This window comes from Streptomyces sp. NPDC030222, assembly GCF_055573115.1.
The window spans coordinates 1-224,883 of sequence record NZ_JBVICA010000010.1; the positions used below are offsets into that span (position 1 = coordinate 1).

The following is a 224,883-nucleotide window of genomic DNA, read 5'->3' on the forward strand; positions in this document are numbered from 1 at the left end:
AAACGCCCGGTTACATTCCGAACCCGGAAGCTAAGCCTTTCAGCGCCGATGGTACTGCAGGGGGGACCCTGTGGGAGAGTAGGACGCCGCCGAACAATCTTTCAGGACCCTTGGTCCCAGCGTTCAGCTGGGACCAAGGGTCCTTTTTTGTTTTGCTGACCATTTGCCGAAGCGCGTCGGTCCATCGACTGCGCGAGAATGACTGCGGTACTCAACGACAGGAGCCATCCCATGTCCACCAACTCTTCCGACGACCGTCCGGAGCGCGAGCCGCGTCGCCGGGACGGTGGCGACCGGGGCGGCTACCGAAGCGGACCCCGTCGTGATGACCGTGGTGGTTACGGCCGCCGTGACGACCGTGGCCCGCGCCGTGACGACGAGCGTGGTGGCTACGGGCGTCGTGACGACCGTGGTCCCCGCCGGGATGACGACCGTGGCGGTTTCCGTCGTGACGACCGTCGTGACGAGCGCCGCGATGACCGTCGTGAGGACCGGGGTCCGCGGTCCTTCGAGCGTCGTGACGACCGTGGTGGTTACGGCCGACGTGACGACCGCGGCCCGCGCCGTGACGACGACCGCGGTGGCTACCCTCGTCGTGATGACCGCGGCCCGCGCCGTGACGACGACCGTGGCCCGCGTCGCGACGATGACCGTGGCGGTTTCCGCCGTGACGAGCGTGGCGGCTACGGCCGGCGTGACGACCGTGGCCCGCGTCGCGACGACGACCGTGGCGGTTTCCGTCGCGATGACCGTGGCGGCTACGGCCGGCGTGACGACCGTGGCCCCCGCCGGGATGACGACCGTGGCGGTTTCCGTCGTGACGACCGTCGTGACGAGCGCCGCGATGACCGTCGTGAGGACCGGGGTCCGCGGTCCTTCGAGCGTCGTGACGACCGTGGTGGTTACGGCCGCCGTGACGACCGTGGCCCGCGCCGTGACGACGACCGCGGTGGCTACCCTCGCCGTGACGACCGTGGCCCGCGCCGTGACGACGACCGCGGTGGCTACCCTCGCCGTGACGACCGTGGCCCGCGCCGTGACGACGACCGCGGCGGGTTCCGCCGTGACGACCGCGGCCCGCGCCGTGACGACGACCGTGGCCCGCGCCGGGATGACGACCGCGGTGGTTTCCGCCGTGACGAGCGTGGCGGCTACGGCCGTCGTGACGACCGCGGCCCGCGTCGCGACGACGACCGCGGTGGGTTCCGTCGCGATGACCGAGGTGGCCGTCCCGGCGGGTTCCGGGGCCGTGACGACCGTGGCGGCTACGGTCGCCGTGACGACCGCGACCGTGACCGCGACCGCGGTCGGGACCGGGAGCCCATCAAGCGTCTGCCGATCCCCGAGGACGTCACCGGCGAGGAGATCGACAAGGACGTACGGCAGGAGCTCCAGAGCCTGCCCAGGACGCTCGCCGAGGACGTCGCCAGGAACCTCGTCATGGTCGCGCGGCTGATCGACGAGGACCCGGAGCAGGCCTACGGCTACTCCAAGGTCGCCCTGCGCCTGGCCTCCCGTGTGGCGGCGGTCCGCGAGGCGGCCGGCTTCGCCGCGTACGCGACGCAGAAGTACAGCGAGGCCCTCGCCGAGTTCCGTGCGGCCCGCAGGATGACGGGTTCCGTCGAACTGTGGCCGCTGATGGCCGACTGCGAGCGCGGCATGGGCCGCCCCGAGCGGGCGCTGGCCATGGCGGGCGAGCCCGAGGTGCAGAAGCTGGACAAGGCCGGCCAGGTCGAGATGCGTCTCGTGGCGGCTGGTGCACGGCGGGACATGGGGCAGCTCGACGCCGCCATCGTGACGCTCCAGAGCCCCGAGCTGGCGTCGAACTCGATCCAGCCGTGGACCGCGCGACTCCGCTACTCCTACGCGGAGGCGCTGCTCGCGGCCGACCGTGAGACCGAGGCCCGCGAGTGGTTCGCGAAGGCGCTGGAGGCCGACAAGGACGGTACGACGGACGCCTCCGACCGGCTCGCCGAGATGGACGGCGTCGATTTCGTGGACGCCCTCGACGAGGACGCGGACGACAACGGGCTCGAGGAGACCGACGAAGGGAACGGCGAAGAGGCCGGCGCGGAGTCGGCCGCAGAACAGGGAGAGTCGGCCGAGGTGGTCGAGGCGGCGGAGGAGCCGCGTGAGGAGACCGGTGACGAAGAGGCCGGTGACGAGGCCGCCCGGGTGACGGAGGCCGCGCCGCAGTCCTGCGGCGACTCCGACGACCGGCCCGAGGCCGAGTCCGGCGACGACGACTGACCGGTCGCCGAACGCATGAAACGGAGGGGCGGTATCCCGTGGACCGGGATACCGCCCCTCCTCCTGTCTGCTCTGCCTTCGAGGGCGCCTGATCTGGCCGGTCAGCCGAGGGCGAGGCTCCGCAGCACCAGGCCCGTTGCCGGCTTCGGGCCGAAGGACGTGGATTTCCGGGGCATCGTGACGCCCTGACGGGCCAGGTCGCGTACGACGTCCTCGCGTACCGGATGCATCAGGACGGCCGTGCCGCCGTGGCGCTCGGCCTGTTCCACGACCGCCTCGGTGTCGTGGATGTAGCCGATGTGCTCCGGGGCGTCGGGGATGCGCCAGATGGTGTCCAGGAGCGTGGAGTGGAGCACGGTGGCGTCCAGCGTGCGCCACGCCTCGGGGCGGTCGGCACGGATGGTGCGGGCCAGGAGGTCCTCGTCCGGCTGGTCCAGCAGATGGAAGCGGCCGTCACCAGCCAGAAGGAAGGCATTGCCGGCCGCAGCGGCCCCGGCGAGCACGTCGAGTGCGTCGGGGAGCGGACCGTCGACCGTGCGGACGCGGAAGGAGCCGGCCGCGGCGGAGAGCGCCTCGGCGACGGGCATCCGGTGCAGCAGCCGGTGGATGGCGCGGACCTGGAGGGGGTAACGGACGGTGTCGATCAGCAGCACGAGGCCGAAGTCCCACGGGCCGGGGCCGGACTGTTCGGCGCGCAGCCGCAGGTAGGTCGCCCATCGGTGGTGGCCGTCCGCAATCAGCGCCTGGTGGTGCGAGAGGTCGGTTTCGACCTCGGCCAGCTCCGCCGGCTCGGTGACGGACCACAGCCGGTGGCTGTAACCGTCCTCGGTGGTCGTGGACAGCAGGGGCGGGCGCAGGACCGTGCGCTCGATGACGCTCGTCGCACCGGTGGGCCCGCCGTTGCCGCGATAGGTGAGCAGGAGCGGCTCCAGGTGGGCGGCCGTCTCGCGCATGAGCGCGGCCCGGTCCTCGACCACGTCGGGCATGACGTCCTCGTGGGGCAGCACGATGCCTTCCGAGGGCGCCGAGAGCGCCAGCGCACCGATGATGCCTCGCTGCAGCATCCCGCCGTGGGACTGCTCGTAGACGTAGAGGGCGGGGTGGGGGTCGGCGGTGAGAATGCCCTCGGCCAGCCAGCGGCGCAGGGTCTCCGCGGCCTGGTGGTGGCGGGCGCCGGGAGCCGAGGCCTGGGGCAGAATCAGCCGGACGATGTTGTGCGGGTCCGAGGATTCGAGTTCGTTGAGGCCGTCGGGCCGCACCACCACGTCGTACGGGGGCGAGGTCACGGCGGCGAGGCTGCCGACCCGTTCGGGGTCGTAGCGCAGTCCGCGGAACGGGATCAGTCGCAGCCCGAGGTCCGCACGCCCAATTGTGCTCATTGGTGCATGGTATGTGGCCTGGGGCCATGCGGGATGATCGGGGGCGTAAGTCCGCCACAGAGGAGCGAGAGTCATGAGCCGGCAGAGCAGGACCCGACCCGACGCGAGCGCGGTGGCGCTGAGCAAGGCCTACGACACGGCCCTGCTGGATCTGGACGGTGTGGTGTACGCGGGCGGGGACGCGGTCCCGTATGCAGTGGAGTCGCTGGAGACGGCGCGCCGGGGCGGCATGCGTCTGGCGTACGTGACGAACAATGCGCTGCGCACGCCCGAGGCGGTGGCGGAGCATCTGACGGAGCTGGGTGTGCCCGCGGAGCCGGCCGAGGTGGTCACGTCGGCGCAGGCGGTGGCCCGGCTGATCGCCGACCAGGTGCCGGCGGGCTCCCGGGTGCTGGTCGTCGGAGGGGAGGGGCTGCGGGCGGCGTTGCGGGAGCGGGGTCTGGAGCCGGTGGAGTCGGCCGACGACGACCCGGCGGCGGTGGTGCAGGGGTACGGCGGTCCGGAGCTCGCCTGGGGGCGTCTGGCCGAGGCGTCGTACGCCGTGGCGCGGGGCGTGCCGTGGTTCGCGTCGAACACCGACCTGACGATTCCGAGCGGCCGGGGCATCGCGCCGGGGAATGGGGCCGCGGTGGAGGCCGTCCGGATCGCGACGGGGGCGGAGCCCCAGGTCGCGGGCAAGCCGCTGCCTCCGATGCACCGGGAGACGGTCCTGCGGACCGGGGCCGAGCGGCCGTTGGTGGTGGGGGACCGGCTGGACACGGACATCGAGGGGGCGTTCAACGGCGGTGTGGACTCGCTCCTGGTGCTGACCGGGGTGACGGGGCCGGCGCAGTTGCTGGCGGCGGAGCCCCGGCACCGGCCGACGTACGTCGACGCGGATCTGCGGGGCCTGCTGACGGGGCAGTCCGAAGTGGTGGGGGACGAGCGGGGGTTCGGCTGCGGCGGCTGGACGGCGGCCGTACGGGACGGCGAGCTGTCGATCGAGGGCGGCGGAGAGCCGCTGGACGGGCTGCGGGCGCTGTGTGCGGCGGCCTGGACGTTCGCCGGTGAGGGGTCGTGCACGCTGGACGCGGGTAAGGCGCTCGTCCGGCTCGGTTGGTGAGCGTCCTCGTCCGGCGCGGAGTGCGGGCGCCTCGGAACGGGCTTCCGTGACCGGGATTCTGGTGAATCACCAGATCGGCCCACTGACAGGGTAGGCTAACCTAACCTCGTGTTGGTTGACAGTCCTCCTCAGCAGACCGCGGTGTCCGCCCCCGCACCCGCGCTCCGCCGGCGCCATGCGGTGCGCGCCGTCGGGCTCCTGGCCTCGACCGGTGTGTTGTTCCTGGTCGTTGCGGCGAGTTTCGTGATCGGCGCGAAGCAGATCCCGCTCTCCGAGGTGTGGCACGGGCTCTTCCACTTCTCCCGCACGCCCAACGACGTGATCGTCCACGACGTCCGGGTGCCGCGCACGGTACTCGGACTTCTCGTGGGCCTGGCGCTGGGTCTGGCCGGTGCCGTGATGCAGGCCCTCACCCGCAACCCGCTCGCCGAGCCCGGCCTTCTCGGTGTGAACGCCGGCGCCGCGGCCGCCGTCGTGTCGGCGATCAGCTTCCTCGGCGTCTCGACGATGAGCGGATACATCTGGTTCGCGTTCGTGGGTGCCGCGGGCGTCTCCGTGCTCGTCTACGTCCTCGGCGGCCACCGCAGCGCCACCCCCGCGCGCCTCGCGCTCGCCGGAACCGCGGTCACGGCCGCGCTCACCGGTTACATCAACGCCGTGCAGCTGCTGGACTTGGATGCGCTGGACAAGCTGCGCTTCTGGACCGTCGGTTCGCTCGCGGACGCCAACATGGGGACCGTCACCAAGGTCGCGCCGTTCCTCGCCGTGGGTGCGGTGCTCTCCCTGCTGCTCGCCCGGCCGCTCAACGCGATGGCGCTCGGCGACGACACGGCGCAGGCCCTCGGCGCACGACTCACCCGCACCCGCGTCCTCGCCATGGTCGCCATCACGCTGCTCTGCGGCGGCGCGACGGCGGCGTGCGGACCGATCGTGTTCGTCGGCCTGATGGTCCCGCACATGGTGCGGGCGATCACCGGACCCGACATGCGCTGGATCCTGCCGTACGCGGCGGTCCTCTCCCCGGTGCTGGTGCTCGGCGCCGATGTCGTGGGCCGTGTCGTCGCCCGGCCGTCCGAGCTCCAGGTCGGCATCGTCACCGCTCTGATCGGTGCGCCCGTCTTCATCCATCTCGTCCGCCGCAAGAGGATGGCCCAGCTGTGAAGCCCGCGACCACCGAGCCCGAGAGCACCGAGCCGCGGAACACCGCGTCGACGAGCGGCGAGCCCGCAACCACCGGGTCCGCGACCGTGCAGGCCGATGTGACGGCGCCCGCGAAGACCACGGCGAACGCCACCGCGAAGACCCCCGAGCGCAATGCCGCGGCGCCCAGGACCACCGTGAAGGCGATACGCACCCCCGGCGGTCTCTCCGTACGGTTCGACCGTCGGACGGCCCTCTGCGTCGTCCTTCTGGCCGCGGCCGTCCTGGCTGCCGGCGTCCTCCTCATCGGCAGCGGCGACTTCGACATCGCGCCCGCCGACGTCGTGAACACCCTGCTGGGGGACGGCATCCCCGCCCACGACTTCATCGTGAACGAGCTGCGCCTTCCCCGTGCGCTGGTCGGACTCCTCGTCGGTGTCTCGCTCGGCATCGCCGGCGCGGTCTTCCAGTCCCTCACCCGCAACCCCCTCGGCAGCCCGGACGTGATCGGGTTCGGCCAGGGCGCGTCCGTGGGGGCCCTGGTCGTGATCGTGCTGTTCCAGGGTTCGGCCGCCGCCGTGGCGGGCGGGGCGGTGTGCGGCGGACTGGTCACCGGACTGCTGATCTACCTGCTCGCCTGGAAGCGCGGCGTCCACGGCTACCGCCTCGTCCTCGTCGGCATCGGCGCGGCGGCCATGCTGACCGCCGTCATCCACTACCTGCTCACCAAGGCGCGCGACGTCGACGCGGCGCGGGCCGTGCTGTGGCTGACCGGGTCCCTCGACGGGCGGGACTGGGCGGACCTCTGGCCGCTGCTCGCCGGCTGCCTCGCCCTCCTGCCGTTCGTCCTCGCCCACGCCCGGCCGCTGCGGATGCTGGAGATGGGCGACGACGCCGCGTACTCGCTCGGGGTCCCCGTCGAGCGCACCCGGCTCGTGATGATGCTGTCGGCCGTGCTGCTGAGCTCGTTCGCCGCCGCTGCGGCCGGGCCGATCTCCTTCGTCGCACTCACCGCACCGCAGCTGGCCCGGCGGCTGACCCGCTCGCCGGGGCCGAACATCGTGCCCGCCGGCCTGATGGGCGCCGCGCTGCTGCTGGCCGCGGACTGGACCGCCCAGTCGGCGTTCGGGGAGCGGACCCTTCCGGTCGGTGTGGTGACCGGTGTGGTCGGCGGCTGCTACCTCGTGTGGCTGCTGGTGATGGAGCGCCGGGCGGGCCGCATATGAGCGGGCCGGCGACCGCGCGCAACGGCACACCGCGCGAGGACGCGCGTACGGACAAGAAGACCAGGAGCGAATCAGTGCAGCGTCTCACGGCGGAGTCGGTCACCCTCGGCTACGAACAGCGGATCATCGCGGAGGACCTCTCCGTCGAGATCCCGGACAACTCGTTCACCGTGATCGTCGGCCCCAACGCGTGCGGCAAGTCGACCCTGCTGCGCGCCCTGTCGCGGATGCTCAAGCCGACGAGGGGCCGGGTCCTGCTCGACGGGCAGACGATCCACTCGATGCCCGTCAAGAAGGTCGCCAGGACCCTCGGCCTGCTTCCGCAGTCGTCGATCGCGCCCGACGGCATCACCGTCGCCGACCTCGTCTCCCGCGGCCGCTACCCCCACCAGGGGCTGCTCCGCCAGTGGTCGGACGAGGACGAGCGGATCGTCCTGGAATCCATGGCCGCCACCGGGGTCGCCGAGCTCGGTGACCGGTACGTCGACGAACTCTCCGGCGGGCAGCGCCAGCGCGTCTGGATCGCGATGGCCCTCGCCCAGCAGACCCCGCTGCTGCTCCTCGACGAGCCGACCACGTTCCTGGACATCCAGCACCAGATCGAGGTGCTGGACCTGTGTGCCGATCTGCACGAGAAGGAGGGACGCACCCTGGTCGCCGTGCTGCACGACCTCAACCAGGCCGCCCGTTACGCGAGCCACCTGATCGCCATGCGCGGCGGCAAGGTCATCGCCGAGGGCCCCCCGGGGGAGATCGTCACCGCGGATCTCGTCGAGCGGGTCTTCGGCGTGAGCTGCCGGATCATCGACGACCCGGAGACGGGGACGCCGCTGGTGGTTCCCGCCGCCCGGCAGGCAACCCGGACCGCGGACCCGGCTGCAGCCGGTCCGGCGCCGGCCGGGACCGGGGCCGAGGACAACGCGTCCGCCCACACCGTGCCCGCCGACACCGTACCGTCCGACAACGCGCCCGGCGGCGTCGAGGCGGACACCGACGGTGAGCCGGACCCCGGTGCCGGCTCAGCGGCCGCAGTGGTCACAGCAAGGCCCTGAGCCGCAGGAGATCACGGAAACCGGCCTCCAGGCGGACCCGTCCGGAGGCCCAGGCGCGGGCGAAATTCAGCTCGCCCGCCACCATCGCCACCAGGTCGTCGCCGGTCATCGCCAGCCGGATCTGCGCCTTGTCACGCGGCGGCCCCGGTACGGAACCCAGCACCTCGATCCGGCCGTCGTCGAGACGGCCGGTGAAGGTCACGTCGAGGTCCGTGATGTGGCAGCTCAGCGAGCGGTCCACGGCCGCGGCGTCGCGCACGTCGCCGTTCGCCCGCGCGAGATTGTCCGAAAGTCTGTCGAGTGCGCTGCGGCACTCCTCCGTCGTCGCCATCGCGCACGACCGTACCCCAGGGCTTCGCGATAGCGTCGGGGCATGAACCACTCGACGCCCGGCCCCGAGGCGGAGCCCGAGGAGCCCCGGGCCATCGCCGCCGACACCGGGGGCACGCCCGGTCCCGCCGGCTCCCCGCCCACGGAGGCCGCACCCGTCGCGGCCGGGCCCGCCGGTCCCGCACCCCTGGGCGTGGCGCGCACCCCGACCGGACGTCCCGAGATCGATGTCCGCATCGAGCGCCTGGGCGACGCCGACCACCTCACCACAGACGGCCACACCGAGGTGTACGAGGATGTACACCGGGGGCTGAGGGACGCGCTCACCGCGCTCGACGCGCCGGCCGCGGCCGTACCCGCACCTCCGCAGCACGCACCCTCGTACGACAACAGGAGCTGAACCGCCCGTGGCACGTCGACGGCTCGACGCCGAGCTGGTCCGCCGGAACCTCGCCCGCTCACGCGAGCACGCCAGCCAGTTGATCGCCGGGGGGAGGGTCACCGTCGGTGGCAACACCGCGACCAAACCCGCCACCCAGGTCGAGACCAGTGCCGCGATCGTCGTCACCAAGGACGACGGTGACCCCGAGTACGTCTCGCGCGGCGGCCACAAGCTCGCCGGTGCGCTCGCCGCGTTCGTCCCCCAGGGGCTGCGGGTCGAGGGCCGGCGCGCGCTGGACGCCGGAGCGTCCACCGGAGGCTTCACGGACGTCCTGCTGCGTGCGGGCGCCGCACAAGTGGTCGCCGTCGACGTCGGGTACGGACAGCTCGCCTGGTCGCTCCGGAGCGATGAACGCGTGACCGTCAAGGACCGTACCAACGTACGGGAATTGACGCTGGAACTGATCGACGGGGAGGCAGTGGATCTGATCGTCGGAGACCTGTCCTTCATCCCGCTCGGTCTGGTGCTGCCCGCGCTGGTGCGCTGCGCGGCCCCCGACGCCGACCTGGTGCTGATGGTGAAGCCCCAGTTCGAGGTCGGCAAGGAGCGGCTGGGCAGCGGCGGTGTGGTGAGGAACCCCGAACTGCGCGCGGAAGCGGTACGGACCGTGGCGCGGCAGGCCGGGGAGTTGGGTCTCGGGGTACTGGGCGTGACCGCCAGTCCGCTTCCGGGGCCCTCCGGAAACGTCGAATACTTCCTGTGGCTCCGGCGCGGGGCGCCGGAGCTGGATCCTGCGGATGTTGACCGTGCAGTGGCGGAGGGGCCGCGTTGACAACGACGACAACGACAGCGACGACAGACGATCCACGGACCGTTTTCCTGCTCGCGCACACCGGACGCCCCGCGGCGATCCGCAGCGCGGAACTGGTCGTGCAGGGGCTGCTGCGCAGCGGCCTCTGCGTACGTGTCCTGGCAGCGGAGGCGGTCGACCTGCCGTTGCCACCGACCGTCGAGCTGGTCGCCGAGGCGACGCCGCAGGCCCTCGACGACTGCGAACTGCTGATCGTGCTGGGGGGCGACGGCACGCTGCTGCGCGGCGCGGAGCTCGCCCGCGCCTCCGGGGTGCCGATGCTCGGCGTCAACCTCGGAAGGGTCGGGTTCCTCGCCGAGGCCGAACGCGACGACCTCGACAAGGTCGTCGACCGGGTCGTGACACGGGCCTACGAGGTCGAGGAGCGCATGACCATCGACGTGGTGGTGCGCAGGAACGGCGACATCGTCCACCGGGACTGGGCGCTCAACGAGGCCGCCGTGCAGAAGGTCTCGCCCGAGCGGATGCTCGAGGTCATCCTGGAGATCGACGGTCGGCCGGTGACGGGTTTCGGCTGCGACGGCATCGTGTGCGCCACCCCGACCGGGTCCACCGCCTATGCGTTCTCCTCGGGCGGTCCCGTGGTGTGGCCGGAGGTCGAGGCGCTGCTGATGGTGCCGATCAGCGCCCACGCGCTGTTCGCCAAGCCGCTGGTGACCTCCCCGACCTCGGTGCTCGCGGTCGAGGTGCAGCCGCACACGCCCCACGGCGTCCTGTGGTGCGACGGCCGCCGGACCATCGAGCTCCCCGAAGGGGCCAGGGTCGAGGTCCGGCGCGGCGCCGTGCCGGTACGCCTGGCCCGGCTGCACCACGCGTCCTTCACGGACCGGCTGGTGGCCAAGTTCGCGCTGCCCGTGTCGGGTTGGCGCGGGGCGCCGCACTGAGGACCGTGTCCCCTCACGGGTGAACCGTGTCCGGTTGAACCCTGGAGGGGGAACGCGGGGCGGGGTCCGTCGCACAACCGGGCGCGGACCTCGTATGGTCTTCTCCGTGTTGGAGGAGATGCGGATACGGTCCCTCGGGGTCATCGACGACGCCGTGGTCGAGCTGTCGCCCGGTTTCACCGCGGTGACCGGCGAGACCGGCGCCGGCAAGACCATGGTCGTCACCAGCCTCGGGCTGCTGCTCGGCGGGCGCGCCGATCCCGCCCTCGTACGCATCGGCGCGTCGTCCGCCGTCGTCGAGGGCCGGATCACGGTGCCCGCGGACGCGCCCGCGGCAGTACGCGCCGAGGAGGCGGGCGCGCAGCTCGACGACGGCGCCCTGCTCGTCAGCCGCACCATCTCGGCGGAGGGGCGGTCCCGTGCGCACCTCGGCGGCAGGTCGGTGCCGGTGGGCCTGCTGTCGGAGCTCGCCGAGGACCTCGTGGCCGTCCACGGCCAGACCGACCAGCAGGGTCTGTTGCGCCCCGCCCGGCAGCGGCAGGCCCTCGACCGGTACGCGGGCGACGCCGTCGCCGGCCCGTACGCCGCGTACGCCGGCGCGTACAAGCGGCTCAAGGACGTGTCCGCGGAACTCGACGAGCTGACCACCCGGGCCCGGGAACGCGCCCAGGAGGCCGATCTGCTGCGCTTCGGCCTCGACGAGGTCGCCGCCGTGGAGCCGCGGGCCGGCGAGGACGCCGAACTGGCCGCCGAGGCCGAACGGCTCGGCCACGCGGAGGCCCTGGCGTCCGCCGCGTCGGCCGCGCACGCGGCACTGGCCGGCAATCCCGAGGACCCCGAGGGCGTCGACGCCGGCATGCTCGTCGCGGGCGCGCACCGGGCGCTGGAGGCCGTCCGGTCCCATGACCCCGCCCTCGCCGCGCTCTCCGACCGCATCGGTGAGATCGGCATCCTCCTCGGCGACGTGGCCGGCGAACTCGCCGGGTACGCCGACCGGCTGGACGCCGACCCGCTGCGCCTCGCGGCCGTGGAGGAGCGGAGGGCCGCGCTCACCGTGCTCACCCGGAAGTACGGCGAGGACATCACCGCCGTCCTCGCCTGGGCCGAGCAGGGCGCCGCACGGCTCACCGAACTCGAGGGCGACGACGACCGCATCGGTGAGCTGACCGCCGAGCGGGACGCGCTGCGCGCCGAGCTCTCCGGTCTGGCCCAGGCGCTCACGGAGGCCAGGACCGAGGCCGCGGCCCGGTTCGCCGACGCGGTGACCGCCGAGCTCGCCTCGCTGGCGATGCCGCACGCCCGCGTCTCGATCGCGGTCCGGCAGACCGAGTCCGCCGACGAGGCGTCGGGCATCGAGGTCGGCGGCCGGTCCGTCGTCTACGGCCCGGCGGGCGCCGACGAGGTCGAACTCCTCCTTGCGCCGCATCCGGGCGCACCGCCGCGGCCGATCGCCAAGGGCGCGTCGGGCGGTGAGCTGTCCCGCGTGATGCTCGCCGTCGAGGTCGTCTTCGCCGGGTCCGACCCGGTGCCGACCTATCTGTTCGACGAGGTCGACGCGGGCGTCGGCGGCAAGGCCGCCGTCGAGGTGGGCCGTCGGCTGGCCCAGCTCGCCAAGTCCGCGCAGGTCGTGGTCGTCACCCACCTTCCCCAGGTCGCGGCGTTCGCCGACCGTCAGCTTCTCGTCGAGAAGACGAACGACGGCTCCGTCACCCGGTCCGGCGTGAAGGTCCTCGAAGGGGAGGCCCGCGTCCGCGAGCTGTCCCGCATGCTCGCGGGCCAGGAGGACTCGGAAACGGCCCGCGCACACGCCGAGGAGCTCCTCGCGGCGGCCCGCGCGGACGCGTAGTCCGCGTCCGCGGGGCGGGCCGGGCCGGGCCTACGGGCGTACGCGCGGGCCCGGCCGTCGTGGCCGGCACTGCCCGCCGGGCCGGCACCCGCGCCGGCCCTCGGACCGACCCCCGGCACCGTGCGCCGGAAGGGCACGCCGTCCCGCACGGCTGCCGTCATCACGCCCCGCCCGATGGCCGCCCTCCACGGTCGACCGGCGCCGGAAGCACATCTCCAGGTACCGCCTGAGGGCTTCGGACGGCGGGCGGGAACCGGCCGTGATCATGGGGCGTTGACCGGTCCGGGGCGACGTCGGTTCGCTCCGGAGGGGCGGGGTGTCATGGGGAGCGGGGCGTGGGGCGGCATCGGCGGGTTCCTCGGGGCGTTCGGGGCGACCCGGGCCGCGTATGAGGCGCTGCGCTGCCGGAAGCCCGGCGGACGGTCGCTCTGGGAGCGGACGAACCACGCGGGGCGGACCGTCGACCTGTGCGCCGGGCCTGCGACGGCGCTGGGCGCGCTGACCGGGGCGCTGACCGGGGCGCGCAGCGGTGCCGGTGCCGGTGCCGCGCCCGGCGCGGTCGCGGTGCTCGCCGGCGCGGTCTGCGGGGCGTACGACGACGCCGTGGGCCGCGGCGACCCGAGGCGTGGGTTCCGTGCGCACATCGGAGCGCTCCGGCACGGCGAGGTGACCAGCGGCGCGGTGAAGCTGATGGGTGTGGGCGCCGCGGGGCTGGTCGCCGGGGCGCTCCTCAAGGAGCGGCCGGTCGACAAGCTCCTCGCCGGGGTCGTCGTCGCGGGCACCGCGCACCTGGTCAACCTGCTGGACGTCCGTCCGGGCGCCGCTGCCGGTGCCGTGGTCGTGCTGGGTGTGCCGGGGCTTCGGACGGCCGGTCCGCTCGCGGGCGCCCCCATGGGGGCCGCGGCGGCGGTCCTCTGCGACGACGTCGCCGAGCGCACCATGCTGGGCGACACCGGTGCCCATGCGCTGGGAGCGGCCCTCGGCACGGCGATCGCCGCCGCGAACCAACGGGCCGGCCTGGTCCTGCATGCCGCGGGGCTCGTGGCGGCGGCGGTGTACGGGGAGCGGGTGAGCGGCGCGGTGCGGGCACTGGGACGTGGCTGAGGCGCCCCTCGGGCGGTCCCACCCGGTCTCCGGCGCCCGTGCCCGGCAGGCCAAGCACTCCCCACACGATCTTCACTCGTGTGGGTGACGCGGAGGGTGGTGCTCCAAGGGCGGACACGACAGGAGACGCCGGGCGGCACCGGAACGGTCGTGCGGACTGGCATCCTTGGCGCAGCAAACCGCCGACTGGGGAGCCTCGGGAGCCTGTTCACGTGTCACAGCTGCGTACGGTCCAAGTGCTGGGCGGCGGCAGCGCGGGAAGCAGCGCGCATGTCAGATCGCTGGCGTCGGGGCTGGTCGCCAGGGGCGTGGGCGTGACGGTGTGCGCCCCCGCCGAGCTGGAACGCGCCCATGACTTCACCGGAACCGGGGCGATGTTCGCGACCGTGCCGAGGAGAGGTGATCCGGCGACGCTCGCGGTGCTGCGGGCTGCGTGCGCCGGGGCGGACCTGGTGCACGCGCACGGTCTGCACGCGGCCATGCGTACCGCGCTCGCGATCGGCGTGGCGTCCGTACCGCTCGTCGTCACCTGGCACACCCGCTCGTACGCCGAGGGCGCCCGAGGGCAGCTCGTACGGCTGATGGAGCGGCGTGTCGCCCGCGCGTCGTCGGTACTGCTCGGCACCTCGTCCGATCTGGTCGACCGGGCGCGTCGCCGGGGCGCCCGGGACGCCCGGCTGGCCCCGGTCGCGTTCCCCTCCCCGCGCTCCGCGGCCAGGGCCCGGGAGAGCAAGATCAGGGCGGAACTGGGTGCCGTCGAGCGTCCCTTGCTCGTCGCGGTTGGACAACTGGCCCCGCACCACGGCCACCACACCCTCCTCGACGCCGCCCATCGCTGGCAGAGCCTCGATCCGGCGCCGTTCGTCGTCGTCGCGGGGGAGGGGCGCGAACGGGCCGTGCTGCAACGCCGTATCGACGCGGAGGGGCTGCCGGTCCGGCTGCTCGGCCGCTGGGACGACATCACCGAACTGCTGGCCGCGGCCGATGTCGCGCTCCTGGCCGGCCGGTGGGAGGGCCGGTCCCGCTTCGCGCAGGAAGCCCTCCGGCTGGGAGTGCCGCTGGTCGCGACGGCCGTCGGCGGAACCCCCGAACTGGTCGGCGACGCCGCCGCGCTCGTCCCCTACGCCGACTCGGTGGCGCTCGCCCGAACCGTGACGGACCTGCTCGCCGCGCCGGACCTGCGGCGCCGCCTCGCCGACGCGGGCCGCGCCCAGGCCGCGACCTGGCCCACCGAGGACGACACGGTCGCCCAGATGCTCTCCGTCTACGACGAGCTGACGGGCGGCTGACGCTACCGCGGAGACTGCCGGGCTCCGAGACCCTTCTGGACGGCCCTTTCGACCGGTGAGGGCGCCGCCCCGGAAAGGTCGAGCGGCCCGGTCGGAGGGAGCGGCGGCTGTGCCATGAAGCGGGGAACCCGCCCACGGTGGCGCTGGGCCGCGTGCACCAGGAACGGATGGCACAGGAACACGTCACCGGCCTCCCCGGTCGCCAACGCCTCGGTGCGGCCCTCGCTCACGGGAACGACGTCCCGGCACAGCGCGAACCACTCCCGCCCGTCCTCCCCGGCGTCCTCCAGGAAGCGCGGCACGTCGAGGTGCGAACCGATCCGGATCCGTGTGGGCGCGTCCTGCGGACCCACGTCCGAGAACAGGAACAGCATCAGGAGTGCCCGCCCCCGCGAGCGCAGGTCCACCCGGAACTCCCCGCCATCGCCGGTATGGCCGGCCTCCACGTGCCATCCGTCGTCGCCGGGATCACGATCGCCGGGGAACCGCACGGGGAACGCCCCCAGCCCCCCGAGGGGCTGCCAGCACCCGTAGAAGGCTTTCCGTGGGCGTGGGCGTGGGCGTGGGCGTGGGCGTGGGCGTGCGGACTGGCCGGACTCCCATGCCGGACTCCGTCAGGGCGTGTGGCGACGCGCCCGCAGCGCCAGGCTGAGCGCCAGCACGGTCTGCGGATCGTCCAGGTCCGTGCCGAGCAGCTCGGAGATCCGGGCAAGGCGGTTGTACAGCGTCTGCCGGTTCAGATGGAGCTCGCGTGCCGTCTCCGCCTTGCGGCCGGTGTGGGCCAGATAGGTCTCCAGCGTGGGCAGCAGCGGCGGCTTGGACGTGCGGTCGTGCTCGCGCAGCGGGCCGATCGCCCGTTCCACGAACGCCGCCAGGTCCGGATGGTCCCGGAGCCGCCACAGCAGCAGGTCGATGTCCAGGCGGCGCGCGTCGTACCACGGCCGGTCCGAGAGTCCCTGCGCCGCAGTTGCCGTCTCCGCCGCGTGGCGCAGGCCCGCCGAGGCCGCCGTCCAGCCACCCGCCACGCCGACGACCACGACCGGCGGGTGCGCCCCCGCCGCGTCCAGGCCGGCCCGGACCACACCGGCCCGCAGCGCCGCCGCCACCCGGTCGGCGACCGCGGTGCGCTCCGACTCCGACCGCAGCCCCAGCAGCAGCGGGACCCGGCCCTCGACGGGACGCACGCCCAGGAGTGCCGGAACGCCGACCGACGCGAGTTCCTCCATCACGGCCCGGGCCAGCACCGCCCAGCTGCCGGAGGGCCCCAGCTCGGGGGCGAGCCGCATGACCACCGGCAGCAGCGGGCCGCCGCCGGGCTTGAAACCGAGCACCTTCGCCTGCGCCGGGGCGTCCTCGGCGGTGATCCGGCCCTCGGCGAGATCCGTCAGGAAGTCGCCGCGGCCGCGTGCGGCCAGTTCCTCCTCCTGGCGGGCCTGCATCAGCACCACCGCGAGGATGCCCGCCGCCCGTTCCGCGGCCATGCCGTGCACCGGCAGCACGGGAGACGACACGGGGAGCAGCACCAGTCGGGCGCGGACCGAACCGGTGCCCTGGCCGCCGCCCGGAACGTCCACCACGACGGTGCCGGCAGGCGGCGCCTCACGAGCCTCGCGCTGCCCCCGGAGTCCCTCCCACACCTGGAGCGGGTCCGCGGCGGCCTCGGTGCCCTCGGTGTCCGCCGCGTACAGCAGCCGGCCGTCGGCGGTCTCCAGGAACACGGGATTGCCGGCGAAGTCGGCGAGGATACGCAGCACCTGCGGTACCCCGCCGCCGGCGAGGAGCGCCTCGGTGCACCGTCGGTACACCTCCTCGACGCGGCGCAGCGTCGCGTAGTGCCCGTTGACGATCTCGGTGTGGATCTCCTCCGTCACCGTCACGAACGGCACCTCGCGGTGGAGCTGCACCAGCGGCAGCCCGGCCGCGCGGGCGGCGTCGACGAGGGGCGCGGGCAGCCTGCCGAACCTCGGCCCCAGCTCGACCACCAGGGCCGCGATGCCGCGTTCCGCGAGGGTGTGCACGAAGGCGCGCTGCTCCCCTGGGCGGGTGCCCAGGCCCATGCCGGTGGTCAGCAGCAGTTCGCCGCCCTTGAGCAGGGAGGCGATGTTGGGCACCTCGCCCGCGTGCACCCACCGGACCGTACGGCTCAGCCGGTCCGCGCCGGCGACGACTTCCGGCAGCCCGCTGCGCAGCCCCGGCAGTTCCAGCGCCCGCCGCACGGTGATCCCGCCCTGAGTGTCCATTCTCCGGACGCTACCCGGGACCGCGCCCTACGTACGAGTCACCGCCGGCCGCCGCCGGTGACGCGGCCTGCCGGGGCCGACCGGACCGCCCCCGCCCCGCCCGCCCGGGCGCCCGTCACCGTGCCGTGTGGCGGGTCACCCGCCGTACGCGCCGCTCGCCGTCAGCCGCAGGGCGGTGTCGATCAGCGGGACGTGGCTGAACGCCTGCGGGAAGTTGCCGACCTGCCGCTGGTGTCCGGCGTCCCACTCCTCCGCCAGCAGCCCGAGGTCGTTGCGCAGGCTGAGCAGCTTCTCGAAGAGCCGTCGGGCCTCGTCGACCCGGCCGATCATCGCCAGGTCGTCGGCGAGCCAGAACGAGCAGGCCAGGAACGCGCCCTCGTCGCCTTCCAGACCGTCGACACCGGCCTCCTCGCCCGTCGTCGGGTAACGCAGCACGAAACCGTCCGCGGTGGACAGTTCGCGCTGGATCGCCTCGATGGTGCCGATGACCCGCTTGTCGTCCGGCGGCAGGAAGCCCACCTGGGGGATCAGCAGCAGCGCGGCGTCCAGCTCCTTCGAGCCATAGGACTGCGTGAAGGTGTTGCGCTCCTCGTCGTAGCCCTTCTCGCAGACGTCGCGGTGGATCTCGTCGCGCAGCTCCCGCCATTGCTCCAGCGGCCCGTCCGCGTCGCCGGACTCGATGAGCTTGATCGTGCGGTCGACCGCGACCCACGCCATGACCTTGGAGTGCACGAAGTGCCTGCGGGGGCCGCGCACCTCCCAGATGCCCTCGTCCGGCTGGTCCCAGTGGTCCTCCAGGTACTGGATCAGCTTGAGCTGGAGCAGGGAGGCGTAGTCGCTGCGGGCCAGGCCGGTCATGTGCGCCAGGTGCAGGGCCTCGGTGACCTCGCCGTAGACGTCGAGCTGGAGCTGGTGGGCGGCGCCGTTGCCGACCCGGACCGGGGCGGAGTTCTCGTATCCCGGCAGCCAGTCCAGTTCCGCCTCGCCCAGTTCCCGTTCGCCGGCGATGCCGTACATGATCTGCAGGTTCTCGGGGTCCCCGGCGACGGCGCGGAGCAGCCACTCGCGCCAGGCGCGGGCTTCCTCGCGGTAGCCGGTGCGCAGCAGCGAGGAGAGGGTGATCGCTGCGTCCCGCAGCCAGGTGTAGCGGTAGTCCCAGTTCCGGACGCCGCCGATCTCCTCCGGCAGGGACGTGGTGGGGGCGGCGACGATGCCGCCGGTCGGGGCGTAGGTGAGGGCCTTCAGGGTGATCAGCGAACGGATCACCGCCTCGCGGTAGGGGCCGTGGTAGGTGCAGTGGGCGACCCAGTCGCGCCAGAACTCCTCCGTGGCCTCCAGGGACGCCTCGGGCTCGGGCAGGCCGGGCGGCTCGCGGTGCGAGGGCTGCCAGCTGAGCGTGAACGTGAACCGGTCGCCGGGCGCCACCGTGAACTCGGAGTACGTCGTCAGATCGTGGCCGTGGGTCGGCACCTCGGTGTCCAGCCACACCGAGTCCGGTCCGGCGACCGCGACGGTGCGCCCGTCGATCTTGTGGACCCAGGGCACCACCCGCCCGTAGCTGAACCGCATGCGCAGCGCGGACCGCATCGGGACGCGGCCGCTGACGCCCTCGACGATGCGGATCAGCTGCGGCGCACCGTCACGCGGCGGCATGAAGTCGGTGATCCTCACCGTGCCACGGGGGGTGTCCCACTCGGACTCGAGGATCAGGGAGTCGCCGCGGTAGCGCCGGCGGTCGGCGGCGGGCGGTTCCGCGTGGCTGGGGTACGTGGGGCCGAGCCGCCAGAATCCGTGCTCCTCGGTGCCGAGCAGCCCTGCGAAGATCGCGTGGGAGTCGAACCGGGGCAGGCACAGCCAGTCCACCGAGCCGTCCCGGCAGACCAGGGCTGCTGTCTGCATGTCTCCGATGAGTGCGTAGTCCTCGATGCGCCCGGCCACGTGCAATCTCCAGTCGAACGGCCACGTACACGCCTCAGGGGGCGCGTGCGCGGTCAGGGGATTTCTTGACGAGCTCTTGTTTCCGGGAGGGGGCGGTGCTGTGCCGTCGCCGGCGGGCTCGCAGCGTGTGTCCGAGCAGGATACGACGCACCCCTTTGTTCTGTGTGGTGCTCCTGGCAACAATGGTGCGTCGAACGGGTGGGCGCCAGGCGGGCGGCCCGGGGGACCGCCGGGTGCGCGGCTGACCGCCCGCCGGTGCGCGGAGCACGGGCTCCTCCGGTCCGGGCCGGGGCGGCAGCCCGGATGGGAGCAGTCCGGTTCGGGCGCTGATACCCTGGTAGCCCGTGGACCGGTGGGCACGACAACCCCCGAACCGCAGCGACGCCGCCCCCAGAAATCCCACTGCCGGGCCGCACGCCGTACGCACGACCGCCTCGCGACCACGGGAGCCCCCTCTTGGCCATGCCGCCCAAATCCACGACGACCAAGCACATCTTCGTCACCGGGGGTGTCGCCTCCTCCCTCGGCAAGGGTCTCACCGCGTCGAGCCTGGGTGCGCTCCTCAAGGCACGGGGCCTGCGGGTCACCATGCAGAAGCTCGACCCGTACCTGAACGTGGACCCGGGCACCATGAACCCGTTCCAGCACGGCGAGGTGTTCGTCACCAACGACGGCGCCGAGACCGACCTGGACATCGGCCACTACGAGCGTTTCCTCGACGTCGACCTGGACGGCTCGGCGAACGTCACCACCGGCCAGGTGTACTCCACGGTGATCGCCAAGGAGCGCCGCGGCGAGTACCTGGGTGACACCGTGCAGGTCATCCCGCACATCACCAACGAGATCAAGAACCGCATCCGCCGGATGGCCACCGACGACGTCGACGTCGTCATCACCGAGGTCGGCGGCACGGTCGGCGACATCGAGTCGCTCCCGTTCCTGGAGACCGTCCGTCAGGTCCGCCACGAGGTCGGCCGGGACAACGTCTTCGTCGTGCACATCTCGCTCCTGCCCTACATCGGCCCGTCCGGCGAGCTGAAGACCAAGCCGACCCAGCACTCCGTCGCCGCCCTGCGCAACATCGGTATCCAGCCCGACGCGATCGTGCTGCGCGCCGACCGGGACGTGCCGACCTCCATCAAGCGCAAGATCTCGCTGATGTGCGACGTCGACGAGGCCGCCGTGGTCGCCGCGATCGACGCCAAGTCGATCTACGACATCCCGAAGGTGCTGCACACCGAGGGCCTCGACGCGTACGTGGTGCGCAAGCTGGACCTGCCGTTCCGCGACGTCGACTGGACCACCTGGGACGACCTGCTGGACCGCGTCCACAACCCGGACCACGAGGTCACCGTCGCGCTCGTCGGCAAGTACATCGACCTGCCGGACGCGTATCTGTCGGTCACCGAGGCCCTGCGCGCCGGAGGCTTCGCCAACAAGGCGCGGGTCAAGGTCAAGTGGGTCACCTCCGACGACTGCAAGACCGCGGCCGGTGCCGAGAAGCAGCTCGGTGACGTCGACGCAATCTGCATCCCCGGCGGCTTCGGCGACCGCGGTGTCAGCGGCAAGGTCGGCGCGATCCAGTACGCCCGCGAGCAGAAGATCCCGCTGCTCGGCCTGTGCCTGGGCCTGCAGTGCATCGTGATCGAGGCGGCCCGGAACCTCGCCGGCATCCCGGAGGCCAACTCCACCGAGTTCGAGCCGGCCACCGCCCACCCGGTGATCTCCACCATGGAGGAGCAGCTGGCGTACGTCGAGGGCGCCGGCGACCTGGGCGGCACCATGCGTCTGGGCCTCTACCCGGCCAAGCTCGCCGAGGGCTCGATCGTGCGCGAGGTCTACGACGACCAGCCGTACGTCGAGGAGCGCCACCGCCACCGCTACGAGGTGAACAACGCCTACCGCGCGGAGCTGGAGAAGAAGGCCGGCATCGTCTTCTCCGGCACCAGCCCGGACAACAAGCTCGTCGAGTACGTCGAGTACCCGCGTGAGGTGCACCCCTACCTGGTCGCCACCCAGGCGCACCCGGAGCTGAAGTCCCGCCCCACCCGCCCGCACCCCCTGTTCGCGGGTCTGGTGAAGGCGGCCGTGCAGCGGCAGAACGCCCAGGGCTGATCCCAGGCGATACGGTGACCGGGGCACGGTTCCTGCGGACCATGCCCCGGTCACGGGGGTTTCGGGGGCGATCCCCGGGAGAGACACGGGAAGGACGCTTCATGACCATCAAGGACACGCCCGAGGAATGGCCGGTCGCGGCGAGCGAGGTGCCGTTCCGCGGGGCCAAGACGAGCGTCCGCACCGACGACGTGGTCATGCCCGACGGCTCGGTGGCCCGGCGCGACTACCAGGTCCACCCCGGTTCCGTCGCCGTCGTCGCCCTCGACGACGAAGGCCGCGTCCTCGTCGTGCGCCAGTACCGCCACCCGGTCCGCCGGCGGCTGTGGGAGATCCCGGCCGGACTGCTGGACGTCCCGGGTGAGAACCCGCTGACCGCCGCCCAGCGCGAGCTGTACGAGGAGGCGCACGTCAAGGCCGCCGACTGGCGGGTGCTGACGGACGTGTACACCACCCCCGGCGGCTGCGACGAGGCCGTTCGGATCTTCCTCGCCCGGGAGCTGTCCGAGGCGGAGGGCGAGCGATTCGAGGTCTCCGACGAGGAGGCCGACATGGAGCTGGCCCGGGTCCCGCTCGGCGAGCTGGTCCGGGGCGCACTAGCCGGCGAGCTGCACAACAACTGCCTCGTGGTGGGTGTGTTGTCGCTGACCGCCGCGCTCGCGGGCGACGGCGTGGACGCGCTGCGCCCGGCCGAGGCACCCTGGCCGGCCCGCCCGTTCACGGCCTGACGGGGTCCGGGGCGCGCTCCGGCGCCAGGAACCGGGCCTGGTCCGCGACCCGTCGGCGCCGCGAAGACGAAATACGTCCAGTCCGGCGCCCCCGGTGCGCGGCCGGCAGCAGTCCGCCGACGGCGTGGCCGACACCGGCGTGGCGCCTCCTGCCCGACGGCGCCCACCGCTCACGTCGTCCCTTGCTCGCGCGTCCGCTCCCGGCGTTTCTCCGTTCCCGGCACCGTCGTTCCGGCGACTGCGCGCCGTACGGGTCATGGGTGCCTCGGGCTCCGGCCGCCCGTACGGTCCTGAAGGCCGCTCGCGCCCTTCGACCGAATGGCTCCGGCGGTCGGACGAACTGCTGATCCGATCGGGCGATCCGGCCGCCGTGCTCAGCGCCGACCGTCTCCCACGGTGAACTACGCTCGGATCGCCCGCACGGAGTCCCGGCGGGCGGCACGTGGCGAGGTGGGACGGAGCGTGGCCCGTGACGGAGCAGGCGGTGGGCCGGAAACCGCAGAGCGATCGTGAATTCATCGGTCGTGAACGCGAGTTGAAGGAACTCCGCGCCGACATCGAGCGCGCCGGTCTCAACACCATCTCTGGCCGCAAGGCGCCCCGGGCCAGGGTGCTCCTCGTCGCGGGACGCCCCGGCTCCGGACGCACCGCTCTCGCCGCCGAGCTCGCCCGCAGGCTCGCCCCCTCCTACCCGGACGGTGTGCTGCGCGCCCGGCTCACCGGACCCGACGGCACCGAGATCCCCGCCGAACGCACGGCCCGGGACCTGCTCGACGCCCTCGGGGTCCCCGCCCCGCCGGGCGCCGCCGAGGACGAGCTGACCCAGCTGGTCCGCGAGACCCTGGCCGGCCGTCGGGTCGTGCTGCTCCTCGACGACGCCGGCGATGCCGAGCAGGTCGACCCGCTGCTGCCGGACAACCCGGACAGCCTGGTCGTCGCCACCGCGCCCGGTCCGCTCACCGGCATCCCCGACGTGCGGCCCTGCGTCCTCGGCGGACTCGACCCCAAGTCGGCCGTGGAACTGCTCCAGCGGCACACCGGATCGGTACGGATCACCGTCGACCCCCGGTCCGCCGAGTCGCTCACCGAGGAGTGCGGTGGCCAGCCCGCCGCACTCGTGCTGGTGGGCGGCTGGCTCGCGGCCCATCCCAAGGCCGCGGTCGCCGACGTCGTCAAGCGGCTGCGTGCCATGGCCGACGACGGACCGTCCGCCGGCGTCCGCCCGGTGGGCCGCGCCTTCCGCCTGGTCTACGACACGCTCTCGCAGCCGACCGCCCGGATACTGCGACTGCTGTCCCTCGCCCCCGGCGGTGTCGCCGACGCGCAGACCGCCTCCGCACTGGCCGGCTGCTCGGTCTCCGCGGCCCGGACCGCCCTCGACGACTTCGTGGCGTTCGGACTGCTGCGGACCACCGGTGACCAGCCGGAGCAGTACGAGGTGCCCGGCTGCCTGATGCCGCTGCTCACCGCGCTGGCCGAGACGCACGACCGGCCCGCCGAGCTGCAGCTGGCCCGTGCCCGGATGCTGGAGCGGACCGTGCGGCTGCTGCAGTCCTGCAGGGCGATCACCGACCCGGACGGCTCCCCGGCCCGCAGGAAGCTGGCCGGTCTGCCGCGTGCCCTGCGTTTCGAGACCCCGGAGGCGGCGGCCGACTGGCTGCGGTCCCGGCAGCCGGCGCTGCTCGCCGCCGCCCGTGCAGCCGTGGACGACGGTGAGCTCGACACGCTGGCCAGGCGGCTGGTGGCCGCGCTGGTAAGGGCCCTCGCCGCGCACCGCGGCCCCGAGGCCGCGGCCCCGGAGATGTATGCGCTGCACCAGCTGGTCCTCGATGTCGCGGAGCGGCGGGGGCTGCACCGCGAGCAGGCGGCGGCCCTGCTGAACCTGGCGGATCTGGACGCGCGGACCGGTCGCACCGAGGATGCTCTGGCCCGCTACCGGGCCGCGCTGGACGCGGGACGGGCCGCTCATGACCCGTACGCTACGGGCCGCGCGATGGAATCCGTCGCCGGGACGTACCAGGAACTGGGGGACCTCCAGCGGGCCGCCGACTGGTACGGCAGGGCCCTCGCCCAGCGGCTGGCGCGCGACGAGCGCGAGGATGCCGCCCGGCTCTACGGACGACTGGGGGCCGTGCTCACCTACGCGGGCCGCTACGGCGAGGCGCTGCGGAACTGGCGTGCGGCGGTCGCCGGCTACCGCAGGCTCGGCGATCCGGCCGCGCAGGCAAGGGCGTTGAGCGAGGTGGCCCGGGTCCAGGAGTACGCGGGGCGGCCCCAGGAATCGCTCGGAACCTGCCAGGACGCGCTGCACTGGGCGAGGCGTGCCAAGGACCGGCGGCTGCAGGCTGCGCTGCAGCTCAGGGTGGCCGACACGCTGGACCGGCTCGGGGATCCCGCGGCTGCGCGACTGCATCGCAGCGCGGCCGAAAGACTACTGGGAAGCACTGCTTCAGCCTGCGAAATCCGTAGTGACCTCAGAGAAGATTAGTGCTTTGCAAGGCTAGACAGCGAGAAATCCTTCATTAGACTGGCTCTGCCGGCGTTACCCCGGCCTTCTCCCGGTGTGTCCCCCCGCATCCGGGTATGTATGGATTGACCCCCAGTTATCCCCCTGAGCCAAGGACCGTGATCGACGATGAAGGTCGGCATCCCCCGCGAGGTCAAGAACAACGAGTTCCGGGTGGCGATCACCCCCGCCGGCGTGCATGAGCTCGTCCGCAACGGCCACCAGGTCTTCATCGAGCAGAACGCCGGTGTCGGCTCCTCGATCACGGACGACGAGTTCGTCGCCGCGGGTGCGCGGATCCTGCCCACCGCCGACGAGGTCTGGGCGACCGCCGACCTGCTGCTGAAGGTCAAGGAACCCATCGCCGAGGAGTACCACCGCCTCCGCAAGGACCAGACGCTCTTCACCTACCTGCACCTCGCGGCCTCCCGCGAGTGCACGGACGCCCTGCTGGAGTCCGGCACCACCGCGATCGCGTACGAGACCGTCGAGACCGCGAACCGCGCGCTGCCGCTGCTCGCCCCGATGTCCGAGGTCGCGGGCCGGCTGGCCCCGCAGGTCGGCGCGTACCACCTGATGCGTTCGGCCGGCGGCCGCGGCGTGCTCCCCGGTGGCGTCCCCGGCACCCACTCCGGCAAGGCCGTCGTCATCGGCGGCGGCGTCTCCGGCTGGAGCGCCACCCAGATCGCCGTCGGCATGGGCTTCCACGTGACCCTGCTCGACCGGGACATCAACAAGCTCCGCGAGGCCGACAAGATCTTCGGCACCAAGGTGCAGACGATCGTCTCCAACGCCTACGAGCTGGAGAAGGCCGTCGTCGAGGCCGACCTCGTCATCGGCGCCGTCCTCATCCCGGGCGCCAAGGCCCCGAAGCTGGTCACCAACGAGCTCGTCGCCAAGATGAAGCCCGGAAGTGTCCTTGTCGACATCGCGATCGACCAGGGCGGCTGCTTCGAGGACTCCCGTCCCACCACCCACGCCGAGCCGACCTTCAAGGTCCACGACTCGATCTTCTACTGCGTCGCCAACATGCCCGGCGCGGTGCCCAACACCTCCACCTATGCCCTGACCAACGCCACGCTGCCCTACATCGTGTCGCTGGCCAACAACGGCTGGGTCGAGGCGCTGCGCCGTGACCCCGCGCTGGCCCGGGGTCTCAACACCCACGACGGCAAGGTGGTTTACCGCGAGGTCGCCGAGGCGCACGACCTCGAGTACGTCGAGCTCAGCACGCTTCTCGGCTGACCTGTCACGCGGACACGTCAACCGACGTAGCCAACGTCACGCATCCGGCCGGACCTTGTTGCGCAAGGTCCGGCCGTTGTGTATCACGACACAGTCACAGAAGTCGCTCAACTCGCAACGAACATGACGCTTCAGCCGTTTCGCACACCGGTGAAAGGCGTGAGCGCTTCTCTGCTGCGCCCCTGTGCACCCTTGACAGGGAGGTGTTCGGATGCCGACACATCGGGCCGGGTCCAGTGGATTGTGTTGCTGCGGAGCGGTGACACGCCATAGAGTCGCCAACCGTCGGCATGCTGCCACGCTGACCTATCGATAAGTTTCCTGGTCACATCCAAGGAGGTAAGACGACTTGTGAATGAGTCGACATTTACTCCCGGGGGTGGTCAACCAGGATTCCCCTCCCTCCGTGCCGAGGGCGCGGGCGAGGTGCCCCCTGCGCGGGGCCAGAGCTCTTCGGGGCTCCAGGCTGTCGGCTCCGTCGCGGTCCACACCTTCGCAGCCCACCAGAACACGACAGCCCAGCAGATGATGGACGGCCAACACGTGAACGCCATGGCCGGCGACCAGAGTGGCCGAGAGACCGCCCACTTCGCCGACTTCGACGAGGTGCCCGAGGGGCACTTCTACGACCCCGACGCCGAGTACGAGCCCGATCCGGAGTACGCGGCGACGCTCGCCCCCGATGCCGCGCGGCAGCGCCGCGAGCGGATCGGCCCGACCGGACGGCCGCTGCCGTACTTCCCGATCCCGGGGCCCCTGACCGACCACGGCCCCGCGAAGATCATCGCGATGTGCAACCAGAAGGGCGGCGTCGGCAAGACCACGTCGACCATCAACCTGGGTGCCGCGCTCGCGGAGTACGGGCGACGTGTCCTGCTCGTCGACTTCGACCCGCAGGGAGCCCTGTCGGTCGGCCTCGGCGTGAACCCGATGGAACTCGACCTCACCGTCTACAACCTGCTCATGGAGCGGGGCATGTCCGCGGACGAGGTGCTGCTCAAGACGGCCGTGCCCAACATGGACCTGCTGCCGAGCAACATCGACCTGTCCGCCGCGGAAGTGCAGTTGGTCAGCGAGGTCGCGCGCGAGTCCACGCTGCAGCGTGCGTTGAAGCCGCTGCTGCCCGACTACGACTACATCGTGATCGACTGTCAGCCCTCGCTCGGCCTGCTCACGGTCAACGCGCTGACCGCCGCGCACAAGGTCATCGTGCCGCTGGAATGCGAGTTCTTCGCGCTGCGCGGTGTGGCCCTGCTCACCGAGACCATCGAGAAGGTCCAGGAGCGGCTCAACCCCGACCTGGAGCTCGACGGCATCCTCGCCACGATGTACGACTCCCGTACGGTGCACAGCCGCGAGGTGCTGGCCCGCGTCGTCGAGGCCTTCGACGACCACGTCTACCACACGGTCATCGGCCGCACGGTCCGCTTCCCGGAGACCACCGTCGCCGGCGAGCCCATCACCACCTACGCGTCCAACTCCGTTGGCGCCGCCGCATATCGCCAGCTCGCCAGGGAGGTGCTCGCCCGGTGTCACGCCGAGTGAGTCTGCCCGGAGCCGACGAACTATTCCGTACGACCGGGGGGATGGCGCTCCAGGCGTCCACGCCCCGCAGGCAGTCCGGCCAGACCAACGGTGAACCCCGCGTGCCCGCCCCGGCGGGCGACAGCGAGCCCGTCACGGACCCCGCGCCCGAGCATGCCGGGGCAGCGGAGCACTCCGCCGCGGAGGCGGACCCGGCGGAACCGCGCACCCGGGCGGCGGACGCCGAGCCGCCCGCGGCGCCCGCCGCGGGCAAGACCCGGCGGACACCGGCCGCCGCGGGCGGCACCGAGGCCGCGCCGCGCCGGCGCACCCGCGCGGCCGGCCGCCGCCCCAGCGGACGCGAACGGCACGACGAGAAGATCACGGTCTATGTCTCCGCGGAGGAGCTCATGGACCTGGAGCACGCCCGTCTGGTGCTGCGCGGCGAGCACGGCCTCGCCGTGGACCGCGGACGCATCGTCCGCGAGGCGGTCGCCGTGGTCCTCGCGGACCTCGAGTCCCGCGGCGACGCGAGCATCCTCGTCCGGCGCCTGAGAGGCCGGTAGGGCCTCCGGCCCCACGACCGGCCGGACGGGCGATCCGGTATCCGCCGCCGGCGGCACGAGCCCCGCGGACCCGAAGCCGACGCCGATCCGATGCCCACCGTCGGCCCCCGCCGGCCTCTGTACGCACAGCCTCGTACGGACGACGCCCCCGGCACCCTGAGCCGCCCTGCCGCTCCCGGCCCCTGCGCGACACCTCTCGTGGAAGCCCGTATCAGCACGCCGCCGACCGGAAGGACGTCCGTCGGACGGGAGCCGGGGCGAGGGCGGCCCTGACAGGGCCGCGAACGGCGTGGCGACCGGGCGGGCCCCGGCCTGCCCGACCGTGCTGTCCGACGCCCGGCGGTTTCGTGGTGGCGGCGTTTACGGGCCTCGCGGCTGGTGCGTCGGGGCGGTGGGTCCGTGGGATCCGACCGCCCGTGGGTCCGTCGGGGCGAGCCACGCTCCGCGGGGGACCCGCTCCGGCTGCCCGTGGTGTGACGCATGCCGCTCGCCGATCCGGCACTGGTGACCGGACACCCCCTAGGCTGCCGTCGGGCCTCCGTGGCCTGCCCTCGGCCGCCCCGCCCGAACCGACGCACCTGGACCGCAATGCCCACACCTCCCGACCCGCACAGGGCCCCGCGCCGCCGCCTCGGCCGCGGGCCCGGCGCCGCACCACCCGCCGTCGCACCGGCCGACGAGCCGTACGCCACGGCCCCGGAGCCCGCGCCGCCGTCGGAACCGACGCCGGAGGACGCAGCGCGGCCCGGACCCGACCAGCCCTCGGGGCGTGCCTCTGAGCCGCAAGTCGGGTCCGGCTCGGAGCCGGCGGTGGCGCCGGGAGGCGGGGCCGCGGACGCCGGGACGACACCGGCGCCGTCCGGAACTCCTCGCGATATCACCCCGACTGCGCCCACTGCTGGTCCCCACCCTCATGCCCCGGCGGAGACCGGCGTCGTACCGGTGCCGGTGCCCGGGGCCGGACGGGGCGCGGAGGCGGCCCCGGAAGACCGGGCCCCGGTGCTCCCCACCGGCCCGGCAGACGCCGCCGGAGACGGCCTCGTGGCCCCGGGGCCGGACCGGGCGGTGCAAGGCGCCTACGGGGCCGCGGTGGCGGCCGCGGCCGTGGATGCCGGCGGCCCGGCGGGCACGCGGGAGAAACGGGTCGCGGCGGCCACGCGAGAGACGCCTGTCGTGCCGCGCGCCGACCCGGCGGGCGCGCCGCTGGAACCGGAGACCGCGGACGACGTCGTCCTGGCGGGGCTGGTTGCCGCAGACGTTGACGCGGTGGCCGCGCGAGGTGAGCCCGTCGCCCCGCGCGACGCCGACCTGGCGGGCGCGCCGGAGGATCCGGTCACCCCAGGCGCCGACCCGGTGGCCACGCCGGATGGAGCGGCTACCTCGGACGCCGAACCCGCAGGCACGACGGACGAATCGGTCGCCGCCGGCGCCGACTCGCGGTTCACCGTGCGGCTGGCGAACTTCGAGGGGCCGTTCGATCTGCTGTTGCAGCTCATCGCGAAGCACAAACTGGACGTCACCGAGGTCGCGCTGTCCAAGGTGACGGACGAGTTCATGGCGCACATCCGGGCCATGGGCACCGACTGGGACCTCGACCAGACGACCGAGTTCCTGGTGGTGGCGGCCACGCTGCTGGACCTCAAGGCCGCGCGGCTGCTGCCCACCGCGGAGGTGGAGGACGAGGCCGACCTCGCCCTGCTCGAAGCGCGGGACCTGCTGTTCGCGCGGCTGCTCCAGTACCGCGCGTACAAGCAGATCGCGGCGATCTTCAGCGACCGGCTGGACGCAGAGGCGACCCGCCACCCCCGTACCGTGGGGCTGGAGCCGCACCACGCGGAGCTGCTGCCCGACGTCGTGATCAGCATCGGCCCCGAGGGCTTCGCCCGGCTCGCCGTGAAGGCCATGCAGCCGAAGCCGAAGCCCGCGGTGTACGTCGACCACATCCACGCACCGCTGGTGTCCGTGCGGGAACAGGCAGAGGTCGTCGTCGCCCGGCTGAGGGCCGTCGGCGAGGCGACGTTCCAGCAGCTCACCGAGGACGCGCCGGACACGCTGACCGTGGTGGCGCGGTTCCTGGCGCTGCTGGAGCTCTACCGGGAGAAGGCCGTCGTCCTGGACCAGGAGCAGGCTCTCGGCGAGCTGCTGGTCCGCTGGACCGGCGGCGAGGGCGGGGCCGTCCCGCAGGTGACCGACGAATTCGATCAAGTGGTGGAGGAGAAGGAATGAGCGAGGACGCCACGCCCCTCAAGCCGGCGCTGGAGGCGGTCCTCATGGTCGTCGACGAGCCGGTCACCGAGGAGCACCTCGCGAAGGTGCTGGAACGCCCGCGCAGGGAGATCGCCGACGCGCTGCGCGAACTCTCCGACGAGTACACCGTCCAGGGCCGCGGCTTCGACCTCCGGCTGATCGCCGGCGGGTGGCGCTTCTACACCCGCCCGGAGTACGCGGCCGCCGTCGAGTCCTTCGTCCTGGACGGCCAGCAGGCGCGGCTGACGCAGGCGGCGCTGGAGACCCTCGCGGTCGTCGCGTACCGGCAGCCGGTGAGCCGTTCCCGGGTCTCGGCGGTGCGCGGAGTGAACTGCGACGGCGTCATGCGGACCCTGCTCCAGCGGGGTCTGGTCGAGGAGGCGGGCACGGAACCCGAAACAGGTGCGATCCTGTACAGGACGACGAACTACTTCCTCGAGCGGATGGGCCTGCGCGGCCTGGACGAGCTCCCCGAGCTCGCGCCCTTCCTCCCCGAAGCGGACGCGATCGAGGCAGAGACGCAGGAAGGTGTGCCGTCGTTTGATCCGGACGGACCGGACACCGAAGACGACGACAAGACGACGGAACTTTGATGCGAAGCAGCGGCAGCGGCAGGAACAGCGGACGCGGGAACCACCGCGGGGCCGGCAACCAGCGTGACGAGAAGCAGGGCAGGCCCCGCAAGCCCCGTCCCGAGGAGCGCCGCTACGACGTCGGCGGCGGCACGTCCGAGACGCCCCGCAAGGGCCGCGGCAGCGCCGCCCGCGGGGGCGCCAAGGGGGGCCCCAAGCAGTCCCCGCAGCGCGGCGGCGGCCGCACGGCCCCGGCCAGCTCCCGGGAGTACCAGGCCCGTGGCGAGGAGCGCAACCGCGAGCGGTACGCGAACAAGCCGCAGATCAAGACCCCGAAGACGTTCCCCGGCGCGGAGCAGGAGGGCGAGCGGCTGCAGAAGGTCCTCGCCCGGGCCGGCATGGGCTCGCGGCGAGCCTGCGAGGAGCTCATCGACCAGGGTCGTGTCGAGGTGAACGGCCGTGTCGTCATCGAGCAGGGCGTCCGCGTGGACCCGGACAAGGACGAGATCAAGGTGGACGGCCTGACCGTCGCCACCCAGTCGTACCTGTTCTTCGCGCTGAACAAGCCCGCCGGTGTCGTCTCCACGATGGAGGACCCGGACGGCCGCCAGTGCCTCGGCGACTACGTCACCAACCGCGAGACGCGGCTCTTCCACGTCGGCCGGCTCGACACCGAGACCGAGGGCATCATCCTGCTCACCAACCACGGCGAGCTGGCCCACCGTCTCACGCACCCCAAGTACGGTGTCCAGAAGACGTATCTGGCGGCCATCACGGGCCCCCTGCCGCGTGAGGTCGGCAAGCGCCTCAAGGACGGCATCCAGCTGGAGGACGGGTACGCCCGCGCAGACCACTTCCGGGTCGTCGAGCAGACCGGCAAGAACTACCTGGTCGAGGTCGTCCTGCACGAGGGCCGCAAGCACATCGTGCGCCGGATGCTCGCCGAGGCGGGTTTCCCCGTCGACAAGCTGGTGCGGACCGCGTTCGGGCCGATCGCGCTCGGCGACCAGAAGTCCGGCTGGCTGCGCAGGCTCACCAACACCGAGGTGGGCATGCTGATGCGCGAGGTCGGCCTGTAGGCCCGTACACACCCCGACCAAGAGCCCGCGGCGCGACGCCGCGGGCTCTTTTCGTCGTGGACCGGCCGGAATCCGCTCCGGACGGCTTGTGGGACAGGCGAGTTCACCTTTATAGTCGCGATGACCATAAAGGAGCGGGAGACGCAATGAGCGGGGCACGGGCGCCGGAGGGCTACGACAAGTACGCCTTCGAGCCGTTCGCCGTCACCGTAGACCTAGCCGTCCTCACCGTCCGCGGCGGCGAACTCCACGCGCTGCTCGTCGAACGCGGCCAGGAGCCGTGCGCGGGCGCCTGGGCGCTGCCGGGCGGGTTCGTCCTGCCCCGCGAATCCGCGGAGACCGCGGCCCGGCGGGAACTCGCCGAGGAAACCGGTCTGTCCGACGCCGTCGTCGCCTCGCTCCACCTGGAGCAGCTCCGTACGTACAGCGAACCGGACCGGGACCCGAGGATGCGGGTCGTGTCCGTCGCCTACACCGCGCTCGTGCCCGGCCTGCCCGAGCCGCGCGGCGGCGGCGACGCGGCCCACGCCCAGTGGCTGCCGTACGGCTCGTGGGACCGGCTCGCCTTCGACCACGAGCGGATCCTCGACGACGCCCGCGACCGGGTCGGCGCCAAGCTGGAGTACACCTGTCTCGCCACCTCCTTCTGCCCGCCGGAATTCACGCTCGGCGAGCTGCAGCAGGTGTACGAGACCGTCTGGGGCGCCGGTCTCGACCGGCCGAACTTCCGGCGCAAGGTCCTCGCCACCCCCGGCTTCGTCGAGCCGGTGGCCGGGGCCGCGCGCCTCACCGGCGGCCGCGGCAAACCGGCCGCCCTCTACCGCGCGGGCACCGCCACCGCGCTGCACCCTCCTCTGCTGCGACCGGAAGGACGACCAACGTGAACAAGCAGGCCGCCACGGGGGCCCTGATCGGGCTGGCCCTCGGTGACGCTCTGGGCTTCCCGACCGAGTTCAACGACGTACCGGCGATCCTCGCCAAGTGCGGTCCCTGGCGCGACATGGACCTGCCCTCGCGCGCGATCGTCAGCGACGACACCCAGATGACGCTCGCCCTGGGCCGGGCCCTGCGGACCGCCATGGGGCGCGGAGTGCTCGGTCCCGACCACCTCCTCGGCCCGCTGCGCGAGGAGTTCACCTCCTGGTACCACTCGCCGGAGAACAACCGCGCCCCGGGCCGCACCTGCCTGGTCGCCTGTGAGCTCCTCGACGACGAACGGCGGGCCTGGCAGGAGGCCAGCCAGATCGGCTCCAAGGGCTGCGGCGCCAACATGCGCGTCGCACCGATAGGACTCGCCTCCGGCCTCAGCGACGAACAGCGGGCCGGTGCCGCCCAGTTGCAGTCCGCGATCACCCACGGGCACCCCACCGCCCTCGCCGCCGCCGACCTCACGGCCCGCGCTGTCCTCCTCCTCGCCCAGGGGACCGAGCCCACCGGCCTCGTCGGCCGTCTCCGCTCTTACGCCCTCGAGAACCGCACCCGTTACCACGAGCGCTGGCTCGGCGACCTCTGGAAGCACTCCCACGCCCCGTCCCCCGAGGCCTTCATCGCCCGCGGCTGGGACGAATGCCTCGCCGTCCTCGAACGCCTCGCGGCGGCCCTGAGCACCCCGTCCCCCGAGACCGACCCGTGCCTCGCCACCGGAGACGGCTGGATCGCCGAGGAAGCCCTCGCCACCGGCCTCCTCTGCTTCCTCCTCTTCCCGGAGGACCCCGTCGCCGCCATCCGCCGCGCCGCCTGCACCAAGGGCGACTCCGACTCGATCGCCTGCCTCGCCGGCGCCTTCGCCGGCGCCCATCTCGGCGCCGCGGCCTGGCCCACGGAATGGGCCGACCGCATCGAGTACCGGGGCGACCTCGTGACGCTCGGGGCGCTCTGGGACGCTTGATCCCGTGACACATTCCCTCGACCTCGACGACCTCGCACAGGTCCTCCCCGCGCAGACCGGCAGACTCCTCTTCGCCACGGTCTCCGGGGCCCACCTCTACGGCTTCCCCTCCGAGGACTCGGACGTGGACCTCCGCGGGGTCCATCTGCTGCCCGCCGCCGACCTCGTCGGGCTGCGCGAGCCGGAGGAGACCACGACCCGGATGTGGGAGCGGAACGGGGTCGAGCTGGATCTCGTCACCCACGACCTGCGGAAGTTCGTACGGCTGATGCTGCGCCGCAACGGCTATGTGCTGGAGCAGCTCCTGTCCCCGCTCGTCGTCACCACGACGGAGGCGCACGCCGAGCTGGTGGCGCTCGCCCCCGGCGTCCTCACGCGCCACCACGCCCACCACTACCGCGGGTTCGCCGCCACGCAATGGCGCCTGTTCGAGAAGACGGGTGAGCTGAAACCCCTCCTCTACACCTTCCGTGCCCTGCTGACCGGCATCCATCTGATGCGCAGCGGGGAGGTGCAGGCCCATCTGCCGACCCTCCTGGACGAGGCCGGCGCACCCGGCTACCTCCCGGAGCTGATCGCGGCCAAGGCGGAGGCGGAGCACGGCTCGGCGACCGGCCTCGACGAGGAGCGGATACGGACGGACATCCAGGCGCTGCACACGGTGCTGGACGAGTCCCGGGCCGGGTCCCGGCTGCCCGAGGAGGCCTCGGCGTTCGACGCCCTCGACCGGTTCGTGGTGGACACACGCCTGCTCACGGGGTGAGGAGCGGGTCCGTTGCGGGGGCGGATGCGCGGCGGACGCGGAGGAGGAAGTCCTCGACCCGGGCGCGGTCCGGCTCGGCCGGCAGCGGGGTGCGGGGGAGGGCGTCGTCGGCCTCCCGGTAGAGACTGGCACGCCGCCGCCCGGCGCTACCTCTTCAACAGCATGATCGGCCGGCTCTACCACTGCCTCCAGCAGAGCCATCGCCATGACGAGGCACTGGCCTTCCCAGCTCCACCCGACGAGGTGGGCACAGCGGCCGCATAACCAGAGGCCGTATCTGACCGGCAGCGATCGGGAGCATGCCTATCTGGGCAGGCGGCCCAACACAGCACGAAACCTCTCCCGCCCTGCGGTGACGCTCGCGTCCCACAGGCCTGAGCCGTCACCGCTCAGCGAGAGGGACTGGAGCCGTTGCTCCTCGGCGAGAAGGCTGGCACCGGCCACGTTCTGGTCCAGCATCCCCATCGCGGTGAGCGTCGCATGGCCGCAGGACACCGCGTCATCAGCGTTTCCCGAGCCGTGGGCCAGCAGGGCATACCGCAGGCAGAGGGCGGCGAAGAAGGCGTACGTGTCGGCGACATCGGTGATCCCCTCCTCGTTCGGCTGGAGCTCGGGGAAGCGCTCCAGCAGGCGTACGCGCTCGGCGGCGTCGGCGAGCGGCTGGTCGGCATGCCAAAGATCGCGTACGGACTCCGCATAGAAGTCCAGGTCGGCTTCCCGGCCCGGCACGCCCGCCCGCAGACCCACGAACAGTGGCGCCATGCGTTCGGCACAGGCGGCGACGTAGAGGCGGATCGCCTCACCGTTCCCCTCACGAAGCGCCTCCGCGACGGCCCCCTCCACCAGCGTCTCCACGTCCCACCCTCATCCCGTGCGAACAGATCGACAGGCTACACAGCGGCTTGGGGCCCGCAGCTCGAGAGCATTTCCAGGACCAGGCCGTGGGCGGTGAGGTGGTCGGCGAGCGCGGTGAGTTCGGCGGCGTCGCAACCGAGCCGCTTCATCTCGTACACGGTGAAGATGGCCCGGCAGTGCGGGGCGTGTGCCTTGACCTCCCGCGCGGTCCGAAGCGCCTCCTCGAAGCGGGGGCGGACTCGCACCCAGGTGCTGATCTTCTCGCTGAAGATCTTGTCCCGCGGGATGCCGTGCTTGCTGAGCGCGTCGAGCTGGGAGTCGAGTTCCTGTCCGAGGGACGAGCAGCGGGCGTACACGATGCGGATGTCCGCGCTCGGCAGGTCAGGGTCGATCGGCGCCGGCGGCGGGGTACCCGGCCGCCACAGTCGGCCCGGGCCGCGGTCGGCCGGGGTCGGCACGCGCAGTGCCTTCTTCAGCCGGGGCGGCATGGTGAAGCGGCGGGTGTGGTAGGCGGAGGCGACCGCGTCGCCGCGCGAGCGGCAGGGTGAGCCGGGCCGGACGTCACACTTCGGACAGACGTGCTACTCGACTTCGTCGGTGTCCGATCCGGCCGGTCAGGAAGGCTGCTGGGGGTCCGTCATGGGCCGGATTTTCGCACAATGCAAGTCTCAGAAGGGGGTCCGTCACGCTTTTGAGTGAGAACGGGTTCTGGGAACGAATCCGGGTTCGGCGGGGGTCCGGCGGCCCGTGATTGATCTTGCTGGCGCAAAGGACCGTTTGTGAGAGGAGGCCGAGTCTCGGTGCGTGTCGGTCTCCTGTCAGGTGTCGCACGCCGTTGTCACTGCCGGTCGAGGGCGGTGGCGACCTGGTCCATGACGTGCTGCCAGTGTGCCCGTTGCCTTTCGCGCTCTTCGGCGCTTGCCAGGTGTTCCTGGTGGAAGCGGAGCATCGTCCGGACTCCGTCGGATGCGGGGGTGAGGGCGACCTGGACCGTGGTGGTGCCGTGGGTGACGCGGATGCGGTCTGCGGGGTGGTAGCCGCGCACCTCGCCCGCCACTCCTTCGGTCGTCCGGTAGGGGGTGCCACGTTCCGGGGTGAGGACCGCGCCGGTGCCGAGCCAGAGGGCGATGCCTTCGGGGCTGCTGATGAAGTCCCAGACGATGGGCGCGGGGTGGGGCAGGGTGCGGGACACGCCGATCTGCCAGCCGGCGTCCTTGGTGAGTCCTGTGGGCATCGCGGTCATCCTTCCTCGGTGTGGCGGGCGCGCAGCGCCCTGACCTTGTGGCGGTTGCCGCAGTGCTCCATGGAGCACCAGCGGCGGCGGCCGGGGCGTGAGGTGTCGACGTAGACGAGGTGGCAGTCCTCGGCGGCGCAGGTGCGGATGCGGTGCGCGAAGGGGCCGGTCAGCAGCTCGACGGCGTCCCGGGCGACGGTGGCCACCAGGTGCGTGCCGCTGGGGCTCCCGGACCACTGCCGCTTCCCGGCCGGCGTGATGGCGGGCGCGAGGGCCGGACGGGCGGCTGCCTCGTTGATGGCCGCCAGGTCGCGGGGCGGGTGCGGCTCGCCGCGCGTGTGGGCGATGATCACCCGGAACAGTGCGTCGCGCAGCCCTCGCGCGTCGGCCACTTCCGCTTCGGAGATGTCCAGTGCGGGCGTCGGGGTCAGCCGCGACCGGTCCGCCCAGGCGGCCAGGTCGGCGGGCTCGTGCAGGACCTCGTACCGGCGGTAGGGGCCGGGGCCGCCGGTGGTCAGCAGTTCCAGGCACAGCGCGCCGGGGTCGAACCGGTAGGCGGCGCCGGTACGGGAGTGCAGCGTCAGCCCCGTGGTTGCGGAGGAGTCCATGTAACCAATATAACTGGTTACATGGCCTTGAGTTGGAAGCTTGTCATCGACAGCACGAACGCACCCGAACTCGCGGACTTCTGGGCTGCGGCCTTGGAGTACGAGGTAGAAGACCCCAGCGCTCTCATCGAGCAGCTGCTGGCCGCCGGCCGGATCGGCGAGGAGGCCGTCACCGAGCATCGCGGCCGCAAGACCTTCCGCGGCTATGCCGCGATCCGCCACCCCGAGGACCCGTTCGACGAGACCAGCGGCGTCGGCCGCGGGCGACGACTGCTCTTCCAGGACGTGCCCGAGGGCAAGATGGGCAAGAACCGCCTGCACCTCGACATCCACAGCGAACCCGGCGGCATCGACAAGCTGTTGACCAAGCTGGAAGACCTGGGGGCAACCCGCGTCCGGGAGGTGGACAAAGGGCCAGCCGGGCACTGGTGGATCATGCAGGACCCGGAGGGCAACGAGTTCTGCGTGGCGTAAGTCCGGCCCCGCTCCGCTGCGGAGCATCGGTTCTCCGGCACCGGGGGACGGGTCTCATACGCTGCTCAGGACGCCGATCCGGCCGTACCGTGCGGCGTCGGCCGTGGGGCCTTCGAGTCCGGCGCCGTGCGGGGGCCGGGCACGGTGCGGACGCCCTCGACCGGTTCGTGTTGGACACACGCCTGCTCACGGGGTGAGGAGCGGGTCCGTTGCGAGGGCGGATGCGCGGCGGACGCGGAGGAGGAAGTCCTCGACCCGGGCGCGGTCCGGCTCGGCCGGCAGCGGGGTGCGGGGGAGGGCGTCGTCGGCCTCCCGGTAGAGGCGGGACATCCAGGACTCGACCTCGGACCAGGGGACTTCGCCGCGCTTGACCGCGAGCAGGCGGGCACGCCCGTCGCCGACGTCGAGGACTAGACGGCCGGTGCGCAGCAGATCGCGGCAGCTTGTGAGCAGGCGCAGCAGGTGCATGGCGTGCTTCCAGCGGGGTGCGCCGTACTGGCGGACATCGGCTTCGAGCTTCTTGCGCTGGCCGAGGGCGTAGCGGGCGAAGGAGGTGTGGACCCGGCGGGACAGGAAGGCGTCCCGGAGGGCGAGGAGTTCACGGCCGGTCGCGTCGGCGTGCTCCACGAGCGGGGAGTGCAGGCACTCCAGGATGTTGGGGTTGGCGCGCAGGGCCAGTTCGCAGAAGCGCTCCAGCTCCCAGCTGAACTGCTCCGCGGCCGGCCCTTCCATATGCGTCGGGGGCTTGTCGAAGCGCCAGAACATCGGCGTCGGCGCGACGTACACGCCACGGCGGTCGGTGTCGCTGTCCTCCGTGGCCAGACCGAACGCCCGCGATCCCATGACGCACGCATAGACGGTGTGGTCACGGACCAGGGTCACGGCGTCGACTATCGGCGTGTGCATGCCGTGATTGTGCCCGGTCGGGCCGGCCGGATCGAGTCGCCCCGGACGGGCGGCTGCTACACCCAGGGAGCGAGCTCGACGGCCCTGCGGTCCTCGTCCCGCCGCACCTCCAGCACCCGCACCACGGCGGCGCGGTCGACCGGCCCGTACACATGGGGGAAGAGCGCGTCCTCGGTGCCCTCCCAGCGGATCTCGGCGTCCAGCGCCTCCTCCTCGACGGCGAGTACGAGGAGCGGGCCCGCCACGCCTCGGTAATGGGCATCGGCGATGGCGAGGGCCGTCTCCTCGTCACCCGAACAGTGCACGAAGCCCTCGGCGGACAGCGAGGGCGGGGCGTACGGGCGCCCGGGATCCGCAGCCCATTCGTCCAGCGGTACGACGTGGAAGATCATGCTCACGTTCTACCCCACCCGCGTGCGCCGCAGGATCCCGCCCGGTGGCGGCCCCCCGGGAGCTGAGCGACATTTGGCCCTGCTCCGGTGCGCTGCCGGACCTCGCACTCCGAAAGGGGCCGATCATGACGGGAAGCGACCTCGGCGGTCTTCCGGGCGGCCTCCTCCGCGGAGCCGGTGGAAGCGGCTCCGCCTCGGGCGGTGGAGACATCCTCGGATCCCTGCTCGGCGCTCTCGTGGGCGGCGGGAGCAGCGGTGGAGGGGGCAACCCCCTCGAAGGGCTCGTCGCCATCCTGGCCAAGTCGGGCCTGGGCGAGCAGGTCGCCTCCTGGGTGGGCACCGGGGAGAACCAGCAGGTCACCGGCGGGCAGATCACGGAGGCCCTTTCCGAGGAGACTCTCCGGCATGTCGCTGAACAGTCCGGCGTCAGCCCGCAGCAGGCTGCCGACGAGATCGCCCGGAAACTCCCCGTGGCCGTGGACCAGCTGACCCCGGACGGCCGGATCCCTCAGGGCGCCTCACCGGAGGAGATCATCCGGCAGCAGCAGATCTGACCCACCCGGGCCGACTGCGCGCCGGGCGACGTATCCCCGCGGGGACTGGGACTCACGCCCGGCGGAGTGGTTCCTACGTCGACCGGAGAGTGCCGGCCGCCCGCCATGTCCACGCAGCGGCGGCCGCCCGTCTCGGAGGGCGGCCGCCGCACTCGTACGCCCGGTGGCTACCCCCTACGCTGATCACAGCACTCGCAGGTAAGGAGCACAACGTGGCGGTACGAGCGGTCCGAGGCGCCGTCCAGCTGGAGCGGGACGATGCCGGCCACATGGAAGAGCAGGTGGGAGCCCTGCTCACCGCGGTCCTGGAACGCAACGGCCTGACGTCCGACGATCTGATCAGCGTCTGGTTCACGGCCACGCCCGACCTGCGCAGCGACTTCCCCGCCGCAGCGGCGCGCAAGCTCGGGATCGTCGACGTCCCCCTGATCTGCGCGCAGGAGCTCGACGTCGCCGGGGCGATGCCGCGCGTCGTCCGTGTCCTCGCGCACATCGAGACCGGACGGGCCAAGTCGGAGATCTCGCACGTCTACCTCGGTGCCGCGGCCGCCCTGCGCAAGGACATCGCCCAGTGAGAACCGCACTCGTCATCGGAACCGGACTGATCGGCACCTCCGCCGCGCTCGCCCTCGCCGGACGCGGCGTCGACGTCCACCTCGCCGACCACGACCCCGCCCGGGCCCGCACCGCAGCCGCGCTCGGCGCCGGCACGGACCAGGCCCCCGAGGGCAGGGTCGACCTCGCCGTGATCGCCGTACCGCCGTCCCACGTGGCCGGCACGCTCGCCGATGCCATGCGCCGTGGGATCGCCCGCGGCTACCTCGACGTCGCCAGTGTGAAGGGCGGGCCGCGCCGGGAGCTGGAGGCCGCGGGCCTGGACCTCACCGCGTACATCGGTACGCACCCGATGGCCGGCAAGGAACGCTCGGGGCCGCTCGCCGCCACCGCCGACCTCTTCGAGGGCCGCCCCTGGGTCCTCACGCCCACCCGGGACACGGACACCGAGGTGCTCAACCTCGCCCTGGAACTCGTCGCGCTGTGCCGTGCCGTGCCCGTGGTCATGGACGCCGACGCCCACGACCGGGCCGTCGCGCTGGTCTCGCACACCCCGCAGCTCGTCTCCTCGATGGTCGCGGCCCGGCTGGAGGAGGCCGAAGAGAGCGCCGTACGGCTCTGCGGGCAGGGCATCAGGGACGTGACCCGGATCGCAGCGTCGGACCCGCGGATGTGGGTGGAGATCCTCTCCGCGAACCCCGGACCCGTCGCCGACGTGCTCGCCGGCGTCGCCGCCGACCTGGACGCGACGGTCCGCGCCCTGCGCGCCCTGGAGTCCTCCGACGAGGGCAGGCGCCGGGACGGAGCCGAGGGCATCGAGGACGTGCTGCGCCGCGGCAACGCCGGCCGGACCCGCGTGCCCGGCAAGCACGGCGCGGCGCCCGCCACGTACGAGGTCGTCGCCGTGCTCATCGGCGACCACCCGGGCGAGCTGGCCCGCATCTTCGCCGACGCCGGACGTGCCGGCGTCAACATCGAGGACGTGCGCATCGAGCACGCCACCGGGCAGCAGGCCGGCCTCGTCCAGATCATGGTCGAACCGGCCGCCGCGCCCGTCCTCAGCGCCGCCCTTCGCGAGCAGGGGTGGTCGATCCGCCAGTAGGTCCGTCCTCGTGGTGGGTCCGTCCTCGCATCGGGTCCGTTGCAGCAGGCCGGTCCTGGCCGACGCCGGGCCGGGGCGGCGGCGGTTTCCTGCTGACGGAGGTCCGCCCCGGCGTCGGGTGGGGGCGATCCGCGGTCGCCTGTGCGCCCGGTCGACTGCTGCCCGGCCGCCCCTTGCCCGGCCGCTCCTTCCTGGTCGTCGGCCCGCCCTCGGCCGACTGCGGGACCGGCTGGGTGGGGTGCTGCTGCCGGAACGACCCGCTACCGCCGGGGACGAGCTGCCCGGCGCGGGCCGCCGTGGCGGCAGCGAGCTTCCGGGAGCGGCGGCCCGGCCGGCCCGGCCGCCGGGCAGCCCGCAGCCGCGGGCCGGAGCGCTACGGAGAGTCGGTAACCTTGTGTGGGGCCGACCGCTTCGCCCCGCACACCCCGAGCACCAGGAAGGTGTCCACCACCGTGGAATCCGTGATCGTCGCCATCGACGGCCCCTCCGGCACGGGCAAGTCCAGCACTTCCAAGGCCGTGGCCGCCAAGCTCGGTCTGAGCTACCTGGACACCGGCGCCCAGTACCGGGCGATCACCTGGTGGATGATCACCAACGGTGTCGACACGGACGACGCCGCCGCCGTGGCCATCGCCTCCGGCAAGCCGGTCATCGTCTCCGGTACCGATCCGTCGGCCCCGACGATCACGGCCGACGGCGTGGACGTCGCAGGCCCGATCCGCACCCAGGAGGTCACCTCCAAGGTGAGCGCGGTCAGCGCGGTGCCCGAGGTCCGCGCGGTGATCACCGACCTCCAGCGGTCCATCGCGGCCGCCGCCGCGAACGGCATAGTCGTCGAGGGCCGCGACATCGGGACGACCGTCCTGCCGGACGCCGACGTCAAGATCTTCCTCACGGCCTCCGCGGAGGCCCGTGCCGCCCGCCGCAACGGCGAGCTGAAGGGCACCCAGGCGACGGGACTCGCCGCCACCAAGGCCGCGCTCATCCAGCGGGACGCCGCCGACTCGGGCCGCAAGACCTCCCCGCTCGCCAAGGCCGACGACGCCATCGAGGTGGACACCACCGAGCTGACCCTCGAGCAGGTCGTCGAGTGCGTCGTCACCCTCGTCGAGGAGCGGCGGACCGCGTGACGGACGTTCCCTCCGAGAAGGGTGCCGCGGTCGGCCGGGGCATAGGGATCGGGCTGATGCACTCCCTGTGGAGGCCGCGCGTCCTCGGCGCCTGGCGGGTCCCGGCCTCCGGTCCGGTGATCTTCGCCGTCAACCACTCGCACAACATCGACGGCCCGATACTGATGGGCACCGCGCCTCGGCCCGTGCACTTCCTGATCAAGAAGGAGGCGTTCGTCGGACCCCTGGGCCGGTTCCTGACCGGAATCGGTCAGCTGAAGGTGGACCGCACGAGCGCCGACCGAACCGCCGTCACCAGCGCCCTCGGCGTGCTGGAGAACGGCGGCGTCCTCGGGATCTTCCCCGAGGGCACCCGGGGCGAGGGCGACTTCGCCTCGCTGCGCGCCGGACTCGCCTACTTCGCCGTACGGTCCGGGGCGCCGATCGTCCCGGTCGCCGTCCTCGGCAGCACCGAGCGCAAGGGCCGGCTCATATCCGCCCTGCCGCCGCTGCGCAGCCGGGTGGACGTCGTCTTCGGCGACGCCTTCGAGGCGGGCGACGGCAGTGGCAGGCGTACACGCAAAGCGCTGGACGAGGCCACGCTGCGCATCCAGGAGCACCTCACCGCCCACCTGGAAAACGCCAGGCGCCTCACCGGGCGCTAGGCGAGACTCAACAGTAGTGAGCCCACGCTCACCGATCACCACGAACGACGAGGAACGGACTTCATGAACGACCAGCACGACCACGGGGCACTTGGCGACGCCGAGTACGCGGAGTTCATGGAGCTCGCCGCGGGGGAGGGCTTCGACCTCGAGGACGTCGAAGGCGCGATCGAGGAGGCCGGTCACGGCCCGCTGCCCGTCCTCGCCGTCGTCGGCCGGCCGAACGTCGGCAAGTCGACCCTGGTCAACCGCATCATCGGCCGTCGTGAGGCGGTCGTCGAGGACAAGCCCGGAGTGACGCGCGACCGCGTCACCTACGAGGCCGAGTGGGCCGGCCGCCGCTTCAAGGTCGTCGACACCGGCGGCTGGGAGCAGGACGTGCTCGGCATCGACGCGTCCGTCGCCGCCCAGGCCGAGTTCGCGATCGACGCCGCCGACGCGGTGGTCTTCGTCGTGGACGCCACCGTCGGCGCGACCGACACCGACGAGGCCGTCGTCAAGCTGCTACGCCGAGCCGGCAAGCCGGTGGTGCTGGCGGCCAACAAGGTCGACGGACCGTCCGGTGAGGCCGACGCCGCGATGCTGTGGTCGCTGGGCCTCGGCGAGCCCTTCCCGGTCTCCGCGCTGCACGGCCGTGGTACCGGCGACCTCCTCGACGAGGTGCTGAAGGCCCTGCCGGAAGCGCCCGAGCAGACGTTCGGCGCCGCGGTGGGCGGTCCCCGCCGCGTCGCCCTCATCGGCCGTCCGAACGTCGGCAAGTCCTCGCTGCTGAACAAGGTCGCAGGCGAGGAGCGCGTCGTCGTCAACGAACTGGCCGGGACCACCCGCGACCCGGTCGACGAGCTCATCGAACTCGGCGGCCAGACCTGGAAGTTCGTCGACACGGCCGGTATCCGGAAGCGGGTCCACCTCCAGGAGGGCGCCGACTACTACGCCTCGCTGCGGACCGCGGCCGCCGTCGAGAAGGCCGAGGTCGCGGTGGTCCTGATCGACACCACCGAGTCCATCAGCGTCCAGGACCAGCGGATCATCACCATGGCCGTCGAGGCGGGGCGTGCGCTGGTGATCGCGTACAACAAGTGGGACACCCTCGACGAGGAGCGCCGCTACTACCTGGAGCGCGAGATCGAGACCGAGATGCAGCAGGTCTCGTGGGCGCCCCGGGTGAACGTGTCGGCCCGGACCGGGCGGCACATGGAGAAGCTCGTTCCGGCCATCGAGACGGCGCTGGCGGGCTGGGAGACCCGGGTGCCGACGGGGCGGCTGAACGCCTTCCTCGGCGAGCTGGTCGCCGCGCACCCGCACCCGATCCGCGGCGGCAAGCAGCCGCGGATCCTGTTCGGGACGCAGGCCGGCACCAAGCCCCCGCGGTTCGTCCTCTTCGCGTCCGGCTTCCTGGAGCACGGCTACCGGCGTTTCGTGGAGCGTCGGCTGCGCGAGGAGTTCGGGTTCGAGGGCACCCCGATCCACATCTCGGTGCGGGTACGGGAGAAGCGCGGCAAGAAGAAGTAGCCGCAGGCCGTCGGCCGGTGGCGGGCCTGTGCCAAGGCGCCGGCCGAGCACCACGGGAGAGCGGCGGGAGAGAGAACAGAAGCCGCCGGGGTCAGCTGCCCCGGCGCGGAGCGGGCGGCAGCGCCGCCGGGAGCGGACGCCCCGGGTGCTGCCGCCCGCTGCTGTTCCACGAGCCGGACTCGCCGTGCTGGCCGCCGTACCCGGAACTTGCGACGTATCCCGCGTTCTGCCAGCCGCGGCCGGCATGGTGGACGGTGCCGAAGCCGTGGAAGCGGAGCTGTTCCTCCCCCGTCCGGTCGCCCGGCAGGGCGCGGAACGCACGGCGGTACTCGGAGTACAGCGCGTCGTAGATCGGGGTGGGGGAGGAGGAGCTGACCGTCGTCTCGTGCGAGGGACGCATGGAGGGGATCGAGCTCTGGTACGGCTGGCGGGCGGGGTCGTATGAGTGCACGTAGGTGCCAACGACCCCGTCGCCCGCGGGATGCGGTCTGTACCGAGATATCACGGTCCGCGGGTACCCCGGGCCCGTGGCGCTGACGAACCGCGTCCACTGCGGCGGGCCTTCGCTCAGGTGCCCGCCAGCGGCATGGCGGCGGCCACCAGCACGCCGCGCGCCGCCGCCTGGTCCAGGGCGTCCCGCAGCAGGTCCTCCCGGGACTGCTGGCCGATCGTGCCGACCGGTGCGCAGTAGACCAGGACCGTCTTCGACTTGTTGGCCGCGGCACGCCAGCCGTCGGTCACGTGGAGCGGCTGGTGGGCCTGCCACCAGGAGACCGGGCCGCCGACGCCGGGCTGCAGGATCGCGTGCAGCTGCCCCATGGCCAGCAGGACCGACCAGCCGCGCAGCACGCCGGGCAGCTTGTCCACGTGGGGGACCGGCGAGAAGCCCTGCTCGACGAGCAGCGGCAGGAACTCGTCGTGCGCGGCGAAGGAACCGGGGCGGGAGATCGGGGCGGTCGGTTCGACCACCAACGCCGGGTGCAGATCGCCCTCCACCAGCACCAGGCCGCTCGTCACACCGAGCACCGCCTGTTCGGCGGGGGCGCTCGGCACCGGGTCGTAGCCCGAGCCCGTGATGCTGCGGACGGCACCCTGGAGCTGCTCCTCGGAGACCTTGACGACCTGCGACGGGATGCAGGTGGCGTGGGCGAACGCGAGGACCGCGGTCTCCTCGCCCACGAACAGCACCGTGCTGGTCCGCTCCTGCTGGGAGTCGCCCTGAGTGCGGCAGGAGGTGCAGTCGTAGGTGCCCGGGGCACTGTCCCCGGCGAGCAGCCGGTCGGCTTCTTCGTCGCCGATCTCGGCGCGTACGTCCTGACTGACGTCGAGCATGCGCGGCACGGGTGACTCCTCGAACTAGGTGCGTGAGCCGGGCTGTTCCCGGCTCGTACCGATGACAACGGGGGATCTGTGGGCGGAGTCACGCGCGCAGGCGAACGGAATCGAACCAATGGGCGCGCAGGGTGAACTCGGCGGCGGAAGATGTCACTCCGTGTCAACAACGGCAAGCTGCACGGTGTTTCGGGGGGTGAGCTCGAACACAGGTCGCACGCACGGCAGGTCGATATATGCCGAAATCCATGGATCAAAGGGGTGGCCGAAAGTTGCTGATACCGGCGGTAATCGTCAACTGGCCTGCGGAAAGGGGCGTTTGGTTGAGTCGCGGGCAATGTGCTGCCTAGATTCCTCGGCCGTGTGCAACGAGCACCGCCCGGAACGCCCGCCACCTCCCGTCGGCCCGGCAGCACCATCGCCGGACCGGGAGCGGAGACCAGCACCACCAGCACGACCCCCGGCGGGGCGGGGCGGTACGGGCCCATGGCGCCGGACGCGCCAAGGGGCGTACCGCCCAAGGGACTTTCCGGGTCCTCCGAAAGGAAAGAGATGCCTTCGAGTTCCCGTACGGCCACCCTTGTCGCCGCCTCCCTGGTGGCGCCTCTGGCCCTCCTCGCCGCCACCGCGGGCGACGCCGCCGCGGCCGACGCAGGAGTGTGGGACCGCATCGCCCGCTGCGAAAGCGGCGGGAACTGGCACATCAACACCGGCAATGGTTACTACGGCGGACTGCAGTTCTCCGCCGCCACCTGGCGCGCGTACGGCGGGGGCGCCTACGCGGCGACCGCCGACCGGGCGACCAAGTCGCAGCAGATCGCCGTCGCCACCAAGGTGCAGCGCGCCCAGGGCTGGGGCGCCTGGCCGACCTGCGCGGCACGGGCGGGGGCATCCGGCCCGGCGCCCGACATCGCCGAGGCACCGGCGAAGCCCGCCAAGCCCTGGACGCCGCCTGCCAAGCCCTGGAAGCCCGTCAGGCCGGCGAAGCCCGCCGGGGCCACCGGGTCCGCCACGGCCGCCGCGGGTTCGTCCGTGAAGAAGTCCGCGGCCGCCGCCTCCGCCGCGCGGACGGCCGCCGAGCAGCGCGCCTCCGCGCGCACCGACCGCGGTACGTCCCGTGGGACGTACACCGTCCGGCACGGTGACACACTGAGCGGCATCGCCGCCGCCCACGGCACCCGATGGCAGGACCTCCACACCGCCAACCGCGAGGTCATCGGTGCCGACGCCGACGTCATCCGGCCCGGTCAGAGGCTGGCCGTCTGAACCGACCGAACCCGCCCCACCCGGTCGGCCGACCGGGTGGGGCGGGGCCGTCGCGTCCGCGCGGCGCCCGTGCCGCCCCGGCCCCCGGTGCCAGTGTCGGCCGATGCCGACAGACCGCCACGGACCGGCCCCGCTGATCGCCGCACTGCTCGTCCTCGTACCCCTGGGGGCGCAGACCGCGGCGGCGCATGCCCCGCCGACGGGCGAGCGTGGGGTCTCCGTCACCCGTGCGGCCGCCACCCCCGCCTGTGCCACCGACCAATGGCCCTGGGGCTGCCTCGCCTTCTGCGAGAGCGCCGGGAACTGGCACATCAACACCGGCAACGGCTTCTACGGCGGCCTCCAGTTCCGGAACGCGACCTGGATCGAGCACGGCGGCCTCGCCTACGCCGGGCGCGCCGATCTCGCCACCCGCCCCCAGCAGATCACCGTCGGCGAACGCGTCGCCGCCCGGCAGGGCTGGCGGGCCTGGCCCACCTGCTCCAGGCGCTACGGGCTCTCGGGCCGTGCCCACTTCGTGAAGCCCGGCGAGACGCTCGCAGCCGTCAGCCGCCGCTACCGGATCCCCGGCGGCTGGCGGGCCCTCCACACGGCCAACCGCATGGCCATCGGCCCCGACCCGGATCTCATCCACCCGGGTGCGATGCTCACCCTCCCACCCGGCTCCGCGTCCCCGATCGCACGGAGCTGAGCCGCCCGCGCCTGCCCGGCCGCGGTCGCTTCGCTTGACCGCTCCGCCCGACCCGTTTGCGTGCCGTCTGCACCAAGCCCGCGCCTGCTCTGCCCGGTACTGCCGCGCGCTGCCCGTGCGCCCCGCACGCGACGCCTGCGCTCCTGCGCCGTGCCCTCCGCCCGGACGGATCGCCGCACGCCTCGTCGCGTCGGCCCGCCCCCCGGGACAGCGGCCGCCCATGTGCCCCCGCATCACCGCAACGGCGTACCGCACGGTGCCCCGTCGTGCCTCCGTGGCCGGACCCCGGTCCCGACGGCGGGTCAGTCCAAGTGGTGACCCGGGCTGATCCATTGCAGGATGCCCGCAGGGATACGCCCTCCGACCGTCGAGCCGCCCGGCTCGCTCCGACACCTGGTGGTGAGCCATGGTTTCTGTGAGACGTCCGCGCACCGCCGTATGGGCCGCCGCCACGGTGCTGGTGCTGATGCCCACGGCGGTGGGGTGTGCGGACGGCGGCGGTGACGGCGGCACCGGGACGGCCAGCCCGACGGCGGTCGTGCCGCCGGCGGAGGCGGCCGAAGGGACGGGGGACAGGCCCTCCGACCCCGCCGCGGCCGAGGAGGAGATCGAGCAGAACTGGGTGGCGTTCTTCGACGGGGACACGCCCACCGACGAGAAGGTCGGCCTGCTGGAGAACGGCGAGCAGCTGCGCCCGGCCCTCCTCCTCTTCGGCGCCGACGAGCGGTCGGCGCAGACGTCCGCCGATGTGAAGGAGGTGACGTTCACGTCGGCCACCGGGGCGGACGTCACCTACGACCTGGTGGTCTCGGGCGTCAAGGCGCTGCCCGACGCGAAGGGGGACGCGGTGCTCCAGGACGGCACCTGGAAGGTCTCCACGAAGACGCTGTGCACGCTGGTGGAGATGAGCGGCAACGGCCGGACGGCGCTGCCGGGTTGCTGACACCACCGGATCCCCGGCACCGGACGGTCCGGGCCCAACCCCCGGGAGGCGGGACCGAATCGGGACGACGTTCCCCAACCGCCGTACCGCCCCTGAAACGGCCGGGTCACACCCACGGGGTACAGTCCAGGGCGACCACGGGGGAGCACAACGTCCAGAGGACGAGCTGGGGGACACGGCGACGCATGCACATCTCTTTCCTGCTGCACAACGCGTACGGCATCGGAGGCACCATACGGAGCACCTTCACGCTCGCCGGCACTCTCGCCGAGCAGCACGACGTGGAGATCGTGTCCGTGTTCCGGCACCGCGACGAACCCCTGCTGGTCGCCCCGGAGGGTGTACGGCTCGGTCACCTCGTCGACATCCGCCGGAACACCCCGGGCTACGAGGGGGACGCTCCCGAACACGCCCGGCCCGCCAGGGTGTTCCCCCGCGGAGACGGCCGCCACCCGCAGTACAGCAGCCTCACCGACGCCCGGATCGGTGCGCATCTCCGGTCGCTGGAGGCCGATGTCGTCGTCGGCACCCGGCCCGGGCTCAACGTCCACATCACCCGGCAGACCCGGCGCGGCCTCGTCCGCGTCGGCCAGGAGCACCTCACCCTGGGCAGCCACGGCTACCGTCTGCGCCGCGAACTGGACCACTGCTATCCGCTGCTGGACGCGATCACGACCGTCACGAAGGCCGACGCGCGCGCCTACCGCCGGCTGGGCCTGCCGGGGGTGCGGATAGAAGCCGTGTCGAACAGCGTGCCGGCCCCGTCGCTCCCGCCCGGCGACGGCACCGGGAAGTGGATCGTCGCGGCCGGTCGGCTCACCCGCATCAAACGCTACGACCTGCTCGTCCGGGCCTTCGCCGACGTGGTGGCGGAACACCCCGACTGGGGCCTGCGGATATTCGGCGCCGGTGACTCCACCGGCAACGAGAAGGAGGCACTGCGGTCCCTCATTCACGAACTCGGTCTGCACAACCGGGTGTTCCTGATGGGCCCCGCGAGCCCGCTGGAGCCGGAGTGGGTCAAGGGCTCGGTCGCCGCCGTCACCTCCGACCACGAGTCGTTCGGCATGACCATCGTCGAGGCCATGCGCTGCGGGGTGCCGGTCGTGTCGACGGACTGCCCGAACGGGCCGCGCGAGATCATCGAGGACGGTGTCGACGGCCGTCTCGTCCCCATGGGGGACGTCGGCGCGATCGCGAGGGCGCTCGGGGAGCTCGTCGGCGACGCGGCGCTGCGGCAGCGGATGGGTCGCGCCGCGCTCCGGAACGCGGCCCGCTTCGATCCCGCCCGCGTCGCCGAGCGCCACGAGGCGCTGTTCACCGAACTGCTGGCGCGTGGCGCGGGCTCCCGCTCGTACGGACCGCTGCGCGAATCCCTGCACCGCACCCGCAGCGGCGTCCTCGACGGGGCTCATGCGCTGCGGCAGAAGGCCGTCTCCGTGCTCCGGAAGGGACAGACCGCATGACCGCCCCCACTCCCGACGCGCCGGCTCCGCGCGCGGACTGCACGGCCGACTCGGCCGGCGGGCTGACCTTCGACATCACGGCCACGGCGGTCGGCGACGCGGCGCTGGTGCTCAGACGGCGCGGCGGGAAGGCGCCGCAGGACGAGATGCGGCTGCCGCTCACGCCCACGGACGCGGGCCGGCTGCGCGCGGTGCTGCCGAGCACCGTGGAGCTGGCCGAAGGCCACTGGGACGCCTGTGCCGACTGGGGTGACGGGGCCGATCACCGCATCGAGCCGGGCGTCGGCGACCTGCGCAGCCTGGTGGACCGCACACCGGAGCCGGACCACCCGCGGATCGTGGTGCGCATCCCGTGTGCCGCCCGCGAGGGCACCCTGGTGGTCCGCAGCTGGGTGCGCGAACCGCACGCCGAGGCCGGCGACATCGCCTTCGGCGACGGCGAGCTGACCGTCACCGGCAGGCTGTACGGGGCCGTGCCGGGCGACCGGGCGTCCGTCGAGGTGCGGCAGTTCCGCAAGCGCGGCGAGAGCCCCTCGTTCCATGTCCCGGTGACGGGCGGGGACGACCGGTTCTCGTTCACGGTGCCGTACGGGGCGCTGGACGAGGACCGCGGAGAGGAGCACCGGTCCTGGTTCCTGTGGCTGCACCCCGACGAGGGCGCACCCGGCATCAAGGTGTCCCGGATCCTCGACGACGTCGCCGACAAACAGGACGTCTTCGTGTACCCCGCCCAGCCCGTCCCCGGCAGCCCCCGGTCCGTGGTCCGCCCGTACTACAACGGTGACAACGATTTCGCGCTGTGGACCGGGAACGCGATATGAGCCCCCGGGGGGCTTGAGGACCGTGCCCGTCCTCGACGGCTGGCAGACTCGGTTCCATGCTGGAGACCTCGGCACGACTGCTGCGCCTGCTGTCCCTGTTGCAGGCCCACCGCGAATGGTCCGGCGCCGAACTGGCCGACCGGCTCGGCGTCACCCCGCGCACCGTACGGCGTGACGTCGACCGGCTCCGCGAACTCGGCTACCCGGTGCACTCCAGTCCGGGCACCGGCGGCGGCTACCAGCTGGGCAAGGGGGCGCAGCTGCCGCCCCTGCTCCTGGACGACGAGGAGGCCGTGGCGGTCGCGGTCGGACTGCGCACCGCCGCGGGGCACGGCATCGAGGGCATCGGGGAGACGTCCGTACGGGCTCTCGCCAAACTGGAGCAGGTGCTGCCGGACCGGCTGCGCCGCCGGGTCGGGGCGCTCAACGGTTTCACCGTGCCGATGCTGCGCGGCGGACCCCGGTCCCGGGTGGACGCCTCCGTGCTGACCGAGCTGGCCAACGCCTGCCGGGACAGCGAGCGGCTGCGCTTCGAGTACCGCGATCATGACGGGGCCGCGACCCGCAGGACCGTCGAACCGCACCGCCTGGTGTGCACGGAGCACCGCTGGTACCTGGTCGCCTGGGACCTGGACCGCTCCGACTGGCGGACCTTCCGGGCCGACCGGATCGTGCCCAGGCCGCCGCACGGTCCGCGTTTCGCGCCGCGTACCCCGCCCGCCGAGGACCTCGCCGCCTATGTGTCGCGGGGCGTCTCCACCGGCGCCTACTCGGCATGCGCGGTGATCAGGCTCCAGGCGTCCGCCGAGGAGGCCGCGCAGCTGATCGGCCCCTCCGACGGGGTGCTGGAGCCCGACGGCCCGGACCGCTGTCTGCTGCGCACGGGGGCCGCGTCGCTCGATGTCCTGGTCATCCACGTGATGCTGATGGGACTCGATTTCGAGGTGGTCGAGCCGCCCGAACTGACCGCGCACATCAGGGTGCTGAGGGACCGTCTGTCCCGGGCGCTGGACGCCCCCGGCTGATCTCGTCGTGCGGAGCCTCCGGAACGGCCGGCCTCAGGGCCGCGAACTCGGGGTGGTGCAGATCGAAGGCGGGCGACTCGGACCGGACCCTCGGCAGGGCGGTGAAGTTGTGCCGGGGCGGCGGGCAGGAGGTCGCCCACTCCAGTGAGCGGCCGAACCCCCAGGGATCGTCGACGGTCACCTTCTCGCCGTACCTGTGGGTCTTCCAGACGTTGTAGAGGAACGGCAGCGTCGACATGCCCAGCAGGAACGACCCGATCGTCGAGACCGTGTTGAGCGTGGTGAACCCGTCTGCCGCCAGGTAGTCCGCGTACCGGCGCGGCATGCCCTCGGCGCCCAGCCAGTGCTGCACCAGGAACGTGATGTGGAACCCCACGAAGAGGGTCCAGAAGTGGATGCGTCCCAGCCGCTCGTCGAGCATCCTGCCGGTGAACTTCGGCCACCAGAAGTAGAAGCCGGCGAAGGTCGCGAAGGCGACCGTGCCGAAGACCGTGTAGTGGAAGTGGGCCACCACGAAGTAGCTGTCGTTGGTGGGGAAGTCCATCGGCGGCGAGGCCAGGATGACCCCGGTCAGCCCGCCGAGCAGGAAGCTCACCAGGAAGCCGATGGACCACAGCATGGGGGTCTCGAACGACAGCGAGCCGTTCAGCATCGTGCCGGTCCAGTTGAAGAACTTCACCCCGGTCGGGACGGCGATCAGGAACGACAGCATGGAGAAGAACGGCAGCAACACCGCGCCCGTGACGAACATATGGTGCGCCCACACCACCACCGACAGTCCGGTGATCGCCATAGTGGCGCCCACGAGGGTCACATAGCCGAAGATCGGCTTGCGGGAGAACACCGGGATGATCTCGGTGACGATGCCGAAGAACGGCAGCGCGATGATGTACACCTCGGGGTGGCCGAAGAACCAGAAGAGGTGCTGCCACAGCAGCGCCCCGCCGAACTCCGCCTCGAACACCACCGCGCCGAACCGCCGGTCCGCCTCCAGGACCAGCAGTGCCGCGGCGAGCACCGGGAACGCCATCAGCACCAGGATCGTGGTGAACAGGATGTTCCACGTGAAGATGGGCAGCCGGAACATCGTCATCCCCGGCGCCCGCATCCCGATGATCGTGACCAGGAAGTTCACCGACGTGAGGATCGTGCCGAAGCCGGAGAGCGCCAGCCCCATGATCCACAGGTCGGCGCCGAGACCGGGGGAGCGTTCGAGACTGTTCAGCGGCGCGTAGGCGGTCCAGCCGAACGAGGCGGGCCCGGTCGGCTGGAGCAGCGAGCCCAGCACCATCAGGCCGCCGAAGAGGAACAGCCAGTACGAGAACATGTTCAGCCGCGGGAAGGCCACGTCGGGTGCCCCGATCTGCAGCGGCACGATCTCGTTGGCGAAGCCCGCGAAGGTCGGCGTCGCGAACAGCAGCAGCATGATCGTGCCGTGCAGGGTGAACGCCTGGTTGAACGAGTTGTTCGACATCAGCTGGAGGCCCGGCCGGGCCAGCTCGGCACGCATCAGCATCGCCATCAGCCCGGCGATCAGGAAGAAGACGAACGAGGTGATCAGGTAGAGGTGCCCGATCTTCTTGTGATCGGTGGTGGTGATCCAGTCCAGTGCCACCCGGCCCGGTGTCCGGGCACGCGGCGGGCGCCCCGCGGCCGGCTCCGCCGCCGTCTCCGTCCCCATCACTGCTCCCTCGGGTTGCGCGGCCCGGGCCCCGCCGACGGGCCGGCGGGGGCCGTCGTGCGCGCGGCCGGGCCGGTGCGACGGAGTGGGTCCGCGCCGGAAACCGGGGCGCTTCGGCGGCCTGCTCGCGCCGTGCGGATCATGTGACGGACCGGTGAATTCCCTATGGGCCGCCAGAGCATGACGGTACATCGGGAGCAAGGAATTCCAAGGCCGCTCCACGGGCGTGCCGTGGGGAATTCGGCGGGGATTTCCGGGCATCCGCGGAAGGGTGCGGAATAGCGCTGGAACGGGCCGGGAACTGCCCGTTCGGGTGACGTTGTTCGAAGGGTACGGGTGTCATGATCCTGTGACACAAGTGTGACCAGTGGCGGACGTGACCATGCGCGGAACCCATCCCTCCGGCCCTTCCGTCACCCTCCGGGGCCGCCTACGGTGACTCCATGCCACCGAATCCGACCCCGTCCCAGCCCGACGACATCCCCGCCTCCTATGTGGGCCTCGACGCCGAGGAGGCCGAACGGCGGGCCCGCGCCCGCGGCTGGACCACGGTGCGCAGCCTGCCGCCCGGCGCGATCATCACCCTCGAGTTCCTGGAGGGCCGGATCAACTTCGAGGTCGACGGCGGGGCCGTGACCCGCTGCTGGCCCGGCTGAGCCCCTGGGAGGCCCCGGCGGGCCTGTGCACCGGCCAGGGGGACGGGCGTCGGCGCACCCCTGGTCCGGCTCCGCCCGTGAGCGGCCCCGTCCCCGGCGCCCGGCCCGGCCCGCGCGCCCCGCACCCGTAACGCCCGCATCCCGTACTCGACTCGCGGGCCCGCACCCGTACCAGCACGACAAAGGCCCCGACGGTTCCATGAGCTCAGGTTCCAGGAGCCGGCGGGGCCTTCGGCGTCGCGTCGGGTCAGCCGCCGGGCACCACCCGGGGCTGCCCCGCACCGCGCGCCGCACGGTCGGAGTGCTGGGCCCGTCTGCCGCCCACCGGGGCGAGCGGTGCACGCTCCGGCCGGCCGGCGTGCGCACGCGGAGCGGAGTGCTTCGTGTGGGCGGCGTGCGGGGCGGTCCGGGCGGCCGCGGGACGCGCCGGGGCCCCGGCGCGCACCGGCTCCGCGGCCGGAACGGCCTCCTCGGCGGGCCGCCGCTGCGCCGTTATCACCGGACGCGGAGCGGCCGGGGCGACGGGGACCGGCAGCGCCGGGACGGCGCCGCGGCTGCGCGCACGCCACAGTTCGCGCATCGCGAAGATCCATGCCTCGGTCCGGCCGATCACCGGCTCGAACCAGGGCAGGGCCAGCAGGATCAGCAGCCCGGCGGCCCAGCCGAGCAGCACGTCGCTCAGCCAGTGCGTACCGAGGTAGACCGTGGTCGCGCCCACGCCGAGCGCGACGACCGCCGACAGCACCGACAGGCGGCGCCGGGCCTTCGGAGTGGTCGCCAGATACGACAGGATGCCCCAGGTGACCACGGCGTTCGCGGTGTGGCCCGAAGGAAATATGTCGCCGCCGGCGAACATCTCGGCCGAGCCGATCTCCGTCGCGTAGTGCGGGCCGAGGCGGCCCAGACCCAGCTTGACCGAACCGACCGTCACGTTCAGCAGCAGCAGCGACGCACCGAGCACCAGCAGCGGGCGCAGCGTGTGCTGCCGCCAGGAGCGCCATCCCAGCCAGGCCGCCACCATCACGGCGGTGGGCCCGCGCTGGCCCAGCACCACGAAGTAGTCGAGCGTGGCGTGGATCGCCGGCCACTGCTCGTACGGCCGGAAGAGCATGACCTTCCAGTCCAGGGTCACCAGCCAGGAGGTGGTCAGCACGGCGACGACGATGGCCGCGTAGAAGGCCAGCGTCGAGCCGAAGAGGACCTGGCGGGTACGGCTCATCCGCGGGATCTCTATCTTCGGCGGCTCCAGCTCCCGGTCCAGCCGGGCGAAGATTCCATCGGTACGCACGTCAATCGACGTTACAGCGAGTGAGTGTGCGGCCCTGCCGATCCCGGCTGTTCGTGATGACCATGTGATGTGGAGTATGTCTCACGCCACCGGTTATTCATGGGTCGATGCGAATTGCAAGTGACCTTGGCCTCTTTTCTTTCCCCGGCGTGTCGGGAAGGGTGTTTCCGTACCACGTAATTGCCTCCAGGCTCCGCCGTTCCGGGAATTCCCGGGCGATAAGGTGCGACGCCGGTGCGCTCCGGAACCGCCGCCCGCGGGTCCGGTACGTGGCGCACGCCACACGCCGTCGCGCGCCGCCATGGGTGGTGGACCACACGTCGGTGCTCTGAACTCGCGTACGCTGGCGATTCACTCGCCAGGCGATGCCGGGCCCGCGGACGACCGACTCCCGCAGGCCTGCCGGGCGCGAGCGAATCGACCGGTGCCGACTCGCGGGGGGCCCGTACCGGGCGCACCCCACGAGGGTGCCGCCCAGGGAGCGGGTGTCACTCCGCGGGGCAGGCCCAGCAGCGGGAGGTACATGCATGACAGGGACGACCACGGCCGGCTCACGACCGTCCTTGGGCGCCCCCCGGCGGCACGAGGGATCCGGCGGTGCCAACCGCTGGGTCGTGCTCGTCGTCCTCTGCGTCAGTCTGCTGCTCGTCGCCCTCGATGCGACGGTGCTCCACGTCGCCATCCCCGCGGTCACCGAGGACCTCCGGCCGAGCGCGATAGCACTGCTGTGGATCGTCGACGCCTATCCGCTGATCTGCGCCTCCCTGCTGATCCTGTTCGGCACGCTCGGCGACCGGGTCGGACGCCGCAGGGTGCTGCTGCTGGGCTACGGGCTCTTCGGGGTGGCCTCCGCCGTCGCCGCGCTCGCCCGGAGCCCCGAGATCCTGATCGCGGCCCGCGCCCTGCTCGGGGTGGGCGGCGCGATGATCATGCCTGCCACCCTGTCGATCCTTCGCCAGGTGTTCCCCGACCGGCGGGAGCGGGCCACGGCCATCGGCATCTGGACCGCCGTGGCGGCGGTGGGCGCCGCGACCGGACCGGTCCTCGGCGGCTTCCTCATCGAGCACTTCTGGTGGGGCTCGGTCTTCCTCGTCAACATTCCGCTGATGGCGGTCATCCTGCCGGTCGGCCGGTGGCTGCTGCCCGAGTCCAGGGGCGACGGCAACGGGCCCTGGGACGTGCTCGGTGCCCTCATGGCCGCGGCCGGTGTGCTCGGGATGGTCCTCGGCGTCAAGCGCCTCGGCGGCGGCCACACGCTCCTCGACGCCTCCACCTCGTGCTCGCTGTCCGTCGGAGCCGTCCTGCTCGTCCTCTTCGTACGGCGCCAGAAGCGCCGCGAGCATCCGCTGATCGACATCGCGATGTTCACCAGGACCGCCTTCGCGACGTCCGTCGGCTGCATCGTGCTGGCCATGCTGGCGCTGGTGGGACTCGAACTGATCGCCGTCCAGTACCTCCAGCTCGTCCTGGACCTCAGCCCGCTGGAGACCGGGCTGCGGCTGCTGCCGCTCACCTTCGCCGCCATGGCGGCCGGGGCGACCGGATCGTTCACGCTGCGGCGGCTCGGCCCCCGCACGATGGTGTCGCTGGGCTTCGTGCTCACCGCGGCCGCCGTGCTCTGCCTGACCCTGATGGGGCAGAACGACCGCCCGGCACTGCTCACCTCCGGCTTCGTGCTGCTCGGCTTCGGCCTCCAGACGACCCTCTTCGCGGCGTACGAGTCGATGCTCAGCGAGGCACCCGCGGACCGCGCAGGCGGGGCCGCGGCGATCGGCGAGACCTCGTACCAGCTGGGCGCGGGCCTCGGCATCGCACTGCTCGGCAGTGTCATGAACGCCGCCTACGCCCCCGGGCTCTCCTCCGCCCCCGGGGTGCCGCAGGCCGCGGCCGCGGCCGCGGCCCGCTCGCTCGGCGAGGCGTACCAGGTCGCGGAGCGGCTCGGCGGACCGGTCGGCGCGGCGCTGCGCACCGCGGCCCGTCACTCCTTCGTCCACGGCCTCCACGTCACCCTGCTGGTGAGCGCAGGACTGCTGCTGCTCGGCGCGGTGGCCGCGCTGAGGCTGCCGAAGGCCATGGAGTCCGACACCGACTCCGGGAGCGAGGGGCCCGGGACGGCTGCCGACGTGGCACTCCCGGAGGCCCGGCGGGCCCCGGGCACCGTGCCCTCCCAGGCCGGACGCGACCGGACCGGCGGCGGGGCGGGCGCGGCCCCGGGCGCCGGGCACCGGGCCGGGACCGCGGGTCTCCCCGGCGCCGCGCCGGCGTCCCCGGTGCACCACGGCGCGACGACGGAGCCGGAGGACCGCGGACATGAGCCCGGGACCGACGGCCCGGCCGGTGCCGTCGGCCGGGACGGTACGGGCCGCCGGGACGGCGGCGGGGAGGGGACCCGTTCCCGGGAAGACGGCCCGGACGAGGGCGGTGCCGCGACGGCCGGCCGGCATATGGCGGACGAGTCGCTTCCGATCACGGTGCGGCTGACCGCGCCGGCCCCCCTGCGGGCTGCCGGTACGACCCGGTCTGGACGGGCGGCACACTGAGCCGTAACGTCGCCCCGAGCCGTTACTACCACTGCTAGTTTTCGTGTGGTCCGCCACGGCCGGGGCACCCTCCGGCCGGGCACAGCCCGCGTGAGAGCCGCCGGAGGTCCCGCCGCATGTCCGCAACGCCGTCGTCGAAGCTGCCGCCGTTCGACCCCGCCGACCCCCTCGGTATCGACGATCTCCTGAGCCCCGAGGACCTCGCGATCCGCGACACCGTCCGGTCGTGGGCGGCCGACCGCGTGCTGCCGCACATCGCCGAGTGGTACGAGAAGGGTGAGCTTCCCGGCATCCGCGAGCTGACCCGCGAGCTCGGCTCCATCGGAGCGCTCGGCATGTCGCTGTCCGGCTACGGCTGCGCGGGCGCCACCGCGGTCCAGTACGGACTGGCCTGCCTGGAGTTGGAGGCCGCCGACTCCGGCATCCGCTCCCTCGTCTCCGTGCAAGGGTCGCTCGCCATGTACGCGATCCACCGCTTCGGCTCGGAGGAGCAGAAGCAGCGCTGGCTGCCGGGCATGGCGGCCGGCGAGATCATCGGCTGCTTCGCCCTCACCGAGCCCGACCACGGTTCCGACCCCGCGGGCATGCGCGCCCACGCCAAGCGGGACGGCGGCGACTGGGTGCTCAGCGGCCGCAAGATGTGGATCACCAACGGTTCCGTCGCCGGGGTCGCGGTGGTCTGGGCGCAGACCGACGAGGGCGTCCGCGGCTTCGCCGTGCCGACCGACACCCCCGGCTTCTCCGCGCCCGAGATCAAGCACAAGTGGTCCCTGCGGGCCTCGGTCACCAGCGAACTGGTCATGGACGAGGTGCGGCTGCCCGGAGACGCGGCACTCCCGGGGGTGACCGGACTCCGCGGACCGCTCAGCTGCCTGAACCACGCGCGGTACGGGATCGTGTGGGGTGCCATGGGCGCAGCACGGTCCAGTTTCGAGTCGGCCCTGGAGTACTCCCGGACACGCGAGCAGTTCGACCGGCCCATCGGGGGCTTCCAGCTCACCCAGGCCAAGCTGGCCGACATGGCGGTCGAACTGCACAAGGGAATCCTGCTGGCCCACCACCTCGGCCGCCGGATGGATGCCGGAACGCTCCGCCCCGAGCAGGTGAGCCTCGGAAAGCTGAACAATGTGCGTGAGGCGATCGAGATCTGCCGCACCTCACGCACGATCCTCGGTGCCAACGGCATCTCGCTGGAGTACCCGGTGATGCGCCACGCGACCAACCTCGAATCGGTGCTCACCTACGAGGGAACCGTCGAGATGCACCAGCTGGTGCTGGGCAAGGCACTCACCGGTATCGACGCCTTCCGGTGACACGCCCTGTTCCGGGGACAGGACCGCGGCGAGCGCCTTCCGCCCACCCGGCGTGCGGCGGTGGCCGTGGTCCGGTGCGCGGCAGCGAGCGGCGGTGAGCGGTCCGCCCTTCAGCTCTGGTTGAAGAATCCGTCGTTCGTGCGACCCGTTGTCTCCCCGTTGACGATCTGCGTGTCGGCGGGGGTCAGCAGGAACACCCGGTTGGCGACCCGCTCGATCGAGCCGCGGAGGCCGAAGGTCAGGCCGGCGGTGAAGTCGACGACACGCTTGGCGTCGGAGGGCTCCATGGACGTCAGGTTCACGATCACCGGGATGCCGTCCCGGAAGAGCTCGCCGATACTGCGGGCGTCCCGGAATCCGTCCGGCGTGACCGTGGCGATCCGGCGGCCGTGGTCCTGGGCCGCCTCGGAGGCCACGCGTACACGGGGGTCGGTCACCCAGGGTTCGCCGTTTCCGGTCTCCTCGGTGTACTCGTCGTCGTAGTAGCGGTCGTCGTCATTGTCCTCGACAAGTCCCAGCCAGGCGCTCGCCTTGCGCACCGATCCCATTGGACGCCTCCTTTCACAGCGGTTCCTCAACGCTCCACACCCCTATGGTCGTCCATGATGCGGATCGCGTGCCAAGTGGATAGACGCCGCACAGGGGATTCGTGACGGTTCTGGTGCAGAACGTGTGGTGGTTCATCAAGGTTCTTCCTAGGAAGGGCCCCTGACGGAACGCAAAATATGAAAGTCAGGCTGTATGGGTGAGTGGTGAGCGTACGGATGCGTGTGAGCGGCGGATACGATGCCTGCCGCACAGCCGTACGAAACCGGGGGGATCCCCTTGTTCGGAATCGTCAGACCATGCTCGCACCGGCTCTCCGAAGGCCTGAAGACCGAGTGGATGGCCCATCTCTGCGGGCTCTGCCTGGCACTTCGGTCCGACCACGGACAGCTCGCCAGAGTTGTGACCAACTACGACGGGCTCATAGTCTCCGTTCTGACGGAGGCTCAGTCGGAGCGGACCACCGGCTGGCGTCGCACCGCCGGGCCCTGCCCGCTGCGGGCCATGCGCACCGCTCCAGTCGCCCGCGGTGAGGGAGCCCGGCTGGCCGCCGCGGTCTCCTTGGTGCTGGCCTCAGCCAAGGTCCGGGACCACGTGGCAGACGGGGACGGGCTGTTGAAGCGGCGCCCGGTCGCGGCGGCCGCCCGCCGGGTCGCCGGGAGCTGGAACCGGGCCGGTGCGCGCACCGGCGCGGCGCTCGGCTTCGACACCGCCGTCCTGCTGGACGCAGTCGACCGGCAGACCGGTGTCGAAGCCCTCGCGGGCCCCGGCACCTCGCTGCTCACCGTCACCGAACCCACCGAGACGGCCACTGCCGCTGCCTTCGCCCACACCGCCGTACTGGCGGGGAGGCCGCAGAACGTGGAGCCGCTCAGCGAGGCCGGTCGCCTCTTCGGACGGCTCGCCCACCTGCTGGACGCCGTCGAGGACCAGCAGGCCGACGCCGCGTCGGGCGCCTGGAACCCGCTCACCGCCACCGGGACCGGACTGGCCGAGGCCCGCAGGCTCGCCGACGACGCACTGCACGGCATCCGCCTGGCGCTGCGCGACGCGGAGTTCACCGACGACAAGCTGGCCCACGTCCTGCTGGTCCATGAGCTCCGCACCGCCGTGGACCGCGCCTTCGGCACGACCGGCTGCGGTCACCAGGGCCACGGCCGTGAGCCGCACCAGGTCATGAACAGCACCGGCAACCCCTTCGGGGGCGGAAACCCGTACGGGGGCGGCGCCTACGGCGGCGGTAACCCCTACGGCGGGAACCCTTACGGCGGCGGCCCTGTCGGCGGTGGTGCCGGTGGCGCGGGCGGCCTGCCGCCCGGTGCCGGCGGACAGCCCCAGCGCCCCCCGCGGCGCGGGTTCTGGGAGGGCTGCGCCGTGGCCGTGGGCCTCTGCTGCACCTGCCGGCTCTGCTGCGCGAAGGAGTACGAGGGCCCGTGGTCGCGGAAGAAGCGCAAGGGTGCCTGTCGCGACTGCGACTGCGACTGCTGCGACTCGTGCGACTGCTGCGGCTGCGACTGCTGAACGCCGACGGACTGCCTCTGACCTCGTACAACTGTGTGAGGTCAGGAGTGGAGGAACCTCTCGGGGCTGCCGTTCGGGGTAATGCGACGGCTGTACGGGGGGAGGGGTGGGGGCGTGCGGCATGGTGTGAGGGCGCGGGAACGGGCGCGCTGAGGCACGGGGGTGCGCAGGCGGGCAACGGGGTCATGGGTCCGGGTCTGCACTGAGGCACGGGGGGGTGCGGGCGGGCAACGGGGTCATGGGTCAGGCCGCGGGCCGGTCGGCCCGCCCGTCGGCGCGATGCACCGCCGCGTTTCGGACCGCCGAAGTGGCGGAACGGCGAATTCCGGCCGTGCCCGGCTGGGGGTACGGGCCCCGGGGCCGTGCGGCCGGCACGTCCGGCGCGGGGAACGGGACCCGGGCGGCGGGTCCTTCGACGGCGGGGCCCGGCCACCTTCGGTGGCGCCCTGGCCGGGCCTGCTTCCAGGGCGTATCCCGCCGCCGGGGGCTCCAGCGGTGGCGCGATACCGGCGGGGCCGCGGGTGGGCCGAGCCGTGCCCGTCCTCGGCCGGATCGCCGGTCCACCACCAGTCCACCACCGGTTCTTCACCGGCTCTTCCGCCGGTCCATCCAGCGTCCTTCCCCGGCGCCCGGCCGAAAGCCACCCTTGTCCTCCCGTCCGGGCCGCCGAATACTCCGTGCCAGCGCTTGTCAGGGACAGGACATTCAGCCATTCCGGATCGCCTGTCCCCGGCTGCCGCTCACGGGTCCACCCCCACCATGACGGACCCTCAATTCCCTTCGGGAGGACAAGAAGTGAGGACCAAGCGCACCACCTTCCGCAGCGGTTCCGCGAGACGTAACCGGCTGATCGCCGTCGCCTCCGGTCTGCTGGCCGCCGCCGGACTCGCCGTTCCCCAGGCGAACGCCGAAACCACCCCCACCCTGTACAGCGCCACAGCGCTCGCCGCCGCGGGCGACGCCGTCCTCGCCGCCGACGTGGCCGGCACCGCGTGGTACGTCGACCAGGCCGCGGGCCGGCTCGTCGTCACCGCGGACAGCACCGTCTCCAGCGCCGGGCTCGCCCGTATCCGGAGCGCTGCCGGAGCCAACGCCGGCGCCCTCGAGATCGAGCGCACCCCCGGCAAACTGAGGAAACTGATCTCGGGCGGTGACGCGGTCTATGCGAGCAGCTGGCGCTGCTCGCTGGGCTTCAACGTCCGCTCCGGCAGTACCTCCTACTTCCTGACCGCCGGACACTGCACCGACGGTGCGGGCACCTGGTACTCCAACCCCGGACGCACCACCGTCCTCGGTCCCACGGCCGGATCCAGCTTCCCGAACAACGACTACGGTCTCGTCCGGTACACCAACACCACGATCACCAAGTCGGGCACGGTCGGCAGCCAGGACATCACGAGGGCCGCGAACCCGACGGTCGGCCAGTCGGCCTGCCGCCGCGGCTCCACCACCGGCACCCGCTGCGGCAGCGTCACCGGCCTGAACGCCACCGTGAACTACGGCGGCGGCGACATCGTCTACGGCATGATCCGCACCAACATCTGCGCCGAACCCGGTGACTCCGGCGGAGCGCTCTACTCGGGCAGCACCGCCCTCGGCCTCACCTCCGGCGGCAGCGGCAACTGCACCTCGGGCGGCACGACGTTCTTCCAGCCCGTGGTGGAGGCACTCAATGCCTACGGGGTCAGCGTGTACTGAGCCCGTACGGTCCGGCCCCGGTGCCCCTCCGGCGGCAGGCGGGCCCCCGCGCGGAACCTCCGCGCGGGGGCCCGCCCGTATTCGTGACGGCGGAGTTACCGTCGAAGTACGCCTCAGTTCGCACCCAGGGGGCCGTGATGATCGAAGAAGTCGTGGCTGCGGTGGTGGCCGCAGCGGTAGCCGGCAGCGTGTACATGCTCGCCGCGGCTCGGGTGGTCAAACAGTACGAGCGGGGTGTGGTCTTCCGGCTCGGGCGGCTGAAGAACACGGTGCGGCCACCGGGGTTCACCATGATCATTCCGTTCGTGGACCGGCTGCGGAAAGTGAACATGCAGATCGTGACGATGCCCGTGCCCGCGCAGGAGGGCATCACCCGGGACAACGTCACCGTCCGGGTGGACGCCGTCGTCTACTTCAAGGTGGTCGACGCCGCCGACGCGATCGTGCAGGTCGAGGACTACCGGTTCGCGGTCTCCCAGATGGCGCAGACCTCGCTGCGTTCGATCATCGGCAAGAGCGACCTCGACGATCTGCTCTCCAACCGGGAGAAGCTCAACGAAGGACTCGAGCTGATGATCGACAGTCCCGCCATGGGGTGGGGCGTGCAGATCGACCGGGTGGAGATCAAGGACGTGTCCCTGCCGGAGGCGATGAAGCGCTCCATGGCCCGGCAGGCCGAGGCGGACCGCGAGCGCCGGGCGCGGGTCATCAACGCCGATGCCGAGCTCCAGGCGTCGAAGAAGCTGGCGGAGGCGGCGCAGCAGATGGCGGACCAGCCGGCGGCGCTGCAGCTGCGCCTGCTGCAGACCGTGGTCGCGGTGGCGGCGGAGAAGAACTCGACGCTGGTGCTGCCGTTCCCGGTGGAGCTGCTGCGGTTCCTGGAGCGGGCGGCGCAGCAGTACGACGGGGCGGGGCAGGCACAGGCCGGGCCTGCGTCCGCCGGCCAGGGCGCGGCCATGGCTCCTTCCACGAGTGGGCCCGAGTCCGCGGCACTGGAGGCGGACGAAGGACAGACCGGTGCCGGTGCCGGGTCCGAGGCCGCCGGGGCGGCGGCCGAAGCCTCGCCGCCCGCTATCGCACCGGCCCGTGCGGCCGGACTGCCGCCCTGGGACTCGGCTCCTTCCTGGGTTCCGGCCGGGCAGATGCCGACGCACGCCATTCCCGGTGAGGACGTGGAGCGGCAGGCGGACCGGCGGGCAGGTCCGGCGGAACCTCCTGCCGAGTAGACGGGGCCTGCGGGGATCTGCGCGGTCCCCGCGCCTTGTGCGCCCTGCACGTTTCCGCGCCTTGTACGCCTGCCTCTGTGCGTTGAACGTCTGCGCGTTCCCGCGCCCCGCGCGGTGGGGTTGACCGGGGGTGTCTGTTTCGGACGCTGTCCACCTCCCCCAGTAAATCGCCAACACGTTCGAATGCGGTTCGCTGACCGGGGCTGATGGAGGCTAGAGTAATCGAACGAGCGTACGATGAACGTATCGGGCGTATGGCTTGAAAAAGGGGTGGAGTGATGGAGGTGCGGCATGGCGGGCTTCGCCCATCTGCGCGTCGCGTCCGGTTACTCCGCTCGCTACGGCGCCGCCCACCCTGAGCATCTCGTCCGGCGGGCGGCCGAGCGGGGTATGACAGCGCTTGCGCTCACCGATCGGGACACGGTCACCGGGGCCGTCCGGTTCGCGCAGGCATGCGCTGGAGCCGGGGTCCGGCCGGTCTTCGGTGTCGACTTGGCGGTGGAGGCCCTCGCTCCCCCGCCGCCTGCCCAGCGCCGCCGCGTACCGGCGCGCGGGGGCGCGCATGTCGTCGAGCCACCGCTGCGGTTCGTGCTGCTCGCACAGAGCCGGGCGGGATGGGCGCGGCTGTGTCGCATCACTTCGGCCGCCCACGCCGGTGCCGTATCCGGCGTGGCGCCGGTGGTGTCGTGGGAGGCGTTGCGCGAGTACGGCGGGCCCGATCTGGCCGTGCTGCTAGGACCGCTCTCGGAGCCGGTGCGGGCCTTGGCGGCCGGTCGCGAAGACGTCGCGATGAAGCTGCTGGCGCCGTGGCAGGAGATCTTCGGCAGAGGAGTCAGGCTGGAAGCCGTTGTGCACAAGCGTTCTGGTATCGGACCCGGATCCCTTCGACTGGCTGCTCGGACGCTGGCGCTGGCCGACCGCACCGGTACGACCGCCGTGCTCTCCAACGCCGTCCGCTATGCCGATCCCGAGCAGCATCGGCTCGCCGATGTCCTGGACGCCGCGCGGCTGCTGCGCCCGATCGACCGGCGCTGCCTGGACAGCGGGCAGCGCTGGCTCAAGGACGAGAAGGCGATGACGGTCATCGCGCAGATGGTCGCCGAATGCGCCGGAGCGGATGCCCGGCGGGCGCGTCGCCTGGTGGCGGACACCGCCGCCACGGCCGCCGCGTGCACCATCGACCCCCGGGCCGACCTCGGGCTGGGCACGCCGCATTTCCCGGAACCAGCGCTCTTCGGTGCCGAGCCCGGAGCGCGAGGAGCCGCGCGGCTGCTGCGCCGGCAGTGCGAGGCCGGCATGGCACGACGTGGTCTGGACCGCGACCGGGCGGCGCTCGACCGGCTGGACGAGGAGCTCGATGTGATCTCCCGGCTGGCCTACGACTCGTATTTCCTCGCGGTGGGCCAGGTCGTTGCCGACATCCGGGCCAAGGGCATCCGGGTCGCGGCCCGTGGCTCGGGTGCCGGGTCGCTGGTCTGCCACGTGCTGGACATCGCCACCGCCAACCCGCTCGACCACCGCCTGCTGTTCGAACGCTTCCTGAGCGTGCGCCGGGGCTCGCTGCCCGACATCGACATCGACGTGGAGTCGGCCCGGCGGCTGGAGTGCTACGACGCGATCTTCGAACGGTTCGGGAAGGAGCGGGTGGCGGTCACCGCCATGCCCGAGACCTACCGGGCGCGCAGGGCCCTGCGCGACACCGGCCTCGCGCTGGGGATCGCCCCGGCCGATGTCGACCGCATCGCCAAGAGCTTCCCGCACCTGCGGGCCTGCGACATCACCGGCGCGCTCGCCGAACTGCCCGAGCTGCGGCCGCTGGCCGGCGAGGCGTACCGGTACGGGCCCCTGTGGGAGCTTGCCGAAGGCCTCGACTCCCTGGTCCACGGCATGGCCATGCACCCCTGCGGAGTGGTCATCAGCGACGCCACCCTGCTGGACCGGCTGCCGGTCCAGCCGACCCCGCAGGGCGACTATCCCATGGCCATGGCGGCGAAGGAGGAGATCGAGGCGCTGGGCAACATCAAACTCGACGTCCTGGGCGTGCGCATGCAGTCCGCCATGGCCCATGCCGTCGCCGAGATCGAACGGACCACCGGCAACCACGTCGACCTGGACGATCCGAAGCAGGTGCCGCTCGACGACGTCTTCGCGTTCAAGCTCATCCAGGAAAGCCAGACCCTGGGTCTGTTCCAGCTGGAGTCGCCCGGCCAGCAGGATCTTCTGTCCCGGCTGCAGCCGCGCAACCCGCAGGACGTCATCGCCGACATCAGTCTCTTCCGGCCCGGTCCGGTCGCCGGTGGCATGCCCGAGCGGTACATCGCCGCCCGGCACGGCGGCAGACCGTCGTATGCCCATCCGGATCTGGAGCCGGTGCTCGCCGACACCTACGGCGTGACCATCTGGCACGAGCAGATCATCGAGACGCTGTCGGTGATGACCGGCTGCGACCGGGCCTTCGCGGAGATCACCCGGCGGGCACTCGGCGACAAGGACCGGCTGCCGAGGATCAAGGACTGGTTCCACGGGCTGGCACGCGCGCGTGGCTACAGCACGGCTGTCCGGGACGAGGTGTGGAAGACCATCGAGGCCTTCGGCGCGTACGGCTTCTGCCGGGCCCACGCGGTCGCCTTCGCCGTGCCCGCCCTGCAGAGTGCCTGGCTCAAGGCCCACTATCCGGCGTTCCTGCTGGCCGGCCTCCTCGAACACGACCCCGGTATGTGGCCCAAGCGGGTCCTGGTCTCCGACGCACGTCGGCGTGGGGTGCCGGTCCTGCCCGTCGACATCAACCACTCCAGGGTGAAGCACACCGTGGAGAAGACCGACGCGGAGCAGTGGGGCGTACGCCTCGCCCTCTCCGGGGTGCACGGCATCAGCGAGGGGGAGTGCGCGCGGATCGAGGAGGGGCAGCCGTACGGATCGCTGTCGGACTTCTGGCAGCGGGCCCGTCCCAGCAGGCCGGTCACCGAACGCCTTGCGGAGATCGGTGCCCTGAACTGTCTTCACGACGGTCGCCTCACCCGCCGTGATCTGTTGCTGCAGATTGCGGAGTTGCACCGGCAGTCGCGGACCCGGTCCGCGGGCAAGGGGCAGTTGCCCATCGACGCGGGTGCGGTTGGCGGGGCGGAGCCGAGTGGTCTGCCGGAGATGACCGGCCGCGAGGCGCTGAGCGCAGAGCTGAGCACTCTGGGCATCGATGTCTCCAAGCATCTGATGGAGCACCACCACCGGCTGCTGCGGGAGATCGGCGCCACCGATGCGGCCCATCTGGCCGGGATGCGTGCCGGTCGGCAGGTTCTTGTCGCCGGTGTGCGGGCCTCGACCCAGACCCCGCCGATCGCCAGTGGAAAGAGGATCATCTTCGTCACCCTGGAGGACGGTTCCGGTCTGGTCGACCTGGCCTTCTTCGAGGACTCCCATCCGGCCTGCGCGCACACCGTGTTCCACAGCGGGCTGCTGCTGGTCCGTGGCACGGTCCAGGTGCGCGGCACCCGCCGTACCGTCGTCGGCACCATGGCCTGGGACCTGGACGAGATCGCCGCGGCCCGTCGCGACCACGGTCCGGAGGCCGCTCTCGCTCTCCTCGGTGAGAGCCGTCCGCATCCGACTCCCGCGCAGCCGCAGCGCACCCTGGTCAATGGCACCACCGGTGCCCGGCTGCACCCGTACGCCGATCTGCTGCCCGCCGGCAGCCGTTCGGCCGACCTGAGGAAGTTCGGTTACAGCAGTCCGGGGAGTGCGGGATGAACACGCGACAGCGGCACATCGCCCACCTCTGTCTGCACGCCTCGCTGACCGAGGACCGGTACGCCGATATAATCGAACTGATGTCCGGTATCACGCCTCATGTGCAGGCCGTTCCGCCCAACGCCGTGCAGTTGGACCTGACTTCGGCGCTCCGGTACTTCGACCTGTCTCCCTACGACATGGTCCAGACGGCGATGGTCAGGCTGAAGCTCTTCTACGGCATCGACAGCAGCGCCGGGCTTGCGGGCAACCGGATGCTGGCGGCCATGGCGGCCGACGCGTCCGCGCCGGGAAAGACCACCTTGGTCCCCGCCGAGCGGGCCGCCGAGTGGCTGTACCCACGGCCGCTCACCGCCCTGCCCGGGATCGGTCGCACCACGGCGGCGACGCTCGGCAGATACGGTCTGCACAGCATCGGCCAGGTCGCCGACCTGCCCGTGGCGACCCTGCAACGGCTCCTCGGCGCCGGCCAGGCGCGGCTGCTGGCCGAACGTGCCCGCGGCCACGACCCCCGCCCGGTCGTCCCCACGGAACCGGCGACCCATCTGACCGCCGATCTCGTGCTGGAGCGGGACTGCCTCGATCCGGCGCAGCACCACCGGGCTGTCCTCTGCCTGGCCGAACAGGTCGGCGTACGCCTGCGCGGCGAGAGGAAGATCGCCGGCCGGCTCACCCTCACGGTGAGGTACGCCGACCGCAGCTCCACCACACGCACGCGCACACTGCCGGAACCCACCGACCATTCACCCGCCCTTGCGGCAACCGCCGTGGGTCTGCTGACCGCCTTGGGTCTGCAGCGAGCGAGAGTCCGCGCCTACGCGCTCCGCGCCGACGACCTGCTGTCGGCCGGCAGGTCCTGCCGTCAGCTCTCCCTGGATCCTCGCGATGCCCGCGCCCGTGCAGCCGAAGCCGCCGCCGACCGTGCCCGCCGGCGATTCGGACCGAAGGCTGTGCGTCCGGCCGCGCTGGCCGACTGACTGCGCTGCGGGGAACGTCCGGAGCGGGGAACTCCCTCGGCTTGTGGCTCACCCGGACGGCAGGGCGATCACCGATGCCGGCTGCATGCCCCGGCCTGTGTGGAGCGGTGCGATCTCGTTCGGGCTCGCCGTCCCCCGTGAAGCTCCTGTCGGCGCAGATGCCGACGGGCTGGTCGGGCACAGGTGCCGGAATGCCGTCGGGGTCGAGCGCGGCGGTCGGCTGAAGCATCGAGCGGACAGGCCCCGCCGGACCCGGGGCAGCGATGCGATCCACGGACAGGGGCCACGCGGCGGCGAGGGGTGGCCACCGGCCGGACGGGCCTCCCGCCCGGCCGGCTTCGACCCGGCCGGCGAGCGGGGGCGCAGGCTCGGCGCGGTCACGGACCGGGCCCGGGCGAAGTGGGGCCCGGCGTGAAGCCGGGCCCGCTCGCCGCCTGACGCCGTTCGGACCGGAGTCGCCGCAGCTCAGGGGCGGTTGGGCCCGGGTTCACAGGAGGCGCCGGTACCCCTTATTGGATCCCGCGTCAATTTTTACCGGCGCGTAACTTCACCTTTTTACTACCGACCCGTAGCTTGGCATGAGCACGGCTTCTTGTGGTCCGGATCACAGAACAGAGGCAGTTCGAACCCTCACTCGAGCCGCAAGGAGTCCGCACGATGCTGCCCTCCACACACTGGAAACGCCTGTTCAGACCGCTGGTCGCCGTCATGCTCGCGATCGGTGTCGGATTCGTCCCCGCCACCACCGCCGGAGCCGCGGACACCACCCCCACCGTGTCCAGCGGATGGAACAACTACAACTGCAAGCCTTCCTCGGCCCACCCCAGGCCGGTCGTCCTCGTCCACGGAACCCTCGGGAACTCCTGGGACAACTGGATCTCCCTCGCCCCCTACCTGACCAAGCGCGGCTACTGCGTCTTCTCCCTGGACTACGGGCAGTTGCCGCACGTGCCGTTCTTCTACGGCCTCGGGCCCATCGACAAGTCGGCCGAACAGCTCTCCGCCTTCGTCGACAGGGTCCTCGCCGTGACCGGCAGCTCCAAGGTCGACATCGTCGGCCACTCCCAGGGCGGCCTGATGCCGCGGCACTACCTCAAGTTCCTGGGCGGAGCCGCCAAGGTGAACGCCCTCGTCGGCCTCGCCCCCGACAACCACGGGACCGACCTCAGCGGGCTGGCCAAGCTCCTGCCCTTCTTCCCCGGCGCCGAGGATCTCATCTCCGAGCACACACCGGGCCTGCGTGACCAGATCGTCGGCTCGGAGTTCCTGGCCCGGCTGAACGCGGGCGGCGACACCGTCCCGGGCGTCAGCTACACCGTCATCGCCACCAAATACGACCAGGTGGCCACCCCCTACCGCACCGCCTTCCTGACCGGCCCGAACGTCAAGAACGTCACGGTCCAGGACCTGTGTGCGCTCGACCTGTCGGAACACGTGGCGATCGGCGTGTTCGACCGGATCGCATACCACGAGGTGGCGAACGCCCTCGACCCGGCGAACGCCACCAGGACCACCTGCGCGTCGGTCTTCGAATGACCTGGACCCCGGTCCGACCCTGGTCGGCCTTCGGCCCGGGTCGGACCGGTCCCGGGTCCGATCAGGCCTTGCGGCGCGCCACGGCGAACACCACGCCCGCGCCCAGCGCCAGGGCGGCGGCACCACCGACCGCGAGGTAGGCGGTGCCGCTGTCGCCACCCGTCTGCGCGAGGCTCGCGTCACCCGCGGGCACCGCGTCGGACGCGGGGGCGCCCTTCGCCTCCGGCTGGTTGCCCGTGTCGTTACCGGGCGCCGGGGAGTCGCCGCCATGACCGTTGTGGTCGACCGTCGACTTCCCGGCGCCCGCTTCGATCGCCTCGTCGGACGGCGCGGACGCAACGGGTGCGGGGGCGGCGGGCGCGGGAGCCACCGGCGCGTCCTTCGTGCCGGTGTCCGACCCGGCGCCCGTGCCCGCGTCCGTTCCCGTGCTCGTGCCCGCGTCCGTTCCCTTGCCCGTACCCGCGCCCGTACCGGTACCCGACCCGGCGCCCGTGTCCTTCCCGAACACGACGTCGGAGCAGGTGTAGAACGCCTCCGGGCTGTCCGACCGCTGCCAGATGCTGTAGATCAGATGCCGGCCCGACTTCGCGGGAACGGTCCCGTCGAAGACGTACGCACCGTTCACCAGCTTCGGGTCCGTAACCTTCGCGAACGGCTTGGACTCCAGGTCCGACCACTTCAGCGGCTTCGTCGGGTCGTACCCGTCCTTGGTGATGTACAGCTCGAAGGAACCCTTGTGCGGGGCCGTCGCCTTGTACTTGAAGGTGCGCCCGCCCGCGTTCATCGGACTCGCCGGCCAGTCCGCGCGCGCCGCGTCGAGTCCCTTGTACTTGTCCCGGTTGGCGCTGCACAGCTTGCCGTCCGGGATCAACTGCCGGTGCCTGCCCGCGGCGTCGCCGATGTTGACCTCGTTCCAGTCGTACAGCGGCTGCGTACCGCCCGCAGTCACCAGCGCCTTGCACGCCTGCGAGTCCGGACTCTCCGGCCCTTCCGCGAAACAGGCCGCTGTCCGGCTCACCGGATCGGTCATCGAACCGTGGGCGACCGCGGGCCCGGCGGACAGCCCGGTCAGTGCGAGCGGAACGAGGCCAAGCGCGGCGACGACGGCCGCGGTACGACGAACGGTCATGGTGACGAACTCCTTCGGGGAAGTGCACGTGGGGGAGGGGTGGGACCGCCCGCCTGGCACCGCCCCCCGCGCGGCACCACCGGCGAGCCCGGCCCCGATGACCAGCACGCTAGCCCTCGAAAACCCCGGAACCCCCGCCCCGAAGGGCGCCGCGACGATCTTTATGCCGTGCTTAAGGAAGGGCTGAGGGGGACTTCAGGGAGGAGGGCTCGACTGCTTGTCGGAGCCACTTCGCGTACGTCGCCCTGTCAGGCTGCGGCCGGTCCGCGGAGTCAGGGATGGTTGATCCCGCGTCATCGCAGGCAAGCCCCGTTACGGCGGGAGTTGCATGTCTTGTCGTCCCCTTCGTCGTTGTGGACGTCAGCATCCCTTGACATAAGAGGAGTTGTGACGGACGTCGCCTGCTCCCGGGGAACCCCGACACCCCGGCCGAGGCGGTGAAGCCTGTCGGCGGCCGACCCGGGCCGGTAGCCGCCGGCCAGTGATCGAAGGCGGCCGCCGCGCGGTGGTCCTGCCGGACGACGACGTGGACGAGCAGCCCTCCGAGCGGGGCAGCGCTCCATGGCGGCCAGACGTACGTCACCCGAACGGAGGCACCATGCGGCCGGCCGTTCCGTTCCGCGGGCAGCGGACGGGGCGTCGGCATTGCCCGTACACCACCCCTGACCTGCGGCGCAGCAACGAGTGAGGAGGTGTGCGCAGGCTTCGGTGCGCTCGGGGGCCGGCTGATCGGGGTGTAACGGAGTCCGCGTGGTCACTACCCGATCGAGTGTTGCGAGGGGGCCAGGACGGCCTGGGGCAGGGGGACTTCGGCGTCACCCGTACGGCCGAACCACTGCGGGTGAGGCCTTGCCCCCATTGGGCCCTGCCCACGGCGGAGTTGCGCCGCCAAAGGGCCCATGAGTCGGTAGGAGTCGTGTCCCGCCGGATCTCAACCATCAGGAGGAGACATGGGCACGATGCAGAACGGCCAGTCGGCCGACAGGCTCTCCGTGGTCTTCGCGGTCCACGTGATCGAGGGCGGCGAAGAAGGATTCCTGGAGATGTACGACCGGATCCGGAAGTCCGTCGCCCGCACCCCCGGGCACATCATCGACCGGCTGGGAGAGCCCGTCGACGACTCCCGGCAGTACGTGATCACCAGCGAGTGGGAGACCCCCGAGCACTTCTTCGCCTGGCTGCAGAGCGAGGAGCACCGCTCGATGATGGCTCCGCTGCGGAAGTGGGTCGACAAGACCCAGTCGCTGCGGTTCCGGGTCGTCAAGGAGACCTCGGAGGTGAAGTCATGACGCGCACCAGTGGACCCGTTGCGGTCCTCGGGCTCGGCACGATGGGCAGCGGCCTCGCCGGCCGTCTGCTCGACCAGGGTGTACAGGTGCGGGTCTGGAACCGCACCCCGGAGCGGGCGGAGCCGCTCGCGGAGGCCGGGGCCTTCGCCGCGGCCCACCCGGCCGAGGCCGTCGAGGGCACGACCGCGGCGATCTGCACCGTGGCCGACGGTGACGCCCTACGCGCGGTGCTGCGGGGCCCGGAGGGAATCCTGGCCCGCGGCTCGTACCCCGGCGCCCTGATCTGCGCCAGCACCGTCTCCCCGGAGGAGGTCGTCCGCCTCGCCGGGGGAGAGCCCTCCGTGCTCGACGTGGGCATGCTCGGCAACCGGGAACACGCCCGCAGCGGTGATCTGCGGCTGTTCGTCGGCGGTGAGGAACGGGTCTTCACCGCGGGCCGGCCGCTGCTCGACATGCTCGGCAAGGAGGTCGTCCACCTCGGCGAGCTCGGTTCCGGCATGCGGATGAAGCTGCTCCTCAACCTGCTGATGGGCATAGAGGTGCAGGCTCTCGCCGAGGCCGCCGAGCTGGCCGCCGCGAGCGGCCTCGACCGGCAGCTCGTCCTCGGCACCATCGCGGGCAGCGGCTTCGCCTCACCGGTCATGGCCTTCAAGTCGAAGCGCCTGGCGGCAGGCCGCTTCGAAAAGCCGGACTTCCGGCTCTCCCTGATGGCCAAGGACCTCCGGCTCGCCACGGAACAGGCCGACGCCGCAGGACTGCGGCTGCCGCTGACCTCCGCGGCCGCGGAGACCCACGTCCACGCCGTCGAGCAGGGACTCGGTGAAAAGGACTGCGCCGCAGTCGTCCAGGCACTCACACGGAACACGGGAACCACCACATGATCATTGACATCCACGGGCACCTGTCCCCGCCGGAAGCCGCACAGCGCTTCCCCATGCCCCCCAGCCTGACCGACGTCGACGGCATGCTCGCCGCGCGGGCCCAGGCCGGGATCGACCTCACCATCATCGGCAGCCCCGTCGGGGCCGGCGCGATGGCCCGGGTCCCGGGCGTCGACAACTACGCGCAACCGCGCGACCGGCTGCGCAGGTTCCACGACTGGATGTCGGGCCTGATCGCCTCGTTCCCGGACCGGTTGCGCGGGTACGTGTACGCCAACCCGTTCGGGGACGACGATCACCTGGAGGGTGTCAGGGAGACGCTGGCGGACCCCGCCTTCGTCGGCCTGATCACCACCTCGAGCGTCCACGGCGAGCTGCTCGGCTCGCCTCGGGCCGACTCCTTCTTCGCGCTGGCCGCGGAGGCGGGAGTCCCGGTCATGGTGCACGCCCCGGCCGAGCCCATCGGCACGGAGCGGGTCGAGGACATCGGCTTCGTCGAGCAGATCGGCCGCTTCGGCGACGTCACCATGAGCATGGCCATGATCGCGTTCGCGGGATGGCTGGACAAGTATCCGGACCTGCGACTGATCGGTGCCACCGGCGGCGGTGCCATGGCACTGCTGCCGGAGCGCCTCCAGACGGCGGCGCGGCCCCGGCACTGGGGCGGGGGAGCGCCGCCGGCGCGGCCGTCCGCCCCGCCGGCGGCCGACCCCGGCGCGGCGCTCCAGCGCATGTACGTCGACACCAGCCCGCTCAGCTCCGCGCACCTGAGCCTGAACGCCGAGGTCCTGGGGCCCGAACGGATGCTGTTCGGCACCGACTCGCCGCCGCTGTCGGTGCCGCTGGAGGACTGCATTCGCATGATCGAGAAGCTGCCGGTCGACAAGGCCGCCCAGCAGCTCATCCTCGGCGGCAACGCCGAGGCCCTCTTCGACCTCAGGAGTCGTCCGTGACCACCACGCAAGACCCCGTCGTCGCAGCCGAGCGCTGCACCCCGGAGTTCCGGCGGAACCCGCACCCGTTCTACGCCGGCCTCCGGGACAACGCGCCCGTCTGCCCGATGAAGCCGCCGCACGGCGTCGTCACGTACCTGATCACGCGGTACGAGGACGCCAGGGCCGCCCTGTCGGACCCGCGGCTGAGCAAGGACATGTCCGGAGCCATGGACGCCTACCGGAGGATCTTCGGTGACTCGTCCGTGGCCCTGGACGACCACATGCTCAACTCCGACCCGCCCAAACACACCCGGCTGCGCAGGCTGGTCAACGCCGAGTTCACCCCCCGCCGGGTGGAGGCGCTGCGGCCGCAGATCCTGGAGGTCGTCGACAGGCTGCTGGACGCCTGCCCGACGCACGAGCCGGTCGACCTGCTGCCCGCGTTCGCCTTCCCGCTGCCGATCACGGTGATCTGTGAGCTGCTGGGCGTACCGGCGGACGACCGGGCGGACGTCCAGACCTGGTCCAGTACGGTCGCCCAGACCGGGTTCGGCGAGGAGTTCAAGCGGGCCCAGCAGCAGGCCGAGGACAGCCTGCACGCCTACTTCACCGATCTCATCGCGCGCAAGCGCCGCCGGCCGGGTGACGACCTGCTGAGCGCGCTCACCGCCGCCCGGGACGCGGAAGGCCGGCTCAGCGAGAACGAGCTCGTCTCCACGGCGTTCCTGCTGATGTTCGCAGGTCACAAGACGACCGCCTACCTCATCGGCAACGCGGTCCAGACCTTCCTCTCCCATCCCGCTCAGCTCCGCGCCGTCCAGGACGACCCCGAGCTGATCGCGAAGGCGGTGGAGGAGCTCGTCCGCTACGAGGGCTCGGTGGAGAGCGCGACGTTCCGCTACGCGGCCGAGGACATGGAGATCGGCGGGACGACCATTCCCAAGGGCGCCCTCGTACAGATCGCCATCACCTCGGCCAACCGCGACCCGCGGAAGTTCGACGCCCCGGACGAGTTCGACGTGATGCGGCCGGGCAACGCGCAGAACGCCCATCTGGGCTTCGGCCAGGGCGCGCACTACTGTCTGGGTGCTCCGCTGGCCAGGCTGGAGACGCAACTCGCCCTCAATGGTCTGTTCGGCCGCTTCCCGCGGATGGTCCCGGCAGATCCCCTGCGGGAGCCCGCCTGGATGGAGGTTCCGTTCCCGGCCTTCCGCGGCCTCACGGAACTGCCCGTCGTGCTCGAGCCCGCCGGGGCGTGATCCCGGCGGCGGGCCTCGGCCCCCAGGCGCACGCCGGCTGCCCGTAGGGGCGAGATGCCACGGGCAGCCGAGGCTCCCGGCAGAAGCGGCGACGCGGGCGGCGGAGCGCAGGTTGCTCCGCCGCCCGCCTCGCCGTCCCGCGTACCGCCTCGCGTGTCACCCGGGCGGAGGGCGGCGGGCGTTGCCTGTCGGCCCGGCCCCGGCATCACGGCGCGCCCCCGGACGTCACCGGCCTTCGCCGAGCAGCGTCCTGAACCGGTCCCGGCGCGCCAGGAGTTCCAGTTCGTCCAGCGCGGCGACCGCGCGTCCCGCCGCCTCCGGGTCGCGGGAGGCGAGCCCGCTCGCGGCGAACTCGTCCTCGTCCAGCCGCAGGACGATGGCCCCGTCGGCCGACAGCCACAGGTCGAGGTCCAGGTCCTCCACCCGCAGTTCGTCGCCCGCGGTCACCGCGGGCCGGGTGACGTCGCAGTACCAGCCCTTGAGCGTCCCGTCCCCGGACCGCACCTCCTTCACGGAGTACCAGCGGTCCCGCCAGTAGTGCTCGACGAACACGTCGCCCGGTTCGAAACGCACGACCCCGAGGTCCCGTACGCCCTCGCCGGCCCAGTCGGCGCGGACCGTGATCCGCGTCCCGTCGTCAGCGACCAGCGTGGCCGGGTAGCGGATCTTCGTCCTGCCCGCCTTGAGCAGGACGACCTCAACCGAGGTCGCGGACATGCCGTACCTCCGACGCGCAGATCTCGTAACCGAACCACTTGTTGATCGCCAGCATGGGGCCGTTCCCCGCGTCGTTGCCGGTGAACGCTTCCGTATACCCGGCGGCCCGGGCACGGTGCAGGGACGCGTTCTTCACCAGCTTGGCGAGCCCGCGGCCGCGGAAGGCCCGCCGGGTGCCGGTCATGCCGGACCCGTAGCGGGTCCGGCCGTCGGTGCGGACGGCGGAGAAGGCGGCGACCTGGCCGTCCACCACCGCCACGGTGGTGAGCGCGTGGTCCAGCAGCGGATTGTTCCAGGTGGTGGCCAGCCAGTCCTCGTAGTCGTGGAGTTCGGCGCCCACGTCGCTCGGTTCGTCGGACGTCGTCTCCGCGTCGGCCTCGAACAGCGGCCGCGGATCGTCGTCGAAGTCGGCGGCCGTACGCAGTTCCACGCCGGCCGGCGGTTCCTGCAGTGGCGGCAGGGTGCCGCCGGCCAGGTCGAGCCGCTGGAAGTGCGCCCGACGACGGGACTGGTAGCCGCGCCGCTCGGCGAAGGTGCGGTTCGACGGCTCGTCCAGTACCCAGGAGTAGACGGCACTCGCCCCGATCCCGGCCAGGTACTCCTCCCCGGCGGTCACCACACGGGACCCCGCGCCCCGGCCCGTGTACCCGGGGTGCACGTACACGTTGAGGAACGCGCGCCCAGGCTCCGGGCTCTCATGGGCGAGCCCCGCCTGGGCACGGGCGACCACCCTCCCGTCCTCCTCGGCGACGAGCAGTCGGTATCGCTGCGCGGGACTGGCGTTCGCGGACTCCCAGACCAGGGCCTCCGGCGTGGTGATCAGGAAGGGTACGGCCGCACGGAGCACCTCGGTCACGGCCTCGGCGTCGTCGGGACGGAAATCGCGGACGATCAGTGTCATGGAGCGGCACGTTACGTCGGCTGCGTGCCCGTGTGCCTGTCATTTTCCCGCGGTGCGCGACAATCGGCCGGTGACCCTGAAGATCGCCGTCGACCCGGCCGCCACCACCGCACCGTACGAGCAGTTGCGCGCCCAGATCGCCGAGCAGGCGCGCTCCGGTGCGCTGCCCGTCGGCTACAAGCTCCCCACGGTCCGGGGCCTCGCCGAGGAACTCGGGCTGGCCGCCAACACCGTCGCCAAGGCCTATCGGGTACTGGAGACGGACGGCGTCATCGAAACCCGTGGCCGGCGAGGCACGTTCGTGGCCGCGGCGGGCGACACGGCGGTCCGCCGGGCCGCTGCCGCGGCGCAGACGTTCGCGGCCGAGGCGCGGCGCCTCGGTCTGGACCGTGAGACGGCGCTGCGGTCGGCGGAGGAGGCCGTGCGCGCGGCCTACGGCGACGACTGAGCGGACCGGTCCCTGACGGGGGATCGGTGCCGGGTCACCCGCCGTTCGGTGAACCGCCGTCGGGTGAGCCCCACGTTCGGTGCTCGCCTGCCGGTGATCACGGCCGGTCCGGTCCCGCGGGCCCGGGCGTGTCACCGGTCCGGTCCCATCGATCTCAGGCGTATCGCCGGTTCGGCGCCGCGGGCCCGGGCGTGTCACCGGTCCGGGTCCCACCGGCCTCAGGCGTGTCATCGGTCCGGGGCCCACCCGTCTCAGGGCGTACCGCCGATCCGGTCCCATTGATCTCAGGCGTATCGTCGGTCCGGCGCCGCGGGCCCGGGCGTATCGCCGGTCCGGGGCCCACGGGCCCCAGGAGCATCAGAGGTAGAGCCCCGCATCGGCTCCCACGTTCTGCGCCGGGACCGACGCCGGGCCGACACCGCGCCGCAGCGCGAACAGTTCGGCGAGCGTCGCCCCTTCGCGGCCCACGCCTTCCTCGGTGCCGAGCCAGGCGACCGCCTCCGGGCGGGTCAGCGGCCCGACCTCGATCCGGGCCAGACAGCGCCCGGGGCGGACGACCGCGGGGTGCAGCCGTTCCAGGTCCTCGTTGGTGGTGACGCCCACCAGGACGTTGCGGCCCTGGCCCAGCAGTCCGTCGGTCAGGTTCAACAGCCGGGACAGTGCCTGGCCCGCGGTGTGCCGGGCCTCTCCGCGGATCAGCTCGTCGCAGTCCTCCAGCAGGAGCAGCCGCCACCGGCCCTTCGCGGTCCCCTCGTCCTCGCCGATGGCGATGTCCATCAGATAGCCGACGTCGTTGAAGAGCCGCTCGGGGTCCAGGACACAGTCCACCTGGCACCAGTCCCGCCAGGAGCGTGCAAGCGTCCGCAGCGCGGAGGTCTTGCCCGTGCCCGGGGGGCCGTGCAACAGCAGCAGCCGCCCGGCGATGTCGTCCGGGGTCACCTTCATCAGACGGTCCATCGCCTCGGCCACCGGACCGGTGTAGTTGGGGCGGACCTCGTCCCAGGTGCCGGCGGCGATCTGACGGGTCGTACGGTGCGGACCGCGCCGCGGCGACACGTACCAGAAGCCCATGGTCACGTTCTCGGGCTGCGGCTCGGGTTCGTCCTCCGCCCCGTCGATCGCCTGCTTCAGCACCTTCGCCGCGAGTTCCTCGCTGACGGCGGTCACCGTCACGTCCGCGCCGCGGTTCCAGCGGGAGACGAGCAGGGTCCAGCCGTCCCCCTCGGCCAGGGTGGCCCTGCGGTCGTCGTCGCGCGCCACCCGCAGCACCCCGGCCCCCGGGGGCAGCAGACCGGCGCCGGGCTTCACCCGGTCGATGGTGGCGCTGTGCGAATAGGGCTGCTCGCCGGTCGCGAAGCGGCCGAGGAACAGCGCGTCGACGACATCGGCAGGTGAATCGCTGTCGTCCACGGTGAGCCGGATCGGCAGCGCGGCTTCAGGGTTGGCGGCCATGGCGCCCATGATCCGGCACGTCGGCCGGTCGTGCACCCGGTTTGTCGGCGAGGAGGCCGTGTGTCGCCGAGACCGCGGAGGCGGAGGTCGGTGCGGATCGATGTCTCTGACGACGCCTCTGACGTCTTGTCATATCCCTGCCATACAGGGATGAATCCAAACCCGTTCAGCGGTGAATATTTCTGTACTGAATTTTCTTGGCATGGACACTTCCAGTGAATCGGGGCCCGCGCTACGACAGTTGTGGCGGAAAACCTGCTAAAGGGAGGTTCCATGAGAGTGTCCCGAATCGCGGCTTATGCCTCCGCGTTACTGCTCACCGCCACCCTCGCCCTCACCGGAGCCGCAACGGCGGCCGCCCAAGAGGCCGCAGCCGTCGACTACGTGGCCCTCGGCGACTCGTACTCCTCGGGAGTCGGCGCCGGAAGCTACGACAGCGCGAGCGGTTCCTGCAAGAGAAGCACCCGCGCCTACCCGCGGCTGTGGGCGAACACCCACGCCCCCGCGTCGTTCGCCTTCACCGCCTGTTCGGGCGCCCGGACGGACGATGTGAGGAACAGTCAGCTCGGTCCGCTTAGCGCCGCGACGGACCTCGTCAGCATCACCATCGGCGGGAACGACGCCGGCTTCGCCGACGTCATGACCACGTGCGTCCTGTACTCCGAGTCCACTTGCATCGCACGTATCGAGCAGGCCAAGCGGTACGTCGACACGACACTGCCCGGCAAACTCGACCAGGTGTACAGCGCCATCCGGGCCAAGGCGGCGTCCGCACGCGTCGTCGTCCTCGGCTACCCCCGCTTCTACAAGCTCAACGGCAGCTGCATCGCCGGACTCAGCGAGCGGGAGCGGTCCGCCATCAACGGTGCCGCCGACCACCTCAACGCCGCCATCGCCAAACGCGCCGCCGACCACGGATACACCTTCGCCAGCGTCGTCGGCACCTTCACCGGCCATGAGATCTGCTCCGGATCCGCATGGCTGCACAGCGTCAACTGGGCCAACATCGGGGAGTCCTACCACCCCACCGCCAACGGCCAGTCGGGCGGCTATCTGCCTCCCTTCACCTCCGCGGCCTGAAAGCCGCCACCGAAGGGGAGACCCCGCCCGTCGGGGTCTCCTGCCTGCACGTCACGGAGAACGCCACCGCGTTGGACGCGGTCGCCACCGGACTCCGGACCTCCACGCGGACCCGGTCACGGACGGTCCCGCCCTCCTGGTACACCGTCAGGGCGTGGTGCACCCGCCTCGTCGGCGGCCCGCCCTCCGGGAATCCCAGATGCCGCCATTCCCCGGCCAGACCGCTCCCCGTCACGAACCGATAGGTGACGGTCGTCGCCGTACGTCCCACCGTGAACTCCGCCGTCACCAGGGGAGCCTCCGTACCGCGTGGCGGACAGGTCCCCGTGTGGCCTTCCCGCACCGCCCACAGCCGCACGCGCACCGACTGCGCCGGGGGCCGTGACCACACCGTCGGATTCCCGCCGCCGTTGCCGGACGCCGACGTGGCCGGGCCGGCCGAGGTGACCGAGCCGACGGACGGGCCGGGCGGCGACGCCGCGCCGGTCGGTGCGACCCGGCCGCCGCCGGCCAGGGCGCCGGTCGCGGCCGGGGTGCGGCCGGGCGTGGTGCCGGTCCGGCCGGTGGTGACACCCGTCGGGATCCCCTTCGCCCCGCCCTCCGCGCCCGCGTTCCTGACGAGCGCCCAGACCAGTCCGCCGACGGCCAGCAGCAGCACCGCCACCGCAATGGCGAGCACCAACACGGTCCGCCGCGGCGCCGCCCCGACGGCTCGGTACGGGGGCGCGCCTTCCTCCCCGTCCGGCGCCGGCCGGACCGCGGCGCCGGGCAGGGACCCGGCAGGGACGCGGAGGCCGCTCCCGGCGTCCGCAGAAGCGGACACGGTGGGACCGTACGGACCCGCGGGCATCGCCGTCGGAACCGCCTGTGGGTCGCGGCCCGCCGCGACGGCCCGCAGCAGGCGCTCGGCCTCCGCGGCACCCGTCCGTTCCGCCGGGTCCTTGCGCAGCAGCCCGGCGATCACAGGGGCGAGCGGACCGGCCCGGCGCGGCGGCGGCAACTCGTCGTCCACCACGGCGCGCAGCGTGCTCAGCGGGGTGTCCTGCCGGAACGGCGAGATTCCCTCCACCGCGGCGTACAGCAGCACCCCGAGCGACCACAGGTCCGACGCCGGGCCGGGGCTCCGGCCCAACGCCCGCTCCGGAGCGAGGAATTCAGGAGAGCCGACCACTTCGCCGGTCATCGTCAGCGTCGACGTGCCCTCGATCATCGCGATGCCGAAGTCGGTCAGTACGACCCTGCCGTCATTGGCCACCAGCACATTGCCCGGCTTCACGTCCCGGTGCAGCACCCCGGCCCGGTGCGCGGCCCGCAGCGCGGCCAGCACCTCCGCGCCGATCCGGGCCGCCCGTTGCGGCGGCATCGGCCCCTCGGCCTCCAGTACGTCGGACAGGGCGAGCCCGCGCACCAGCTCCATGACGATCCAGGGCCTGCCGTCCTCGTTCACCACGTCGTGCACCGTCACCACGCCCTGGTGCGGGATCCGGGCGGCGGCCCATGCCTCCCGCTCCAGACGCGCGTACAGCCGGCGGACGTCCGGTGCGTCGAGTCCGGACGGCGCGCGCACCTCCTTCACCGCGACCTCGCGGCCCAGGGTCTCGTCGCGGGCCCGCCAGACGACACCCATGCCGCCTTCGCCGAGCCTGCTCAGGAGGCGGTAGCGCCCGGCCACCACCCGTTCGATTCCAGGAACTTCCGGCACGGGCGAGCTCCCATCCGCAGCGGACCGGCATCACGGACGAACCACTCCAAGTTAGCTCAACCCGCAACCTGTGCCGCCCCCCTGAACGGCAATCCGTACCCCTCCGGGCGACCCGGGGAACCGTCCGGATTCAGTGAGTAATCGTCAACCTCCGTACCTGGGTGGTGAATCGCGTCACCGGGATACACGAGTGTGACGGTGGGGCGATATGGTTACTCTGCCCGGGGCCGGGCCCTCTGACGGGTGGGGAGTGACATGGAACAGATAGCAATGCGCGGCAGGCCACGTGTGCCTGCGATCACGTGCGGGAGCAGTGCGACCAGTACGAGGCTCGACCGTCATCTCGCGGTGCTGGGCGGCCCTGCCGTCCCGCTGCCCGAGGCGGCCGAGGCGACCCTGCTGATGCGTGAGCTCACCTCGCGCGACGGTGCGCACGCCCGTACGGGCAGAGGCGCACGGGTCTCGCTCTTCGCTCCGCTGCGCCGACTGCGCCGCACGCTGCTCGGCAGCCGCGGCTGACGCCATGCCCGGACCGCGCCGTGGTGACTCCCCACACCACGGAGGCCGGGCCACTGGATCGTCCGTAGCGATGAAGCGTCCCGTCGCACCACTCAACAGAACCGCTCGGCGAGGCGGTTCGCCGCATCCGGCCCGAACCCGGTCGGACGGCCCGGCCAGTTGAACGACGGTGCCTCTCGAGCGCAGAGGCCCCTCGAATGCGGAAGTCCGTCGGACACCGAGGTCCGTTGAACGCCGAGGTCCGTCGACTCCGAGGTCCGTCGAACGGTGCGTCCCGCGCGCGGAACGACCGCAGGGACCACTCGGGCGAACGGGCTCAGGCGACCACACCGTTCCGTCGCAGCACGGCAATCCGCTCGGCTGTCATCCCCAGTTCCCGCAGCAGCGCATCGGTGTGCTCCCCGAGCGCGGGGATCGCTCCCATCCGCGCTGCCGCGCCCCCCGGCAGTGTGATCGGCGGCAGCATGGCGCGCAGCGGTCCCACGGGTGACTCCACCTTCCGCCAGCGGTCACGGGCCGCCAGCTGCGGGTGCGCGGCCACGTCCGCGACCGTGTTGAGCCGGGCGCAGGCGATCCCGGCGGCCTCCAGCCGCGCGATCGCCTCGTCCGAGCCGAGTTTCGCCATCGCGTCGCCCACCACCGCGTCCGTCCTGTCGCAGTGGGTGGTCCTGGCCGTGTTGGTGGCGAAGGCGGGGTCGTAGGCCAGGTCGGGGCGGTCGAGCACCTGCTCGGTGAGCCGCCGCCACTCACGGTCGTTCTGCACCGACAGCAGCACCTGGCCGCCGTCCGCCGTCGCGTAGGCGTCGTACGGTGCGATCACCGCGTGCGCGACCCCGGTACGCGCCGGGCCGCTCTCCCGGTCGGCCGCCCCGTCCGACGGGGCCGCAGCGTTCGCAGCGGGGTCCTCGCCCGCCCCGGAGTCCCCGTGCATCACGAGATGCAGCGGATGCCCCATCCACTCGGCGAGCGCCTCCAGCATGGAGATCTCCACGGGCCCGCCCCTGCCGGTCGTACTCCTCCTCAGCAGGGCCGCCAGCACCCCGGAGAAGGCGTACATGGCGGCCGCGATGTCGGCCGCCGGAATGCCGGCCTTCGCCGGCTGGTCCGGTGAGCCGGTGACCGACACCAGACCCGCCTCGCACTGGACGAGCATGTCGTACGCCCGTTTGTGGGCGTAGGGGCCGTCGGACCCGTACCCCGAGATGTCCACGGCGATCAGCCGAGGGTGGGCTGCGCAGAGCGTGGAGGAGTCCAGCCCCAGCCGGGTGGCGGCGCCCTGCGCCAGGTTCTGCACGAACACGTCGGCGTCCTCGACGAGCCGACGCACGATCGCAAGGCCCCGCGGGTCCTTGAGGTCCACCGCGAGCGACTCCTTGCCGCGGTTCGCCCAGACGAAGTGCGAGGCGAGACCGCGTGCCGCGGTGTCGTAGCCGCGCGCGAAGTCGCCCCCGTCGGTCCGTTCGACCTTGATGACGCGGGCGCCCAGATCGGCGAGCTGGCGGGTGGCGAACGGCGCGGAGACGGCCTGTTCGACGGCGACGACCGTGATGCCGTCCAGCGGCAGTGGCTGATTGCTCATGACAGCCGTCACTATCGCTTGTAGGCGCCACCTTTGTCATCAGTCAGGAAGGCCACGGAACCGGTCAGGAAGGCTCCGGAACCAGTCGGGATGGCACCTCTGGCGAACACTGCGCGCCTCAACCGCCTCGTCGCTCTCCCAGGCTGCTCGTCGGAGCCCCGACCGGAGTGTCGGACGCTCCTCACCGGTTTGCCAGGCGTGATTCGAGGCTGTCGAGGATGAGGTCGAGACCGTACTCGAACTCGTCGGCGTAGGAGTAGCCCCGATGCATGACGTGCTCGGTGATCAGCTCGGCCAGGTGCGGGTAGGCATCGGGGGAGAGCTGGTCCTGGATCTCGCCGACGAATTCTTCGACTCCGGCGTCGGTGTCGAAGGGCAGGTTGAGCTCGGTCAGCACGAAGCCGTAGACGTAGGCGTCGATCGCGGAGAAGGCGTGTGACGCCAGCGTCATCGGGAAACCGTTGTGGCGCAGGCAGCCGAGCACGGTGTCGTGGTGTCGGAGCAGGGCCGGGCCCGGGGAGCGGCGCGACTCGATGAGGCCAAGAGCCCATGGGTGTTGCGACAGGGCGGCGCGGGCCGACGCCGCGCGGTCGGCCATGGCCTGTCGCCACGGTTGCCGGGGTTCGGGCAGCTCGATCCGGGTGAAGATCCAGTTCGCCAGGGCGTCCAGCAATGCGTCCTTGCCGGAGAGGTGATGGTAGAGCGACATCGCCTCGACGCCGAGTTCCTTGCCGACGTTGCGCATGCTCACTCGGTCGAGGCCGCCGCGGTCGGCGACCTGTACCGCGGCGTCGATGATGCGGTCGCGGCTGAGTGCAGTACGCCGGGGCATGACGGAACCTCTCGAATCAGTCTTGCTGCCTTACGCCCGTAAGGTTAACCTGAAGCGCAGACTTACACTTGTAAGGAGGCTGTATGAAGGCAGCAGTCGTCGACCGGTACGGCGCGCCCGACGTCGTACGCATCGGCGAGGTTCCACGGTCCGCGCCACGTGGCGGCGAGGTGCTGGTGCGCGTCAAGGCGGTGGCGGTCACCTCGGCCGACTCGCGTATCCGCGGGGCCCGGTTCCCCGCGGGTTTCGGGTTGTTCGCACGGCTGGTGTTCGGTGTCTTCCGCCCTCGGCGGACGGTCCTGGGCAGTTCGTTCTCCGGGGAGGTCGTGGCCGTCGGCGCGAGCGTCCGTGACATGGCGCCGGGTGACGAGGTGTGCGGCATGACCGGGCTGAAACTGGGCGCACATGCCGAGTACGTCGTGGTGCCGGCGAAGAAGCTCGCGCGGAAGCCGTCCGCGGTGAGCCACGAGGATGCGGCAGGGGTGCTGTTCGGAGGCTCGACAGCGCTGTTCTTCCTGCGGGACAAGGCGTCGGTGGGCCCCGGCATGTCGGTGTGCATCAACGGCGCGTCAGGCGCGATCGGCACGAATGCCGTTCAGTTGGCGAAGCACCTCGGCGCGACCGTCACCGGTGTGACCAGCACGGCGAACGCCGGCCTGGTGGCCGACCTGGGAGCGGCGCGGGTCATCGACTACACCCGGGACGACCTGGCCGGCATCACCGACCGGTTCGACGTGGTGCTGGACGTGGTCGGCAACCTTTCGATCGCGTCAGGCCGGCGCCTGCTGAGCCCCAAAGGGGTGTTGCTGCTGGCAGTCGCGGACCTGGGCGACACTGTCCGTGCCCGTGGCAACGTCGTCGCGGGGCCCGCACCCGAACGCGTCGAGAACTTCGAGTTCCTCTTGCGACTGGTTGCAGATGGCGCGATCACCGTCGTGATCGACCAGATCTACGATCTCCGCGACATCGCTGAAGCACATCATCGGGTCGACAGCGGCCGCAAGATCGGCAACATCGTCGTACGCCCGTAGTCATCGGCGGCACGGTGCCGTCCGGCTGCCCCTGGCCGGAACGTCCCCCGTGCGAGATCATCCGGCCAGCCTGGTGGGGCCGGCTGTCCGGCGGATCACGGCCGGACCCCTGCCGCCCGGCACCGGGGGCTCAGACGCCGGCCTCCACCCGGTCGAGGAACGACTCCACGACCTGCCGGTAGCGCTCCGGTTCCTCCGCCATCGCCAGGTGGGCACTGTCCTCGAACACCACCCACTCCGCGCCCCGGATCCCGGCGGCCAGCGGCTCGACCAAGGCGGGGGTCATCTCGTCGTAGCGCCCCGAGGTGACCAGGACGGGGAGCGCGAGCTCGCCGAGGCGGCCGGTGACGTCCCAGTCCCTGAGGTTGCCCGTCACGTTCCACTCCGTGCCCTGCATGGTGCCGTAGACGTCCTCGCTCATCCCGGTGAAGGACCGCATGACGTGGTCCGGCCATGGCGCGAGCCGGCAGATCCACCGCTCGACGTACGCGAGCGTCGCCTCCACGTACGCCGGGTCCTCCGTCGTCCCCTCGGCCTCGTGCCGGTCGATGGCCGCCACGACGTCGGCGGGCAGCGTCTCCTTGAGCCGCCGGGTCTCGGCGCCCATGGCGGGGAGGCTGCTGCACGTACTGGCCAGGACGAGGGAGACCACGCCCGGGGGCTGTCCCAGGGCGTACTCCAGGGCCAGCCAGCCGCCCCAGGAGTGGCCGAGCAGGTGGATCCGCTCCAGCCCGAGGGCGTCCCGCACGGTGGCGACCTCGTCGACGAACGTCCCCATGCGCCACAGCAGCGGGTCGTCGACCGGGTGGTCGGAGGCCCCGCAGCCCAACTGGTCGTAGAAGACGACCGCCCGCCCGCCGTCCGCGAGCGCGGCGAGGTCCTCCAGATAGTCGTGCGGCATCCCGGGACCGCCGTGAAGGACGAGCAGGGGGAGCTTGCCGTGGGGCGCCACCGGCAGCTCGCCCACGACCCGGTAGGCGGTGCGGTATCCGTGGAACGTGACGGTTCCCGTGGCGGTCGTCGTCACCTCGGCAGCCCTGCCTCTCACCGGTCACGGACGTCCTCTTCGACCTCTTCGATGCTATGCCTGCGGGGACCGCCGGGGGCGCCCCGCCCGCGAGGACCGCCGACGACGCACGCCGCGGGTCGGTACGGGGGCGGTCGATCCGGGCGTGCGCCGCGGCCGGCGGCCGTGCGGACTGCGCGGTCCGGGCTACGCCGTCCGGGCCTGCGCCGGGGCCTGCGAGACTTCCGGGGCGGTCTCCTGTTCGTGCTCGATGCGCTCGTTCCAGTCGCGCTTCACCGCACGCCACGCCTCGTCGGTCTGGCCGAGGCGCCAGTAGCCGGAGATCGAGAGGCGTTCCCGCGGGACGCCGCGGTCGAGGCGCAGATGCCGGCGCAGTTCCTTCACCGCGGCGGCCTCGCCGTGGACGAAGGCGTGGACGTCGCCGGGAGGGAACTCCAGGGAGGTCACGGCCTCGACCAGTGCTTCGCCGACCGGGCGGTCGCCGCGGTGGAGCCAGGTGACCTCGACCCCGTCGGGGGAGACGACCTTCTGCTCCTCCTCCGGGTCGGCGACCTCGACGAACGCGCGGACGTCGGCGCCGGACGGCATGGCCTCCATGGCGGCCGCGATGGCCGGCAGCGCGCTCTCGTCGCCGACGAGCAGATGCCAGTCGGCCGCCGGGTCGGGTGCGTAACCGCCGCCCGGACCCACGAGATGGATGGTGTCGCCGGGCACTGCGCGGGCCGCCCACGGCCCGGCCAGCCCCTCGTCGCCGTGGACGACGAAGTCGATGGTCAGCTCACGGTGGGCCGGGTCCCAGGAACGCACCGTGTAGGTACGCTGGCTCGGCCACTGCTCGCGGGGGAACTCGGCGCGCACCCGGTCGAGGTCGAACGGCTCCGGGTACGAGACGCCCTCGGCCGGGAACAGCAGCTTGACGTAGTGGTCGGTGTGCTCGCCCACGTGGAACGAGGCGAGCCCCTCACCGCCCAGGACGAGACGGATCATGTGCGGCGTGATGCGCTCGGTGCGCATCACCCGCGCTCCGTGGGCTCGAGCCATGGTGCTTCCCCCTGATGGTCGGTCGATACTTAGGCTTGCCTAAGCTAACACTAGGGTCGGAGGACCGCGAGCAGACGCGTCACCGCACCACCGATGCCCCACCGGGCGACCAGTGCCTCCAGCACCTCCGGATCACGGGGCACGGACGGCAGCGCCGGGTCGAACGCGGGCAGCGGCACGTCCGCCGCGACCCGCACCACCTTCGCCGCGACCGCCACGTAGTCGCGCGCCTCGTCCAGGCGCTTGCGCTGCGCGCGCGTGAGCCCGGACCGCGGATCGGCGACGGCCGCCATGATCCCGGCCAGATCGCCGTGCGCGGCGAGCAGCTTCGCCGCGGTCTTCTCGCCGACCCCCGGCACCCCGGGCAGCCCGTCGCTCGGGTCGCCGCGCAGCAGCGCCAGATCGGCGTACCCGGGCCCGTCCACCCCGTACTTCTCGCGCAGCAGGGCCTCGTCCGTGACCTGGAGCGTCCCGACGCCCTTCAGCGGGTACAGCACCCGCACCCCACGGGCGTCGTCGACGAGCTGGTACAGATCACGGTCGCCGGTGACGATGTCCACCGGCCCGTCCGCGCGGCGGGCGAGCGTACCGATCACGTCGTCCGCCTCGTACCCCGCGACACCGACCCGGGCGATGCCCAGTGCGTCCAGCACCGCCTCGATGATCGGGACCTGCGGCGACAGAGTGTCGGGGACCTCCTCCACGTCCGGGCCGGAGGCCGTCTCCACCGCGACCCGGTGCGCCTTGTACGTCGGAATCAGGTCCACCCGCCACTGCGGCCGCCAGTCCGCGTCCATGCAGGCCACCAGATCGTCGGGGTGGTGGTCCTGGACCAGCCGGGCAACGAAGTCCAGCAGCCCGCGCACGGCGTTCACCGACGTCCCGTCGGGGGCCCGCACGGAGTCGGGGACGCCGAAGTATGCGCGGAAGTAGAGGGAAGCAGTATCGAGGAGCATCAGGCGTCGCGTCACACCCCGATCATGCCGCACCCCGGCGGCACGGCCACCCGCCCGAGTGAGGTGGATCACTCCTGCGTTTGCCCGTGGACCCCCAGGGCAGGCGCGCGCCCGGAGCGGACCCGGGAGCACGTTCCGTGAACGGGCTCCGTACGAGGTCGCCGCGGACCGGATCCGCCCCGCTCCACGGCATGCCCTGACAGGGGGTGAGCGCAGGCCGTATTCCGTTCGACCCGAGAGGTGTATGTGTCCAGGCTGCAGGCCGACCATCTGTTCAAGGTGTTCGGCAGACGACCCGACGACGCGGTGCGCAGACTGAGGGCCGGTGCGAACCGCGACGAACTACGGGCCGAGGGAACCACCGCGGCCGTGATCGACGCATCCTTCACCGTCGAGCCCGGCGAGATCTTCGTCGTCATGGGACTCTCCGGCTCCGGGAAGTCGACGCTGCTGCGCATGCTCAACGGCCTGCTGGAGCCGACGTCCGGGCAGGTCCTCTTCGACGGCCGCGACCTGACCGGTCTCGACGCCGGGGAGCTGCGCACCGTCCGCGCCACCCGGATCAGCATGGTCTTCCAGCACTTCGCGCTCTTCCCGCACCGCAGCGTCCTCGACAACGCCGCATACGGCCTGGAGGTGCAGGGAGTGCCGCGTGCCCGGCGCGAGCAGCGCGCCGCCGAGGCCCTGGCCCTGGCCGGCCTCGAAGGGTGGGAGAAGGCATGGCCGGACGAGCTGTCCGGAGGCATGCAGCAGCGGGTGGGCCTCGCCCGCGCCCTGGCCACCGACGCCGACCTGCTGCTGATGGACGAGTCCTTCAGCGCCCTCGACCCGCTGATCCGCCGCGATATGCAGGACCAGCTCCTGGAACTCCAGAAGACTCTGAAGAAGACCATCGTCTTCATCACCCACGACCTCAACGAGGCCATGCGGCTGGGCGACCGGATCGCCGTCATGCGTGACGGGCGGATCGTCCGGTCGGGCACCGCCGAGGACATCCTCATCCGCCCCGAGGGTGCCTACGTCGCGTCCTTCGTCAAGGACGTGGACCGCTCCCGGGTCCTCACCGCCGCCACCGTGATGACCGACCCGCACCGACCGGGCGCGGACGACTGCGGGTGCGAGACCGTCACCCCGGACACCACGATCGCCGACCTGTGCGGCGTCAGCGCCCGGGTACCCCACCCGGTCGCGGTCAAGGACACCGCCGGCGAGGTCGTCGGTGTCGTCTCCCGTGACCGGCTCGTCGCGTTCCTCGGCGACGAGCCGGAACCTGCCACCGAGTGCGCGGAGGTGAACCGTGCCTAGGATCCCGCTCGGAAGCTGGGTCGACACCGGGGTCGACGTCCTCCAGCGCCACCTGTCCTGGCTGTTCGACGCGATGAGCACGCTCGTCACCGGCCTGTACGACGGTGTGGAGGCGGCGCTGACCGCCCCCCATCCGCTGCTGTTCGCCGGCGTCCTCGCCGTCGTCGCCTGGTGGCTGCGCGGACTGCTCGCCGGAGCCCTCGCGTTCGCCGGCTTCGCGCTCGTCGACTCGGTGGAACTGTGGGACGAGGCCATGGCCACGCTCTCGCTGGTCCTGGTCGCGACCCTGGTCACCCTGGCCCTCGCCGTCCCCCTCGGCGTCTGGTCCTCGCGCTCCCGGACGGTCAGCGCGGTGATCCGGCCGGTCCTGGACTTCATGCAGACCATGCCGGCGATGGTCTACCTCATCCCCGGCATCATCTTCTTCGGCGTCGGCGTGGTGCCGGGCATCATCGCCACGATCGTCTTCGCCCTGCCCCCGGGCGTACGGATGACTGAACTGGGCATCCGTCAGGTCGACTCCGAACTCGTCGAAGCGGCCGAGGCGTTCGGGACGAGGCCGCGCGACATCCTGCTGCGCGTCCAGCTGCCGCTCGCCCTGCCCACCCTGATGGCGGGCGTCAACCAGGTGATCATGCTCGGTCTGTCCATGGTGGTCATCGCCGGCATGGTCGGCGGCGGCGGCCTCGGCGGCGCGGTCTACAACGCGATCGGCAACGTCGACATCGGTCTCGGCTTCGAGGCCGGCATCTCCATCGTCATCCTCGCCATGTACCTCGACCGGATGACCGGTGCCCTCGGCCGGCAGGTCTCCCCGCTCGGCCGGCGCGCACTGGCCAAGGCCGAGGCGCTCACCGGGGTGCGCAGGCTCTGGCAGCACCGCCCCCGGCCGGGCTTCGCGGTCGCCGGCGTGGTCGCCCTCGCACTGGTGGCCGGCGTCACCGGAATGTCCGGCAACGCGGCACCCGGTGCCGCCGGAGGCCGGCCGGACACCGGCAAGGGCGAGAAGATCACCATCGGGTACATCCCCTGGGACGAGGGCGTGGCCTCCACCTTCCTCTGGAAGGAACTCCTGGAGCGCCGCGGGTACCGGGTCGACGTGAAGCAGTACGAGGCCGGTGCGCTCTACACCGGCATGGCGGGCGGACAGATCGACTTCCAGACCGACGCCTGGCTCCCCGTCACCCACGCCTCATACTGGGCCAAGTACCGCAACCGGCTGGAGGACATGGGCGCCTGGTACGGCTCCACCTCGCTGGAACTGAGCGTCCCCTCCTACATGAAGGACGTGGACTCCCTCGACGATCTCAAGGGGAAGGGCAGTACGTTCAAGGGCAGGATCGTCGGCATCGAGCCCAGCGCCGGAATGATGGGCCTGCTCAAGGACAAGGTCCTCGGCGCCTACGGCCTGGAGGGCGAGTACCGCGTCGTGGACGGGTCCACCCCCGGCATGCTCGCCGAGCTGAAACGCGCGTACGACAAGAAGGAGCCGGTCGTCGTCACCCTCTGGTCGCCGCACTGGGCGTACAGCACCTACGACCTGAAGAAGCTCGAGGACCCGAAGGGCACCTGGGGGAAGGGCGACGGAGTGCACACCCTCACCCGCAAGGGTTTCGCCGCCGACCATCCCGAGGCCGCGAAGTGGCTCAAGGGCTTCCGGATGACCGAGGAGCAGCTCACCGGACTCGAGGCCAGGATCCAGCAGACCGGCAAGGGCAAGGAGCAGGAAGCCGTCCGTGCCTGGCTCGACGAGAACCCGGGCCTCGCGGAGCGCATGGCTCCGGCATAGATCCGGGATCTTCCGGATCCCCGGATTCCCATGGGTCCCCTCGGATCCCCATAGATCCCCCCACGGGAACGGCCCTTCACGGGCCCCGCCCCGCGGCGTGGACGAGGACGGCCCCGTGGTCGTCCTCGTCCACGTCGTGAGGTGCGGCCGATCTGCGTAAGGTGCAGTGTGAGGGCGGGAGGGAGCCGGTGATGGACGACAAGGAGCTCAAGGAGACCCTGAGGGTCGGCGTCGCCGTGCGGCGACGGCGTCGGGTCCTGGATCTGACGCTGGCCGCGGTGGCCGAACGCAGCGGCCTGTCCGTGCCTTTCCTCAGCCAGGTCGAGAACGACAGGGCGCGCCCCAGCACGCGCTCGCTCCACCGCATTGCCGAGGCCCTGGAGACCACGGCCGGCCAGCTGCGGGCGGCCGCCGACGCCTCCCGCACCGTGGACGTCGTCCGGGCCGGCGCCGGCGAGCCGTCCGGCACCGCGCGGCACCCCGCGGTACGGCGCCTGGTGCGCGGCCGGCACCAGCTGCACGCCCTGGAGTTCACCGGCGAGCACGACACCGGACGGGAGTACACCCACCGCAACGACGAGCTGCTCTACGTCGCCGACGGGGCGGTCGAGGTGGAGGCCGAGGGGAGCGCCCACCGGCTGGAGCGCGGCGACGCCCTCCACCTCTCGGGCGGCGTCCGGCACCGGTGGCGTGCCACGCAGCCCGGCACCCGCATCCTCGTCGTCGCCGTCGCCGACCACGTCGACATCGAGGAAGGCTGATCCCGGCCCGATGCGTGTCGTCTCCCTCGTGCCCTCGCTGACCGAGGCCGTCGCCGCCGGCGCGCCCGGCGTCCTCATCGGGGCCACCGACTGGTGCAGCCACCCTGTGGACCTCGATGTGATCCGTGTCAGGGGCACCAAGAACCCGGACGTGGACACGATCGTCCGGCTCCGCCCCGATCTCGTCCTGGCGAACGAGGAGGAGAACCGGGAACCCGACGTCGCTGCACTGCGCACCGCCGGCCTCGACGTCCTGGTCACCGAGGTGCGCACGTTGCCGCAGGCCTTCACGGAACTCGAACGGGTCCTCACCGCGTGCGGGGCGTCCCGGCCGCGCTGGCTCGACGACGCGGAGACGGCGTGGGCGGCCGTCGCCCCCGACGAGCCGCGGCGCGCGGTCGTGCCGGTCTGGCGCCGCCCGTGGATGGTCCTCGGGAGGGACACCTTCGCCGGCGACCTGCTCGCCCGTCTCGGCGTCCGCCACGCCTACGCGGACCACGCCGAGCGCTATCCGCGCATCGCCCTCGACGAACTGAACTCCGTCGGCGCCGAACTCGTCGTCCTCCCCGACGAGCCCTACCGGTTCACCGCGTCCGACGGACCCGAGGCCTTCCCGGGCCTTCCCGCGGCCCTCGTCAGCGGCCGCCACCTCACCTGGTACGGCCCCTCCCTGGCGGAGGCGCCCGCCGTCCTCACCGCGTCCCTACGGGCGGCAGGCGGCTGATCCGGCGTTCGCGGAGTCCGCCGCACCGCCGCACCGCCGTGTCGGCGTACCGGTGGGTTGGCGGGCGGCTGATCCGGCGAACGCGGCGTCCGCCTGCACCGCCGCACCACGGGAGCGAGGGAGCGGCGGGACGGCCCCGGAGGGTGATGCCGCCGGGCGGGACGCCCTCAGCCACGGACGGGTGAGGCCTGTGGCGCCGGGCGGGCCGGCAGGGCGCCGCTCAGGACGCCGTGGAGGGTCCGGGCACCCGCCGTCGCCCACGCGGCCAGCAGGAGGCCGAAGAGCAGACCGGCCAGCCAGTCGAAGGCGTGCAGGCCGGTGTGGCGTGCGAGGCCCGCCGCGCCGGTCACACAGGTGCCCACCGGGAAGGTGAAGGCCCACCAGGTCATGGCGAACGGCATTCCCCGGCGGGCCGCGCGCAGCACCATCGCGGCCGCGAGCGCCAGCCACATCAGCGCGAAGCCCATCACGGGCACCCCGTAGACCACCGCGAACGCGCCGAGCGCCCCGGCGTAGCCGTGGGGGACCGCTCCGGGGGCCACGACGGCCAGCTGGCTGACGGCGGTCGTGGACTGGCCGAGCGGCCCCAGGACGAGGAACAGGGCGGGAGTGAGGGCGAGCGGCAGGGGGCCGCCGTGCACCAGTCGGCCGAAGACCAGGGGCAGCATCAGCAGGGTCGCGAGCAGGCTCAGCCCGAACATCGCGTAGCAGGCCAGGACCATCGCCTCGCGGGCCTGCCCGGCCGGGAGGTGCGGGACGAGGAGCGGACCGACCGCTGCCGACACCATGGGCGCGACCACCGGGAGCAGCCACACCGGGGAGGCCTGGCCGGGCTCGATGCGGTGGCGCACCACCATCAGGTACGGCACGCCCACCGCGACGGCGAGGCCGAGGAGCGTGCCCCAGGAGAACAGCACCGTGTCCACGACGACCGCGGCGGGTTCGCCGATCACGTCCTTGCCGACGACGAGGGTGGCGGCGCCGACCGCGAGCAGGGCCATCGACGCGCAGCCCTGGAAGGGGGCGACCGCGGGGTCGAGGAGGTCGGCCCGGCCCTGGTCGGGGTCGTGGAGCCAGTGTGCGGCGCGCACCGTCAGCACGACGGCCAGCAGCAGGACGGACAGGGCCCAGGGAATCGCGGTGCCCGGTACGCCGACGGCGGCGCCCGCGGTGGCCACGATCGCGGTGCCCATGACGGTGGCGTACCAGTTCGGTCCGAAGTGACGGACGGTGTCCCAGCGGGGTGGGCCGGGATGTGTGGACTGTCGAGCGAGGGTGATCGCCATGGCCCCACTGTCCTGTGGATGCCCGGCTCCGACCAGGGGCGTTTTTTCTATGAGGTCATAAACTGACCTTATGACTGTCGGGGAGGGGCGGGAGCCCGTGGCTCACCGTGTGCCGGACCTGGGCGCGCTGGAACTGCTGCTGGCCGTGGCCCGCCACGGCAGTCTCGGGCGGGCCGCCCGGGACCTGGGCATCACGCAGCCTGCCGCGAGCAGCAGGATCCGCTCGATGGAGCGGATGCTCGGTGTGGCCTTGGTCGACCGTTCCCCGCGCGGGTCCCGGCTGACGGACGAGGGCGCGCTGGTCACCGACTGGGCCCGGCGCATCGTCGAGGCCGCCGAGGCGTTCGACGTGGGAGCGCAGGCCCTGCGCGCGCGGCGCGACTCGAGGCTCCGGGTGGCCGCGAGCATGACGATCGCGGAATACCTGCTGCCCGGCTGGCTGATCGCACTCCGCGGCGATCGTCCCGGGACGGCCGTCTCGCTGCTCGCCGGGAACTCGGCGGCGGTCGCCGAGCGGCTCCTGGCCGACGAGGCCGACCTGGGTTTCGTGGAGGGCCTGTCCGTGCCGGCCGGGCTGACCGGCGCGGTCGTCGGCCACGACCGCCTGGTCGTCGCCGTCGCCCCGGGGCACCCCTGGGCGCGGCGCCGGAAACCGCTGCCGCCGGCCGAACTCGCCGCCGCCCCACTGATCCTGCGCGAGCGCGGCTCCGGCACCCGCCAGGTGCTGGACGCGGCCCTCGCCTCGTACGGCGGTCTGGCCGACCCGCTGCTGGAACTCGCCTCCACCACCGCCGTCAAGGCCGCGGCGGTCAGCGGCGCGGGCCCCTGCGTCCTCAGTGAACTCGCGGTCGGCGAGGAACTGGCCGCGCGCCGCCTGGTCCGGGTGCCGGTCGACGGTGTGTACCTGCACCGCGATCTGCGGGCGATCTGGCGCCCGGCCCGCCGCCCCGCCGGGCCGGCCCGGGACCTGCTGTCGCTCACCCGCCGGAAACCCTAGGAAGCCCCGGGTATTGCCCGGGCAACGCCCCAGGGTCACCGGTCACCGGTCACCGGGACCTCGGCCGTGGAGGCTCCGCCCTCGATCGCGAACGCCTCCGGCCCCGTCCTTCCCAGGGCCGCCCCGTGACGACCTGGGAAGGACGGGGCCGGAGGCAGCGTTCGGGCCGGGGCCTATTCCGCCGCCCGCACCAGGGCCGACATGACCCGGATGTCCTCGCCCATCTCCGGGTGCCACTGGACGCCCAGCACCCATGGCCCGCCGGGCAGTTCGACGGCCTCCACGGTGCCGTCGTCCGAGGCGTGGGCGGAGGCGACCAGACCCTCGCCCAGGCGGTCGACGGCCTGGTGGTGGTACGTCGGCACGGACGACTCCTCCGGCACGACGGAGGCGTAGAGCGTGCCGGGCACCGGTTTCACCGCGTGGCGGCCGAGGACGCCGACACCGTCGGTGTGACCGTCCAGGTGCTGGACGAGCGTGCCGCCGAGGGCGACGTTCAGCAGCTGCATGCCGCGGCAGATGCCGAGCAACGGGGTGCCGGACGCCAGCGCCGCGTCGATCAGGGCGAGTTCCCAGGCGTCCCGTTCCGGTGCGGGCGGTCCCGTCCGCGGGTCGCGTCCGGCTCCGTAGCGCGCGGGGTCCACGTCCGCACCGCCCGCGATCACCAGGGCGTCGAGCCGGGCGACCACGGCCGCGGCCCGGTCCGGGTCGTCGGGCGGGACCATCGCGGCCAGGCCGCCCGACGCCTGGACCAGCCGGGGGTACCCGGCGGGCAGCAGCGCGGCGGGCAGGTCCCACACGCTCCACCGCGCGGACGTCTCCCAGTAGGTGCTGAGGCCGATGAGCGGCATGGTCACGAGGTCTCCGTTCCGTCCCGTACGGGAATCAGTTGCGTTCGAGTTCGGCCTCGGCCGCCGCCAGTGCCGCGAACTCCTCCTCGGGAGCGGACGCGACGAGCCGGTGCCGGCTGTAGAAGGCGAAGTAGGCGAGGGCGACGACGTAGACGCCCAGGGCGATGAACGCCGCATCCTTGTCCACCAGGAACGTCGCCACGAGAGCGGACAGGGCGAGGACGAAGGCCACCGCCGAGGTCACGACGCCGCCCGGGGTGCGGTACGGCCGTTCGAGGTCCGGCTCGCGGCGCCGCAGCACGATGTGCGACAGCGACATCAGGGCGTAGGAGATGGTCGCGCCGAAGACGGCGACGTTGAGCATCCGCGCGCCGTCACCCGTGCCCGCCGCCAGTGCGAAGCCGATGGTGCCCGGCACCACCAGGCCCAGCCAGGGGGCCTTGCGGCGGCTGGTCAGCGACAGGAAGCGGGGCAGGTAGCCGGCCCGGGAGAGCGCGAACAGCTGCCGGGACCCGGCGTAGATCAGCGAGAAGAACGACGCCACCAGTCCGGCCAGTCCCGCGTAGTTCACGAACCGGCTCAGCGGTGTCGGGTCGCCGTCCCCCTGCAGCGCGGTGACCAGCGGATTCCCCGCTTCCTGGATGGCGGCGGAGCCGCGGGCACCGGCCGAGGCGAAGAACGTCAGCAGGGCGAGCACCACCAGGATGCCCATGGATATGGCCATGGCCCGGGGCAGCGTACGGGCGGGGTCCTTGGTCTCCTCGGCGGCCAGCGGTACGCCCTCGACGCCCAGGAAGAACCACATGCCGAAGGGGAACGCGGCCCAGATGCCGAGGATGCCGAACGGCAGCCAGGAGTTCGCCCCGAAGGCGCCCTCGGACACCGGGATGTCGTTGAGCCGGGCGGCGTCGAAGTCGGTGAACGCCCCCACAGCGAAGATCAGCAGTGCCGCCACGGCGATGCCCGTCACCACGAAGCTGAACCGCAGTGCCTCGCCGACGCCCCACAGATGGATCCCGATGAAGATCACGAAGCAGGCGAGGTAGACCGGCCAGCCCGAGGTCAGGCCGAAGAGCCCGAGCGACTCGACGTAGTCGCCGATGAAGATGGCGATGGCCGCGGGGGCGAGGACGTACTCGATCAGGATCGCCGTTCCGGTCAGGAAGCCGCCCCAGGTGCCGAGCGCCCGGCGCGCGAAGCCGTAGCCGCCGCCCGCGGTCGGCAGGACGGACGACAGCTCGGCGAGCGAGAAGACCATGCAGGCGTACATCAGCCCCATGAGGACCATGGCGACGGCGAGCCCGCCGAAGCCGCCCTCGGCGAGGCCGAAGTTCCAGCCGGAGAAGTCGCCCGACACGACATAGGCGACGCCGAGCCCGGTGAGCAGCAGCCAGCCGGCGCTGCCGCGGCGCAGGGTCCGCCGTTCCAGGTAGTCGGATTCCGTGGTCGACGGTGGGGTGGTGGTGTGCTCTGCGCTTTCCAGACTCATGGCGCGGCTCCCGGAGTGAGGGGGCTCAATGGAATGGAGCCATACCTTTGCCGCGTCGAGCCCGGAAATCAAGACCTGTGCGTAACGGCGTGGTTAACCGGCGCTCACATCAGGAACCCCCGCAGCAGTGCCGCCGTACCCGCGCAGTGCTCGCGCATCATCTCCCGAGCCCCGTCCGCGTCCCCGTCCAGCACCGCCTCTACCAGCGCGGTGTGCTGCCGCTGCGAGTGCTCCAGGTTCCGCACCAGCAGCGGGATGCAGTCCAGGAGTTCGTTGACCGTCGCCCGGTTGGCCGCGTACTGCGCGGTGAGCGTCGGGGAGCCGGACAGCTCGGCGATGGTCAGGTGCAGCAGCGTGTCCAGCCGCCGGTAGTCCGCCAGCGGCGCGTCGTGCGTGGCGGCCAGTGCCGCCCGCAGCCGCTCGGCCTGCTCGTCGGTCAGGCCGTGCGCCGCGCACAGTCCGGCGGCCCCCACCTCCAGCACCTCCCGGAACCGCAGGACGTCCTCCACGTCCACCCCGGCGAGGCGGCGGCGCAGCTCCTCCTCGGCCCCGCCCGCCGGTGCCTCGGGGCGCTGCAGCACGAACGTTCCTCCGTACCGCCCGCGCCGCGACTCGACCAGGCCCTGGTCCTGGAGGACCTTCAGCACCTCGCGCAGGGTCACCCGGCTGATGCCGAGCCGGTCGGCCAGTTCCCGCTCGGCCGGCAGCCGCTCGCCGCCCGGCACCAGGCCCAGCCGCACGACCTGCAGGATCTGCTCCAACGCCTCCTCGAAGCCATTGCCCGCGCGCACCGGCCGCAGCACATGGGTCAGGCGTCCGTCGGAGTCAACCTCGGTCATCTTGCGGTTCCCCCTTCCCAATCAATGGTTCTCCCTCATACCTTAGGGCTCCCGGCTGACCGAAGGAGGCTTTCCCCGTGGCAGACCGCACAGCCCCGCTCGGCATCGAGGAGCTGCACGCCCTCGTCCGTAGCGGTGAGATCGACACTGTCGTCCTCGCCTTCCCCGATATGCAAGGGCGACTTCAGGGCAAGCGGTTCGCCGCGACGTTCTTCCTCGACGAGGTCCTCAAGCACGGCACCGAGGGCTGCAACTACCTGCTCGCGGTCGACGTGGACCTGAACACCGTGGACGGCTACGCCATGTCGTCCTGGGAACGGGGCTACGGCGACTTCGCCATGCATCCCGACCTCTCGACCCTGCGCCGCGTGCCCTGGAACGAGGGCACCGCCCTGCTCCTGGCCGACCTGGCCTGGAACGACGGCACGCCGGTGGCCGCCGCGCCCCGCCAGATCCTGCGCCGCCAGCTCGCCCGGCTCGCCGAGCACGGCTGGACCGCGCACGTCGGCACCGAGCTGGAGTTCATCGTCTTCAGGGACAGCTACGAGCAGGCCTGGGACCGCGGCTACCGCGACCTGACCCCGGCCAACCAGTACAACGTCGACTACTCCGTCCTCGGCACCAGCCGCGTCGAGCCACTGCTGCGGCGCATCCGCAACGAGATGGCCACCGCCGGACTGACGGTGGAGTCGGCCAAGGGCGAGTGCAACCTCGGCCAGCACGAGATCGCCTTCCGCTACGACGAGGCCCTGGTCACCTGCGACCAGCACGCCGTCTACAAGACCGGCGCCAAGGAGATCGCCTCCCAGGAGGGCGTGGCGCTCACCTTCATGGCGAAGTTCAACGAGCGCGAGGGCAACTCCTGCCACATCCACCTCTCGCTCCAGGACGCCGACGGCACCAACGTCATGGCCGGCGACGGACCCGGCGGCATGTCACCGACGATGCGGCAGTTCCTCGCCGGACAGCTCGCCGCGATGCGGGACTTCTCGCTGCTCTACGCGCCCAACATCAACTCCTACAAGCGCTTCCAGCCCGGCAGCTTCGCCCCCACCGCCGTGGCCTGGGGCTACGACAACCGCACCTGTGCGCTGCGCGTGGTCGGCCACGGCCGCTCGATGCGCTTCGAGAACCGCGTTCCCGGCGGCGACGTCAACCCGCACCTCGCCGTCGCCGGACTCGTCGCCGCGGGCCTGTACGGCATCGAGAACGAGCTCGAACTCCCCGAGGCCTGTTCCGGCAACGCCTACACCGGCGACTACGAGCACGTCCCGACCACCCTCCGCGAGGCCGCCGACCTGTGGGCCAGCAGCCCGATCGCCAAGGCCGCCTTCGGGGCCGAAGTCGTCCAGCACTACCAGAACATGGCGCGCGTCGAGCTCGAGGCCTTCGATGCCGCGGTGACCGACTGGGAGCGCTTCCGCTCCTTCGAACGCATGTGAGGCCCTCCTTGTCCCACCCGAACGAGCCCTACGAGCTCCAGGTGCTCAACCCGGCGACCGAGGAGGTCGTCGCCACCGTGCCCGGCGCCACCACTGCGGACGTCGACGCCGCCGTCGCCCGCGCGGCAGCTGCGCAGACCGGCTGGGCGGCACTGCCGCCCGCCGACCGGGCCCGCGCCCTGCGCCGCTTCGCGGCCGTCGTCGACGACCACATCGAGGAACTCGCCCGCCTGGAGGTGCGCGAGGCCGGGCACACCATCGGCAACGCCCGCTGGGAAGCCGGCAACGTCCGCGACCTGCTCGACTTCTCGGCCGGGGGAGTGGAGCGGCTCAGCGGCCGGCAGATCCCCGTCCCCGGCGGCCTCGACGTCACGATCCTCGAACCGCTCGGCGTCATCGGGATCATCGCGCCCTGGAACTTCCCCATGCCGATCGCCGCCTGGGGCACCGCCCCCGCACTCGCCGCCGGCAACGCGGTCCTCCTCAAGCCCGCCGAGACCACACCGCTCACCGCGCTCCGGCTCGCCGAGCTCGCCCTGGAGGCCGGGCTGCCCGAGCACCTCTTCCAGGTGCTGCCGGGCGCAGGCACGGTCGCGGGCGAAGCCATCGTCGAACACCCCGGCGTCGCCAAGATCGTGTTCACCGGGTCGACCCGGGTCGGCAAGGGCATCATGGCCAAATGCGCGGACCGGGTGAAGCGGGTGACGCTGGAACTCGGCGGCAAGAGCCCGAACATCGTCTTCGCCGACGCCGACATCGAGGCCGCCGCGGCCGCCGCCCCCATGTCCTTCCTCGACAACGGCGGACAGGACTGCTGCGCCCGCACCCGGATCCTCGTCCAGCGGACGGTGTACGACCGTTTCCTGGAGCTGCTGGCCCCGGCCGTCGAGTCCGTCGTCGTCGGCGACCCCTCCGACGAGGAGACCCAGATGGGCCCGCTGATCTCCCGCGTCCAGCTGGACCGGGTGCGGTCCTACGTCACCGACGATCTCACCACCATCCGGGGCAAGGCCCCCGAAGGCCCCGGCTTCTGGTTCCCGCCCACCGTCGTCACCGGTGTCGACGCGGCCGCCCCGGTCGCCGCCGAGGAGGTCTTCGGACCCGTCGCCGTCGTGCTGCCCTTCGACGACGAGGCCGACGCGATCCGGCTCGCCAACGCCACCGAGTACGGCCTCTCCGGCTCCATCTGGACCCGTGACGTCGGCCGGGCGATCCGCGTCTCCCGGTCCGTCGCCGCCGGCAACCTCTCCGTCAACTCCCACAGCAGCGTCCGCTACTGGACCCCGTTCGGCGGCTACAAGCAGTCCGGACTCGGCCGCGAACTCGGGCCCGACGCCCTCACCGCTTTCACCGAAACCAAGAACGTCTTCATCAGCACGGAGGCCTGAGCACATGACCGACCAGACCAGCAACTGCCGCCGCCTGGAGGGCCGGACCGCCGTCATCACCGGAGCCGGCAGCGGCATCGGTCTCGCGACCGCCCGCCGTCTCGCCTCCGAGGGCGCGAACGTCGTCTGCGCCGACATCGACGAGGTGGCCGGCAAGACCGCGGCCGAGGAGGTCGGCGGGACCTTCGTGAAGGTCGACGTCACCGACCCCGAGCAGGTGGAGGCGCTCTTCAAGACCGCGTTCGACACCTACGGCTCGGTCGACATCGCCTTCAACAACGCCGGGATCTCCCCGCCGGACGACGACTCCATCCTCACCACCGGCCTGGAGGCCTGGAAGCGCGTCCAGGAGGTCAACCTCACCTCCGTCTACCTCTGCTGCAAGGCAGCCATCCCCTACATGAGGCGCCAGGGCAAGGGCTCCATCATCAACACCGCGTCCTTCGTCGCCATCATGGGCGCCGCCACCTCGCAGATCTCGTACACCGCGTCCAAGGGCGGCGTCCTCGCCATGTCCCGCGAGCTCGGTGTGCAGTTCGCCCGGGAGGGCATCCGCGTCAACGCGCTCTGCCCGGGGCCGGTCAACACCCCGCTCCTCCAGGAGCTGTTCGCCAAGGACCCTGAGCGGGCCGCGCGCCGGCTGGTCCACATCCCGGCGGGACGCTTCGCCGAGGCCGAGGAGATCGCCGCGGCCGTGGCCTTCCTCGCCAGTGACGACTCGTCCTTCGTCAACGCCACCGACTTCCTGGTCGACGGCGGTATCTCCGGCGCGTACGTCACGCCGCTGTAGACCCGGGTCCTCCGACCGGCTCCCCGGCGGCCGGGCGTCCTTGCGACGTCCGGCCGCCCCGCGGTGACCTTGGCCCGGGGCACTGCGGGGACGCGACGGCGGCCGCCGACAGCGGCACCGGCCCCCGCACGCCACGCCCCGGGACATCCGCGCGCGCCGGGCCCTCAGAGGAACGTCCGGCCCTCCCCGCGGTAGGTGGGCACCTTCGCCGTCACCCGGTCACCCTCGATCAGATGCAGGCTGTCGAAGCGCTCGCACAGCTCCCCGGCCTTCGCGTGCCGGAACCACACCTTGTCGCCGATCAGCAGGTCGTCGGCCGCGGATCCCAGCAGCGGGGTCTGAACCTCGCCCGGACCCTCCATCGGGTCGTACCGCAGCCCCTCCGGCAGCCAGGGCACCGGGAGCCGGTCCGGGCCCACGGCCCCCGACGCGGGATAGCCGCCGCCCAGCACCGTCACCACGCCCACGCCCGGCCGGCGGACCACCGGCAACGCGAACAGCGCCGCCGGACGGCCGCTGAACGACGTGTAGTTGTCGAACAGCCGCGGCTGGAACAGTCCCGAGCCCGCCGCGATCTCCGTCACCGCGTCCTCCGCGGCCGTGTGCTGCACGCTGCCCGTACCGCCGCCGTTCACGAACTCCAGGTCCGGCGCCACGGCCCGTACCGCGCCGACGACCGCGGCCCGCCGCTCCGCCAGCTCCCGGCGAGCCGACACCTGCATCAGCCGGACGGCCCGCGAGCGCAGGGGGTGCCCGGGCACCGCGTCCCCCACCCCGGCCACATGCCCCTCGTAGGCCATGAGCCCCACCAGCCGGAATCCCGGCCGGCGCACCACGGAGCGGGCCACCTCCGCCACCTGGGCGGGGGAGTGCAGCGGGGACCGCCGCGCCCCCACCCGTATGCGGCCGCCCAGCAGCCGCAGCGAGGTGTCCAGTTCCACGCACACCCGGATCTCCTCGCCGCCGCCGGCCCGCGCCGCGTCGATCAGATCCAGCTGCGCCGGGTCGTCCACCATCACCGTGACCGCACCGGCCAGTTTGGCGTCGGCGGCCAGCTCCGCGAACCCCGAGCGGTCCGCCGACGGGTACGCCAGCAGGACGTCGTCGAAGCCCGCGCGTGCGAGCCACAGCGACTCGGCCAGCGTGAAGGACATGATCCCGGAGAACCCGCCGCGGGCCAGCACCCGCTCCAGCAGGGCCCGGCACCGCACCGACTTGGCGGCCACCCGGACCGGTTTCCCGCCGGCCCGGCGGACCAGACCGTCCGCGTTGGCGTCGAACGCATCGAGATCGACCACGGCGAGCGGGGCGTCGAGATGGGCGGTGGCCCGGTCGTACCGGGCTCGGTCGGCAGCACGGGTGGTCATGGCCGAAGCCTGCCAGACGCGGATTACCCCAAGGTAGGGGACGATCCGGGCCAGATCGCCCCGGCCTTGCGTCCGGTTCCCACCGGCGCTGCGGCAGCCCGTAAAGTGACGCCCATTCGGTTGCCCGTCCACCTGCCGTCGAACGGCGATCCCATGGTGGCGCGGGTCACGACGCGCGGACGGACAGGGGGAACGGATGACCACCGACCCACGCCGTCCCCGCCTCCCCTCCGACGTACCACCGCCACCGTCCCACCCGCCGCGCACCCACGGCCCGTCCGGCCCCGGGGTACCACGCGTGTCGGCTGCGCCCGGCGGCCCGCTGTCGTCTTCATCGGACGCGCGCCCCGGGGCTCCTGTGGGTGAGTCGGGGGGCTTCTTGGGTCGGCGTCCGGTGATTCCGCCGCGGCCTTCGCGGGATCCGGTGCCTTCTGGGGAGGGGCCGCGCTCGGCCTCTCGCGTTCCGGCTTCGCCTGATGCTTCGCTGTCGTCTTCCGTGGATGTGCGTCCGGGGGCTCCTGTGGGTGAGTTGGGGGGCTTTTTGGGTCGGCGTCCGGTGATTCCGCCGCGGCCTTCGCGGGATCCGGTGCCTTCTGGGGAGGGGCCGCGCTCGGCCTCTCGCGTTCCGGCGCCGGCCGGTGTCCCGTCGTGGACCGACGCGCCCGCGACGGACGTGACCGAGTCACGGTCTGCCGTCGCCGGGACGGGCACCACGCGGCACACCGCGCCGCCGCACGGCAGTCCGCCACCGCGGCCCGCGCCCGTCGGCGGACCGCGGGCCGTGCCGGACGACGCGCAGGCGGGGCAGCGGCCGGGCGCGGCTGCCGGACCGGCGCCCCGGCCGACCGGGGTCCCGCTGCCCGGATTCGTTCCGCCATCCGTACCGCCGGAGTTCGCCGTCGAGACCACCGTCCGGCTCCGTCCCGTGCCGGCGCGCACGCCGGGGCGGGTGGCCGCGGTCGCCGTCGGCGTGGTGCTCGGGCTCGGCCTGACCGGTGGCGCCGCGGCGGGAAGCTGGCTCACCGGCGCGGCGGACGACCGGCCCGCCGCCGAACGCGCCTTCGACGATGCGCGCGGCCTCTGGCACAACGTGCCCGTCGACACCCTCTTCCCGCCCACCCTCGACGGCGGCGGCGCCGGCCCCGGCGGCGCGGACCGCACATGGACCAGGATCGCCGTCGCGCCCGACACGGAGTGCGGCCGCGAAGCCCTCGACCCGCTGCTGGTGACCGCGCTGGAGGCGGTCGGCTGCACGCGGCTGCTGCGGGCCACCTACACCGACGCCACGAGCAGCAGCGTCACCACCGTGGGCATGGTCTTCACCAAGGCCGACCCCAGGACCACGACCGCGCTCCGGGACCGTTTTACGAAGGACCTGAAGAAGCGCCGCGACCTGATGCCGCGGGCGCAGGCCGTCGCCGGCACGGTCGCGGCCGGATTCGACGACGACGCGCGGGCGAGCTGGACGGTCAGCGTCCTCACCGACGCGCCGGTCGTCGTGTACGCGGTCTCAGGGTTCGCCGACGGCCGCGCGGTCACCGACCCCCAGCCCGCCGAGGACGCCGTGGTCCCGGGTGCCGCGACCGCCCCCGCCCAGGCGGGCCTGGGCCACGACGCCAAGGGCATCGCCGACCGAATCGAACGCTCCCTGCGCAGGACCGTCACCCAGGAGCGGCCCCGATGACCCGACGCTCGCATGCGCTACGCCGGGCCGCGGCCCTCGGGGCCGCCGCCGTGCTGGCGCTGCTGCCCGCCGCCCCCGCGCAGGCGGACACGATCAGGGCCCGGCAGTGGGAGCTGTCCGCCATGCACACCGAGGAGGCCTGGCGGACGACCAAGGGCAAGGGCGTCACCGTCGCCGTGCTCGACACCGGGGTGGACGACAGCCACCCGGACCTGGAAGGACAGGTCCTGCCGGGGAAGGACCTCATCGGCTTCGGGGCGAAGCGCGGGGACCGGGCATGGGCCCGGCACGGCACCGCGATGGCCGGGATCATCGCCGGGCACGGACACGGCCCCGACCGCGGCGACGGGGTCCTCGGGATCGCCCCCGAGGCGAAGATCCTGCCCGTCAGGGTGATCCTCGAAGGGACCGACGCGGAACGGAAGAAGGCCCGCGCATCACGGGGCAGGGCCCTCGCCGACGGGATCCGCTGGGCCGCCGACCAGGGCGCCGACGTCATCAACCTCTCCCTCGGGGACGACAGCGAGTCGGCGCACCCGGAGGCGGCCGAGGACGCCGCCGTCCAGTACGCACTCGCCAAGGGCTCCGTGGTCGTCGCCTCCGCGGGGAACGGCGGGGAGAAGGGCGACCACATCTCCTTCCCCGCGGCCTATCCCGGAGTGATCGCGGTCACCGCCGTCGACCGCTTCGGGACCCACGCCTCGTTCTCCACCCGGCGCTGGTACGCCACCGTGAGCGCACCCGGGGTGGACGTCGTGATCGCCGACCCGGACCGCAAGTACTACGAGGGCTGGGGCACGAGCGCGGCCGCCGCGTTCGTGTCGGGGGCGGTCGCCCTCGTGCGCTCGGCACACCCGGGCCTCGAACCCGCCCAGATCAAGAAGCTGCTCGCCGACACCGCCCGCAACTCCCCGAAGGGCGGCCGTGACGACTCCCGGGGCCACGGCATGATCGACCCCGCCGCCGCGATCAAGGCCGGGGCGGCGGTTGATCGGAAGACCGGCCTCCGCGCCGGTACGACCCCGGGCCACCAGGCCCGCTACTTCGGGCCCGGCCCCGACACGTCCCGCGGCACCCCCGGCACCCCCGGCCTGCCCGTCCTGGTGGCAGGCGGCACCGGCGCAGCCCTGCTGCTCGCCGCGGCACTCCTCTGGCACGGCGGCACCCGCTCCCGAGCCAGGTGACACGAGGCAGCGTCCCGGCCTCGTGCCTTGCGGACGGCCGGCGCGCCCTTGGCTTCGTGGTGGCGGTCACCGTCCCGCGGCGGCAGACGACGGTGACGGCAACCCGGCCTTCATGATCCGTCGGCAGTTGCCCAGCGCGGGTGGCGCGATGGCTTCCCGCCCTGCGGTCCGGTGACCCGACGGCCGCAGGCCCCGGCCTCGTGGCTCGAAGACAGCAGCCCTCGCTTGCCGGGGCGGCCTGCCCCGGTTCGGATGACAACCGCGAATGCCCGCGCCCGACGGCCGGACGGCACGCCCGGCACGTGCCGAGCCGCACGCGCCCCCGACCCACCGGCCCGGGCCTGTGGGCGGCCCGGCCCCGACCGGGGGCGGCAGCCCCCGCCCCCTCCCCGGTGATCCGGCCCCCGCAGCGCTCCCGTTAGGCTCGTCGCGTGGCGCTCAAGAACATTCCCGACCCCGGTTTCTCCGACGACGACGGTTCCGCCGACCCCCGGCTGGCCGCGGCGCTCGCCGCGTGGGCCGAGGACCGGTCGGCCGAGCGGGACGTGCTGGTGGCCCTGAAGGGCGCCCGGCTGCTCGTCCCGGTCGTCGCCGTCCTCGGCGAGGTCGAGGAGGACGAGAACGGCCTGCGCCGCGAGAAGACGAGCGACATGGCCGTTCCCACACTGCGCGCGGGCGACCGGAAGGCCCTGCCCGCATTCACCTCGACCGCCTCGCTGGCGCTGTGGGACCCCGAGGCCCGGCCCGTCGCCGTACCGCTGCACCAGGCGCTCCAGGCGGCCGCGCACGAGAAGGCCGACACCGTCGTCCTCGACCTCGCCGGTCCCGTCCCGTACGAACTGAAGGGCGCGGCCCTGCTCGCCCTCGCCGAGGGCCGTACCAGCACGGATCCGCTCGACGACCCGGCGGTCGTCGGAGCCGTCCGGGCGGCGGTCGCCGCCGAGACGGCGGTGCTCCGCGCCCATCTCGGCCCGGGCCGGGCCGACGGCACGCTCGCGCTGGTGCTCGCCGCGGACGCCGTCCCGGCCGAGGCGGTGCGACGGGTCGCCGAGGCACTGGCCGCCGACGACGTGCTGAGGGCCCGCCTGGTGCACGGCCTCGACCTGGCACTGCTGCCGGCCGGGACGGTGCCTCCGGGCGAGCCCCTCTACGTACGTGTGTGAACGTCTGCGTCCTCGTACCCGTGCGTGAACCCCGCGTACGTGTGGGGTCAGCGGCCGTAGACCGGCCCGGTGTACTTCTCGCCCGGGCCCTGGCCCGGCTCGTCCGGCACCAGGGACGCCTCGCGGAACGCCAGCTGGAGCGACTTCAGGCCGTCCCGCAGCGGTGCCGCGTGGAAGGAGCTGATCTCCGTCGCGCTCGCGTCCATCAGTCCGGCGAGGGCGTGGATCAGCTTGCGGGCCTCGTCCAGGTCCTTGTGCGCTTCGCCCTCCTCGGTCAGCCCGACCTTCACGGCGGCGGCGCTCATGAGGTTGACCGCGACCGTCACGATCACCTCGACCGCGGGGACCTCCGCGATGTCGCGGGCCATGGCGTCGAAGTCGGGGGTCGTCTCGTTGCTGGGGGTCGCGTCACTCATGCCCCACACGATAGGCCCCGCCGGCCGCGCGGTGGCCGTGGGGCGGCGGGCGTCCCCGTTCGCCGGTTCCCCGGGGAGCTGCTAACCTTGAGTCACGACCGGTCGGACACAACTGTGCCCGACCCACAAGTGGAGGCTCCGAACTCCCACCCGACCGTCCTCCGGGGCGGCGGGTCACCGGTCTGGCGGGTCCATCGTTCCGTACGGACGATGGCGCCGCCCGAACGTGCGCCCCGCGGCCTCGCGGCGGTGCTCCGGTAGTCATGGAGCCCCGCCTGTGTCCCGTCGGGGCACTTTTTTGTGCATCGGCGCGGTTGGTCTGACGAAACAGACGTTGCGTGGCAGCCCGCCAGGCTGTCGCGTGGTGCTACCGAGGAGGATCCATCAGCGCCGAGCCCCGCATCAACGACCGGATTCGCGTTCCCGAGGTGCGACTTGTCGGTCCCAGCGGCGAGCAGGTCGGCATCGTGCCGCTTGCCAAGGCCCTGGAGCTTGCGCAGGAGTACGACCTGGACCTGGTCGAGGTCGCGGCGAACGCCCGTCCGCCCGTGTGCAAGCTCATGGACTACGGGAAGTTCAAGTACGAGTCGGCCATGAAGGCCCGTGAGGCGCGCAAGAACCAGGCGCACACGGTCATCAAGGAGATGAAGCTCCGGCCGAAGATCGACCCGCACGACTACGACACCAAGAAGGGTCATGTCGTCCGGTTCCTCAAGCAGGGCGACAAGGTCAAGATCACGATCATGTTCCGTGGTCGCGAGCAGTCCCGTCCGGAACTCGGCTACCGGCTGCTGCAGCGTCTGGCGGAGGACGTCCAGGACCTCGGCTTCGTGGAGTCGAACCCCAAGCAGGACGGCCGCAACATGATCATGGTTCTCGGTCCGCACAAGAAGAAGACCGAGGCGATGGCCGAGGCCCGTGAGGCGCAGGCCGCCCGCAAGGCAGGGCGTCAGCCCGTCCGCGAGGAAGGCGAAGCCGCTCCGGCGGCCGAGTCCGCCGAGGGACCGGCCGAGGCCTGAGTCCGGGGTCGCACCCAGGACACCCACCGATACACCTGACGCTCCCGCGTGCCGGTCCCCGGACCGGCTGGGAGCGCCACTGACGAGGAGAGAACGGCGCTATGCCGAAGAACAAGACGCACAGCGGTGCCAGCAAGCGCTTCAAGATCACCGGCTCCGGCAAGGTGCTGCGCGAGCGCGCCGGCAAGCGCCACCTGCTCGAGCACAAGTCGTCCAAGCTGACGCGTCGCCTCACCGGCAACGCCGAGATGGCCCCGGGCGACGCCGCGAAGATCAAGAAGCTTCTCGGCAAGTGACGTCCCCGCCCCCGGTGACGGGGGCGGGACGCCGAGACCGGGACCTATTCGATTTCGGGTCGTGTGAGTCCAACCACGGCCCCGCTACAAGGAGTTAACAAGTGGCACGCGTCAAGCGGGCGGTCAACGCCCACAAGAAGCGTCGGGCGATCCTCGAGCAGGCCAGCGGCTACCGCGGGCAGCGTTCCCGCCTCTACCGCAAGGCGAAGGAGCAGGTCACCCACTCCCTCGTCTACAACTACAACGACCGCAAGAAGCGCAAGGGCGACTTCCGTCAGCTGTGGATCCAGCGCATCAACGCCGCTGCCCGCGCCAACGGCATCACCTACAACCGCTTCATCCAGGGTCTGAAGGCCGCCAACGTCGAGGTCGACCGCAAGATCCTGGCCGAGCTCGCGGTCAACGACGCCAACGCGTTCGCCGCGCTCGTCGAGGTCGCCCAGAAGGCGCTTCCGAGCGACGTCAACGCCCCGAAGGTCGCCGCCTGACCCAGGCGCCGCCTTGGCTTCCGCCGGACCCGCAGGCCCCGCGCCTGCGGGTCCGGTGCGTTCCGCCGCACCCTCCGGTCGCGGGGGACCGAGCCTCGAAGAACAACAGGAGAGCCGCACACCATGGGCACCCCCGAACTGATCTCCCCACGCTCGCAGCGCGTCACCGCGGCACGGCGGCTGGCCAAGCGGCACTTCCGTGGCAAAGAGCGCCGGTTCATCGCCGAGGGACCGCAGGCGGTGCGCGAGGCGGTCGCGCACCACAGCGCCGGTGAACCCACTCTGACCGAGCTGTTCACCACCGTCGAGGCGGCCGAACGGTACGCCGACATCGTCGCCGCCGCCCGCACGGCCGGTGCGCGCGTCCACCACGCGTCCGACGCCGTCCTCGCCGAGGTCTCCCAGACCGTCACCCCGCAGGGCCTCGTCGGCGTCTGCCGGTTCCTCGACTCGCCCTTCGAGGAGATCCTCGCCGCCCGCCCCCGGCTCGTCGCCGTCCTGGCGAACGTACGCGACCCCGGCAACGCCGGAACGGTACTGCGCTGCGCCGACGCCGCGGGAGCCGACGCCGTCGTGCTCACCGACGCGTCCGTCGACCTCTACAACCCGAAATCGGTCCGCGCCTCGGTCGGATCGCTGTTCCACCTCCCGGTGGCCGTCGGCGTCCCCGTCGAACGCGCCGTGCAGGGGCTCACCGGCGCGGGCGTGCGGATCCTCGCCGCGGACGGCGCCGGCGAACAGGACCTCGACGCCGAACTCGACGCCGGCACCATGGGCGGACCCACCGCGTGGATCTTCGGCAACGAGGCGTGGGGCCTGCCCGAGGAGACCCGCGCCCTCGCCGACGCCGTCGTCCGGGTGCCCATCCACGGGAAGGCCGAGAGCCTGAACCTCGCGACCGCCGCCGCGGTGTGTCTCTACGCCTCCGCACGCGCCCAGCGCGCGCCCGGCGGCTGCCGTGGAACCACCCCCACGGGTGGCTGAACGCACCGGAGGTCCACTCCCACGGGTGGCCGAACGCGCCGGACGTGTGCAGTGCGCCCTCGAAGGGTGTCGCTGCGTCACCGACGACTAGTAGGGTGACGGGTCCGGGGGCCCACTGCACCGGTCCGAGAGGGTGGGGTACGGGGATGGCTGTCGGCACCAGCAGGTCGACGGAGACGCACACCTCCTACGCGTGCCCGCCCACGGGCACCGGCGACCCGGGCATCGACCCCGACGACCTCCCGGACGGCCTCGTCGTGGCCGACGAGACCGGACATGTCGTCTGCTTCAACGCCGCCGCCGCCCGGATCATGGCCGTGTCCCGTGCCGACGCCATCGGACTCCCGCTCGACCGGGTTCTGCCCCTGGAGGACCTGAAGGGCCGCCGCTGGTGGGCGCTCACCGACCCGTACGGGGGGCTCGCCACCCGCAACGGCCAGCCCGAGCGCAACCTGCTGCTGCCCGGCGGCCGGGAAGTGCTGGTCTGCGCCCGGTACGTGCGGGAGCGGCCCACCGGACCGGTGCGCCGTGTCGTCGTCTCCCTCAGGGGCACCGAGGCCCGGCGGCGCACCGAACGCAGCCACGCCGAACTGATCGCCACCGTCGCCCACGAGCTGCGCTCCCCGCTGACCTCCGTCAAGGGCTTCACCGCGACCCTCCTCGCCAAGTGGGAGCGGTTCACCGACGACCAGAAGCGGCTGATGCTGGAGACCGTCGATGCCGATGCCAACCGGGTCACCCGTCTGATCGCCGAGCTCCTCGACATCTCCCGCATCGACTCCGGGCGACTCGAAGTGCGCCGGCAGCCCGTGGACGTCTCCGTCGCCGTCAGCCGGCACATCCAGGCCCACATCGCCGCCGGCCAGGCCCCCGGCCGGTTCCTCGTCCGCATCCAGCAGCCCCTGCCCGCCCTGTGGGCCGACCCCGACAAGATCGACCAGGTGCTCGGGAACCTCCTCGAAAATGCGGTGCGCCACGGCGAGGGAACCGTCACCATCGAGGTGGCACCCGCGCCGGCCGGACACGACGAGAAGGGAACGGCGGTCACCGTGAGCGACGAAGGCCCCGGTATCCCCGAGGAGTCCATGGGGCGCGTCTTCACCCGCTTCTGGCGGGGGAGCAAGCGCGGCGGCACCGGCCTGGGCCTCTACATCGTCAAGGGCATCGTCGAGGCGCACGGCGGAGTGATCACCGTCGGGCGCGGCCCCGGCGGCGGAGCGGAGTTCCGATTTATTCTGCCCGTGGCTGCACCGGCGTACCTCAACTGAGTCTCGCCCAGTGGTCCACGGGCTTCTTCGCCCCCCGCGACCTTTAGACTCGACCATTGGCACCTTTGCGTCCTCGTGGTCCAGCGAGTCACGGGGGTCCGGGGAGAGTCCCCCGGTAAGGCACGTAGCCAGCCAATCGGAAGCACGGGAAGAGATGTCGGCACCCAATAAGTCGTACGACCCTGTTGAGGTCGAGGCACTGAAACCGGAAGAGATCGAGCGCATGCGGGACGAGGCGCTCGCCGCCTTCGCGGCCGCCGGCGACCTCGACGCGCTCCACGAGGCCAAGGTCGCTCACACCGGCCCCGCCTCCCCGCTCGCACTCGCCAACCGGGAGATCGGCGCACTGCCCCCGCACGCCAAGGCCGAGGCCGGCAAGCGCGTGGGCCAGGCCCGCGGTGCCGTGAACAAAGCCCTCGGCGGCCGCCAGGCCGAGCTGGAGGCCGAGCGCGACGCGCGCGTGCTCGTCGAGGAGTCGGTGGACGTCACGCTGCCGTACGACCGCGTCCCCTCCGGCGCCCGCCACCCGCTCACCACGCTCTCGGAGCGCATCGAGGACATCTTCGTGGCCATGGGCTACGAGGTCGCCGAGGGCCCCGAGGTCGAGTCCGAGTGGTTCAACTTCGACGCCCTGAACATCGGCCCCGACCACCCGGCCCGCGGCGAGCACGACACCTTCTTCGTGTCGCACGCGAACGGCGGCAGCGGCTCGGGAGTGGTCCTGCGCACCCACACCTCCCCCGTGCAGATCCGCTCCATGCTCGACCGCGAACCGCCGGTCTACGTGATCTGCCCCGGCCGTGTCTACCGCACCGACGAGCTGGACGCCACCCACACCCCGGTCTTCCACCAGGTCGAGCTGCTCGCCGTCGACGAGGGCCTGACCATGGCCGACCTCAAGGGCACCCTGGACCACATGGTCCAGTCGCTCTTCGGCGAGGGCGTGACGACCCGGCTGCGGCCGAACTACTTCCCGTTCACCGAGCCGTCCGCCGAGATGGACATGGTCTGCTACGTGTGCCGCGGCGAGTCCGTGGGCAACCCGGACCGGCCCTGCCGCACCTGCTCCAGCGAGGGCTGGATCGAGCTCGGCGGCTGCGGGATGGTCAACCCCAAGGTGCTCACCGCCTGCGGCGTCGACCCCGAGAAGTACAGTGGCTTCGCCTTCGGATTCGGCATCGAGCGACTGCTGATGTTCCGCCACAACGTCGATGACATGCGAGACATGGTCGAGGGTGACGTCCGGTTCACCCGGCCTTTCGGGATGGAGATCTGATGCGGGTCCCGCTTTCTTGGCTGCGGGAGTACGTCGACCTGCCGGCCACGGAGACCGGCCGTGACGTACAGGCCAAGCTCATTTCGGCCGGCCTCGAGGTCGAGACCGTCGAGCAGCTCGGTGCAGGCCTCAAGGGCCCCCTCGTCGTCGGCCGGGTGCTGACCATCGAGGAACTGGAGGGCTTCAAGAAGCCGATCCGCTTCTGCACCGTCGACGTCGGCGACGCCAACGGCACGGGCGAGCCCCAGGAGATCGTCTGCGGCGCCCGGAACTTCGCCGAGGGCGACAAGGTCGTCGTGGCGCTGCCCGGCGCCGTCCTGCCCGGCGACTTCGCGATCGCCGCCCGAAAGACGTACGGCCGCAACTCCCACGGCATGATCTGCTCCGGCGACGAGCTCGGCATGGGCGACGACGGCACGCACGGCATCATCGTGCTGCCGCCGGAGCACGAGACCGGCACCGACGCCACCGAGCTGCTGGAGCTGTACGACGAGGTCCTCGACATCGCCGTCACCCCGGACCGCGGCTACTGCCTCTCGATGCGCGGCATCGCCCGCGAGCTGGCCATCGCCTACGGAGTGCCGCTGCGCGACCCCGCCCTGCTCGACGTCCCGGGCCCCAACTCCTACGGCTACCCGGTGAAGGTCGCCGACCCCGCGGGCTGCGACCGCTTCGTCGCCCGCACGGTCGTCGGACTGGACCCCGAGGCGGGCTCCCCTATCTGGCTGCAGCGCCGGCTGCAGAAGGCCGGGATGCGTCCCATCTCGCTGGCCGTGGACATCACCAACTACGTGATGCTGGAGCTCGGCCAGCCGCTGCACGCCTACGACCGTTCCCTCGTCCAGGGCGCGATCGGGGTGCGCCGCGCCGAGCAGGGCGAGCGGATCACCACCCTCGACGGCACCAAGCGCGTCCTCGACGCCGAGGACCTGGTCATCACCGACGACCGCGGTCCGATCGGCATCGCGGGCGTCATGGGCGGCGCCGACACCGAGATCGCCGACGCGGCACGCGACCCGGAGACCGGAGAGGTCAAGGGCACCACCGAGGTGGTCATCGAGGCCGCGCACTTCGACGCCGTCTCGGTCGCCCGCACCGCCCGTCGGCACAAGCTGTCCTCGGAGGCGTCCAGGCGCTTCGAGCGCGGTGCGGACCCGCTGGCCGCGGCCGCCGCCGCTCAGCGGACCGTCGACCTGCTGGTGCTGCTCGCGGGCGGCACCGCCGAGGCCGGCGTCACCGAGGCCGTGGCGCCGTCCGAGCCCCGCACCGTCGTGATGCGCGCGGACCACCCCGACCGGGTGGCCGGCGTCGACTACGGCCGCGAGACGGTCGTGCGCCGCCTCCAGGAGATCGGCTGCGACGTGTCCGGGCAGGACGAGCTGCTGGTCGCCGTGCCGTCATGGCGCCCCGACCTCGCCGTGCCGAACGACCTCGCGGAAGAGGTCATCCGGCTCGAGGGGTACGAGAACCTGCCCTCGACGCTGCCGAAGCCGCCCTCCGGCCGCGGCCTCACCGGCCGCCAGCGGCTGCACCGCCGGGTCGGCCGCGCCCTGGCCGGCGCCGGCTACGTGGAGACGCCGAACTACCCGTTCATCAGCGAGCAGGTCTTCGACCAGCTCGGGCTGGAGCAGGACGACACCTGCCGCCGCGTGGTCAAGCTGGTCAACCCGCTCTCCGACGAGGAGCCCGCGCTGCGCACCGCGCTGCTGCCGGGACTGCTCTCCGCGCTCCGGCGCAACGTCGGACGGGGCAGCCACGACCTGGCGCTCTTCGAGACCGGGCTGGTCTTCCACCCCCGCGAGGAGCAGGGCGCCGCACTGCGCCTGCCCGCCGACCGCCGCCCGACCGACGAGGAGATCGCATCCCTCGACGGCACGCTCCCGGGGCAGCCCCGGCACGCCGCGGTGGTGCTCAGCGGCGCCCGCGAGCAGGCCGGCTGGTGGGGCAAGGGACGTCCCGCCGACTGGGCCGACGCGATCGAGGCCGCCCGTACGGTCGCCCGTGAGGCCGGCGCCGAGCTGGTCGTCGCCAAGGGCCAGTACGGCCCGTGGCACCCGGGCCGCTGTGCGGTGCTCTCCGTCATGCTGGACGGTACCGAGCAGGTCGTCGGCTTCGCCGGTGAGCTCCACCCGCGGGTGATCAAGGCTCTCGGTCTGCCGGAGCGCTCCTGCGCCATGGAGGTCGACCTGGACCTTCTGGAGCGGGCCGGAGAGGGCACCCTGCTCGCGCCGCGGATCTCCGCCTTCCCGGTGGCGACCCAGGACGTGGCGCTGGTCGTCGCCGACGACGTCCCGGCCGCCGACGTCGAGCGCGCGCTGCGCGAGGGCGCCGGTGAACTGCTCGAAGGCGTCCGGCTGTTCGACGTGTTCACCGGCGAACAGCTCGGCGAGGGCCGCAAGTCGCTGGCGTACGCGCTGCGCTTCCGTGCCACGGACCGCACGCTGACGGTCGAGGAGGCCTCGGCCGCGCGTGACGCGGCCGTCGCGCTGGCCGCCGAGCGCACCGGTGCGGTGCTGCGCGGCGCGTAGCAGTCACCGACACCCTTGAGGGGCGCATCCGTTAGGGATGCGCCCCTCGTTGCATGTCGTGCCTCCGCCCGGCCGGCCGCAGGAAACGGCGCCGCCGGCCCTGCTGGGAGTGTCGGGCAGAACAGCAGGGCGGACGGCGCCTGGGGGACCGTCGCACTTTACGAGGGGGGAGCCGACGGCCCGGCTGCCTCCGAGGAGAGGCAGTTAAGTCAACCGGCACCCCGCTCCCCGCGGCAGAGTGCGTGGCCGGCCGATGCGGGCACTCGATTCACACCCCGTGTGAAGACGGCTCCGTTAGGCTGATGCAACCGAGCCACCGGAGGGCCCCATGCAGCCCAATAGCCTGCTCGACGCCCTGCTCGACGAGTCGGGCATGTCCCACGCCGGACTCGCCGCGCACGTCAACCGGGCGGGAGCCGCGCTAGGTCTGGCCCTGCGGTACGAACACACCGCCGTGGCACGGTGGCTGAAGGGCCAGCGGCCCCGCGGCCGGGTCCCCGACCTGATCTGCGAGGTGCTCTCGGCCCGGCTGCGCCGCCCGGTCACCCTCGACGACATCGGTCTCGGCCCGGCCGGCGAACCGTCCACCACGCTCGGCCTCCCGCTGGCCGGATTCGTCGAACGGGCCACCGCCCTCTGGCGTTCCGACGAGCAGCAGCGGTCGCACCTCCTGGACGCGCCGGCCGTCACCGGGACGCCCGCCGTGATGCCCGTGTGGGAATGGGAGAACCCCCCGGAGGACCGAGACGTCTCCCGCTCCGGGCAGGCCGGTGTCGGCCGCGGCGACATCGCCGTACTGCGGGCCGCGCGCGCCCACTACGAGCTGATGTACCGCAAGGCGGGCGGCATCGCGACCCGTTCCCGCATCGTCGGTTTCCTGAACGCCGAGGCCGCGCCTCTGCTCCGCGGCAGCTATCCGGACGACGTGGGGCGGGAGTTGCACGGGGCGACCGCCGCCCTGGTGTCGGTGGCGGGCATCTGCGCGTACGACTCCGACGCCCAGGGACTCGCCCAGCGGTACTTCCATCAGGCGCTGCGGCTCGCCAAGGCGGGCGGGGACCGGGGGCTGGGGGCCTACGTCATCGCCCTGCTCGTCAACCAGTCGCTGTTCATGCGGGAGGACCGGCAGGCGGTGGCCTTCGTGGAGGCCGCCCTGCGGGCCGCGGGACGGGACGTGTCGCCCGCGCTCGCCGCCGATCTGTACGCGATGCAGGCCAAGGCGTACGCCCGTCTCGGGGACGCGCGCAGCGCCCTGGGGTGCATCGCGCGCGCGGAGGACGCCGCGGAGCGGATCCGGCCGGGCGACGAGCCGGACCAGACGGGCTATGTGCAGCCGGGCCTGGTCAACGTGCAGGTGGCCGAGGCCCTGCTGCGGCTCGGCGACCTCGGTGCGGCGCGGGAGCACGCGGCGTTCGCCGCACGTGCTCCGGCGCACGACCGGGGGCGGGTGCACCGCCTCGCCATGCTGGCCCAGGTCCAGTTGTGCCAGGGGGAGGCGGACCGGGCCGTGGTGACCGCGGTGGAGATGGCCGAGCGGGCGAGGGGAATGGAGTCGCGGCGGCTGCGCGACCGGCTGCGGACGGTTCGCGAAGGACTGCGGGCAGCCGGCTGTCCGGGGGCGGAGGAGGCCGCCGAACGGATCGACGGGGCACTGCGGGTTCCTCTGTGAACCCTGTGAAAACCTCACCCGCCTGGTACGGACCTGCTGCCATGTTGCCATCCAAGCGTTGGAAGGTGGCAGAAACGTGCAGTGGACCAACCGGAACGAACAAACGGTGTACGAGAACCGCTGGTTCCGCGTGAATCTCGCGGATGTCGAACTCCCCGACGGGCGGCACCTCGACCATTTCCTGATCCGGCTCCGCGCGGTCGCGGTGGCGACCGCGGTCAACGCGGCCGACGAGGTGCTGATGCTGTGGCGGCACCGGTTCATCACCGACAGCTGGGGCTGGGAGCTGGCCGCGGGGGTCGTGGAGGACGGCGAGGACGTCGAGAGCGCGGCCGCCCGCGAGATGGAGGAGGAGACCGGCTGGCGGCCCGGACCGCTCCGGCACCTCCTCACCGTCGAACCGTCCAACGGGCTCACCGACGCCCGGCACCACCTCTACTGGTCCGAGGGAGCCACCTACATCGGCCACCCCGAGGACGACTTCGAGTCCTCACGCCGCGAGTGGATACCGCTCAAACTGATCCCGGACATGGTCGCCCGCGGTGAGATCCCCGCCGCCGGCATGGCGGCGGGGTTACTCCTGCTCCACCACCTGCGGCGGGGCGACGGCTGAGCACACGTCGGGCCGGCTCCTCCGCCGGCGGCGCCGACCCGACGAGGTGAGGCCCGAGCGGGCCCGGCGAGGGGCGGCCGGCGCGGTCGCCCCTACGAGTACGCGCGGTCGCCCCTACGAGTACGAGTAGAACCCCGAGCCGGTCTTGCGGCCCAGCCGGCCCGCGTCGACCATCCGCTGGAGCAGCGGCGGAGCGGCGTACAGCGGCTCCTTGAACTCGGCGTACATCGAGTCGGCGACCGAGGCGACCGTGTCCAGGCCGATCAGGTCCGAGAGCTTCAGCGGGCCCATGGGGTGGGCACAGCCGAGCTCCATGCCGTTGTCGATGTCCTCACGGCTCGCGATGCCCGACTCGAACATCCGGATGGCGGACAGCAGGTACGGGATCAGCAGGGCGTTGACCACGAATCCCGAACGGTCCTGGGCGCGGATCGCGTGCTTGCCCAGCACCTGCTGCACCACGGCCTCGGAGCGCTTGATCGTCTCCTCGGAGGTGGTCAGGGCCGGGATCAGCTCCACGAGCCGCTGCACCGGGGCGGGGTTGAAGAAATGGATGCCGATCACCTGGTCGGGGCGGGAGGTCGCCACGGCCAGCTTCACCAGGGGGATCGACGAGGTGTTGGACGCGAGGATCGCGTCCGGGCGGGTCACGACCTGGTCCAGGACCTGGAAGATCTCCGTCTTGACCTGCTCGTTCTCCACGACCGCCTCGATGACGAGATCGCGGTCGGCGAACTCCCCGAGGTCGGTGGTGAAGCTGAGCCGGGCGAGCGTCGCATCGCGCTCCTCCTCGCTGATCTTGCCGCGTTCGGCGGCCTTGGCGAGGGAGTTGTAGAGCCTGGTACGGCCGATCTCCAGGGCCTCGCCGGTGGTCTCGGCGACCTTGACCTCGAGGCCGCTGCGCGCGGCGACCTCGGCGATGCCCGCGCCCATCTGGCCGCAGCCCACCACTCCGACGCGTGCCACGTCAGCCATAGAGTCCGTCACATCGTGCCTTTCGCTCTTCTGCCGTCCGGCGGGTCCCCCGTCTGATTCCGGCAGCCCGCCCCGGACCACGACGTTACTCCGCGCGGGCGTGTGGTCGGCCCTGCGGGGCGGGCATGCTCTCCGCAGGGAGCGGACGTACCGGATGTTTCCCGCGGGAACGGGCGACAAGGAGACCGCAAGTGGGGCGAATCACCCGCAGGGGATTGGTGGCGGCCACCGCAACGGCCGCAAGCGCATTACTCATGGGGGCCGAGGCCCGGGCGGCAGCGGGACGCTGCGGCACCGGACGGGAGTTCCGCGGCGTGTGGCTGGCCACCGTCGCCAACCGCGACTGGCCGTCGAAGCCGGGGCTCCCCAGGGCCGAGCAACGGGCCGAACTGCTCAGGCACCTCGACACCGCCGCCAAGCGGCACCTGAACGCCGTGGTGTTGCAGGTGCGGCCGACCGCCGACGCGATGTGGCCCTCGCCGTTCGAGCCGTGGAGCCAGTACCTCACCGGCGTCCAGGGCAAGGACCCCGGCTGGGACCCCCTGGGGACGGCGGTGACCGAAGCGCACCGGCGGGGCCTCGAACTGCACGCCTGGTTCAACCCCTACCGGATCGCGAACCACTCCGACCCCGGCAGGCTCGTCCCCGGACATCCCGCCCGTGTGCACCCCGACTGGGTCGTCCCCCACGGCGGGAAGCTCTACTACAACCCCGGCCTTCCACAGGTGCGACGCTTCGTCCAGGACGCCATGCTCGACGCCGTCAAGCGCTACGACATCGACGCCGTCCACTGGGACGACTACTTCTACCCCTACCCCGTCGCCGGACAGGTCTTCGACGACGACGCGGCGTTCGCCGAGCACGGCAGCGGCTTCCCCGACCGGGCGTCATGGCGGCGGGACAACATCGACCGGCTGGTCCGGGAGACCGCTGCGCGGATCACGGCCACCGGCAAGGGGGTGTGCTTCGGCATCAGCCCCTTCGGGGTGTGGCGCAACGCCTCCACCGACCCACGGGGCTCGGCGACCACCGCCGGGGTGCAAACCTATGACGACCTGTACGCGGACACCAGGAAATGGGTCAGGAAAGGATGGATCGACTACATCGTCCCGCAGGTGTACTGGCACATCGGCTTCCCCGTCGCCGACTACCGTGAACTGGTCGCATGGTGGGACCGCACGGTCCGCGGCACCGGCGTCCGCCTCCACATCGGAGAGGCCCTGTACAAGGCCGGCGACCCCGCCCAGCCCGCCGCCTGGCAGGACCCGGCGGAACTCTCCCGACACCTCACACTGGCGAAGCAGTACGCCGACGTGTCGGGGCACTGCTTCTTCGCGGCCAGGGAGGTCGCCGTGGACCGGATCGGAGCGATGGCCAGGGTTGTCGCCGACCACTACCCGACCCGGGTCCGGGCTCCACTCTGAACCATCAGGGTTGCTTTGGCCTGTCTTCCTTGTGCCGTACGACGGAGTCGGGACCCGGTGACATGATCGCCTCGTGGCCGTCCTCGAACCGCACGCGGTACGGGGGCGTACCGGCCTGCCCCAGGACCTCGACGATCTCCGCGGTCTTGTCGTGCTGACCGACGATCCTGCCGTGCATCAGCAGCTTGTCGCCCTTCTTCGCCTGCATCGGGGAGACCTCCTCGTGGCGGGCATCCGTACCGAAAGTCTAAGTCGGCTCACGCCCTCGCGCGCTGGGTGACGGCGATGCACACCAGCACTCCCACGGCCGCCGGCAGGGCGGCGGGCGCCGGCTCCTCGCCGAGCAGCAGCACCGCCCACACCAGGGTCAGCAACGGCTGGGCGAGCTGGAACTGGCTGGCCCGCGCGATACCGACGGCCGCCATGCCCCGGTACCAGACGTAGAGGCCGAGGAATGTGGACCCGGCAGCCGCCCAGACCAGTCCCGCCACGCCGTGAACCGACAGACGCACCGGTTCGAGGACGATCCCGGCCACGCCGCCCGCCACCGCCAGGGGCAGACAGAGGACCAGCGCCCAGCCGATGACCTGCCAGCCGGGCATCACTCCGGCGAGCCGTCCGCCCTCCGTGTAGCCCGCGGCACACACCAGCAGCGCACCGAACAGGTACGCGTCGCCGGCCGACAGGGCTCCGCCGCCCTGCAGGACCGTGAACGCGGCGACCACCGCCGCCCCGGCCAGTGCCGCGGTCCAGAACGTCCGCGAGGGCCTGCGGCCGGTACGGACCGCCGACAGCGCCGCCGTGGTCAGCGGCAGCAGGCCCACCACCACGGCGGCGTGCGATGTCGTCGAGGTGCGCAGGGCCAGGGTGGTCAGCAGCGGAAAACCGATCACGACGCCTCCGGCCACGACCGCCAGCCCCGGCCGGTGGCGCCGCTCCGGCAGCGGCACCCGCTGCGCCAGCAGCACACTGCCGGCGATCAGCGCCGCGAGCACACTGCGCAGGGCCACCAGGGACCACGGGCCGAAGCTCTCCAGACCCCAGGCGGTCGCCGGGAAGGTGAGGGAGAAGGCCACGACGCCGAGCGCCGCCAGCAGCGTTCCGCCGCGCGGTGCGGGCGCGGTGACCGCTATCGAGGTTCGATGAGTAGCGCTATCCTGTACTGTCATGCATGAGCGTAGCAGTGTGGTGGAACTGGCCACTTCCTTGAAGAAAGAGCTTGACAGCTACTCTCCTGGTGGAAAGCTTCCGTCGAGCAGGGCCCTGGTCGAGCGGTACCGGGTCTCCCCGGTCACCGTCTCCCGCGCGCTCGCCCGGCTCGCCGCCGAGGGGCTCGTCGTCACCCGGCCGGGAGCCGGGGTCTTCCGCGCCCATCCGCGCGCAGAAGCCGCGGAGACCGGCGACACCTCCTGGCAGGAGGTCGCCCTCAGCGCGGACGGCGCCACCGAGCCCGCCCCGCGCGCGGTCGACGCCTCCGGAGTGCTCGTCAGCCTCGCCGCGCCACCACCCGGCGTCGTCGAGTTCAACGGCGGCTATCTGCACCCCTCCCTCCAGCCCGAGCGGGCCATGGCCGCCGCACTGGCCCGGGCGGGACGCCGGCCCGGGGCCTGGGGCAGGCCGCCCACCGACGGCATCCCGGAACTGCGCGACTGGTTCGCCCGTGAGATCGGCGGCACCGTCACCGGCGCCGACGTGCTCGTCACCGCCGGAGGCCAGAGCGCGCTCACCACCGCGCTGCGCGCCCTCACGCCGCCCGGTGCCCCCGTCCTCGTCGAGTCGCCCACCTACCCCGGCATGCTCGCCGTCGCCCGCGCGTCCGGGCTGCGCCCCGTTCCGGTGCCCGTCGACGGCGACGGCGTCCGCCCGGAACTGCTCGCCGCGGCCTTCCGTGCCACCGGCGCCCGTGTCCTGGTCTGCCAGCCGCTCTTCCAGAACCCCACCGGGACCGTCCTCGCCCGGCCCCGCCGTCTCGAGGTGCTGCGCATCGCCCGTGAAGCCGGCGCGTTCGTCGTCGAGGACGACTTCGCCCGCCGACTGGTCCACGAGGACGCGGGCGCCCTCCCGCCGCCCCTCGCGGCCGATGACCCGGACGGTGTGGTCGTCCACGTCTGCTCCCTGACCAAGATCACCTCGCCGAGCCTGCGGGTGGGCGCGCTCGCCGCCCGCGGGCCCGTCCTCGAACGACTGCGGGCCATCCAGGTCGTCGAGAGCTTCTTCGTGGCCCGGCCGCTCCAGGAAGCCGCCCTGGAGCTCGTCGGCTCGCCGGCCTGGGACCGGCACCTCCGCACCGTGGCGGCCGCTCTGCGTGACCGCCGCACCGCGCTCGCCACGGCCCTGGCCCGGCACGTCCCCGAGCTCGCCCTCCCGCGCATCCCCTCCGGCGGCCACCACCTCTGGACCCGACTGCCGGACGGCACCGACGAGGCGGCACTCACCGCGGCCGCGCTCAGGGCCGGAGTCGCCGTCACCCCGGGCCGCCCCTACTTCAGCGCCGAACCTCCCGCCGCCCACCTCCGGCTGAGCTTCGCGGCGGTCGCAGGCCCCGCCGAGATCGCCGAGGGAGTCGCCCGTCTGCGCACCGCCTTCGACGAAGTGCCGGGGTGACATCCCGCCCAGTCCGGGCGGCGCAGCGCCGTGCACGGCGCTGCGCTCGTCACGTCAAGCCGGTTGTGCGGCGGGGTACTCGGGGCACGGGTGACGTCGTACGTGGCCTTGGGGGCGGTGCTACGTTCAGAGAGGGCGCCGTGGTCGGCCACTCGGCCGGGCGCGCACGCACGCCGCACACGGCGCGGCACCTCGCCGTCCCGGTATCGGCATCGTCCCGCACACGGCGCGGCACCTCACCGTCCCGGCAGCGGCATCGTCCCGCACAGGAACTCCGCGTCGTCCAGCAGCCCGGGGGAGAGCCGTACGCCCGTCAGGCGCTCGGCGAGCGCGAAGGCGGCAGCGGTGACCAGTTCGACGTCCCCCCGGTCGGACTCCTCCGTGGCCAGTCCCGCCTCCCTCATCTGCTCCACCGCGCAGTCGGGATCGGATCCGTACCGTGCGTACGCGAACAGCGGCTCGAAACGCAGCCGCAGCTTCCCGTCCACGAACCAGGCGAACGCGTCGGCGCCGTTGACGTCCCAGCCGTGGGCAACGACCTCGGAGCCGCGGGACAGGAGCCCCGGCACCTCGTCCGACATGCCCAGCCAGCCGTTCGGCTCCAGCAGGAGCGTCCAGTCCCCGGCCGCCGTGACGGCCACGAACGCATCCGCGCCGCCCGTCTTCCGCAGGACGGCATGGGCCGGCTCCACCAGTTCCCCGGCGCCGCGTATCCGGTCCGTCGGCCGACAGCCCAGCCGTTGCAGCACACCTTCGGGCGCGACGTCCCGCACCAGAGTGACGCAGCAGGCCTCGGCGAGTTCGTCGTAGCGGTCCTCGAACCAGCGGTAGTCGGCAGCGGTGACATCCATGGCGCCCACCGTGGCATCCGCCACTGACAGCGGCCCCGCGCACCTGGCAGCCTCCCGTCATGAGCGACGTCACCCGCATCCCCGTCCGCACCGCCTCTCCCGCCCCCGACGCGTACGAGATCTCCACCGACCCCGGCCGGCTGGACGTCGACCGGGTGCACAGCTGGCTGTCCACCGACGCCTACTGGGCGCTCGGGCGCACCCGTGGGAAGCAGGATCAGGCCATCGCCGCATCGCTCAACTTCGGTGCGTACGACCGTGCCTCGGGGGAGCAGGTGGCCTACGCCCGGGTCGTCACCGACCGCGCCACCTTCGCCTGGCTCTGCGATGTGTACGTGGACCGCGCGGCCCGTGGCGGGGGACTGGGAACGGCACTGGTGGCCGCGGTGCGCGAGCACCTCGAACCCCACGGGCTGCGGCGCATCCTGCTCGCGACCGCCGACGCCCACGGGGTGTATGCGGCGCTCGGCTTCCAGCCGCTGGAGAACCCGGACAAGTGGATGGTGCTCGGCGAGCACTGACGTGACCGACGGCGTACTTGTGCGCCGCGCGGCCGCCGGACAGCATCGTTCGCATGAGCCGAACGCCCGGCACCACCCGGCGGTCCGGGGGCCGGCGTGCCGTGGTCGTCGGCGGGGGACTGGCCGGCATGCTGGCCGCCCGGGTGCTCGCCGACTTCGCCGACGAGGTCACCGTCGTCGAACGGGACGTGCTTCCGCCCGGGCCCGTTCCGCGCAGGGGACTGCCGCAGGCGCGGCACGCCCATCTGCTGTGGTCGGGCGGTGCCCGGGCCGTCGAGTCACTGCTCCCGGGCGTCACCGACCGCTGGCTCGGCGCCGGGGCGCGCCGCGTCCCGATGCCGACCGGGACGGTGATCCTCTCCGCGCACGGCTGGTTCCGGCGCTGGCCCGAGATGCAGTACCTCATCGCCGCCAGCCGGGACCTGCTCGACTGGGTGGTCCGGGACGAAGTGCTCCGGAGGCCCGTGATCACGCTGCTCCAACGTGCCGAGCCGCTCTGCCTGGAAGGGCGGCCCGCCCGGGTGACCGGGGTCCGGGTGCGCATGCCCGACGACGGTGAGCGGGTGCTGGCAGCCGACCTGGTGGTCGACGCCTGCGGCCGGGGCTCCCGGGCGCCGCAGTGGCTCGCCGTGCTGCGGCCGGGGCGTGCGGGGGTGGCCGAGGAGGAGGTCGACGCCGGGATCGGGTACGCGAGCAGGCTCTTCCGGGTGCCCGGTGGTGAAGGCGGACCGGTCGTCAGCGTCACGGCCGACGTACGGGACCGCGGGCCCGCGCGAACCGCCACGATCGTCCCCTTGGAGGGCGCACGCTGGCTGGTCACGGTGTCCACCACCAGAGGCGGGCAACTGCCCGCCACCGCGGAGGAGTTCGAGGTCTTCGCCCGGAGCGTCCGGCACCCCGTGGTCGGTGAACTCATCGCGCACGCCGAGCCGTTGACGGACGTCGTGGTCACCCGCAGTACCGGCAACCGTCGCCGGTACTTCGAACGGGCCGACGGCTGGCCCGAGGGCTTCGTCGTCGTCGGTGACGCCGTCGCCACGTACAACCCGCTGTACGGGCACGGCATGTCCGTGGCCGCGCAGAGTGCCGTCGCCCTGTGCGACGAGCTCCGGCGGGCCGGCCTCACGGCCCCCGGACTCGCCCGGCGTGCCCAGCGAGCGGTGGCCCGCCCGGTGTCCGTCGCCTGGGACCTCGCCACCGGTCAGGACATCCGCTATCCGGGCGCGACCGGCCGCCGGCCCGGCGTCCCGGCCCGTGCCCTCGTCCGCTACGTGGACCGGCTCATGCACACCGCCACCGGCCGACCGGTCGCCGCTAAGGCGCTGTTCGACGTCCTCACGCTCTCGGTCCCGCCGACCGTGCTGTTCCGCCCCGAGGTCGTCCTGGCGGCGGTGCGCGGCCCGAGCCTCCCGCCCTTGTCCGCGCCCCCGCTCACCGCGGTGGAGCGTCCCGCCCCGAGCGGGGAACCCACCGACGGTACGTCCCGGTCATGACCCCGGTCCGTGCGGCGCCCCATGGCCCGATGGGGCGGTTCCTACCCCGGCGACCGTCGCGCTCGCGCCAGGACCGCCTCCTCGAAGTCCTCGGCCGTCGCCTCGACGGCCGTGCCGTGGCCGGAGCCGCGATGCGGGAGATCCCTGCCCCTGGTGTCCGTGAGCGGGGATCCTATGAGGCGCCCCCTCGCGGGAGCATGGCGCCGTCCAGGGAGCGGGTTCCGGGTGTCGGCCGGAGCATCCGCCGACGCCGATGCTCAGGTCCGCAGAGTGAACCGCTCGCCCGCCCAGTGAACCGCTCGCCCGCCCAGTGAAGCGCTCGGCCGCAATGAGACTGAGCGCTTCATCCGGCCCGTGAGCGGTTGAGTTGGCCGGACGAGCGCTGCTGTCGGCCCGCCTCTGCAGAACCCGTTTGGATTGCCCCGTACTGCATGTGACGGGACATTGAAGAATCATGACGGTGGACGACCGGAGGACGCACCCTACGCCACCTCCGGAGTGACACCCCACGACGAAGGCAGGTCAGTCATGCGTGTTGGACCCCGATTCGGTCCCCTTCCCCGCCGTACGAAGGTACTGACTGGCGGTCTCATGGCCCTGATGGCTCTGTTGAGCTTCGACCTGGTCACACCCGCGCTTGCGACCGGCCCCGCTCCCCGGTCGCGCGCCGAGACGGCCCCGGCAGGGCTCTTTGGGGACGACCGGTGCGACAAGCACCCCTATGAAAGCAGTGTTTCGCACGTCCAGGGCGGCCGAGACAAATGCAGGGGCGCAACCGGACCTACGGGCCCGACGGGTCCCACCGGCCCAATGGGGGACACCGGTCCGGCCGGCCCCACGGGGGCCACCGGAGCGACCGGGGCGAGGGGGGACACCGGACCTACGGGTGCGACGGGGGACACGGGGGCGACGGGGGACACCGGGGCCACGGGGGCGACGGGTGCGACGGGTGCGACGGGGGACATCGGGGCGACGGGTGCGACGGGGGACACCGGGGCCACGGGTGCGACGGGGGACACCGGGGCCACGGGTGCGACGGGGGCCACGGGGGCGACGGGTGCGACGGGGGCGACTGGCTCTGGCCCGGTCACCGGGTACGAAAGGGTCTCCAACACCGTGTCGTGCAGTGGTGACAGCATCTGCACCATCCCGGTGAGCTGCCCCGAGGCCGGCCAGGTGGTCACGGGCGGGGGCTTGGACAGCGCCGTCCTGGCCAGCAGCGGTCTCTATGTCATGGAGACTTTTCCGAGCAGCGACACCACATGGTCCGGCACCTATCGCAATGCCACCGGCACCCCCATCAACATCACTGTCTGGGCCGTCTGCGTCGACGGCACGTGACAGGTGTGAGCCGGCTTGCCGGAAGCCCAGGGGCGCAACCGGACGGCTGCGTCCCTGGCGGCCGGTCCGCATCGAAGCGGCAGGCTCCCATGCGACGGCATCGCCCGCCTCGCGAGCAGCACGACGGTCGGATGTGGTAGCCGAACACCGCTTCCGCCGCCCGAAGCCTCCGCGCCCCCAGCACAGCCCGGGCCGGCAGCCTGTCGCACCACCGCCCGCAAATTCACCGCAGGCGAGAGGGCCGACCGCCACCCTGCGGGCCGACAACAAGGGGCTATCGGCCCCGCGGTGCACGCTGTATCGCATCGGCGACCCGGACACCGCGCCGGCCCGCGCACGCCGCCTGAACACAGTCGAGCTGCCACGGCAGAGCGCCCGCACGTCCGAGCGGGTCGAGCGCGCGCCGGCTCACTGGACCGAATACTCGTTCACCGACCGAGTACCCGCCTCTGGTCAGTCGTCGAGCGTCCGGTAGACGGTGGTCCAGAAGTCCTGGTGGAGTCGGGGGGTGTCCGCGGAGTCCATGGCCGTCTGCGTCAGCAGAATCCCGATGAGCCGTTCCGCCGGGTCGGCGTACGCTGTCGTGCCCAGGCCGCCGTCCCACCCGAACTGCCCCACGGACGCGAGGTCACGGCGATGGGTGCGCACCGCCATGCCGAAGCCGTAGCCGCCGTGCCGTCCGAAGAGGTCACCGAACTGGTCCTTCTCGACCTTCTGCTCCGGCGTCAGGTGATCCATGGTCATCAGCTCGACCGAGGCGCGGGAGAGGACGCGCTCGCCTCCGTGGCTCCCTTTGTTCAGCAGCATCCGGTGGAACGCGTGGTAGTCGTCGACGGTGGAGACCAGACCGTCACCACCGGCCTCGAACACCGGCGGCCGGCTGTACTTACCGCCGACGGCCTCGTCCCAGGTCGTGAGTTCGCCGGTCTCCGGGTCGTGGGCATAGCTGGTGGGAAGCCGGTGCATCCGATCGGCGGGCACGTGAAACCCGGTGTCCACCATCCCCAGTGGCTCAAACAGCCGCTCGCGCAGGAACTCCCCGAAGGGCCGGCCCGCCACTCTCGAGACGAGGACCCCGAGCACGTCTGAGCCGACGTGGTACTGCCACCGTTCGCCGGGCTGGTACATCAGCGGAAGAGCGCCCAGCTGCTTGATCCACTCGTCCGGTCCGACCGTCGGCCAGTTCGCGGTCCCGTCACCGATGACGCCCCGCTCCCGGACGGCGACCTGGATCGGGTACGTGTCCGGCGGAGCCGGCACCAGACCGAAACCGAAGGTCAGGGTCAGCAGATCGCGCACGGTGATCGAGCGCCGGGCGGGCACGGTGTCGTCCAACGGGGCGTCGATCCGCGCCAGCACCCGCCGGTTCGCCAGCTCGGGCAGCCAGGTCTCGACCGGGTCGTCCAGTCGCAGTCGGCACTCCTCGACCAGGATCATCACCGCCGCGGCAGTGACCGGCTTGGTCAGTGAGGCCATGCGGAAGAGGGTGTCCCGACGCATCGGCGCACCACCCGGAGCCCCCGCAGTTCGCCGGTCACCGCGAGCAGCGCCGTCCGGCGATCCGCCCTCCGATCCACCGTGGAGTCCGGCGTCCGATCCGCCGCCCGAACGGCCAACCGACCGAGCATCCGATCGATGAGCCGCGTGCAGGGTGCCCAAGGCCTCGACGTGCATCTGGTCGCCCCTGCCGACCAGGGCGACCAGTCCGGGAACCGCCCCGGACTCGACGTAACCGGCAAGCACCTCGCGCATCCGGTGCAGCCCCGCTCGCGAAAGCCCACCGTCCGTGCCGCCACTCAGAGCCCAGTTACCCCGCTCGTCCCAGCTCACGGTCTGTCTGGTGGCCTGTGACATGTCGTCCCCTTGTGTTCACTTTGATCGCCGGGTTGGTCGTCCGGCCTGCCCCTTCAGCATTTCGCCTGGCCGTCGGGGGAACAACGGGAGATCACGAAAGGCCGGATAACCTGCCGCTTATGGATCGTGGTGCGTCGTCACAGCGCCGAGGGGGACGGGACGGGACGGGTGGAGCTGAGGGACATCGAGATCTTCCTGACGCTTGCGGAAGAACTTCATTTCGGCAGGACGGCCCAACGGCTGCACGTGTCGCAAGCGCGGGTCAGCCAGGCTCTCAAGAAGCAGGAACGAGGCGTCGGGGCGCGGTTGTTCGAGCGCACCAGCCGAAACGTGCGGCTGACCCCGCTGGGCGAGCAACTGCGCGAGGACCTGCTACCGGTCTACCGGGGGCTACAGGAGAGCGTGGAGCGGGCCAGGCTCGCCGCGCGGGGCACGACCGAGGTGCTACGCGTGGGCATGCTGCCCAGCAACGCCCACGATCTACGGCCCTACTGGGAGGCGTTCCGCGCCCGCCACCCGCAGTGGGCCCTGCGCATACGGCACAACCCGTTCATCGACGCGTTCGGCCCGCTGCGGCGGGGAGAGATCGACGTCCTGGTCGCCTGGCTGCCCGTGGAGGAGCCCGACCTCACGGTGGGGCCGGTCATCTACACCGAGCACGCGGTGGCACTCGTCGCCCACGACCACGAACTGGCCGTCCGGCCATCGGTCTCCCTGGAGGCCTTCGGCGATTTCGGCATTTGGCAGGGCCCGGCCGGACCCGATTACTGGGCGGACGCCTTCACGCCCTTCCAAACCCCCAGCGGCCGCCCGATCGAACGCCACAGCCCGGTCGTCAAGAGCCTGGACGACTTGTTCACCCAGGTCGCCGCCGGGGGCGTCATCCACAACCTGGGCGCCCACGTCACCCGCTACCACGCCCGCCCCGACATCGTCTATCTGCCCATTCACGACTGGCCAGGCCTGCGCTGGGGCCTGGTCTGGCGCAGCGACACTGAGTTCGCCCCCGTCCGGGCACTTGCCCAGGTTGTGGGGGACTTGGGTACGGCGAGGCACTGAGAGTGAAACGTGGACCGCTCCCCGTCCGCGTGCCAGGTGTATCGACCCGCAGCGTTGTTCGCGCGTCACCGCTCTCGGCGGCACCCTGCACACCGGACCGTCACTCGACAGCGCCTGGGACGCCCGGGCGGTGCTCCCGGCCGGGGACGGGACGGCCGGCAGGACGGGACAGCGGGGCGGGTGAACGCCCCCGGGCGGTCATGCTGCCGTCGGGGCGGTGCAGCTGTCGCTCAGGAGCGCGTGCCGGTACGCCCGGTCGGGGCCACCGGGACCGGATCGGCGGGCCGGGGCAGGAGCGCGCCGTCGATGCGCAGGTCGACACGCATCGCGGCGTCGACGCTGTGGCCGCCGCCGGCGCAGACGCCCAGGGTGCCGATGGGCTCCGGGTCGACGTAGTCCAGGGACTGGATGTGGTCGATCGCAGCGCGGACGTCCTCGACGCGGGCGTAGGGGTCCTCCAGGTGGTGCGGCTCGCCGCCGCTGTCGCCCTGGAGGGAAGCTCCGTCCTCACCCGTGTCACCCTGCTCGGTCCGCAGATGCGCCCAGCCCTCGCCGGCGTCCGGCCAGCCGGGGCGCACGATCGTGTACGGGGCGCCGCTGAGCCGTACGAGGCGCTCGGAGCGGTGCTTCCAGTCCAGGGCGTGGCCGCCGTCGTGGAAGTAGTGGTCGCGGCGGGTGACGAAGATCGTCATCTGGAGGACCATCCGGGGCCGGCGCTCCTCGAGCACGTGCAGGACGTTCGTGACGCCGCCGTAGTCGATCTCGGTGCCGGGAGGCAGGACTTCACGGGCACGGGCACGGGATTCGCTGCGCGCGAGCGCCACGGGGGTCGGACCGCGGGCGGTCGCCGCGGCGGTGACCTCGGCCAGCAGGTCCGGCAGCACCGGCAGCAGCTCGGCATCCGTGCATGGGCGCAGCCCGGCCCGGGCGGCCTTCTTGAGGACCTCGCCGATCCGGGCGTCGCAGAACGGAACCGTCCCTTCGGGCGGCAGGCCGTTCCACGGCAGCGGGTGCCAGGTGCCGTCGCGTTCGATGAACACCTGGCGGCAGTCCCTCGGGTCACGGCGCACCGCCCACTTCCCCGCGTGCCGGCCGCCCCGGGGCGCCGGGACGCGGCGGCAAGGATCGAGGGCGGGGCTGTGCGCCCCGTACCAGGGGCCGCCCACCTTCACACCGCGCCGGGCGTCGACCTTCACGAAGTGCACTGGCAGCAGCTCGTAGTACAGCGCCGGTGGCGGGATCTCCAGCGCGATCACCACGATCCCCGACCCCACCGCCCCAAGGGCCCCGGACCTGGGCGACCGCGACTTCGTCGCCGCGGCACCCAACCGCTGCTGGGTCGCCGACTTCACCCACGTCGCCACCTTCTCCGGCGTCGTCTACGTCGCCTTCGTCGTGGACACCTTCTCCCGCCGCATCGTCGGCTGGTCCGCCTCCACCACGAAGCAGACCCGGCTCGTCCTGGACGCCCTGGACATGGGTCTGTGGCAACGCGACCGCGACCAGTACCCGCCCCTGCCAGGCGAGTTGGTTCATCATTCGGACGCGGGCTCGCAATATACGTCGTTCACGCTCGCCGAGCACTTGGAGAAGGCCGGCATCGCCGCCTCGATCGGATCGGTCGGCGACGCGTACGACAACGCGCTGATGGAGTCCACAATCGGGCTGTTCAAAACCGAGGTGATCAAGCCGCAACGGCCCTGGCGATCCCTCGCCCAGGTCGAGCTGGCCACCGCCGAATGGACCGACTGGTACAACCACACCCGGCTCCACGGTGAGATAGGGCACATCCCGCCCGCCGAATACGAAGCCAACCACTACCTGAGCACCACGAAACCCCAGGTCACAACCAACTTCTGAGGTACCGGCTCAAGGGCCGGTGTACGGGCGGATACCTCCATGCCACCATGACAGCCCGCCCGAGCGTCCTCCCGAGTGACTTCCGCGAAAACCCTGCAGGTGAGAGCGGCGACCGCTGGCCTGCCGGGCCACCCCAGACGCTCACGGGCCAACTCGACCGCTCATGGGCCAACTGAAAGACTCAGTCTCACACGACCGGAGGCAGCTGACGGGCGTCATTGCATAAAAGTTCGACGCTGCGTATAGTCATGCCATCGATGAGGAGGATTTTCGATGGTCGTACGTGCCGCGGTGGCCGGAGCGAGCGGATACGCAGGCGGGGAACTGCTGCGTCTGCTGCTGGCCCACCCCCGGGTGGAGATCGGTGCTCTGACCGGCAATACCAACGCGGGTCAGAAGCTCGGGGCGCTCCAGCCGCACCTGCTGCCGCTGGCCGGGCGCGTGCTGGAACCCACCACCGCCGAGGTGCTCGCAGGGCACGACGTGGTCTTCCTCGCCCTCCCGCACGGCCAGTCCGCGGCCGTCGCCGAACAGCTCGGCGACGACGTCCTGGTCGTCGACATGGGCGCCGACTTCCGGCTGGGGAACGCCGCCGACTGGGAGAGGTTCTACGGTTCCGCCCACGCCGGGACCTGGCCGTACGGCCTTCCCGAGCTGCCGGGTGGCCGCGCCGCGCTGGAGGGGGCCAGGCGCATCGCGGTGCCCGGCTGCTACCCGACCGCTGTGTCGCTGGCGCTGTTCCCGGCCTACCAGGCCGGACTAGCCGAACCCGAGGCCGTGATCACCGCCGCCTCGGGCACCTCAGGTGCCGGCAAGTCGCCCAAGCCGCACCTGCTCGGCTCCGAGGTCATGGGCTCCATGAGCCCGTACGGTGTCGGCGGCGTCCACCGGCACACCCCGGAGATGGTCCAGAACCTCAGCGGCGCCGCCGGTGAACCCGTCACCGTCTCCTTCACGCCCACCCTCGCGCCCATGCCCCGCGGCATCCTCGCCACCTGCAGCGCCAAGGCGAAGCCCGGCACGACGGCGGCGGACGTGCGGTCCGCGTACGAGAAGGCGTTCGCCGACGAGCCCTTCGTCCACCTGCTGCCCGAGGGCCAGTGGCCGGCCACCGCCTCGGTGTACGGCTCGAACGCCGTCCAGGTGCAGGTCGCCCACGACGAGCAGGCCGGCCGCATCATCGCGATCAGCGCCATCGACAACCTCACCAAGGGCACCGCGGGCGGCGCGGTGCAGAGCATGAACATCGCCCTCGGACTCCCCGAGGAGCTGGGACTTTCCAGGATCGGAGTCGCACCGTGAGCGTCACGGCAGCACAGGGATTCACGGCGGCCGGCATCGCCGCCGGAATCAAGGGGAACGGCAACCCGGACCTGGCCCTCGTGGTCAACAACGGGCCGCGCCGGGCCGCCGCGGGCGTCTTCACCTCCAACCGTGTCAAGGCCGCCCCCGTCCTCTGGTCCCAGCAGGTCCTCAAGGGCGGCGAGGTCACCGCGGTGATCCTCAACTCCGGCGGCGCCAACGCCTGCACCGGCCCCAAGGGCTTCCAGGACACCCATGCCACCGCCGAGAAGGTCGCCGACGTCCTCGGACACAACGCCGGCGAGGTGGCCGTCGCCTCCACCGGGCTCATCGGGGTCCTCCTCCCCATGGACAAACTGCTTCCCGGCGTGGAGAAGGCCGCCGAGGCCCTCAGCGAGCACGGCGGCGAGAAGGCGGCCATCGCCATCAAGACCACCGACACCGTCCACAAGACCGCAGTCCACCAGGGCGACGGCTGGACCGTCGGAGGCATGGCGAAGGGCGCCGGCATGCTCGCCCCGGGCCTCGCCACCATGCTGGTCGTGCTGACCACCGACGCCGACGTCGATTCCACCACCCTCGACAAGGCCCTGCGGGACGCCACCCGCACCACCTTCGACCGGGTCGACTCCGACGGCTGCATGTCCACCAACGACACCGTGCTGCTGCTGGCCTCCGGCGCCGCAGGGGTCGTCCCGGCATACGACGCCTTCGCCGAGGGCGTCCGGGCCGTCTGCGACGACCTGGCCCGCCAGCTCATCGGCGACGCCGAGGGTGCGAGCAAGGACATCCGCATCGAGGTGATCAACGCCGCCACCGAGGACGACGCCGTCGAAGTGGGCCGCTCCATCGCGCGCAACAACCTGCTGAAGTGCGCCATCCACGGCGAGGACCCCAACTGGGGCCGGGTCCTCTCCGCCATCGGCACCACCGAGGCGGCCTTCGAACCGGACCAGCTGAACGTCGCCATCAACGGCGTCTGGGTCTGCAAGAACGGCAGCGTCGGCGAGGACCGCGAACTCGTCGACATGCGCTACCGGGAGGTCCGTATCACCGCCGACCTCGCCGCCGGGTCCGAGTCCGCCGTCATCTGGGCCAACGACCTCACCGCCGACTACGTCCACGAGAACAGCGCGTACTCCTCCTGAGGACTCAGAGCAGCCATGAGCACCCGTAAGCACACCGCCCTCCCCAAGGCCCAGACCCTCATCGAGGCCCTGCCCTGGCTGACCCGCCATCACGGCAAGACCGTCGTCATCAAGTTCGGCGGCAACGCCATGGTCGACGACGCGCTGAAGGCCGCCTTCGCCCAGGACGTGGTGTTCCTGCGGCACGCCGGCCTCAAGCCCGTCGTCGTGCACGGCGGCGGACCGCAGATCAGCGCACAGCTCGACAAGCACGGCCTGGTCAGCGAGTTCAAGGCGGGCCTCCGGGTCACCACCCCCGAGGCCATGGACGTCGTACGGATGGTCCTCGCCGGACAGGTCCAGCGGGAACTGGTCGGACTCCTCAACCAGCACGGTCCGCTCGCCGTCGGCATGACGGGCGAGGACGCCCATACGATCACCGCCACCCAGCACTACCCGGAGATCGACGGCGAGTCCGTCGACATCGGCCGGGTGGGGGAGATCACCGCCATCGACACCGGAGCCATCGAGGCGCTCCTGGAGGACGGCCGCATCCCGGTCATCTCCTCCATCGCCCGCTCCGCCGAAGACGGCCACGTCTACAACGTCAACGCCGACACCGCGGCCGCGGCCCTGGCCGCGGCACTCGGCGCCGAGACCCTGATGGTCCTCACCGACGTCGAGGGCCTCTACGAGGACTGGCCGAACAGCGACGAGGTCATCAGCAGGCTCACCGCCGGCCAGCTGGAGAAACTGCTGCCCGACCTGTCCAGCGGCATGGTCCCCAAGATGGAGGGCTGCCTGCACGCCGTACGGAACGGCGTCAGGACCGCCCGGGTCATCGACGGCCGGGTCCCGCACTCCATCCTGCTGGAGATCTTCACCGACGAGGGCATCGGCACCATGGTCGTGCCCGACGCAGAGGGGGAATGATGAGCAACCAGCAGCTGTCGCAGCGCTGGCAGTCCGTCATGACGGACAACTACGGCACGCCGAAGCTGTCCCTCGTCCGCGGCCGGGGCGCGCAGGTGTGGGACGCGGACGGCAAGGAGTACACCGACTTCGTCGGCGGGATCGCCGTGAACGCGCTCGGCCACGGCCACCCGGCCGTCGTCGAGGCCGTGTCCCGGCAGATCGCCTCGCTCGGCCACATCTCCAACCTGTTCGTCGCGGAACCGGCCGTGGCACTCGCGGAACGGCTCGTCCGGCTGCTCGGCCGCCCCGGACGCGTCTTCTTCTGCAACTCCGGCGCCGAGGCGAACGAAGCCGCGTTCAAACTGGGCCGGCTGACCGGACGCCGCCACATGGTCGCCACCCAGGGCGGTTTCCACGGCCGGACCATGGGCGCACTCGCCCTCACCGGCCAGCCCGCCAAGCAGGAACCCTTCCGGCCGCTGCCCGGTGACGTCACCCATGTCCCGTACGGCGACGTCGAAGCGCTCCGCGCCGCCGTCACCACCGACACCGCGCTCGTGGTCGTCGAACCGATCCAGGGCGAGAACGGCGTCGTCGTCCCGCCGCCCGGCTACCTCAAGGCCGCCCGGGAGATCACCCGGTCCACCGGAACCCTCCTCGTCCTCGACGAGGTGCAGACCGGCATCGGCCGGACCGGCACCTGGTTCGAGCACCAGGCGCACGGCGTCGAACCCGACATCGTCACCCTCGCGAAGGGCCTGGGCGGCGGTCTGCCGCTCGGCGCGACGGTCGCGTTCGGCCCGGCCGCCGACCTCTTCCGCCCGGGCCAGCACGGCACCACCTTCGGAGGGAACCCGGTCGCCTGCGCCGCCGGACTCGCCGTCATCGAGACCCTCGGCGCCGACGGCGCGCTCGACGAGGTCAAGCGGCTCGGCGAGAAACTCCGCAGCGGGATCGAAGCCCTGGGCCACCCCTTGGTCTCCCATGTCCGTGGTGCGGGCCTTCTGCTGGGTATCGTGCTCACCGAGTCCCTCGCGCCCCAGGTGCAGCAGGCGGCTCAGGATGCCGGATTCCTGGTGAACGCACCCGCCCCCGACGTCGTACGGCTCATGCCACCGCTGATCATCGGTGACGACGAGGCGGACGCGCTCCTCGGGGCACTCCCCGGCATTCTCGACAGGACCCACGGGGACGGACGAGCCGGAGAATGAGACCACGATGACCGAGGCGCAGGACCACGAGCAGGCCGGCCCCGCCGTACCGCAGACCCGCACCGCCCGCCACCGCCGGATCGTGGACATCCTCAACCGGCAGGCCGTGCGCTCGCAGAGTCAGCTGGCGAAGCTGCTCGCCGACGACGGACTGAGCGTCACCCAGGCGACGCTCTCCCGGGACCTCGACGAGCTGGGCGCGGTGAAGATCCGTAACACCGGCGGGGAGCTGATCTACGCCGTACCGAGCGAGGGCGGGTTCCGCACCCCGAAGGTCCCTCTGGGCGAGTCCGCCAAGGAGGAGCGGATGCGCCGGCTCTCCGGCGAACTCCTCATCTCCGCCGAGGCGTCCGCCAACCTCGTGGTCCTGCGCACTCCGCCGGGTGCCGCGCAGTTCCTGGCCTCCGCGATCGACCAGGCCGAACTCCACGACATCCTCGGCACCATCGCCGGCGACGACACCCTGCTGCTCATCAGCCGCGACCCGGCGGGCGGGCAGGCCCTCGCCGACCATCTGCTGCGCCTGGCCCAGAAGAGCCAGTAACCGGGCGGGACACGGGGGGACTTCGTCGGCGTTCCGTGTCGGTGGAACCGGTGGCCGTCGCGGCGGCCACACGCACACGTTTTCCATGGTCCGGAACCGCCGGACGTGCGGGGGCCACCGCTGTGCGGCGGAACCGCCCGGGGCGAAGAGGCCGTCCGAGCGACGCTTCCCGTCCAGAAGACGCGAACGGCTCTTACTGCTGGGACGGCTCGTACTCGGGACCTCGTACTGCTGGGACGGCTCGTACGCCTGGGACGGACGGGGTGGTCGAGTCGGCTCTGACGCGGACCCCGTGGCCGTGTGCGACGGGCCCCGAACCCCCCGCGGCTCTAGGCTGAAACCGAGCCGGTCGCCCGATCGGTCAGGTTCCGTGCCGGCCGGCCACTCGCAGCGGATGCCGAGGGGCGTCCGTGTCGCCGGGGGTCCGCTGAGGAGGCGACCATGGCGCAGAACAGTCCGCGTTCGGTGGCGGCGGCCCGCGTACTGGCCAGGCTCGCGCTGCTCGCCGCGGCGGCGGCGGTCGGGGCGCTGCTGGCCGTGATCGGCGACGGAGGTCTGCTGATCCTGGTGGGCGGGCTCGTGGGTCTCGCCGTCTCGGCCGCCGGGTCGTGGTGGGTCCTGGCGTACCGGGGCCTGTTGCGTGCCGTCGGAGTCCTGTGCGTCCTGGCGGCGCCGGTCGGGGTGATCCTGCTCTACAGCTGGAACGGGCTGTGGGTGGCGGCCCTCGTGGTGACCGCCCTGTGGGGCCTCGCGCTCGCTCTCGCCCGCGAGTCGCTGCGCCGGATCCGGCCGCCACGTGCGATGCAGGGCGTACGCCGTGCCCTCCCGGGCAGCCCCGTACTGATCATGAACCCGAAGTCGGGTGGCGGGAAGGTCGGACGGTTCGGCCTGGCGGAGAAGGCGGAGCGGCTGGGGGCCCGGGTGGTCCTGCTGGACCCCGACGCCCCGACGGACGTCGCCGAGCTCGCGCGGCGTGCCGTGGCCGACGGCGCGGACCTGCTCGGCGTGGCAGGCGGCGACGGCACCCAGGCACTGGTGGCCGCCGTGTCGGCCGAGCACGACATCCCGTTCCTGGTGATCTCCGCGGGCACGCGCAACCACTTCGCCATGGACCTGGGGCTGGACCGCGAGGACCCTTCCCGGTGTCTGGACGCGCTGACCGACGGCGAGGAACTACGGGTGGATCTGGGGGTGGTGGCCGACCGCGCGTTCGTCAACACCGTCTCGTTCGGCGTCTACGCCGAGGTCGTCCGGAGCCCCCAGTACCGAGACGCCAAGGCGGGCACCGCCCTGGACACCCTGCCGGACCTCCTCGTCGGCAATCCCGACGTCCGGCTCGACGCGCACGTGGACGGCACCCGGCTCACCTCCCAGCAGGCCGTCCTGGTCAGCAACAACCCCTACGCGGCCGCCGACGTGCTCGCCGCGGGCAGCAGGCCCAGGCTGGACGCGGGGAAGCTGGGCGTCCTGGGAATCCGGGTGGACAGCGCCGCGCACGCCGCCGAGGTGGTCCTGCGCGGCACCCAGGCGGCCGGGCTGACCGCGCTCACGGCCCAGCGGGTCCGGGTGACCTCCGGCGCACCGGAGATCGCGGTCGCCGTCGACGGGGAGGCACTGAACCTGCCTTCCCCGGTCGAGTGCTCGATCCGCCCCGGGGCGCTGCGGGTCCTGGTGCCGCGCCACCGGCCCGGAGTCCCGGTGGCCGCTCCGCCGCTGAACTGGCGCCGGATCGCCTCGCTGGCCTTCAGCCGCTCCTCCCACCCGTCGCGGGCGGGGGACGAGAACCACGTCGGGGGACATACCGGCGGAGACGGCCGGGCACGCGCAGAGGAACGCGTTGAGGAACGCGCTGAGGAACGCACCGGGACACGCACCGACAGGCACACCGGCGAGCAAGCCGACGGGCACCCCGGGGGACACCCCGGAAGCCGCCCCGGAGGCAGTGACGACGGACGCGCCGGGGGCCATGCCGAAGGACACGCCGATGACTGACGAGTCACACACCCGCAGGGGCAGCACCACGCGAGGCGTCGCCGGGACGGCGTCCCGGCGCCGCGGACCCGGCGCGGCGGAGGTTCTGAGCGATCTCAGGACCATCGACGGCGCCGTCTACGCCGCGGTGGCCTCCACCGAGACACCGGCGCTGGATACCGGGATGCGGCGCCTGTCGGCCGCCGCCGACCACTCGAAGATCTCCCTCGCGGTCGCAGGGCTGCTGGCGCTGCGCGCCGGGCGGACCCGGCGGGCCGCGCTGCTGGGCGTCACCGCCATCGGGGTGGCTTCGGCGACGGCGAACCTGCTGGGGAAGCGCATGGTCCGCCGCGCACGCCCGGACCGGGAGGCGGCCCGGGTGATCGTGGGCCGGCACGTACCGATGCCGAAGTCCGCGTCGTTCCCCTCGGGTCACACCGCGTCGGCGGTCGCCTTCGCCACGGCGGTGGGCATCACGCTCCCGGCGGCCTCGGCCCCGCTGACCGCGCTGGCCTGCGCCGTCGGTTACTCCAGGATCCACACCGGCGTCCACTACCCGGGCGATGTGGCCGCCGGCGCCGCCCTCGGACTGGTGTCCGCCGCGGTCGTCGTAGCCGGCGCGCACCGCTGACGGGGCGGGGAAAGCCCGGGCGACGAGCAGCCGCGGGTGACTCCCCGCCGACGGCGCGCCCCGGGGACCGGTCGTGCTCACCGGCATCGCGTGCTCACCAGCCTTGCGTGCTCACCGCATCACCAGGAGGGCCACCCCTCAGATAGCGCGCGATCGCCAGCGGTCCGGTCGCCGTACCGATCGCGATGTGGGGGCGGCGGACCGGGTCGGCCCACGCGAGGATGCGGTCCATCGCCTCGGCCGGGACGGAGACGCAGCCGGCGGTCGCGCCACGGCCGTGCACGTGCAGGAAGATGCCGGCGCCGCGGCCGCGCACCGGACGGTGGTAGTTGAAGCCGATCACCAAGGCGCGCGCGTACTGCGGGTCGTAGTCCCGCAGGTGCTCGGACTCCGTGGCCCGGCAGTCCGGAGGCAGTCCCTCAACCCAGCGGTTGTACGAGCGCGACTCGTTGTCCTGGCACCACCAGGACTGGTCCGTCACCCGCCGGTAGACGTGACGGGTGCCCGCCGGGCGCGGCGCGATGCCGAACGCGAACGGCAGGTCGTAAAGGCCCGTCGGGGTGGTCGAGGTGCCCTGCTCGCGGGTCGCCCCGTCGGCGAGCCCGTTCGCCCCGAAGCGGGCCTCGGCCGACCCCGCCGCCACCCAGCGGCCGGCTGCCGTGCGGTTCCACCAGGTGAGACGGCCCGTGGTGGAACCCGCCTCGGGAGCCACCGCCGTCAGCAGTTGCTTCGCGGCGCCTGCGATCCGCGGGGACGGGGACGGCGGCGCGTCGGCGCCACCGGGGACGGCGGTCAGGCACAGCAGCAGGCAGGCGGCGAGGAGTCCGGGCAGCATGGTGCCGACCGTAGGCCGCCGTGCCCGGGACCGCCGCCCCGGCTACGCCGTCCGGCTGTCAGACCGTACGCGGAGGGAGGGGCACGGGCCGCGCGGGCAGTCCGTCGAGGCCGACCCCGACATGGTCGTTCCGCTCGCAGTACGCGGCGAACTCCTCGCCGGTCTTGCGGCCGAAGTGCTCGGCGTGCTGCGTGCGCTCCTCCCGGTACTCCATGTACGGCACGGCGAATCCGCAGGTGTCGGCGATGCGGCGGACGGCAACCACGACGTTCTCCCGGACATGTGCGATCGTTTGGGCTCAGCTTCCTCCGAAATCCAGGTGGGCGAGCGTGAGTTCGTCCAGCAGCACGAGGCTGCCCGACCGCCCTTCGGGGGACAGATTGACGTGACCGTCGGCGGCGAGCGACCGGCTGTTCCTCGATGAACGTGTGCATCCGGCCCTTGATGCGTTCGTACGGTTGTTCCATGAGGGATTGTCCATCCTTGCCCAGGCCGGGATGTGACGATCGATTCCTGACGACGGCGGGCTTGATCGGCGGCTGCCCGGTCAAGGGCGGTCCGGCCGACGTGGGCACCGGCCCGGTCACGGCGTCGCTGTCGGCCCGTCGTTCCCCGGCAGCGCCCGCAGGCGCCGCACCGGCGAAAGCATGACGGGCAGCCACACCAGAGCCAGGCAGATGCCACCGGCCCACATCGCCGCGCGGACGCCGACGAGTTCGCCGATCAGACCGGCGAGGGCCGCCCCCAGGGCGAGTGACCCCGTCAGCAGGAATCTGAAGGTGGCGTTCATCCGGCCGAACAGCGGTGTAGGTGTCATACGCTGCCGCAGGCTGACCGTGAGGACGTTGTCGATGCCCGTTTTGCAGGTCGTCAGCAGCCATCCGGCCGCGGCCGCCACCAGCCACGGGCCGGGGCCGACGAGCGGCACCAGCAGCCCGGCGGGGGCGGCCAGCAGGCCCCCCAGGGCCAGTGTGGGGCCCAGCCCGATCCGTCCGGACACGGTCCCGGCGAGCCGGGACCCGACGAGCACGCCCACTCCGCCCAGCGCCCAGAAGAGTCCCAGTGCCCCGGCCGAGAGCCCCAGCTCGCGGGTGAACACCAGGGGCAGCACGGTGTTGGCGAACTGCAGGCCCATATTGGTGAGGGCGCCCGACAGGGCGAGCGCCCGGAGTTCCCGGCTGCCCCATACGTGCCGCAGCCCGTCGGCGACCTCGGACCACAGCCGGGTCCGCCCGTTCGTGCGGCAGGGCGGGGCGTCCGTATGCCGGATCCGGACGAGCGCCAGAGCGGAGCCCAGGTGGCCCGCCGCCTGCACGGCAATGGCGAGCGGCGCGGTCATCAGCTGCACGAGCCAGCCGCCGGCGCCGCGCCCGGCCACGTTGGCAGCGGCCGTCAGCCCGACCAGTCCCGCGTTCGCGGTCAGCAGTCCGCCCGGTGCGACGAGATGCGGCAGCCGGCTCTGGGAGGCCACATCGAAGAACACGGTGGCGATCCCGGCGAGCAGTACCACGGCGTACAACTGCTCCACCGTCAGTACGCCGAACGCCCAGCACAGCGGCACGGACGCGAAGAGCCCGGCCCTGGCAAGCTCGGCGGCGATCATGAGTCTGCCGTGCCGCATCCGGTCCACCCATGCCCCCGCGGGCAGGCCCACGAGCAGGAAGGCGCCGGTACCGAGGGCGGCGAGCAGTCCGGCCTGCCCGGGGCCCGCACCCAGCACGGTGACGGCGACGAGCGGGATCGCCACGTATCCCACCTGGGTGCCGAGCTGTCCGGCGGCGACTGCGGTGAAGTGACGGCGGAAGTCGGGCCGTTGCCACGGGGATTCGACGGTCTCGGACGCATGGGTGACGGTCATGCCGTGCACCCTGCACACCGGTGCGGCGAGCGCTCGATTGATTTAGTCTCACCGGAATCCTCGTGCCCGGGGGCACCGCAGCCGCAGAACCCTCGGGCCGGGATCCAGCGGGATCAAGCGGGTCCGCCGGTGCCGGGTCCAGGAGGCCGGGGACGGCTGGGATATCTCATGGAGGCCGGATGCTGGAGCTGGAGTTCACCGCCGCCGACCTGGCGCACACGCGTTTCGCCCTGTCGCCGCTCTGGGAGGTGATCGCCGGCGTCCGTGTGCTGGCCGACCCCGCGAGCCACCCCCTGCACCGGCCCTGGGCCGTGCGCGTCCGCGCCGCGCTCGACGGCTCCCGGCTCGACTGGCGGCTGCTCGCCGACCTGGTGCCCGTCCCCACCCGAGTGATCCCCGCCTTCGTCTGCCCGCCGCCCACGACATCCCTGCCCGAGCTCGGGGTGGAACTGGCAGTGCTGCGCGCCACTACCGCCGCGACGGTGCGCGCCGGGCTGGACGCCCTGCCCGCCACCGGCTCCCCGCGCATCGTCGCCCTCCGCGAGGACCCGGTCGCCGGTCTCGCCCGACTCGCGGAGATCATCGAGGCGTTCTGGAGGATCGCGCTCGCCCCCTACTGGCCGAGGATCAGGGCCCTGCTGGAGGGCGACGTCCTGTACCGCTCGCACCGCCTGGCCGAGGGCGGTCTGCGACGGCTGTTCGACGACCTCGATCCGCAGGTGACCTGGGATACCGGCACGCTCAAGGTCACCCACCGCCATGCGAGCGGCCCGCGGCGACTGGACGGGCGCGGTCTGCTGCTGGTCCCGTCCGTCTTCATCTGGCCGCGGGTCTTCTCGGTGACGCAGCCGCCCTGGCAGCCGACGCTGCGCTATCCGCCGCGCGGCATCGGCTCGCTCTGGGACCGTCCGGCCACCGAGCCGCCGCAGGCGCTCGCCGCGGTGATCGGGCGCTCGCGGGCGCTGCTGCTCGCCGAGCTGACCGCACCCGCGTCGACGACCGAACTGGCGCGGCGCACCGGTCTGTCCGCGGGCGGGGTCTCCCAGCATCTGACCGCGCTGCGCGACGCGAAGCTGGTCAGCGCGCACCGCCTCGGGCGCACGGTGCTCTACGCGCGCACCGACGTGGCGGAGGCGCTGCTCGCCTGAGGCCGCTCGCCCGACGCCCTCGCCCGACGCCCTCGCCCGGCGCGCTGCGCGCGAAGCGATGCCCGCAGAGCCGTGGCGAGGCCGGTCCGGGCGCTCCGGGTCCGGCGCGTGGACATACGCGGCTTCCGGCGTCGAGGCCGACCGCCGGCGAAGCGCAGCCCGCCTCACGACGGCAGGCGCGCCCCTTGCCCGACGCACCGCTCACCACCGCCCGCGGCCCACCCGACCGACGGACTCCCGATGGTGCCACGGGTCGCCCGTCGGCCCTCGGACCGTTCCTCGAGTGCCGGCAGCCCTGACGAGGTGGCGTCACGGGCGGCCGCCCGCCGCCCCCTCGGACCTCTCCTCGCGGGCCAGCAGTCCCGAAGCGAAGATCGCCACGAGCATCTCCTGAACGTCCCGGCGGACGGTGTCGGGGTCCATCTCGTACTCGGCCGCCAGTTCCCGTACGGTGTCCTCCGCCGTACACCCGGCGAGCAGCGCCTCGAGCACCCGGGCCCCGGTGTCGTTCAGCGCCCATGACCTTCCGCGGGGCCCGTCGGACAGCGCCAGTCCGTCCGGTGTCCGCCGCGAGGTCACCCCTCGGCGCAGTCTGAGAGTCATGGCCTCGCTCCTACGGCCCGTCCTGCCCGGCGCGCCGTTGACAAAACATACGGAGCTCTGCATAGTTATACCCATCAGCGCATGCACCGTAAGGAGAAACCCGTGACCGAGCGCGTCGTACTCGCCTACTCGGGCGGCCTGGACACCTCCGTCGCCATCGGCTGGATCGCCGAGGAGACGGGCGCCGAGGTCATCGCCGTCGCCGTCGACGTCGGCCAGGGCGGCGAGGACCTGGACGTCATCCGCAAGCGCGCGCTCGCCTGCGGTGCGGTCGAGGCCGAGGTCGCGGACGCCAAGGACGAGTTCGCCGACGAGTACTGCCTCCCGGCGATCAAGGCCAACGCGCTCTACATGGACCGCTACCCGCTGGTCTCGGCGCTCTCCCGGCCCACGATCGTCAAGCACCTCGTGGCCGCCGCGAAGAAGCACGGTGCCTCGATCGTGGCCCACGGCTGCACCGGCAAGGGCAACGACCAGGTGCGTTTCGAGGCCGGCATCGCCTCGCTCGCGCCCGGCCTGAAGTGCATCGCCCCGGTCCGGGACTACGCCATGACCCGGGACAAGGCCATCGCCTTCGCCGAGAGGGCGAACCTGCCGATCGCGACCACCAAGAAGTCCCCGTACTCCATCGACCAGAACGTCTTCGGCCGGGCCGTCGAGACCGGCTTCCTGGAGGACATCTGGAACGCGCCGATCGAGGACATCTACGAGTACACCTCCAACCCGGCCACCCCGCGCGAGGCCGACGAGGTCGTCGTCTCCTTCAAGGAGGGCGTCCCGGTCGCGATCGACGGCAAGCCCGTCACCGTGCTCCAGGCGATCCAGCAGCTCAACGAGCGGGCCGGAGCCCAGGGCATCGGCCGGATCGACATGGTCGAGGACCGGCTCGTCGGCATCAAGTCGCGCGAGGTCTACGAGGCACCCGGCGCGATCGCGCTGATCACCGCCCACCAGGAGCTGGAGAACGTCACCGTCGAGCGCGAGCTGGCCCGCTACAAGCGGCAGGTCGAGCAGCGCTGGGGCGAGCTCGTCTACGACGGCCTGTGGTTCTCCCCGCTGAAGCGTGCCCTGGACGGCTTCATCGACGAAGCCAACCAGCACGTCACCGGCGACATCCGGATGACCCTGCACGGCGGCCGTGCCGTCGTCACCGGCCGCCGGTCGGACGAGTCGCTGTACGACTACAACCTCGCCACGTACGACACCGGCGACACCTTCGACCAGTCCAAGGCCCAGGGCTTCATCGACATCTTCGGCCTGTCGTCGAAGATCGCCGCACGGCGGGACCTCGCCGGCGGAGCCTGACGCCGAGGCCCTGCGCCGCAGGGCCCGCACCCGGCCGAGCAGGCCGCGTGACCCGGACCGGTCACGACTCGTTCGACAGCCGCCTCCCCGTACGCACCGCGGCGGGGAGGCGGCCGTACATCCACCCCTCCCTGAGGAGCTTTGAGCGTGAGCAGCAACAACGGTGACGTCCGGCTCTGGGGCGGCCGCTTCGCCGACGGCCCCGCCGAGGCGCTGGCGAAACTCTCCGCGTCGGTCCACTTCGACTGGCGGCTCGCCCCGTACGACATCGCCGGGTCCCGTGCCCACGCCCGGGTGCTGCACAAGGCCGGACTGCTCAACGAGGACGAGCTGACCCGCATGCTCGCCGGTCTCGACCGGCTCGAAGCCGATGTCGCCGACGGCTCGTTCGTGGGCACCGTCGCCGACGAGGACGTGCACACCGCCCTGGAGCGCGGTCTGCTGGAACGGCTCGGCGCGGAGCTCGGCGGCAAACTGCGGGCCGGCCGGTCCCGCAACGACCAGGTGGCCACCCTCTTCCGGATGTACCTGCGCGACCACGCCCGGGTCATCGGCGGCCTCGTCGCCGACCTCCAGGACGCCCTCGTCGGCCTGGCCGAGGACCACCCGGACGTCGCGATGCCCGGCCGTACGCACCTCCAGCACGCCCAGCCCGTCCTCTTCGCCCACCACGTCCTCGCGCACGTCCAGGCGTTCTCCCGGGACGCCGAGCGGCTGCGTCAGTGGGACGAGCGCACGGCGGTCTCGCCCTACGGCTCGGGTGCGCTCGCCGGCTCCTCCCTCGGCCTCGACCCGGAGGCGGTGGCGAAGGACCTCGGCTTCGAGCACGGGTCAGCGGCCAACTCCATCGACGGCACGGCCTCCCGTGACTTCGTCGCCGAGTTCGCCTTCATCACCGCCATGATCGGCGTCAACCTCTCCCGCATCGCGGAGGAGATCATCATCTGGAACACGAAGGAGTTCTCCTTCGTGACCCTGCACGACGCCTTCTCGACCGGTTCGTCGATCATGCCGCAGAAGAAGAACCCGGACATCGCGGAGCTGGCGCGTGGCAAGTCCGGCCGGCTGATCGGCAATCTGACCGGCCTCCTCGCCACCCTCAAGGCGCTTCCGCTGGCCTACAACCGGGACCTCCAGGAGGACAAGGAGCCGGTCTTCGACTCCTGCGACCAGCTGGAGGTGCTGCTGCCCGCGTTCACCGGCATGCTGGCGACCCTCACCGTCAACCGCGCCCGTATGGAGGAGCTGGCCCCGGCCGGGTTCTCGCTCGCCACCGACATCGCCGAATGGCTGGTGAAGCAGGGCGTGCCGTTCCGGGTGGCGCACGAGGTGGCGGGGGAGTGCGTGAAGGAGTGCGAGGCCCACGGGATCGAGCTGGACCAGCTCACCGACGAGCAGTTCGCCAAGATCTCCGAGCACCTGACCCCCGAGGTCCGGACGGTCCTCAGTGTCCCCGGCGCCCTCGCGTCCCGCAGCGGCCGCGGCGGTACGGCCCCCTCGGCCGTCGCCGTCCAGCTCGCCGAGGTCAAGAAGGACCTGGCCGTACAGCACGCCTGGGCGTCGGCGAAGAAGCAGTGACAGAGGAAGCAGTGGCAGAGGAAGCACAGAGGAAGCAGGGACGGGGTAGCCGGTAACAGAGGAAGCAGTGCCAGGGGAGCCCTGACGGCGGAAGCCGCCGCCGAGGAAGGCTCAGCACGTCACAGCGCCGCCGCCCACTCCGCGAGCGCGTCGAAGTCCGGCCGGACCAGTCCGATCCGGTGGTCGATGTGCAGCAACAGGGCGGCGGCGATGTGGTTCTGCCCCACGTACTCCTTGTCCAGGCGGGTGATCTCGTCGTCGACCCAGGCGAACGGGCGCCCGGCCGCGTACTCGAGCACGTACTGCGTCTTCCAGAACGTCCCCCGCGGGGCCGCGCCGTGCATCACCGGCCAGTCGATGAAGGGCAGCTCGGGCAGTCCCAGATGCGGACCCACCCAGATGTTCGCCTCGTCCTTCCAGGTCGTCGCCCACACCAGCTCGTACCACTCGGCGAGGGCGAGCAGCTCCTCGCCGTGGTCGTGCCGGAGCCACACCCGTAGTGGCTTCCCGTCGGTCCAGCCGCTCGGCCGCATGCGGTGTGTCGTGTATCCCTCCGGCCGGCGCTCCGGCTGTCCGCCGTACGGATTGAGCGGGCCGTCGATGTCGATCAGCAGGAGCGGCTTCATGAGCACAGCTTCCCTCCTCCACCTACGGTGAGGCATCGAAATATCGCTTGAGACATCCACGTCTCATTTGGTGTATGGTTGTCTCATGGCTATGGACCGTGAACAGGTGCTGCGCGCCGCTGCCGCCCTCCTCGCCCGCAAGTCGACCGCGACCATGGACGAGGTCGCCAGGGCGGCGGGCATCGGCCGCGCGACCCTGCACCGGCACTTCGCCGGCCGTGACGCGCTGGTCAGGGCGCTCGAGGAGCTCGGTATCCGGGAGCTCGAGGGGGCACTCGACCGTGCCGGGCTCGACGATCCCGGCCACCCGGCCGACGACGCCCTGCGGAGGCTCGTGGCCGAGATGGAACCGTCCGCCGAGCTGCTCGCCTTCCTCGTCACCGAGAACCAGCTGTTCGAGGGCGACGAGGTCAACGAAGGCTGGGCCAGGCTCGACGCCCGGGTGGCCGCGCTCTTCCGGCGCGGTCAGGAGCAGGGCCGGTTCCGGATCGACCTGTCACCGGCCTGGCTGACCGAGGCCCTGTACGGGCTCATCGGCACCTGCGCCTGGGCCGTCATGGACGGCAGGGTCGCCAAGAAGGACTTCCAGTACGCGATCACCGAGCTGCTGCTCGGCGGAGCCCGACGGAGCGTGGAGTGATGACCAGGACCGACTTGCGAGCGCCGGCGAAGGAGGAGACCCTCTACGCCCGCGGCCGCTGGGCGGCCCTCGGCGTACTGGCGCTCGCCGTGCTGCTGGTGGCCGTGGACGCGACGGTCCTCGGTCTCGCGACGCCGTTCCTGAGCGAGGACCTCCAGCCCTCCGGCAACCAGCTGCTGTGGATAGGCGACGTCTACTCGTTCGTCATCGCCGGTCTGCTGGTCTCCATGGGCAGCCTCGGCGACCGGATAGGCCGCAAGAAGCTGCTGCTCAGCGGTGCCGTCGCCTTCGGTGCGATGTCCGTGCTGACCGCCTACGCGACCAGCCCGGAGATGATGATCATAGCCCGGGCGCTGCTCGGTGTCGCCGGTGCGACCCTGATGCCGTCCACGCTGGCGCTGATCCGGAACATCTTCCACGACCCCAAGGAGCGCAGCGTCGCCATCGGCATCTGGGGTGCCATGGCCTCCGCGGGCGCCGCGGTCGGACCCGTCGTCGGAGGGTTCCTGCTGGAGCACTTCTGGTGGGGGTCGGTGTTCCTCATCAACCTGCCCGTGATGGCGGTCCTGGTGGTCGTCGGCGTCAAGCTGCTGCCCGAGTCGAAGAACCCGGTGGCAGGCCCCTGGGACCTGGTCAGCGTCGGCCTGTCGCTCGTCGGCATGGTCTCCGTCGTCTACGCCATCAAGGAAGCCGCGTCCGACGGCCCGAGCCTGGAGGCGGCCGGTGCCGCCCTCCTCGGAATCGCCGGACTGTACGGGTTCGTCCGCAGGCAGCTGACCCTGCCGACGCCCCTGCTGGACATGCGGCTGTTCCGCAACCGCGGCTTCTCGGCCGCGGTGGCCGCGGACCTGCTCACCATCCTCGGACTCTCCGGCCTGGTGTTCTTCCTGTCCCAGTTCCTGCAACTTGTCCAGAACAGACCGCCGTTCGAGGCCGGTCTGGCCGAACTGCCCGCCGCGATCGGTGCGGTGGTCACCGGCCTGGTGGCCGGCGCGGCCGCCCGGCGATACTCCGTACGGGCCGTGGTGGCCGGCGGACTCGGCGCGGTCGGCCTCGCGCTCGGGGCGGTGACCCTGCTCGGCCAGGACACCGGGTATCCGGTGCTCGGGTCGGTCCTGCTGATCGTCGGCGTCGGGGCCGGGTTCTCCTTCACGGTCACCGCCGACGTGATCCTCGGCAGCGTGCCCAAGGAGCAGGCCGGCGCCGCCTCCGCGGTCTCCGAGACGGCGTACGAACTGGGCGCGGCGCTCGGCATCGCCCTGCTGGGCTCCGTCGTCACCGGCGTATACAAGGACTTCGCCACTCCGCAGGGCGTGTCCGCCGAGGCCGCGGCCGCGGCGCACGAGTCCCTCGGCGGTGCCGTCGAAGCAGCCCGTGCGCTGGGCGGCGGCACCGGAGACGCCCTGCTCTCAGCGGCCCAGGCGGCGTTCGTCGACGGACTCCGGTACGCCTCGGGTGTCGGTGCGGCCGTGCTCGTGGCCACGGCGGTCGCCGCGTGGTTCCTGCTGCGCGGCCAGAAGCTGGCGAGTGGCGTCGAGCACTGAGCCGGCACGCGTCCGGACGCCGCCTCGGACCCGGGTGCCGCCCGGACTCCGGTGGACGCGTGCACCCGGATGCGGTCGCCGACACGGAGGCGTACGCGGAAGCGGGCCACGGGTGCAGGCCGAGACACGGGCGGAAGCCGCGCACCGGGAAGCGCCGAACGAAGCGGCCCCCGACGAAGAAGGGCGTCGGGGGCTGCTCCGTGTCCGCGGGAAACGTCCACAGGAGACACGACCGCGAGGCTTCCGTCCGCGGGGAGTCGGGTCCGCGGGGAGTCGGGTCCGGGAGGAACCGGGTCCGAGGGAGCCTCTACTACGCGGCCTTGGCCTTGGTGGCGTACATGTCCACGTACTCCTGGCCGGAGAGCCGCATGACCTCGGCCATCACCGAGTCGGTCACGGCGCGCAGCACATAGCGGTCCCGGTCCATGCCCTCGTACCGCGAGAACTCGAGGGGAGCGCCGAAGCGGACCGTGACGCGGCCCGGGCGGGGCAGGCCCGCACCGCCGGGCTGGATCTTGTCCGTGCCGATCATCGCGAACGGGACGACCGGGGCGCCGGTCATCAGCGTGAGCCGCGCGATGCCCGTACGGCCGCGGTACAGACGGCCGTCGGGGGAGCGGGTGCCCTCCGGGTAGATGCCGAAGACCTTGCCCTCTTCCAGGATCCGGCGGCCCGTCATCAGCGCGGCCACACCGCCGTTCGCACCGTCGCGATCGACGGGGATCATGCCGACACCGGTGAAGAACCAGGCCATGAGCCGGCCCTTGAGGCCCTTGCCCGTGACGTACTCGTCCTTTCCGATGAAGAACACCTGGCGGTCGCATACCACCGGCAGGATCATCGAGTCGATGAAGGTCAGATGGTTTCCGGCGAGGATCACCGGACCGGTGCCGGGGATGTTCTCGGCACCTTCCACCCGGGCGCGGAACAGCAGGCGCAAGATCGGTCCGAGCACTCCCTTGATGAGCGCGAAGCGGGACAACGCATCCTCCGGTGTCGTGGGATGTCGAGCGAGTCTGTGCAGGTGAGGACGATACTCGCGGGTCACCCCTGATCGCACATCGGCTTCATCGAGTCGATACACAGAGTTGACCTGTGTTCCCGTCATGTTCCGTCGCGGTCCTCCCTCCCGTCGCAACGCCACGCCTACGATCGGGCGGTCATCATGGTCAGGACAGGCGTGCGGAAACGCAGCGCAGCGAGGAGCGTTCATGACGAAGGATGCAGCGGGCGGCACGACGAGCCCCGGACGGCGGTCCGTACTCGGAGCCGCGGTCCTCGGTACGGCAGCACTGGGTACGGCTGCGGCGGGACCGGCCCACGCCACCGGGACGCGGGACTCCGCCCCCGGCCACGGCGGCCACCGCCACCTTCCCGTTCCCACGGTCATCGCCCACCGGGGCGCCAGCGGATACCGCCCCGAGCACACGCTCGGCTCCTACCGGCTCGCCCTCGACATGGGCGCGCACGTGATCGAACAGGATCTCGTCCCCACCAGGGACGGCCATCTGGTCTGCCGGCACGAGAACGACATCTCGGGCACGACCGACGTCGCCGACCACCCGGAGTTCGCCGCACGCCGGACCACGAAGACCGTCGACGGCGTGGCGATGACGGGCTGGTTCACCGAGGACTTCACGCTCGCCGAGCTCAAGAAGCTCCGGGCCAAGGAGCGCATCCCCGGCACCCGGCAGGAGAACACCCTCTACGACGGCCGCTGGACCGTGCCCACCTTCGAGGAGGTGCTGCGCTGGGCCGACCGGGAGGGCCACCGTCGCGGCCGGCCGGTGTGGCTGCACGTCGAGACCAAGCACCCCTCGTACTTCCGGAAGCTGGGCCTCGGGCTCGAGGAACGGCTCGCCGTCCTGCTGCGCCGCTACGGCCGCCACCGCGCGAACTCGCCGGTCTTCCTCCAGTCCTTCGAGCCGAGCAGCATCCGGCGGCTGGCCCGGCTGGTCGACTCGCCGGGAGTCGTGCTGCTGTCCGGGCCGGCCGGCCGCCCCTGGGACTTCGTCGAGGCGAACGACCCGCGGACGGTCGCCGACCTCGTCACCCCCGAGGGCCTGAAGTGGATCGCCGGCTTCGCCCAGGGCATCGGGCCCACCGTCGATCTGATCATCCCCAGGGACGCCGCGGGCAGGCTCGGCGCGCCCACCACTCTCGTCCGGGACGCGCACGCCGAGGGCCTGATCCTGCACCCGTACACCCTGCGGAACGAGAACTCCTTCCTCCCCGCCGACTTCCGCCGGGGCACCGACCCGGCCGCCTACGGCGACGCCTTCGGGGCGTTCAAGGCCTACTTCGCCCAGGGCATCGACGGCATCTTCACCGACAATCCGGACACCGGACTGCTCGCCGCCGCCGACCACCGCGCCACGAAGGGCTGATGACCCCGTTCGGGTGACTCCGACGCCATCCGGCAACCGCCCGGCGGGGACCGCACGTCCCGCCGGGCATGTCTCCTTCCGCAGCGCTGCCACGAGCCATGACCGTCCCCGCGTGTCCGGAGGTCCCCGCGCGTCGGGACATGCCCGCTCGTCCCGGCGACACCGGGCGTCCGGACGTCCCCCGGCATCCGAAGGTCTCCGCGCATCCGACCGTCGCCGCGCGCCCGGGGAACGTGTCGCCCGATCCGTACGAGGTGTCCCCCGGCGGGCACCCGGCGTCCCCGGGGCCGTATCCGTACGACGTGGTCGGCGCGCTGCGTCCGCTGCTGACCGCGGAGGCCACCGCCGAGGCTGCCGGTACGACGGTGGAGCCCGCCGACCTCGAACAGGCGGTCCTGCTCCGGCTGTTGGAGCGGCTCGCCGGCGAGGGCCCGCCCGCGGATCCCGCGCGGTGGCTCCGCCGTGCCGTACGGGCCGAGGCACGCGGCGCCCGGCGTCGCGCCCGGCGTGAACTGCCGTACGCCGGGGAGCCCCTCGCCGAGCCGCAGGCCCGTCAGGACAGCGCGCCCGAGCCGGCCGCGCTCAGGGCCGAACGGAGGCGCGCGGTACGGGCGGCGGTGCGGCGGACCCCGGGCCGCTGCCCCCGGCTGCTGACTGCGATGTTGTCGCCGAGCGACCCCACCTACCAGGAAATCGCAGGAGAGTTGGGTATCTCACAAGGCAGTTTGGGGCCGATGCGTTCCCGCTGCCTGGGATGCTTGCGCAGAATGCTCGCGGCGGAGGTTGCAGCTCCTGAACCGCGGGGTAAGGAGCGGTAGACGCTGGACGGGTCTGCGGGCAACCGGCGGACAAACAGTGCGGGAGGCATGCGCGCATGGGCATGAGCGTGACCATCTCGGCGGCGAACGACGAGGACGCCGAGCAGATACTGAAACTGCAGTACCTGTGCTACCAGAGCGAGGCCGAACTCTACGGCGACTACACGCTCGAACCCCTCACGCAGACGCTGGACGCGCTGCGCGCCGAACTCGCGTCCGGGCACGCGCTCGTCGCCCGCCTCGGGGACGAGGTCGTGGCCTCGGTGCGGGGGACCGTCGATGCGGAGAGGGTGGCCCGGCTGTCGACGCTCATCGTGCATCCCCGGATGCAGCGGCACGGCCTCGGCGGCCGCCTCCTCAACGCGATCGAGGAGCACTTCGCCGCGGAGGCCGCGGCCCGGCGGTTCCGGCTCTTCACCGGCCATCGCAGCGAGCGCAACCTGCGCATGTACCGAAGCCACGGCTATGCCCAGATCGCCACTCGTGAGCTGGGCCCGAAGCTGACGCTGGTCACGCTCGAGAAGGAGGCGACCGCAGTGGCGGTGCGTCCAGGGGCGGGTGCGGGGGAGTACGTCCCGAGCGTCTGACGGATGCTGCCGGCCGTCGGGCTATGGAGGGCCTTGCCGGCAGCCCGACAGGAGCCGTTCGCCAGGCAGCCCGGCGGAGACGTCGTCAGGCGGCCCGGCGGGCCTTCCGCAGCCACAGGATCCCGGTGACGGGCAGGATCACCGGAATGAACACATAGCCCATGCCGTAGTCGGACCAGACCGTCGCGTCGGGGAACGCCGTGGGCTCCAGCAGTGTCCACGTCCCGACCGTGAGCACGCCCAGCAGTTCGGCGGCGCAGCACACCAGTGCGGCCCTGCGGGCCCGTTCGCCACCGCGCACCAGCGAGTACGTGATGAAGCCGTAGACCACCGCGGCGATGGCCGACAGGGTGTAGGCGAGCGGCGCCCGGTCGTACTCGGTGGCGATCTGGTAGACCGACCGGGACACGGCACCGACGGACATCACGCCGTACAGCCACACCACCAGGACGCCCGGACCCTTCACCAGCCGTCCCGGTGCCGTCCCGGTGGCGGTGTTCTCCCCGGTGCTCCGGCCGTCGGCTGCGGACGCGGTCACGGTCAGCCTCCCCAGATGTCGTAGAGGCGCACTTCGAGCACGGCGAGCACCACCGCGCCCGCCGCGACCGTCGTCGAACCCCAGCGGGTCCGCTCGGCGAGCGACAGGAAACCGGCCGCCGGGATCGCGGCGAACGCACCGAGCAGATACGAGACGAAGAGCGTGGCGCCCTGCTCGGGCTTCTCGCCGCGTGCGAGCTGCACGATGCCGGTCACCAGCTGGACCAGGGCCAGCACGGTCACCACGGCCATGCCGATGAAGTGCCAGTCCTTGGTCGGCTGGTCACGGTAGGCGGCGAAACCGCACCAGGCGGCGAGAGCGAGCGCGGCGGCGGAGACCACGACCGTCAGGGCGTCGAGCATGACGTCGAGGGTATTACGGCCGCGAATGCCCGATGCCGGGGACCCCGCGCCGGGGCGGCCACCGACGGTGGTCTTGACCACGAGGGAGTCGGGCATGGGGTGGGCGTCCCTACGGACGGAGGAGTGTCAGGGGTATGTTCATGCAGGTCACAGGGCCGGAGGGGGTGATCCGGCCCTCCGGTGGTGTCCGCAGAGCGGTCGCCGGTTGTCCGCAATGCGGACGCTCGGCTTTCGGTCGTCCGCTTCTCTGTTTTACTGGCGCCATGACCACGACGAGCAACCGCATCCTTGCGACCGAGGCGAACATGACGCCCGGTGCTCGTTGTCTGTGTCGAATGTGCGCCATCTGAGGGCCCCTGCCTGAGCCTCGCGCCCCGAAGCGAGCCCGGCCGTGCCGCGTCCACACCGTGGATCCGGCCACGCCGCCCCGCGCACCCGCCGCCTCCCGGAACACACCGGCCGCGGCCGTGCCGCGTCCCGGACGAATGCCCCGTGCCCGGCGGAACCACGCGCCGTGCACTCGACAGTGACGGAAATCCTGTGATCACCACCAAGGGCCTCACCAAGGTCTATCAGTCACGTGGCCGTGAGGTCACCGCCCTGGACGGCGTCGACCTGCATGTCCGCGAAGGCGAGGTGTGCGGCGTCATCGGCCGGAGCGGCGCCGGAAAGTCCTCGCTGATCCGCTGCGTCAACCTGCTGGAGCGCCCCACCTCCGGCACGGTGACCGTCGACGGCGTGGACCTCACCGCACTCGCCGGGAATGGCCGCCGCGCCGGGAAGGAGCTGCGCGAGGCCCGCAGCCGCATCGGCATGGTCTTCCAGCACTTCAACCTGCTGTCCTCGCGCACCGTCCAGGACAACGTCGAACTGCCGCTGGAGATCCTCGGCGTCACCGGGAAGGAACGTTCCCACAAGGCGCTGGGGCTCCTCGACCTCGTCGGCCTCGCCGACAAGGCGAAGGCCTACCCGCAGCAGCTCTCCGGCGGCCAGAAGCAGCGCGTCGGCATCGCCCGCGCCCTGGCCGGCGACCCCAAGGTGCTGCTCTCCGACGAGGCGACGTCCGCACTCGACCCCGAGACCACCCGCTCGATCCTCGAGCTGCTGCGCGACCTCAACCGGCAGCTCGGCCTCACGGTCCTGCTCATCACGCACGAAATGGACGTCGTCAAGACGATCTGCGACTCGGCAGCACTGATGAAGAAGGGCCGGATCGTCGAGTCCGGCACGGTGAGCGAACTGCTCGCCACCCCCGGTTCCGAGCTCGCCCACGAGCTGTTCCCGGTCGGCGGCGAACCCTCCGGACCGGACCGCACGGTCGTGGACGTCACCTTCCACGGGGATTCCGCCACCCGGCCGGTGATCTCCCGGCTCTCCAGGACCTACAACGTCGACGTGTCGATCCTCGGTGCCGCCATGGACACCGTCGCCGGCCGCCAGATCGGCCGTATGCGCATCGAACTCCCCGGCAGCTTCGAGGAGAACGTCGTCCCCATCGGCTTCCTGCGAGAACAGGGCCTCCAGGTGGATGTCGCCGACGCGACGGCTGCGATCCCCGCGCAGTCGCCGCAGACCCTGCCCACCCCGGTCAAGGAAGGTGCCAAGTGACCTGGTCCGAGATGCAGCCGCTGCTGGAGCAGGGCACCGTCGACACCCTCTACATGGTCCTGTGGTCCACGCTGGTCACCGTTCTCGGCGGGCTCCCGCTCGGAGTCCTGCTGGTCCTCACCGACAAGGGCGGGCTGCTGCAGAACACCCCGGTGAACAAGGCCGTCGGCGCGGTCGTCAACATCGGCCGCTCGCTGCCGTTCATGATCCTGCTGATCGCGCTGATCCCCTTCACCACCCTGGTGGTCGGCACCTTCATCGGACCCACCGCGATGATCGTCCCGCTCGCCGTCGGTGCCATCCCCTTCTTCGCCCGGCTGGTCGAGACCGCCCTCCGGGAGGTAGACCACGGGCTCGTCGAGGCCGTCCAGTCCATGGGCGGCAGCGTCCCCACCATCGTCCGCAAGGTCCTGCTGCCGCAGGCGCTGCCCTCCCTGGTCTCCGGCATCACCACCACCGTCATCGTCCTCGTCGGCTACTCCGCCATGGCCGGCGCGGTGGGCGGCGAGGGACTCGGTTCCAAAGCCGTCACCTACGGCTTCCAGCGGTTCGAGAACGGCTTCATGATCGCCACCGTGGTGATCCTGATCGCCCTCGTCGCCCTCGTCCAGCTGGTCGGTGACGGTGTCGTACGCCTCCTCGCCCGTCGAGGCAGTACGGCGGCCTGAGTCGGCGGGCCGCACAGCGCGTCCCGAGCCGCACCGCGTCGCCGGCGCCCCACGTGTCCGACTCGCACCGCGTCACCGGCCCCCACCTGTCCGAGCCACCCGCGCCCCGCGTGGCACCGCGGCCCGGCCATGAGCCACATCCCCAGCAGCCCGCACTCCTTGTCCGGGCGTCAGTCAGCACCACCCAGAAAGAGGCACTTTTCGTGCGTTACACCAGCAAGACCATCGCAGTCGCCGCCGGCACCGCCGCGTTCGCCCTCGGCCTCACGGCCTGCGGCACCGCCTCCGACCCGGCCGCCAAGGCCGACGGCGGAAAGCCCGACGCGAGCAAGCCGCTGCTCGTCGCAGCGTCCCCGACCCCGCACGCCGACATCCTCACCTACGTCAAGGACAACCTGGCGGCGAAGGCCGGCCTCGATCTCGAGGTCAAGGAGTTCACCGACTACGTCCTGCCGAACACCGCCACCCAGAGCGGCGAAGTCGACGCCAACTTCTTCCAGCACAAGCCGTACCTGGACGACTTCAACAAGAAGAACGGCACGACCATCGTCCCCGTGGTCAACGTTCACCTGGAGCCGCTCGGCCTCTACTCCAAGAAGGCCAAGGCGCTGGGCGACATCAAGGCCGGCCAGACCGTCGCCGTGCCCAACGACACCACCAACGAGGGCCGCGCGCTGCACCTGCTCGCCGACAACGGCCTCATCACCCTCAAGGACGGTGCCGGCACCGACGCCAGGCTCACCGACATCAAGGACGCCAAGGGACTGAAGTTCAAGGAGCTGGAGGCCGCCACCCTGCCCCGCGCCCTGAACGACGTCGACGCCGCGGTCGTCAACGGCAACTACGCCATCGAAGCGGACCTCAAGCCCGCCGATGACTCCCTGGCCCTCGAGAAGGCCGACGGTAACCCGTACGCCAACTTCCTGGCCGTCAAGAAGGGCAACGAAACCGACGAGCGCATCAAGAAGCTCGCCGAGCTCCTCAACTCCCCCGAGGTCCGGAAGTACATCGAGGACAAGTACACCGGCTCCGTCATCCCCGCCTTCGGCGCCGTCAAGTCCTGACCCCCGCAGCGCCGTTGAGGCGTCGGCCCCGCACACCCCGGGAGGTGTGCGGGGCCGACGCGTCATCACCCGCCGTGCCCACCCGGTCATGCGCAGCACAAGGCACATGCTGCATGCTGGGCACTCACGTCGGCCTTCGGCATGGAGCTGCGCATGACTACCACCTTTCCGGACGTCTCCATCAGCACGGAGCGGTTGGTGCTGCGTCCCCTGGACGAGGGGGACGTCGTCGCCATGGCCGAGATGATGAACGACGAGATGGTCGCGGCCTGGACGACCGTGCCACAGCCCTTCACCGAGGCGTCCGCCCGCCACTGGATCACCCAGTACGCCCCCGCCACGCGCGCGGCCGGCCGCGGCATCGACTTCGCCGTCACCGAATTCCTGACGCAGCGTCTGGTCGGCGTGGTGCAGCTGACCGGCACCGACTGGCGGGTGCGCGCCACCGAGATCTCGTACATCATCGCCCCCTGGGCCCGTGGCGAGGGTTATGCGTCCGAGGCGTCACTCGCCATCGCGCAGTGGCTCTTCCGCAGCCAGTGGTTCGAACGCCTGGAGCTGCGCACCGCGGCCGACAACACCGCCGCCCAGCAGGTCGCCCAGAAGATCGGCTGCATCAGCGAGGGCGTCCTGCGCAACGCCTGGATAGCCCGCACCCAGACGGAGGACGGTTCGTGGACCGACATCCGCACCGACCTGATCGTCTGGAGCCTCCTCCCCGAGGACCTCGAAGGCGTCGCCGACCAGATGGCCGAGGTCGGCGGATACGCCGCCTACGCCGACTGGAACTGATCCGGGTCACCGACCGGCGACCGACCAGGGCGAAGTCAGGTCCGTACCAGGTACGCTCAGCGTGCCCGCCCTTCGCGGGCCTCCCGACCTGCGACGACTCCAGGAGACAGACGACGATGGCCGACCGGGTCACGGTGATCGGCTGGGACGGTTCGCCGCTCACCGCGGCAGCCCGCTCCGCCCTCGCCGCCGCAACCCTGGTGGCCGGCGCCGCCCATCACCTGGAACTCCCCGAGATCCCGGCCGACGCCGAAAGGATCCGGCTCGGCAGCGTGGACCTCGCCGCGCGCCGCATCGCCCGGCACCGCGGCAGCGCCGTGGTGCTCGCCGACGGCGACCCCGGCTTCTTCGGAGTCGTCCGCACCCTCCGCGCCCCCGAGCACGGGCTGGAGGTCGAGGTCGTCCCCGCGGTATCCGCCGTCGCCGCGGCGTTCGCCCGGGCCGGCATGCCCTGGGACGACGCACGGATCGTCGTCGCCCACCCCCGTACGCTCCGGCGCGCCGTCAACGTGTGCCGGGCCCACCCCAAGGTCGGCGTGCTCACCGCGCCGGGGGCGGGACCCGCGGAGCTCGCGCTGCTCCTCGACGGCGTCCACCGCACCTTCGTGATCTGCGAGGAGCTGGGCACCGCCCGCGAACAGGTCACCGTCCTCACCTCCGACAAGGTCGCCGACCACACCTGGCGCGACCCCAACGTCGTCATCGTCATCGGCGGCAGCGGGACCACGATCCCCACCGGCACCGGCTGGGTGGCCGGCCACGACCCCGGCGGCCCCACCGACGTACGGGGCTGGGCGCTGCCGCCCGACGCGCTCACGGCGGACGGCGCCGCACCCGGGGACGGAGAGTCGGCCGGTCTGCGCGCCGCCCAGCTGGCCCGGCTCGGCCCCCGCGTCGGCGACCTCGTCTGGGACATCGGCTGCGGCAGCGGGGCACTCGCCACCGAGGCCGCCCGGTTCGGGGCGGCCGTCATCGCCGTGGACCTCGACACCGACGCCTGCGCCCGCACCGAGGCAGTCGCCCGCCGTTCCGGGGTCCAGGTCCAGGTCCTGCGCGGACGCGCCCCGCACGTCCTCGAATCCCTACCCGAACCCGACGTCGTGCGCATCGGCGGCGGGGGAGTGCCCGTGGTCTCCGCCTGCGCCGACCGGCGCCCCGAACGCATCGTCACCCACGCCTCGACCCGGGACGAGGCCGAGGCGATCGGCGCCGCCCTCGGCGAGCGCGGCTACACCGTCGAATGCGCCCTGATCCAGTCCGTCGAACTCGACACCGCCGACTGGACCGAGCGGGAGCGCTCCGTCGCCTTCCTGCTCTGCGGCAGCCGGGGCGACCGCTCCCCGTGACCCCGTTGTCGGCCCCGCGGGGTAGGGTGACCGATCGTTGTACCGCAGCCGGACGTTCGGCGTTTCGTTCGTCAATGTCCGGAAACAGAGACCGATTTGGTCGGCTCTGGTGTGGTACGCGAAATCCGGGGGGCGCGCGACGTGGCGCAGTCCACAGCGGACCGTGGCGGGAATGCCTGTCATGGTGGCGATCAGCCGCGACAATACGTGTTGTCACGTGTTGTCCGCGGAACATCGCACCGCACGGCGCGCACGCTCGTTCTTCAGGACGGGTGCCCGGCGCGCCGCCAGGAGGGTGTGCCCCGGGTGACGGCCGAAGGAGCACTGATCGATGGGCGAGGGGTACGCATGACTGACACCGGCCAGGTCCCGGGCGAGGGACTGCCGGAGGACGCAGGCATGGTGGAGCAGCCGGGGGCGCCCGGGGCGTACACCTACCTCGCCCCCTCCGAGCAGGCAGCCGAGGAGGAGGACCTCCTGCTGATGCCCAGCGGGCAGGGCGGCTGGAGCGACCCCCAGATCGTGCCGCCGCCGGCCGCGGCGGCGGTCGCCCCCGCACCCGTACAGCCCGGCGTCGTCCCGGGCGAGGCCGTGTCGGCCGTGGTCCCCGGACAGGGCACAGCGCCGGCACCGGAGTACCTGACACCGCAGCCCGTCGTCCCGGGCCAGGCCGCTCCTGCGCCGCACGAGCAGGGCGCGCACGAGGCCGGCGGCCGCGACTCCGGTTCCGTCGACCTGAGTGCGGTCCGCGTTCCCGCGTCCTCGGCCACCCCCACCCCGCCGCCGTCCCCCCGGCCGCTGCACATGGGCCCGCCCACGCCCGAAGGCGGCGGTGTGGTGCGCTCGCTGGCCGACCGCGGACCGGCCGGCACGCCGCCGAACGCCATGGCCGCGCGCCCCGCCGGACCGCCGACGACCGGGCCGGAGTATCTCGACATCCCGCGGGACGAGCCCGCGCCGGTCGCCGCGCCGCAGCCCGCGGCGGCGTGGACCCCGATGCCCCCTCAGCCCCACCTCTCCCTGGGGAACCCGCTCGCCCCGGCGGAGACGGTCATGCCCCAGCCGGTGGCCCCGGCCGCTCCGGTGCCCGCCGCCGAGCCGGCCGCCCCCGAGCCCGCTGCCGCTGAACCCGTCGTCGCCGAAGCGGCGTCCGAGCAGTCGGCCGTGGTGACCGGACCCGAGGCCGTTCCGGCGGACCCGCAGCACTCCGAGGCCGTTCCGGCGGACCCGCAGCACTCCGAGGCGGTCGCGCCCGCCGTCGCGGAAGCCGCTCAGGCTCCGGCGACGATGGACACGCCGCCGGCGGGAGTCGCCGTGGCCGAGGCCGTTGTCGACCCGGCGCCCGCCGCGTCCGCGGGTCAGGCTCCGGCCGAGCAGGCGGTCGCCGGTGAGCAGCAGGCCTCGTCGGCCGACGAGGCCGCGCCTGCCGAGGTGCTTCCGGACGGAACGCCGTCCGGCCCGCCGCGGTCCGGGCCCGAGGGCGCGCAGGCGGCCGTCGCCGCAGAGCAGCCGCAGCCCGGCGGGCAGTTCGTCGCCGTCGACGGCCAGGTGCCGCCGGCGCCCCACCTCGCGCCGACGCCCGTCGAGACGCAGCCAGCGCCGTCGGTGACGGAACCGACCGAGGCGGCCGCACCGGCCGTCGACGCGCCCGTGCAGGAAGCCGCCACGCCCGTGCAGGAGGCCGCCGCCGGTACACAGCCGCAGCCCGGCGCCGCCGCTCCGGCGACGGCCGGGCAGAACGTGGACGTCGCCGAGTTCGCTCAGGCCGCCGAGCCGGCCGTGGCCGAGGCGGTCGCGGAGGGTGCGCCCGCTGAGGGTACGCAGGCACCGCAGCCGGTGGCCGAGGCCGCCGAACCCGTCGTCGGGGCCGTGCCGGTGACGTCGGCCGAGGCCGTCGAGCCGGCCGCGGAGCCGAACCCGACGCCCGCAGCCGGTCCGCAGCCCGGAGCCGTGGACGTGACGGAGGCCCCCGCCGTGGACCCCGCCGCGCAAGAGACGTCGGCCGCCGCTGCCGGAACCCCGTCCGCCGAGGCCGCTCCCGCCGATGCCGTGTCCGCCGAGGCCGCGCCTGCCGCCGAGCAGGAGCCCGTCCCGGCAGCCACGACCGGCCCGATCGCGACCGACCCGACCGTCATCGAGCCGGCCGCGACCGAGTCGGCCACCACGGATCCCGCGACGACCGAGCGGGCCGTGCAGGACTCCGCGGCGGTCCAGCCGGACGTCGAGGCCGGGCCGGAGCCCGCCGGGGAGCCGGAGACGCCCCAGGCCGTCCGGCCGCAGCCCGAGGCCGTTGCCGCGGCCACCGCGGCCGAGGCCGTCGACGCGACCCCCGAGACCGAAGTCGCCCCCGCCGCCGGCCCGGTGACTGCTGCCCCGGAGGCCGCGCCCGAGGACGCCGCACCGTCCGCCGAGCCGGTGAGCGCAATCGCCGAGCCGGTCACCGAGGAGGCGCCCGGCCAGGCGGACGAGGCCGGCAGCGACGACACCGCCGCTTCCGCAGCCGACCAACAGGCAGCCGCCGATGAGCAGGCGTCCGACCAGCAGGCCGCCGCCGACGGCGGAACCGGCTCCGTGCCCGTCGAGGCGCCCGCCGCACCGGCGCCCGCCTACGACGACGCCGAGCGCGAGGCCGTGCTCCGCGTGATGCGCGAGCGCCGCGACATCCGCAACGGCTTCCGCAGCGACCCGATCCCGCACGACGTGCTGCTCCGGGTCCTGGAGGCCGCGCACACGGCGCCGAGCGTGGGCCACTCCCAGCCCTGGGACTTCGTCGTCATCCGCTCGGCGGACACCCGGCAGGCCATGCACGAGCTGGCCCAGCGCCAGCGCGAGGCCTACGCCCAGTCACTCCCCAAGGGCCGGGCCAAGCAGTTCAAGGAACTGAAGATCGAGGCCATCCTCGACACACCGGTCAACATCGTCGTCACCGCCGACCCCACGCGCGGCGGCCGGCACACCCTCGGCCGGCACACCCAGCCCCAGATGGCTCCGTACTCCTCCGCGCTCGCCGTGGAGAACCTGTGGCTCGCGGCCCGCGCCGAGGGCCTGGGCGTCGGCTGGGTCAGCTTCTTCGACGAGCGCGAGATGGTCCGCGCCCTCGGACTGCCCGAGCACCTCGAAGTGGTCGCGTACCTGTGCGTGGGCTACGTCGACGAGTTCCCGGCGGAGCCGGAGCTGATGCAGGCCGGGTGGTCCAAGCGGCGCCCGCTGTCCTGGGTCGTCCACGAGGAGACCTACGGCCGGCGCGCCCTGCCGGGCGAGGAGCCCCACGACCTGCTCCAGGAAACCGTGTCGAGCATCCGTCCCCTCGACGCCAAGGCGCTCGGCGAGGCCTGGGAGCGCCAGCGGCGGATGACCAAGCCGGCCGGTGCGCTGGGCATGCTGGAGATCATCTCCGCACAGCTCTGCGGGCTGTCCCGGAAGTGCCCGCCGCCGATCCCGGAGCCCGCCGCCGTCGCGATCTTCGCCGGTGACCACGGAGTCCACGCCCAGGGCGTCACCGCCTGGCCCCAGGAGGTCACCGGCCAGATGGTGGCCAACTTCCTCGGCGGCGGCGCGGTCTGCAACGCCTTCGCCAACCAGGTCGGCGCCGAGGTCTGCGTCGTCGACGTCGGCGTCGCCGGCGACCTGCCGGCCACCCCGGGTCTGCTGCCCCGCAAGGTCCGGCCCGGCACCGCGGACTTCACCGCCGGTCCCGCGATGACCCGGGAGGAGGCCGTGGCCGCGATCGAGGTGGGCATCGAAACCGCCCGCGACCTGGTCGCCGCCGGCAACAAGGCACTGCTCACCGGCGAGATGGGCATCGCCAACACCACCGCGTCCGCGGCCCTGATCTCCGTGTACACCGAGGCCGACCCGGCCGAGGTCACCGGACGCGGCACCGGCATCGACGACGAGATGCACGCCCGAAAGGTCGACGTCGTCCGCCGTGCCCTGGAACTGCACCGGCCCGACCCGGCCGACCCGATCGGCGTCCTCGCGGCGATCGGCGGTCTGGAGCACGCGGCACTCGTCGGTTTCATCCTGGGCGGTTCGTCGCTGCGCACACCGGTCGTCCTGGACGGCGTGAGCGCCGGTGCGGCCGCCCTGGTCGCCCGCGCGATCGCCCCCGAGGCCCTCGCCGCCTGCATCGCCGGTCACCGCAGCGCCGAGCCCGGCCATGTCGCCGCGCTCAACAAGCTGGGCCTGCGCCCGCTGATCGACCTCGATCTGCGTCTGGGCGAGGGCACCGGTGCGCTGCTGGCGCTCCCCGTCGTGCAGAGCGCGGCCCGCGCGATGCACGAAGTCGCCACCTTCGACTCGGCGGGCGTCACCGAGAAGTAGTCCGCGGCGGCGCATCGGCCGCAGCCGCACACGAGGTGCGGCGTGACCCCGGGTGGGCCGCGCCGCACCTCACCACGTCCGGGACCGTCCACGGAGGTTCCCGTAACCCGTCCGACGGTGAACACCGGACCGGCGGCCCGTAAGGTGGTCGTCAAGACGCCGGAACACCTCGCCACCAGCCGCTCCAGCGCCGCAGCGGCCCCGAACCACGCGCCTCAGGAGCCCGCACCGCCATGGCAGAGCATGACGAGACCGCCGAGCACCCCGCCTACCCCGTAGGACTCCGACTGCACGGACGCCGCGTCGTCGTGATCGGCGGCGGCCAGGTCGCCCAGCGCCGTCTGCCCGCGCTCATCGCGGCGGGCGCCGACGTCGTGCTCGTCTCGCCCTCCGCCACCCCGTCCGTGGAGGCCATGGCGGAGGCCGGCGAGATCCGCTGGGAGCGCCGGCCGTACACGGAAGGGGATCTGGCCGACGCCTGGTACGCGCTGATCTCCTCCAGCGACCCGCAGGCCAACGCCACCGCGTCCGCGGAGGCCGAACGCAACCGCGTCTGGTGCGTCCGCAGTGACGACGCCGTGGCCGCGACCGCCTGGACCCCCGCCACCGGCCGCAGCGCCGGGGTCACCGTCGCCGTTCTCACCGGGCACGACCCCCGCCGTTCCGCCGCCGTCCGCGACGCGATCGTCGAGGGACTCGGCGACGGCTCCCTCGCCGCGCCGCACTTCCGGGGCCGCCAGGAGGGCCCCCGGGTGGCGCTCGTCGGCGGCGGACCCGGCGATCCCGACCTGATCACCGTGCGCGGCCGCCGACTGCTCGCCGAGGCCGACGTCGTGATCGCCGACCGTCTCGGCCCGCGCGACCTCCTCGACGAACTCCCGCCGCACGTCGAGGTGATCGACGCGGCGAAGATCCCGTACGGACGGTTCATGGCCCAGGAGGCCATCAACAACGCGCTCATCGAGCACGCCAAGGCCGGCAAGTACGTGGTCCGCCTCAAGGGCGGCGACCCGTATGTGTTCGGCCGGGGCATGGAGGAGGCGCAGGCGCTCGCCGAGGCGGGCATCCCCTGCACGGTCGTGCCCGGCATCTCCAGCTCCATCAGCGTGCCCGCCGCCGCCGGCATCCCGGTCACGCACCGCGGCGTGGCCCATGAGTTCACCGTGGTCAGTGGCCATGTGGCCCCGGACGACCCGCGGTCGCTGGTCGACTGGGAGGCACTCGCGCGGCTGCGCGGCACCCTGGTGATCCTCATGGGCGTCGACAAGATCGGCGCGATCTCGGCGGCCCTGATCGCCCACGGCCGGCCGGCGGACACCCCCGTCGCGGTGATCCAGGAAGGCACCACGGCGGCCCAGCGCCGGGTGAACGCGACCCTCGCCACGGTGGGGGAGCGGGTCGTCGCCGAGGAGGTCCGCCCGCCCGCCGTCATCGTGATCGGCGACGTCGTCGCCGTGCAGCCCGAATGACCCCACGGGGGCGCACCCTCCGCCAGGCGGTGTGCCCTTGAGTGACCGTTGGTAACGGATCTCAGTCCCAGCCGTTGGCACCCAGACCCGGACAAGGCAGTATCACCCTGTGGCCGACCTCATCACCATCGACGACCCCGCCGACCCGCGCCTGCGCGACTACACCGGACTGACCGACGTCGAACTCCGCCGTCGCAGGGAACCGGCCGAAGGGCTGTTCATCGCCGAGGGCGAGAAGGTCATCCGACGTGCCAGACACGCCGGGTACGAGATGCGTTCGATGCTCCTGTCCGCCAAGTGGATCGACACCATGCGGGACGTCATCGACGAGGTCCCGGCTCCCGTCTACGCGGTGAGCCCCGAACTCGCCGAACGCGTCACCGGCTACCACGTCCACCGCGGTGCCCTCGCCTCCATGCAGCGCAAGCCGCTCCCCGAGGCGCGGGACCTCCTCGCCGGGGCCCGCCGGGTCGTCGTCATGGAGTCGGTGAACGACCACACGAACATCGGCGCGATCTTCCGCAGCGCCGCCGCCCTCGGCATGGACGCGGTGCTGCTCTCCCCGGACTGTGCGGACCCGCTCTACCGGCGCTCGGTCAAGGTCTCCATGGGCGCGGTCTTCTCCGTCCCCTACGCCCGTCTCGAATCCTGGCCCAAGGGTCTGGAAACGGTACGGGAAGCGGGCTGCAGACTGCTCGCCCTCACCCCCGACGAGAAGGCGACCAGCATCGACGAAGCCGCCCCCCACCGCATGGAGCGCGTCGCCCTGATGCTGGGCGCCGAGGGCGAGGGCCTGTCCACCAGGGCGCTGATGGCCGCCGACGAATGGGTGCGCATCCCGATGGCGCACGGCGTCGACTCGCTCAACGTGGGCGCGGCCGCCGCGGTCGCCTTCTACGCGGTCACCGCGGGACGCCCCGGGGCCTGACCCCGGCGTCCGCCGTCCACCACCCCGGTGCGGGCGCGGAGCGGTCCAAGCGGACGGACGGGACGCCGATCCCGCGTTCCGGACCCTGACAGCCCTGCGCTGCCGTGATGCCCAGCGCGACCAGCAGCGTCACCACCAGGAACACCACGATCCGCTGTCGCAGCAGCCGGGGGTCGGCGGGCCGTCGCCCGGCGCCGGTGGTGCGTCCGGCCGTCGTGCCGGTGCCCCGCCGGCCGTTCGTCCGCGTCCCCGGGCGGGTGTTCCGTGCCGTCTGCGGCCGGGAACCGCCACGGGACGACGCGGGCCGTGAGGAGCCCTGGGGCCGGGGCCCGGAACCGCCGCCGGTACGACCCTCCGTGTCGCCGGGGACGCGTCGCCCGGGAAGGCGGGTCGTCTGATCGTGGCGGTCGGCCGCGGACGGAGCCGGCGGACGCGACTCGGCCAGCCCGTGGGCCTCGCGCGCGGCGATCTCCTTCAGGCGCATCGACAGCTGGAGCGTCGACGGACGTTCCTCCGGCTCCTTCGCCAGACAGGCGCGCACCAGCGGGGCCAGCGCGTCGGGCACCCCGCGCAACTGCGGCTCCTCGTGCACCACCCGGTAGAGCATGACCTCCGAACTGCCGTGTCCGAAGGGCGAGTCGCCCATCGCGGCGTACGCCAGCGTGGCGCCGAGGGAGAACACGTCGGTGGCCGGGGTGACCGCCGCGCCCCGCACCTGCTCCGGGGCCAGGAATCCCGGCGAACCCACCGCGGTGCCCACGTGCGTGAGGGTGCTCGCGCCCGTCGCCCACGCGATGCCGAAGTCGATGATCCGGGGGCCCTTGGGGGAGAGGAGGATGTTCGACGGCTTGAGGTCGCGGTGGACCACCCCGGCCTCGTGGACCGCCACCAGTCCCTCGGAGAGCGCGGCACCGATCGCGGCCACCTCGGCCGCGGTCAGCGGACCCTCACCGGCCACCTTGTCGTGCAGGGAGGGGCCCGGGACGTACTGGGTCGCGAACCACGGCCGCTCCGCCTCCAGATCGGCGGCCACCAGGCGCGCCGTACAGCCGCCGCGGATCCGCCGGGCGGCGGACACCTCGCGCGCGAACCGCGACCTGAACTCGTCGTCCTCGGCCAGATCCGGCCGGATGACCTTCAGTGCCACCCGCTGGCCGCGACGGTCGGAGCCGAGGTAGACGACCCCCATCCCGCCCGCGCCCAGTCGCCGGTGGAGCCTGAACGAGCCGACGACCCGCGGATCCTCGCGCCGGAGCCGCATCATCGCCATGTCCATCCCCGCTGCCCGGTGCCGTCTGACGTGGCACAGCTTACGTATCCACGGGCCGGTGTGCTCATAGGCCGCGCCCTCTCGACTCCATGGATTGCGCCTGCGTGCCGGGAGGTCCACGGCGGGCCGGGGACGCCGCAGAGCCCGCCTCGCCGTACCGGTCCATGATCCTAAGCTCCTTGTGAAGAAGGGGTGTTGAACCGGCGTCACATCACCACGCTGAGCCGGGGGATTGTCGCCGGTGCACGGGAGGGCCGTCCGAAGCGGCGTGGAGCCGGTCATCCCCCGACCTCTGGTAGAGGAGTGACGTGAGTGAAGTCACGCGGAGTGCCCGCCCCATGGGGGAAGACCCCGACCCACAGGCCTGCGTATCCACCCAGGGGAGTACACCGAAAGCGGACGCCTCATCCTCCCGTAGGCCGCCGAAGCGGTACGAAGGCATGACGACCCGAAGGGCCCGTCTTCCTAGGCTTGAGGTCAAGCGGCGGGTGAAGGTACTCGTCCCCCGAGGTCAGCCACCCGCCGCTGCAGGACACGAGGGGAGAGGAACCATGGCGGACACGGCAACGCGGACCATGCTCCGCACGCGGGGACACCAGGCGTACGCCGCATTCGGCGGCCGCCCGTCCGGAAGGCGCCACCCGCTGGTGGCCACCGCCATGGTGCTCCCGCTGGCCGCTGTGCTCGTCGTCGTCTTCGGCGGCTGGGAAGCAGTGGTCACCCAGGCGTCGTCCGTGGGCGTGATGCTGGGGCGCTGAGCGCGCCCCGGACCCGGGAAGAGCGGTCCGGGTCGGGGAACTCGCCCGAGACCCCGTGGGGACGGGGGTGTGGCGGACGGCAGCGTGTGCCCGGTCGGCTGGGGAGCCGACCGGGCCTCGCGCTTTCCTGCAGCAACGGAACACCGCCGCCGTCGGCTCAAACCCGTCGGCGTCCGCTGAGGCGAAACAGACACCCCAGCGGCGGCCGGGCCTCCGCCCGGTCGAGTCGCTGCGCGCCACCGACCTCGTAGGCTCGGCCGGGTGACCGCATCCGTCGTGCCCCGGCTGAACGCGTTCGCCCGTCGGGCCGCGCACCGCAGCGAGTGTTCCGTCTGCCCCGAGTCCGTCCTCGCCGAACGCGACGACGGAGTCGTGGTACGGCACGGCGACGTCGTCGCCAAGGCCCACGCCCCCGGAACGGACATCTCCGCGCTGGACGTCCGCCTGGCGGTCGCCGCGCACCCGCGGATGGAGGGCATCCTGCTGGCCCCTCTGTCCGTCGGAAAGGACCTCGACGGCCGGATGGTGACCGCCTGGCCGTGCGGCACACCCGTGAACCCGCGGGCGCCGGAGGCCGCGCCCTGGGAGGAGGCCGCCACGCTGCTCGCCGGACTGCACCGCGTCGACCCGGCCGGCCTCCCCGGACCGCTACCGCCCATGCGCGGGCCGGCCAAGGCCGCCGCGGCCGTGGCCCGGATGCGGGCGGCACGCGCACCGGGGGCCGATGCGGTCCTGCGCGCCTGGGCGCGGCTGCCCGCCTGGTCGCGCGGCGAGGCACCGGCCCCGGGCAGGCCGCGGCTCTGCCACGGCGATCTCCACCTGGGACAGCTCGTCCGACATCCCGCCGGCCACGGTCCGTGGCTGCTGATCGACGTCGACGACCTGGGCCTCGGCGATCCCGCGTGGGACCTGGCCCGGCCGGCCGCCTGGTTCGCCGCCGGAGTCCTCGGTGCGGAGGAGTGGGGGCGGTTCCTCCGGGCCTACCGGACGGCAGGCGGCCCGGTGGCCCGGGCCGACGAACCTTGGCGCGAACTCGACGTCCCCGCCCGGGCCCTGACCGTTCAGACCGCTGCGCTGGCACTGGCGAAATCCAGCGCGGAGGGCCGCTCCCTGGACGAAGCCGAGGAGCAGATGTTCCAGGCCTGTGTCCGAATCGCCACACTCCCGCCGGAGTTCGAGCCATAGGGTGAGGGCTCCGACACCACGGTGAGGAGCTGAACCGACATGCAGTGTCCCAAGTGTCACGCGCCGATGCACACGTACAACCGCAGCGGCATCCAGATCGAGCAGTGCAGCGGCTGCCGGGGGATATTCCTCGACTACGGCGAGCTGGAGTCGCTGACCCGTCTGGAGTCGCAGTGGGGGCAGCAGGCCCCGCCGCCCCCGCAGGGCTACCCGGCTCCCTCCGCACCCGCCTGGGGTGCCCCGCACCACGGCGGTCACCACGGCCATCACCGGCACCGCAGCTTCGGTCACATGCTCTTCTCGTCCTGACGCGTCCTGACGCGTCCCGCTCAGGGTCCGGACGCGTCCTCCCGAGGCATTCCGGGGCGTCCTGACGCGTCCTGGCGGAACGACGGAGCCCCCGACCGCGAGGCGGCCGGGGGCTCCGGGCTGTGGACGATACTGGGATTGAACCAGTGACCTCTTCCGTGTCAGGGAAGCGCTCTCCCGCTGAGCTAATCGTCCAGGACGGCGCAGAAGCTGCTCCGTACTGCGTGCGCGATACTGGGATTGAACCAGTGACCTCTTCCGTGTCAGGGAAGCGCTCTCCCGCTGAGCTAATCGCGCATGGGGACCCTTGCGGATCCAGTGGACGATACTGGGATTGAACCAGTGACCTCTTCCGTGTCAGGGAAGCGCTCTCCCGCTGAGCTAATCGTCCTTGGAGGTGGAGACGGGATTTGAACCCGTGTAGACGGCTTTGCAGGCCGTTGCCTCGCCTCTCGGCCACTCCACCCGGAGTGCAGGGGTTTCGGGAAGATCCCCCACGTCGAGCGGACGACGAGATTCGAACTCGCGACCCTCACCTTGGCAAGGTGATGCTCTACCAACTGAGCCACGTCCGCTTGTCGCTTTCCCGGTCCGCTCTCGCGTCCCGGCGACGAGTTGAACTCTAGCGGATTCCTGGGCCAGTACAAAAACGCGTTTCCGCAGCGTGCTGCGTTGTGCCTGCCGGAAGGGGCAGCCGGGGAGCTCCGCGGCAGCTCACGACCGCCCGACCTAGACTCACAACCGTGCACGACCTCGCCCCCATGGCCCGCTTCGGCGGCCTCGTCGCCTCCGATCTCCGGGACGTCACCAGCGACCCCGCGGCCCTCGACTCGACCGGCTTCTGGGCCGTCTCCGCCGACTTCGAGGGCCGTCTCGTCTGCGCGCGCTTCGGTGACGTACGGACCGCGCCCGTCCCCGCCCCCCGGCCGGGCAGGTGGCACGGGCCGTCCGCGGACGCCTGGACGTCCTCGCTGGACCGTGCCGCCTACGTCGCGGGCGTACGCCGCATCCGGGAGCACATCGCGGCCGGCGAGGTCTACCAGGCGAACCTCTGCCGGGTGCTCTCCGCCTCGCTGCCCGACGCCAGCGCGTCCGACGTCGACGCGCTGACGGCGCTGCTCGCCCGCGGCAACCCCGCCCCCTACGCAGGAACGATCCGGCTTCCCGCGCACGGCGTGGAGATCGCCACGGCCTCTCCCGAACTCTTCCTCCGGCGCACCGGGCGGACCGTCGAGTCGGGCCCGATCAAGGGCACCGGCCGCACCGCGGACGACCTGCTGGAGAAGGACCACGCCGAGAACGTGATGATCGTGGACCTGGTCCGCAACGACCTCGGGCGGGTCAGCGAGACGGGTTCGGTGAGCGTCCCCGCGCTGTGCGCGGTGGAGGAGCACCCCGGGCTGGTGCACCTCGTGTCGACCGTGCGCGGGAAGCTCGCCGAGAAGGCCGGCTGGCCCGAGCTGCTGGCCGCGACGTTCCCGCCCGGATCCGTGACGGGCGCCCCCAAGTCCAGCGCCCTGAAGATCATCGCCGCTCTGGAGACCGCCCCCCGCGGCCCCTACTGCGGAGGCATCGGCTGGGTGGACGCCGACCGCGGCACCGGGGAGCTGGCTGTCGGCATACGCACCTTCTGGATCGACCGGACCGCGCCCGCCGGCCCCGTCCTGCGCTTCGGCACCGGTGCCGGCATCACCTGGGGTTCCGACCCCGAACGCGAATGGGACGAGACCGAGCTCAAGGCCTCCCGCCTCCTCGCGGTAGCGTCGGGCGCGTACGAATCGCCGGGCGCGATCGAGGCGACGGGAAGGACCGTGTAGATGAAGATCTGGGTCAACGGTGGACTCCGGGAGGCCGACGCCGCCCTCGTGTCCGTGCTCGACCACGGCCTCACCGTGGGCGACGGCGTCTTCGAGACGGTCAAGGCCGCCGACGGGCGGCTCTTCGCCCTCACCCGGCACGTCGACCGGCTCGCCCGGTCCGCCCGCGGACTGGGCCTGCCCGAACCCGACCTCGACGAGGTCCGCGCGGCCTGCGCCGCCGTCCTGGAGGCCCACCCGGTGCCCCTCGGCAGGCTCCGGATCACCTACACCGGCGGCATCTCGCCGCTCGGTTCCGACCGCGGCGACGACACCCCCTCACTCGTCGTCGCGCTGGGCGAGTCCACCCGCCGGCCCGACACCACCGCGGTGATCACCGTCCCCTGGACGCGCAACGAACGCAGCGCCGTCGCCGGCCTCAAGACCACCTCCTACGCCGAGAACGTCGTCGCCCTCGCGCGGGCGCACCAGGAGGCGGCGTCCGAGGCGCTGTTCGCCAACACCCTGGGGCGCCTGTGCGAGGGCACCGGTTCCAACGTCTTCGTGGTCGTCGACGGCGAGCTGCACACCCCGCCGCTCTCCTCGGGCTGCCTCGCGGGCATCACCCGCGCCCTGGTCGTCGAGTGGACGGGGGCGCAGGAGACCGACCTTCCCCTGGACGTCCTGGAGACCGCCGAGGAGATCTTCCTGACCTCCACCCTCCGCGACGTCCAGGCGGTCCGCCGGGTGGACGGACGCCGGCTGAGCGGCGTTCCCGGCCCGGTCACCACCAAGGCCATGCGGGTCTTCGAGGACAACTCCGGCGCCGATCTGGATCCCTGACGGCCCGGAACGGTGGTGACGGGCGGGCGTCCAGCAGGTAGAACACCCATGATGACGACGACCCTGCGGCCGACCGGGCCGCTTCAGAAGGACGCCGAGGGCGCCACCACCCGCACCTACGACGTCTGCGTCAACGGCCGGCCCGTGGGTGCCGTGACCCTCGGCACGCATCCGACGCTCGGTCCTGCGGCGGGCCGGATCCGCTCGCTGCGCATCGATGAGCCGGACCGGAGGCGGGGCCGGGGCACGGTCGCCGCGCTCGCGGCGGAGGAGGTGCTGCGCGGCTGGCGCTGCACCCAGGTGCTGGTCTCGGTGCCCGCCGGTGCGTCGGCCGCGCTGCGTATGGCGACCGCGCTTGGTTACACCGAGCGCAACCGCGGCATGGTCAAGACCCTGCCGACGGAGCCCCCCGTCCTGGCGGCCGGTGCCGAGGCCCGGCCGATGACCGCGGAGGAGTACCCGGCCTGGCTGGAGCGGGCAGTGGCGGAGTACGCGCAGAGCTGGATCGACCGCGGCATACCGGAGGAGCGGGCCTGGGCCAAGTCCCGGGCCGACCACCGGAGTCAGCTGCCGGACGGCCTCGACACACCTGGAGCCGACATCCGGGTCCTGGTGCAGGAGGGCGCCGTCGTCGGCCATGTGTGGGTGGGGTCCCGTGAGCTCGCGCCCGGAGAGACCGCCGGGTTCGTGTGGGACGTCGAGGTCGCGGAGCAGCACCGCGGCCGCGGACACGGGCGGTCGCTGATGCTGCTGGCGGAACGGCTCACGCTGGCCGCCGGGTGGAGCCGGCTGGGGCTGAACGTCTTCGCCGGCAACACGCCGGCGGTCCGGCTGTACGAGTCGCTCGGGTACCAGACCACCGACCGGCATTTCTACAAGCCGCTGCTCTGAGCCGGGGGCGCTGTTCCGAGCGGGGCGGGCGGGGAACCGCACCGAGCGGTACGGGCGCCGGCCGGAACCGGGCAGACGCCTGCGCTGCCTCGCGGGACGGCGGGCCGCACGGGCCGCACGTGCCGGGCCACGCACGGGCCGGACGACCGGCCCGGCGGCAGCTCGCGGTCGCCCTGAGAGGTGAGCCGCCGACCCCGGAACCGTACGGGTCAGGACTCCGCGAGCAGCCGGTCCGCGATCTCCTCGATCCGTGCGCGGAGACCCTCCTGGCTCTTGCCGCCGTCCAGCCGTTCGCCGTCGATGACATAGGTCGGCGTACCGGTGACCCCGATGGCCTTGCCCTCGGCCTGGTCCGCGTCGACGACCAGGATGTGCCTGCCGTCGATCAGCGCCGTGTCGAACTCCTCCACGTCCAGGCCGAGTTCGGCGGCGACGCGCAGCAGGACCGGCTCGCCCTCCGCGGCCAGCTCGTCGGTACGAGCCAGGACGGCCTCCACGTAGGGCCAGCCCTGGCCCTGTTCGAACGCCTCCTCGGCGGCCTGGGCCGCGGCGAACGCGTGCTTGTGCTTCTCGAGGGGGAAGTGCCGCAGCCGCAGTTCCAGGCGGTCGCCGTAGCGGGCCCGCAGCGCGCGGAGGTCGTCCAGCGCGGCATGGCAGTCGGGGCACTGGAGCTCGCACCAGACATCCAGGACGACGGCACGGGCGGGGGAGGAATCACTCATGGGGCCAGTCTTCCAGCCGGGTGGGCAACCGCCGACCGGGACCCGGAGCCGGCGGTCCGGGGCCTCCCGGCCCGGATCTCCTCAGGGTGCCCCCGAGATCTCCCTGACGTTCGTGCCGGACCGTGGTTCCGTTCCGGGCGGCAGGGCAGGATGGAGGACGACGGGCTCGTGTGCGACCGGGGTTCGCAGGACCGCCGAGGTCCACCTGGTACGCACGAGAACGATCGGGAACGATCGGGAACGATCGAGCACCGAGCATGAACGAGAACGACGCAAGGCTGGAGGACGGGATGCTTGCCGAGACGGTGTGTGCCGCCGTATCCGCGGCCGGACTGGGTATCGCGGCCCTCACGGCGTACCGACGGCGCTTCGTCGCCGCGGCGCGTATCGCCGCCTATGCCCTGATCCCGGTCGGTCTGGTGATGACGGGTGTCGTGGACTGGCTGACCAGTGTGGTGTTCTCGCCCACCGTATGGGCGGGCTTCGGGGTGCTGGGGATGTCCTGGGCGCTGTTCGCCACCAGCCGGGCCGTCGAACGGCGGCGCGGCGGCACGCGCAAGGAGCGCAGGGCCGCGGAGGCCGCCCGGCGCGCGGAGGCGGTCGCACCGACCGCGGGCACGCCGTCCCTGGGGGCCGGCCGTGCCGAGCCGACAGCGGGGACCGCGGGTCGCGCGCAGCGGGCGTCGGCCGGCGGGGACGACGACTTCTCCGACATCGAGGCGATTCTGAAGAAGCACGGCATATGAGCCGAGCCCCGGTCACGGAGCGTGCAGGGGAGACGAACGTCTGACGTACGTACGGGTGAGCGAATCATCCGGCCGGGAAATCACCCGACCGTGCTGCCGTCCGGGCGTGTTGTCTGATCTTCCAGGGCCGGTTGCGCCATCATCGCCCCGAGATGCTGGACACCTCCCGGGACGATGCACCCGCCCCCGCTCCTTTGCCCGACGCCGCACGACACGGCTGTCTTTTCGCGCTCTCCCAGCCACCGCTGATGATCTTCCTGGCGGTGATCGGCGCTCTGCTGCTGCTGGCGGCGCTGCACGATCTGTTCCTGCTGTGAACGGGGCGGCACCGCTGCGGGCGCCCCCGCGGTGCCCGTCCTGGTCGCGGTGTGCCGGCCCGGGGCCGTCGGCGTTCCCCGGGCGCGGCTCAGCTCGCCGCCTCCTTGCGGCGCGCGCGGTAGGCGGCCACATGGAGACGGTTCCCGCAGGTGCGGCTGTCGCAGTAGCGGCGCGAGCGGTTGCGCGACAGGTCGACGAAGGCGTGACGGCAGTCGGGGGCCTCGCAGCGGCGCAGCCGCTCCTGCTCTCCCGACACGACGATGAAGGCGAGGGCCATACCGCAGTCCGCCGCGAGGTGGTCGGCGACGGACGCCCCGGGTGCGAAGTAGTGGACGTGCCAGTCGTAGCCGTCGTGGTCGGTGAGCTGCGGGGTGGTTCCCGCCGCGGCGACGGTCTGGTTGATCAGTTCCGCGGCGGCGCGGGCGTCGGGTGCCGCGAAGACGTCGGCGAAGCGCGTCCGCACGGCCCGTACGGCCCGCAGATCCTCCTCGTCGAGGTCGGCGACTCCGCTGATCGAGTGGTCCCGTACGAAGCCGTACAGCGCTTCGACGTCGGCGAGCCGGTCGTCGGCCTCGCTCTCCGGCGCGGTGTTCACCAGATCGACGACGACGTCGAGGGCGATCCGGGTGTCGTGGGGAATCAGCACGATTCGCTCCCTGGCCTGCGGCGGGCGGGCGCCCGCCGACTGGCCGTCGACTCTAGCGGCTCGCACGAAACGGCAGCGGCGCCGTCCCCGCGGAGTGCTCCGCAGGAACGGCGCCGATGGCCGGTGTCCGCCGTATGTGGTGATCCACGCGGCGCCGTCTCCCCGAGTCGGACGGCGCCGTGCGGCTCTCGGCCTGGCTCAGCTCTCGGCCAGGATGTGCGAGAGCTCCGTGTCGAGATCGAAGTGGCGGTGCTCGGTGCCCGGTGGCACCGCGGCGTCGGTCCGCTTCAGGAACGACTCCAGGGCCCGCGCCGGGGCCTCGAGCAGCGCCTCGCCTTCCGGGGAGCTGAGGGCGATGCAGACGACGCCCTGGCCGTGGCTGCGGGACGGCCAGACTCTGACGTCGCCGGTTCCGGTGGGCCGGTGCAGACCCTCGGCGAGGAGGTCGCGGGCGAACACCCACTCGACGGTCTCCTCGGCTCCGGTGTGGAAAGTGGCGTGCACGGCATAGGGATCGGCCGTGTCATACCGCAGGCCCGCGGGTACAGGCAGTGAGGACTCGCTCGATACAACGAGGCGCAGGTGCAGCTCGCAGCTGACCGTGGTGTTCATAAGCGCCAGGGCCTTTCGCTCAGTGTGCGCTCGGGGATTCGCACGTCGGCGAAATCGACATGCCACCTACGATGCCGTTGTAAACCCCTCTGCCGTTTTTGCGGTTCTTCGCGTAGCTCGGCCGGCGCAGTGTCACTGCGAGTCATACGGCCATCCCGGCAGCGCCCGCCGTCAGGTACTTTTGTGGTCATGAATACGGGGAGTGACAGGCGCGACCGAGTAGTCGACGCCGCTGCCGACGCCATGGACGCGACTGTCGCCGGGACGGGCGACGCACCCGCCTCCGAGGACGGAACGCCGAAGCCGGAACGGGAGCTCGGCTCCCGGGCCCCGCGGTTCATCCGGGCGTCCCGGCCCCTGCACATGAGCTGGCAGGTCGGGGTGTTCCTGGTGGGCCTGGCCGTGGTGGGCGCCGGTGTCGTCATGCTGCCGCTCCCCGGGCCCGGCTGGTTGGTGATCTTCGGCGGTATGGCGATCTGGGCCACCGAGTTCGTCTGGGCGCAACTCGTCCTCCGCTGGACCAAGCGCAAGGTCACCGAGGCCGCCCAGCGTGCCCTCGACCCCGCGGTGCGGCGCCGCAACATCATCCTCACCACGGTGGGTCTGGTGATCGTCGCGGTGCTGCTGGGGATCTACGTCTGGAAGTTCGGCATCGTCATGCCGTGGAAGATCAACGAGTGATCCGGATGGTCCGGAGTAGCCGCTCACATGGGGTAATGTTTGCGGTGCGCCCGGGCGATTAGCTCAGCGGGAGAGCGCTTCGTTCACACCGAAGAGGTCACTGGTTCGATCCCAGTATCGCCCACCCCGGACCGAAGGCCCGGAGGCTTCCACAGCCTCCGGGCCTTCGGCGTCAGCGCATCCGCGCCAGCCGCTCCCGCAGCCGACGGGCGTCACGCAGCCGCTGCTCGTACGTCGCCCCCACGGCCAGCAACAGCAGTCCTGCTGCCGCCGGCGGCAGCCAGCGGGGCAGCGCACCCATGGCCTGCACCACATACGGCGCCAGCTCGTGCAGGGCCACCATCGCCAGCACCACCCCGCCCAGCACCAGTGGCGCCTGGAGCCGCAGCCGAGCCCCCGCCAGGGTGACCGCGAGGGCGGCAATCCCCAGCAGCAGCGGACGCAGCCACCCGCCGTCGCCCCAGGCGGCGACCAGGCTCGGCACCAGCGTCGCGGCCAGGCCCGGCCCGTAAGCGGTCCAGGACGACGACTCCGGGTCCCTGCGCCGCCGCAGCACACCGACGGCCAGGGCGGGCACCGTCACCGGGAGCGTGTACGCCTCCGGTACCGTCACCCCGGACGCCGCCAGGCGCACCCACATCGCCGCCACGCAGAGCACCCCCGCCGCGTATCCCACCGGCCGGCGGTCCTCCCGCACCGCGGTCGCCGCCGCGATCACCCCGGCGAGCGCCAGAACCAGCGACAGCGTCGGTGCGTGGCCGACGGCCAGGAGCACCGCGAGCAGCCCCGCGACGGCACCCGAAACCTCCAGCGGAAGCCCCACCGCACGGCCGCCCGGGAGGGCCGCCAGCGCGGCCGCCGCAGCGGGGACGAGCAGCACCAGCAGGGCCACCTGGTGGACGGGCAGACCCAGGGCCGCCCCGACGGCGCACACCAGCCCCGTCGCGCAGGCCACCGCCACTGCCGCGGACACCTGCCCGAACGCGCCGCCACCGAGCGTCGCGACCGCGAACAGCGCCGTCATCACGCCCAGCACGGCGAACGTGGCGGGCTGCGAGGCGAGCGCCGACAGCGACACCGAGGCGCCCCCGGCGAGCGCGCACCCGAAGGCCACCCGCCGTGCGACCGCGGCTCCGTCCGCACCTGCCGCCCGCACCGCGAGCGGCGTGCGCACCACGACCACCGCCGCCACCGTCAGCAGCACCTGGACCGTCACCGCGACAACGAAGCCCGCGTCCGCCACGGCCGGCAGCACCGCGAGCGCCGCCCACACCGCACCGAACGCACCCGCCGCAGCGGCAGCGCGCCGCGCCACGGGCACGGCCGACAGTCGGCCCGCCACCGCGGACACCATCGCAACGACCAGCAGCACCAGGGGTGCCGCGGACAGCTCCGACCACGGGAACCCGCCCGGCAGAGCGCCCCGCGCACCTTCCGGAGCACCCGACCACACCGAGTCCGCCCAGCGGACCGGTCCGACCACCACGACACCCACCACCGGCAGGGCCCACACGGCGGCACATGCCTGCACCGCCCCGGCCGCACCCGCGGCACCGAGCAGCACACCGCGGGGCAGCCGCCCGCGCAGCGCCACCACCGACCCCAGCAGGGCCACGGCGCCCAGCAGATACCCCGTCACGGCCCACCCGTCGGCCACCACCGGCCGGACCACACCGCCCACCGCGGTCACGGCCGACAGACCCGCGACGGCCGCACACGGAACCGCCGTCGCCGGGGCGCGCCACGCGGCCCACAGCGCCACGGCCGCGGCGGTCACCAGCAGCGCACCCGGCGCAGCGGCACCGACCGGACCGTCCGCGGACAGCGAGAGCCAGCCGGCGCCCAGCAGAGCCCAGCCGCCGACCAGCCCGGCGCCGGTGCCCGCGAGGACGCGTACCACCCGGGGTGCCCGGCCCCACAGCGCGACCGCCGTGTCGAGACCCGCGGTGGCGAGCAGCGCCCAGGCGATCGTGAGCGGACCGGCCTCCGCGGCGACGGCCGCGAGCGGCAGCGGCAGCTGGGCGGTGACCACGGCGGCCGCCGAGGGCAGCCGCAGCCGGCCGAGCGCCGTGCCGTAGGCGGCCCACAGCAGGGCCAGTACCGCGGACGCCGCGGCCGAGTAGGCGAGGCCGTCCGTACCGGGCAGTGCGACCTCGTGGACGGCGTAGGCGTCCAGGACGGTCAGGGCCAGACCGAGTCCGCCCACGGCTTCTGCGGTGGACCGCAGCCCGCGGCGCAGCAGCCACACCGGCGCTCCCAGCGCCGCGGCGGTGACCGCCGTCAGCACGGCGGACCGCCCGCCGATGCCCATGTGGCCCCAGCTGACCAGGGTGAAGGCGACCGCGGCCACGGTGAGCAGCACCCCGCCGAGCGCCAGCAGCACGTTCTGCACGCTGGGCGGTGACGCCTCGGGCCGACGCGCGGCCGCCGGGAACGGAGGGGGAGGCAAGGTGGCGGCGGGCGGCTGCAGCACGCTGAGCAGCCAGGCCCGGCGGGCCAGCAACTGCGCGCGGTGCGCATCGAGTCGGGCCAGCTCGCGGTCGAGGATCGCCAGTTCCTCGGCGGGTGGCGGAACGTTCTCCATGTCCTGGAGTGTGGTCCGCGACACAGGGCTCGCACATGGGTGCGGGTACTCAGTTCCGTGGTGAGTACGCGGGTACGTTGCCGCGTCGAGTACGGACCCGGACCGGCACCGAGCCCGGGGACGCAGCCGAGCCGGGGACGCAGCCGAGCCGGGAATACGGCCGAGCCGGGAATACGGCCGAGCCGGGAATGCCGGGCCCAATGACAGTGCCGGGCCGAATGACAAAGGGCCGAACGACAAAGGGGAGCCGCCGGATACGGACGGAATCCGGGGTGCGCCGATGAGTCCCCGGTGCAGTGGGCACATTCCCGGCATGGACTGGTGCCACTACCGCTTCCGCAGTGTCTGGGACCTCCCCGCAGACCCCGACCGCGTATACGAGGTCCTGCGGTGTGCCGAGGAGTACCCGAGGTGGTGGCGGCAGGTCCGCGAGGTCACCCCCGTCGACGACCGCACCGGTATCGCCCGCTTCCGTTCCGTCCTCCCGTACGACCTGGTGGTCACGGCGCGTGAACGGCGCAGCGACCCGGTCGCGCGGGTGCTGGAAGTGGAGCTGACCGGCGACCTCGACGGGTGGGCGCGCTGGACGCTCAGCAAGCGTTCCGGGGGCACCCGGGTGCTGTACGAGCAGGAGGTGGACGTGCGCAAACCCCTGATGCGCAGGCTCGCCGTCCCCGGCCGGCCGGTGTTCCTGGCCAACCACGCGCTGATGATGCGGGCGGGGCGGCGCGGACTCTCCGCCGTCCTCGACGCGGTTTGAAGGAACCCCGTCCGGACCTGTATGGTTCAGTGCGTTCCCGGGCGATTAGCTCAGTGGGAGAGCGCTTCGTTCACACCGAAGAGGTCACTGGTTCGAACCCAGTATCGCCCACCGGGAGAAGGCCGGTCCGTCAGACAGACGGACCGGCCTACTCGTTCCTGTGGACCGCGCTGCGATGCCCGGTGCCCGCCGGCCCGGCTCACGCGGCAGTCGAGAGTTCCGGACGCAGCGGCCACGACGGATCGACGGTCTCCGGCGTGCCGCTCCGCGCGAACCACGCCTGCAGGCCCCGCGCCTGCGCCGCGTACCAATTCGTCTGGAGCGTGTGCAACTCGGCAGCCGTCAGCCGGTCCAGCCGCGAGGCGAACCGGCGCCCGAGCGCCCGCACGACCTCCAGCGCCGCCGTCGCGTCCGCCGCCGCGTCATGGGCGCCCTCCAGCGTCACTCCGTAGAGTGCGCACAGATCGGTCAGCGTGCGACGCCCCTTCCGGTACCGGTCCAGATGCTTGTCCAGCACCCTCGGATCCAGCACGTGCAACGGAGCCCCGTCCAGATAGCCGTCCAGCGATGACGCCCGATGACGCCTCAACTCCCGGTCCAGCAAGGTGAGATCGAACGGCGCGTTCATCACCACCAGCGGACGGCCCGCGGCGCACTGCTCCGCAAGCGCCCGCGCCACCTCGTCCATCACCGGCGCCGGCCACCGGCCGTTGCGCTGAAGGTGATCGTCCGTCAGACCGTGCACGGCCGTTGCCGCCTCCGGAACGGATATGCCCGGATTCACCAGCCAGTGGACCGCCCGCGGCCGTGCCCCGGGGGCGTCCTGCACCACCAGCGCCGCCGACACGATCCGGTCCTCCTCGACGTCGACCCCCGTGGTCTCCGTGTCGAACGCTGCCAGGGAGCCCTCATACCAGCACGTCATGTCCGAACTCCTCGTCATCAACCGGCAGATGGCGTGCTCCGTCCCCTGCCCGATCCGGTGATACCCGCAGGCTTCCCGCCATACGCCGTTTGCGGCCGATGCGATACGGCAACAACACAGGTGGACGGAAATGTCATTTGACGTGCCGTCACGCACAATCTCGCGGAACCGACCACCACCGTCCGGAAGGCGCTCGACAGCCATGGCGCTCGCGCAGCCCGAATCGGGCGGGCTGCTGCCCGAGCGGATCGCACCCCAGCGGGGCTCACTCGCCACCACCGCCTGCATGGAGACCCTCCAGGTGGGCTACCTCCACGCGGTCGCCGCGGCCGCGGGGTGCTCGCTCTCGCAGCCCTTTCCCGACAACGGCATCGACTGGCACGTGAGCCACAGCGCTCCCGGCCACACCATCGACGACGAAGTGACCATCAAGATCCAGCTCAAGTGCACGTACCAGATCGCCCCGCACCCCCCGGGCGCGGCCTTCTCCTTCACGCTCGACAACGAGCACCTGGCGAAGCTCGCCCGGACCCCGGTGTCGGTCCACAAGATCCTGGTCGTGATGCTCGTCCCGCGGTCCCAGGACGACTGGCTGCGCGCCGGCCACGACCGGCTCGCGCTGCGCCACTGCTGCTACTGGACCAACCTCGCCGGACACCCCGTGACCGGGCGCCGGCGGACCACCGTGCGAGTACCGACCTCCCGGATCTTCGACGACCGTGCGCTCTGCGAGATCATGAACCGGATCGGTACCGGAGGGAGGCCCTGATGCACCGGCCGTACGACGGGAACCCCCGCCCGGTGGACCCGCCCCGCCACGGGGCCGCCGGCCCCGACCCCTCCCAGGTCGACCCGGCCGTCCTCGGCGCCCTGCTCCACCGGCACGGCTGGCTCCGCCGCGGCGGAGCCGCCGGCCGCTACACACGCTGGAGCCCGCCCGGTACGGCCGGCCGCGGCATCAGCCTCCTCGTCCCCGAGAACCGTGCGTACCCCGACAGCGACGACCTCATCGGCGAGGCCCTCACCGCCCTCGCCCGCAGCTCGGCGCCCTCCGCGCAGGACATCCTCGTGGGACTCGCCGTCCCCAGCGACGAGATCCGCTGGTGGCGCCACGTCCCCGAAGAGGGACCCGCCGGCTCCGCCTCCTGGACCGCCCAGGAACAGCTGCGCTCCGCCGCCCAGCGGATGCTCCTCGCCGCCGCCCTCGCGGTGCGCGGCCGCGCCGGCTACCACGGCGCCCGGCACCGCCGGCAGGCCCTCGCCTCCCTCGAGGGCGTCCTGACCGGCCCCGCACCCGGCAGCCGCGAACTCACCGCGTTCGTCCCGGTGGCGGCCGGGCGCGCCACCGTCCTGCGCCTCCACCACGCCCTGCACGCCACCCGCGAGGCCGTCGACTACCAACGCGCGACCGGCGGGATGGAGGCCTTCGACGCCGCCGTCGGCGCCGGGGTCAGCCGGGAGCTCACCGAGGCCGTCGTGGCACTCGTCCGGGGTACCGAGGGCACCCGTGTCGCCGTCGAATGGGCCCCCGCCGCCGGGGTCCCCCTCGGGGTCGCGGCCCGGCCCGAACCCGTCGAGTTCTCGCCGGGAGACCTTCCGGCGCTCCGCGCCGCGGGCGACCGCTACCTGCGCGATGAGCCGCCCGTGCCCGTGCGGATCACCGGAGCCGTCGTCCGTATGCGCAGGTCCGGCCCGCGCGGCCCCGGAACCGTACGCCTGCGCGTCCTCGCCGGAGCCGAAGTCCCGACGGTCCGGACGGAGCTCGACGAGGAGGACTACCGCATCGCCGGCCACGCCCATCTCGTCGGACTGCCCATCAGGGTGCACGGCCATCTGGAGAGCCGGGGCGGCTTCCGGCGGCTGACCGGCGCGTCCGGCGTCCAGCCCGTACAGGTGGACGAGGCGGAACGGGACCGGCTGATGAAGTCGCTCCAGGAGAACCTGGACTTCTTCGAGGAGGCCTGCCAGGGCGACTGAGGGTCCACGGGCCGGCGGAGCCCGGCAAACCGTTTCGCGATGGGGTGTGCGGGCTCGGTAGGATTCTCGGGCGAGCAGTGTTCGCTGCCGCATCCCTCATCAGGCAGGAGAGACCGGTGTCAGACGTCCGTGTGATCATCCAACGCGATTCCGAGCGGGAAGAGCGCGTGGTGACCACGGGCACTACGGCCGCGGACCTCTTCTCCGGTGAGCGCAGCGTCATCGCCGCCCGTGTCGCCGGCGATCTCAAGGACCTCGCCTACCAGCCGGGCGAGGGCGAGGTGGTCGAGCCCGTCGAGATCTCCTCCGAGGACGGTCTCGGTATCCTGCGCCACTCCACCGCGCACGTCATGGCCCAGGCCGTCCAGGAGCTCTTCCCGGAGGCCAAGCTCGGCATCGGCCCGCCGGTCAAGGACGGTTTCTACTACGACTTCGACGTCGAGAAGCCGTTCACCCCCGAGGATCTCAAGGCCATCGAGAAGAAGATGCAGGAGATCCAGAAGCGCGGGCAGAGGTTCGCCCGCCGGGTGGTGACCGACGACGCCGCCCGCGAGGAGCTGGCCGACGAGCCGTACAAGCTGGAGCTCATCGGCATCAAGGGCTCGGCCTCCCACGACGACGGCGCGGACGTCGAGGTGGGCGCGGGCGAGCTGACGATCTACGACAACCTCGACGCCAAGACCGGCGAGCTGTGCTGGAAGGACCTCTGCCGTGGTCCCCACCTGCCGTCGACCCGGAACATCCCGGCGTTCAAGCTGATGCGCAACGCCTCGGCCTACTGGCGCGGCGACGAGAAGAACAAGCAGCTCCAGCGCATCTACGGCACCGCGTGGCCGTCCAAGGACGAGTTGAAGGCCTACCTGGACTTCCTCGTGGAGGCGGAGAAGCGCGACCACCGCCGCCTCGGCACCGAGCTGGACCTCTTCTCCGTCCCGGACGAGATCGGCTCCGGCCTCGCGGTCTTCCACCCCCGCGGCGGCATCATCCGCCGGGTCATGGAGGACTACAGCCGGAAGCGGCACGAGGAGGAGGGCTACGAGTTCGTCTACAGCCCCCACGCCACCAAGGGCGCGCTCTTCGAGAAGAGCGGCCACCTGGACTGGTACGCCGAGGGCATGTACCCCCCCATGCAGCTCGACGGGGGCACGGACTACTACCTCAAGCCCATGAACTGCCCGATGCACAACCTGATCTTCGACTCGCGGGGCCGGTCCTACCGTGAACTGCCCCTGCGCCTCTTCGAGTTCGGGACCGTGTACCGGTACGAGAAGTCGGGCGTCGTGCACGGCCTGACCCGTGCCCGGGGCTTCACCCAGGACGACGCGCACATCTACTGCACCCGTGAGCAGATGGCGGACGAGCTCGACCGGACGCTCACCTTCGTGCTGAACCTGCTCCGCGACTACGGTCTCACCGACTTCTACCTGGAGCTGTCCACCAAGGACCCGAAGAAGTTCGTCGGCTCCGACGAGGTCTGGGAGGAGGCCACCGAGGTCCTGCGTCAGGTCGCCGAGAAGCAGGGCCTGCCCCTCACCCCGGACCCGGGCGGCGCGGCCTTCTACGGCCCGAAGATCTCCGTCCAGGCGAAGGACGCGATCGGCCGGACCTGGCAGATGTCGACCGTCCAGCTCGACTTCAACCTCCCGGAGCGGTTCAACCTGGAGTACACCGCGCCGGACGGCTCCCGGCAGCGCCCGGTCATGATCCACCGTGCGCTGTTCGGGTCGATCGAGCGCTTCTTCGCGGTGCTGCTGGAGCACTACGCCGGCGCCATGCCGCCGTGGCTGGCCCCGGTCCAGGCCGTCGGCATCCCGATCGGTGACGCACACGTCGAGTACCTGCAGGGGTTCGCCGCCGAGGCGAAGAAGAAGGGCCTGCGGGTCGAGGTCGACGCGTCGTCCGACCGTATGCAGAAGAAGATCCGGACGCACCAGAAGCAGAAGGTCCCCTTCATGATCATCGTCGGTGACGAGGACATGTCGGCGGGGACGGTCTCCTTCCGTTACCGGGACGGTTCGCAGGAGAACGGGATCCCCCGCGACGAGGCCCTGAACAAGCTCGTCGACGTCGTGGAACGTCGCGTGCAGGTGTGAGTGGTTCCCCCGCCATGGCGGGGTGGCCCCCGGGAGGCTCCGGCCTCCCGGGGGCCTTTCTGTTCGACCCGGATGAAGCCATATGCTGCACACCATGACGAGCGAGCCGGAACAGCAGATCGGAGTCGGAGTCCAGGACGCCTTCCAGCGTCTGTGGACGCCCCACCGGATGGCGTACATCCAGGGCGAGAACAAGCCCACCGGTCCGGGTGCCGGCGACGGCTGCCCGTTCTGCATGATCCCGGAGAAGTCCGACGAGGACGGACTCGTCCTCGCCCGTGGCACGAGCGTCTACGCGGTGCTGAACCTGTACCCGTACAACGGCGGGCACCTCATGGTCGTCCCCTACCGCCACGTCGCCGACTACACGGAGCTGGACGAGCCCGAGACCGCCGAGCTCGCCGAGTTCACCAAGCGGGCGATGGTCGCGCTGCGTACCGCCTCGGGCGCCCACGGTTTCAACATCGGCCTCAACCAGGGCTCGGTCGCCGGCGCAGGCATCGCCGCACACCTGCACCAGCACATCGTGCCGCGCTGGGGCGGCGACACCAATTTCATGCCCGTCGTGGGGCACACCCGCATCCTGCCGCAGCTGCTCGCGGACACCCGCACGATGCTCGCCGACGCCTGGCCCGCCTGACGACGGGCGAGGCTCACGCGGCGGGTTTCACGCGTCGTACACGTCGGCCTTCTTCGGGCTGGGGTCCTGGACGGCACCGCTCAGGAACCCGGCCCGGTTGCCGAAGTTCTCGATGTCCACGCCGTGTTCCTCCAGGACCTTGAGCGCGGCCCGATGGGCGACGCGCAGCACCGGTGTGGCGGCGCGCATGGCGTCGTCGGCCATGAAGCGGTGACGCCAGGGCTGGTCGGCCCAGGCGTGCCGCAGGCCGAAGGGCTCGGGCAGGACGAGTTTGCCGCCGAGGTGGTCGAGGAGCGGCGGGAACCAGGTCAGCGGCGCGCGGACGGCCAGCCGTACGACCTCGTTCGTGTCGACGAGGGGGAGGGGGATGGTCTTCTTCTCCCAGAACTTGATCGTCTTGTCGACTTCCTTGGTCTTCGGGGCGGGCTTGGTCGTGAAGAGCCCGTTGACCGGGCCGAGCGCGTGTCCGGTGACCTCGATGCGCAGGGTCTCGTGCAGGACGGTGACGGTGATCAGCATGGTGATCACCAACTGGCCGTCCCAGAGGGTGAACTGGACCCCCAGGTAGTGGCGGTTGCCGCTGCCGAACTGCTGCTCGTTGCAGACGCGCTGTATCTCGTGGCCCTTGACCTGGAAGGCCTCCACGGTCTCGCCGGTGGGGCGGGTGACCTCCTTGGCGTTCTCGCCGACGGGGGACACGATCCAGTGCTTGATCGAGGGCGTGGGGAAACCGCCGGTGTGCAGGGGGCCGCGCTCCAGGAGCCGCAGCCGGTCGTGGATGGCCCTGATGACGTCCCAGCTGCGGAACGGGTGGATCTCGGCGCCCGGTTCGCGCGGGACGAGTTCCTCGGCGAGCTGCCAGCTTCCCCAGCGGGTGCCCATGCCGAGTATTCCCTTGGGCCCGGCGTAGAAGACGGTGTTGCTCTGCTGCTCGGCGGTGAGTTTGGCGAGGTTCTGGCGCAGCGCCTCGGCGGCGGTCTCGTTGGGGTTGCGGGGGACGGCCTCGGGGATCTTGGGTCCGATGCCGCCGCCCGAGAGGAGACCGTCCCAGCATTCGCGCAGGGTCTTGGCGGTGTTCTCGCAGATGCGCTTGGCCCAGAACCAGCCGACGACCGGGGCGATGATCATGGCCCGGAGGTAGAGGGCCAGGAGTCCGGCGACGGGTGCCCTGACGACGAGGACCAGGGCGAGGAAGCCCACGCCGACGAGCACCGCGGTGCCGAGGGCGCCGGACCTGCGGTCGCCGGCCTTGGCGAGAGAGCCCCTGAGCTGGAACATGCCGAGCCACAGCAGCAGACCGGGCAGGAAGAACAGGCCGAACAGCACCATGATGAGGGTGAGTTTGCGGTCCCGTTCCTTGCGGATCCGGGTCGCCGCGAGGCAGTGCTCGACGACGGTCTGCGGCTCGGTGCCGAAGGACTGGACGAGTGCGCCGCGGGTCGCCCCGAGCATCCGGATCTGCACGGCGCGGGAGAACGCCTCGCCCAGGTTGGGGCGGAACAGCGAGAGTCTGCCCGCGGTCACGGTGGACTCGTGCCATTCGTTGTTGGCCTTGAGGATCTCGGTCGCCTCGCTGTCGCGGTAGGCCGCGGAGGCGAGGGCGTGCGTGGCCGCCGTCTGCCCTGCCGAGCCCGCCAGCGGGACCTGTGCCCCGGGTGAGAAATCGAATGCGTCCGTCACTCCCGCCCCCATCGCCGCATGATCGGGTGCCGCTGCGGCCTGTCCCCTGTGTCATTGCCCCGCACCTGCCGAGCCGGAACCCAGCGTATCCGTGGAGGTGGTGGGCCGTCACGGACAGCGAGTGTCTTCCCCGTTGGAAGCCCCCCGACGCGTCCTCCTCCCAACTGCCGCCCGCCGGTGGGGGTTCCGGCGGGCGGAGTCGGTGGTGAAGGACGACCGGCGTCAGCCGGCGGCCTTCTCCTCGGCGCGTATCCGTTCGGCGATCTGCGGGGGCATCGGCTCGTGCCGTGCGGGCGTTCGGCTGAAGCGTCCCGTTCCGTGGGAGAGGGAGCGCAGGTCGACGGCGTAGCGGCCGATCTCGATCTCCGGCACCTCGGCGCGTACGAGGGTCCGTCCGGGGCCGGCCTGTTCGGTGCCGAGGACACGGCCGCGACGGCTCGACAGGTCGCTCATGACGGGGCCGACGTAGTCGTCGGACACCAGGACCTGGAGTTCCACGACGGGTTCCAGGAGGTGGATCGTCACGTCCGCGGCCGCCTCCCGCAGGGCGAGCGCGCCGGCGGTCTGGAACGCGGCGTCGGAGGAGTCGACGGAGTGGGCCTTGCCGTCGGTCAGGGTGATGCGCACGTCCACGAGCGGGTGCCCGGTGGCCACTCCGCGCGCGGCCTGCGCGCGTACGCCCTTCTCCACGGAGGGGATGAACTGGCGGGGTACGGCGCCTCCCACGACCTTGTCGACGAACTCGATGCCGGATCCGGTGGGCAGCGGTTCCACCTGGATCTCGCAGATGGCGTACTGGCCGTGGCCGCCGGACTGTTTGACGTGCCGGCCGCGGCCGGTCGCGGGGCCGCCGAAGGTCTCCCGCAGGGACACCCTGTGGGGCACCACGTCGACCTGTACCCCGAAGCGGGTGCGCAGCCGTTCCAGTGCGACCTCCTTGTGGGCCTCGCCCAGGCACCACAGGACGAGCTGGTGCGTGTCGGGGTTCTGCTCCAGGCGCATGGTGGGGTCCTCGGCCACCAGCCGGGCGAGGCCGTGCGACAGCTTGTCCTCGTCGGCCTTGCTGTGGGCCTCGATGGCGAGGGGGAGCAGCGGGTCGGGCATCTCCCAGGGGGCCATCAGCAGAGGGGCGTCCTTGGCCGAGATGGTGTCGCCGGTCTCGGCGCGGGACAGTTTGGCGACGCACACGATGTCGCCGGCGATGCCCCGGCCGAGGGTGCGCTGCTGCTTGCCGAAGGGGGAGGTGAGGGCACCGACGCGCTCGTCGACGTCGTGGTCCTCGTGGCCGCGGTCCTCCAGGCCGTGCCCGGAGACATGGACGGTCTCGTCGGGGCGGAGGGTGCCGGAGAAGACCCGGACGAGGCTGATCCGGCCGACGTACGGGTCGGAGGAGGTCTTGACGACCTCGGCGGCGAGCGGTCCCTCGGGGTCGCAGGTGACGTCGGGCCGTTCCCCGCCCTGGGGAGTGGTCACGGGGGGTGCCGTGCGTTCGAGCGGGGTGGGGAATCCGCCGGTGATCAGTTCCAGGAGCTCGACGGTGCCGAGGCCCTGCTTGCCCCCGTCGGTGGCGGGGGCGGCGGCGAGCACGGGGTGGAAGGTGCCACGGGCGACGGCCTTCTCCAGGTCCTGGACGAGGGTCTTGATGTCGATGTCCTCCCCGCCGAGGTAGCGGTCCATCAGGGTTTCGTCCTCGCTCTCGGCGATGATCCCCTCGATGAGCCGGTTGCGCGCCTCACTGACGAGGGGCAGCTGCTCACTGTCGGGTTCGGTCTCCTTCCGGGTGCCGGAGGTGTAGTCGAATATCCGCTGGGAGAGCAGCCCGATCAGTCCGGTGACCGGTGCGTGCCCGTCGGTGCCCGTGGGGGCGTGCCGGGGGAGGTAGAGGGGGAGGACGGCGTCGGGGTCGTCGCCGCCGAAGGTCTCGGCGCAGACCCGGGTCATCTCCTCGAAGTCGGCCCTGGCGGTCTCCAGGTGGGTGATCACGATGGCGCGCGGCATGCCGACCGCGGCGCATTCGTCCCACATCACGCGGGTGGCGCCGCCGATGCCCTCGGCCCCCTCTGCCGCCGAGACGACGAAGAGGGCCGCGTCCGCTGCCCGCAGACCGGCCCTGAGCTCCCCGACGAAGTCGGCGTACCCCGGGGTGTCCAGGATGTTGATCTTGATGCCGTCCCATTCGACGGGAACCAGGGACAGCTGTACGGACCTGCCCTGACGGTGCTCGATGTCGTCGTAGTCGGACACCGTCGCGCCGTCCTCGACCCGTCCGGCCCGGTTCACCGCCCCCGCGGTGAGAGCCAGGGCCTCCACCAGGGTGGTCTTGCCGGATCCGCTGTGGCCGACCAGCACCACATTGCGCAGCGCGGAGGGGTGGTCGGCCGTCGCTGCCCTGCCGGCGGCTCCGGGGTGTGCGTTCGCCTTGTCGCCCATGTCCTTGCCTCCCGGTTTCTTGCACGGTGAGGAGAGCACGCGGAGCGTGGAAGCCGGGGCAGCTCCATCGACGCCCGCGGTCATTCGAGCTTTCCACTCCCGTCACGGTGCGTCCATACGTCGTACGCCGCCATGGGAGTGCGGGGCACCGGCGCTGCGGAAGGAACGGCGTGACTACGATGGGCGCGCCGGAGGCCATCGGGGCCGTCCGGCCCAGCGAACCCCGGGAAGGCCATGCTGAACAAGTACGCGCGTGCATTCTTCACGCGTGTCCTCACACCGTTCGCCGCCCTGCTGCTCCGTCTGGGGGTAAGCCCTGACGCGGTGACCCTCGTCGGCACGGCCGGAGTGGTGGCGGGAGCGCTGGTCTTCTTCCCGGTGGGCGAGTTCTTCTGGGGCACGATCGTCATCACGCTGTTCGTGTTCTCGGACCTGGTGGACGGCAACATGGCCCGCCAGGCGGGGATCTCCAGCCGCTGGGGCGCCTTCCTGGACTCCACGCTCGACCGGGTCGCCGACGCGGCGATCTTCGGCGGGTTCGCGCTCTGGTACGCGGGGCGTGGGGACAGTGTGCTGATGTGCGCGGTGGCGATCTTCTGCCTGGCCAGCGGGCAGGTGGTGTCGTACACCAAGGCGCGCGGTGAGTCGATCGGACTGCCGGTCGCCGTGAACGGCCTGGTCGAGCGGGCCGAGCGGCTGGTGATCTCGCTGGTCGCGGCGGGCCTGGCCGGGCTGAGCGGGTTCGGGGTGCCGGGCGTCGAGGTGCTGCTGCCGATCGGGCTGTGGATCGTCGCCGTCGGCAGTGTCGTCACCCTCGGCCAGCGGGTCGTCACCGTGCGCCGGGAATCCGCCGAGGCCGACGCGGCCGCGGCGACGGAGCGGGGGAGCGGGGCGACCACATGAGCGGGGTCAGGGATCGGCTCACGGACGGGCTCTACGGGCTCGGATGGAGCACCGTCAGAAAGCTGCCGGAGCCGGCGGCGGTGGCCCTCGGCCGCTCCATCGCGGACGCCGTGTGGAAGCGGCGCGGCAAGAGCGTGCTGCGCCTGGAGGCCAACCTCGCCCGGGTCGTGCCCGACGCCGGCCCCGAGCGCCTGGCCGCGCTGTCACGGGCGGGCATGCGCTCGTACATGCGCTACTGGATGGAGTCGTTCCGGCTCCCGGCGTGGAGCGCCGAGCGGACGAGCAGCGGCGTCGACATCCAGGACGTGCACCATCTCACCGACGGTCTGGCCGCGGGGAAGGGCGTGGTCCTGGCACTCCCGCACCTGGCCAACTGGGATCTCGCGGGGGCCTGGGTGACCACCGGTCTCGGCGTGCCGTTCACCACGGTCGCCGAGCGGCTGAAGCCGGAGTCGCTGTACGACCGGTTCGTCGCCTACCGGGAGGGCCTCGGCATGGAGGTGCTGCCGCACACCGGAGGTGCGGCGTTCGGCACCCTGGCAAGGCGGCTACGGGAGGGTGGCCTGGTCTGCCTGGTCGCCGACCGGGACCTGTCCGCGTCAGGCGTGGAGGTGGACTTCTTCGGCGACACCGCGCGGATGCCGGCCGGGCCCGCCCTGCTGGCTCAGCAGACCGGTGCCCTGCTGCTGCCCGTCACGCTCTGGTACGACGACTCCCCGGTGATGCGCGGGCGGATCCATGCGCCGGTCGAGGTCCCGGAGACAGGTGATCGCGCCGAGAAGACGTCCGTGATGACACAGGCGCTGGCGGACGCGTACGCCGTCGGCATCGCGGAGCACCCGGAGGACTGGCACATGCTGCAGCGGCTGTGGCTCTCGGATCTCGAGCAGCCGAGGACCATCGGGAGAGCGCGGGACCCGGAGCGCACCGCGCACCCCGAGGGCACGCGGGACGCGGGCCGGGAGCGGGCATGAGGATCGGCATCGTCTGCCCGTACTCCTGGGACGTGCCCGGTGGCGTCCAGTTCCACATCCGCGACCTGGCCGATCACCTGATCCGGCTGGGCCACCACGTGTCCGTCCTGGCGCCCGCCGACGACGAGACGCCGCTGCCGCCGTACGTGGTGTCGGCGGGCAGGGCCGTCCCCGTGCCGTACAACGGCTCGGTGGCCCGGCTGAACTTCGGGTTCCTGTCGGCCGCGCGGGTGCGGCGCTGGCTGCACGACGGCATGTTCGACGTGATCCACATCCATGAGCCGGCCTCGCCCTCGCTGGGGCTGCTCGCCTGCTGGGCCGCGCAGGGGCCGATCGTCGCCACCTTCCACACCTCCAACCCGCGGTCCCGAGCCATGATCGCGGCCTACCCGATCCTCCAGCCGGCGCTGGAGAAGATCAGCGCCCGGATCGCCGTCAGCGAATACGCCCGGCGCACGCTGGTCGAGCACCTGGGGGGCGACGCCGTGGTCATCCCCAACGGGGTCGACGTCGGTTTCTTCGCCGACGCCGAACCCAAGGCGGAGTGGCAGGGCGACACGCTGGGCTTCATCGGCCGCATCGACGAACCGCGCAAGGGCCTGCCGGTCCTGATGAGGGCCTTCCCGAAGATCCTCGCCGCCCGGCCGCAGACCCGGCTGCTGGTGGCGGGCCGCGGCGACGAGGAGGAGGCCGTCGCCTCGCTCCCGCCGGAGATGCGCGAGCGCGTGCAGTTCCTCGGCATGGTCAGCGACGAGGACAAGGCGCGGCTGTTGCGCAGCGTCGACGTCTACGTGGCACCCAACACCGGCGGAGAGAGCTTCGGCATCATCCTCGTCGAGGCCCTTTCGGCGGGCGCGCCGGTCCTGGCCAGTGATCTGGACGCGTTCGCCCAGGTCCTCGACCAGGGCGCGGCCGGCGAACTGTTCGCCAACGAGGACGCCGACGCGCTCGCGGACGCGGCGGTCCGGCTGCTCGGCGACCCCGCCCGCCGCGCTCGGCTGAGCGCGCGCGGCAGCGCCCATGTGCGCCGGTTCGACTGGTCCACGGTCGGCGCGGACATCCTGGCCGTCTACGAGACGGTGACGGACGGCGCGGCCTCGGTCGCGGCCGACGAGCGCACGGGCCTGATGGCCCGGCTGGGGCTGGGCCGCGACTGAGCGTTTGCCGGGAGCCGGGAGCCGGGAGCCGGGAGCCGGGAGCCGGGAGTCGGGAGTCGGCGGCGGGTGCCTGGTGCGCGGCCTGGCGACCGGCTCGTCGGTCGGCCCGTACGCGCCGGGTAGATTGACCGGCCGTGACCGCAACCTTGATCTGGATCCTCGTCGGGCTCGTCGTCATCGGTGTGTACCTGAGCTGGACGGCCGGCCGGCTCGACCGGCTGCACACGCGGATCGACGCCGCCCGCGCCGCGCTCGACGCGCAGCTGCTGCGCCGTGCCTCGGTCACCCAGGAACTGGCCACCTCCGGTGTCCTCGATCCGGCCGCCTCGATCGTGCTGTACGAGGCCGCCCACGCGGCCCGGCAGGCGGACGAGGAGCAACGGGAGGTCGCCGAGAGCGAGCTGAGCCAGGCACTGCGCGCCGTGTTCGGGGAATCAGCCCAGGTCGAGGCGGTCCGTGAGGCGCCCGGGGGCGATGAGGCGGCCGGGGAGCTGGCGGCGGCCGCACGCCGCGTCCCCATGGCCCGTCGCTTCCACAACGACGCCGTACGGGCGGCCCGTGCCCTGCGCAGGCACCGGAAGGTGCGCTGGTTCCGCCTCGCCGGACACGCCCCTTTCCCGCTGGCGTTCGAGATGGACGACGAGCCGCCGGCCGCGCTCGCGGACCGCCCGGGCACCTGATCGCAGGCGGGAACGAGCCACCGGCTTCACATTGGCCCTTGCAGTGGACTGATCGGCCGGGGTTTCCTGCTCCAAGCACTACCCGTCCGTTTTCCCCACGAGTGAGGTTCCGTGTCCAGCACGTCTTCCAGCACCCCGCAGTCCCCCGAGACCGGCACCGCCCGCGTCAAGCGCGGCATGGCCGAGCAGCTCAAGGGCGGCGTGATCATGGACGTGGTCACGCCCGAGCAGGCGAAGATCGCCGAGGACGCGGGCGCCGTCGCCGTCATGGCCCTGGAGCGCGTCCCCGCCGACATCCGCAAGGACGGCGGTGTGGCCCGCATGTCCGACCCGGACATGATCGAGGGCATCATCGACGCCGTGTCCATCCCGGTCATGGCGAAGTCCCGGATCGGCCACTTCGTCGAGGCCCAGGTCCTGCAGTCGCTCGGCGTCGACTACATCGACGAGTCCGAGGTGCTCACCCCGGCCGACGAGGTCAACCACTCCGACAAGTGGGCCTTCACGACCCCCTTCGTCTGCGGCGCCACCAACCTGGGCGAGGCCCTGCGCCGTATCGCCGAGGGCGCGGCCATGATCCGTTCCAAGGGCGAGGCCGGCACCGGCAACGTCGTCGAGGCCGTCCGCCACCTGCGCCAGATCAAGAACGAGATCGCCAAGCTGCGCGGCTTCGACAACAACGAGCTGTACGCCGCCGCCAAGGAGCTGCGTGCCCCGTACGAGCTGGTCAAGGAGGTCGCCGAGCTCGGCAAGCTGCCGGTCGTGCTGTTCTCCGCCGGTGGTGTCGCCACCCCGGCCGACGCCGCGCTGATGCGCCAGCTCGGCGCCGAGGGCGTGTTCGTCGGCTCCGGCATCTTCAAGTCGGGCGACCCGGCCAAGCGTGCCGCCGCCATCGTGAAGGCCACCACCTTCTACGACGACCCGAAGATCATCGCGGACGCCTCCCGCAACCTGGGCGAGGCCATGGTCGGCATCAACTGCGACACCCTGCCCGAGACCGAGCGCTACGCGAACCGCGGCTGGTAAGGCACTGCATCCATGAGCAACACCCCCGTCATAGGCGTCCTGGCCCTCCAGGGCGACGTACGGGAGCACCTGATCGCCCTGGCCGCGGCGGACGCCGTGGCCAGGGCGGTCCGGCGCCCCGAGGAGTTCGCCGACATCGACGGCCTGGTCATCCCGGGCGGCGAGTCCACCACCATCTCCAAACTGGCGTTCCTGTTCGGCGTGATGGAGCCGCTGCGCGAGCGCGTGCGCGCCGGCATGCCGGTCTACGGCACCTGCGCGGGCCTGATCATGCTCGCCGAGAAGATCCTCGACCCGAGGTCGGGACAGGAGACCGTCGGCGGCATCGACATGATCGTCCGCCGCAACGCCTTCGGCCGCCAGAACGAGTCCTTCGAGGCGGCCGTCGAGGTCGCCGGTGTCGAGGGCGGTCCGGTCGAGGGCGTCTTCATCCGCGCCCCCTGGGTCGAGTCGGTCGGAGCCGACGTCGAGGTGCTCGCCGAGCACGGCGGCCACATCGTCGCCGTCCGGCAGGGCAACGCGCTCGCCACCTCGTTCCACCCCGAACTGACCGGCGACCACCGCATGCACGCGCTGTTCGTCGAGATGGTGCGCGCAAGCGGCTGAGCCGATCCCGGTAGGATCTAGGCGAACGTTGCAGAAAAGTTGGTTACGCGAAGGAGACAGGCGGATGTCCGGCCACTCTAAATGGGCTACGACGAAGCACAAGAAGGCCGTGATCGATGCCAAGCGCGGCAAGCTCTTCGCGAAGCTGATCAAGAACATCGAGGTCGCGGCGCGCACGGGCGGCGGAGACCCGGAGGGCAACCCGACGCTGTACGACGCCATCCAGAAGGCGAAGAAGCAGTCGGTGCCGAACAAGAACATCGACTCCGCGGTCAAGCGCGGCTCCGGCCAGGAGGCCGGCGGCGCCGACTACGAGACCATCATGTACGAGGGTTACGGCCCGAACGGTGTCGCGGTGCTCATCGAGTGCCTCACCGACAACCGCAACCGCGCCGCCTCCGACGTGCGCGTCGCCATGACCCGCAACGGCGGCTCGATGGCCGACCCGGGCTCGGTGTCCTACCTGTTCAACCGCAAGGGCGTCGTCGTGCTGCCCAAGGGCGAGCTGGCCGAGGACGACGTGCTGGGCGCGGTGCTGGACGCCGGCGCCGAGGAGGTCAACGACCTCGGCGAGAGCTTCGAGGTCATCAGCGAGGCCACCGACCTGGTCGCGGTGCGCACCGCGCTCCAGGAGGCCGGCATCGACTACGAGTCCGCCGAGGCCAGCTTCGTGCCGACCATGCAGGTCGAGCTGGACGAGGAGGGCGCGAAGAAGATCTTCAAGCTGATCGACGCGCTCGAGGACAGCGACGACGTGCAGAACGTCTTCGCGAACTTCGACGTCAGCGACGAGATCATGGCGTCCGTCGACTGACACGGCGGCCGTACGGAACGGTTCGGACGGGCCGACGGGACACGCTCCCGTCGGCCCGTCCGTGCGTTGTCGGCGCCGGACGCTAGCCTGCATCAGCACAGGAACACGTGGTCGAGGCCGTGGTGCCGAAGCCGTGGCCGACGACCGAGGGGAGGGGACGGCATGCGCGTACTGGGCGTGGACCCGGGGCTCACACGCTGCGGTGTCGGAGTCGTCGAGGGCGTCGCGGGCCGGCCGCTCACCATGCTCGGCGTCGGCGTGGTGCGCACACCCGCGGAGGCCGAGACCGCCGACCGGCTGGTCGCGATAGAGCGCGGCATCGAGCAGTGGCTGGACGAGCACCGCCCCGAGTACGTCGCCGTCGAGCGCGTCTTCTCCCAGCACAACGTCCGTACCGTGATGGGCACCGCCCAGGCCAGCGCGGTCGCCATGCTGTGCGCGGCCCGGCGCGGACTGCCCGTGGCGCTGCACACCCCCAGCGAGGTCAAGGCCGCCGTCACCGGCAGCGGCCGCGCCGACAAGGCACAGGTCGGCGCCATGGTCACCCGCCTGCTCCGGCTCGACGCCCCGCCGAAGCCCGCCGACGCCGCCGACGCGCTCGCCCTCGCGATCTGCCACATCTGGCGCACCCCGGCACAGAACCGCCTCCAGCAGGCCGTCGCCGCGCACCGAAGCACCCAGCTCACGAAAGGCCGCACCGCATGATCGCCTTTGTCTCGGGCCCGGTCGCCGCCCTCGCCCCGACCACCGCCGTCATCGAGGTCGGCGGCGTCGGCATGGCCGTCCAATGCACCCCCGGCACCCTGTCCGTGCTGCGCATCGGCCAGGAGGCGAAGCTTGCCACCTCCCTCGTGGTGCGGGAGGACTCCCTGACGCTCTACGGCTTCGCCGACGACGACGAGCGGCAGGTCTTCGAGCTGCTCCAGACCGCCAGCGGGGTCGGCCCCCGGCTCGCCCAGGCGATGCTCGCCGTGCACACCCCGGACGCCCTGCGCATCGCCGTCGCCACGGGGGACGAGAAGGCGCTCACCGCCGTCCCCGGGATCGGCAAGAAGGGCGCGCAGAAACTGCTGCTGGAGCTGAAGGACCGGCTCGGTGAGCCCGTCGGCTCGCCCTCGGCGAGCGCGCACACCGCCGGGGCCGCCCCTTGGCGCGACCAGCTGCACGCCGCGCTGATCGGACTCGGGTACGCCACCCGGGAGGCCGACGACGCGGTCGCCGCCGTCGCCCCGCAGGCCGAGGCCGCCACCGCCTCGGGGGGAACACCGCAGGTGGGCGCCCTCCTCAAGGCGGCACTGCAGTCACTCAACCGCACCCGCTGACCCGTTCCGCCCCGAGTAGACCCGCACCATCCGACCGAGAGCAGACAGCCAGTGAACTGGGACGAGACGACCGGAACCGAGACCGACCACCGGCTGGTCGAACCCGCCGCGGACGGCGAGGAGCAGGCCGTCGAAGCGGCCCTGCGGCCGAAGGACCTCGACGAGTTCATCGGCCAGGAGAAGGTCCGCGAGCAGCTGGACCTGGTGCTGAAGGCCGCCCGGGCGCGCGGCGCGACCGCCGACCACGTGCTGCTCTCCGGCGCACCCGGACTCGGCAAGACCACCCTCTCGATGATCATCGCGGCCGAGATGGGCGCCCCCATCAGGATCACCTCCGGCCCCGCCATCCAGCACGCCGGCGACCTGGCAGCGATCCTCTCCTCCCTCCAGGAGGGAGAGGTGCTGTTCCTCGACGAGATCCACCGGATGTCGCGGCCCGCCGAGGAGATGCTCTACATGGCGATGGAGGACTTCCGTGTCGACGTCATCGTCGGCAAGGGCCCCGGCGCCACCGCCATCCCCCTGGAACTGCCCCCGTTCACCCTGGTCGGCGCGACCACCCGGGCCGGGCTCCTGCCCCCGCCGTTGCGGGACCGTTTCGGCTTCACCGCCCACATGGAGTTCTACGAGCCCGCGGAGCTGGAGCGGGTGGTGCACCGCTCCGCGGGCCTGCTCGACGTCGTCATCGACTCCGAAGGCGCCGGGGAGATCGCCGGACGCTCCCGTGGCACGCCTCGTATCGCCAACCGGCTGCTCCGCCGCGTCCGCGACTACGCCCAGGTCAAGGCCGACGGCGTCATCACCCGTGAGGTGGCGGCTGCGGCGCTCCAGGTGTACGAGGTCGACTCGCGCGGCCTGGACCGGCTCGACCGGGCGGTGCTCGGTGCACTGCTCAAGCTCTTCGGCGGCGGCCCCGTCGGTTTGTCCACCCTCGCGGTGGCCGTGGGTGAGGAACGCGAGACGGTCGAGGAGGTCGCCGAGCCGTTCCTGGTGCGCGAAGGGCTGCTGGCGAGGACGCCGCGCGGCCGGGTCGCGACCCCGGCGGCCTGGGCTCATCTGGGGCTCGTCCCGCCGCAGGGGACCGTCGGCCACCCGCGGGGCGGACAGCAGGGCCTGTTCGGGGTGTGACGGCGCGGAGGTTCGCGCCTTCGGGAACCAGCCTGCCATGCTGGGCGTTGTTCCATCGATGCGGACTCGCTTAGACTCCGCCGATGCCGACCGTGCAGGCCGGCGTACCCACCCCCGAAGATCAGGCCGCCCATGTCAGCGGCGGTCGTGCGAAGGAAACCCCGTCCCGTGAATCTCGTGACTCTCCTCCCGTTCATCGTGCTCATCGGGGCCATGTTCCTGATGACCCGGTCCGCCAAGAAGAAGCAGCAGCAGGCCGCGCAGATGCGTGACCAGATGCAGCCGGGCACCGGTGTCCGAACCATCGGGGGCCTGTACGCCACCGTCAAGGAGGTTCACGATGACACCGTGCTCCTCGAGGCCGCACCCGGCGTCCACCTCGTCTTCGCCAAGAACGCCATCGGTGCCGTTCTCGACGACGACGAGTACAACCGCATCGTCCACGGTGACGGTGACGGCGACCTCAAGATCGACACCCCCGTGGTGCCGGACGACGCCTCGTCGCTGACCGAGGCCGATGCCGACGCCAGGATCGACCTCGGCAAGAAGCCCGAGGCCGGCGACGCCGAGTCCACGGCCGAGGCGAAGGACGCCAAGGCCGGGGACAAGACCGACGGCGAGGCCGACGCGAAGTAAGTCACGAACGGGGACCGCGGTGCCCAGGGCGCACCGCGGTCCCCAGTCCGTGCAGACACACGGGGGTATCCCCACACCACTTCGTGGCCGCCGCGACGCCCAGGGGGCGCGCGGCGGTTGGACAGGGAGAAACGAGAAGGTGGCAGCACCCAAAAAGGGCCGGGCGGCGGGAGGTCAGGGGAAGCCGGGGCGCACCCTGGCCCTGATGCTCGTCGCCATGGCCGCGCTGGTCGGTGGGATGTTCTGGTCCGGGGACACCACCCCGCGACTGGGTATCGACCTGGCAGGCGGCACGAGCATCACGCTCCAGGCGCAGAACCAGCCCGGCAAGCCGAACGCCATCAACGAGACCAACATGAACACCGCGATCTCGATCATCGAGCGCCGTGTCAATGGTCTGGGTGTGTCGGAGGCCGAGGTCCAGAAGCAGGGCCCGGAACACATCATCGTCAACATCCCCCGTGCCACGGACTCCAAGCAGGCCCGTGAGCAGGTGGGCACCACGGCCCAGCTCTACTTCCGGCCCGTGCTCGCAGTCTCGGGCGGCGCGGCCACGCCCGACCCCGCCGTGAGCGGCAGCCCCGCCGCCACCCCCAGCGGCAAGGCCAGCCCTTCCAAGCCGGCCGCCGCGCCGTCGGCGAGCGCCACCACTCAGGGACGGGCCCTCACCGAGGGCCTCAAGGCCCCCTCCCCGCAGCCCAGCGGCTCGGGCAAGCCCTCCGCGTCGGCGCCCACGCCGGCCCCGCAGCCGACCGGCACGGGTGACCAGGCCGTCGCCGCCCTGCAGAAGCAGTTCGCGGCCCTCGACTGCACGCCCAAGGGCAAGGGCGACACCAAGCAGGTCCCGAACCCGGCGAAGAACGCCGATCCGAACAAGCCGACCATCGCCTGCTCCACCGAGGGCGACGCCAAGTACATCCTCGGTCCGTCAGGGGTGGACGGCGTCGACGTCGACGACGCCAAGGCCGTGATCGATCCCAACCGCGGCATCTGGATCGTGACCCTCGGTTTCACGGACAAGGGCAGCAAGAAGTTCTCCGACATCACCGGCAAGCTCGCCGTCAATCCGGCCCCGCAGAACCAGTTCGCGATCACGCTCGACGGGAACGTGCAGTCCGCGCCTTCCGTCCGTACGGCCATCGCAGGCAGTGCCGAGATCTCCGGCAGCTTCAACCAGGAGTCCGCCACGGAGCTGGCGAACATCCTGTCCTACGGCGCCCTGCCGCTGTCGTTCGTCGAGCAGGGCGTCGACACCGTCTCCCCGGCGCTCGGCGGTGAGCAGCTGCAGGCCGGCCTGATCGCCGGAGCCATCGGTCTCGCGCTCGTCGTGATCTACCTGCTGGTCTACTACCGCGGTCTGTCGTTCATCGCGATCCTCAGCCTCCTGGTCTCGGCGGTCCTGACCTACACGCTGATGTCGCTGCTCGGCCCGGCCATCGGCTTCGCGCTGAACCTGCCGGCCATCTGTGGTGCCATCGTCGCCATCGGTATCACCGCCGACTCCTTCATCGTGTACTTCGAGCGCATCCGCGACGAGATCCGCGAGGGCAGGACCCTGCGTCCGGCCGTCGAGCGGGCCTGGCCGCGCGCCAGGCGCACGATCCTGGTCTCCGACTTCGTGTCGTTCCTCGCCGCCGCGGTGCTCTTCATCGTCACCGTCGGCAAGGTCCAGGGCTTCGCGTTCACCCTCGGTCTGACGACGCTCCTCGACGTCGTCGTGGTGTTCTTCTTCACCAAGCCGCTGATGACGCTGCTCGCCCGGACGAAGTTCTTCGGCGGCGGCCACCCGTGGTCCGGTCTGGACCCGAAGCGGCTCGGCGCCAAGCCGCCCCTGCGCCGCTCCCGTCGCGTCTCCGCCCCCATCGACCCGAAGGAGGCGTGAGATGTCGCGACTCGGCAGCATCGGCGCCAGGCTGTACCGCGGCGAGGTCCAGTACGACTTCGTCGGCAAGCGGATGCTCTGGTACGGAATCTCGATCCTGATCACCATCACGGCCGTGGTGGGCCTCGCGGTCCAGGGCCTGAACATGGGCATCGAGTTCAAGGGCGGCGCGGTCTTCACCGTCGAGAAGGCCACCGTCTCCGTCGCGCAGGCCAGAGAGGCCGCGGAGGAGGCCTCCGGCCACCCCGCGATCGTCCAGAAGGTGGGCAAGGAGGACCTGCGCATCCAGGTCAGCAACCTGGACACCGCCCAGGCGGACAAGGTCGCGGACCAACTCGTCGAGAAGCTCGACCTCTCGAGTGACAAGCAGCTCAACGCCGCACTCGTCGGCCCGAGCTGGGGCGAGCAGATCGCCGAGAAGGCCTGGACCGGCCTCGGCGTCTTCATGGTCCTCGTGGTGATCTACCTGGCGATCGCCTTCGAGTGGCGCATGGCGCTCGCCGCGCTGATCGCCCTGATCCACGACCTCACGATCACCGTGGGCATCTACGCCCTGGTGGGCTTCGAGGTCACGCCCGGTACGGTGATCGGTCTGCTCACGATCCTCGGTTACTCCCTCTACGACACGGTCGTCGTCTTCGACGGTCTGAAGGAGGGCTCGAAGGACATCCTCAAGCAGACCCGCTACACCTACAGCGAGATCGCCAACCGCAGCCTCAACGGCACGCTGGTCCGCTCCATCAACACCACCGTCGTGGCGCTGCTGCCGGTCGCCGGCCTGCTGTTCATCGGCGGCGGCTTCCTCGGCGCGGGCATGCTGAACGACATCTCGCTGTCGCTGTTCGTCGGTCTCGCGGCCGGTGCCTACTCGTCGATCTTCATCGCCACTCCGCTGGTCGCCGACCTCAAGGAGCGCGACCCGAAGATGAAGGCCCTCAAGAAGCGGGTGCTCGCCAAGCGGGCGGCCGCCGCGGCCAAGGGCGAGCCCGACGACCAGGAGGTGGACGCGGCAGGCGCCGGTGACATCGCCGTGGTCGGACAGCGAGCCCATGGGCGCGCCCAGGGCAGGCGCCGGTGACCGGCACCGTGCGGCAGCTGCTGCTGAGCCGTATCCGGGACGTCCCGGACCACCCGAAGCCGGGCGTGCTGTTCAAGGACATCACGCCCCTCCTGGCGGACCCGGAGGCGTTCGGCGCCCTGACCGACGCGCTCGCCGAACTGTGCGCCCGCACGGGTGCGACGAAGATCGTCGGTCTGGAGGCACGCGGCTTCATCCTGGCGGCCCCCGTCGCCGTTCGTGCGGGGCTGGGCTTCGTCCCGGTCCGCAAGGCCGGCAAGCTGCCCGGCGCGACGCTCTCCCAGAGCTACGAGCTGGAGTACGGCACGGCGGAGATCGAGATCCATGCCGAGGACCTGACGACCGGCGACCGCGTCATGGTCATCGACGACGTCCTCGCCACCGGCGGTACGGCCGAGGCCTCGCTGGAGCTGATCCGCCGCGCCGGCGCCGAGGTCGCCGGCGTGGCGGTCCTGATGGAGCTCGGGTTCCTGAACGGCCGCGCCAAGCTGGAGGCGCACCTCGCCGGTGCGCCGCTGGAGGCACTGATCACGCTCTGACCGACTCAGGACGCAGATGATGGGCCCCCATATGGGGGCCCATCGGCGTTACTCGGACGGCGTCTCTTCGGTGACCGCATCTCGTTGAGGCGGGTGCTGGGACATACCGCCCCGTCTCAGCCATGTGGCCGCGGGCCGGTGCCGTGCGCCGGTCCCGGCCCGTGTGACAGGTCTCGGCATGAGCCGGGGAACACGGAGCCGATACCATGGGTTTCCGGGCCTGACCGGGGGACCCGGGGATCCCGCATGGAGGAGCGCTCTTGCCAGACGAGGCCCAGCCACTCTCGCCCAGACTCCGTCCGGGTGGACCTTCCGACGTGTCCGAATCCCAGAAGCCGCAGGCCGCACCGGCCGGGGCGGAGGGCGGAGCGCCCAAGGACAAGCCCGCTGAGCCGTCGAAGTCTGCCGCGCCCGAGCGCGCCCAGGCAGCGGCCCCGGCCGGCGAGTCCAAGCCCGCTCCCGCTCCCGCACCGCTGGTCCGGGCCGGAGGGTCTTCGAACCGGGTCAGGGCCCGTCTGGCGCGCCTCGGCGTCCAGCGCTCCAGCCCCTACAACCCGGTCCTCGAACCGCTGCTGCGCATCGTCCGCGGCAACGACCCGAAGATCGAGACTTCGACGCTGCGCCAGATCGAGCGGGCCTACCAGGTGGCCGAGCGCTGGCACCGCGGCCAGAAGCGCAAGAGCGGCGACCCGTACATCACGCACCCGCTCGCCGTGACGACCATCCTGGCCGAGCTGGGCATGGACCCGGCCACGCTGATGGCAGGCCTGCTGCACGACACCGTCGAGGACACCGACTACGGCCTCGACACCCTCCGCCGCGACTTCGGCGACCAGGTCGCGCTGCTCGTCGACGGCGTCACCAAGCTCGACAAGGTCAAGTTCGGCGAGGCCGCCCAGGCCGAGACGGTCCGCAAGATGGTCGTCGCCATGGCCAAGGACCCGCGCGTCCTGGTCATCAAGCTCGCCGACCGCCTGCACAACATGCGCACCATGCGCTACCTCAAGCGGGAGAAGCAGGAGAAGAAGGCCCGCGAGACGCTGGAGATCTACGCCCCGCTGGCGCACCGGCTGGGCATGAACACCATCAAGTGGGAGCTGGAGGACCTCGCCTTCGCGATCCTCTACCCCAAGATGTACGACGAGATCGTGCGGCTCGTCGCGGAGCGCGCGCCCAAGCGCGACGAGTACCTCGCCATAGTGACGGACGAGGTCCAGACCGATCTGCGGGCCGCCCGTATCAAGGCCACGGTCACCGGCCGGCCGAAGCACTACTACAGCGTCTACCAGAAGATGATCGTCCGCGGCAGGGACTTCGCGGAGATCTACGACCTGGTCGGCATCCGCGTCCTCGTCGACACCGTCCGCGACTGCTACGCGGCGCTCGGCACCGTCCACGCCCGGTGGAATCCGGTGCCGGGACGGTTCAAGGACTACATCGCGATGCCCAAGTTCAACATGTACCAGTCGCTCCACACGACGGTCATCGGGCCCAACGGCAAGCCGGTCGAACTGCAGATCCGCACTTTCGACATGCACCGCCGCGCCGAGTACGGCATCGCCGCGCACTGGAAGTACAAGCAGGAGACCGTCGCCGGCACGTCCAAGATCCGCACCGATGTGCCCAAGGCCGCCAAGGGCAGCATCGGCCAGGACACCGTCAACGACATGGCGTGGCTGCGGCAGCTCCTGGACTGGCAGAAGGAGACCGAGGACCCCAGCGAGTTCCTGGAGTCGCTGCGCTTCGACCTCTCCCGCAACGAGGTCTTCGTCTTCACCCCCAAGGGCGATGTCATAGCGCTGCCCGCCGGGGCCACCCCGGTCGACTTCGCGTACGCGGTGCACACCGAGGTCGGACACCGCACGATAGGTGCCCGGGTCAACGGGCGGCTGGTTCCCCTGGAGTCGACGCTCGACAACGGCGACCTGGTCGAGGTGTTCACCTCCAAGGCCCCCGGCGCCGGACCGTCCCGGGACTGGCTGGGCTTCGTCAAGTCGCCCCGCGCCCGCAACAAGATCCGTGCCTGGTTCTCCAAGGAACGCCGGGACGAGGCGATCGAGCAGGGCAAGGACGCCATCGCGCGGGCCATGCGCAAGCAGAACCTGCCCATCCAGCGCATCCTGACCGGCGACTCCCTGGTCACCCTGGCGCACGAGATGCGCTACCCCGACATCTCCTCGCTGTACGCGGCGATCGGCGAGGGCCATGTCGCCGCCCAGGGCGTCGTGCAGAAGCTCGTCCAGGCCCTCGGCGGCGAGGAGGCCGCCACCGAGGACATCGCCGAGACCGTCCCGCCCGCCCGCGGACGCGGCCGGAAGCGCCGGGCCAACGCCGACCCCGGTGTCGTGGTCAAGGGCGTCGACGACGTGTGGGTGAAACTGGCCCGCTGCTGCACGCCCGTCCCCGGCGACCCCATCATCGGCTTCGTCACCCGCGGCAGCGGCGTCTCCGTGCACCGTGCGGACTGCGTCAACGTGGACTCGCTGTCGCAGCAGCCCGAACGGATCCTCGACGTCGAGTGGGCCCCGACCCAGTCCTCGGTGTTCCTCGTCGCCATCCAGGTCGAGGCCCTGGACCGGTCCCGGCTGCTGTCGGACGTCACCCGGGTCCTGTCGGACCAGCACGTCAACATCCTGTCCGCAGCCGTCCAGACCTCCCGCGACCGGGTCGCCACCTCCCGCTTCACCTTCGAGATGGGCGATCCCAAGCACCTGGGCCACGTCCTGAAGGCCGTCCGCGGCGTCGAGGGCGTCTACGACGTCTACCGCGTCACCTCGGCCCGCAGACCGTAGGCCGGGCGGCGGCCCGAAGACCGCAGGGCCACTGCAGTGTCAGCACACGACGACGGCCCCGGCGGATGCCGGGGCCGTCGTCGTTCCGCCTACAGGACCGAGCGGTTTCAGCCGCCGAACTCCTGGAGACCCTTCAGCGCCTGGTCCAGCAGTGCCTGCCGGCCCTCCAGCTCCTTCGCGAGCTTGTCGGCCTTGGCGTTGTTGCCCGCCGCACTCGCCGCCTCGATCTGCTCACGCAGCTTGTCCACGGCAGCCTGCAGCTGACCCGTCAGACCCGCGGCACGGGCCCGCGCCTCCGGGTTCGTACGGCGCCACTCGGCCTCCTCGGCCTCCTGGATCGCCCGCTCCACCGTGTGCATCCGGCCCTCGACCTTCGCCCGGGCGTCACGCGGGACGTGTCCGATGGCCTCCCAGCGCTCGTTGACGGCACGGAACGCGGCACGCGCGGCCTTCAGGTCCGTCACCGGCAGCAGCTGCTCGGCCTCGGCCGCCAGCTCCTCCTTGAGCTTGAGGTTCTCGGTCTGCTCGGCGTCCCGTTCGGCGAACACCTTGCTGCGCGCCGCGAAGAAGATGTCCTGGGCACCGCGGAAACGGTTCCACAGGTCGTCCTCGGATTCGCGCTGCGCCCGGCCCGCGGCCTTCCAGTCCGCCATCAGCTCGCGATAGCGGGCCGCGGTCGGACCCCAGTCGGTCGACCCGGACAGCGACTCGGCCTCGGCGACCAGCCGCTCCTTGACCTTGCGGGCGTCCTCCCGCTGCGCGTCGAGCGACGCGAAGTGCGCCTTGCGGCGCTTGGAGAACGCCGACCGGGCGTGGGAGAAGCGGTGCCACAGCTCGTCGTCGGACTTCCGGTCCAGCCGCGGCATGCCCTTCCAGGTGTCCACCAGGGCCCGCAGCCGCTCACCGGCCGCACGCCACTGCTCGCTCTGCGCGAGCTGCTCCGCCTCGGCGACCAGCTCCTCCTTGGCCCGGCGGGCCTCGTCGGTCTGCTTGGCCTTCTGCGCCTTGCGTTCCTCGCGGCGGGACTCCACCGTCTCGCTCAGCTTGTCGAGCCGGGACCGCAGCGCGCCGAGATCGCCCACCGCGTGGTGTTCGTCGACCTGCTGGCGCAGGTGCTCGATCGCGGTCTGGGCGTCCTTCGCCGACAGATCGGTGGTCTTCACCCGCCGCTCGAGGAGGTCGATCTCGACGACCAGGCCCTCGTACTTGCGCTCGAAGTAGGCCAGGGCCTCCTCGGGAGTGCCCGCCTGCCACGAGCCGACGACCTGCTCGCCATCGGCAGTACGCACATACACGGTGCCCGTCTCGTCGACACGGCCCCACGGGTCGCTGCTCACAGCGCCTCCTCCACATGATGCCGACGAGGGGGGTCCTCCCCCCGGGCATCGTCCACAGTTTCCTGAGCGGGCCTCGCCCGCCCTTCACGACGCGGGACCCGGCCCACGTTGCACAACGCCAATCTAGGCGAACCGCCGCCCGGCTGTCCGCACTCAGCGCGGCCGAAATTCCACGGTCAGGACTTGCCGACCGTGGCTTTCTCGATGGTGACGGCCGACTTCGGCGGGCCGTCCGTCCCGCCGCCCTCGACACCCGCCGCCGCCACGTCCTGGACCGCCTTCAGGCCCGCCGCGTCGATCTTGCCGAACGGGGTGTAGGTGGGAGGCAGCTTGCTGTCCTTGTAGACCAGGAAGAACTGGCTGCCGCCGGAGTTCGGCTGACCGGTGTTCGCCATGGCCACCGTGCCCGCCGGGTACGTCACCGCGCCGTCGGCACCGGCCTTGCCGAGGGCCGCCAGGTTCTCGTCCGGGATGGTGTAGCCGGGGCCGCCGGTACCGGTACCCTCCGGGTCGCCGCACTGCAGGACCGAGAGACCGCCGGTGGTGAGCCGGTGGCACTTGGTCCCGTCGAAGAACTTCTTGTCGGCCAGCGCCTTGAACGAGTTCACGGTGTGCGGTGTCTTCGCTGCGTCCATCGCGATGGTGATCGCACCCCGGTTGGTCGTCAGGGCGAAGGCGTACGAGGCCTTCCTGTCGATCGTCATCGCCGGCTCGGCCGCGCTGCTCTCGCTCGCCGACGGGTTGGGCGTGGGTTCGTCGTCGGCCTGCGGGGAGGGGCTGCCCGTCAGCGCGACGGACGCGTAGACCGCGCCGCCCGCGCACAGGACCACCGCCAGCGACGCGGCGACGATCGTGTTGCGCTTCTTCGACTTGCGGCGCGCCTCGTCGCGACGCTGCTGCTGACGTTCGAACTTCTCCCTGGCGAGCTGCCGCCGCCGCTGATCGCTGGTGACCACCGGGTCGTCTCCTTGTACGGACTCAGGCCATCGGTTACTGGCTGGTTGCCCGTACGGTATATGGGTTCGCTGTGTGACGAGCAGCGCCGGTAGGCTCTGGTCTGCTGCAATCACCCGTCGGAACATTGTGAGGACGATCGTGCTCGTTGCCGGGTTCCCCGCCGGGGCCTGGGGCACCAACTGTTACCTGGTCGCCCCCGCCGCAGGCGAGGAATGCGTGATCATCGACCCGGGCCACCAGGCGGCCCAGGGAGTCGAGGACGCGCTCAGGAAGCATCGGCTCAAGCCCGTCGCCGTCGTCCTCACCCACGGCCACATCGACCATGTGGCCTCCGTCGTCCCGGTGTGCGGAGCCCATGACGTGCCGGCGTGGATCCACCCCGCCGACCGGTACATGATGAGCGACCCGGAGAAGGCCCTCGGCCGCTCCATCGGGATGCCGCTCATGGGCGAGCTGACCGTGGGGGAGCCCGACGACGTCCACGAGCTGACCGACGGCGCCACCCTGAAGCTGGCCGGCATGGAGCTCACCGTCGCGCACGCGCCCGGCCATACCAAGGGGTCGGTGACCTTCGGTATGCCCGAGACCGCGGACATCCCGCCGGTCCTCTTCTCGGGCGACCTGCTGTTCGCCGGCTCCATCGGACGCACCGACCTGCCCGGCGGCGACATGGCCGAGATGCTCGACTCGCTGGCACGCGTGTGCCTGCCGCTCGACGACTCGACCGTGGTGCTGTCCGGCCACGGCCCCCAGACGACCATCGGCCGCGAGCGCGCCACCAACCCCTATCTCCGACAGGTGGCCGCCGGCCCGGGAGACGGTCCCACCGCCGCTCCCCGACGAGGAATGTGACGAGAGTTTCCGTGAGCACCTTCAAAGCCCCCCGCGGCACCTACGACCTGCTGCCGCCGGCTTCCGCCACCTACCTGGCGGTGCGCGAGGCCATCGCAGGGCCGCTCCGGCGCGCCGGCTACGGCTACGTCGAGACGCCCGGCTTCGAGAGCGTCGAGCTGTTCGCCCGCGGTGTCGGCGAGTCCACCGACATCGTGACCAAGGAGATGTACGCCTTCGAGACCAAGGGCGGCGACCGGCTGGCGCTGCGCCCGGAAGGCACCGCGTCGGTGCTCCGCGCCGCCCTGGAGGCCAACCTCCACAAGACCGGCAACCTGCCGGTCAAGCTCTGGTACTCCGGCTCCTACTACCGCTACGAACGCCCGCAGAAGGGCCGCTACAGGCACTTCTCCCAGGTCGGTGCCGAGGCGATCGGTGCCGAGGACCCGGTGCTCGACGCCGAGCTGATCATCCTCGCCGACCAGGCGTACCGCTCGCTGGGCCTGCGCCGGTTCCGCATCCTGCTGAACTCGCTGGGCGACAAGCAGTGCCGGCCGGTCTACCGGGAGGCGCTGCAGGCCTTCCTGCGCGAGCTGGACCTCGACGAGGACACCCGGCGCCGCTGCGAGATCAACCCCCTGCGGGTCCTTGACGACAAGCGCCCGGAGGTCCAGGAGCAGCTGGCGGGCGCCCCGATGCTGCGCGACTACCTGTGCGACGCCTGCAAGGCGTACCACGAGGAGGTGCGCGAGCTGCTGGGCGCGGCGGGCGTGGCGTTCGAGGACGACGAGAAGCTGGTCCGCGGCCTGGACTACTACACCCGCACGACCTTCGAGTTCGTCCACGACGGTCTCGGCTCGCAGTCCGCGGTCGGCGGCGGCGGCCGCTACGACGGTCTGTCCGAGATGATCGGCGGCCCCGCGCTGCCGTCCGTCGGCTGGGCGCTGGGTGTCGACCGCACGGTCCTCGCCCTGGAGGCCGAGGGCATCGAGCTGGACCTCCCGGCGTCCACCAGCGTGTTCGCGGTGCCGCTCGGCGAGGAGGCCCGCAGGGTGCTGTTCGGCCTGGTCACCGAGCTGCGCAGGGCGGGGGTTGCGACGGACTTCGCGTTCGGCGGGCGCGGTGTCAAGGGGGCCATGAAGGCCGCCAACCGCTCGGGCGCCCGGCTGGCGGTGATCGCGGGCGACCGTGACCTGGCCGAGGGCGTCGTCCAGCTGAAGGACCTCGAGTCAGGAGAGCAGGAGGCGGTCGCGCTCGACGCGATCGTGGAGAGGCTGAGCTCGAAGCTCGCATGACCATCCGGGGCCGGGCGGCGGACGCCGTCCGGCCCCGTCCGCTCCCTTACGTTCCCGGCGACGCGGTCCGGCCAACGCGCCGCCGCGGAACGGGGTTTCGCCCGTCGTACCGCCCTTGCTTACGTCGCCCCGACGCCGCGGACGGCAGGCTGTACGGCACAATGACCGTGCCGAACAGCAGACCTCCGACGGAAACGACGTGATGACCCCAACGACTTCAGAGGCAGAGCGGGACGCGACGACGCGGACGACCACGCGCACGACCGGCGCCGGCCGGGGTCTGGCCTGGCTGCTGGTGATCACGGGCGCGGCCGGACTGCTCGCCTCCTGGGTGATCACCATCGACAAGATCAAGCTGCTGGAGGACCCGGGCTTCACCCCGGGATGCAGCCTGAACCCGATCGTGTCCTGCGGCAGCGTCATGAAGAGCGCGCAGGCCGAGGTCTTCGGCTTCCCCAACCCGATGCTGGGCCTGGTCACCTACGCGATCGTGATCGGCGTCGGGATGAGCCTCTTCGCCGGGGCCCGGTTCCCCCGCTGGTACTGGCTCACCTTCAACGCCGGCACGCTCTTCGGCGTCGGGTTCTGCACCTGGCTGATGTACCAGTCGCTGTACAACATCAACGCGCTGTGCCTATGGTGCTCCCTCGCCTGGGTCGCGACGATCGTGATGTTCTGGTACGTCACCTCGTACAACGTCCGCAACGAGCACCTGCCCGCCCCGACCGCGCTGCGGAACTTCTTCGACGAGTTCACCTGGGTGCTGCCGGTCATGCACATCGGGATCATCGGCATGCTGATCCTGACCCGCTGGTGGGACTTCTGGATGAGCTGACGGGCTGACGGGCGGAGGCCCAGGAGCCGAGAGCCGGCGGAGCCGACAGGCGGACGGCACTGTCAGTGGGGTGACGTAGGGTTCCGTGCGTGGAGCCCGACCTGTTCACCGCAGCTGCCGAGGAGCGCCAGGAGAAGGACCCGGCGTCGAGTCCGCTCGCCGTCCGCATGCGTCCGCGCACTCTCGACGAAGTCGTCGGCCAGCAGCATCTGCTGCGGCCCGGTTCCCCGCTGCGCAGACTCGTCGGCGAGGGCGGCGGCGGTCCCGCGGGACCTTCGTCGGTGATCCTCTGGGGCCCGCCGGGCATCGGCAAGACGACGCTGGCGTACGTGGTCAGCAAGGCCACCAACAAGCGGTTCGTCGAACTGTCCGCGATCACGGCCGGGGTCAAGGAGGTCCGGGCGGTCATCGAGGGCGCCCGCCGCGCCACCGGCGGGTTCGGCAAGGAGACGGTGCTCTTCCTCGACGAGATCCACCGGTTCAGCAAGGCCCAGCAGGACTCCCTGCTGCCCGCGGTCGAGAACCGCTGGGTCACCCTGATCGCCGCCACCACCGAGAACCCGTACTTCTCGGTGATCTCACCACTGCTCTCCCGCTCGCTGCTGCTCACGCTGGAGCCCCTCACGGACGCGGACCTGAGCGGGCTGGTCCGCCGTGCACTCACCGATGAACGCGGACTGGGCGGGGCGGTGGCGCTGCCCGAGGACGCCGAGGCGCATCTGCTGCGGATCGCCGGCGGTGACGCGCGGCGGGCACTGACCGCACTGGAGGCCGCGGCGGGCGCGGCCCTCGCCAAGGGCGAGAAGGAGATCACCCTCGCCACGGTGGAGGAGACCGTCGACCGGGCGGCCGTGAAGTACGACCGGGACGGCGACCAGCACTACGACGTGGCGAGCGCCCTGATCAAGTCGATCCGCGGCTCGGACGTGGACGCGGCGCTGCACTACCTGGCGCGGATGATCGAGGCGGGGGAGGACCCGCGGTTCATCGCCCGGCGGCTGATGATCTCCGCAAGCGAGGATATCGGGCTCGCGGACCCCACGGCGCTGCCCACGGCGGTCGCAGCGGCGCAGGCCGTCGCGATGATCGGCTTCCCCGAAGCGGCGCTCACCCTCAGCCACGCCACCATCGCGCTCGCCCTCGCCCCGAAGTCCAACGCGGCGACGACCGCGATCGGAGCCGCCCTGGCGGACGTGCGGAACGGTCTGGCGGGCCCGGTCCCCGCGCATCTGAGGGACGGGCACTACAAGGGCGCGGCACGACTGGGTCACGCGCAGGGCTATGTGTACCCGCACGACATACCGGGTGCCATCGCGGCCCAGCAGTACGCACCCGACGCGGTACACGGCAAGCGCTACTACGAGCCGACGCGCTACGGCGCGGAGGCGCGCTACGCGGACGTCGTCGAGAAGGTCCGCGGGCGGCTGCGGGGCGAAGCCCCGTCCTAGTCCTCGACCGCCCGTCTTCGACCGTTCCTTCCGTGGCGGGTCAGCCGGAGGCCGCCTCGAAGAGGGTGTGCATGGCGCGGCGCAGTCCGGAGACGTCCCGTACCGGCTCGGGGAAGTCGAAGCGGGCGTCGAAGCAGGCGTCGTGCCCGGTGCCGAACCGCAGCCGCAGTCCGAAGCGGTCCAGTGCCAGCGGGACGAGCCGGAGGCCGGACGTGCGTGGGTCCCCGCCCCGTTCACCGAGGAGTCCGCAGAGGGTCTGGACCTGGTCGCCGTGTGCGGAGTGCAGATGCTGGAGGAGCTCCGCCTCGTGCGCCACCAGCGGATCCGGGGCGGCCAGGGCGAAGGCCTCCGGTTCCACTGTCTCGGCGCCCCACAGGTCCTCGACGCGGACCTCGCCGACCTCGAGACGCAGCATCATCCAGTGGGGAGTGCCGGCGTCCGTCGCCAGGATCTCCTCGACGCCGGGCAGACCGGACGCGGCACCACAAGCCTGCTGCGCGGTGAGCAGCATGGCGCACACGGCACGCTCCTCGTTGCGGACCGGGGTGAGCCAGCCCGCGAGCACGGCGCGGCCGCGGATCCGGTGCGGCACGGCGACGGGGGCGACGTCCGTGATCTCCATCACGGCGGTGAGGTCGTCGTCCTGGGCGTGCGCGGCGGCCCGGGCGGCAGGGGAGTCCCAGTACGCCAGGAGAATGACGTCCCCGTCCGGCGTCACCGCACGTGCCGCGGGTTCCGGCCAGCCGGGACCGGTGGTGCGAGCACCCCTCACGGTGAGGGATACTGAGGCGTTGGACTCAACGAGGGTTCGTACGCGCTCGGCTCCGGTGGGCTGTCGAGCGCCTTCCACGGGACGCGGCTGACCTTGCTCAGGGTTGTCGGAAGCAGACTTGTCTGAACTCCGATACGTACTGGGCCGGGGGATCCCAGATGGTCGAGACATTACGTCCTCCTCGAATAAGGTAAGGCTCACCTAACTTACATGGAGGTAGGTTCCACGTGAACCAGTCGCGACCCAAGGTCAAGAAGTCGCGTGCTCTCGGCATCGCTCTGACCCCGAAGGCCGTCAAGTACTTCGAGGCTCGCCCGTACCCGCCGGGTGAGCACGGCCGTGGCCGCAAGCAGAACTCGGACTACAAGGTCCGTCTGCTGGAGAAGCAGCGTCTGCGCGCCCAGTACGACATCAGCGAGAAGCAGCTCGCCCGTGCGTACGACCGTGCCAAGAAGGTCACCGGCAAGACCGGCGAAGCCCTGGTCATCGAGCTCGAGCGTCGTCTCGACGCCCTGGTGCTGCGTTCGGGCCTGGCCCGCACCATCTACCAGGCCCGTCAGATGGTCGTGCACGGTCACATCGAGGTCAACGGCGGCAAGGTCGACCGTCCGTCCTTCCGCGTCCGCCCCGACGACGTCGTGACGGTCCGCGAGCGCAGCCGTGAGAAGCACCCCTTCCAGGTCGCCCGTGAGGGTGGCTACGCCGGCGAGGGCGAGACCCCGCGCTACCTGCAGGTCAACCTGAAGGCCCTGGCGTTCCGCCTGGACCGCGACCCGCAGCGCAAGGAGATCCCGGTGATCTGCGACGAGCAGCTCGTCGTCGAGTACTACGCCCGCTGACCCGGACGTAGCACCGCACCAGGCGCACAGCCCGTCGTCCCCCGCTCCACGAGGAGCGGGAGGCGGCGGGCTTCCGCATGTCCGGGCCTACGCGTGTCCGGGCTACCACGGCGGGGCAGGGACGCAGCGCATCCGGGGATGTGCACTGCGTACAATCCGTAGCCGCAACTCCCGCCCCCGTGGCCGCTAATGCGGTACGGGCCGCCACCCTCGGCGCGATAGGGTCGGAGGAAGACTTTTCGACGTGCAGGGAGCGGTGAAACGTGTCCGGTGGAGAGGTGGCCGGGATCCTGGTGGCCGTCTTCTGGGCCATCCTGGTCTCCTTCCTCGCGGTGGTGCTGGTGAGGCTGGCCCAGACGCTCAAGGCGACCACCCGGCTGGTGACCGAGGTCACGGACCAGGCGGTTCCCCTCCTCGCGGACGCGTCCGCGACCGTCCGGTCGGCGCAGACCCAGCTGGACCGGGTCGACGCCATCGCCTCCGACGTCCAGGAGGTCACCTCCAACGCCTCGGCGCTCTCCACCACCGTCGCCTCGACGTTCGGCGGACCGCTGGTCAAGGTCGCGGCCTTCGGATACGGAGTGCGGCGGGCCCTCGGCCGGAAGGCGCAGCCCGAGCCCCCGCGTCGTACCGTGATCGTCGGGCGTACCCTGCCGTCCCCACGGCGAAGGAAGCAGAAGGGCTGACGCTGCGATGTTCCGCCGTACGTTCTGGTTCACCGCGGGCGCAGCAGCCGGCGTGTGGGCCACCACCAAGGTCAACCGCAAGCTCAGGCAGCTGACCCCCGAGAGTCTCGCGGCGCAGGCCGCGCACAAGGCCGTCGAGACCGGACACCGGCTCAAGGACTTCGCCCTGGACGTCCGGTCGAACATGATCCAGCGCGAGGCCGAACTCGGTGAGGCGCTGGGCCTGGAGGCACCGGTCGACCCCGTGCCCCAGGACCGTGCGCTGCCGGCACAGCGGCCGCCCTCCGCCCTCGGCCGAGGCGGGCGCACGCACGACGCGTACGGACTCGGCAAGCACTCGTACACCAAGCATTCGTACAACCGGAATGAGGACCACTGATGGAGTCGGCTGAAATCCGCCGCCGCTGGCTGAGCTTCTTCGAGGAGCGCGGGCACACCGTCGTGCCTTCGGCGTCGCTCATCGCGGACGACCCGACTCTGCTGCTCGTCCCGGCCGGCATGGTGCCCTTCAAGCCCTACTTCCTGGGCGAGGTCAAGCCGCCCTTCCCGCGCGCCGCCAGCGTGCAGAAGTGCGTCCGTACACCGGACATCGAAGAGGTCGGCAAGACCACCCGGCACGGCACGTTCTTCCAGATGTGCGGCAACTTCTCCTTCGGCGACTACTTCAAGGAAGGCGCCATCAAGCTCGCCTGGGAGCTGCTGACCAGCCCGGTCGAGCACGGCGGCTACGGGCTGGAGCCGGAGAAGCTCTGGATCACCGTCTACCAGGACGACGACGAGGCCGAGCAGATCTGGCGCGACGTCGTGGGCGTCCCCGCCGAGCGGATCCAGCGCCTGGGCAAGAAGGACAACTTCTGGTCCATGGGCGTCCCGGGTCCCTGCGGCCCCTGCTCCGAGATCAACTACGACCGCGGCCCCGAGTTCGGTGTCGAGGGCGGCCCCGCCGTCAACGACGAGCGGTACGTGGAGATCTGGAACCTGGTCTTCATGCAGTACGAGCGCGGCCAGGGCACCGGCAAGGAGGACTTCGAGATCCTCGGAGACCTGCCGAGCAAGAACATCGACACCGGTCTCGGCATGGAACGCCTGGCGATGATCCTCCAGGGCGTCCAGAACATGTACGAGACCGACACCCTCAAGGTCGTCATCGACAAGGCCACCGAGCTCACCGGTGTCGCCTACGGCAAGGCCCACGACAGCGACGTCTCGCTCCGTGTGGTGGCCGACCACATGCGCACCTCCGTGATGCTCGTCGGCGACGGCGTCACCCCCGGCAACGAGGGCCGTGGCTACGTCCTGCGCCGCATCATGCGCCGCGCCATCCGCAACATGCGCATGCTCGGCGCCACCGGCCCGGTCGTCGGCGAGCTCGTGGACGCCGTCATCAAGACCATGGGCGAGCAGTACCCGGAGCTGGAGACCGACCGCAAGCGCATCGAGACCGTCGCGCTCGCCGAGGAGGCCGCCTTCCTCAAGACCCTGAAGGCCGGCACCAACATCCTCGACACCGCCGTCACCGAGACCAAGGCCGCCGGCGGCAAGGTCCTCGCCGGCGACAAGGCCTTCCTGCTCCACGACACCTGGGGCTTCCCGATCGACCTCACCCTGGAGATGGCCGCCGAGCAGGGCCTTTCCGTGGACGAGGACGGCTTCCGCCGCCTGATGAAGGAGCAGCGGGAGCGCGCCAAGGCCGACGCCAAGGCCAAGAAGACCGGCCACGCCGACGTCACCGCCTACCGCGAGATCGCCGACGGCTCCGGTGCCACCGAGTTCACCGGCTACACCAACACCGAGGGCGAGTCCACCGTCGTCGGCCTGCTGGTCAACGGGCTCCCGTCGCCGGCTGCCTCCGAGGGCGACGAGGTCGAGGTCGTCCTCGACCGCACCCCGTTCTACGCCGAGGGCGGCGGCCAGCTCGCCGACCAGGGCCGCATCAAGCTGCACTCGGGCGCGGTCATCGAGGTCCGCGACGTCCAGCAGCCGGTCCCCGGGGTGTCCGTCCACAAGGGCTCCGTGCAGGTCGGTGAGGTGACGGTCGGCGCCTCGGCCTACTCCACCATCGACGTCAGGCGCCGCCGGGCCATCGCCCGCGCCCACAGCGCCACCCACCTGACCCACCAGGCGCTGCGAGACGCCCTCGGCCCGACGGCCGCCCAGGCCGGCTCCGAGAACTCGCCGGGCCGCTTCCGCTTCGACTTCGGCTCCCCGAGTGCCGTGCCCGGCACGGTCCTCACCGACGTCGAGCAGAAGATCAACGAGGTGCTCTCGCGCGAGCTCGACGTGCACGCCGAGGTCATGCCGATCGACGAGGCCAAGCGCCAGGGCGCCATCGCCGAGTTCGGCGAGAAGTACGGCGAGCGGGTCCGTGTGGTCACCATCGGCGACTTCTCCAAGGAGCTCTGCGGCGGTACGCACGTGCGCAACACCGCCCAGCTCGGTCTGGTGAAGCTGCTGGGCGAGTCCTCCATCGGCTCCGGCGTGCGCCGTATCGAGGCCCTGGTCGGCGTCGACGCGTACAACTTCCTCGCCAGGGAGCACACGGTCGTCGCCCAGCTCCAGGAGCTGGTCAAGGGCCGTCCCGAGGAGCTCCCCGAGAAGATCTCCGGCATGCTGGCCAAGCTGAAGGACGCCGAGAAGGAGATCGAGAAGTTCCGCGCGGAGAAGGTCCTCCAGGCCGCCGCCGGTCTCGCCGAGGGCGCCAAGGACATCCGCGGCGTCGCCCTGGTCACCGGCCAGGTCCCGGACGGCACCTCCGCCGACGACCTGCGCAAGCTGGTCCTCGACGTCCGTGGGCGGATCCCGGGCGACCGGGCCGCCGTCGTGGCCCTGTTCGCCACGGCGGGAGGCCGTCCGCTCACGGTCATCGCCACCAACGAGGCCGCCCGTGAGCGCGGTCTGAAGGCCGGCGACCTGGTCCGTACGGCCGCCAAGACGCTGGGCGGCGGCGGTGGCGGCAAGCCGGACGTCGCCCAGGGCGGCGGCCAGAACCCCGAGGCCGTCGGCGACGCCATCGCCGCCGTCGAACGCCTCGTCACCGAGACGGCCTGACGGTGACCATGCGCCGCGGCCGCCGTCTCGCGGTCGACGTCGGGGACGCCCGCATCGGGGTCGCCTCATGCGACCCCGACGGGCTCCTCGCCACGCCGGTGGAGACCGTGCCGGGACGTGACGTCCCGGCCGCCCACCGGCGGCTGCGCCAGATCGTCGAGGAGTACGAACCGATCGAGGTCGTCGTGGGCCTGCCCCGCTCGCTCAGCGGGCGGGAGGGCCCGGCCGCGGCCAAGGTCCGCGGCTTCGCCCAGGAGCTGGCGAAGGGCATCGCGCCGGTCCCGGTACGGCTGGTGGACGAGCGGATGACCACCGTCACGGCCGGTCAGGGGCTGCGTGCCTCCGGTGTGAAGTCCAAGAAGGGCAGGTCGGTCATCGATCAGGCAGCCGCTGTGATCATCCTCCAGAACGCTCTTGAGTCCGAACGGGTATCCGGTAATCCGCCCGGAGAGGGCGTCGAAGTGGTCATCTGATCGCGATACGGTAACGTTCCGCGCGATGCGGTCGCTTTTCGAACAACGACCGCACGGGGAAAGAGGCGGACCGACCGGATGCCTCGCGGCTCTAGGGGACCGATGACTGAGTATGGCCGGGGCACAGGCCCCGAACCGTGGCATCCCGAGGACCCTCTCTACGGTGACCTGGGATGGGAAGCGCAGCAGCAGCCCGACCAGGGCTCGTACGGGCAGGGCCGGGGCGGCGCGCACGGCGGCGGCCACCACGATCCGTACCAGCAGCAGTACCAGTCCCAGCAGCACCAGACCGGCCCGTATCCGCAGCAGTCCGGCCAGTACCCGCAGCAGTCCGGCCAGCAGTACCCACAGCAGCAGCAGTACCAGGACGCCCAGCAGTACCAGCAGCAGGCCTACCCCCCGCAGCAGTACCAGCAGACGTGGGACACGGGACAGACGGCGGCCTACGACCCGTACACCCAACAGGTCCCGGTGGCCCAGGGTTACGGCGAGCAGGCCCCCGACTTCTACACGACGCCCGAGGCGTACCCCCCGCCGCAGCCGCCCGGCCGCCGCACTCCGCCGGCCCCGGACCCGGAGCACGAGTGGCGGCCGGATCCGGAGCCCGAGGACGACGAGCCCGAGCACCCCTTTTTCTCCGAGGGCCCCGACGAGGACGGCGACGAGGACCTCGACGGCGATCCCGACGGTGACGACCGCGGCAACGCGGCCCGCCGCGGTGAGCGGGGCCGCGGCGACAAGCCGAAGAAGAAAAAGAAGAGCCGCAACGGCGTCGCCTGCCTGTTCGTCTCCCTGGTCCTCGTCGGCGGTGTCGGCGGCGCCGGCTACTTCGGCTACCAGTACTGGGAGGACCGCTTCGGGGTGCCCGAGGACTACGCGGGCACCGGCACCGACCCCGTGGAGGTCGAGATCCCGCAGGGCGCCAGCATCGCCGAGATGGGGCGCGTCCTGAAGGAAGCCGGGGTCGTCAAGAGCGTCGACGCGTTCGTGGACGTCGCCGGCGACTTCCCGAAGAGCCAGTCGATCCAGCCGGGCATCTACCCGATGAAGAAGCAGATGTCCGCGAAAGCCGCCATCGAACTGATGACCAACCCTGCCAACCTCAACGCGCTCATCATCAAGGAGGGCATGCGGGCGGCCCAGGTCTACCAGGCGATCGACCGGAAGCTGGGCCTGGACCAGGGCACCACCCAGGACGTCGCCGAGAAGAAGGTCAAGGACTTCGGACTGCCGTCCTGGGCCGACGACAACGACAGGATCAAGGACCCGCTGGAAGGATTCCTCTTCCCGTCCCGTTACGACGTCGGCTCCAAGACCAAGCCCGAGGACGTCATCAAGCAGATGGTCGCCCGGGCCAACGAGCAGTACGCGGCCGCCGACGTCCAGGGCAAAGCCACGAGACTCGGCCTCAAGACCCCGCTCGAGCTCGTCACCGTCGCCAGTCTCGTCCAGGCGGAAGGCAAGACGCACGCCGACTTCCGGAAGATGTCCGAGGTCGTCTACAACCGCCTCAAGCCGACCAATACCGAGACCAACCAGCTCCTCCAGTTCGACTCCACCTTCAACTACCTGAAGGGCCAGAGCGAGATCGACATCAGCGAGAAGGAGATCAACAGCAACCGGGACCCGTACAACACGTACACCCAGAAGGGGCTCACGCCCGGCCCCATCGGGAACCCCGGCTCGGTCGCCCTGCAGGCGGCGCTCAACCCCACCAAGGACGGCTGGATGTACTTCGTGGCGACCGACGGCAGGTCCAAGACCGAGTTCGCCAAGACGCACGCCGAGTTCCAGAAGCTCAAGGACAAGTTCAATGCCCAGCGCGACTGAGAACCGCAGGGCTGCGGTCCTCGGATCTCCGATCGCCCACTCGCTCTCCCCGGTGCTGCACCGCGCCGCATACGCGGCACTCGGCCTCACCGGCTGGTCCTACGACCGCTTCGAGGTGACCGAGACGGGACTGGCCGGCTTCCTCGAAGGGCTGGACGGCTCCTGGGCAGGGCTGTCGCTGACCATGCCGCTCAAGCGGGCGGTCATCCCGCTGCTCGACGAGATCAGCGCGACCGCCTCCTCCGTCGAGGCCGTCAACACGGTCGTGCTCACCGACGACGGCCGGAGGCTCGGCGACAACACCGACGTCCCCGGAATGATCGCCGCGCTGCGCGAGCGCGGTGTCGAGAAGACCGAGTCCGCCGCCGTGCTCGGGGCCGGCGCCACCGCCTCCTCCGCGCTGGCGGCGCTCTCCCGGATCTGCTCCGGGCCCGTGACGGCCTATGTGCGCAGCCAGGCCCGCGCAGCAGAGATGCGCGGCTGGGGCGACCGGCTGGGTGTCGACGTCCGCATCGCCGACTGGGCCGAGGCGGCGCGGGCCCTGGACGCCCCACTGGTGGTCGCCACCACCCCGGCCGGCACCACCGACGCCCTCGCCGGCGAGGTGCCGGAGCGCCCCGGCACCCTTTTCGACGTCCTCTACGACCCCTGGCCGACCCCTCTCGCGGCCGCCTGGGCCGCACGCGGTGGATCCGTCGTCGGCGGCCTCGACCTGCTGGTCCACCAGGCCGTGCTCCAGGTCGAGCAGATGACCGGACGGGCCCCGGGTCCGCTCGCCGCGATGCGCGCCGCGGGCGAGGCGGCCCTCGCCGCACGCTGAGACGGGAGTCCGACTGCTGGACCTGTGGCCGGTCCGATCCCCCGGACATGGGAGGATCGTAGGCAGGCGGGCCACGGCCGCGCCCCCGGCCGGCGCCGGGCGGCGCCTCTGGCCGCGCCGTCGCAGTTCGAGGCGTGAGGATGAGGAGCACCGTTGAGCAGGTTGCGCTGGCTGACCGCGGGGGAGTCCCACGGACCCGCACTTGTCGCGACGCTGGAGGGTCTGCCCGCCGGCGTGCCGATCACGACGGAGATGGTGGCGGGCGAGCTGGCGCGCCGGAGGCTCGGTTATGGCCGCGGTGCCCGGATGAAGTTCGAGCAGGACGAGGTCACCTTCCTCGGCGGCGTCCGGCACGGGCTCACCATGGGTTCGCCGGTCGCGGTCATGGTCGGCAACACCGAGTGGCCCAAGTGGGAGAAGGTCATGGCGGCCGACCCCGTGGACCCCGCGGAACTGGCCGAGCTGGCCCGCAACGCGCCGCTGACCCGGCCCCGGCCCGGTCACGCCGACCTCGCCGGAATGCAGAAGTACGGCTTCGACGAGGCCCGGCCGGTCCTGGAGCGCGCCAGCGCCCGGGAGACCGCCGCCCGCGTCGCGCTCGGTACGGTCGCCCGTTCCTACCTGAAGGAGACCGCCGGCATCGAGATCGTCTCGCACGTCGTGGAACTGGCCGCCGCCAAGGCTCCGTACGGGGTGTACCCGACGCCCGCGGACGTCGAGAAGCTGGATGCCGACCCGGTGCGCTGCCTCGACGCCGACGCGAGCAAGGCGATGGTCGCCGAGATCGACCAGGCCCACAAGGACGGCGACACCCTCGGCGGAGTCGTCGAGGTCCTGGCCTACGGTGTCCCCGTCGGCCTCGGCTCGCACGTCCACTGGGACCGTCGTCTCGACGCCCGGCTCGCCGCCGCTCTCATGGGCATCCAGGCCATCAAGGGCGTGGAGGTCGGAGACGGTTTCGAACTCGCCCGGGTGCCCGGCTCCCAGGCGCACGACGAGATCGTGCCCACGGACGAGGGCATCAGGCGGACCTCCGGCCGCTCCGGCGGCACCGAGGGCGGCCTCACCACCGGCGAACTGCTGCGCGTCCGTGCCGCGATGAAGCCGATCGCCACCGTGCCGCGCGCACTGCGGACCGTCGACGTCATCACCGGCGAGCCCGCCGCCGCCCACCACCAGCGCTCCGACGTGTGCGCGGTGCCGGCCGCCGGCATCGTCGCCGAGGCGATGGTCGCCCTGGTCCTCGCGGACGCCGTGGCCGAGAAGTTCGGCGGCGACAGCGTCGCCGAGACCCGGCGCAACGTCCGCTCGTACCTCGACAACCTGCACATCCGGTGACCGGGCCACTCGTCGTCCTCGTCGGGCCCATGGGCTCCGGCAAGTCGACCGTGGGCGCGCTGCTCGCGGAACGCCTCGGCGTCGGCTACCGGGACACCGACGCGGACATCGTGGCGGCGCAGGGCCGGGCGATCTCCGACATCTTCGTCGACGAGGGCGAGCCGTACTTCCGTGAGCTGGAACGTGCCGCCGTCCGGGCGGCGGTCGCCGAGCACACCGGGGTCCTCGCCCTCGGCGGCGGCGCCGTCCTCGACGAGGGCACCCGGAAGCTGCTCACCGGACTGCCGGTGGCGTACCTCTCGCTGGAGGTCGACGAGGCCGTGCGCCGGGTCGGCCTCAACACCGCCCGCCCGCTGCTCGCCGTCAACCCGCGCCGCCAGTGGCGTGAGCTGATGGACGCCCGCCGGCATCTGTACACCGAAGTCGCACGCGCCGTCGTCCCGACCGACGGTCTGACCCCCGAAGAGGTCGCCGAGACGGTCCTCGACGCGCTCCAGCCGAAGAAGGAAGCATGACGGACCAGGACCAGGCCGTGACCCGCATCCCCGTCGCCGGCAGCGCCGGCACCGACCCGTACGAGGTGCTCGTCGGCCGTCGGCTGCTGGGCGAACTGGCCGGACTCGTCGGCGACAAGGCCAAGCGGGTCGCCGTCATCCATCCGGAGGCCCTCGCCGAGACCGGTGACGCGATCCGTGCCGACCTCGCCGACCAGGGCTTCGAGGCGATCGCCGTCCAGGTGCCGAACGCCGAGGAGGCCAAGACCGCCGAGGTCGCCGCGTACTGCTGGAAGGCGCTCGGCCAGTCCGGCTTCACCCGCACCGATGTCATAGTCGGCGTCGGCGGCGGCGCGACCACGGACCTCGCCGGGTTCGTGGCCGCCACCTGGCTGCGCGGCGTCCGCTGGATCGCCGTACCGACCACGGTCCTCGCCATGGTCGACGCGGCCGTGGGCGGCAAGACGGGCATCAACACCGCCGAGGGCAAGAACCTCGTCGGCGCCTTCCACCCGCCGGCCGGAGTGCTCTGCGACCTGGCCGCACTGGAGTCGCTGCCGGTGCACGACTACGTCAGCGGGATGGCCGAGATCATCAAGGCGGGCTTCATCGCCGACCCGGTGATCCTCGACCTGGTGGAGGCCGACCCCGCGGGCGCCCGCACCCCGGCCGGCCCGCACACCGCGGAGCTGCTGGAGCGGTCCATCCGGGTCAAGGCCGAGGTGGTCTCCGGGGACCTCAAGGAGTCCGGTCGCCGCGAGATCCTCAACTACGGGCACACCCTCGCCCATGCGATCGAGAAGAACGAGCGCTACAAGTGGCGGCACGGCGCGGCCGTCTCCGTCGGCATGGTCTTCGCCGCCGAACTCGG

At 72.0% G+C, this 224,883-nt stretch carries 203 protein-coding genes, 7 tRNA genes, 1 rRNA gene and 2 pseudogenes (1 of these 213 only partly in view); 150 read left to right on the forward strand and 63 right to left on the reverse strand.

Annotation, left to right across the window (positions count from 1 at the left end; all coding sequences use genetic code 11):
* The 3 genes from rrf to ACZ4Z5_RS16255 all read left to right on the forward strand — a co-directional run.
* A 5S ribosomal RNA gene (gene rrf, locus ACZ4Z5_RS16245) occupies nt 1-95 on the forward strand; the annotation flags it as partial.
* Nucleotides 96-325: 230 nt separating this feature from the next.
* Nucleotides 326-1,456, forward strand: a complete 1,131-nt coding sequence (locus ACZ4Z5_RS16250) for a hypothetical protein (protein ID WP_468263208.1) — start codon at nt 326-328, stop codon at nt 1,454-1,456.
* Complete coding sequence (locus tag ACZ4Z5_RS16255; protein ID WP_468263211.1) at nt 1,339-2,250, forward strand: tetratricopeptide repeat protein; 912 nt, start codon at nt 1,339-1,341, stop codon at nt 2,248-2,250. Before ACZ4Z5_RS16250 ends, ACZ4Z5_RS16255 begins: the two co-directional genes overlap by 118 nt.
* Before the next feature lie 101 nt (nt 2,251-2,351).
* On the opposite strand, the gene ACZ4Z5_RS16260 is transcribed toward ACZ4Z5_RS16255, so the two are convergent.
* A complete protein-coding gene (locus ACZ4Z5_RS16260; RefSeq protein ID WP_468262653.1) occupies nt 2,352-3,629 on the reverse strand; it encodes a DUF1015 family protein in 1,278 nt (425 codons plus the stop codon).
* A 73-nt stretch (nt 3,630-3,702) separates the two neighbouring features.
* Here ACZ4Z5_RS16260 and ACZ4Z5_RS16265 point away from each other — a divergent pair, with 73 nt between their 5' ends.
* From ACZ4Z5_RS16265 to ACZ4Z5_RS16280, 4 genes are all read left to right on the forward strand, one after another.
* The gene (locus ACZ4Z5_RS16265) at nt 3,703-4,731 is read left to right on the forward strand and encodes an HAD-IIA family hydrolase (protein ID WP_468262656.1); all 1,029 of its coding nucleotides are present in this window, start codon (nt 3,703-3,705) and stop codon (nt 4,729-4,731) included.
* A 111-nt stretch (nt 4,732-4,842) separates the two neighbouring features.
* Nucleotides 4,843-5,892 (forward strand): FecCD family ABC transporter permease, encoded by a 1,050-nt coding sequence (locus tag ACZ4Z5_RS16270; protein WP_468263213.1) that lies wholly within the window; start codon nt 4,843-4,845, stop codon nt 5,890-5,892.
* A gap of 176 nt (nt 5,893-6,068) precedes the next feature.
* Nucleotides 6,069-7,097 (forward strand): FecCD family ABC transporter permease, encoded by a 1,029-nt coding sequence (locus ACZ4Z5_RS16275; protein WP_468263217.1) that lies wholly within the window; start codon nt 6,069-6,071, stop codon nt 7,095-7,097.
* Entirely contained in the window at nt 7,094-8,149 is a 1,056-nt protein-coding gene (locus ACZ4Z5_RS16280) for an ABC transporter ATP-binding protein (RefSeq protein WP_468262659.1), read from the forward strand. The genes ACZ4Z5_RS16275 and ACZ4Z5_RS16280 overlap by 4 nt, the downstream gene beginning before the upstream one ends.
* On the opposite strand, the gene ACZ4Z5_RS16285 is transcribed toward ACZ4Z5_RS16280, so the two are convergent.
* Complete coding sequence (locus ACZ4Z5_RS16285) at nt 8,133-8,480, reverse strand: SCP2 sterol-binding domain-containing protein (protein WP_468262662.1); 348 nt, start codon at nt 8,478-8,480, stop codon at nt 8,133-8,135. The genes ACZ4Z5_RS16280 and ACZ4Z5_RS16285 overlap by 17 nt on opposite strands.
* Nucleotides 8,481-8,522: 42 nt before the next feature.
* On the opposite strand from ACZ4Z5_RS16285, the gene ACZ4Z5_RS16290 reads away from it, so the two are divergent.
* From ACZ4Z5_RS16290 to ACZ4Z5_RS16315, 6 genes are all read left to right on the forward strand, one after another.
* Nucleotides 8,523-8,879: a hypothetical protein gene (locus ACZ4Z5_RS16290; protein ID WP_468262665.1), complete on the forward strand. Its 357-nt coding sequence runs from the start codon at nt 8,523-8,525 to the stop codon at nt 8,877-8,879.
* A gap of 7 nt (nt 8,880-8,886) precedes the next feature.
* Nucleotides 8,887-9,693 carry a TlyA family RNA methyltransferase gene (locus ACZ4Z5_RS16295; protein WP_468262668.1) on the forward strand — a complete coding sequence of 269 codons (807 nt, stop codon included), beginning with the start codon at nt 8,887-8,889 and terminating at the stop codon, nt 9,691-9,693.
* On the forward strand, nt 9,690-10,616 hold the full coding sequence (locus tag ACZ4Z5_RS16300) for an NAD kinase (RefSeq protein ID WP_468262671.1): 927 nt from the start codon (nt 9,690-9,692) through the stop codon (nt 10,614-10,616). Before ACZ4Z5_RS16295 ends, ACZ4Z5_RS16300 begins: the two co-directional genes overlap by 4 nt.
* A 94-nt stretch (nt 10,617-10,710) precedes the next feature.
* Entirely contained in the window at nt 10,711-12,462 is a 1,752-nt protein-coding gene (recN, locus tag ACZ4Z5_RS16305) for a DNA repair protein RecN (RefSeq protein ID WP_468262673.1), read from the forward strand.
* Nucleotides 12,463-12,783: 321 nt separating this feature from the next.
* Complete coding sequence (locus tag ACZ4Z5_RS16310; RefSeq protein WP_468262675.1) at nt 12,784-13,566, forward strand: hypothetical protein; 783 nt, start codon at nt 12,784-12,786, stop codon at nt 13,564-13,566.
* A gap of 212 nt (nt 13,567-13,778) precedes the next feature.
* Nucleotides 13,779-14,855: a glycosyltransferase family 4 protein gene (locus ACZ4Z5_RS16315; protein ID WP_468262677.1), complete on the forward strand. Its 1,077-nt coding sequence runs from the start codon at nt 13,779-13,781 to the stop codon at nt 14,853-14,855.
* 2 nt (nt 14,856-14,857) lie between these two features.
* On the opposite strand, the gene ACZ4Z5_RS16320 is transcribed toward ACZ4Z5_RS16315, so the two are convergent.
* The 3 genes from ACZ4Z5_RS16320 to ACZ4Z5_RS16330 all read right to left on the reverse strand — a co-directional run bounded on the left by ACZ4Z5_RS16320 (nt 14,858) and on the right by ACZ4Z5_RS16330 (nt 19,033).
* On the reverse strand, nt 14,858-15,301 hold the full coding sequence (locus tag ACZ4Z5_RS16320; protein ID WP_468262680.1) for a phytanoyl-CoA dioxygenase family protein: 444 nt from the start codon (nt 15,299-15,301) through the stop codon (nt 14,858-14,860).
* A gap of 168 nt (nt 15,302-15,469) precedes the next feature.
* Nucleotides 15,470-17,095 carry a PucR family transcriptional regulator gene (locus ACZ4Z5_RS16325; protein WP_468262683.1) on the reverse strand — a complete coding sequence of 542 codons (1,626 nt, stop codon included), beginning with the start codon at nt 17,093-17,095 and terminating at the stop codon, nt 15,470-15,472.
* Nucleotides 17,096-17,230: 135 nt separating this feature from the next.
* Nucleotides 17,231-19,033, reverse strand: coding sequence for a glycoside hydrolase family 15 protein (locus tag ACZ4Z5_RS16330; RefSeq protein ID WP_468262685.1), 1,803 nt, complete (start codon nt 19,031-19,033; stop codon nt 17,231-17,233).
* Between the two features lie 462 nt (nt 19,034-19,495).
* Here ACZ4Z5_RS16330 and ACZ4Z5_RS16335 point away from each other — a divergent pair, with 462 nt between their 5' ends.
* From ACZ4Z5_RS16335 to ACZ4Z5_RS16390, 12 genes are all read left to right on the forward strand, one after another.
* On the forward strand, nt 19,496-21,148 hold the full coding sequence (locus ACZ4Z5_RS16335; protein WP_468262688.1) for a CTP synthase: 1,653 nt from the start codon (nt 19,496-19,498) through the stop codon (nt 21,146-21,148).
* Nucleotides 21,149-21,249: 101 nt separating this feature from the next.
* Nucleotides 21,250-21,876: an NUDIX domain-containing protein gene (locus tag ACZ4Z5_RS16340; RefSeq protein ID WP_468262690.1), complete on the forward strand. Its 627-nt coding sequence runs from the start codon at nt 21,250-21,252 to the stop codon at nt 21,874-21,876.
* Between the two features lie 469 nt (nt 21,877-22,345).
* Entirely contained in the window at nt 22,346-24,364 is a 2,019-nt protein-coding gene (locus ACZ4Z5_RS16345) for a tetratricopeptide repeat protein (RefSeq protein ID WP_468262693.1), read from the forward strand.
* A gap of 147 nt (nt 24,365-24,511) precedes the next feature.
* Nucleotides 24,512-25,627, forward strand: a complete 1,116-nt coding sequence (gene ald / locus ACZ4Z5_RS16350) for an alanine dehydrogenase (protein WP_468262696.1) — start codon at nt 24,512-24,514, stop codon at nt 25,625-25,627.
* A gap of 426 nt (nt 25,628-26,053) precedes the next feature.
* On the forward strand, nt 26,054-27,172 hold the full coding sequence (locus ACZ4Z5_RS16355; RefSeq protein WP_468262699.1) for a ParA family protein: 1,119 nt from the start codon (nt 26,054-26,056) through the stop codon (nt 27,170-27,172).
* Nucleotides 27,169-27,717, forward strand: a complete 549-nt coding sequence (locus ACZ4Z5_RS16360) for a hypothetical protein (protein WP_468263220.1) — start codon at nt 27,169-27,171, stop codon at nt 27,715-27,717. Before ACZ4Z5_RS16355 ends, ACZ4Z5_RS16360 begins: the two co-directional genes overlap by 4 nt.
* Before the next feature lie 1,041 nt (nt 27,718-28,758).
* Nucleotides 28,759-29,943 carry a segregation and condensation protein A gene (locus ACZ4Z5_RS16365; RefSeq protein WP_468262701.1) on the forward strand — a complete coding sequence of 395 codons (1,185 nt, stop codon included), beginning with the start codon at nt 28,759-28,761 and terminating at the stop codon, nt 29,941-29,943.
* Nucleotides 29,940-30,557, forward strand: coding sequence for an SMC-Scp complex subunit ScpB (gene scpB / locus ACZ4Z5_RS16370; RefSeq protein WP_468262704.1), 618 nt, complete (start codon nt 29,940-29,942; stop codon nt 30,555-30,557). The genes ACZ4Z5_RS16365 and scpB overlap by 4 nt, the downstream gene beginning before the upstream one ends.
* The gene (locus ACZ4Z5_RS16375; protein ID WP_468262707.1) at nt 30,557-31,615 is read left to right on the forward strand and encodes a pseudouridine synthase; all 1,059 of its coding nucleotides are present in this window, start codon (nt 30,557-30,559) and stop codon (nt 31,613-31,615) included. Before scpB ends, ACZ4Z5_RS16375 begins: the two co-directional genes overlap by 1 nt.
* A 146-nt stretch (nt 31,616-31,761) precedes the next feature.
* The gene (locus tag ACZ4Z5_RS16380; RefSeq protein WP_468262709.1) at nt 31,762-32,499 is read left to right on the forward strand and encodes an NUDIX hydrolase; all 738 of its coding nucleotides are present in this window, start codon (nt 31,762-31,764) and stop codon (nt 32,497-32,499) included.
* Nucleotides 32,496-33,503 carry an ADP-ribosylglycohydrolase family protein gene (locus ACZ4Z5_RS16385; RefSeq protein WP_468262712.1) on the forward strand — a complete coding sequence of 336 codons (1,008 nt, stop codon included), beginning with the start codon at nt 32,496-32,498 and terminating at the stop codon, nt 33,501-33,503. The genes ACZ4Z5_RS16380 and ACZ4Z5_RS16385 overlap by 4 nt, the downstream gene beginning before the upstream one ends.
* A gap of 4 nt (nt 33,504-33,507) precedes the next feature.
* The gene (locus ACZ4Z5_RS16390; protein ID WP_468262715.1) at nt 33,508-34,266 is read left to right on the forward strand and encodes a nucleotidyltransferase domain-containing protein; all 759 of its coding nucleotides are present in this window, start codon (nt 33,508-33,510) and stop codon (nt 34,264-34,266) included.
* A gap of 303 nt (nt 34,267-34,569) precedes the next feature.
* Here ACZ4Z5_RS16390 and ACZ4Z5_RS16395 read toward each other — a convergent pair whose 3' ends face one another.
* From ACZ4Z5_RS16395 to ACZ4Z5_RS16415, 5 genes and pseudogenes are all read right to left on the reverse strand, one after another.
* Nucleotides 34,570-35,121 carry a hypothetical protein gene (locus ACZ4Z5_RS16395; RefSeq protein WP_468262718.1) on the reverse strand — a complete coding sequence of 184 codons (552 nt, stop codon included), beginning with the start codon at nt 35,119-35,121 and terminating at the stop codon, nt 34,570-34,572.
* Between the two features lie 35 nt (nt 35,122-35,156).
* Nucleotides 35,157-35,579: a recombinase family protein gene (locus tag ACZ4Z5_RS16400; protein ID WP_468262721.1), complete on the reverse strand. Its 423-nt coding sequence runs from the start codon at nt 35,577-35,579 to the stop codon at nt 35,157-35,159.
* A 9-nt stretch (nt 35,580-35,588) separates the two neighbouring features.
* A pseudogene (locus tag ACZ4Z5_RS16405) lies at nt 35,589-35,684 on the reverse strand (zinc finger domain-containing protein); the annotation flags it as partial.
* 275 nt (nt 35,685-35,959) lie between these two features.
* Nucleotides 35,960-36,355, reverse strand: a complete 396-nt coding sequence (locus ACZ4Z5_RS16410; protein WP_468262724.1) for an SRPBCC family protein — start codon at nt 36,353-36,355, stop codon at nt 35,960-35,962.
* 5 nt (nt 36,356-36,360) lie between these two features.
* The gene (locus tag ACZ4Z5_RS16415; protein WP_468262726.1) at nt 36,361-36,963 is read right to left on the reverse strand and encodes a CGNR zinc finger domain-containing protein; all 603 of its coding nucleotides are present in this window, start codon (nt 36,961-36,963) and stop codon (nt 36,361-36,363) included.
* A gap of 21 nt (nt 36,964-36,984) precedes the next feature.
* Here ACZ4Z5_RS16415 and ACZ4Z5_RS16420 point away from each other — a divergent pair, with 21 nt between their 5' ends.
* Entirely contained in the window at nt 36,985-37,437 is a 453-nt protein-coding gene (locus ACZ4Z5_RS16420) for a VOC family protein (RefSeq protein ID WP_468262728.1), read from the forward strand.
* 186 nt (nt 37,438-37,623) lie between these two features.
* Here ACZ4Z5_RS16420 and ACZ4Z5_RS16425 read toward each other — a convergent pair whose 3' ends face one another.
* Complete coding sequence (locus ACZ4Z5_RS16425) at nt 37,624-38,343, reverse strand: nucleotidyltransferase domain-containing protein (RefSeq protein ID WP_468262731.1); 720 nt, start codon at nt 38,341-38,343, stop codon at nt 37,624-37,626.
* Nucleotides 38,344-38,399: 56 nt separating this feature from the next.
* Nucleotides 38,400-38,735 carry a DUF952 domain-containing protein gene (locus ACZ4Z5_RS16430; RefSeq protein WP_468262733.1) on the reverse strand — a complete coding sequence of 112 codons (336 nt, stop codon included), beginning with the start codon at nt 38,733-38,735 and terminating at the stop codon, nt 38,400-38,402.
* 125 nt (nt 38,736-38,860) lie between these two features.
* Here ACZ4Z5_RS16430 and ACZ4Z5_RS16435 point away from each other — a divergent pair, with 125 nt between their 5' ends.
* From ACZ4Z5_RS16435 to der, 6 genes are all read left to right on the forward strand, one after another.
* On the forward strand, nt 38,861-39,289 hold the full coding sequence (locus tag ACZ4Z5_RS16435; protein WP_468262736.1) for a YidB family protein: 429 nt from the start codon (nt 38,861-38,863) through the stop codon (nt 39,287-39,289).
* Between the two features lie 212 nt (nt 39,290-39,501).
* Complete coding sequence (gene aroH, locus ACZ4Z5_RS16440; protein WP_468262739.1) at nt 39,502-39,864, forward strand: chorismate mutase; 363 nt, start codon at nt 39,502-39,504, stop codon at nt 39,862-39,864.
* A complete protein-coding gene (locus ACZ4Z5_RS16445) occupies nt 39,861-40,946 on the forward strand; it encodes a prephenate dehydrogenase (protein ID WP_468262742.1) in 1,086 nt (361 codons plus the stop codon). Before aroH ends, ACZ4Z5_RS16445 begins: the two co-directional genes overlap by 4 nt.
* A gap of 440 nt (nt 40,947-41,386) precedes the next feature.
* Entirely contained in the window at nt 41,387-42,076 is a 690-nt protein-coding gene (gene cmk / locus ACZ4Z5_RS16450; RefSeq protein ID WP_468262745.1) for a (d)CMP kinase, read from the forward strand.
* Nucleotides 42,077-42,132: 56 nt separating this feature from the next.
* Nucleotides 42,133-42,720, forward strand: a complete 588-nt coding sequence (locus ACZ4Z5_RS16455; protein WP_468263222.1) for a lysophospholipid acyltransferase family protein — start codon at nt 42,133-42,135, stop codon at nt 42,718-42,720.
* A 63-nt stretch (nt 42,721-42,783) separates the two neighbouring features.
* Complete coding sequence (der, locus tag ACZ4Z5_RS16460) at nt 42,784-44,232, forward strand: ribosome biogenesis GTPase Der (protein WP_468262747.1); 1,449 nt, start codon at nt 42,784-42,786, stop codon at nt 44,230-44,232.
* Nucleotides 44,233-44,323: 91 nt separating this feature from the next.
* Here the strand turns inward: der and ACZ4Z5_RS16465 are convergent, their stop codons facing one another.
* Both ACZ4Z5_RS16465 and ACZ4Z5_RS16470 read right to left on the reverse strand, forming a co-directional pair.
* On the reverse strand, nt 44,324-44,632 hold the full coding sequence (locus tag ACZ4Z5_RS16465) for a hypothetical protein (RefSeq protein ID WP_468262750.1): 309 nt from the start codon (nt 44,630-44,632) through the stop codon (nt 44,324-44,326).
* Nucleotides 44,633-44,799: 167 nt separating this feature from the next.
* On the reverse strand, nt 44,800-45,573 hold the full coding sequence (locus tag ACZ4Z5_RS16470; RefSeq protein WP_468262753.1) for a hypothetical protein: 774 nt from the start codon (nt 45,571-45,573) through the stop codon (nt 44,800-44,802).
* 543 nt (nt 45,574-46,116) lie between these two features.
* Here ACZ4Z5_RS16470 and ACZ4Z5_RS16475 point away from each other — a divergent pair.
* The 6 genes from ACZ4Z5_RS16475 to ACZ4Z5_RS16500 all read left to right on the forward strand — a co-directional run bounded on the left by ACZ4Z5_RS16475 (nt 46,117) and on the right by ACZ4Z5_RS16500 (nt 51,776).
* Nucleotides 46,117-46,830, forward strand: coding sequence for a transglycosylase family protein (locus ACZ4Z5_RS16475; RefSeq protein WP_468262756.1), 714 nt, complete (start codon nt 46,117-46,119; stop codon nt 46,828-46,830).
* A 103-nt stretch (nt 46,831-46,933) separates the two neighbouring features.
* Nucleotides 46,934-47,521 carry a transglycosylase family protein gene (locus tag ACZ4Z5_RS16480; RefSeq protein WP_468262759.1) on the forward strand — a complete coding sequence of 196 codons (588 nt, stop codon included), beginning with the start codon at nt 46,934-46,936 and terminating at the stop codon, nt 47,519-47,521.
* Nucleotides 47,522-47,927: 406 nt separating this feature from the next.
* On the forward strand, nt 47,928-48,464 hold the full coding sequence (locus ACZ4Z5_RS16485; protein ID WP_468262761.1) for an MTB12 C-terminal domain-containing protein: 537 nt from the start codon (nt 47,928-47,930) through the stop codon (nt 48,462-48,464).
* Between the two features lie 185 nt (nt 48,465-48,649).
* On the forward strand, nt 48,650-49,930 hold the full coding sequence (locus ACZ4Z5_RS16490) for a glycosyltransferase family 4 protein (protein WP_468262763.1): 1,281 nt from the start codon (nt 48,650-48,652) through the stop codon (nt 49,928-49,930).
* Nucleotides 49,927-50,751 (forward strand): hypothetical protein, encoded by an 825-nt coding sequence (locus tag ACZ4Z5_RS16495; RefSeq protein ID WP_468262766.1) that lies wholly within the window; start codon nt 49,927-49,929, stop codon nt 50,749-50,751. Before ACZ4Z5_RS16490 ends, ACZ4Z5_RS16495 begins: the two co-directional genes overlap by 4 nt.
* Nucleotides 50,752-50,807: 56 nt before the next feature.
* On the forward strand, nt 50,808-51,776 hold the full coding sequence (locus ACZ4Z5_RS16500) for a helix-turn-helix transcriptional regulator (RefSeq protein ID WP_468262769.1): 969 nt from the start codon (nt 50,808-50,810) through the stop codon (nt 51,774-51,776).
* Here the strand turns inward: ACZ4Z5_RS16500 and ctaD are convergent.
* Nucleotides 51,727-53,457, reverse strand: a complete 1,731-nt coding sequence (ctaD, locus tag ACZ4Z5_RS16505; protein WP_468262772.1) for an aa3-type cytochrome oxidase subunit I — start codon at nt 53,455-53,457, stop codon at nt 51,727-51,729. The two genes, ACZ4Z5_RS16500 and ctaD, sit on opposite strands and share 50 nt — an antisense overlap.
* Nucleotides 53,458-53,900: 443 nt before the next feature.
* Here ctaD and ACZ4Z5_RS16510 point away from each other — a divergent pair, with 443 nt between their 5' ends.
* On the forward strand, nt 53,901-54,113 hold the full coding sequence (locus tag ACZ4Z5_RS16510) for an I78 family peptidase inhibitor (protein WP_468262775.1): 213 nt from the start codon (nt 53,901-53,903) through the stop codon (nt 54,111-54,113).
* A gap of 247 nt (nt 54,114-54,360) precedes the next feature.
* Here the strand turns inward: ACZ4Z5_RS16510 and ACZ4Z5_RS16515 are convergent, their stop codons facing one another.
* Nucleotides 54,361-55,401 carry a phosphatase PAP2 family protein gene (locus ACZ4Z5_RS16515; RefSeq protein WP_468262777.1) on the reverse strand — a complete coding sequence of 347 codons (1,041 nt, stop codon included), beginning with the start codon at nt 55,399-55,401 and terminating at the stop codon, nt 54,361-54,363.
* 527 nt (nt 55,402-55,928) lie between these two features.
* On the opposite strand from ACZ4Z5_RS16515, the gene ACZ4Z5_RS16520 reads away from it, so the two are divergent.
* Entirely contained in the window at nt 55,929-57,941 is a 2,013-nt protein-coding gene (locus ACZ4Z5_RS16520) for an MFS transporter (RefSeq protein ID WP_468262780.1), read from the forward strand.
* Nucleotides 57,942-58,057: 116 nt separating this feature from the next.
* A complete protein-coding gene (locus ACZ4Z5_RS16525) occupies nt 58,058-59,254 on the forward strand; it encodes an acyl-CoA dehydrogenase family protein (protein WP_468262782.1) in 1,197 nt (398 codons plus the stop codon).
* Between the two features lie 110 nt (nt 59,255-59,364).
* Here the strand turns inward: ACZ4Z5_RS16525 and ACZ4Z5_RS16530 are convergent, their stop codons facing one another.
* Nucleotides 59,365-59,802 carry a cell division protein SepF gene (locus ACZ4Z5_RS16530; protein WP_468262785.1) on the reverse strand — a complete coding sequence of 146 codons (438 nt, stop codon included), beginning with the start codon at nt 59,800-59,802 and terminating at the stop codon, nt 59,365-59,367.
* Nucleotides 59,803-60,079: 277 nt separating this feature from the next.
* Here ACZ4Z5_RS16530 and ACZ4Z5_RS16535 point away from each other — a divergent pair, with 277 nt between their 5' ends.
* The 6 genes from ACZ4Z5_RS16535 (at nt 60,080) to ACZ4Z5_RS16560 (ending at nt 70,502) form a co-directional block, all read left to right on the forward strand.
* The gene (locus ACZ4Z5_RS16535) at nt 60,080-61,321 is read left to right on the forward strand and encodes a DUF5685 family protein (protein WP_468262788.1); all 1,242 of its coding nucleotides are present in this window, start codon (nt 60,080-60,082) and stop codon (nt 61,319-61,321) included.
* 795 nt (nt 61,322-62,116) lie between these two features.
* Complete coding sequence (locus ACZ4Z5_RS16540; protein ID WP_468262790.1) at nt 62,117-63,019, forward strand: S1 family peptidase; 903 nt, start codon at nt 62,117-62,119, stop codon at nt 63,017-63,019.
* A gap of 137 nt (nt 63,020-63,156) precedes the next feature.
* Nucleotides 63,157-64,245, forward strand: a complete 1,089-nt coding sequence (locus ACZ4Z5_RS16545) for a slipin family protein (protein WP_468262794.1) — start codon at nt 63,157-63,159, stop codon at nt 64,243-64,245.
* Between the two features lie 291 nt (nt 64,246-64,536).
* Complete coding sequence (locus ACZ4Z5_RS16550; RefSeq protein WP_468262796.1) at nt 64,537-67,989, forward strand: DNA polymerase III subunit alpha; 3,453 nt, start codon at nt 64,537-64,539, stop codon at nt 67,987-67,989.
* The gene (locus tag ACZ4Z5_RS16555; RefSeq protein WP_468262799.1) at nt 67,986-68,966 is read left to right on the forward strand and encodes a DNA polymerase Y family protein; all 981 of its coding nucleotides are present in this window, start codon (nt 67,986-67,988) and stop codon (nt 68,964-68,966) included. Before ACZ4Z5_RS16550 ends, ACZ4Z5_RS16555 begins: the two co-directional genes overlap by 4 nt.
* A 657-nt stretch (nt 68,967-69,623) precedes the next feature.
* A complete protein-coding gene (locus tag ACZ4Z5_RS16560; protein WP_468262802.1) occupies nt 69,624-70,502 on the forward strand; it encodes an esterase/lipase family protein in 879 nt (292 codons plus the stop codon).
* 61 nt (nt 70,503-70,563) lie between these two features.
* Here the strand turns inward: ACZ4Z5_RS16560 and ACZ4Z5_RS16565 are convergent, their stop codons facing one another.
* Entirely contained in the window at nt 70,564-71,631 is a 1,068-nt protein-coding gene (locus ACZ4Z5_RS16565; RefSeq protein ID WP_468262805.1) for a lytic polysaccharide monooxygenase auxiliary activity family 9 protein, read from the reverse strand.
* A 950-nt stretch (nt 71,632-72,581) separates the two neighbouring features.
* On the opposite strand from ACZ4Z5_RS16565, the gene ACZ4Z5_RS16570 reads away from it, so the two are divergent.
* Genes ACZ4Z5_RS16570 through ACZ4Z5_RS16585 form a run of 4 tightly spaced genes read left to right on the forward strand, consistent with a single transcriptional unit; the run spans nt 72,582 to nt 75,995 of the window.
* Nucleotides 72,582-72,920, forward strand: a complete 339-nt coding sequence (locus ACZ4Z5_RS16570) for an antibiotic biosynthesis monooxygenase family protein (protein WP_468262808.1) — start codon at nt 72,582-72,584, stop codon at nt 72,918-72,920.
* The gene (locus tag ACZ4Z5_RS16575; RefSeq protein WP_468262810.1) at nt 72,917-73,801 is read left to right on the forward strand and encodes an NAD(P)-dependent oxidoreductase; all 885 of its coding nucleotides are present in this window, start codon (nt 72,917-72,919) and stop codon (nt 73,799-73,801) included. Before ACZ4Z5_RS16570 ends, ACZ4Z5_RS16575 begins: the two co-directional genes overlap by 4 nt.
* Nucleotides 73,798-74,754 carry an amidohydrolase family protein gene (locus ACZ4Z5_RS16580; RefSeq protein ID WP_468262813.1) on the forward strand — a complete coding sequence of 319 codons (957 nt, stop codon included), beginning with the start codon at nt 73,798-73,800 and terminating at the stop codon, nt 74,752-74,754. The genes ACZ4Z5_RS16575 and ACZ4Z5_RS16580 overlap by 4 nt, the downstream gene beginning before the upstream one ends.
* Nucleotides 74,751-75,995 carry a cytochrome P450 family protein gene (locus ACZ4Z5_RS16585; protein WP_468262816.1) on the forward strand — a complete coding sequence of 415 codons (1,245 nt, stop codon included), beginning with the start codon at nt 74,751-74,753 and terminating at the stop codon, nt 75,993-75,995. Before ACZ4Z5_RS16580 ends, ACZ4Z5_RS16585 begins: the two co-directional genes overlap by 4 nt.
* Nucleotides 75,996-76,220: 225 nt before the next feature.
* Here the strand turns inward: ACZ4Z5_RS16585 and ACZ4Z5_RS16590 are convergent, their stop codons facing one another.
* Both ACZ4Z5_RS16590 and ACZ4Z5_RS16595 read right to left on the reverse strand, forming a co-directional pair.
* A complete protein-coding gene (locus tag ACZ4Z5_RS16590; protein WP_468262819.1) occupies nt 76,221-76,712 on the reverse strand; it encodes a ribonuclease FAU-1 family protein in 492 nt (163 codons plus the stop codon).
* Nucleotides 76,693-77,613 (reverse strand): GNAT family N-acetyltransferase, encoded by a 921-nt coding sequence (locus ACZ4Z5_RS16595; RefSeq protein ID WP_468262822.1) that lies wholly within the window; start codon nt 77,611-77,613, stop codon nt 76,693-76,695. The genes ACZ4Z5_RS16590 and ACZ4Z5_RS16595 overlap by 20 nt, the downstream gene beginning before the upstream one ends.
* A 70-nt stretch (nt 77,614-77,683) precedes the next feature.
* Here ACZ4Z5_RS16595 and ACZ4Z5_RS16600 point away from each other — a divergent pair, with 70 nt between their 5' ends.
* Nucleotides 77,684-78,061, forward strand: a complete 378-nt coding sequence (locus ACZ4Z5_RS16600; protein ID WP_468262825.1) for a GntR family transcriptional regulator — start codon at nt 77,684-77,686, stop codon at nt 78,059-78,061.
* A 357-nt stretch (nt 78,062-78,418) separates the two neighbouring features.
* On the opposite strand, the gene ACZ4Z5_RS16605 is transcribed toward ACZ4Z5_RS16600, so the two are convergent.
* Nucleotides 78,419-79,513, reverse strand: a complete 1,095-nt coding sequence (locus tag ACZ4Z5_RS16605) for a DUF5925 domain-containing protein (RefSeq protein WP_468262828.1) — start codon at nt 79,511-79,513, stop codon at nt 78,419-78,421.
* A gap of 273 nt (nt 79,514-79,786) precedes the next feature.
* On the opposite strand from ACZ4Z5_RS16605, the gene ACZ4Z5_RS16610 reads away from it, so the two are divergent.
* Nucleotides 79,787-80,593, forward strand: coding sequence for an SGNH/GDSL hydrolase family protein (locus ACZ4Z5_RS16610; protein WP_468262831.1), 807 nt, complete (start codon nt 79,787-79,789; stop codon nt 80,591-80,593).
* On the opposite strand, the gene ACZ4Z5_RS16615 is transcribed toward ACZ4Z5_RS16610, so the two are convergent.
* A complete protein-coding gene (locus ACZ4Z5_RS16615; RefSeq protein ID WP_468262834.1) occupies nt 80,577-82,295 on the reverse strand; it encodes a serine/threonine-protein kinase in 1,719 nt (572 codons plus the stop codon). The genes ACZ4Z5_RS16610 and ACZ4Z5_RS16615 overlap by 17 nt on opposite strands.
* A 255-nt stretch (nt 82,296-82,550) precedes the next feature.
* Between ACZ4Z5_RS16615 and ACZ4Z5_RS16620 the strand changes: the two genes are divergently transcribed.
* A complete protein-coding gene (locus ACZ4Z5_RS16620; RefSeq protein ID WP_468262837.1) occupies nt 82,551-82,814 on the forward strand; it encodes a hypothetical protein in 264 nt (87 codons plus the stop codon).
* Between the two features lie 316 nt (nt 82,815-83,130).
* On the opposite strand, the gene ACZ4Z5_RS16625 is transcribed toward ACZ4Z5_RS16620, so the two are convergent.
* Nucleotides 83,131-84,393, reverse strand: coding sequence for a CaiB/BaiF CoA transferase family protein (locus tag ACZ4Z5_RS16625; protein WP_468262840.1), 1,263 nt, complete (start codon nt 84,391-84,393; stop codon nt 83,131-83,133).
* A 181-nt stretch (nt 84,394-84,574) separates the two neighbouring features.
* Nucleotides 84,575-85,225: a TetR/AcrR family transcriptional regulator gene (locus ACZ4Z5_RS16630; RefSeq protein ID WP_468262843.1), complete on the reverse strand. Its 651-nt coding sequence runs from the start codon at nt 85,223-85,225 to the stop codon at nt 84,575-84,577.
* 83 nt (nt 85,226-85,308) lie between these two features.
* On the opposite strand from ACZ4Z5_RS16630, the gene ACZ4Z5_RS16635 reads away from it, so the two are divergent.
* A complete protein-coding gene (locus ACZ4Z5_RS16635; RefSeq protein ID WP_468262845.1) occupies nt 85,309-86,256 on the forward strand; it encodes an NAD(P)-dependent alcohol dehydrogenase in 948 nt (315 codons plus the stop codon).
* Between the two features lie 130 nt (nt 86,257-86,386).
* On the opposite strand, the gene ACZ4Z5_RS16640 is transcribed toward ACZ4Z5_RS16635, so the two are convergent.
* The 3 genes from ACZ4Z5_RS16640 to ACZ4Z5_RS16650 all read right to left on the reverse strand — a co-directional run bounded on the left by ACZ4Z5_RS16640 (nt 86,387) and on the right by ACZ4Z5_RS16650 (nt 89,280).
* Complete coding sequence (locus ACZ4Z5_RS16640; RefSeq protein ID WP_468262849.1) at nt 86,387-87,304, reverse strand: proline iminopeptidase-family hydrolase; 918 nt, start codon at nt 87,302-87,304, stop codon at nt 86,387-86,389.
* A 165-nt stretch (nt 87,305-87,469) separates the two neighbouring features.
* Complete coding sequence (locus ACZ4Z5_RS16645; RefSeq protein ID WP_468262852.1) at nt 87,470-88,324, reverse strand: siderophore-interacting protein; 855 nt, start codon at nt 88,322-88,324, stop codon at nt 87,470-87,472.
* A gap of 50 nt (nt 88,325-88,374) precedes the next feature.
* Nucleotides 88,375-89,280: a 5'-3' exonuclease gene (locus tag ACZ4Z5_RS16650; RefSeq protein ID WP_468263225.1), complete on the reverse strand. Its 906-nt coding sequence runs from the start codon at nt 89,278-89,280 to the stop codon at nt 88,375-88,377.
* 246 nt (nt 89,281-89,526) lie between these two features.
* Here ACZ4Z5_RS16650 and ACZ4Z5_RS16655 point away from each other — a divergent pair, with 246 nt between their 5' ends.
* The 4 genes from ACZ4Z5_RS16655 (at nt 89,527) to ACZ4Z5_RS16670 (ending at nt 93,859) form a co-directional block, all read left to right on the forward strand.
* A complete protein-coding gene (locus tag ACZ4Z5_RS16655) occupies nt 89,527-90,585 on the forward strand; it encodes a quaternary amine ABC transporter ATP-binding protein (RefSeq protein WP_468262855.1) in 1,059 nt (352 codons plus the stop codon).
* Complete coding sequence (locus ACZ4Z5_RS16660; RefSeq protein WP_468262858.1) at nt 90,578-92,374, forward strand: ABC transporter permease/substrate binding protein; 1,797 nt, start codon at nt 90,578-90,580, stop codon at nt 92,372-92,374. Before ACZ4Z5_RS16655 ends, ACZ4Z5_RS16660 begins: the two co-directional genes overlap by 8 nt.
* Nucleotides 92,375-92,565: 191 nt before the next feature.
* Entirely contained in the window at nt 92,566-93,135 is a 570-nt protein-coding gene (locus tag ACZ4Z5_RS16665; RefSeq protein WP_468262860.1) for a helix-turn-helix domain-containing protein, read from the forward strand.
* Between the two features lie 10 nt (nt 93,136-93,145).
* Nucleotides 93,146-93,859: a helical backbone metal receptor gene (locus ACZ4Z5_RS16670; RefSeq protein WP_468262862.1), complete on the forward strand. Its 714-nt coding sequence runs from the start codon at nt 93,146-93,148 to the stop codon at nt 93,857-93,859.
* A gap of 167 nt (nt 93,860-94,026) precedes the next feature.
* On the opposite strand, the gene ACZ4Z5_RS16675 is transcribed toward ACZ4Z5_RS16670, so the two are convergent.
* Complete coding sequence (locus ACZ4Z5_RS16675; RefSeq protein WP_468262864.1) at nt 94,027-95,145, reverse strand: TDT family transporter; 1,119 nt, start codon at nt 95,143-95,145, stop codon at nt 94,027-94,029.
* A 70-nt stretch (nt 95,146-95,215) separates the two neighbouring features.
* Here ACZ4Z5_RS16675 and ACZ4Z5_RS16680 point away from each other — a divergent pair, with 70 nt between their 5' ends.
* Nucleotides 95,216-96,142 (forward strand): LysR family transcriptional regulator, encoded by a 927-nt coding sequence (locus ACZ4Z5_RS16680; protein WP_468262867.1) that lies wholly within the window; start codon nt 95,216-95,218, stop codon nt 96,140-96,142.
* A 173-nt stretch (nt 96,143-96,315) separates the two neighbouring features.
* On the opposite strand, the gene ACZ4Z5_RS16685 is transcribed toward ACZ4Z5_RS16680, so the two are convergent.
* The 3 genes from ACZ4Z5_RS16685 to ACZ4Z5_RS16695 all read right to left on the reverse strand — a co-directional run bounded on the left by ACZ4Z5_RS16685 (nt 96,316) and on the right by ACZ4Z5_RS16695 (nt 99,321).
* Complete coding sequence (locus ACZ4Z5_RS16685; protein ID WP_468263228.1) at nt 96,316-96,993, reverse strand: gamma-glutamyl-gamma-aminobutyrate hydrolase family protein; 678 nt, start codon at nt 96,991-96,993, stop codon at nt 96,316-96,318.
* A gap of 34 nt (nt 96,994-97,027) precedes the next feature.
* Nucleotides 97,028-98,482: an ethanolamine permease gene (eat, locus tag ACZ4Z5_RS16690; protein WP_468262870.1), complete on the reverse strand. Its 1,455-nt coding sequence runs from the start codon at nt 98,480-98,482 to the stop codon at nt 97,028-97,030.
* Between the two features lie 104 nt (nt 98,483-98,586).
* Nucleotides 98,587-99,321 (reverse strand): FadR/GntR family transcriptional regulator, encoded by a 735-nt coding sequence (locus ACZ4Z5_RS16695; RefSeq protein WP_468262873.1) that lies wholly within the window; start codon nt 99,319-99,321, stop codon nt 98,587-98,589.
* 77 nt (nt 99,322-99,398) lie between these two features.
* Between ACZ4Z5_RS16695 and ACZ4Z5_RS16700 the strand changes: the two genes are divergently transcribed.
* The 3 genes from ACZ4Z5_RS16700 to ACZ4Z5_RS16710 are packed head-to-tail and all read left to right on the forward strand — an operon-like array spanning nt 99,399 to nt 102,941.
* The gene (locus ACZ4Z5_RS16700; RefSeq protein WP_468262875.1) at nt 99,399-100,763 is read left to right on the forward strand and encodes a glutamine synthetase family protein; all 1,365 of its coding nucleotides are present in this window, start codon (nt 99,399-99,401) and stop codon (nt 100,761-100,763) included.
* 8 nt (nt 100,764-100,771) lie between these two features.
* On the forward strand, nt 100,772-102,151 hold the full coding sequence (locus tag ACZ4Z5_RS16705) for an aldehyde dehydrogenase family protein (RefSeq protein ID WP_468262878.1): 1,380 nt from the start codon (nt 100,772-100,774) through the stop codon (nt 102,149-102,151).
* Nucleotides 102,152-102,155: 4 nt separating this feature from the next.
* A complete protein-coding gene (locus tag ACZ4Z5_RS16710; protein ID WP_468262880.1) occupies nt 102,156-102,941 on the forward strand; it encodes a 3-oxoacyl-ACP reductase in 786 nt (261 codons plus the stop codon).
* A gap of 164 nt (nt 102,942-103,105) precedes the next feature.
* Here the strand turns inward: ACZ4Z5_RS16710 and ACZ4Z5_RS16715 are convergent, their stop codons facing one another.
* Nucleotides 103,106-104,308, reverse strand: coding sequence for an amino acid deaminase/aldolase (locus tag ACZ4Z5_RS16715; RefSeq protein WP_468262882.1), 1,203 nt, complete (start codon nt 104,306-104,308; stop codon nt 103,106-103,108).
* Nucleotides 104,309-105,089: 781 nt separating this feature from the next.
* Here ACZ4Z5_RS16715 and ACZ4Z5_RS16720 point away from each other — a divergent pair.
* The 3 genes from ACZ4Z5_RS16720 to ACZ4Z5_RS16730 all read left to right on the forward strand — a co-directional run bounded on the left by ACZ4Z5_RS16720 (nt 105,090) and on the right by ACZ4Z5_RS16730 (nt 108,339).
* On the forward strand, nt 105,090-105,992 hold the full coding sequence (locus ACZ4Z5_RS16720; protein ID WP_468262885.1) for a hypothetical protein: 903 nt from the start codon (nt 105,090-105,092) through the stop codon (nt 105,990-105,992).
* On the forward strand, nt 105,989-107,176 hold the full coding sequence (gene mycP, locus ACZ4Z5_RS16725) for a type VII secretion-associated serine protease mycosin (RefSeq protein WP_468262887.1): 1,188 nt from the start codon (nt 105,989-105,991) through the stop codon (nt 107,174-107,176). Before ACZ4Z5_RS16720 ends, mycP begins: the two co-directional genes overlap by 4 nt.
* 431 nt (nt 107,177-107,607) lie before the next feature.
* Nucleotides 107,608-108,339, forward strand: coding sequence for an SseB family protein (locus ACZ4Z5_RS16730; protein ID WP_468262891.1), 732 nt, complete (start codon nt 107,608-107,610; stop codon nt 108,337-108,339).
* 47 nt (nt 108,340-108,386) lie between these two features.
* On the opposite strand, the gene ACZ4Z5_RS16735 is transcribed toward ACZ4Z5_RS16730, so the two are convergent.
* Nucleotides 108,387-108,755 (reverse strand): DUF1844 domain-containing protein, encoded by a 369-nt coding sequence (locus tag ACZ4Z5_RS16735; RefSeq protein ID WP_468262893.1) that lies wholly within the window; start codon nt 108,753-108,755, stop codon nt 108,387-108,389.
* A gap of 338 nt (nt 108,756-109,093) precedes the next feature.
* On the opposite strand from ACZ4Z5_RS16735, the gene infC reads away from it, so the two are divergent.
* From infC to ACZ4Z5_RS16780, 9 genes are all read left to right on the forward strand, one after another.
* Entirely contained in the window at nt 109,094-109,774 is a 681-nt protein-coding gene (infC, locus tag ACZ4Z5_RS16740) for a translation initiation factor IF-3 (RefSeq protein WP_468262896.1), read from the forward strand.
* A gap of 101 nt (nt 109,775-109,875) precedes the next feature.
* Nucleotides 109,876-110,070: a 50S ribosomal protein L35 gene (gene rpmI / locus ACZ4Z5_RS16745; protein WP_171085849.1), complete on the forward strand. Its 195-nt coding sequence runs from the start codon at nt 109,876-109,878 to the stop codon at nt 110,068-110,070.
* Between the two features lie 101 nt (nt 110,071-110,171).
* Nucleotides 110,172-110,558, forward strand: coding sequence for a 50S ribosomal protein L20 (gene rplT, locus ACZ4Z5_RS16750; protein WP_345035046.1), 387 nt, complete (start codon nt 110,172-110,174; stop codon nt 110,556-110,558).
* A gap of 123 nt (nt 110,559-110,681) precedes the next feature.
* The gene (locus tag ACZ4Z5_RS16755) at nt 110,682-111,542 is read left to right on the forward strand and encodes a TrmH family RNA methyltransferase (RefSeq protein ID WP_468262900.1); all 861 of its coding nucleotides are present in this window, start codon (nt 110,682-110,684) and stop codon (nt 111,540-111,542) included.
* 146 nt (nt 111,543-111,688) lie between these two features.
* Nucleotides 111,689-112,810, forward strand: coding sequence for a sensor histidine kinase (locus tag ACZ4Z5_RS16760; protein WP_468262903.1), 1,122 nt, complete (start codon nt 111,689-111,691; stop codon nt 112,808-112,810).
* Between the two features lie 154 nt (nt 112,811-112,964).
* Nucleotides 112,965-114,086, forward strand: coding sequence for a phenylalanine--tRNA ligase subunit alpha (gene pheS, locus ACZ4Z5_RS16765; RefSeq protein ID WP_468262905.1), 1,122 nt, complete (start codon nt 112,965-112,967; stop codon nt 114,084-114,086).
* A complete protein-coding gene (pheT, locus tag ACZ4Z5_RS16770) occupies nt 114,086-116,614 on the forward strand; it encodes a phenylalanine--tRNA ligase subunit beta (protein WP_468262908.1) in 2,529 nt (842 codons plus the stop codon). Before pheS ends, pheT begins: the two co-directional genes overlap by 1 nt.
* 328 nt (nt 116,615-116,942) lie before the next feature.
* A complete protein-coding gene (locus ACZ4Z5_RS16775) occupies nt 116,943-118,283 on the forward strand; it encodes a transcriptional regulator (RefSeq protein WP_468262911.1) in 1,341 nt (446 codons plus the stop codon).
* A 76-nt stretch (nt 118,284-118,359) separates the two neighbouring features.
* Entirely contained in the window at nt 118,360-118,896 is a 537-nt protein-coding gene (locus ACZ4Z5_RS16780; RefSeq protein WP_468262914.1) for an NUDIX hydrolase, read from the forward strand.
* Between the two features lie 114 nt (nt 118,897-119,010).
* On the opposite strand, the gene ACZ4Z5_RS16785 is transcribed toward ACZ4Z5_RS16780, so the two are convergent.
* Complete coding sequence (locus ACZ4Z5_RS16785; RefSeq protein ID WP_468262917.1) at nt 119,011-119,871, reverse strand: 3-hydroxybutyryl-CoA dehydrogenase; 861 nt, start codon at nt 119,869-119,871, stop codon at nt 119,011-119,013.
* 191 nt (nt 119,872-120,062) lie between these two features.
* Here ACZ4Z5_RS16785 and ACZ4Z5_RS16790 point away from each other — a divergent pair, with 191 nt between their 5' ends.
* A complete protein-coding gene (locus ACZ4Z5_RS16790; RefSeq protein ID WP_468262921.1) occupies nt 120,063-121,295 on the forward strand; it encodes a glycoside hydrolase family 10-like protein in 1,233 nt (410 codons plus the stop codon).
* 4 nt (nt 121,296-121,299) lie between these two features.
* On the opposite strand, the gene ACZ4Z5_RS16795 is transcribed toward ACZ4Z5_RS16790, so the two are convergent.
* Both ACZ4Z5_RS16795 and ACZ4Z5_RS16800 read right to left on the reverse strand, forming a co-directional pair.
* On the reverse strand, nt 121,300-121,503 hold the full coding sequence (locus tag ACZ4Z5_RS16795; RefSeq protein ID WP_468262923.1) for a DUF1918 domain-containing protein: 204 nt from the start codon (nt 121,501-121,503) through the stop codon (nt 121,300-121,302).
* A gap of 49 nt (nt 121,504-121,552) precedes the next feature.
* Entirely contained in the window at nt 121,553-122,464 is a 912-nt protein-coding gene (locus tag ACZ4Z5_RS16800; protein WP_468262925.1) for a DMT family transporter, read from the reverse strand.
* Between ACZ4Z5_RS16800 and ACZ4Z5_RS16805 the strand changes: the two genes are divergently transcribed.
* Nucleotides 122,463-123,899 carry an aminotransferase-like domain-containing protein gene (locus tag ACZ4Z5_RS16805; RefSeq protein WP_468262928.1) on the forward strand — a complete coding sequence of 479 codons (1,437 nt, stop codon included), beginning with the start codon at nt 122,463-122,465 and terminating at the stop codon, nt 123,897-123,899. The genes ACZ4Z5_RS16800 and ACZ4Z5_RS16805 overlap by 2 nt on opposite strands.
* Nucleotides 123,900-124,135: 236 nt before the next feature.
* Here ACZ4Z5_RS16805 and ACZ4Z5_RS16810 read toward each other — a convergent pair whose 3' ends face one another.
* Complete coding sequence (locus tag ACZ4Z5_RS16810) at nt 124,136-124,750, reverse strand: DUF6461 domain-containing protein (RefSeq protein WP_468262931.1); 615 nt, start codon at nt 124,748-124,750, stop codon at nt 124,136-124,138.
* Between the two features lie 59 nt (nt 124,751-124,809).
* On the opposite strand from ACZ4Z5_RS16810, the gene ACZ4Z5_RS16815 reads away from it, so the two are divergent.
* The 3 genes from ACZ4Z5_RS16815 to ACZ4Z5_RS16825 all read left to right on the forward strand — a co-directional run bounded on the left by ACZ4Z5_RS16815 (nt 124,810) and on the right by ACZ4Z5_RS16825 (nt 128,105).
* The gene (locus ACZ4Z5_RS16815; protein WP_468262933.1) at nt 124,810-125,271 is read left to right on the forward strand and encodes a GNAT family N-acetyltransferase; all 462 of its coding nucleotides are present in this window, start codon (nt 124,810-124,812) and stop codon (nt 125,269-125,271) included.
* 53 nt (nt 125,272-125,324) lie between these two features.
* Complete coding sequence (locus ACZ4Z5_RS16820) at nt 125,325-126,764, forward strand: FAD-dependent oxidoreductase (protein WP_468262936.1); 1,440 nt, start codon at nt 125,325-125,327, stop codon at nt 126,762-126,764.
* A 1,116-nt stretch (nt 126,765-127,880) separates the two neighbouring features.
* Nucleotides 127,881-128,105 (forward strand): hypothetical protein, encoded by a 225-nt coding sequence (locus ACZ4Z5_RS16825; protein WP_468262939.1) that lies wholly within the window; start codon nt 127,881-127,883, stop codon nt 128,103-128,105.
* A 453-nt stretch (nt 128,106-128,558) separates the two neighbouring features.
* Here ACZ4Z5_RS16825 and ACZ4Z5_RS16830 read toward each other — a convergent pair whose 3' ends face one another.
* Nucleotides 128,559-129,857 carry a serine hydrolase domain-containing protein gene (locus ACZ4Z5_RS16830; RefSeq protein ID WP_468263231.1) on the reverse strand — a complete coding sequence of 433 codons (1,299 nt, stop codon included), beginning with the start codon at nt 129,855-129,857 and terminating at the stop codon, nt 128,559-128,561.
* 231 nt (nt 129,858-130,088) lie between these two features.
* Between ACZ4Z5_RS16830 and ACZ4Z5_RS16835 the strand changes: the two genes are divergently transcribed.
* Nucleotides 130,089-131,018, forward strand: a complete 930-nt coding sequence (locus ACZ4Z5_RS16835; protein ID WP_468262942.1) for a LysR family transcriptional regulator — start codon at nt 130,089-130,091, stop codon at nt 131,016-131,018.
* A 230-nt stretch (nt 131,019-131,248) separates the two neighbouring features.
* Here the strand turns inward: ACZ4Z5_RS16835 and ACZ4Z5_RS16840 are convergent, their stop codons facing one another.
* On the reverse strand, nt 131,249-132,370 hold the full coding sequence (locus ACZ4Z5_RS16840; protein ID WP_468262945.1) for an NAD(P)H-binding protein: 1,122 nt from the start codon (nt 132,368-132,370) through the stop codon (nt 131,249-131,251).
* Here ACZ4Z5_RS16840 and ACZ4Z5_RS16845 point away from each other — a divergent pair.
* From ACZ4Z5_RS16845 to ACZ4Z5_RS16880, 8 genes are all read left to right on the forward strand, one after another.
* Nucleotides 132,312-132,878: an IS3 family transposase gene (locus ACZ4Z5_RS16845; protein ID WP_468263234.1), complete on the forward strand. Its 567-nt coding sequence runs from the start codon at nt 132,312-132,314 to the stop codon at nt 132,876-132,878. The genes ACZ4Z5_RS16840 and ACZ4Z5_RS16845 overlap by 59 nt on opposite strands.
* Before the next feature lie 273 nt (nt 132,879-133,151).
* The gene (gene argC, locus ACZ4Z5_RS16850) at nt 133,152-134,180 is read left to right on the forward strand and encodes an N-acetyl-gamma-glutamyl-phosphate reductase (RefSeq protein ID WP_468262948.1); all 1,029 of its coding nucleotides are present in this window, start codon (nt 133,152-133,154) and stop codon (nt 134,178-134,180) included.
* Nucleotides 134,177-135,328, forward strand: a complete 1,152-nt coding sequence (argJ, locus tag ACZ4Z5_RS16855; protein WP_468262951.1) for a bifunctional glutamate N-acetyltransferase/amino-acid acetyltransferase ArgJ — start codon at nt 134,177-134,179, stop codon at nt 135,326-135,328. The genes argC and argJ overlap by 4 nt, the downstream gene beginning before the upstream one ends.
* 15 nt (nt 135,329-135,343) lie before the next feature.
* Entirely contained in the window at nt 135,344-136,240 is an 897-nt protein-coding gene (argB, locus tag ACZ4Z5_RS16860) for an acetylglutamate kinase (RefSeq protein WP_468262954.1), read from the forward strand.
* Nucleotides 136,240-137,433, forward strand: a complete 1,194-nt coding sequence (locus tag ACZ4Z5_RS16865; protein ID WP_468262956.1) for an acetylornithine transaminase — start codon at nt 136,240-136,242, stop codon at nt 137,431-137,433. Before argB ends, ACZ4Z5_RS16865 begins: the two co-directional genes overlap by 1 nt.
* Before the next feature lie 7 nt (nt 137,434-137,440).
* Entirely contained in the window at nt 137,441-137,977 is a 537-nt protein-coding gene (locus ACZ4Z5_RS16870; RefSeq protein WP_468262959.1) for an arginine repressor, read from the forward strand.
* A 441-nt stretch (nt 137,978-138,418) separates the two neighbouring features.
* Nucleotides 138,419-139,969: a diacylglycerol/lipid kinase family protein gene (locus tag ACZ4Z5_RS16875; RefSeq protein WP_468262962.1), complete on the forward strand. Its 1,551-nt coding sequence runs from the start codon at nt 138,419-138,421 to the stop codon at nt 139,967-139,969.
* On the forward strand, nt 139,962-140,579 hold the full coding sequence (locus tag ACZ4Z5_RS16880) for a phosphatase PAP2 family protein (RefSeq protein WP_468262965.1): 618 nt from the start codon (nt 139,962-139,964) through the stop codon (nt 140,577-140,579). Before ACZ4Z5_RS16875 ends, ACZ4Z5_RS16880 begins: the two co-directional genes overlap by 8 nt.
* A gap of 94 nt (nt 140,580-140,673) precedes the next feature.
* Here the strand turns inward: ACZ4Z5_RS16880 and ACZ4Z5_RS16885 are convergent, their stop codons facing one another.
* From ACZ4Z5_RS16885 to ACZ4Z5_RS16895, 3 genes and pseudogenes are all read right to left on the reverse strand, one after another.
* Nucleotides 140,674-141,414: a L,D-transpeptidase family protein gene (locus tag ACZ4Z5_RS16885; protein WP_468262967.1), complete on the reverse strand. Its 741-nt coding sequence runs from the start codon at nt 141,412-141,414 to the stop codon at nt 140,674-140,676.
* A 58-nt stretch (nt 141,415-141,472) separates the two neighbouring features.
* A pseudogene (locus ACZ4Z5_RS16890) lies at nt 141,473-141,881 on the reverse strand (hypothetical protein).
* Nucleotides 141,882-141,997: 116 nt separating this feature from the next.
* Nucleotides 141,998-143,272 (reverse strand): MFS transporter, encoded by a 1,275-nt coding sequence (locus ACZ4Z5_RS16895; RefSeq protein ID WP_468262970.1) that lies wholly within the window; start codon nt 143,270-143,272, stop codon nt 141,998-142,000.
* Between the two features lie 179 nt (nt 143,273-143,451).
* Between ACZ4Z5_RS16895 and ACZ4Z5_RS16900 the strand changes: the two genes are divergently transcribed.
* Nucleotides 143,452-144,420, forward strand: a complete 969-nt coding sequence (locus ACZ4Z5_RS16900; protein ID WP_468262973.1) for an ArsR/SmtB family transcription factor — start codon at nt 143,452-143,454, stop codon at nt 144,418-144,420.
* Between the two features lie 309 nt (nt 144,421-144,729).
* On the opposite strand, the gene ACZ4Z5_RS16905 is transcribed toward ACZ4Z5_RS16900, so the two are convergent.
* Entirely contained in the window at nt 144,730-145,023 is a 294-nt protein-coding gene (locus ACZ4Z5_RS16905) for a lasso peptide biosynthesis PqqD family chaperone (RefSeq protein ID WP_468262976.1), read from the reverse strand.
* Between the two features lie 102 nt (nt 145,024-145,125).
* Between ACZ4Z5_RS16905 and ACZ4Z5_RS16910 the strand changes: the two genes are divergently transcribed.
* The gene (locus ACZ4Z5_RS16910; RefSeq protein WP_468262978.1) at nt 145,126-146,328 is read left to right on the forward strand and encodes an argininosuccinate synthase; all 1,203 of its coding nucleotides are present in this window, start codon (nt 145,126-145,128) and stop codon (nt 146,326-146,328) included.
* A 147-nt stretch (nt 146,329-146,475) separates the two neighbouring features.
* Nucleotides 146,476-147,906 (forward strand): argininosuccinate lyase, encoded by a 1,431-nt coding sequence (argH, locus tag ACZ4Z5_RS16915; RefSeq protein WP_468262980.1) that lies wholly within the window; start codon nt 146,476-146,478, stop codon nt 147,904-147,906.
* Between the two features lie 119 nt (nt 147,907-148,025).
* Here argH and ACZ4Z5_RS16920 read toward each other — a convergent pair whose 3' ends face one another.
* Nucleotides 148,026-148,532, reverse strand: coding sequence for an HAD domain-containing protein (locus tag ACZ4Z5_RS16920; protein ID WP_468262982.1), 507 nt, complete (start codon nt 148,530-148,532; stop codon nt 148,026-148,028).
* An 85-nt stretch (nt 148,533-148,617) separates the two neighbouring features.
* Between ACZ4Z5_RS16920 and ACZ4Z5_RS16925 the strand changes: the two genes are divergently transcribed.
* Nucleotides 148,618-149,172, forward strand: coding sequence for a TetR/AcrR family transcriptional regulator (locus ACZ4Z5_RS16925; RefSeq protein ID WP_468262985.1), 555 nt, complete (start codon nt 148,618-148,620; stop codon nt 149,170-149,172).
* Nucleotides 149,172-150,716, forward strand: a complete 1,545-nt coding sequence (locus tag ACZ4Z5_RS16930; RefSeq protein ID WP_468262987.1) for an MFS transporter — start codon at nt 149,172-149,174, stop codon at nt 150,714-150,716. Before ACZ4Z5_RS16925 ends, ACZ4Z5_RS16930 begins: the two co-directional genes overlap by 1 nt.
* 310 nt (nt 150,717-151,026) lie before the next feature.
* Here the strand turns inward: ACZ4Z5_RS16930 and ACZ4Z5_RS16935 are convergent, their stop codons facing one another.
* Nucleotides 151,027-151,698, reverse strand: a complete 672-nt coding sequence (locus tag ACZ4Z5_RS16935; RefSeq protein ID WP_468262990.1) for a lysophospholipid acyltransferase family protein — start codon at nt 151,696-151,698, stop codon at nt 151,027-151,029.
* 229 nt (nt 151,699-151,927) lie between these two features.
* Here ACZ4Z5_RS16935 and ACZ4Z5_RS16940 point away from each other — a divergent pair, with 229 nt between their 5' ends.
* The 3 genes from ACZ4Z5_RS16940 to ACZ4Z5_RS16950 all read left to right on the forward strand — a co-directional run bounded on the left by ACZ4Z5_RS16940 (nt 151,928) and on the right by ACZ4Z5_RS16950 (nt 154,508).
* Entirely contained in the window at nt 151,928-153,103 is a 1,176-nt protein-coding gene (locus ACZ4Z5_RS16940) for a glycerophosphodiester phosphodiesterase (protein ID WP_468262993.1), read from the forward strand.
* Nucleotides 153,104-153,357: 254 nt separating this feature from the next.
* Nucleotides 153,358-153,921, forward strand: coding sequence for a sigma-70 family RNA polymerase sigma factor (locus tag ACZ4Z5_RS16945; protein ID WP_468263237.1), 564 nt, complete (start codon nt 153,358-153,360; stop codon nt 153,919-153,921).
* 56 nt (nt 153,922-153,977) lie between these two features.
* A complete protein-coding gene (locus tag ACZ4Z5_RS16950) occupies nt 153,978-154,508 on the forward strand; it encodes a GNAT family N-acetyltransferase (protein ID WP_468262997.1) in 531 nt (176 codons plus the stop codon).
* 85 nt (nt 154,509-154,593) lie between these two features.
* Here the strand turns inward: ACZ4Z5_RS16950 and ACZ4Z5_RS16955 are convergent, their stop codons facing one another.
* Complete coding sequence (locus ACZ4Z5_RS16955) at nt 154,594-154,977, reverse strand: hypothetical protein (RefSeq protein ID WP_468263239.1); 384 nt, start codon at nt 154,975-154,977, stop codon at nt 154,594-154,596.
* A gap of 71 nt (nt 154,978-155,048) precedes the next feature.
* A complete protein-coding gene (locus tag ACZ4Z5_RS16960) occupies nt 155,049-155,408 on the reverse strand; it encodes a hypothetical protein (RefSeq protein WP_468263242.1) in 360 nt (119 codons plus the stop codon).
* A gap of 540 nt (nt 155,409-155,948) precedes the next feature.
* Between ACZ4Z5_RS16960 and ACZ4Z5_RS16965 the strand changes: the two genes are divergently transcribed.
* From ACZ4Z5_RS16965 to ACZ4Z5_RS17000, 8 genes are all read left to right on the forward strand, one after another.
* On the forward strand, nt 155,949-157,016 hold the full coding sequence (locus tag ACZ4Z5_RS16965; protein ID WP_468263000.1) for a methionine ABC transporter ATP-binding protein: 1,068 nt from the start codon (nt 155,949-155,951) through the stop codon (nt 157,014-157,016).
* Nucleotides 157,013-157,684: a methionine ABC transporter permease gene (locus ACZ4Z5_RS16970; protein ID WP_468263003.1), complete on the forward strand. Its 672-nt coding sequence runs from the start codon at nt 157,013-157,015 to the stop codon at nt 157,682-157,684. The genes ACZ4Z5_RS16965 and ACZ4Z5_RS16970 overlap by 4 nt, the downstream gene beginning before the upstream one ends.
* A gap of 203 nt (nt 157,685-157,887) precedes the next feature.
* Nucleotides 157,888-158,748 carry a MetQ/NlpA family ABC transporter substrate-binding protein gene (locus ACZ4Z5_RS16975; RefSeq protein WP_468263005.1) on the forward strand — a complete coding sequence of 287 codons (861 nt, stop codon included), beginning with the start codon at nt 157,888-157,890 and terminating at the stop codon, nt 158,746-158,748.
* Between the two features lie 153 nt (nt 158,749-158,901).
* Nucleotides 158,902-159,540, forward strand: a complete 639-nt coding sequence (locus ACZ4Z5_RS16980; protein WP_468263008.1) for a GNAT family N-acetyltransferase — start codon at nt 158,902-158,904, stop codon at nt 159,538-159,540.
* A gap of 116 nt (nt 159,541-159,656) precedes the next feature.
* Nucleotides 159,657-160,886 carry a precorrin-6y C5,15-methyltransferase (decarboxylating) subunit CbiE gene (gene cbiE, locus ACZ4Z5_RS16985; RefSeq protein WP_468263011.1) on the forward strand — a complete coding sequence of 410 codons (1,230 nt, stop codon included), beginning with the start codon at nt 159,657-159,659 and terminating at the stop codon, nt 160,884-160,886.
* Between the two features lie 348 nt (nt 160,887-161,234).
* A complete protein-coding gene (cobT, locus tag ACZ4Z5_RS16990; RefSeq protein WP_468263014.1) occupies nt 161,235-165,209 on the forward strand; it encodes a nicotinate-nucleotide--dimethylbenzimidazole phosphoribosyltransferase in 3,975 nt (1,324 codons plus the stop codon).
* A gap of 233 nt (nt 165,210-165,442) precedes the next feature.
* A complete protein-coding gene (gene cobA / locus ACZ4Z5_RS16995) occupies nt 165,443-166,678 on the forward strand; it encodes a uroporphyrinogen-III C-methyltransferase (protein ID WP_468263016.1) in 1,236 nt (411 codons plus the stop codon).
* A 109-nt stretch (nt 166,679-166,787) separates the two neighbouring features.
* Complete coding sequence (locus tag ACZ4Z5_RS17000) at nt 166,788-167,606, forward strand: TrmH family RNA methyltransferase (protein WP_468263019.1); 819 nt, start codon at nt 166,788-166,790, stop codon at nt 167,604-167,606.
* On the opposite strand, the gene ACZ4Z5_RS17005 is transcribed toward ACZ4Z5_RS17000, so the two are convergent.
* Nucleotides 167,581-168,876, reverse strand: coding sequence for a serine/threonine-protein kinase (locus ACZ4Z5_RS17005; protein WP_468263022.1), 1,296 nt, complete (start codon nt 168,874-168,876; stop codon nt 167,581-167,583). The genes ACZ4Z5_RS17000 and ACZ4Z5_RS17005 overlap by 26 nt on opposite strands.
* A gap of 551 nt (nt 168,877-169,427) precedes the next feature.
* Between ACZ4Z5_RS17005 and ACZ4Z5_RS17010 the strand changes: the two genes are divergently transcribed.
* The 3 genes from ACZ4Z5_RS17010 (at nt 169,428) to ACZ4Z5_RS17020 (ending at nt 171,128) form a co-directional block, all read left to right on the forward strand.
* Nucleotides 169,428-169,634, forward strand: a complete 207-nt coding sequence (locus ACZ4Z5_RS17010) for a hypothetical protein (protein WP_468263025.1) — start codon at nt 169,428-169,430, stop codon at nt 169,632-169,634.
* A 261-nt stretch (nt 169,635-169,895) separates the two neighbouring features.
* Complete coding sequence (locus ACZ4Z5_RS17015) at nt 169,896-170,819, forward strand: phosphotransferase family protein (RefSeq protein ID WP_468263028.1); 924 nt, start codon at nt 169,896-169,898, stop codon at nt 170,817-170,819.
* A 39-nt stretch (nt 170,820-170,858) separates the two neighbouring features.
* Nucleotides 170,859-171,128: a TFIIB-type zinc ribbon-containing protein gene (locus ACZ4Z5_RS17020; RefSeq protein WP_468263031.1), complete on the forward strand. Its 270-nt coding sequence runs from the start codon at nt 170,859-170,861 to the stop codon at nt 171,126-171,128.
* Nucleotides 171,129-171,251: 123 nt separating this feature from the next.
* Here ACZ4Z5_RS17020 and ACZ4Z5_RS17025 read toward each other — a convergent pair.
* The 5 genes from ACZ4Z5_RS17025 to ACZ4Z5_RS17045 form a co-directional block, all read right to left on the reverse strand.
* Nucleotides 171,252-171,323 (reverse strand) — tRNA-Val (locus tag ACZ4Z5_RS17025).
* A 30-nt stretch (nt 171,324-171,353) separates the two neighbouring features.
* Nucleotides 171,354-171,425, reverse strand: a tRNA-Val gene (locus ACZ4Z5_RS17030).
* A gap of 22 nt (nt 171,426-171,447) precedes the next feature.
* A tRNA-Val gene (locus ACZ4Z5_RS17035) sits at nt 171,448-171,519 on the reverse strand.
* 1 nt (nt 171,520) lies between these two features.
* Nucleotides 171,521-171,594 (reverse strand) — tRNA-Cys (locus ACZ4Z5_RS17040).
* Nucleotides 171,595-171,630: 36 nt separating this feature from the next.
* Nucleotides 171,631-171,703: transfer RNA gene (locus ACZ4Z5_RS17045), tRNA-Gly, on the reverse strand.
* Nucleotides 171,704-171,871: 168 nt separating this feature from the next.
* Between ACZ4Z5_RS17045 and ACZ4Z5_RS17050 the strand changes: the two genes are divergently transcribed.
* From ACZ4Z5_RS17050 to ACZ4Z5_RS17060, 3 genes are read left to right on the forward strand one after another with little or no spacing between them, the layout of a single operon-like run.
* Nucleotides 171,872-172,945, forward strand: coding sequence for a chorismate-binding protein (locus ACZ4Z5_RS17050; RefSeq protein WP_468263034.1), 1,074 nt, complete (start codon nt 171,872-171,874; stop codon nt 172,943-172,945).
* Nucleotides 172,946-173,767, forward strand: a complete 822-nt coding sequence (locus tag ACZ4Z5_RS17055) for an aminotransferase class IV (RefSeq protein ID WP_468263037.1) — start codon at nt 172,946-172,948, stop codon at nt 173,765-173,767.
* 51 nt (nt 173,768-173,818) lie between these two features.
* Nucleotides 173,819-174,658 (forward strand): GNAT family N-acetyltransferase, encoded by an 840-nt coding sequence (locus tag ACZ4Z5_RS17060; protein WP_468263245.1) that lies wholly within the window; start codon nt 173,819-173,821, stop codon nt 174,656-174,658.
* A 209-nt stretch (nt 174,659-174,867) separates the two neighbouring features.
* Here ACZ4Z5_RS17060 and ACZ4Z5_RS17065 read toward each other — a convergent pair whose 3' ends face one another.
* A complete protein-coding gene (locus ACZ4Z5_RS17065) occupies nt 174,868-175,380 on the reverse strand; it encodes a DsbA family protein (protein ID WP_468263040.1) in 513 nt (170 codons plus the stop codon).
* Nucleotides 175,381-175,670: 290 nt separating this feature from the next.
* Between ACZ4Z5_RS17065 and ACZ4Z5_RS17070 the strand changes: the two genes are divergently transcribed.
* On the forward strand, nt 175,671-176,126 hold the full coding sequence (locus ACZ4Z5_RS17070; protein WP_468263248.1) for a hypothetical protein: 456 nt from the start codon (nt 175,671-175,673) through the stop codon (nt 176,124-176,126).
* A 152-nt stretch (nt 176,127-176,278) separates the two neighbouring features.
* Nucleotides 176,279-176,443 carry a hypothetical protein gene (locus ACZ4Z5_RS17075; protein WP_468263042.1) on the forward strand — a complete coding sequence of 55 codons (165 nt, stop codon included), beginning with the start codon at nt 176,279-176,281 and terminating at the stop codon, nt 176,441-176,443.
* 89 nt (nt 176,444-176,532) lie between these two features.
* On the opposite strand, the gene ACZ4Z5_RS17080 is transcribed toward ACZ4Z5_RS17075, so the two are convergent.
* The gene (locus ACZ4Z5_RS17080) at nt 176,533-177,090 is read right to left on the reverse strand and encodes a CGNR zinc finger domain-containing protein (RefSeq protein WP_468263045.1); all 558 of its coding nucleotides are present in this window, start codon (nt 177,088-177,090) and stop codon (nt 176,533-176,535) included.
* A 198-nt stretch (nt 177,091-177,288) separates the two neighbouring features.
* Nucleotides 177,289-177,702, reverse strand: a complete 414-nt coding sequence (locus ACZ4Z5_RS17085; protein ID WP_003959770.1) for an SsgA family sporulation/cell division regulator — start codon at nt 177,700-177,702, stop codon at nt 177,289-177,291.
* A gap of 189 nt (nt 177,703-177,891) precedes the next feature.
* Here ACZ4Z5_RS17085 and ACZ4Z5_RS17090 point away from each other — a divergent pair, with 189 nt between their 5' ends.
* Together ACZ4Z5_RS17090 and ACZ4Z5_RS17095 are read left to right on the forward strand one after the other, a co-directional pair.
* Nucleotides 177,892-178,383: a TIGR02611 family protein gene (locus tag ACZ4Z5_RS17090; RefSeq protein WP_468263048.1), complete on the forward strand. Its 492-nt coding sequence runs from the start codon at nt 177,892-177,894 to the stop codon at nt 178,381-178,383.
* Between the two features lie 52 nt (nt 178,384-178,435).
* Nucleotides 178,436-178,507 (forward strand) — tRNA-Val (locus ACZ4Z5_RS17095).
* A gap of 48 nt (nt 178,508-178,555) precedes the next feature.
* Here the strand turns inward: ACZ4Z5_RS17095 and ACZ4Z5_RS17100 are convergent.
* Entirely contained in the window at nt 178,556-180,967 is a 2,412-nt protein-coding gene (locus ACZ4Z5_RS17100; RefSeq protein WP_468263052.1) for an SCO7613 C-terminal domain-containing membrane protein, read from the reverse strand.
* 313 nt (nt 180,968-181,280) lie between these two features.
* On the opposite strand from ACZ4Z5_RS17100, the gene ACZ4Z5_RS17105 reads away from it, so the two are divergent.
* Complete coding sequence (locus ACZ4Z5_RS17105; RefSeq protein ID WP_468263055.1) at nt 181,281-181,727, forward strand: SRPBCC family protein; 447 nt, start codon at nt 181,281-181,283, stop codon at nt 181,725-181,727.
* 39 nt (nt 181,728-181,766) lie between these two features.
* A tRNA-Val gene (locus ACZ4Z5_RS17110) sits at nt 181,767-181,838 on the forward strand.
* An 88-nt stretch (nt 181,839-181,926) separates the two neighbouring features.
* Here the strand turns inward: ACZ4Z5_RS17110 and ACZ4Z5_RS17115 are convergent.
* The gene (locus ACZ4Z5_RS17115; RefSeq protein WP_468263251.1) at nt 181,927-182,652 is read right to left on the reverse strand and encodes an exonuclease domain-containing protein; all 726 of its coding nucleotides are present in this window, start codon (nt 182,650-182,652) and stop codon (nt 181,927-181,929) included.
* A 202-nt stretch (nt 182,653-182,854) separates the two neighbouring features.
* On the opposite strand from ACZ4Z5_RS17115, the gene ACZ4Z5_RS17120 reads away from it, so the two are divergent.
* The 4 genes from ACZ4Z5_RS17120 to ACZ4Z5_RS17135 all read left to right on the forward strand — a co-directional run bounded on the left by ACZ4Z5_RS17120 (nt 182,855) and on the right by ACZ4Z5_RS17135 (nt 187,362).
* Entirely contained in the window at nt 182,855-183,421 is a 567-nt protein-coding gene (locus ACZ4Z5_RS17120; RefSeq protein ID WP_468263058.1) for a DUF4365 domain-containing protein, read from the forward strand.
* On the forward strand, nt 183,421-184,629 hold the full coding sequence (locus ACZ4Z5_RS17125; protein ID WP_468263061.1) for a hypothetical protein: 1,209 nt from the start codon (nt 183,421-183,423) through the stop codon (nt 184,627-184,629). Before ACZ4Z5_RS17120 ends, ACZ4Z5_RS17125 begins: the two co-directional genes overlap by 1 nt.
* Before the next feature lie 116 nt (nt 184,630-184,745).
* Nucleotides 184,746-186,722 carry a threonine--tRNA ligase gene (gene thrS / locus ACZ4Z5_RS17130; RefSeq protein ID WP_468263064.1) on the forward strand — a complete coding sequence of 659 codons (1,977 nt, stop codon included), beginning with the start codon at nt 184,746-184,748 and terminating at the stop codon, nt 186,720-186,722.
* A gap of 82 nt (nt 186,723-186,804) precedes the next feature.
* On the forward strand, nt 186,805-187,362 hold the full coding sequence (locus tag ACZ4Z5_RS17135) for an HIT family protein (protein WP_468263067.1): 558 nt from the start codon (nt 186,805-186,807) through the stop codon (nt 187,360-187,362).
* Between the two features lie 27 nt (nt 187,363-187,389).
* Here ACZ4Z5_RS17135 and ACZ4Z5_RS17140 read toward each other — a convergent pair whose 3' ends face one another.
* Both ACZ4Z5_RS17140 and ACZ4Z5_RS17145 read right to left on the reverse strand, forming a co-directional pair.
* Nucleotides 187,390-189,054 carry a hypothetical protein gene (locus ACZ4Z5_RS17140; protein ID WP_468263070.1) on the reverse strand — a complete coding sequence of 555 codons (1,665 nt, stop codon included), beginning with the start codon at nt 189,052-189,054 and terminating at the stop codon, nt 187,390-187,392.
* Nucleotides 189,055-189,264: 210 nt separating this feature from the next.
* Nucleotides 189,265-191,472: an elongation factor G-like protein EF-G2 gene (locus ACZ4Z5_RS17145; protein ID WP_468263073.1), complete on the reverse strand. Its 2,208-nt coding sequence runs from the start codon at nt 191,470-191,472 to the stop codon at nt 189,265-189,267.
* A gap of 234 nt (nt 191,473-191,706) precedes the next feature.
* Here ACZ4Z5_RS17145 and pgsA point away from each other — a divergent pair, with 234 nt between their 5' ends.
* From pgsA to ACZ4Z5_RS17220, 15 genes are all read left to right on the forward strand, one after another.
* A complete protein-coding gene (gene pgsA, locus ACZ4Z5_RS17150) occupies nt 191,707-192,375 on the forward strand; it encodes a phosphatidylinositol phosphate synthase (protein WP_468263076.1) in 669 nt (222 codons plus the stop codon).
* Nucleotides 192,372-193,349: a phosphatidylinositol mannoside acyltransferase gene (locus tag ACZ4Z5_RS17155; RefSeq protein ID WP_468263078.1), complete on the forward strand. Its 978-nt coding sequence runs from the start codon at nt 192,372-192,374 to the stop codon at nt 193,347-193,349. Before pgsA ends, ACZ4Z5_RS17155 begins: the two co-directional genes overlap by 4 nt.
* The gene (locus tag ACZ4Z5_RS17160) at nt 193,346-194,506 is read left to right on the forward strand and encodes a glycosyltransferase family 4 protein (RefSeq protein ID WP_468263081.1); all 1,161 of its coding nucleotides are present in this window, start codon (nt 193,346-193,348) and stop codon (nt 194,504-194,506) included. The genes ACZ4Z5_RS17155 and ACZ4Z5_RS17160 overlap by 4 nt, the downstream gene beginning before the upstream one ends.
* A 134-nt stretch (nt 194,507-194,640) precedes the next feature.
* Entirely contained in the window at nt 194,641-195,186 is a 546-nt protein-coding gene (locus tag ACZ4Z5_RS17165; RefSeq protein ID WP_468263084.1) for a LemA family protein, read from the forward strand.
* 111 nt (nt 195,187-195,297) lie between these two features.
* Nucleotides 195,298-196,212: a pyridoxal 5'-phosphate synthase lyase subunit PdxS gene (pdxS, locus tag ACZ4Z5_RS17170; RefSeq protein WP_468263087.1), complete on the forward strand. Its 915-nt coding sequence runs from the start codon at nt 195,298-195,300 to the stop codon at nt 196,210-196,212.
* A 12-nt stretch (nt 196,213-196,224) separates the two neighbouring features.
* Nucleotides 196,225-196,818 carry a pyridoxal 5'-phosphate synthase glutaminase subunit PdxT gene (gene pdxT / locus ACZ4Z5_RS17175; protein ID WP_468263089.1) on the forward strand — a complete coding sequence of 198 codons (594 nt, stop codon included), beginning with the start codon at nt 196,225-196,227 and terminating at the stop codon, nt 196,816-196,818.
* Nucleotides 196,819-196,882: 64 nt separating this feature from the next.
* Complete coding sequence (locus tag ACZ4Z5_RS17180; RefSeq protein ID WP_468263092.1) at nt 196,883-197,632, forward strand: YebC/PmpR family DNA-binding transcriptional regulator; 750 nt, start codon at nt 196,883-196,885, stop codon at nt 197,630-197,632.
* Between the two features lie 162 nt (nt 197,633-197,794).
* Nucleotides 197,795-198,337, forward strand: coding sequence for a crossover junction endodeoxyribonuclease RuvC (gene ruvC / locus ACZ4Z5_RS17185; RefSeq protein WP_468263095.1), 543 nt, complete (start codon nt 197,795-197,797; stop codon nt 198,335-198,337).
* Nucleotides 198,334-198,954 carry a Holliday junction branch migration protein RuvA gene (gene ruvA, locus ACZ4Z5_RS17190; protein ID WP_468263098.1) on the forward strand — a complete coding sequence of 207 codons (621 nt, stop codon included), beginning with the start codon at nt 198,334-198,336 and terminating at the stop codon, nt 198,952-198,954. The genes ruvC and ruvA overlap by 4 nt, the downstream gene beginning before the upstream one ends.
* 51 nt (nt 198,955-199,005) lie before the next feature.
* Entirely contained in the window at nt 199,006-200,082 is a 1,077-nt protein-coding gene (gene ruvB / locus ACZ4Z5_RS17195; protein WP_468263101.1) for a Holliday junction branch migration DNA helicase RuvB, read from the forward strand.
* Nucleotides 200,083-200,250: 168 nt separating this feature from the next.
* A complete protein-coding gene (gene yajC / locus ACZ4Z5_RS17200) occupies nt 200,251-200,718 on the forward strand; it encodes a preprotein translocase subunit YajC (protein ID WP_468263104.1) in 468 nt (155 codons plus the stop codon).
* Between the two features lie 139 nt (nt 200,719-200,857).
* Nucleotides 200,858-202,600: a protein translocase subunit SecD gene (secD, locus tag ACZ4Z5_RS17205; protein ID WP_468263107.1), complete on the forward strand. Its 1,743-nt coding sequence runs from the start codon at nt 200,858-200,860 to the stop codon at nt 202,598-202,600.
* A gap of 1 nt (nt 202,601) precedes the next feature.
* Nucleotides 202,602-203,678: a protein translocase subunit SecF gene (gene secF, locus ACZ4Z5_RS17210; RefSeq protein WP_468263110.1), complete on the forward strand. Its 1,077-nt coding sequence runs from the start codon at nt 202,602-202,604 to the stop codon at nt 203,676-203,678.
* Nucleotides 203,675-204,217, forward strand: a complete 543-nt coding sequence (locus ACZ4Z5_RS17215; protein WP_468263113.1) for an adenine phosphoribosyltransferase — start codon at nt 203,675-203,677, stop codon at nt 204,215-204,217. Before secF ends, ACZ4Z5_RS17215 begins: the two co-directional genes overlap by 4 nt.
* A gap of 260 nt (nt 204,218-204,477) precedes the next feature.
* Complete coding sequence (locus ACZ4Z5_RS17220; protein ID WP_468263116.1) at nt 204,478-207,009, forward strand: RelA/SpoT family protein; 2,532 nt, start codon at nt 204,478-204,480, stop codon at nt 207,007-207,009.
* Nucleotides 207,010-207,116: 107 nt separating this feature from the next.
* Here ACZ4Z5_RS17220 and ACZ4Z5_RS17225 read toward each other — a convergent pair whose 3' ends face one another.
* The gene (locus ACZ4Z5_RS17225) at nt 207,117-208,346 is read right to left on the reverse strand and encodes a DUF349 domain-containing protein (RefSeq protein WP_468263119.1); all 1,230 of its coding nucleotides are present in this window, start codon (nt 208,344-208,346) and stop codon (nt 207,117-207,119) included.
* Nucleotides 208,347-208,522: 176 nt separating this feature from the next.
* Entirely contained in the window at nt 208,523-209,302 is a 780-nt protein-coding gene (locus ACZ4Z5_RS17230; RefSeq protein WP_468263122.1) for a peptidylprolyl isomerase, read from the reverse strand.
* Nucleotides 209,303-209,441: 139 nt separating this feature from the next.
* Here ACZ4Z5_RS17230 and ACZ4Z5_RS17235 point away from each other — a divergent pair, with 139 nt between their 5' ends.
* From ACZ4Z5_RS17235 to ACZ4Z5_RS17250, 4 genes are all read left to right on the forward strand, one after another.
* Nucleotides 209,442-210,155: an MBL fold metallo-hydrolase gene (locus ACZ4Z5_RS17235; RefSeq protein ID WP_468263125.1), complete on the forward strand. Its 714-nt coding sequence runs from the start codon at nt 209,442-209,444 to the stop codon at nt 210,153-210,155.
* A gap of 11 nt (nt 210,156-210,166) precedes the next feature.
* On the forward strand, nt 210,167-211,429 hold the full coding sequence (gene hisS, locus ACZ4Z5_RS17240) for a histidine--tRNA ligase (RefSeq protein WP_468263128.1): 1,263 nt from the start codon (nt 210,167-210,169) through the stop codon (nt 211,427-211,429).
* A 202-nt stretch (nt 211,430-211,631) separates the two neighbouring features.
* A complete protein-coding gene (locus tag ACZ4Z5_RS17245; RefSeq protein ID WP_468263131.1) occupies nt 211,632-212,264 on the forward strand; it encodes a vitamin K epoxide reductase family protein in 633 nt (210 codons plus the stop codon).
* A gap of 89 nt (nt 212,265-212,353) precedes the next feature.
* Nucleotides 212,354-213,712, forward strand: a complete 1,359-nt coding sequence (locus ACZ4Z5_RS17250; RefSeq protein WP_468263135.1) for a replication-associated recombination protein A — start codon at nt 212,354-212,356, stop codon at nt 213,710-213,712.
* Nucleotides 213,713-213,752: 40 nt separating this feature from the next.
* Here the strand turns inward: ACZ4Z5_RS17250 and ACZ4Z5_RS17255 are convergent, their stop codons facing one another.
* The gene (locus ACZ4Z5_RS17255; RefSeq protein WP_468263137.1) at nt 213,753-214,655 is read right to left on the reverse strand and encodes a DUF2470 domain-containing protein; all 903 of its coding nucleotides are present in this window, start codon (nt 214,653-214,655) and stop codon (nt 213,753-213,755) included.
* A gap of 56 nt (nt 214,656-214,711) precedes the next feature.
* On the opposite strand from ACZ4Z5_RS17255, the gene rpsD reads away from it, so the two are divergent.
* The 10 genes from rpsD to aroB all read left to right on the forward strand — a co-directional run.
* Complete coding sequence (gene rpsD / locus ACZ4Z5_RS17260; RefSeq protein WP_468263140.1) at nt 214,712-215,323, forward strand: 30S ribosomal protein S4; 612 nt, start codon at nt 214,712-214,714, stop codon at nt 215,321-215,323.
* Between the two features lie 263 nt (nt 215,324-215,586).
* Complete coding sequence (locus ACZ4Z5_RS17265) at nt 215,587-216,009, forward strand: DUF948 domain-containing protein (RefSeq protein ID WP_468263142.1); 423 nt, start codon at nt 215,587-215,589, stop codon at nt 216,007-216,009.
* Nucleotides 216,010-216,016: 7 nt separating this feature from the next.
* Complete coding sequence (locus ACZ4Z5_RS17270; RefSeq protein WP_468263145.1) at nt 216,017-216,388, forward strand: hypothetical protein; 372 nt, start codon at nt 216,017-216,019, stop codon at nt 216,386-216,388.
* Nucleotides 216,388-219,057, forward strand: coding sequence for an alanine--tRNA ligase (alaS, locus tag ACZ4Z5_RS17275; protein WP_468263148.1), 2,670 nt, complete (start codon nt 216,388-216,390; stop codon nt 219,055-219,057). The genes ACZ4Z5_RS17270 and alaS overlap by 1 nt, the downstream gene beginning before the upstream one ends.
* A gap of 8 nt (nt 219,058-219,065) precedes the next feature.
* Entirely contained in the window at nt 219,066-219,530 is a 465-nt protein-coding gene (gene ruvX / locus ACZ4Z5_RS17280) for a Holliday junction resolvase RuvX (protein ID WP_468263254.1), read from the forward strand.
* Nucleotides 219,531-219,632: 102 nt separating this feature from the next.
* The gene (gene mltG, locus ACZ4Z5_RS17285; protein ID WP_468263151.1) at nt 219,633-221,360 is read left to right on the forward strand and encodes an endolytic transglycosylase MltG; all 1,728 of its coding nucleotides are present in this window, start codon (nt 219,633-219,635) and stop codon (nt 221,358-221,360) included.
* Nucleotides 221,344-222,180 carry a shikimate dehydrogenase gene (locus tag ACZ4Z5_RS17290; RefSeq protein ID WP_468263154.1) on the forward strand — a complete coding sequence of 279 codons (837 nt, stop codon included), beginning with the start codon at nt 221,344-221,346 and terminating at the stop codon, nt 222,178-222,180. The genes mltG and ACZ4Z5_RS17290 overlap by 17 nt, the downstream gene beginning before the upstream one ends.
* Before the next feature lie 153 nt (nt 222,181-222,333).
* The gene (gene aroC / locus ACZ4Z5_RS17295; protein WP_468263157.1) at nt 222,334-223,518 is read left to right on the forward strand and encodes a chorismate synthase; all 1,185 of its coding nucleotides are present in this window, start codon (nt 222,334-222,336) and stop codon (nt 223,516-223,518) included.
* A gap of 29 nt (nt 223,519-223,547) precedes the next feature.
* Nucleotides 223,548-224,033 carry a shikimate kinase gene (locus tag ACZ4Z5_RS17300; RefSeq protein ID WP_468263256.1) on the forward strand — a complete coding sequence of 162 codons (486 nt, stop codon included), beginning with the start codon at nt 223,548-223,550 and terminating at the stop codon, nt 224,031-224,033.
* Nucleotides 224,030-224,883, forward strand: the 5' portion of a protein-coding gene (gene aroB / locus ACZ4Z5_RS17305; RefSeq protein WP_468263160.1) for a 3-dehydroquinate synthase. The gene runs 247 nt beyond the window's last position; the window shows 854 of its 1,101 coding nt (coding positions 1-854); it begins with the start codon at nt 224,030-224,032; its stop codon lies off the right edge, out of view. Before ACZ4Z5_RS17300 ends, aroB begins: the two co-directional genes overlap by 4 nt.

Bases quoted from the DNA above. Each gene is read 5' to 3' on its own strand.
- ACZ4Z5_RS16250 (WP_468263208.1), top strand. From the start codon at position 326: ATGACCGTGGTGGTTACGGCCGCCGTGACGACCGTGGCCCGCGCCGTG.
- ACZ4Z5_RS16260 (WP_468262653.1), bottom strand. From the start codon at position 3,629: ATGAGCACAATTGGGCGTGCGGACCTCGGGCTGCGACTGATCCCGTTC.
- ACZ4Z5_RS16265 (WP_468262656.1), top strand. From the start codon at position 3,703: ATGAGCCGGCAGAGCAGGACCCGACCCGACGCGAGCGCGGTGGCGCTG.
- ACZ4Z5_RS16280 (WP_468262659.1), top strand. From the start codon at position 7,094: ATGAGCGGGCCGGCGACCGCGCGCAACGGCACACCGCGCGAGGACGCG.
- ACZ4Z5_RS16285 (WP_468262662.1), bottom strand. From the start codon at position 8,480: ATGGCGACGACGGAGGAGTGCCGCAGCGCACTCGACAGACTTTCGGAC.
- ACZ4Z5_RS16290 (WP_468262665.1), top strand. From the start codon at position 8,523: ATGAACCACTCGACGCCCGGCCCCGAGGCGGAGCCCGAGGAGCCCCGG.
- recN (WP_468262673.1), top strand. From the start codon at position 10,711: ATGGTCTTCTCCGTGTTGGAGGAGATGCGGATACGGTCCCTCGGGGTC.
- ACZ4Z5_RS16310 (WP_468262675.1), top strand. From the start codon at position 12,784: ATGGGGAGCGGGGCGTGGGGCGGCATCGGCGGGTTCCTCGGGGCGTTC.
- ACZ4Z5_RS16325 (WP_468262683.1), bottom strand. From the start codon at position 17,095: ATGGACACTCAGGGCGGGATCACCGTGCGGCGGGCGCTGGAACTGCCG.
- ACZ4Z5_RS16335 (WP_468262688.1), top strand. From the start codon at position 19,496: ATGCCGCCCAAATCCACGACGACCAAGCACATCTTCGTCACCGGGGGT.
- ACZ4Z5_RS16340 (WP_468262690.1), top strand. From the start codon at position 21,250: ATGACCATCAAGGACACGCCCGAGGAATGGCCGGTCGCGGCGAGCGAG.
- ald (WP_468262696.1), top strand. From the start codon at position 24,512: ATGAAGGTCGGCATCCCCCGCGAGGTCAAGAACAACGAGTTCCGGGTG.
- scpB (WP_468262704.1), top strand. From the start codon at position 29,940: ATGAGCGAGGACGCCACGCCCCTCAAGCCGGCGCTGGAGGCGGTCCTC.
- ACZ4Z5_RS16375 (WP_468262707.1), top strand. From the start codon at position 30,557: ATGCGAAGCAGCGGCAGCGGCAGGAACAGCGGACGCGGGAACCACCGC.
- ACZ4Z5_RS16380 (WP_468262709.1), top strand. From the start codon at position 31,762: ATGAGCGGGGCACGGGCGCCGGAGGGCTACGACAAGTACGCCTTCGAG.
- ACZ4Z5_RS16410 (WP_468262724.1), bottom strand. From the start codon at position 36,355: ATGCCCACAGGACTCACCAAGGACGCCGGCTGGCAGATCGGCGTGTCC.
- ACZ4Z5_RS16415 (WP_468262726.1), bottom strand. From the start codon at position 36,963: ATGGACTCCTCCGCAACCACGGGGCTGACGCTGCACTCCCGTACCGGC.
- ACZ4Z5_RS16420 (WP_468262728.1), top strand. From the start codon at position 36,985: ATGGCCTTGAGTTGGAAGCTTGTCATCGACAGCACGAACGCACCCGAA.
- ACZ4Z5_RS16425 (WP_468262731.1), bottom strand. From the start codon at position 38,343: ATGCACACGCCGATAGTCGACGCCGTGACCCTGGTCCGTGACCACACC.
- ACZ4Z5_RS16430 (WP_468262733.1), bottom strand. From the start codon at position 38,735: ATGATCTTCCACGTCGTACCGCTGGACGAATGGGCTGCGGATCCCGGG.
- ACZ4Z5_RS16435 (WP_468262736.1), top strand. From the start codon at position 38,861: ATGACGGGAAGCGACCTCGGCGGTCTTCCGGGCGGCCTCCTCCGCGGA.
- ACZ4Z5_RS16455 (WP_468263222.1), top strand. From the start codon at position 42,133: ATGCACTCCCTGTGGAGGCCGCGCGTCCTCGGCGCCTGGCGGGTCCCG.
- der (WP_468262747.1), top strand. From the start codon at position 42,784: ATGAACGACCAGCACGACCACGGGGCACTTGGCGACGCCGAGTACGCG.
- ACZ4Z5_RS16465 (WP_468262750.1), bottom strand. From the start codon at position 44,632: ATGCGTCCCTCGCACGAGACGACGGTCAGCTCCTCCTCCCCCACCCCG.
- ACZ4Z5_RS16475 (WP_468262756.1), top strand. From the start codon at position 46,117: ATGCCTTCGAGTTCCCGTACGGCCACCCTTGTCGCCGCCTCCCTGGTG.
- ACZ4Z5_RS16480 (WP_468262759.1), top strand. From the start codon at position 46,934: ATGCCGACAGACCGCCACGGACCGGCCCCGCTGATCGCCGCACTGCTC.
- ACZ4Z5_RS16485 (WP_468262761.1), top strand. From the start codon at position 47,928: ATGGTTTCTGTGAGACGTCCGCGCACCGCCGTATGGGCCGCCGCCACG.
- ACZ4Z5_RS16490 (WP_468262763.1), top strand. From the start codon at position 48,650: ATGCACATCTCTTTCCTGCTGCACAACGCGTACGGCATCGGAGGCACC.
- ACZ4Z5_RS16495 (WP_468262766.1), top strand. From the start codon at position 49,927: ATGACCGCCCCCACTCCCGACGCGCCGGCTCCGCGCGCGGACTGCACG.
- ACZ4Z5_RS16500 (WP_468262769.1), top strand. From the start codon at position 50,808: ATGCTGGAGACCTCGGCACGACTGCTGCGCCTGCTGTCCCTGTTGCAG.
- ctaD (WP_468262772.1), bottom strand. From the start codon at position 53,457: ATGGGGACGGAGACGGCGGCGGAGCCGGCCGCGGGGCGCCCGCCGCGT.
- ACZ4Z5_RS16510 (WP_468262775.1), top strand. From the start codon at position 53,901: ATGCCACCGAATCCGACCCCGTCCCAGCCCGACGACATCCCCGCCTCC.
- ACZ4Z5_RS16520 (WP_468262780.1), top strand. From the start codon at position 55,929: ATGACAGGGACGACCACGGCCGGCTCACGACCGTCCTTGGGCGCCCCC.
- ACZ4Z5_RS16525 (WP_468262782.1), top strand. From the start codon at position 58,058: ATGTCCGCAACGCCGTCGTCGAAGCTGCCGCCGTTCGACCCCGCCGAC.
- ACZ4Z5_RS16530 (WP_468262785.1), bottom strand. From the start codon at position 59,802: ATGGGATCGGTGCGCAAGGCGAGCGCCTGGCTGGGACTTGTCGAGGAC.
- ACZ4Z5_RS16545 (WP_468262794.1), top strand. From the start codon at position 63,157: ATGATCGAAGAAGTCGTGGCTGCGGTGGTGGCCGCAGCGGTAGCCGGC.
- ACZ4Z5_RS16550 (WP_468262796.1), top strand. From the start codon at position 64,537: ATGGCGGGCTTCGCCCATCTGCGCGTCGCGTCCGGTTACTCCGCTCGC.
- ACZ4Z5_RS16555 (WP_468262799.1), top strand. From the start codon at position 67,986: ATGAACACGCGACAGCGGCACATCGCCCACCTCTGTCTGCACGCCTCG.
- ACZ4Z5_RS16560 (WP_468262802.1), top strand. From the start codon at position 69,624: ATGCTGCCCTCCACACACTGGAAACGCCTGTTCAGACCGCTGGTCGCC.
- ACZ4Z5_RS16565 (WP_468262805.1), bottom strand. From the start codon at position 71,631: ATGACCGTTCGTCGTACCGCGGCCGTCGTCGCCGCGCTTGGCCTCGTT.
- ACZ4Z5_RS16570 (WP_468262808.1), top strand. From the start codon at position 72,582: ATGGGCACGATGCAGAACGGCCAGTCGGCCGACAGGCTCTCCGTGGTC.
- ACZ4Z5_RS16575 (WP_468262810.1), top strand. From the start codon at position 72,917: ATGACGCGCACCAGTGGACCCGTTGCGGTCCTCGGGCTCGGCACGATG.
- ACZ4Z5_RS16580 (WP_468262813.1), top strand. From the start codon at position 73,798: ATGATCATTGACATCCACGGGCACCTGTCCCCGCCGGAAGCCGCACAG.
- ACZ4Z5_RS16590 (WP_468262819.1), bottom strand. From the start codon at position 76,712: ATGTCCGCGACCTCGGTTGAGGTCGTCCTGCTCAAGGCGGGCAGGACG.
- ACZ4Z5_RS16595 (WP_468262822.1), bottom strand. From the start codon at position 77,613: ATGACACTGATCGTCCGCGATTTCCGTCCCGACGACGCCGAGGCCGTG.
- ACZ4Z5_RS16605 (WP_468262828.1), bottom strand. From the start codon at position 79,513: ATGGCCGCCAACCCTGAAGCCGCGCTGCCGATCCGGCTCACCGTGGAC.
- ACZ4Z5_RS16610 (WP_468262831.1), top strand. From the start codon at position 79,787: ATGAGAGTGTCCCGAATCGCGGCTTATGCCTCCGCGTTACTGCTCACC.
- ACZ4Z5_RS16620 (WP_468262837.1), top strand. From the start codon at position 82,551: ATGGAACAGATAGCAATGCGCGGCAGGCCACGTGTGCCTGCGATCACG.
- ACZ4Z5_RS16625 (WP_468262840.1), bottom strand. From the start codon at position 84,393: ATGAGCAATCAGCCACTGCCGCTGGACGGCATCACGGTCGTCGCCGTC.
- ACZ4Z5_RS16630 (WP_468262843.1), bottom strand. From the start codon at position 85,225: ATGCCCCGGCGTACTGCACTCAGCCGCGACCGCATCATCGACGCCGCG.
- ACZ4Z5_RS16635 (WP_468262845.1), top strand. From the start codon at position 85,309: ATGAAGGCAGCAGTCGTCGACCGGTACGGCGCGCCCGACGTCGTACGC.
- ACZ4Z5_RS16645 (WP_468262852.1), bottom strand. From the start codon at position 88,324: ATGGCTCGAGCCCACGGAGCGCGGGTGATGCGCACCGAGCGCATCACG.
- ACZ4Z5_RS16650 (WP_468263225.1), bottom strand. From the start codon at position 89,280: ATGCTCCTCGATACTGCTTCCCTCTACTTCCGCGCATACTTCGGCGTC.
- ACZ4Z5_RS16665 (WP_468262860.1), top strand. From the start codon at position 92,566: ATGGACGACAAGGAGCTCAAGGAGACCCTGAGGGTCGGCGTCGCCGTG.
- ACZ4Z5_RS16670 (WP_468262862.1), top strand. From the start codon at position 93,146: ATGCGTGTCGTCTCCCTCGTGCCCTCGCTGACCGAGGCCGTCGCCGCC.
- ACZ4Z5_RS16675 (WP_468262864.1), bottom strand. From the start codon at position 95,145: ATGGCGATCACCCTCGCTCGACAGTCCACACATCCCGGCCCACCCCGC.
- ACZ4Z5_RS16680 (WP_468262867.1), top strand. From the start codon at position 95,216: ATGACTGTCGGGGAGGGGCGGGAGCCCGTGGCTCACCGTGTGCCGGAC.
- ACZ4Z5_RS16685 (WP_468263228.1), bottom strand. From the start codon at position 96,993: ATGCCGCTCATCGGCCTCAGCACCTACTGGGAGACGTCCGCGCGGTGG.
- eat (WP_468262870.1), bottom strand. From the start codon at position 98,482: ATGAGTCTGGAAAGCGCAGAGCACACCACCACCCCACCGTCGACCACG.
- ACZ4Z5_RS16695 (WP_468262873.1), bottom strand. From the start codon at position 99,321: ATGACCGAGGTTGACTCCGACGGACGCCTGACCCATGTGCTGCGGCCG.
- ACZ4Z5_RS16710 (WP_468262880.1), top strand. From the start codon at position 102,156: ATGACCGACCAGACCAGCAACTGCCGCCGCCTGGAGGGCCGGACCGCC.
- ACZ4Z5_RS16715 (WP_468262882.1), bottom strand. From the start codon at position 104,308: ATGACCACCCGTGCTGCCGACCGAGCCCGGTACGACCGGGCCACCGCC.
- mycP (WP_468262887.1), top strand. From the start codon at position 105,989: ATGACCCGACGCTCGCATGCGCTACGCCGGGCCGCGGCCCTCGGGGCC.
- ACZ4Z5_RS16735 (WP_468262893.1), bottom strand. From the start codon at position 108,755: ATGAGTGACGCGACCCCCAGCAACGAGACGACCCCCGACTTCGACGCC.
- rpmI (WP_171085849.1), top strand. From the start codon at position 109,876: ATGCCGAAGAACAAGACGCACAGCGGTGCCAGCAAGCGCTTCAAGATC.
- ACZ4Z5_RS16755 (WP_468262900.1), top strand. From the start codon at position 110,682: ATGGGCACCCCCGAACTGATCTCCCCACGCTCGCAGCGCGTCACCGCG.
- ACZ4Z5_RS16760 (WP_468262903.1), top strand. From the start codon at position 111,689: ATGGCTGTCGGCACCAGCAGGTCGACGGAGACGCACACCTCCTACGCG.
- pheS (WP_468262905.1), top strand. From the start codon at position 112,965: ATGTCGGCACCCAATAAGTCGTACGACCCTGTTGAGGTCGAGGCACTG.
- pheT (WP_468262908.1), top strand. From the start codon at position 114,086: ATGCGGGTCCCGCTTTCTTGGCTGCGGGAGTACGTCGACCTGCCGGCC.
- ACZ4Z5_RS16775 (WP_468262911.1), top strand. From the start codon at position 116,943: ATGCAGCCCAATAGCCTGCTCGACGCCCTGCTCGACGAGTCGGGCATG.
- ACZ4Z5_RS16785 (WP_468262917.1), bottom strand. From the start codon at position 119,871: ATGGCTGACGTGGCACGCGTCGGAGTGGTGGGCTGCGGCCAGATGGGC.
- ACZ4Z5_RS16795 (WP_468262923.1), bottom strand. From the start codon at position 121,503: ATGCAGGCGAAGAAGGGCGACAAGCTGCTGATGCACGGCAGGATCGTC.
- ACZ4Z5_RS16805 (WP_468262928.1), top strand. From the start codon at position 122,463: ATGCATGAGCGTAGCAGTGTGGTGGAACTGGCCACTTCCTTGAAGAAA.
- ACZ4Z5_RS16800 (WP_468262925.1), bottom strand. From the start codon at position 122,464: ATGACAGTACAGGATAGCGCTACTCATCGAACCTCGATAGCGGTCACC.
- ACZ4Z5_RS16810 (WP_468262931.1), bottom strand. From the start codon at position 124,750: ATGGATGTCACCGCTGCCGACTACCGCTGGTTCGAGGACCGCTACGAC.
- ACZ4Z5_RS16815 (WP_468262933.1), top strand. From the start codon at position 124,810: ATGAGCGACGTCACCCGCATCCCCGTCCGCACCGCCTCTCCCGCCCCC.
- ACZ4Z5_RS16820 (WP_468262936.1), top strand. From the start codon at position 125,325: ATGAGCCGAACGCCCGGCACCACCCGGCGGTCCGGGGGCCGGCGTGCC.
- ACZ4Z5_RS16830 (WP_468263231.1), bottom strand. From the start codon at position 129,857: ATGCGCGAGGTGCTTGCCGGTTACGTCGAGTCCGGGGCGGTTCCCGGA.
- argC (WP_468262948.1), top strand. From the start codon at position 133,152: ATGGTCGTACGTGCCGCGGTGGCCGGAGCGAGCGGATACGCAGGCGGG.
- argB (WP_468262954.1), top strand. From the start codon at position 135,344: ATGAGCACCCGTAAGCACACCGCCCTCCCCAAGGCCCAGACCCTCATC.
- ACZ4Z5_RS16865 (WP_468262956.1), top strand. From the start codon at position 136,240: ATGAGCAACCAGCAGCTGTCGCAGCGCTGGCAGTCCGTCATGACGGAC.
- ACZ4Z5_RS16870 (WP_468262959.1), top strand. From the start codon at position 137,441: ATGACCGAGGCGCAGGACCACGAGCAGGCCGGCCCCGCCGTACCGCAG.
- ACZ4Z5_RS16875 (WP_468262962.1), top strand. From the start codon at position 138,419: ATGGCGCAGAACAGTCCGCGTTCGGTGGCGGCGGCCCGCGTACTGGCC.
- ACZ4Z5_RS16880 (WP_468262965.1), top strand. From the start codon at position 139,962: ATGACTGACGAGTCACACACCCGCAGGGGCAGCACCACGCGAGGCGTC.
- ACZ4Z5_RS16885 (WP_468262967.1), bottom strand. From the start codon at position 141,414: ATGCTGCCCGGACTCCTCGCCGCCTGCCTGCTGCTGTGCCTGACCGCC.
- ACZ4Z5_RS16895 (WP_468262970.1), bottom strand. From the start codon at position 143,272: ATGACCGTCACCCATGCGTCCGAGACCGTCGAATCCCCGTGGCAACGG.
- ACZ4Z5_RS16900 (WP_468262973.1), top strand. From the start codon at position 143,452: ATGCTGGAGCTGGAGTTCACCGCCGCCGACCTGGCGCACACGCGTTTC.
- ACZ4Z5_RS16905 (WP_468262976.1), bottom strand. From the start codon at position 145,023: ATGACTCTCAGACTGCGCCGAGGGGTGACCTCGCGGCGGACACCGGAC.
- ACZ4Z5_RS16920 (WP_468262982.1), bottom strand. From the start codon at position 148,532: ATGAAGCCGCTCCTGCTGATCGACATCGACGGCCCGCTCAATCCGTAC.
- ACZ4Z5_RS16925 (WP_468262985.1), top strand. From the start codon at position 148,618: ATGGCTATGGACCGTGAACAGGTGCTGCGCGCCGCTGCCGCCCTCCTC.
- ACZ4Z5_RS16930 (WP_468262987.1), top strand. From the start codon at position 149,172: ATGACCAGGACCGACTTGCGAGCGCCGGCGAAGGAGGAGACCCTCTAC.
- ACZ4Z5_RS16940 (WP_468262993.1), top strand. From the start codon at position 151,928: ATGACGAAGGATGCAGCGGGCGGCACGACGAGCCCCGGACGGCGGTCC.
- ACZ4Z5_RS16950 (WP_468262997.1), top strand. From the start codon at position 153,978: ATGGGCATGAGCGTGACCATCTCGGCGGCGAACGACGAGGACGCCGAG.
- ACZ4Z5_RS16960 (WP_468263242.1), bottom strand. From the start codon at position 155,408: ATGCTCGACGCCCTGACGGTCGTGGTCTCCGCCGCCGCGCTCGCTCTC.
- ACZ4Z5_RS16980 (WP_468263008.1), top strand. From the start codon at position 158,902: ATGACTACCACCTTTCCGGACGTCTCCATCAGCACGGAGCGGTTGGTG.
- cbiE (WP_468263011.1), top strand. From the start codon at position 159,657: ATGGCCGACCGGGTCACGGTGATCGGCTGGGACGGTTCGCCGCTCACC.
- cobT (WP_468263014.1), top strand. From the start codon at position 161,235: ATGACTGACACCGGCCAGGTCCCGGGCGAGGGACTGCCGGAGGACGCA.
- cobA (WP_468263016.1), top strand. From the start codon at position 165,443: ATGGCAGAGCATGACGAGACCGCCGAGCACCCCGCCTACCCCGTAGGA.
- ACZ4Z5_RS17005 (WP_468263022.1), bottom strand. From the start codon at position 168,876: ATGGCGATGATGCGGCTCCGGCGCGAGGATCCGCGGGTCGTCGGCTCG.
- ACZ4Z5_RS17010 (WP_468263025.1), top strand. From the start codon at position 169,428: ATGGCGGACACGGCAACGCGGACCATGCTCCGCACGCGGGGACACCAG.
- ACZ4Z5_RS17020 (WP_468263031.1), top strand. From the start codon at position 170,859: ATGCAGTGTCCCAAGTGTCACGCGCCGATGCACACGTACAACCGCAGC.
- ACZ4Z5_RS17055 (WP_468263037.1), top strand. From the start codon at position 172,946: ATGAAGATCTGGGTCAACGGTGGACTCCGGGAGGCCGACGCCGCCCTC.
- ACZ4Z5_RS17060 (WP_468263245.1), top strand. From the start codon at position 173,819: ATGACGACGACCCTGCGGCCGACCGGGCCGCTTCAGAAGGACGCCGAG.
- ACZ4Z5_RS17065 (WP_468263040.1), bottom strand. From the start codon at position 175,380: ATGAGTGATTCCTCCCCCGCCCGTGCCGTCGTCCTGGATGTCTGGTGC.
- ACZ4Z5_RS17070 (WP_468263248.1), top strand. From the start codon at position 175,671: ATGCTTGCCGAGACGGTGTGTGCCGCCGTATCCGCGGCCGGACTGGGT.
- ACZ4Z5_RS17075 (WP_468263042.1), top strand. From the start codon at position 176,279: ATGCTGGACACCTCCCGGGACGATGCACCCGCCCCCGCTCCTTTGCCC.
- ACZ4Z5_RS17085 (WP_003959770.1), bottom strand. From the start codon at position 177,702: ATGAACACCACGGTCAGCTGCGAGCTGCACCTGCGCCTCGTTGTATCG.
- ACZ4Z5_RS17090 (WP_468263048.1), top strand. From the start codon at position 177,892: ATGAATACGGGGAGTGACAGGCGCGACCGAGTAGTCGACGCCGCTGCC.
- ACZ4Z5_RS17100 (WP_468263052.1), bottom strand. From the start codon at position 180,967: ATGGAGAACGTTCCGCCACCCGCCGAGGAACTGGCGATCCTCGACCGC.
- ACZ4Z5_RS17105 (WP_468263055.1), top strand. From the start codon at position 181,281: ATGGACTGGTGCCACTACCGCTTCCGCAGTGTCTGGGACCTCCCCGCA.
- ACZ4Z5_RS17115 (WP_468263251.1), bottom strand. From the start codon at position 182,652: ATGACGTGCTGGTATGAGGGCTCCCTGGCAGCGTTCGACACGGAGACC.
- ACZ4Z5_RS17120 (WP_468263058.1), top strand. From the start codon at position 182,855: ATGGCGCTCGCGCAGCCCGAATCGGGCGGGCTGCTGCCCGAGCGGATC.
- ACZ4Z5_RS17125 (WP_468263061.1), top strand. From the start codon at position 183,421: ATGCACCGGCCGTACGACGGGAACCCCCGCCCGGTGGACCCGCCCCGC.
- ACZ4Z5_RS17135 (WP_468263067.1), top strand. From the start codon at position 186,805: ATGCTGCACACCATGACGAGCGAGCCGGAACAGCAGATCGGAGTCGGA.
- ACZ4Z5_RS17140 (WP_468263070.1), bottom strand. From the start codon at position 189,054: ATGGGGGCGGGAGTGACGGACGCATTCGATTTCTCACCCGGGGCACAG.
- ACZ4Z5_RS17145 (WP_468263073.1), bottom strand. From the start codon at position 191,472: ATGGGCGACAAGGCGAACGCACACCCCGGAGCCGCCGGCAGGGCAGCG.
- pgsA (WP_468263076.1), top strand. From the start codon at position 191,707: ATGCTGAACAAGTACGCGCGTGCATTCTTCACGCGTGTCCTCACACCG.
- ACZ4Z5_RS17155 (WP_468263078.1), top strand. From the start codon at position 192,372: ATGAGCGGGGTCAGGGATCGGCTCACGGACGGGCTCTACGGGCTCGGA.
- ACZ4Z5_RS17160 (WP_468263081.1), top strand. From the start codon at position 193,346: ATGAGGATCGGCATCGTCTGCCCGTACTCCTGGGACGTGCCCGGTGGC.
- pdxT (WP_468263089.1), top strand. From the start codon at position 196,225: ATGAGCAACACCCCCGTCATAGGCGTCCTGGCCCTCCAGGGCGACGTA.
- ACZ4Z5_RS17180 (WP_468263092.1), top strand. From the start codon at position 196,883: ATGTCCGGCCACTCTAAATGGGCTACGACGAAGCACAAGAAGGCCGTG.
- ruvC (WP_468263095.1), top strand. From the start codon at position 197,795: ATGCGCGTACTGGGCGTGGACCCGGGGCTCACACGCTGCGGTGTCGGA.
- ruvA (WP_468263098.1), top strand. From the start codon at position 198,334: ATGATCGCCTTTGTCTCGGGCCCGGTCGCCGCCCTCGCCCCGACCACC.
- secF (WP_468263110.1), top strand. From the start codon at position 202,602: ATGTCGCGACTCGGCAGCATCGGCGCCAGGCTGTACCGCGGCGAGGTC.
- ACZ4Z5_RS17245 (WP_468263131.1), top strand. From the start codon at position 211,632: ATGACCCCAACGACTTCAGAGGCAGAGCGGGACGCGACGACGCGGACG.
- ACZ4Z5_RS17255 (WP_468263137.1), bottom strand. From the start codon at position 214,655: ATGTCTCGACCATCTGGGATCCCCCGGCCCAGTACGTATCGGAGTTCA.
- ACZ4Z5_RS17270 (WP_468263145.1), top strand. From the start codon at position 216,017: ATGTTCCGCCGTACGTTCTGGTTCACCGCGGGCGCAGCAGCCGGCGTG.
- alaS (WP_468263148.1), top strand. From the start codon at position 216,388: ATGGAGTCGGCTGAAATCCGCCGCCGCTGGCTGAGCTTCTTCGAGGAG.
- ruvX (WP_468263254.1), top strand. From the start codon at position 219,066: ATGCGCCGCGGCCGCCGTCTCGCGGTCGACGTCGGGGACGCCCGCATC.
- mltG (WP_468263151.1), top strand. From the start codon at position 219,633: ATGACTGAGTATGGCCGGGGCACAGGCCCCGAACCGTGGCATCCCGAG.
- ACZ4Z5_RS17290 (WP_468263154.1), top strand. From the start codon at position 221,344: ATGCCCAGCGCGACTGAGAACCGCAGGGCTGCGGTCCTCGGATCTCCG.
- ACZ4Z5_RS17300 (WP_468263256.1), top strand. From the start codon at position 223,548: ATGGGCTCCGGCAAGTCGACCGTGGGCGCGCTGCTCGCGGAACGCCTC.